The sequence below is a fragment of the Aquimarina algiphila genome (assembly GCF_947494415.1).
GTDB lineage: Bacteria > Bacteroidota > Bacteroidia > Flavobacteriales > Flavobacteriaceae > Aquimarina > Aquimarina algiphila.
Map to the genome: position 1 here is coordinate 1 of NZ_CANLVC010000007.1, position 230686 is coordinate 230686.

Consider the following 230686-nt stretch of genomic DNA (forward strand, 5'->3'; position numbering starts at 1 on the left):
TTTATCAAAATATCTGGACAATACTGATGCGCAAGGCATATCCTTAGCGACAAATACACTGAGTATTTCAGGCAATGTATCTACGGTTGATCTTTCGGGATATTTAGATAATACCGATGCTCAGGATTTAACCTTATCAGGTGATGCTTTGAGTCTTACCAATGATGCCACCAATGTAGATTTATCAAAATATCTGGACAATACTGATGCGCAAGGCATATCCTTAGCGACAAATACACTGAGTATTTCAGGCAATGCGTCTACGGTTGATCTTTCAGGTTATTTAGACAATACCGATGCTCAGGATTTAATCCTTTCCGGAAATACGTTAAGCTTAACCAACGATGGGACTACGGTAGATTTATCGGGATACTTAGATAATACCGATGCGCAAACACTAAGTCTTGCTAATGGAAATTTAAGTATTTCAGGAGGAAACACTATTAATCTTTCCGCATTACAGGATGGAGTAGGAACCGACAATCAGAATCTTACCTCGGCTACAGTAACGAATAATCAGTTAACGATTGGGATCGAAAATGGAAATGTAGTAAGAGTCGACTTATCACCGGTGATAGCATCTTTAGAATCCGATCTTACAGATGCCCAAAGTGAAATCGAAAGTTTACAAAATCAAATGACCGAGCTGCTTTCTCGATTAGCTGCTTTAGAAAGTTGTGCCTGTGATACTTCAGCAAGCATCAATAAAGAAAATAGACCCATATTATATCAAAATATTCCGAATCCTTTTAACGGAACGTCATCTATTAAATATTACCTGCCTAGTGGAATTACTAATGCATCAATTGTATTTAGTAATACTGTGGGACAAGTTATTTCTAAGGTAGCACTTAAGGAAACAGGAGATAGAACATTAAATATCAATAGAGATGGATTGGCAATGGGAACCTACTTCTATACGATGTATGTAGGGAGTACAAAAATAGATACCAAAAAAATGGTGATCGAATAATAGCTGTTTTATTTGTGTACTTACAACAATAAGAGGTTATGGTGTGAGGCTGTCTAAAAAGTAAAAAAGCCTGTATTTGTCAGTTTGACATCAAAAAATCACTTTTTAGACAGTCTAATTAATTTTGATGTAAGCATCATAAAAAATCATTACGATTATAAAAATATTATGATGTATTTTTGGGGAAAGACCAACTAATTTCCAAAAAACGATCTGTTGAAAACCACTTTTGTATATATAAGTATCTTATTAATATCATGCACTGTTTTTTCACAATCACACGATAGTCTTGCTACAGAATTAAAACATAAAATCGAAAAAACTACCAATGATTCGATCAAGATTGGGTATAAAATTGAATTGGCAAAACAATTGATTAAATCTAATGTAGATACCACAAGAATCATTATTAACGATGTCTTAAATATTATCAAAGATAACGAAGGAAATTACTTTCAAAGTCGCAAAGCAGAAGCACTGAATTATCTCGGTATATTAGATAGTAAGCAGAGTTATGTAGAAAAAGCACTTAGCAACTACTTAGAAGCACTTGATATAACTCATAACGTAAGGGATTCTGCGGGTATTGGATTATCATTACATAATCTGGGTATGTTTTACAGACGTCAAAAGGAGTTTAGTAAAGCAAAAGAATACTTAAAAAAAGCAATAATCGTTAAGGAAAAACTGAAAGATGTTGAAGATCTAGCATTATCCCATCATATGTTGGGACTCACATACTATAACAATGAACAGATGGATTCTGCTAGATATCATATATCTGTTGTTAAAGAGATGCCGTGTTCAAGTGTTCGTAAATCAAAAGCTAACGGCACTTTAGCTGCAATATATTTTAAAGAGAAAAAGTATGATCAATCGATCGATATATATAAAGAAAATATTGAAATTTCTAGAGATATTAATGATCAAAATGAATTGAGTATAAGTTACTTGAATGTAGCAGTATTATATAATGCGCTAAAGCAATATGAGAGCGCTGTTCCCTATCTTGATAGCGCCATTGTTGTTGCAAAAAAACTAAAACATAAAGAATTGTTATTAAAGCAGTATTACAGTAGAAGTAATCTAAACGAAACTCTAAAAGAATACGAGCAAGCACTACAAGATTATAAGGTCTACAAAATGTACAATGATTCTATCAATGATATTGAAAAAGCAAAACGGATTACAGCTTTAGAACTGAATTATCAATTTGATAAAGAAAAACAGGCGAGTGAGTTAAGATTAGAAAATGAAACCTCAAAGAAACAATTGTACCTATTACTTTTTGTAATCGCTACCATTATGGGAGGTATTATTTTTTGGTTAACCCGAAAAAATGCAAAGCATCGATTAGCATTATCAAATAAAGAGTTAGAAAGCGAGCAATTAGAAAAAGTAAAAGCAGAATTGGCGCTGGTAACCCGAGAAAAAGAACTAAAAAATGCGGTTATTGAAAATTCACTACGTCAAGAAATACTAAGTAGTACCTTAGGCGAAATACGAGATATCATCAAACTAAGAGATGAACAAGAACGTAAAACAGCATTGCATTCACTTTCTGCTTCATTACTTTCTGAAAAAGCAACGAAAAGAACAGCTACTGATCTACATTCTTATCTTAATTCAGTAAGCATTGATTTTAAAGTGATTCTCGATAAACACTTTACGCAATTAAAAGAAAAGGAAAAAGAACTCCTATGCCTTATGACATTGGGGCTCAATTCTACTGAAATTAGTAAATTACAAGGTACAACGGTCTCCGCAATTAAATCTTCCCGATCTCGCATTCGTAAAAAAGTAGGAGTCGATTCTAAACAAGATATTATTGAGTTTATCAAAAACTTTGAGATATAGCATACGAACCCTGAGCCTGTCGAAGGGTGTTTTTAAATGTACTTCTAGAATATATGTTACGAGTTCATCATATCGGACTTCGAGAGCCTCAGCCCTCAGATTTTGTAGTCAAAGAACTGATTAAAGTGTTTTTAACAGGTAAAACCTTGTGAAACAATGGTTTGTGATATCTCTGCAACCCCAAAAACACCATCTTGCAACCCTTTTGCAACCCCTATTTTCTTTGCAACCCTTAAAATCCTGTTAATTTTGCACTCGATTTTAAGAATATATGATCAACTATTTTCTAAAAGCCCCTTATGAAACACTTTTACATTACATTATTTTTTATTGTCAGTTTTTTTACTACTAGTTTTGCTCAGAATGAATTTATTACTACCTGGGAAACTACAACCGCAGATGAAAGTATTACCATTCCCACTACCGGATCTGGATATAATTATACAGTAGATTGGGGAGATGGCACTATCGAAACTGGATTTACAGGAAACGCTACTCATGAGTATGCAGTAGCTGATATTTATACCGTAAAAATCACTGGAGATTTCCCTAGAATCTATTTTAATAATAATGCAGATTCCGACAAAATTCTAACCGTTGAGCAATGGGGAAATATTGCCTGGACTAGTATGGAAAATGCATTCAACGATTGTAAAAAACTAAGGATAAAAGCAACAGATGCTCCGGATCTTTCAAGGGTAACTAATTTGCGAAATGCGTTTAGAGCGTGTCAAGCATTTAGAGATGAAGATTTTTCAAACTGGGATGTGTCTAACGTCACCAATATGCCTTTTGTTTTTTTTGCTTCTAGTTTTAATGGAGATGTAAGTACTTGGGATGTAGGGAGTGTTACCAATTTCATAAGTACGTTTGCTATCTCTCCATTCAATCAAAATATTTCTAATTGGAATATCGGAGAACGTGTTACTGGAACGATAAATATGGGAGGTATGTTTCTACGAGGTCGTCAATTTAATCAAAACCTGGGGAGTTGGGATATAAGCAAGGTCTCAAATATGAACAACATGTTTTCACAGAGCTCTCTTTCTACCACAAATTATGATGCTACACTTATCGGTTGGGCTACACAAGATCCAGGAGAAACGATACCTTCTAATATCAGTATCAGCTTTGAGGGAAGCCAATACTGTCTCGGAGCTGATGCTAGAAATACGCTAACCGATCCTACCGGATTAAATTGGAGTATCACGGATGATGGTGTTGCTTGTGCTTCAACAGATTTTTTTATTACCACTTGGCAAACTACTACGGATAATGAAAATATTGTAATACCCACAACCGGATCTGGATATGACTATAGCGTGGATTGGGGAGATGGTACCATTGAAACTGGATTTACAGGAAATGCCACTCATGAGTATACTACTTCTGGAACGTATACAGTAAGAATTATAGGAGATTTCCCAAGAATTTACTTTAATGATTCAGGAGATAAAGACAAAATTCTAAATGTAACACAATGGGGCTCTATTGCTTGGAATGGTTTTAACGATGCATTCTCTGGTTGTTCTAATCTAGATGTCATTGCAACAGATGCTCCAGATCTTAGTAACGTGACTTCCGTATCAAGGATGTTTAGAGAATGTACTACATTGGGAACATCTTCTATGCTAGATTTTTCAAATTGGGATACCAGTAGTGTAGTCGTCTTCGGTGGTATGTTTAGAAATGCATCCAATTTTAATAGTACATCTATTACTAACTGGGATGTAGGAAAAGCTACAGGTTTTGTACTAATGTTTGAAAATGCCATAACATTTAATCAAGATATCAGTAATTGGAATATAGGAGAAAATGTTACAGGGACTGTTAATTTGGGAAGTATGTTGATAAACGCTGAAAATTTTGATCAAAATTTAGGTGCCTGGAATATAGAGAAAGTAACAAATATTAGGAATATGCTAGGTGGTACTGGACTTTCTACCGCTAATTATGATGCTACCTTAATCGGCTGGGCAGAAAACAGTAATACACCAAGTGGACTAGATCTTGGAGTATCTAATCTCACCTATTGTTTGGCAGAAGTTGCTAGAAATACATTAACTGATATTGGTGGGTTAAATTGGAGTATCTCTGATGCCGGACTAGATTGTGCTGATGCTTTTATCACTACCTGGAAAACTACTGCTACCAATGAAAGTATTACCATACCTACTACAGGATCAGGGTACGATTATTTTGTGGATTGGGGAGACGGAACCGTTGAAACTGGAATTACAGGTAATGCTACCCATAGTTATTCCATAGCAGGTACATATACCGTTAAGATTTTAGGCGATTTTCCTCAGTTTGCTTCCTTGGCAGGTGGGATATCTAATGCTGAAAAGCTGAGAACTGTTGAGCAGTGGGGAAATATAGAATGGAGAAGTATGTTTCAAGCATTTTCACGATGTAGTAACATGAATATTACCGCTATTGATGCCCCCAATTTATCTAATGTAACGGTAATGGGTCAAATGTTTTTTGGTTGTACTAATTTACAATCTCCTGATTTTTCTAATTGGGACACCTCTTCTGTAACTTCTATGACATGGATGTTTATAAATGCCAGAAATTTTAATGGAAATATCTCTACTTGGGATGTGGGTAATGTAATAGCATTTGATTTAATGTTAGCTGGAACAAGAAGTTTTAATCAAGATATAGGTGGTTGGAATATTGGTGAAAATGTAGCAGGTACTATTAACATGAATGGTATGCTTACTGGTACTGCTAGTTTCAACCAAAGTTTAGGGGATTGGAATCTTGAAAAAGTAACAGATATTGATGATATGTTGACTAATTCTGGGCTTTCTACAGCAAATTATGATTCAACGTTAATAGGATGGGCAGCAAATGCTAATACACCTAACAACTTGGTACTGGGCGCAGACAGCTTTACCTATTGTTTTGGGGAGACTGCTCGAAATACATTAACTAGTGCTCCTTATAATTGGACGATTAGTGATGCAGGATTGGATTGTAGCGATGCTTTTATCACTACCTGGCAAACGACTACAGTTAGTGAAAGTATTACGATCCCAACAACAGGAAGCGGATATAACTATGTTGTTGATTGGGGCGATGGAACCGTTGATTTTGGATTAACAGGAAATGCGACTCACGAATATACTACAGCAGGAGCATATACCGTAAGAATTATCGGGGATTTTCCAAGGTTTTATAATCCTGGTTTAGGAGGTTACATTTCCAATGCAGCCAAAATTCAATCTATAGAGCAATGGGGTACGCAACAATGGACAAGTATGGAGGGTGCTTTTGATAGTGCCACCAGCCTTGTTATTAATGCTACTGATATCCCTGACTTAAGTGCCGTTACCAGTATGCAAGGAATGTTCTTTTTAAATTCAAATCTTGTTGACAATGGCGGAACCATAGGTACCTGGGATGTGAGCAATGTCCAGGATATGGGATTCTTATTCAGAAATACTCCATTTAATGAGGATATTAGTAGTTGGAATACTCAGAATGTTACCAATATGAGTAATATGCTGGCGAACTGCCCTAATTTTAATCAAAACCTAGGTGATTGGGATATGAGCAAAGTAACTAATATGTCTGATATGTTTGTGACTTCAGGGCTTTCTTTAGCGAATTATGATGCGACGTTAATTGGATGGGCTACAGACTCAAGTGGTAATACAACCGATGGTGTTGACGATGTTCCTTCTAATATCACTTTTCATGCAGGTTCAAGTATGTATTGTTTAGGAGTGGAAGCTCATAATACATTAACCAGTTCACCACATAATTGGACGATTACTGATGGTGGAACGACTTGTGCAACGTCAGATTTTTTTATCACCACTTGGCAAACCACTATTGCTAATGAAAGTATTACCATTCCTACAACCGGTTCGGGATACAACTATTCAATAGATTGGGGAGATGGTACTATTGAAGCTGGGTTTACTGGAAATGCTACCCATGAATATGTAGTAGCGGGAGCTTACACAGTAAAAATTACAGGAGATTTCCCGAGGATTTATTTTAATAATACAGGTGATAGAAATAAAATAAGTTCTATTGAGCAATGGGGAAATATTGCATGGAGAAATTTTCAATACGCTTTTTCAGGTTGTACGCAACTTAAAATTAACGCTATAGATGCTCCTGATTTATCTAATGTTACTAATCTAAATAATATGTTTAGGTCTTGCACCTCTTTGGATACTCCAGATTTTTCCAATTGGGATACCAGTACTATTACTACAATGAAAGAAATGTTCTATCGAGCAAATAACTTTGATGGAAATATTGCCAATTGGGATGTTGGTAAGGTAATAAGTTTTGAGCTGATGTTCTATGAAGCATTTAAATTTAATCAAAATATTAGTAGTTGGAATATCGGAGAGTTTGTGAGTACTAAGATTATTAATATGAATAGTATGTTCTCTACGGCAACTTCTTTTAACCAACCGATCGGAAATTGGGAACTAAGTAAAGTTTCAAATATTAGAAGTATGTTTTTTAGAGCAGCTGCATTCAATCGACCTTTAGATTCCTGGGATGTTTCAGGAATGGGAACCTTAAAAAGATTATTCTTCTCTGCATCAAGTTTTAACCAACCTCTGGATTCTTGGGATGTATCTACCATTTCTAATATGGATGAGATGTTTTGGGGAGCTTCTTCATTTAATCAAAATTTGGGTAATTGGGATATTAGTGAAACCACAATAATGAACAGACTATTTTTAAGAACAGCGATGTCTACTGCTAATTATGATGCTACATTAGTAGGATGGGCAACTTTAGAAGCTGGAGAAACCCAAATTCCTGCCAATTTAATATTAGATGCTAGTAGTTTTTATTGTTTAGCAGAAGATGCCAGAAATACATTGACCAGTGCTCCTTATAATTGGTCGATTACTGATGAAGGACTAGGTTGTGTACCAACAGACTTTTTTATAACCACCTGGCAAACAACTACACCTAATGAAAGCATAACTATTCCTGTTGTTGGATCAGGTTATAATTATGGCGTAGACTGGGGAGATGGAACCGTTGAAACGGGGATAACAGGAGATGTTACACATACATTTGCAACAGCGGGAATTCAAACTATAAAGATAACGGGAGACTTTCCTGCGCCATTTTTCACAAGATTAACAGGCGATGATGAAGGTAAATTATTGACCGTAGAACAATGGGGAACGCAACAATGGACTTCGATGCGAAGTGCTTTTGATGGTTGTTATAATCTAAAATTGAACGCTGAGGACACTCCTGATTTATCCCAGGTAACAAGGATGTCAGGTATGTTTAGAGACTGTACGAATCTGGAAGATCTAAAAGATACCATGAATGCTTGGGATATGACTACTATTGAAAGTATATCATCTATGTTTAATGGTTGTACCTTGTTTAATGAAAATATTGGTGGATGGACTTTTACTAGTTTGACCGATGCTTTTAACGCCTTTGAAGCTGCGGCTACTTTTAATCAGGATATATCAAATTGGGATGTAAGCAAAGTAGACGAATTTGATGCCATGTTTAAAGATGCTACTTCCTTTAACCAACCCATTGGTAAATGGACTCTAGGCACTGTGGACTATATAGACAGAATGTTCCAGGGAGCAACGGCGTTTAATCAGGATTTAGGTAATTGGGATTTTAGTAATGTGTATGTAGCTTCTGATATGTTTAATGGCGCCACAGCTTTTGATCAGGATTTATCAGCTTGGGATATTAGTAATGTAGAAGAGTTAGATAACTTTTTTACAGGTTCTGGAATGTCTCGGGAGAATTATGATAAAACATTGATTGGATGGGCAACTTTAGAAGCAGGGGAAAATGCAATCCCGACAGATTTGACGTTAAATGCAGATGCTACCTATTGTTAGCCGAGGCAGCCAGAAATACTTTAACCAGTGCTCCGTATAATTGGATGATTACTGATGACGGATTGGATTGTGACACCACTGCTCCAGTAATTACCTTAACCGGTGAGAACCCTCAAACCGTAATTTTTGGTGAAGATTATATCGAGTTAAGCGCTACTACCGATGATGGCAGTATTGTAGTGATTGATGCATCCTCTGTAAATACGAATCAGTTAGGACAGTACATGGTTACCTATAATGCTACAGATGCTTCAGGAAATGTTGCTACACAAATTACCAGAGTAGTCCATGTATTTGATAGCTGTCCAATAGTGAGTTTACCAGCTGATAATTTTACTATTATTGCATCTAGCGAAACCTGTGTTGATAAAAATAATGGTATCATCTCGATCAGTGCTACTGAACCATTAAACTATATTGCTACCATTAATAATGAGACATATAACTTTACCTCTAGTATAGTGATTCCTGATTTGACACCAGATATTTATAGTTTCTGTATCACTATAGATGGGATTACTGGTTGTGAGCAGTGTTTTGAATTGACCATAGAAGAAGCTGCTGTGGTAACTGGTAAGACTACTTTAGATTCAGATACTATGAATATTGAAATGGCATCTGGTACGGCGCCTTATATGGCTATGATTAATGATAAGGTAGTAGGCGAATATACTAGCAATACTTTTGCTGTTAAGGTTCAACATGGCGATGTATTAGATATAGTTTCTAGTCTGGCTTGCGAAGGCAAGTTATCAGCCAGGGTTGATTTGTTTGATAAGATTACAATTACTCCTAATCCTACGCAAGGAGATGTGATCCTAACGGTTCCAAATGGAGGAGAGACGATGAATGTTACGATTCATAATACATTGGGTATGATGGTGTCTTCAGGAGTGTATAGTATCATAAACAGTAAAGTAAACTTACCTATGGAAAGTTTATCTGCAGGGATTTATTTTGTCCGTATTGAAGGATCAGTTTCAGAACCATTTAAAATTGTAAAACAATGAGAAATTTCTATATAGTAGTATTAAGTTCATTATTTCTATTTTCCTGTAGTGGAGATGATAATACTGTAACCCCCATACTAGATACTGTTCCTTCGATACCCAGTTTGGTATTTCCTACCAACAATTTGGTATGTACTAATTTTAACCTTGAGTTTGATTGGAGCAGAGTAGTAGATGGCGATGGTGATTCGATACAATATACAATAGATATTGCGACCGATAATACTTTTACTCCTGTATTATTCACAGCCACCACTACAGAGACAGTCAATACTTTTACTTTAGAAAAGGGAACTACTTATTTTTGGAGAGTAAAGGCAACCGATAGTGCGGGTAATGATAGTGGTTATTCTGATATACAAACATTTTTTACAGAGCCCGATGCAGGAGTCAATACTATCCCAAATGCTCCTGTAGTATTAAGTCCTTCATTGGGAGAGCTAGTATCAGGAACCAATATCACTTTGGATTGGGATGCTACAGACGAGGATAATGATCCTTTGACTTTTGACCTTTATTTTGGAGATACGAATCCACCTGTTTTAGTTTCAGAAAATATAAATGTTTCAACATTTGATGTGATTGTCTCAGCCAATACCACATATTATTGGAGAGTTGTGGTTAAGGATGATAAACAAGGAGCTACCATTGGTCAGATATGGAATTTTAGAACAGAGTAAATTAAAATATTGATAAGGAAGGTAAGGGGTTCGTAACTTTTATCGATGCTAAGAACCACTCAAATACTCGGGTGGTTTTTTTGAATATAAAAAAATATAAACCTAAGGTATGCCATATACTTTGATGTGCTTGTCACTTGTATATCCATCAAACAAAATAGCAAGCTTTGTCCCATCCTCGCTTAGAACAAATTCATTAAACTTATCCTTGATTTTATCTATGTAGCCAACAATCTTCCAACCTTTATGAGTCTTACGATATATATAAAGTGTATATAAATCATTATAGGTATCTCTAAAATTAACTTTACTAGTTAGTAATGTTTTGCCATCCTTACTTAGACCTAAATGATAATTGTTGAAAAAAGTATCAGGAATAAAATTATCCTGCTTTATCCAAGTATTGTTTTCTAACGTATAAAACGAATAGTTATATTCCTGTTTTCTTGAATGAGAGAATATAGTAATTGATTTTCCATCGTTACCAATATGAGCAGAAATTCCTAGATTATGATACGGAAATTCTCCATCAATATCATTGCCTACTTGTTGCCAGTCGTTATTAAGGAACTTAAAAACCTTTACTTTTCCGGCGCTAGGTCCATTGTCATAATCATGAGGATTTGCTACAGTAATAATAGATCCATCTTTATTGATATTTACACTATCCCAAAATAAAGAATTGAAACCAGAGTAAATGGTTTTCTTTTTAACATTGATTTTATGACCTTTCTTGATCCAGCCATGATTCGTCCATGAATAGAGTTGTAGCTTTACTTTATTATTCGCATTAAGGGCCTGAAAAACTCCTAAAGTGTTACAATCTCCACTTAGCGCAGCAGTATAAAGATCTTCATTTTGTGGTTTTTTAACGAGACTACTATCGTTATTCACCAGAGCCCAGGTTTTATTTTTAAGATCAAAGGTTCGTACTTTTAATACATAATTATCAAGATTTGCTATTACGATTCGATTGGCATTACCATTCATTTTATAATTCTGTCCATAAGTAAAATAACTAGTGTCTTTATTTTTATTTCCAAAAGGAGACCAAATCGTATCACGAAGTTTAAATGTAGCTATTTTTTTTGGCCCTACCGTAGAGTCTATTTCTTTAAATTGATCAGCAATGGCAATAGTGTTAGCATTAAGACTAATATTCATTTCTCTAAAGGGGCTGTTATTATATTTGGAATATAATGTTATAGAATTTCCTAAAGATTTCCATTTGGGAGTATTTTCTTTTAATGGAGAATTCATATCGGCACATGATATAATGAATATCATAGTGATTGATAATACCATCCATTTTTTTATAATGCCTGGTATTCTAATCATTTGAATTTATTTTTAAAGATTTTTACTTCGCCATAGGTGAGATTATCTTCATCCATGGCACTATTGCCTACAATAATTATAGAACCATCATTATTTATTGCAATCGAATTATCAAACTCTTCATATGCTCGTTTCAATTCAATTTTCTTTCCGTACAACTTCCAATTATTGTTTGCCAATTCAAAAGTTGATACAAAATTTGCATCTTTTCCTGATTCTGCTGTATCTCCTCCATAACTTGTTACTGCCAAACGATTACCTGATGCATTTAACATAAGTTGTTCTCCAAAACGTTCTAAATCCGTTCCATAAATAGTATTTCCTACTTGTTTCCATTCGTCAATACTATTAAGACGAAATACTTGTACACAACCAATAAGTAAAATGTTTCCGCGCTTGGTTTCATTCGAGGATTTGGAGATTTGAAAGTCTTTATATCCAATGGCAATGATTGACCCGTCATCATTTATTGAAACTACATCTCCTATTAGAGAAATTTCGTTATAGAGGTTATGGTTCATTTTGATTGCATTTCCTGTCAGAACCCATTGACTATCAATTAATTTGTAAGTGATAACGCCTCTTTCTCCGTTACCAGTTGTGTTTAGAATTAATGTTCGACCATCGCCGCTAAGTGCTATTGATTTTCCGATTTGATTTTCATGAAATGTATTGTTTGTGTATTTAAAAGACTTTGTTGTCCCTAGAATACGATCACCTAGTAATTCCCAAGAATTATGTACTGTATTTAATGTATAAATAGAAACGCTACTGCTTATGTCGCCGGTTGATTCGTGATGAGGAGCTCCTATTGCAAGTGTTTTTCCATCTTGACTTAGACTAATGTCATATCCAAATTCGTCATAAGCTTTTGATCCGTTAAGATTTTGACCCAATTGAATCCATTCTTTTTTATGATATTTAAAAACTCTTACCTGTCCAGAATTTTCGCCATTGACATCACTATGCATAGTTCCTATTGCTAAGATGTTTCCATTGGCATTTATATCTAAAGTACTTCCAAAATGATCATATGTTTTTAACCCCTTTATGTCTTTTCCGATAGTTGTCCATGTATTTTCTTTATTTTGAAATACCCTGACATGACCAGAACCAATACCGTTACTATCATTATATGGTGAACCAATTGCGATAATAGAACCATCATCATTTATGGCAGTAGCCATACCTGCAAAATCCCCAGGAGCTTCTGAGTAAATATCATTGCCGATTTGTTTCCAATCACTACAAGAAAAGCATAGTATGACTATACTTATGTAAAGAATACATATTGATTTTTTCATTGGGGTGTACAACTATGTTTATAGAAATCTTATACCCAAAAGTATGAAAACGAATGTCTTATGAATACACGGTTTACAGTGAAATCAAAAATAGGGTTTTTGGGATGTTTATGGAAATACTACTTAATATGGTCTTTTGATAATTCTTTGTAGCGTTATAAACTAATTTTTGATCTATTTTTTGCTGCCTTATAAATGGCTTCTACAATTCTAATATCTTTTATACCTTCTTCTCCTGGTACCATAACAGGAGTATTATTGATAATAGACAAAGCATCATCATCCATCTGTCTAGCTTGTTGATTCTCTATATGGATATTTAATAATTTACCATCACTTGCTTTGCCTTGCACTCCTCCATACATAGAAAAAGGAGCTAGAGTATACCATCCATTTTCGCAATCAACATATAACTCATGCATCGATTTACCAACACTGGTTTTACCATGCGCTATGGCTCCAGAAGGAAATTCCAAGGTAAAATGTGTGGTTTCATCTGTCTCATTGAAGATTTTTGGACGAGTAGTCATTTGTTTTGCAGTGACGGATATGGGTTCTTCACCCGTCGTGTATCGAGCAGCATTAAGGGCATATACTCCCAAGTCATACATTGTACCGCCTCCCAATGCCGAATCTAATCTCCATGTACGTGCAGGATTGGTTACATTATATCCTATTTCTGCTCTTACAGTTTTGATTTTTCCGTAAGGCTTTGAAGCCGCCCAATCTATTACCGTACGTGTATTGGGTTCATGTTGCATACGATATCCAATAGAAAGCTTCACCTTATTCTTAGCACAAGCATCAATGATTGCTTGACATTCTGCTTCAGTCTTAGCCATTGGTTTTTCGCACCAAACATGTTTTCCTGCGTTTGCTGCTCTAATGGCATACTTAGCATGTAATCCCGTGGGAACAACAATATAAATAACATCGATATCTGGATTGTCTGCTATACGATGCATGGTCTCATAGTTGTACACATTTTTATCGGCAATACCATATCTTTTTTGCCACCTCGGAATTTTAGAAGGAGTTCCTGTTACAATCCCTGTAAGTTTACAATATTTTGTACGCTGTAGGGCAGGAGCTAAGACTGTAGAACTATAATTACCCAACCCTACCAGACATACGTTTAGTTTTTTTGAAGGATTACCAAATATGTCTGTTAAAGGAAATAAACTACCTGCCAGAACCAAACCTGTGTTTCTAATAAAATTTCTTCTATCCAGCATGACTTAAGTCTCTAAAAATGAATGCATCAAGGTAGTTTTTAATTTTGTAAAATGTTGTTTCGGATTTGTTAAATCAATACAAGATTAATTTTTAGTATTCATTTTTTCTAATAATAATTTGCATTTGGCGATATATCCATAATCCCCAGACTTGCTTGATTTTGCTTGATTTAATGATGTAGTTACTTTTTCTTTAGCAATTTGATAATCTTTTACGTGATATGCCAATTCTGCTCTGTAATATTTATACCAAAAAGCATTTGGTTTCATGGCTATGGCTTTTTCAAACCATTCTGCAGCCTTGTCTAAATCTTTGTTCTTATGATAATAAAATTGTGCTGCATCAAAATAAGTCTGAGCTTTAATTTCTCCAGTCGAATGATTAATTTTCTCTTCTATTTCTTTAAATAATATAGGATCAGAATTTACAAATAATGGAATAACAATTTTAGTATATTCCCATGCAATTACAAGATCACCTCCATTAGCATGAAAATTCTCAAAATAAATACTCAAGGTTTCTATTTTATCTTTTAGTTTGAGCGCAGGTACTTTGAAACGTAGTAAATCATTTGTTTGATCATAGTTACCTGCTCCCCATAGCTTTGTGTTTTTGTGAATTACAATAGTCCAATCATTTTCTCCCGGGATACTATATAATCCATAAGAACCGGCAGGGATATCTTTTTTTGCAAGCTGTACATCTCTGTCAATTGATATTTTGGTAGATGAATTAGCTCCTGTACGCCAAAGTTTTTGGTATGGAATTAAGCCACCAAAAATCTGCCTGTCTCCTGCACTTGGCTGTCCATACTCAAGTCTTACAGTAGCTAACCCTACTTGTAATTCTTTAACTATTTTTGGACTGAGACTAGGTTTGTTAATTTGCGCATTTATAAAAAAAGGAACCATTAGACATACTAATACAGAATTTTTTAAAAAGGATTTCATCTGTTCTTTTTTGAATTGTAATTAGAAGTTAGTTTCTGTTTTTTTGACATAGAGAAATAGCTATATGCCCATGTGTATATAGTCATAATACATGTTAAGAATAAACTATTAAATTGAAATATTGGAATTATATCTCGATATACTTAGGCACTGTTCTCTCACTTTGTATATCTCCGGTGTGTTTCGTGCTTTGTTTCTCAAATAATAATACATGAACTTCTTCATTATCTTTTGTGGATGGACAATGTTCTACACCTTTGGGAACTACAATAATTTCTCCTGGCTTTACAGTTACAGTTTTGTCTCTAAATTTCATATGTAAAGTGCCTTTTACGACCTGAAATAACTCATCTTCATCATCGTGTTTATGCCAAATAAAATCACCACATAATTTAGCGAGATAGATCTGATTATCATCTACCGTAGCGATACGATGAGGGTGCCATTGTTTGTCAAATTTGGATAGTTTCTCTTTGATGTTAATTGCTTCCATAAAACTATTTTTTTTAGAAAAACAAGGTACTTATTTCATCTGTGATGCGAGCAGGTCTTAACGTTTCTTTATATAGTAAGCACCAACTGGTCTTTGCTGATACCAAAACCTGTTGAGTAGTCGAATTTATGATTTTGGTATGACGTTCGCTTTTTACCCCTCTATGATTATCAATCCAGGTTTGTAGCGTGATTTTGTCATTTTCGAAAGCAGGGTGGTGGTATTCGATAAAGTGATTAAGCACAACCCATACATACGTATTTCTAAGTTTAATGTCAGTTTTGGATTCCCAATGTTTTTTTGCAACATCTTGCACCCATTGAAGATATACAACATTATTTACATGATCCATATCATCAATAGCTGATTTTGGAACGGTAAAATGATATTCGAAAATTTCAGGTTGCATTTGATCAGGATTTTAGTACCGTAATTTCAAGTCGTAAAATGGTATTCTATACAAACTTAAAATTTTCATGATTTGTGATATCGAATGTACTATTTTTTTGTGGCAATTATTATTCCTGTAGACCAATTCATTTTGGTTACATTAAAATCGTCTCTACTTTCCAGGGATTCGATCAATAGATTTACTTTTTGTTGATGACCTTTTGGCCAATCTGGTTGTGTGTTCATATCATCAATGATATAAAACCCACCTCGTTTTAGTAATGCTAATGTTTCTTCTAGTTCATAAAATTTACCAGGCCATGTATCTGCAAAGATGAGATCAAATTTTTCTCCGTTATAGTTTTTAATCCATTCTGCTCCATCTGCAAGTATAATGCTGACCTTTTCTTCTTTTTCAAAGTATTTTTGTGCCACTTTTATGAGTTTGGGATCATTATCTAATGTGATGAGTCGAGACGAATCATCCATTCCGGCAATCATCCATGAAAGTGATAAACCTACGCCAGTGCCTAATTCTAATAGATTTGCATTAGGTTTAGACGTTATTAATGTTTTTAAAAGTGTTCCGATGTATGGGTCTGATGGCATTGTAAAGCCTATTTCTTTGCACAGTGTTTCTAATTCTGAATACACCTTTGGGAATCCTATAATTTTTGAGTCGTTCATTATGTTTTTTATGAATAGTATATAACAAAACTATTTATATGAATTTTACTCAGGAACTTACTATCATGGTAAATTACGATGTTCACGCCTTTTTCGGGCAGTGATTTACAAACTTGAATATAAGATTACACAAAAGACAACAAGTTTTTTACTTATTTAAAATAACCTCTCGCTTTTAATACTCCATCTTTTTTTAGTTGAAAGAGTTCGTTAATATAGTTTCCATAAACTGCAATCGCTTTATTGTCTTTTATATAAAAATATGGCTTAGGGTACCATTTACTAATTGTCTCTTTAGAAGACTCTTTTAAATCAATTTCTACAATTGGTTCGAAGTTTATTTTTTCTGGTTTAATAGAAGTGTTTTTATTGAATGAGTGTCCATAATCATATTTAGAATATATGCCTGCCCATTTATTTTCTTTGGTTTTGTATAATGCAGAGAATTGATATTTAGAATGATATAGATTTTCACCTTCTTTAACTATATATAAAAGGACATATTTATGTTTTGAAAAAGGAGGAATTCCGTAGTGATCATAAGCTACAAATTCGATTGAGTCTTGTTTCAAATCACCATATACATTTTTCAGGATTTTATATTTAGCCTTAAATGCTTGGTCCATTAAAATAGTACCTTCTTTTACTTTGGGTTTAAATTCTTTAACCTCTATTTTCTCTCCAACAAATACATATAGTTTTTGTTTTTTATCTTGTCCAAAAAGATTAGAAAAAATAAAGATAGATACCATTAAAAGTCTAATTACTTTCATTTTTTTAATTCTGATTAATTGTAATTCTTCTCCTTAAAATTACTAAAAAACATCTTCTGAAAGCGTAAAGTGTAGCTTATCTCGATTAAAACCCCAAAATAATCTTTGCAATATAGAAGAATAGAAAAATACCGAAGATATCATTACTCGTGGTAATAAATGGACCTGTAGCAATTGCGGGATCGATACCTTTCTTGTTTAGAATAATAGGAACAAAAGTTCCTATTAATGCTGCTACTATGATGACACATAGCATGGATATAGCAATAGTTAAACTAAAATTTATTTCCATTTTGGTAATAAACCCGAATACTATAACCAGTATCCCCAGAGTAACACCACTAATTAAGCTTAAACTTATTTCTTTTAGCAAACGGGTTAGAAGACTCCCTTTTACATTATCGTTAGCTAAACCTTGCACAATGATTGCAGAAGACTGTACTCCAACATTACCTGCCATTGCCGCAATCAAAGGAGTAAAGAAGAAAAGTTCTTTGTATTTGTTAAGAGCTTCCTCAAATCCTTCCATGATAAATACACTTCCTAACCCTCCAAAAAGACCAAGGATTAACCATGGTAAACGAGCTCTGGTAAGTTCCCAAACATTATCATCTGCTTCTACATCTTGTGAAATACCAGCGGCTAATTGATAATCTTTTTCGGCTTCGTCTTTTATGAAATCTACAATATCATCGATGGTTACTCGACCTAACAGAACTCCATCATGATCGACTACAGGAATAGCTTCGAGGTCATACTTTTGCATGATACGTGCAACCTCTTCTCCTTCTGTATCAACATCTACATAATCTACTTTAGGAATATAAACTTCGCTGATATGTGTTTTTGCAGATGCTGTTAGTAAATCTTTTAGCGATAATCTACCTTTAAGTTTTTCTTCTTTATCAACAACATAAATAGAATGTACTCGAGTTACATTTTCTGCTTGTCGTCTCATCTCCCGAACACAACCAGCAACTGTCCAGGTTTCTTTTACTTTTACCAATTCTTTGGCCATTAATCCTCCCGCAGTATCCTCATCATAAGTAAGGAGTTCTTTGATATCTTCTGCACGTTTTTCATCCTCAATTTCGGCAATTACCTTTTCTGCTCTTTCATCAGGAAGCTCTGCTACGATATCTGCCGCATCATCGGTATCCATTTCTTCCAGCTCTTCGGCTATTTCTTTTACAGAAAGATTTTCCAGAATACGTTCTCGAAAATCCTCTTCCAGTTCCATAAGAGCTTCAGAGGTTTTCTCACTATCAAGTAACTTGATAAGGTATGTTGCTTGAGATAAATTAAGTTCACTAATGATTTCTGCAACATCAGCAAAATGTATTTCATTGAGCATATCACGCAGATTTACATCCTCTTCTGTTTTGATGAGGTGCTTTACCTGTTGGATAAGTTCTTTAGAAACCTGAAATTGCATATGCCTGATGTTTAGTGTCCCCTTGTGTGCAAACGCCCACAAAGATAACCAAAGAATTTAATTAGGCTTTATGGTTGTGTTAAATCCCTTAATGAGTATGTTTTTCTATCAATTGAGTAAGTTTTATAAACTCATCTACCGACAATTGCTCTGGACGTTTTGATAAGATATCTAATATTTTGATTTCATCAGATAGCTGAAAAGTTTTAAGACTATTTCTTAGTGTTTTACGACGCTGTCCAAAGGCGGTTTTTACTACTCTAAAGAATAATTTCTGATCGCAAGGAAGAGTATAGTCTTTTTTTCTTATTAGTCTTAGTACGCCGCTGTCTACCTTAGGAGGTGGGTTAAACACACCTGGAGGAACGGTAAAAAGATATTCGGCATCATAAAATGCCTGGGTAAGTACCGAGAGAATACCGTAAGCTTTTGTACCTGCCTGTTCGCAGATGCGTTGTGCTACTTCTTTTTGAAACATTCCTGTAAATTCAGGAATACGTTCTTTATGTTCTAATGTTTTAAAAACAATCTGTGTCGATATGTTATATGGGAAATTACCTGTAATCGCAAATTGTTTCCCTGGGAATACGGAATTTAAATCAAACTTTAGGAAATCAGCTTCCAAAACCTGAAAAGATGAATTGCTCCTCAATACTTCATTGTGCTCTAACTGAAAGTTAGTGTTCAGATATTCAATAGATTCACTATCCAAATCCATGGCAATGACATCAAGGTTTTTTTGGAGGATGTATTTGGTTAAAACTCCCATTCCCGGACCGATTTCGATGACATTTTTATATCCCTGTAGCGTTAGCGTATCTCCAATTTTTCGGGCTATATTTTCATCTTTCAAAAAATGTTGGCCAAGATGTTTTTTTGCTTTTACAGCAGTTTTTTCTTGTGATACAGAATAATTAGGAGTGTATTTTTTGTTTTTCTTTGATTTAGCCATTCTGTTCGCTTACAATTTCTAATTCTGTTCTGAATGCCACAAATTTACCTGCAAAGCGGTTGGTTTCTGCCCTAAGACGATCGGCATCTTCAGCATAATATTTTTGTAAAGTCTCTTTATTTTTAGTTGTATATTGAACAGAATAAGTAATACCTCCCATTTCTTCTTCTACGAGTACTTTGGTCATTAACGCCTTACTAAATTTTCCTGTGGCTAACATATCAGGAATATGCTCTTCTTTCATCCATTGCAACCATTCGCTATGAATAGTTTCTTCTATGTTTATAGTGACGTTATATATGTACATAAGTATTGTTTAATTTTAATTGAGAAGAAAATAGGATTTGATCTAAAAAAGTTAAGCGAACAAAGGTAGTAAACTACATGCAACTAACTATTGATAATTACCTAATTTATAGCATCTCCACGTAGGGTTCTGTATTTTTTTCTGGCCGCTACAAAATAGATACTGGCTGCATGGTTAAAGATAATTTTCTCATACAATTCCTTTGCTTTTTCGGGTTCACCCAATTCATTCGAATATAGTTCTGCTAACCAATAATAAGCATCATCTGCTAGAATATCATCGTTATAAAATTCTATAATTTTAAGGTAGTTGATTTTGGCTTTTTCGAATTGTTTTTCTTTTTCAAATAATTTTGCCTGACGTAAAAAAGCTTCATCTTCGATTTTTTCGCCTCTATGCTGAGTTAAGATTTTCTGATATTCTGCAATCGCATCTTCATTCTTATTTTGAAAGGCTAATAAGTCTGCTCTGGCAAAAATCTTTAAAGCAGTTTGTGTAGAATCCTCAAGAGAATTATCGCTTATAATAAGACTTAGCTCCATAGCATCGTTAGCAATTAATTGAGAGGTAGAAGATTTTAAAACATCAAGTTGGGTTTGTGCCCATGCAAAATCCCCTTTGTAATAACTTGTTTTTGCTACTTTAAAACGGGCGTCCTGTGCCAGGAAATTATTCTTCAGTGCATTTTGAACTTGCGTGTAATAGATTAATGCTTGATTAAATTTTTGATCTAATACTAAGATGTCTGCAATTTTCATTTTAATTCGGGAAGACTGAAATCTGGATAGCCGCTCTCTTTTGAGTAAATCTTTTAAAAAACCAATAGCTTCTTGTTTTTTATCCTGATTAAACGCCAGGAAATGAGCATAATCTACTTGTAGGCCTATCGTTTCTCTGGATTTACCATACTCATTAAATACTGTATTATATTGATCAACTATGGTTTTGTATTCTTTTTTATTGGCATTATCCACTTTGGCTTTAAGAATAATCTTATGAGCAGTAAGCTTCATGTCTTTTGAAGCTGAGGTTTCTAGAAGGTAATTAAGAATTTCTGTAGCTGATTTAATATCTTTTTCAGAAATAGCAATTCTGGCTAAATCAATGATTCCTTCCGGACCTTCTTCTTTACGTTTGTAAATAGCTTTTTCCTGTATAAATGCTTTTTTAAACTCTTTTTGCTGTACAAAAAGCCAACTCAACATTTCGTTATATAAAATGTCGGGGTTTTGTTGTAGTCTTTTAATTAATAATTTTCTAAAGATAATATTGGCTTCATTTGTCGGATCTTCTGATATGTAATCTCCAAAATTTCGTTGCACAATATTGATATAATTGGGTTGTGTTTTTAATAAAGACAAATAACTATCAAACATCTTTTCTAGTTTGCCTTGTTCTCCATAGATTTTGGCTAATTGCACATTAAAATTTGCTCGGGGATTGTCTTTCATCCCTTTTTCATAAATCAATGCGGCTTCATCTAGTAAACTATATTTTTCAAATGTTTGTGCAAGGGAGTAGGCGTGATTTACACTATTGTTACTATAGGTTTCTACCGCCTTGTCATAATACAAACGCGCTTCTTCAGATTTTCCCTGCAAATCATAATGATGTCCTAGTTCTACCAGAATCTGAGCATTACCAGGTGTTCTTTCTACTCTTTTTTTCAAAATACTTTCTGCTTCATCAAACTTTTCTAATTGTTGATACGATTCTACTAACCCTAAAAAATAATTTATCCGGTTAGGATTTTTGGCATATAGTTTTTGATATACAGAAAGTGCTTTTTCATATGCTCCTTGTTGGATATAGTTTTTAGCCAACTGTTCCGACTGCGCAAATGTCGAAAAAGTAAATACTAGGGAGATATAGAAAAAGATAAGGCGCATTTTGCAAGTTTTTTGTAAATATAACAAAATGCGAATTAGTAGTATGTTATGGTTCCCTTAATCTATGCGTTTAAGCCTTTAATGTTGAATTATTGTATTATCAATTTTGATGAATTTACGAATTTGTACATTTTATTGAATCTGGAATGATGAAATATGATGAAATATTATTTTTTTCAACTTTTTTAGATATTAGTAAAGGTAATATGTAATGTAGTTTTGGGTGTTATAATTTAAAAGCGAAACTATGTGGGTAATTGCTCTGGGGCTGAAGTAAGATCATTAGTTACTAAAATTAAACTCAATAAGAAATGAGAAAACAACAAAATAAAACATTCTTGCATTTAATGATTTTAGTAACTACCACGCTGGGGTTATTAGTTAGTTGTAAAAATGAAAAGCCAGAACCTTATCAGGCTCCAGAGCCCCAGCAAAAATTGATACCACAACCTTTTCCAACAACATATGGTTTTCCTGTTTCTGAGGCGACATTAATCGGATATACACAGGATTACACGAATCCAAAAAATATAGAAGGCATTTATACACATGCTTGGCAGATATGGGCAGGGCTTACACAAATGACGGATTTAGAAACTGAAAATGGACATAAAATTAGAGTGTTTGAATCATGGAGAACACCACAACAAATAAAATCAGAAGACAGAATTAATGATAAAAATCTATTTCCTTTAACCGTTCCTCATCAATTGGGACATGGAGTAGGTTTGGATAGTATTAATGAAACACAACTAGCTGGATTTGTAAAATATAGTCCTGCTGCAGAAAAGCATGTTGTAGAACAAGGGATTTTTGATCAAAAAGTAGCAAAATCATTGATTAAAAGCGGTGCAAATCAAATTATAGGTTTTCCAGTAAAATCTATTATGATTAAACCAGTATTTCTTCCTGTAAATTTGGCTAATGGCAAGGATACTATTCATGTATGGCAAGGGCCACCAAAAGACACGATTCGTACCTGGGATCAAAATGATTGGCCAAATTCTTTAATTAAAGTAGTGAAAAGTAAAAGTGAAGCTGACGGAAAAACAAAGTTTGCAATATCAGATTTTATAAATTTTAAGGTTGATAAAAATTTTACAGAGCCATTTGGAAATTTTGAACATGGAGATTATGCTGTTTTAGTGGGAATGCATGTAATGACAAAAGAAACAACACGATGGACATGGCAATCTTTTTGGTGGAGTCAATATCCCGATACACCTCATTTTCCGAGTTCAAAATTGCATGCCTCATATCGAAGTAATGTAACCTTAGATGATGCGGCTAGTCATTATGCCATGACAGCAGCGTATTCAACCAAAATACCAGCTCAACCTTATATTAATGGTCAAAACATTGGGGAATCTTTATATGCCTATAATCCTTATTTGGAGGCTGGTTTTGGCCCTTCTGGTTCTAATAATCCTGTTTTACTAGGTGAAAATGAAAGCGGTATCTATAACGGTAAAACTGTTCAAAATAATTATGGGATTCAAACCAATTGTATGAGCTGTCATATCCAGGCAAGATGGCCTCAAAATAATTCGAGTTTAAATTATAATGGTAATCGTTATGTAGATTTTCAGCAAAGCTACGGTAAAGACACGCTTCAACTCGATTTTTTATGGTCAGTTAATGCAACTCTTGGGTCAATCAAATAGATAAACCATTTAATTTGTGATTCGTCACAAATTTTAAAAATATATTGTTATTGCATGTGTGGGATGAGATGGCGAGCATTATCCCTGTTTTAGTAGAACAACCATGTGGTGTGAGTAGCCCAGTTATTTGCTTGATTAGCATATGACTGGGCTTATTTTTTAATTCATTCTGTGGATTAAATTAATCAATCCATTCAAATCCACAGTAAGGAACTAATACCTCAGGAATTTTAATCCCTTTTGGAGTTTGATAATTTTCTAAAATACCGGCCAATACTCTTGGAAGTGCTAATGAACTTCCATTAAGCGTATGTGCTAACTGGTTTTTTCCTGTAGTATCTTTAAATCTTAGTTTTAATCGATTGGCTTGATAAGATTCAAAATTAGAAACAGAACTAATTTCTAACCAACGATCTTGTGCCGTAGAAAATACTTCAAAATCATAGGTCAACGCAGAGGTAAATCCTATATCGCCACCACAAAGACGTAATACGCGATAAGGTAATTGTAACTCTCTAAGAATATCTTTTACATGTTCTACCATTCCATCCAGAGCCTGATATGAATTTTCTGGTTTTTCGATGCGCACAATTTCGACTTTATCAAATTGATGCAAACGATTTAAACCTCTTACGTGAGCACCATAAGAACCGGCTTCACGTCTAAAACAAGGAGTATATCCTGTACAACAAATAGGGAGTTGATTTTCTGTTACTAATTCATCTCTAAACATATTAGTTACAGGAACCTCTGCAGTAGGAATAAGATATAGATCATCACCGGTTACGTGATACATTTGTCCTTCTTTATCTGGTAACTGGCCTGTGCCATATCCTGAGGCTTCGTTTACCAAATGCGGAACCTGATATTCTTTATACCCAGCTTCAGTGTTTTTATCTAAAAAATAACTGATCAACGCACGTTGTAATCGAGCACCTTTACCTTTATATACAGGAAAGCCCGCTCCGGTAATTTTAACACCCAACTCAAAATCGATAATATCATATTTCTTAGCGAGCTCCCAATGAGGTAATGCTCCTTCTTCTAATACCGGGATCTCTCCTTCTTTATAAACCTCTTCATTGTCCTCATCGCTCTGTCCGTTAGGAACAGAATCATGGGGAATATTAGGGATGGTATATAACAATTGTGTGAGTTCTTCTTGTATCTGAGTAAGCTTAGCGCCAAGTTCTTTAGAAGTTTCCTTAAGCTGTGCAGTTTTCTCTTTAAGTAAATTAGCTTTTTGTTGCTCTCCATTCTTAAAGAGCATACCAATTTCTTTGGAGAATGTATTAGAATCTGCTAGTGTGTTATCCAGTTTTGTTTGCGTAGCACGACGATCTTCATCCAAGGCAATCACTTTACCTAAAACCGATTCGCCATCAAAATTTCTTTTTGCCAAGGCTTTTATATACGCTTCTTTGTTTGCTATGATTTGTGATACTACTAACATGATATCTTTTTTGACGGTTTTTTCATCATTTGTAATGAAGGAGCAAATTTAAATAAAAGCTCGGGTTTTGGAACTTAATTTTTTTGGATTGTTATAAGAAATTCAATTTATGGGTCATAATAATTTTTTCTACTGCTTTTGAGACTTAATTATAAATGACCTTATGGGGCTATAGTGTAAGCAAAGATAGCAGCTACCAAAATCCATAAACCAGATATAGACCCCAATACTAAGGACCAAGCTATGTTTTTTTTATAAACAACATATATAGAAATGGGTAAGGTAATGAATAGAAGTACTTCTGCAATACTGATATAATGAGGTGTGTTAAATAGCATAGAGGCATTTTGATAATACCACCAACCGGCACTTTTGGCCATATTCTCATAAAAGAAGATATATACTCCGCCAGAAATAGCAATAATACCTGATGCAATTGCTATACCTTTCCATTGGATTAGTCTTAAGCTTAGATACCCCATCTGAACGAGTACATTTGACCATGCAAAAGGCATATATAGGGGAGAAGTCCATAACATAGGCTCATCCATTGGATATACTAATGAATCCAGTGTTATGGCGGCGTAATGGTCGGCAAACAGCTCAAGAATACCACAAGAAGTTCCAAATACAATGAGTTTTAATATTAGATTGTTTTTGGAGGTGATTGCATATACAAGATAGATTGGATATAAAATATAAGTAATAATTCCAGCAGAAATTGATCCAGCTTGCGTAATTGAACTTCCGATTGTCCAAAGGATTAAAATAATTTGAGTAATATCAATAAAAAGAGTCGTTTTCTTATTGAATTCTGTTGCATTGAATGTTTTTTTTTCTAAAAGTGTTCGAATCGTGATCATTTTTAACTGTTTGATTGTAATATTGTAAATACTATTGGGATGTAATAGTTAGACAGGATTAGATAAATAAAGTTTTAAAAGGGTTTATGAAAAATACCAGCTTTTTTTAATGATGAGTTTAACCACTGTTAATAGAATTGGGCACGGATGAGTTTTTTTTGAAAGATATATTCTGAAATTTATGATACGCTATTAAAAAGCATTTGTTCACTGTAGATATTGATGCAAACTTAGAAAGTAATACTATTTTTTTTTCATGATTGTTATGGCTGTTTTTTATTCCTATAGTTTCACCAATATCTAGTCCAGCAGCTTCTGACGTTTCTTTTAGAAAATATCTCACCATAAATTCGGGAATATTTTTGGATAGGAACCCTCGTGTTAAATTTTTATGAAGATCAATACAGGATTTAGTCAATTCGATGCCTTCAGCCGATGGGGCAGCTTGATGTTTGAGTATTTTGATGGATAACTCCCAGGCTTCGTTATATGTGTTTGGAAGTAAATCATGATCTATCCCATTTAAATAGCCTATTACTTTCCAACAATGTATATAACCTTCCTTCTCCTGCTTTGTTAGTTTAATATTAAGTTGTTCTAACCCATCGATAATCATTGGAGCAAAAGCCATTAACGTACCTGTTAAATCCTCCTGATTAATGGGGGCACCTAATTCATCGGTATCCCATTCATAAGTATTGTACTTAGGACATTGTAGAAAATACCTTACCATAGCATGTATGAGTCGTACCTTTTGTATAGTAACAATTCCTTTGCCATTTGGTAAAAAACTATCAGGAGACATTGTATTTGCAACCATTTGCCCTGTTTCTGCAAGTCTTTTAAATATTTTTGAACTTCCATATCGCTCGGTTAACCTGCCGGTAAGATGTAATATTTTTGCTCCGTTTTTACAAGAATAGCAAAGAGGAAGAGATTTATATTGTAACATCATCATTATCAATAAAACATATCTGTTAAATACATCCTGCCCTAATTGGATAAGTTTCCAATCAAGCCACTCTGGTAGTGTTGATGTCGTTTTAAAATATTCGTTTAACTTCTGTTGTATTTCAATTGGGAATAGGTCAAATTGGTGTTCTGAATAACTATTATTTCTGACCAGTGTTTTAAGTGTTTTGATAAATTGAGCATGATTACCAGATGTGATAATTTCATACATGATTTGATCTGCTAAAGGGTCGGTTTTTTTTCTTTTTTCATCTAAAAACTTATCCGTTACGTTGGTAGAATCGAACATGTTCATTGGTTAGGTTTTAATGTTAATATGATTGCTTTAAGAACTGTATTTTTTAAAACTTCAACTACAATCGATATTATTTCAATACAATGATAAATTTAAAGCACTTAAAATGCTAAATAATATTCTACTTTTTCTTAATTCGAATTGTATAATAGATATACTTTGGTGACAATAGTAGAAGTTTTAAATTTGAAGTATTTCTTGATACAATTTTTATAAAATGATGTAGAGATGAAAAGGAATAATTAATTTGACTTATGAAAAATTATAAGAAATACATTGTTCTTAGTGCAATGATTTTGTGTTTAAGTTGTGCAGACTCTAGTGAGGAACAAAAAATAGAATATCATAAGAATGGTAATGTCAAAGGTATTGGTAAGATTAAGCAATCTAAGAAAATAGGAGTTTGGGCATATTATGACAAAGATACTGCCGAGGTAGATTCTATACCTTATAAAAATGGAGTTAAGGAGGGGGAAGCCAGAGCATACGATTTAAGAACAAATACATTGTCTAAAAAAGGAAACTATAAGAATGATCTACAAGAAGGTATTTGGGAAACCTATCACTTTGATGGAGCAGTGCATTCAAGAGCAACATTTACAAACGGGAATGCAATAGGAGAGTTGCTTTACTTTTTTGCAGATGGAACTCCTAAAATGAGTACTCCGATTAAGAATGGAAACTTACATGGAACCTATAAGGAATACCATGCAAACGGAAAATTATCGATTATAGGATACTATCAGAACGGCGAAAGAGATGGAGAATGGAAAGAATACAATGAAGAAGGTGTGGTTAAAGAAATGTACCAATACCAATCAGGGTTATGGCATGGTAATTATGAGAAGTATCATTTTAATGGTAATATTAAAGAAAAAGGGAGATATGAACTAGATCAGAAATCAGGGACATGGGAATATTTTGATGAAAATGGAGTTATGATTTCTACAGAGAATTTTTAAATAAAAAATATCAGTTTGAGCAGGTAAAGTACTCTCTGCAAGATATTACATAGGAATTTCAATATCGATTACTGTACCTCTGTTTGGAGTAGAATCAATAAATAAGGTGCCTGATAATTTATCCAGACGTTTCTTTATGTTTTTAAATCCAATACCATCTGCATTTTTTTTGGTATTAAACCCAATACCGTTATCCTCAAAAAGAAGTTGCAGTGTTTTTTCATATTGATTCAGATAGATATCAATTCGATCTGCCTGTGCATGTTTTAGACAGTTGGTTAATAACTCCTGAATGATTTTAAATAATTCTTCTTTTAAAGGAACACCGATTTTGTCGATTTGTTCTTCGGGATGAGGATTAAAAGAAATGTTCTGATTACTACCATCCTGTATATTAGATATGTATTCTTTTACAAGCTTAGAAATTCCATTTTCAAGAAACTTTTTAGAAGCGAGATCATGAGAAATATCTCTTACTTGATGATAGGTTTCATCAATTTGGTTGATGATCTTAGTGTTTTGATTACCATTATCATTATTAGAAAGCTGTAGTTTTATACTAGCCAAGTTTCCACCAATACTGTCATGTAGCTCTCTGGCAACACGTTTTCGTTCCCGATCTTGTCCTTGCATAGAAGCCTTAATAAGGTTAAGTTCCTGTTCCTTCATCAATCCGTGTACTTTCTGTTGGTTTACTTCCTCTTGTGACTTATTAAGTTTGACCTGTGTTTTTAGTTTTTGAAAATATAAGATCAATAAAGCAATGATAGGAATAAGAGTGATAACAAAGCCGATTAGAAAGGCATTTTTAATGGTTCTTTGCCGGCTGATTTCATTTTCTTTAAGTAGTTGCTCTTCCTTGAGGGTAAAGATTTCTTTTTCTTTCTGAAGGGTTTGGTATTTAATTTCTAACTCCTTAACAATCTCTTTGTTTTGATTTTTTAAGATTTGATCAGAAACGTTGACATATTGAGTCATTAACCCATAAGCATTTTTGTAATCTTCTTGTCCTCTATACAGACTAGTTAGCATATTGATAACATCTCGTTGTAACTCTAGTCTATTCCATTGCACAGTATTTACATATGCAGAATTTAAAATCATCTCAGCAGCATCATATTGTTCGAGAGTATAGTATATAATTCCCATTTGAAATACAGCATCAATGTATAGGTCATAAAAGTGATTTTGGATAGCTTTTTCTTTAACAAAGCTAAATTGATCCATTGCATGATCATATTCTTTTGTAATACTATTGATTCTTCCTAGATTAAGGCGAATCTTCAACTGGGTTTTTAAATCTTTACCTGGATCTAATTGATCCAAAACTTCATGATAGAGAGATTGTGCTATTCCGATTTCCTTTTTGAAAAGATGTAAGTCGGCTAGCGCTTTTTTAGCTAATAGATTTAGTTTTTTATCTGTGGTTTTTTCTATACAATTGTGTAATATAGGTAGTGCCGTGTCATATTCTTCTTTATGAAGGTATATAATAGCAAGGTCAAGCTGATGGGTGTAAAACAAAGTACTCATTGTGGAAGCAGGTGATATAGATAACCCATCAAGATGATACTTCATCGCATCATCGTAGAGTCCTTTACTTAATTTCCCTTTTCCTAATATGTGATATGATTTGGAAATATATTCATCGCTATTCGGGATGTTCTTCTGATATTTTACAACTTCACTTTTTAAGAAGTTACCATAATAGATAATAGAATCCGTATTTCCATATCGTATATGAATATTTGCAATAGTATCAATAATTTTTATTCGCGAGATAGGGTCGCTGGTTGTGTGTAAATTACGATATAAACGTTTGTTAACCGGGTTAGGAGTAACTCCAAAAGAAGTAAACCTTTCTTCTTGTTGACTAGATACCAAGAAGGGCAATCCTAAAATGATGATAAAAATAGTTCTTAAAATATAGAAATGCATTCTTGTTATTGTATTTACTTGAGAACAATCATTTTTTTCCTATTCTCTGTTATATTTAATGATCCATGGATTGGTGCTAAAATAATTCCAGGGGACATTAGCAAGATCAACTTCGGGATCGATAAATACTTTTTGTTCTTTTCCATTAATAGATATTTTGCTATTTACATAAACAGCGATATCTTTTCCTTCAGTGGCATACTTTTCTTTAAGATGCTGCGCAAATTGCCACATTGCATCTGGTTTAGTAGAGACTAATCGTAATTGTTTTCTAGAAAGGTAATTAGTCTTGTTAATATATTTTCGTTTAGCTTCAGGATCATTTTTATCTAAAATATAAAAATTTGTGATTCCCGACCTGCCTCTAAGCATCATACGCCAGCTCATTCTATGTCCTTCTTCTGTCCAAAGCACGTCTCCCGGGATAAACCAGTGACGAACAGGAAGAGTTATTTGTATTAAAAACCAAACGGTCATGATTGGTACCACAAATTTTTTATAAGAAGGAATAACCATTTCACTAGCAGTGTAGAATTCTTTCTTTTTCATAAAAATGCGATGTATCTTTTCTTTAGAAAAGAAAAATACACTGAAAGCCAGAGATAGATATGGAAATATCCCTATTTGAAATACTATAGAATTAAATAAATGAAAAAAGATACTAATACAAAATGCTATGAATCGTGTTCTTTTCCATAGTAAAAGAGGAATAATCAGCAAATCAAATAAAATTCCGAAATAGGTAACACTTATATGTGCCCAGTGCCCTTGAAGGATATCTCCAACAATAGGGTAATGCGCGCGACCAGCCATTAAGTTTTTTGCAACTGTATAGTCAAGCCAATCTGGATAGAATTTTGCTACAGAAGCATAGGTGTAAACGATCCATAATTGTATAATGATCACTAACAGACACCATCGAGGCATTGAAATTTTTTTCAATAATGGATTTTGTTTTACATCAACAGAAAAATAGTTTCCTGCAGGTAGAATAGACATTATAATGCAAAGTAGTAATAATAGATAATAATGGTTGTTGTAAGAAGATTTTTGCATAAAATATACTCCGGCCCACATTATCGTATAGGCAATCATACTCCAACGATATCTAAATCCAATCATCACTAGCAGTCCAAAAATCCCCATAACTGCAAAGTAAAAATACATACCATTACCAGGGAGTGGCTGTAAAAAGTCAAGACCAATAAAATTAAATGTAAATTCTGGATCGATCATGGTCCTTTTAATCCATCCGGTAAAAATAGCTCCGATAGCTTCTGCTGCGATAAGAAACCCAAAAAAAACTCTAAATATGATAAGAGCACTATTATCAATATGGGTAAATAACCAGCGATTAATCATACCAAAGAGTTTATATAATCCCTAGAAAAATCTTCATCTTGTTGCATAGCTTCTTGCAATTGCTCAATAGAATCAAACTTCTTTTCATCACGAATACGTTTTAGCATCTGTATTTGAATCTTTTTGTCATATAAGTTAAAAGAAGCATCAAAGAAATGAGTTTCTATAGATTGTTGCGTGCCATTCACCGTGGGGTTAGTTCCTATATTCATCATTCCAAAACGGATTGTGCCATCAATTTCTGATTTGACAATATAGACTCCGTTTTTTGGGATAAGTTTATATTTTTCTTCTATGTATAAATTGGCTGTAGGGTAATTAAGTTTCCTTCCAAGTTCTTTCCCTTTAACTACTATGCCGGTTAACATATATTCGTATCCGAGAAAAGTATTTGCTCTCGTTATATCACCTTGTAAAAGAGCTTCTCTAATCTTGGTAGAACTTACCGCAACATCATCAATATCTTGTTTAGAAATTTCTTCTACAGTAAAATCATTTTGTATTCCGTAAGAAGCGAGATCTGTGATATTAGAATTTCGATTACGTCCAAACCTATGATCATATCCTATAATAACATGACGTACATTAAGCCGATCTACTAACATTTGTTGTACGTATTCACCAGCTGTAAGGCGGGAGAATTCTTGTGTAAAAGGGTGAATAACAAGGCTGGTTAGTCCAGTCTTTTCTAATATTTGTATACGCTCATCGATTGTATTGATAAGCTTTATGTTAGAATCTTGTTGTAAGACCATTCTTGGATGTGGAAAGAAGGTAAGAATAACAGAGTCTAATCCATTTTTCTGGGCACTTTCTATAAGACGATCTATTATCTTTTTATGACCGATATGTACACCATCAAAAGTACCTATGGTAACTACAGAAGGTGTTTGGTTGTCGTATGTTTTTGCGTCTGTATAACGTTTCATCTGTTCATTTTAAATTCATGTTCAATTATCAGATGAAATTCGCTAATATTTAATATGCTTGGCATCAATATGATTGTTATGCTTATTTCAAGAAGTGAAATTTACAGCGATTGTAAAAATAAAAAATAGTTTGGATACATTTCTTTATTTTCCGTTAAAGCTATTCATTGTGTTTGATGTTCCTGCGGTAGCAAAGGATTTAATCAATGCAATTGCTTTTTCTAATCGTTCTGGCATAGCAGACTCTTCTTCGGTTTTCCATTCTCCAAGCACATAATCTACTTGCCTGCCTTTACTAAATTCATCACCAACTCCAAATCTAAATCTGCAATATTTAGAAGTTTGTAATTGTGCTTCGATATCTTTAAGTCCATTATGTCCTCCAGCACTACCTTTAGTTTTAACACGAATGGTTCCAAAAGAAAGATTGATGTCATCAGTGACCACTAAAAGATTTTCTATTGGCACTTTTTCTTTCTCCAGCCAATATCGAACTGCTTTTCCACTGAGATTCATATAAGTATTGGGTTTGAGTAATATGATGGTTCTTCCTTTGTATTTGTAGGTTGTGAGATCACCCAGCTTGTTTGTCTCAAAAGTAAGACCTTCTTCTTTAGCCAAAGCATCAAGAATCTTAAAACCTATATTGTGCCGGGTGTTGTGGTATTTAGGACCAATATTCCCAAGACCGGCGACAAGAAATTTTTTCATAAGATCATCTTGTGTTTCTTCTACTTTTTGTTTTGAAAATAATCTTCTAAATACAGAAAGCATATGATTTACAATTGTTTAATTTGTATAGTTTTAATATGAATTTAAATAGAAGTATTAAAACTATGTAAAAATAAAAAAAGCATCCTGAATAATAATCAGAATGCTTTTGTATCTCTAGAATTGTAAGATTAAGCTTCAGCAGCTGGAGCTTCTGCTCCTTCTGTAGCAGCTTCAGTTCCTTCTTCTTCTTCTTCATCGTCATCTGCGACAGCAGTACGAGAAGTTTTAACCATACAAACTACTGTATTGTCTGGGTGTAAGATTGTGAAATCGTCACTTGCTAAACTGGTAACTAATAATTTGTTTCCTATTCTTAGGTTGGTAATGTCACCTTCGATCAAGTCTGGTAATTTAGAAGCAAGACCTTTTACTTTAATACGTCTTAGGTTATAGCGTAACACACCACCAGCAAGAACTCCTCTTGCATTTCCTGTTGTTCTAAAAGGAAGCTCAACTGTAATTGGCTTATCATCAAAAATTTCAACAAAATCGATATGTAAAATTTTGTCAGTTACAGGATGAAATTGGATATCCTGTAAGATGGCGTTTATCTTTGTACCATTATCCAACGCAATTACCACGGTATGAACGTCTGGAGTATACACTAAGTTTTTAAAGGCAATTTCTGGCGCTGCAAAGTGTACAATAGTGTCTCCACCATAAATAACACAAGGTACCTGTCCAGCATTACGTAAGGCTTTTGTCGCTTTCTTGCCTACGCTTTCTCTTTGAGATGCATTGATTGTTAATGATTTCATTTTTTAAAATTTATTAATTATTATTTTACATTATAAAGTTAGAGCTAATTGACTGGTTTTTATGAACTCTGTTCATAACATCTGCAAATAAATCTGCACAGCTAACAACTCTGATTTTATCACTTTTTTGTTTTAGAGGAATAGAATCGGTTACGATCAATTCTTCTAGTTTAGAATTTTCTAATCGCTCATATGCGTTCCCAGAAAGGATAGGGTGGGTACATATGGCTCTTACACTCTTGGCACCTCTCTCTATCATTAGATCAGCTGCTTTGGTTAATGTTCCGGCAGTATCTACCATATCATCAACTAAAACTACATTTTTTCCGGTTACATCTCCAATAAGTTCCATATGCGAAATTACATTTGCTTTGGCTCTTTGCTTATAGCAAATAACGACATCACTTGATAAGGCTTTAGAATATGCGTAAGCTCTTTTAGAACCACCCATATCTGGAGAAGCGATTGTAAGATCACTTAAATTTAGCGATTGAACGTATGGTAAAAATATAGTTGATGCAAATAAATGATCTACAGGTTTCTCAAAAAAACCTTGAATCTGATCTGCATGTAAATCCATAGTAATGATTCTTGTTGCACCAGCTGTTTCTAACATTTTGGCAATCAGTTTAGCAGCAATAGGGACTCTTGGTTTATCCTTTCTATCCTGGCGAGCCCACCCATAATAAGGTAATACCGCTGTGATATGCCTTGCCGAAGCTCTTTTTGCTGCATCAAGCATCAATAACATTTCCATAAGATGATCAGAACTAGGGTGAGTCGACCCAATAATAAAAACTCTGGATCCTCTTACAGATTCTTCAAAAGAAGGTTGAAACTCACCATCACTATACGTTGATGTAATAATTTTACCCAGTTTAGCGCCATAGGCAGCTACTATTTTTTCTGCGAGTTCTGTACTTTGACTACATGCAAAAAATTTTGCTTCTGTAACTGCGATTGACATAGGGTAAATTATTGTATTATAAAGAGTTAAAACTTATTTTCTAAAAACAAGGTGCAAATTTAAAAATTTATTTTCACTCTAACCTTTATTTTGTTACTTAATTTAATGGTAGGAAAAGAATATTTTGTTAATTTTGCCGTCCATTAATGCTCGAGTGGCGGAATTGGTAGACGCGCTGGATTCAAAATCCAGTGACTTCGGTCGTGTGGGTTCGATTCCCACCTCGAGTACAAAAAAGGCTTAGATGAAAATCTAAGCCTTTTTTATATCCTGATACAATAATCATATATTTTTATATCTCTAAAAAAGATAGATTTTACCACAGTTCTTTGCTACAAATTTTTTATAGTATGAATAACTTTGTTTAAGATGTTTTTAGAAGCATCTACTCTATATTTATTATTTTGAAATAAACTTATTTCGGATTACATATTCAAGAGTTGTTGGTGTATTCGCTTCGAATGTTCTAGGAGTCGCATAGGCACCGTCGGGATCTCCCAGAGCCATATAGAGGTCGACCAATTCTTTTTGAACAGTATCATTAGCACCAAATTGTGCAAATTGATTTTTTACATCATTATAAGTCACCTGCTTATATACAATCTCTTGTTGTAACTCTGCTGAGAAAATATCTGCCGCTTCTTTAAGAGTAATATTGCTCGGCCCCATAATATTCCTGCTCCATTGACCTGCCCAACGGGTATCCATAAGATATTCTGCAGCTATATCTCCAATATCGTCTGCACTTACAAAAGGAATGTCATGATCTGTGGCATATGGAAATGAAAAATAACCATTTTTAAGGATGTCATTCTTTTGCAACAAGAAGTTTTCCATAAAATATCCAGGTCTTAAGAAAACTACATTCGATGCTACTTCTTTAAAAGCTCTTTCCAAGTTTCCTACATAAGTTACAGTACCTAGGTTATTGGCAGCTCCAGCACCAAGAGAAGAAAGGGCTACTACACGAGGAATATTATGTTCTTTAATGGCAGCTACTCCAGAAGAAATGATATCATCATACCACTCTTTTAGACTTGATACTCCAAGTGCTGGTGGCACAAGCCAGAAAAATGCATCTGCTCCTTTTGTATGAGCAACTACCTGTTCTATATCACTCATATCCACTTCATGTGAAGATGAGTTTGGGATGTTCAAATTTTGTAAAGAGTCCAGCTTATTTCCTAATAATACCACTGAATGATTTGCTGACGCTACTTTTTTTGCGATACGGCTACCTACGTTACCTGCGGCTGCTCCTATTACTATTTTCATAATTTTATTGTTTTGATTTATCATTAAACATTTTATTAACTTCTTTATGATCCCCCATAGCTGATACCGCCATAGGATTCCAGTACTCTTTATAATGAATGATCTTTCCTTTTTTGAGGATTATACGGGCGACATAGTCTTGTTTGTATAATTGTTTCGTCGATGGAATAATTACCTCTCCATGAAATTCTGCCCATACGATATGGTTTTCTGTTATATAACTTTTCACTTGTGAGAATGCTATATCCGGCATGTTCGAGAGAGCACCTTTTAAATAATCACCATACTGTGTTTTATTCAAAGAGGAAGGTGTACCTAATGAATAAGCATATGGATATTCAATAATGGCTCCTTCATCAAAAAGCTCGAGTACATTCTCTGCACCTAGATTGAAGGCTTCTAATAAATCCTGAACTATTTTCCCTTGTTTTTTTTCATTTATTGTTATTTCCTCACTATTTGTTTCGGTTTGCTTTTTTTGGGCTTGACCCGAATACATATTTGTTAGAAATACAGCAATTAGGATTGTTAGTATTTGGTTTAATGTTTTTGTTTTCATCTTATTTTTGTTTAAATTTCTAATTATTATACAAATTTATGAGCTATACTTGTATCACGCAAGAGGGTACTAAATAGTACATAACTTACTTTTAGGTAGTAAATAAATAAACAATAGTAATGGAAGCTGAAAAAAAAATTAAAAAAATTTCATACTTGGAGTCTTTGAACGCTAGAACCGTTTTTGATGAGAACTGTATTATACAGGTATCTTTCGCGTTGATAGCCGATAAATGGACGCTCTTAATCTTAACTACTTTGATGCAGGGTACAAAACGAAATAGCGATCTACAAAAACAGGTCATTGGTATTTCTCCTAAGATGTTATCGCAGACGCTAAAAACACTATTGAAATATGGAATGATTTCTCGAAAGGTATACCCCGAGGTACCACCTCGTGTAGAATATACATTAACAGAATTTGGAAAGAGTCTTGTTGAACCATTGTCCAGTTTCTACGATTGGTCAGTAGATTGGGAGGATAGACTTCGTGCTATTTACAAAAAAACCAAAGGAAAAAAATGAGTTGTTTAACTATAACAGTTTGTATGGTAGTAATGGTTTAGATTGTCTTATTAAAAACAATATTGGCAACAAAACCTTTTGTTGGTAATTTTGTTTTCAGTTAAATGATTGTCGGAATTCCAAAGGAGAGAACTGTGTTTTGGATTTGAAAAGTTTGCTGAATGATTGTGAGTGTTCAAAGCCTAATTCATAAGCAATTTCGCTAATTGTAAGGTTTGTTGTAGATAATTTTTCTTTGGCTTTTTCAATCAGTTTTTCGTGAATATGTTGCTGAGTGTTTTGACCTGTTAGGACTCTAAGTAGGCTGCCTAAGTAACTTTGTGAAACATTCAATTCTTCTGAAACATCTTGAACAGATGGTAAGCCTTTTATTACCAAATCATCACTATTAAAGTAATCTGTCAATAGTTTCTCCAAACGTTCTAAAATTTGATGATTGACCTTTTCCCTTGTTATGAATTGACGATTGTAAAACCTTTCAGAATAGCTGAGCAAATTTTCAATGTGAGTGCTAATGATTTGTTTGCCGAATTTATCAATATTTGCTTGATACTCTTGCTGAATGTTTTGAATAATACCATTTAGTATAGACTCTTCCTTAGGGGACAGAAACAGCGCTTCGTTTACGGTATAATCAAAAAAATCGCATTGCTTGATTGTTTTTATCAATGTTGTACCCCAAATAAAATCAGGATGAATTAGTAATATCCATCCTGAGTTCACCGGCGTATGGTTTTTGTCAACCTCCACGCGAAATACCTGATTTGGTGCCATAAAAAACAGTGAGCCTTCATCAAAATCGCATTGCTGATATCCATATCTAAACTTAGTGTGAGAAGATTTTTTTAAAGAAATAACATAAAAATCAAGTAGCCAACTCATTGAATTGCTTTCATCCGAATGCCTTATCGAAGCATAATTTATCACACTGATCAAAGGATGCTCGGGAGCTGGTAAACCTCTGAATTTATGAAACTCACTAATTGTTTTAATTCTATATGGTTTTTTATTTGCCATATCTAAATGTACCAATTATTGGTTATATACCTTTGCAAACTCTTTGGCAAACTCTTTTAGTTTTACTTTTCTAAATTTTGGCTTACTACTGTAATAATCTTCCAATAGTTTGCCATTACGAATACTTTTGTTCATTTCTGTTAATCCTTCTGCTATTTTAGGGTTAAGCCCAATTGATAAAGCTCCATTTAACATATCCCTATCAGAAATCAAAATCCATTTTAAGTCTGGTTTTCCAATTGCCTCACCCAACGTTTTTGCTATTTCATTACAAGTTAACTCTTCACTTACTATATAACGCACTTTTCTTTCTGAGAATGAACCTTCTAATTCCTCAGCAATAACTTCGGCAATATCAGAAGGTGATACCCAAGGACACTTATCATCTTCACCATAGTTAGAAGCTATAATTCCTTGAGATTTTATTGTAGGAATAAATCCAAATAAATTATAGTAGAAAGATGTAGGTCTTAGCGTCGTAATTTTAACTTCTTCTGGTAAGGACTTAAAGATATTTTCTACATTGGTATGTGCAATAAGCTGGCCATTATTTTTATTCATATTACCGCCTATACTACTCAGATGCACAACCTTTTTTACGTTTGATTTTAAAATAGCTTCAGCATAGTTATTACCAACTTGTTTGTAAAATTCTATTTGATTGAAATCTTGATCAAAGTAGTCTCCTGGTGGAATCATACAATACACAGCATCTGCTTCTGCAAATGATTCTGTTAAAAAATCTACATCTTCCATAGTGCCAATAGCTGGAATCGCTCCAATCTCTTCAATTACTTTTGCTCTTTCAGGGTTACTACTTATTAACGTAACCGTATGTCCTTTTGCAATTAGTTCTTTTGCAAGAGGTTTGCTGATGTTGCCCAATGAGCCTGTTAAAACTATATTCATTTTTTTTCTTTATACAAAGCTGCGATGGTATTAAGCAAGAGATGTAGCCAAAACGATTATTGTTGTAGTCAGAGTGGAAGGTCTTTGAAAGAGGACAAGCTATTTGTGCTGTGAACACGTTAACCTTGCTACCAAAGGTTTAGCTATGGTTTGAAAGGTAGGGCGAAAAAGTTGCACGAACCATTCTGTTGAACACAACCCGAATTTTTAAATTTTTCTAATTATTTTTCTTCAGTTAAACGATTGCCTAAATTCCAGTGGAGTGAGTTTAGTTTTTGTTTTAAAAAACTTACTGAATGATTGCGGATGCTCAAAACCCAAAGCATAAGCAATTTCACTCACAGATAGACTTGTTGTGGACAATTCCTCTTTGGCTTTTTCTATCAATTTATGATGAATATGCTGCTGAGCATTTTGTCCCGTCAGTGAACGTAACATGTCACTTAAATAGCTTGGGGATACATTGACTTGATCAGCTAAATAATGAACAGATGGTAAACCTTCATTTAATGGTTTTGAATCTTTGAAATAATCGTCTAAAAGCTCCTCTAACTGCAATAATAAATCTTTGTAAACAGCTTTATGTATAATGAACTGTCTGTTGTAAAATCGATTGCTGTAGTTCATCAATAATTCTATTTGAGAAATAACTACATCGTGACTAAAATCATCTATTCTGCTCTTCAATTCATCGTCGATGATTTTAAAGATTGACATGACGGTTTCTTTTTCATGAGCAGAGAGATGTAATGCCTCATTTGTAGCGTATGAAAAAAAGCCATATTGCTTGATTTTTTTAGCTAGAGAGTAGTTTAGTAAAAAATCCGGGTGGATAAAAAAGATATAACCCGAAGCCGAACTTTTGGGACTTTCGAATACTTGATTTGGAGCGGTAAAAATCAAACCACCTTCACCAAAGTCATAATAGCTTTGTCCGTATCTTGCTTGTCCACAAAGTGTCGTTTTGTAAGCGATCTTGTAAAAGTTTAATATAAAGAAATCAAATGATTCCTCGGTAGAGATTGAGATATCTTCAATATTTATAAAACTTATCAAAGGATGCGCTGGCTTTGGTAGACCAAAAGCATGATGAAAATCGGATAATGAATTAAATTTTCGAGGTATGTTCTCTTCTTTTTTCATTTTTAGGAGCTAAACGACAACCGATAAGATACTAAATATCGGCTATCGTTAAAGTTACAACATTACTGTATTTTGTTTCAATGGTCATTATCTTGATCAACCTTGTACGGCATCGGACACTTCTTTCCAAGCTTCCCATGTTGCCAGGCGGTCATTGTAAGCTTTACGAACTGAAGGCAATGATTGGTTACCCAGAAAAATTCGTAGTGGTGGCTGTTTAGCATCTACTACTTTAAAAATAGCTTCGGGAGTGGCGTTGGGGTTTCCTCTTTCCAAATTTCGCAGACCTTGCACAAATTGCTCTTTAAAACCTGAGTAGATGTCAAGTCCACTGGCCATCTTCAATGACTCTTGACTACCGAACTCTGTCGCATAGGCACCGGGTTCTATGAGTGTTACTTTAATGCCAAAGGACTCGACCTCTGCTGCTAGGCTTTCATGAATTGCCTCATATGCCCATTTTGTGGAACAATAATATCCGATTACCGGCATTGACTCAAGCCCAAGACTACTTGATACTCCTAATATGTGACCACTACCTTGTTTACGTAGTAGTGGTAGAGCGGCCTGGATAACAGATAAGGTGCCAAATAAATTCGTTTCATAGAGTGCCCGTACATCATGTAAACCAGCTTCCTCGATAGTACCGACAAGTGAATAGCCAGCATTATTTAGAATGACATCCAATCTGCCGAAATGATTGTAGGCTTGGTCGAGTACAGCCTTTACTTGATCCGTCTTTGTCACGTCCAGTGCTAGGGTAAGCACATTTTCACCGTAGGTTTCCTGTAGATCAGATATACTCTCCAATCTGCGGGCAGTTGCTACGACTTTATCCCCTCGCTCAAGTGCGGCTTCCGTCCAAATACGTCCAAACCCCCGAGAAGAGCCTGTAATGAACCAAACTTTGTTGTCTTTTTGATATTTCATAATTTTAAATTTTAATATTAGAACAATACAAAGGTCAATAATCACATTTGCCTTGTTGTAGCCTAATTGATGGAGAATGTAGCCAAAGTGAGGAAGTTGGGTTTAAACCAAATTTAGTATTTAAGTCTTTAAACAAATACTATTGAAACTTCATAGACAAGTATGTGCTAGAATAGGATTTAGATAATTAATAATTAATTCATATTGCTATTTAGTAATCAGCTTGTCCAATTTCTAATCGATAAATTTTCTCCTTGTCGTTAATGTAAAATTTAAAATATGTTTTAAAATCACCCCACTTCTTGGTATGAATTTTTCCGTAAATAGACAAACCTTCATTTTCGACTTTGTCAAGACTAGTAAACCATTCTTCTCCTATTGCATTAGTTGAAAAATTATTAAAATCGCGTAGTTTCCCATCATCGTACAGCTGTGCATCATTAGTAAAAAATGAGAACCAAAGCTTTGAATCTCCTTGTTGCCATGCTTCAAATGCCTGTTTGACAATATTGTTTTTAATACTATTTAGATTCATAGATTCTACTTCTTTATGTTCGTGGTTTCCTATTTGTCCACATGTATTGAAAAAGGATATGAACATTAATAAACTAATTAAATAAGTTGTTTTTTTCATTGTGATACTTATTGATTAGCTCCTCCATTAACAAGTAAATGTTGTCCATTTACAAAGGATGATAGATCACTGGCAAAAAATTCTGCTAGATTTGCCACATCCTCAACTTCTGCCAATCTTCCCATGGGACAGCTTTCTATTAGTGATTTTCTTAATTCTGGATAAGCATTAGGATCAACAAATATTCCAGAATGATCTACTGCAAACGGAATGATAGAATTTACAGTAACCCCTCGATTCCCTATTTCTTTTGAAAGAACATCCACTAGATAGCGCGGTGTAGTTTTGCTTCCTCCATATACAGCCATTCCTGGTATGGGATATACCGTGGTGCTTGAAGCAATGTAAATAATACGTCCGTTATCTTCGATGTTTTTAGCCGCTTGCTGCATGGTAAAATAAGCACCTTTGGTATTGATATTAAACAATCTATCAAATTGTTCTTCTGTAAATTGCGTTACTGGTGTTTCTACCATTTCTATCCCGGCATTAGCCACCACAATATCGATTTTTCCAAAGGCTTTTTTGGTTTCATTAAATAGTCTTTCAATGTCAGTTACTTTACTGACATCAGCTTGTATAGCTATGGTTTTAACCCCCATAGCTTCAATATTTGATAATGTCTCTTCGGCTGATATGTTGTCTTTTGAAAAATTTAGGGCAATATTGGCGCCAAGAGCAGCATATCTTTCTGCTATGGCTTTTCCCAAACCTCTTGCAGACCCTGTTATTAAGGCTGTTTTATTTTGTAATGAATTCATTTTTGTGGTTTAAAATTTCTTGTTTATGTATTTAAGTCCTGTGTCATTAATCAATGCAAAAACTACCCCTGCAATTGTAGGAACAAGTAAACGCAATACTGGGATTATTTGTAGTTCTGGGTGTACCCCAAAAAAGATGATCAAACCCAGAAACCAAGCAGGAATGTTATTTAACTCTTTAATTTTTGATATATATGCCAAAGAACCAATAAGGACAAAAACGATTAATGGAAATCCCAATACACCTAGTACAGGCGCAAGTAAACTTGCTAAAGATTGTATAAGAACTCCCATTACTATTCCCAAAATAATCTGTAAGAAACTGGGAATATATACTTTAATCGATTTTCCAAAGAGGTAATAACTTACCCAGGCAAGAAACATGACCCAAGTAGTCCATCCCATAGAAAATGAGATAAATACTGCCAATGCTCCGCATAGCCCCATAACGAGGGCGGTTAAAAATGTTTTCATAATATGTAATAATTAAATGATTAAAGTAGTTAAGCCATTGCTCCGTTGGCACCTATATTCTGAGCAGAAATCCACTTGGCTTCATCACTTGCCAGGAAGGTTACAATTTTTGCAATATCTCTAGGTTCTCCAATACGATTGAATGCTGATAAAGAGGCTAATCTATTGATTACTGCTTCTGGTTTTCCTTTTGTGAACAACTCGGTGTTTGTAGGTCCGGGAGAAATTGAATTTACATTGATACCTCTGTTTCCTACTTCTTTTGCAAACACGCGAGTTAATTGTTCAACTGCTGCTTTGGTAGCTACATAAGGTCCATAAGTGGGTAACATGATTCTGTTGACCGAAGTAGAAAAGTTGATAACACTTCCATTCTCTGTTAATTTCGTAGCAGCTTCACGAAGTGTATTAAATACTCCTGTTACATTTACATCCATTTGTTTTGCAAAATCCTCGTCGGTGGTATCTTTAATAAACGTATTGATCATAATACCTGCGTTATTGACCAAAACATCAATTTTTCCGTAATGGGCAATGGCATTATCGAAAAGATTTTTTACATCTTGCGAGTTACTTACATCAGCTTGTATAGCGATGGCATCTCCGCCATTTGTTTTGATTTGTTGTACAATCGCTGAAGCTGCTGCTTTACTGCCCGAATAATTAACAATTACTTTTGCTCCGGCGTTGGCCAAATGTAGTGCTACCTCTGCACCAATACCACGTGATGCACCCGTTATAAGGGCTACTTTGTTGCTTAAATTTTTCATTTATATATCTTTTTAAGTTTAATAGAACAAAGGTATTTAGGTACTACGCTTTGTTTGTTGCATAGAATACAGCATTAGTTGTAAAATTTAAATAGAAAATGAAAAGAAGAATAAAGAACTAACTCATTAAATAGAATGCTCTTTTCGATATTGGGCAGGGGATGTTTTGGTGTGTTTTTTAAAAAAATTGCTAAAATGGGCAGTTTCAGAGAACCCTAGTCTATAGGTTATTTCTTTGATAGACATGGATGAATTTTGCAATAGTGATTTGGCTTCGGAAATAGATTTGTCTGCAATCCAGGTAGTAACAGTTTTTCCTGTCTTAGTTTTAATAATATTACTTAAATAGTTAGGATGTAGATTTTGTGCTGAAGCATAATCCTGAACCCTGAAAACAGTTTCTGTTTTTCCCATAATTAAATCGCGGTAGTGCTTTTCAAGTAATCGTTTGAAGGATTTAACAATTTGCGAACTTCTGTTTCCTTCATAAATAGGATTGTAATCCTTCCAAAAATAAGCTTTGATTTTATAAAGCATCACTGCCAATAAATGTCCGACAATTTTGTATTTATCAGTAGATTGATTGGTGTATTCGTTGTGAATATTTAGATAAACATGCTCTACTTCACTATAAAATTCATCACTTACAATTTTAGGACTGATCGTTTCAGTTAATAAAAATGGAAATTCAGAGAAGATGTCTTTGTTGATATATTGTTTTAGAAATGTTTCATCAAAAGTTATAAGATAAATTTCTTCAATTTTTTCCCAACTGAATGTTCGGTAATTACTCGGATTGGTAAAGTAAATAGAATGCTGTTGTACGCCAAAAGAGTGTTCATCTATGGTATACTTTCCTTGACCGTTTTTTACAAAAAGAAATGAAAAATAATCTGGACGGAATGATGGTGATTGATATGGAAGTTTAAAATTGATGTCTTTCAAATTAAGAATAGCAAAACCTTCAGAAGGTTGAATTAAATCCACAGATAATCCCAAGTGAAGATATAATTCATATAGTGACTTTGCTTGAGGATTTTCGTTTTTCATTTCCTAGATTTTACCTTTGAATGCTATACTATACTGGCATAGTATTTATTAACAAATTTAAAAAATCGTGGTTAATGATTAAATGATGTCGGTGTTCGACTAAAATAGGATAGAAATTCTTATTAAATGAATACTTTACGGTATTATTTTCCTTTTACAATACCTTATTCTTATATGATCCACGTTTGTTGTTGCTTTTTAATACTCTTATTAAAAGGCTTTTATTGGGTTATATAAGTTCATGTACATGATTATTATACTGAAATAAATCTAGTGACTTCGGTAGTGTAGATTGGATTCCTACCTCAAGTATTTTTAGAAACCTTTTTAATCATTTGATTTGGAAGGTTTTTGTTTTAAGGATTAAAAAATTCTATGAGGCAAACATAAATATGTTATGTTTTAGAGTTTGAGTAGTTGAAAAAATAAACTACATAATTCCAAATTTATTAAAAGCATCAACAGTACTCATTCCATTTTCTAAAGCCTTTTTTACAAGTTGCTCTCCTCTTGCTTTTTCTATAGCTCCTTCAAAAGCTTTTTTTTCAACTACCTTGGGGATAATAAGTACGCCATCTCGATCCCCATATACAATGTCCCCAGGATTAATTCTTACATGGTTTATCTCAATAGGTATATTATAATCTATTACTTTTCCTCGAGGTCCTTGATCTTGAGCATAAGTCCCAATAGAAAAGGTTGGAAAATTTAATTTTTCCACTTCATTTGTATCTCGAGAATAACCATGTAGTACAGCTCCTGCTGCATTTAATTTTATGGCCCTGGTACTCATCAATCCACCCCATAAAGCGTATGAAAATGATGATCCTGTACAGATGTAGACTTCATTCTTTTTTAAACTATCCAAAGCTTCAAACATAAGACCAAAAGGCTTTTTCATAAGTGGATTATTCGTTTCTTTGGAGGTTTCTTCAAATACATCAGCTTCTAATACAGGCATTGCTCTGCCAATTACCACCATATCATTTTTAACTGGTTTGATGGCAGGGTCTAAGAATTGATGTTGATACCCTAATTGATCTAAAATATCACCAACTAAGGCTGTAAAAAGTTCATTCTTGGCGATACTAAAAAGTTCATCATCTGATTTCCACATATAAAATTTATTTTTTCGTGAGTGTAATTGCTATAGGGGTATTTTTTTTAGAAGCTTCTTTTTTAAGATAGTTTTCCCAGTCTCTAGAAGTATTAAAATCACCACTTTTCTTCCATCCAAAGCCAGCCCAGTAGCTGAAGTGATTCTTTTGAATCTTGGTATTGACCCAAAGATTATTAAAACTTTCATCTTTAGATAAAGTATCGTTAATAGCTATATCGGTTATTGATTTTGGATTGATCAATATGGCTGTGCCGATATACGAATCTTCCATAGGTTCCCAATAAGAAACCCAGCCTTCTGCTTTGTTCATTGTTGTTTTTCCTTTACCTTGATGTAGTGCCAAGCCAATACCAGCTTTGCTGAGCTGTCGTTTAGAAGTATAAGATATTTGGCAATGATATAGATGAGTTCCTAAATCAAGAGAAATTCTTTTTTTTTCACTTACCTCAGAATTTCCAACTTTTATAGTGGCGTACTCTAATTCAAAAATACTTCGAATTGGGCCATTTGCTAATATTTTCCAATTTGTAAAGTTTTTAGTCAATAGATAGGTGTTGTTATGAATGAGAGCGACACCGCCACAACCCCTGGTAGTTCCTACATGGTATGCATCATAACCTTCTCCATGATCTTTATGATACGATTTTCCATTTAAATAATCCTTGTACCATTTATTGATAATTGGATAGTCTACTCTTTTTGTCCAACAATCAATTCCGCTAGAAATTAATCCCCCTGGTTTTCCTTCTTCAAATAATTGTTGGCATTTTGGTCCATAGGTTCTAAATGCTACTTTATCGTTTTCCCAGGCAAAATCATCTATTCTTTCTGGAACTATTCTGCAAAAAGTATGTACATCAACTTTATTATTTAGTTGAGTTTCTTTTTGATATACAAGTGTAAACTTTTTAGTTTCATTAGGATTAAAATCAGTTTGAAAAATAATATAATCTTGTATTGAATCTTGATCTATATCAACAAGTTGTGATACAACTAGATTGTTTTTAGTGTCAAAAATTGATAAATTATTATATTCTTCTTTAGAAAATTCTGGTACATCTTTTAATTGAATTTCTATAGTTTCTTTCTCTCTTTTTAAATTAGTATTGTTAACCGTTGTAATAGTATATAACTTGTCAGTTGCTTCACAAGAGATTAGTAGAGATGGAACAAAATAGTATACTATAAAGAGTATTAAAAAATGATGTTTCATAAAAAATTCATTGATTTTAAGGATCAAAGAAAAGAAAATGATATTGACAATAATAGATAGATATTAACCAGTATTTTATGAATATTTGCATTTAATAATTTATTTTTATCTTTTTTGGTAAAATTTATATAATGCCTAAACCTAAATTTCTTTCCTCAGACCGTACTTCTAATTTTGGGATTTCAGTATCCTATTTTGAATTGCCATTTTTTTTGAATCCATTACACTATCATAAAGAATTAGAATTAGCTTATATTATTGAAGGTTACGGGACAAGATATGTAGGAAGTAGTATTAAATCATATCAAAAAGGGGATATGGTTTTGGTAGGAGAAGAACTTACTCATGTATGGAAAAGTGATCAACAATTTTATGAAAAAGACACGGATTTATTGACTAAGGCTATTGTGCTAAAATTTTATCCTGATTTTGCAGGAAAAGATTTTTTAAGAATACCTGATGTGTATCCTATTAATAGAGTGTTTGAGAAAGCTTCAGGAGGACTTCATATTGAAGGAAAAACAAATGAAATTATTAGTAATATTTTACACAAAATGCTCGATCAATCCTCTTTGGAGCAAATGGCATCTTTGATCCAAATTTTGAGTTTAATTTCTAAATCCGAAGAAGTTGAGGTATTATCGAACTTTGATTTGCATAAATCTTCCAACCCCAAGGAAAAAGACCGAATGAATAAGATTATTCAGCATACTATGCTGAATTTTACAAAGAATATCTCTCTTGATGAAATTTCTAATGTTGCGAATTTATCAAAAAGTGCCTTTTGTCGTTATTTCAAAAATGCAGTCAAAAAGAGTTATAGTGAATTTTTATATGAAGTACGGGTTGAATTTGCATGTAAAATGCTTTTAGAAAGTAATGTTACCATTATGCAGATATGCTATGAATCAGGGTTTAATAATCCTTCAGCTTTTTCTCAAATTTTTAAAAGAGCCAAAGGAGTAACTCCAAATCAATATCGTAAATCTAATATGATCGTAAACTACTAAATTGGTTTAAGGCATAAAAGTATTAGGATTTGACTAGTAGCAGCTCGTAAAAGTAAATTATAATAAAGCATGTTGACTTTTCGGTATTTACCTTCTGCCTAGAATATATTTTAGAAATCTCTCCATGAGAAATACATGAATATTATCAAAATAATGAATGAGTAGATGTAAAATGATAATATTAATATATAACATATCAAAATCTATATACTACTAAGAACACTCTAACCCTAAGTTTGTACTATTCTTTCTTGATGTAATTCTGGAGTAAAATGATTCTTGTAATAAATTAAAGAATCTAATTAAGAATACTATAGCATCATAATTGTCAAATAATAAATAAACCATAATGAAAAAAAGAATGCTAAATTTTACTACTAAAACATTTGCGATATTCTTCGTGATTCTTTTCGTAGCATCTAACCTTATGGCACAATCTATTTATGAGCGACCTCAAATTAAGGAGCTTATAGATAGAGTAAATACGTATCAATTAAATCACCCTTGGAAAGAGTATGATGATAATTGGATACGAGGAACGTATTATGCTGGGGTAATGGCGTGTTATTTTGCAACAGAAGATAAAACCTATTTAGAGCAAACAGATAAATTATGTACATCTTTAAAATGGAAAGTACCTACACTACCTCCAGTGCACCCTGCAAGTGGAGCTAATTTATTAACTGTAGGACAATCTATGATTCAGTCTTATATGGCAAAACCAGAAAAGAGTAAGATCAGAGGAGTTATTGACCATTTAGATAATCCAAATCTTAGAAATCCAAAAGGGAACCCGCATCAATGGTATTATGAAAACGGCACACGATATGTAGATGCTTTATTTACAGGGCCACCGACCTTAGCGATGCTGTATAATGTTACTGGAGATCAAAAATATTCTGACTGGATGGATGCTATGTTTTGGGATGTTTATGGTAAATTATACAATACAGATACTAATCTGTTTTATAGAGATAAACGCTTTTTTCCTTCAAACAAAAATGGCAAAAAAATAGTATGGTCGAGAGGGAATGGTTGGGCTATGGCTGGTATTGCAAGAATTTTAGAGTATTTACCAATGGAGCACGGTAATTATAAGCGCTATGAATCCGTACTTAAAAGTATGGCAGCAGCTTTAAAAGAATGTCAAGCTAAAGAAGGGTTTTGGTATCCAAACTTAGCAAATCCAGATCATGCACCTTTTAAAGAAACAAGTGGAACCAGCTTCTTTATCTATGGACTTGCTTATGGTATAAATAATGGAATTTTAAATAAAGAAGAGTACTTACCTATAGTTAAAAAAGCATGGAAATCTGTGACTGATGAAATTAGTAAAGAAGGAAAAGTACAATGGGGACAATTGGTAGGAGACCAACCCGTAAATCTTTCTAAAGACGATTCTCACGAATATGTTACGGGAACGTTCTTATTAGCAGCTAGTGAAATGTATAAAATGAACCTTAAAGGAAAATAAGAAAATGGATCATATCACTTATGAAGAACGTTACGCGGCACATCCAGCCGATGTAAAAAATTATGACACCGATAGACTTAGAGAACAGTTTTTAATTGAAAAAAACTTTGAAACAGATAAAATAGTATTGACGTATACTATGAACGACCGCTTTATCGCAGGTGGTGCTGTTCCAGTTTCAAAATCACTATCATTAGATCCTATCGATCCACTTAAAGCATCACACTTTTGTGATCGTAGAGAAGTTGGAATGATCAATATAGGAGGAGAAGGAATTGTAGAGGTAGATGGAAAAGAAATCGTTCTACTTCCTATGGAAGGAATTTATATTGGAAAAAATACCAAGTCTATAATCTTAAAAAGTAAATCTGGTAGTAACCCTGCTAAATTTTATATTAATTCTGCCCCTGCTCATCAAGCTTATCCTATAAAAAAGATTGAGCTTAAAGACAGAATTACTTTAGATCTAGGAAATTCGAATGACGCTAATGAGCGTCAAATCTTCCAATACATCGTTGCGGCGAGTGTACAAACTTGTCAGTTACAAATGGGGATTACAAAACTAAAACCCGGTAGTATTTGGAATACGATGCCCCCACATACGCATAATCGTCGTATGGAAGTATACTTATATATAGATCTTCCTAAAAATCATGCGATTAGTCATTTTATGGGCGAAGCTACACAAACCAGACATATTTGGATGACCAACGAGCAAGCAGTTATTTCTCCACCTTGGTCTATACACTGTGCTTCTGGAACCTCGAGCTATACCTTTGTTTGGGGAATGGCTGGCGAAAACTTAGACTTCACGGATATGGATGCTATAAAAGCAATAGAATTGAAATAATATGGGGATTTTAGATAGTTTCAAATTAGATAACAAAGTTGCTTTAGTTACAGGAGGTTCAGACGGAATAGGAAAAGATTTAGCACTTAGTTTAGCACAAGCTGGTGCTAAAGTCTGCATCAACGGAAGATCCAAAGAAAAACTGGACCAAGCGAAAAAAGATTTTAAAGAAAAAGGATTTGATGTATTTGCTATTGCTTTTGATGTCAGTGATGAAAAAGCAGTAAACGTAAGTATCAAAACTATAAAAAAAGAAATAGGTTCTATTGATATTCTTATCAATAACGCTGGAATTATTAAGCGTACACCAATTTTAGAAATGGAAGAAAAGGATTTCAAGGAAGTTTTAGATATCAATCTTGTTTCTACATTTTTAGTCTCAAAAGCTGTAGTTCCTGATATGATTACCAAAAAAGAAGGAAAAATAGTCAACATTTGTTCCTTAATGAGTACGTATGGTCGCAACTCGGTTTCGGCCTATGCTTCTGCAAAAGGCGGTTTAGCTATGCTTACCAAAAATATGTGCGTAGAATGGGGTAAACACAACATCCAGGTCAATGGTATTGCACCGGGATATATCAAAACTGCAAAGACCGAAGAATATGCTAGTAAAGGACATCCATTTAATAACTTAATAATGACAAGAACCCCTGCTGCACGATGGGGTGTTGTAGAAGACTTATCTGGTACTGCTATTTTATTGTCTTCAAAAGCAGGAGATTTTATTAATGGACAAATCATTTATGTAGATGGCGGTATTACAGCTAATATGGGGTACATGGAAAACGAGAATAATTAACTAACAACAAAAACGAACTATCTCAAAAAATTATTCCATAACAGATTAGCCTTTTATTTTAAATACAAAAAAGAAAAACCGTTTTAGATTTGAAACGGTATTTTCTTTCCTAAAAAAGTGAATATGTCAAAATTAAAAAAAATACTAGTCAGTGTTTTACCGGGAATATTCTTAATAGGATATAATGTTGGAACAGGAAGTGTAACTTCTATGTCTAAAGCTGGGGCTAATTTTGGTCTAGATCTACTGTGGACTGTTCTAGTAAGTTGTGTTATGACGTATTATTTAATTACGCTTTTTAGTCGCTATACTATGGTGACTAAAGAAACCGTTATTCAAGGGATTAAAAAACACATCCACCCCGCTTTAGCAATTGTGTTAATTGTTGCCTTATCTACTATAATAGTTAGTGCGCTTACTGGCTTGTTGGGCATTATGGCAGATGTAATGGCAGAATGGTCAGAAGCTGTTTTGCCATGGAATATTTCATCTTTATCGTGGGCAATCTTAATTGGAGTTTTAATTTATGTTCTTATTTGGTTTGGAAATTATGAGTTCTTCGAAAAGGTTTTAGCCATTTTGGTAGCAATTATGGCTTTAGCTTTTGTTACTACCATGTTTATAAATTTTCCATCTATATCCAAGTTGGTAAAAGGGTTTATTCCAAGATTTCCACAAACTGCAGAAGGTAGCGATAATAGCCCATTTATTATTATAGCCGGTATGGTAGGAACTACAGTGTCGGTATTTGCCTTTGTAATTCGATCACAAATTGTAAAGGACACAGGTTGGGATATGTCAGACAATAAACTGCAGAAACGTGATGCATTTGTAAGTGCCTCTTTAATGTTTATTATTAGTTCTGCTATACTAATTACCGCTGCTTCGACTTTACATGTTAAAGGTTTAAGCTTAAATAATGTTGCAGAAATGATTCCTTTAATGGAACCTATTGCTGGTAAAGCCGCTCTAGGGGTTTTTGTTATAGGTATTCTTGCTGCGGGTTTATCTTCTCACCTTCCCAATACGCTTGTAATTCCGTGGCTCATTATAGATTATAAAGAACAGGAAAGAAATACAAAAACAGTAAGTTCTCGAGTAATCGTATTACTTTTAACATTATCAAGTATTTTAGGGATAGGTCTAGGTTTTAGACCTGTATTTATTTTAATGCTATCGCAAGCTAGTATAGCCATAGTATTACCCATAACTATAGGGTCTGTATTTTACTTAACGTGTAAAAAGTCACTAATGAAATCGAATGTAAACAAAATACATGACATCATTATATTGATATTGATTATGGCATTTACGTTGTATGTTAGTAGCTTAGGTGTTGAAGGTTTACTAAAAGACCTCGCTAATATTTAAACTAAAGTCCCCATGAAAAGAGCATCACAAATCTCTTTATTATCGTTTTTTTTGACTATAGTTTCTTGTAGTAGCTTTTTAAATGGTCAAAACCAAAATAAAACTATTTCTAAAGAGAATATTAAAAAAGTAAATAGATTGATCCCTCAAGTAGTACAAAGTACTACTATTCGTAATGAGGCTCATCCGCTATCAGGAAAAATTAATAGGTTTTTAAAAGACCAAGATAATCTTAATGATTTTAAACTTACAGGGTTGAAGAGGAATGATTATCTAGAAATTATCGAAAAGCAAGTGCGTGCCATGCTAAAATATCAAAATAGCAAAGGTCGCATTATTGACCCTGTCGAAAAAGTTGAAAAATATTATACCACCCCCTGTTTTGCACATAGTGTAGCAGTGTTAGTTTTTTCAGGAAAATTAAAAAAAACAGATCCTCTTTTTGAAAGTGGTGTAAAAGCATTAACTGAATCATTAAACGATATGGTTAACAATCGAGTGAATGGAAATCATGGAGATTTTTACACTTGGCCAGTGATGTTAGCTTACGAAAACTTTAAACCTTTTGTAAATAAAGAGATCTTAAATTCCTGGAATAAAAGTTTAAAATCCATCGACATTTCCAAATTATATGCTTTTTATAATAAAGAAAAGGCAATGAATTGGATTTTGGTGCATGCCTCTGGAGAATTTTTAAGAGCTAAAAATAAGTTTACCTCTCATGAGTATGTAGAGAGGATGTTAGGCTTCCAACTTTCTAATTTCACGAACTCGGGAATGTATAATGAAGGAGGAAATCCTTTATCATACGATCTTTTTGCCCGACATTATTTAGCAGGGGTCTTACAACTAGGATATAAAGGAAAACATGTCGAAGTATTACAAGATAATTTATGGAGAGGTGCATGGACATCAATGTTCCTTCAATCTCCTTTTGGAGAGCTTCCGGCAGGGTATAGAAGTAGTCACCATATTTGGAATGAAGCAGAGCAATGTGTTTTGTTTGAAATTTACGCTTCAGCATATTCAGATTTAGGAAAAAAAGAAGAAGCAGGTGCTTTTAAAAGAGCAGCGATGTTATCTCTTAATTCTATTAAACAATGGATGAGAGAAGATGGTTCTGGTTATGTTGTAAAAAACAGATTTCCGATAGAAAATAAACATGGATACGAAAGATATTCTGTACACACTTGTTATAATATGTTAGCAACTTCGATGCTAGCTCAGGCATGGCAATTCTCTAATGATGAAATAAATGAATTACCTGCTCCTTCGGATATAGGAGGATTCGTAATTCCAATATTAAAACCGTTTCATAAAATATTTGCAAATGCTAACGGAACCTATCTGGAATATGAGACTAATGGAGATCAAAAATATAACCCAACAGGAATTATTCGATCACATATCAAAGGAGGACATCCTCAGTTAGGTCCTTCAAATGGGATCGCACCTCTCTTTAGTGGAGAAAATACATATATGGCTACAGGACCTTTATGGGAAAACTCTGATGGTACTTGGAGTTCCTTAGCCGAGCTTAAAATGAACCCGTCTAATGTTGAGATTTTAGAAGAAAACACCCACAATGTGGGGTTTAAAATTACTTATGACATAGCTCCTGAAAAATCACAATCTATTACCGAAATCATTTCAATAAAAGACCATAAAATAATCGTTGAAACCGAGTTCAAAGGTTTTGAAGGAAAAAAACGTATTTCGTGGCCAATGCTTACTAATGATGGAAAAAATAAGGTTAAAAGCCAAATTTCAGATCGTTTTGTAGAGCTAGTACTCCAGGAAAAGAACATACGTTTTTCTGTAATTCAACCTCAAAAAATAAACTTAATATCATCAGATCATCTTATTAAACATGTAAACGGTATGTTTAAAGGTGTTTTTGCAGAGTTTTCAGGAAATAAGGTGATATATACATTAGAATAAAGAACATATGATGGTATTATCTTTTCAATATATAGCAAGATCCGGATTTTATACATATGAAGCTGATACTACATTTACGGTATAATGTATAAATCTATTATTGATGAGAAATTTTAAAATTGTTCCCCTTTCTGAGGAATATGCTTTGCAGATAAAAACAGAAAAAAAAGATGACTATGGTCTAGAGGTTATGGAACAGCTATCGACAGGAGCTGGACCTTGCCGAGTTTCTCTTCAACCATTTGAAATAGGAAAAGATATAAGATTGGTGTTTAGACATAGTCCATTTGATATCAAAAATGCCTTTGATCAACCCGGACCTGTATTTATTCATAAAAAACCTGTTAAAGCTTATGAAGATATTTACAATTTCCCGCCTGGTATAAAAAAAGATAGGGATAATTTCCCTTTGTCTTTGATAGGGTATAATCAAGAGCAAAAAATGGTATTTACAAAATTAGTTGGTGATGAAGATGTTGATGAGTTGATCGAAAAAATATTTAAAAATCATCATAATATCTCCTATTTACACGCCAGGAATTCTGAGGCATGTTGTTTTATCTGTAAAATAGAACGCCTTTGATATATTGGAACAAAGCCCTTAAAATGTACGCTTACGAGAATTTATGTAAGTTGTTTTGATGGTAAGGTTTTGAATAATCCAAAAAAAATGGAACAAAAAATTGTTGGTTTTAAAATAGTTTCTATCTTTGTAGACGACTGGTCTAATATAGGAATGAAAAAAGAAACTGTAGATAACATTTTAGCAATAGGTACCGATTTGGTATTAAAAAAAGGATACAATAACCTGGGTATTCTAGAAGTTTTGGAAACTGCGAAGATTCCAAAAGGTTCTTTTTATTATTATTTTAAAAGTAAGGAAGATTTTGGAATACAACTCATCAAATATTATTCAGAACATTCATTAAAGATTTTAAATAGCTATTTAAAAGACACTAGCAAAAATCCAAGAGAAAGATTATTGTCTTTCTTTAATGATATGAAGAATGTATATTCTGATAAAGGGTTCAAAGAAGGATGTTTATTAGGGAATTGTAGTTTGGAGTTATCTGATGTTTCAGAATCATTTAGTACAGTAATTTCTTCAGAATTGGATAAATGGCAGTTTTGTTTTGAAGATTGTATTATTGAAGGACAGAACACAGGTGTTATTAGCGCTGATAAATCATCTGTTGATATGTCGAACTTTATTCTTTCTGGATGGGAAGGAGCTATTTTGAGAATGAAATCTTCAAAAAATAATGATGCTATTGAAGTTTTTATTCAATATGTCTCAAAATACATTCTTTAGTTTTTTTTAGATATTTAGTAGTAGACTGGTCTAATTTTAATTAAATTAAAAAAAAGAAAAATGAAAAACGTAGTAATTACAGGAAGTAGTAGTGGATTTGGGTATTTATCCGCATTAACTTTAGCCAGAAAAGGGTATAAAGTTTGGGCTACAATGAGAAATGTAGAAAGTAAAAATTCTTTGAAAAAAGAAGAATTACTAAAAATTGCTCAGCAAGAAAATCTGAAGATTTCTGTTGTAGAAATGGATGTAAACCTTGACGATTCGGTATCAGAAGCAATACAGATAATAGTAGATGAAGACGGCAGAATTGATCATTTGATTAATAATGCAGGGTATATGTTTGTAGGTATTACAGAAGCGTATAGTGTAGAACAAGCCAAAGATCAATTTGAGACGAATTTCTTTGGGATTTTACGTACAACAAAGGCAGTAGCGCCATATATGCGTAAACAAAAAGAAGGCCTTATTATAAATGTAACCTCACTAGCTGGTAGATTGGCTTTTCCTTATTTTGGTATTTATTGTGCAAGTAAGCATGCTGTAGAAGCATACTCACAAGCATTACGATATGAGTTAGCCCCATTTGGTGTTGAAGTAAGCGTTGTAGAGCCAGGTCCATTTGGGACGAATCTTTTATTTACCGGTCCAGCAGAAGAAGATCAAGGTGTATTTAATGAGTACGGAGATCATAAAGAAACTCCACATGCAATGTTGAAAAATTTTGAAGGTTTCTTTGAGACAGAAGACGCTCCAGATCCTCAATTAGTAGCAGATGATATTACCGGATTAGTTGAAGCGGCACATGGAAAAAGGGTAGAGAGAATAGTATCAGGAATCGATTATGGTCTTGTAGACTACAATGATAAAGTTGCTCCTATTCAGAATTCGCTGATTAAAGATACATTACAAATGGAGCATCTTTTAAAAATTGCTCAAAACTAAGTTAGTGATATGATCCTTTCTCATAAGACATTGGATTTATATAATAAAAGACTATTCGAAAAGGCGGTGATTAAACCGCCTTTTAATAAGCCTAATCCTATGCCCAATGAGGCCTGTTTTTTATACGTAATAGAAGGAGAATATGATGCTGTTTCAGAAACCAAAAAGTTGCGTATCAAGGTAGGAGAATCTGTACTTATGAAGTGCGGTAACTTTGTTTCCAAAATGTTACCTGATAAAAAGGAGGGTACTTATGAGGCTATTGCAGTTCATTTTTATCCAGATATTCTAAAAAAAGCCTATGGTACTACCTTACCTTCTTTCTTGAAAAAGTATACCGTCACAGAAAGATCAAATATGGTAAGACTAGAAGCATTGGTATTAATTAAGAAATATATCGATAGTATTCTTTTTTACTTTGAAAACCCAAGTATGGTAAATGAAGATATCCTGGTATTAAAACTTAAAGAAATCATACTTCTTTTACTACAAACAGATAACTCTAAAAAAATAAGAGAAATACTATCTAATCTTTTTATCGAAAACTCATTTAGTTTTAATGAAATCATTGAAGCACATATTTTTTCTTCTGGAGTAAATATTTCAGATTTAGCCATGTTAACCAACACAAGCCTGTCATCTTTTAAAAGAAAGTTTAAAAAAATCTATAATGATAGCCCCAATAATTACATTAGAAATAAGCGTTTGAATAGAGCTGCTGATCTTCTGTTAATTTCAGAATTAAGTATTTCTAATATTGCATATGATTGTGGCTTTAATGATATAGCACATTTCTCAAAATCTTTCAAACAAAAATTTAGTATTTCCCCTTCAATTTACAAATTGAACCAAAAACACAAAATGTTGAACGAATAGCAAAAAACATGTCTTGTAATTAAGAACAACTTTGCATCGATATTAACTATTAAAATATATATGATGGAAAAGTTTTCTCAAAAAATCACCCATGCTATGAATGTTACTCCGCAACAAGCATGGGAAGTTATTAGTAAAGTTGAAGGTGTAGATCAATGGTTTGCATCGCTTATTAAAACCTGTCGCATAGCAGATGGAAAACGCTTTTGCGAAACTCATGATGGGTCCAAACTCGATGAAGATATTATCGAGGTTAATGCAGAGACAAAAACTTTTGTTTATGGAATTCCCTCCCAGGAAATGTTACCCGTAGAAAATATAGTAGGAACGATGAAAGTAAAATCAATTTCTGATCAAAAGACTGAAGTAGAATGGTCGGCAACATTCGATGCTGACAAGGAGAACGCACCAGTTGCTCAGGAAGCATTTAGAAATCTTTGGACAATGGGTTTAAAAGACATGGAAACTTTTATTAATTCAAAAAATCAATAACATGAATGTATTAAAACTGAATTTAAGTCTGGCAATAGTGGTATTGATAATGTCTTGTAATAAGAAATCAGAAACATCTACCATAGCATTGCATAAAACGAATAAAAAAAATAAAGTAGAAGAAATGGCAATATCCAAAAAAGAAGAAATCATAAATGTTGCTTTGGTATATCTTAAAGATGGTCAAGAAGAAAAATTTGAAGAGTATAAGAGAAGGGGAGCGGCCATACTAGAACAATATGGGGGTAAGATAGAACGAATTATTAAGCCTAAAATGTTGGCAAAAGGAGATGTTGAATTACCAGACGAAATACATTTTGCATCTTATCCAAGTATTGAAGTCTTTAATAAGTTTAATCAGGACGAGGAGTTCATGAAGGTAAGAAAGGAATTTGCAATGCCATCTATTAAAGATATTTCGATCTTTACTAGTAAGAATACTGATTTTAAATTTAAAAAAGAAACAGGAGACAAAACCAAAACATACGGTATTGCTTTAGTGTATTTTAAAGAAGGAGAGAAGTATAGAAAGCAATTTGGAGAATATCACGATGAAGCATGTAAAATAATTCCTGAATTTGGGACTCATTTTGAACGTTTTATTACTCCATTTGAGTCAAAAGGAAGAGTCGAAAAACCTGATGAAATACATAGGTTTTATTTTGACTCACCAGAAGGGATGAAACAGATGGGAACAGATCAAAGAATGCAGGCATTATTTCCTAAACGAGATGCTTCACTAAGTAATCTAATTTTCTTTATTGGAGAAGCGATATTATAATTTTATAAAGAACTTTTGGGATTAAAATCACTACCGTTAATAATAATGGTAGTGATTTTATAGGTTTTTTTAACAAAAGATTAATATGCTAAAACCAAAAAACAAGACCTTAGCGATATACTTTGCTGTAATGTTTCTCTAAAAAAGTATACTAAGTTGATATTACCAAAGAACATTTTTTTAATGTATTACTAAATGATTAATTTAGATAGCTGTTCTTTGTAGTATATTTAACTTTAAAGTATCGGTATTATGATTTCCCCAAGCATTCCGAAAAATGAAAAAGAACGTCTGGCAGCCGTAGAAAAGTATCAATTATTAGATACACTGCCAGAAGAAGATTATGATAATATAACCTCGCTGGTATCCTATATTTGTGATGCTCCGATATCGTTAATTACGTTATTAGATAAAGACAGAAATTTTTTAAAATCACATCACGGAGTCCCATTTAGTGAATCCCCTAGAGAAATTTCATTTTGTGGTCACGCAATTAATTCTAATGATACGATTACCATTATCGAGGATTCTAGAAAAGACAAACGTTTTTTTAATAACCCTTTGGTTACAGAACATCAAGCCATTTTTTATGCAGGGGCTCCTTTGGTAGATTCAAATGGTTTTAAATTAGGAATGTTATGTGTGTACGATAATAAACCCAGAAAACTTACTCAAGAACAACAAAAAGCATTAATATCTATGGCCAAACAGGTTATCAATTTGTTTGAACAGAGGTATCAGAATTTTAAACTCCAAAAAATTCAAGATAAATTAAAAAGTAGAAATGAAGATTTAAAGAAATTTGCAAGTGTTGTTTCTCATGATCTTAAATCTCCGTTAGCTAATATTATTTCTTTAACCGAACTTTTGGCCTATGATAATAAAGATACATTAAATAAAGAATCTTTACAGTACTTGGAGTACCTAAAATCATCCTCATATTCTCTTAGAAATTATATAGATGGTATTCTTAAGTTTTATAAGAGTGATGATCTCATTATTCATAAAAAAGAAACTGTTGCTTTTGATGTCTTAATGCATGAATTAAAAAGAATCACTGATACAGAACGAAATGTTATTTTTAATTTTCAAAGTAACGTAGAAGAACTCACAGTTAATAGGGCTGCACTTATGCAGATATTGATCAATCTTGTTACTAATGCAATTAAGTATAATACAAAGTCTAATATAATTGTAGAGGTTGATTTAAGAGATACAAAGGATTTTTATGAGTTTTCTGTAAAAGACAATGCTGATGGTATTCCACAAGAACATTTAGATAAAATTTTTGAGCTTTTTTCTGTAGTGGGAGTAGCTGATAGAGATGGAAATGTAGGAACGGGTATCGGATTAGCAACGGTCAAAAAAATTATTAGTAATCTGGGAGGGAAAATTACTGTTTCTTCTAAGGAAGGAGAAGGAAGTTTATTTACTTTTACAATAACTAAAGAGATGCTATAAATATTGATAACATAATCAATGTTTAATGTTTATGGAAGTAAGAGTTGTAATACGTAAAAGATAAAATGGCTAAGATATTTGATGAGATCAACCCAGAATTTGAAACTTTTATAAATAATCAGAAGATTTTTTTTGTTGGGACTGCTGCGACAGAAGGACGAGTAAATATTTCTCCTAAAGGTATGGATACATTTCGTGTTTTAGGACCAAATAAAGTAGTGTGGCTTAATCTTACTGGTAGTGGAAATGAGACAGCCGCACATGTATTAAAGAATAACAGAATGACAATTTTGTTTTGTTCTTTTGAAGGAAAACCACTTATTCTTAGACTTTATGGACAAGCCAAGATACATCATCAAAGAGATGAATCTTATCATGAATACATTGATTTATTTCCTAAAATTTTAGGTTCTCGACAAATTATTGAAATGAATGTGGATACAGTACAAACATCATGTGGGTATGCCGTTCCTTTTATGGATTTCAAAGAGGAAAGAACGCAACTTAAATCTTGGGCAGAGAAGCAAGGAGAAGATCGGTTAAAAGAATATCATAAAGAAAGGAACAAGGTAAGTATTGATAATTTCAAAACCGGAATCTAGGATATAGATAGAATCGATATCAATTTCATTAAAGAGATACACCAACTAAGACTCCTATTCCTACACCTCCAATAGCATAGAGCACTTTTTCAAAAGCACTTTTTCTTCGTTGTCTTTTAGTACTTTTTTCTACGATTTCAAGACTATTAGTGGCTTTTTCTAAGCTATTTACAGTGTAATCTAATGCTCTTTGAGTATTAATTAAAGTTGCTTGAGTCTTTTGATAAACAATCTGATCTAAACTGTCGCTTTTTGCAAAATTGGATTTTAATTGATTTTCTAATTCTACATTACGTCTTAGAGTTGCTGTATAATTTTTGAGTATAGCCTCTGTAACGGTGTCTTTGTCTTTCATCCCTTGATAAATTCTTTTCATTGTCTCATAAGAAATAGAATTCATTAAATAAATGTCTGATGTTCTAAAAATATAAGGGACATCTTTTTTTGCCAAATACGGTACCCCTTTGCGGTTAGCATAAGATGCAGGGATTTCATAGGCCTTTATAGAATCTAACTCTACTACAAGCAGATCCTGACTATAAGAGATCGAAATGGAGAATATCAAAAAGGTAAGTAAATAGAATTTTTTCATGATGCTAAGAATTATGAGTGATAGACTTTATTCTATATAGAGTTTATAAGCCAAACAAGCTGTCTAACAATTTTGTTTCTACAGTTATTTTGTCCTGAATTTTCTTTAATGAATCTTGGAGTTTCATTTTATGGTCCCAATCTATTGCATTTTTCTCTCCAAAATCTAGTAATAAAGAATCTCGTTTATGGGTTACAAGATCTTTTTGAAGTTTCAATTTGTTTATTTCTTTTAGAGATTTTTGTAAATTGATTTTGGTAGCAGCTAAAGTATCTTTTGAGATTTTTAATTCTTCTCGAGCTCTATCCAATTCTGATTTTATAATTTTCCAATTGGATCCAGAATTAAAAGATATATATCCAATAATGACCAAAAATACGAGTGCAACGATCTGAAGAATAGTATTAATTTTCATTTATGCTTTTTTGTGTTTTCTGCTACGGTACCCATTCAAAATACTTTCTTTTAAAAGTATAATACGTTGGTTAATTTAACTAGAGGAGTAAATGTAAGTATTTTATTTATTTCAGACACAGGGGAAACACCCCAAAAACACAAATTTTAGGACAGTCATAATAGGTTTACAATATAAACTTTTAAGTGTTTTTGTTATTTAATTTAAATTCATTTTTTTCTCCCAGTCTCAAAAAATGAAACTACTAGTTGGTATTGTTGCGGTTGATAGGTTAAATCAAGGCTTGTTTTTTAATACTGATTTTTAACACATATACGGGCGATTCAACGCGCAAAGCTATAATTACAAATCATTCTCTGTTATTTTAGGATATACGTTATTTTAAAATTAGGTCTTTTGTAATTCAAGAAAGAAATAGGTGTGCATTAAAAAAAAGCCTCAAGAATCTTTATTCTTGAGGCTTTTTACTTGGTGTTTTATCAATAGTAAATCTCTTAATTTTTTGGTAAGAATTTTTTTCATATTTCTTCATTATTGTATTTAATTGTACATTAGTCCCATACCTAAAAAACCCAAAAAAATATGTCAGAATTTTGGTTTAATATACAACTAGCCTTTAAACACGTACTAGATCTAAATGCATATGATCATGTACTGTTTTTTATCTTGTTAACTTTAGTATATAATGCAAACCACTGGAAACGTGTTTTAATACTAGTCACCATTTTTACATTAGGGCATACTATATCTATGTTCTTAGTAACGTATGGTGCAATATCGGTAAATAGAAATCTAATAGAATTTATGATTCTTGCTACCATTTTGGTTACGGGTATATTTAATGTAATGAGAGCAAATAAAACACCTTCTAACAGTGGAATTAGTATTTTTTATGTTGTTACACTAATATTTGGAATAGTTCATGGTTTAGGTTTTTCGAGCTTCTTTAAAATGAGTAGTGGGTTTGGTTCTAAGTTTTTAAGCATTATTGGATTCTCCTTAGGAGTAGAAGTTGCACAAATCTTGATTGTTTTAATTGTTTTTATTATAAGTTTTATAGCACTAACAGTTTTAAGGTTTTCTAAACGGGATTGGATTCTTGTAGTATCTTCGATAGTTATCGGAATGGTAATCCCAATGCTTATGGCAAATAAAATTTGGTAAATAAATAAGTAACATTTATGGTTGTATTTGCCACATCGTAATAATATATTCGTATTTTGATTGTTATCAGTACATCAGTTATTCTACCCTATGCCAAATAAAAAACAGCTTAAGTACGATAAAGCCTATCTAAGAATAGCAAGAGAATGGGGGAAATTATCCCATTGCGAACGAAAAAAAGTTGGTGCGGTTATTGTAAAGGATAGGATGATTATTTCAGATGGATTTAATGGAACCCCAACAGGTTTTGAAAATCCGTGTGAAGACGAAGAAGGATATACAAAGTGGTATGTGTTGCATGCAGAAGCAAATGCAATTTCTAAGGTAGCGTCATCGACACAATCTTGTAAAGGAGCAACGCTTTATATTACACTATCACCATGTAAGGAATGTAGTAAATTGATTCACCAGGCGGGAATAAAACGTATAGTGTATCAGATTGATTATAAAGATAATTCTGGTTTAAGCTTTCTTGCTAAAGCTGGAGTAGAAATAGAAAAGATTACGGATTTAGACGAATAATGGGATATTCAAAAAAATACTTGCCTTTGTTTTTAGGTTTGGCGGTTGGAGTAGGTGTGTTTTTAGGCAGCAAACTTGATTTTACCAATCCTTCAGCTAAGCTATTTTCTTATAATGCCAAAAAAGAAAAACTCAATAGACTTATTGATTATATAGATTATGAATATGTAGACGAAATTAATACAGATAGTATCGTAGAGGTCACGGTGAATAGAATATTAGAGAATTTAGATCCTCATTCTGTATATATACCACCAGAAGAATTAGAGGGTATAACAGAAAGTATGCAAGGAGATTTTATCGGAATTGGAGTAAGCTATTATCCATATCGAGATACCATCTCTGTAATTAATACGATTAAGGGAGGACCAAGCGAAAAATCAGGAATAAAAGCAGGCGATAGGATATTAATGGCTGATAATGACACCTTGTTTGGAGAAGGATTAATACGAGAAGGATTAGCTAATAAACTAAAAGGAGAATTAAATAGTCAAGTACAACTTAGAGTCTATAGAAAAGGTACAGGCGTATTTGATGTGGTTGTAAAAAGAGGAAGAGTACCTCTTCAAAGTGTGGATGCTTCTTATATGCTTGATAATAATCTGGGATATGTAAAAATAAACCGCTTTGCAGAGACTACGTATAAAGAATTTAAAGTTGCAATGGATAAACTTCTGGATGATGGTGCAGAGAGTTTAGTGATTGATCTTCGTGATAATGGAGGAGGATTTATAGCTCCAGCATTAAAAATGGCAGATGAGTTCTTAAAAGATGATGTTCTTATTATGTTTACTAAAAATAAAAAAGGAGCCATCGAAAATAATTTTGCAACCAATAAAGGAAGTTTTGAACAAGGTAAAGTATATGTCTTACTTAATGAAAACTCTGCTTCTGCTAGCGAGATTTTTGCAGGTGCAATTCAGGATAATGATAGAGGTCTGATTGTGGGTAGACGTTCATACGGAAAAGGACTTGTGCAAAGAGAAATGGCCTTAGGGGATGGTAGCGCTATACGACTTACAATTTCTAGATATTATACTCCAACAGGACGCTCCATTCAAAAACCATATGCTAACGGAAATAAGGAGTATTTTAATGAATATATGGAGCGTTATAAAAATGGAGAATTACAAAATGCAGATAGTATTCAGGTAGCAGATTCTTTGAAGTTTAAAACTCCGGGAGGGAAAACAGTTTATGGAGGAGGAGGTATTATACCCGATATATTTGTAAGTAAAGATACGACGAGAGTTGGTGAAACATTAGATTATTTGTTGCGCTCTGGCCGTATGGGAGGATATGTCTTTGAAGAATTAGATAAAAATAGATCATATTATAACGAATTATCAGAGGATGAATTCAAAGAAAAAATAGATGTTGATGATACTTTTGCAGAAGACTTTTTACAATACGCAAGGAGAAGAGGGATAGAAATTCAACTTAAGAATTATAAAGAACAATTAAAAAAATATTTGAAAGCCACTATGGCACAACAATTATTCGGTACAGACGCATTTGAAAGAATTATAAACAAAGACGATGCGATGATTAATAAAGTATTATCGCTTTCTAAAGAAGAGTAATCATAACCCCTGATATGTCAGAACTAGAAGAGTATTTAGTTGCAATTGCAATTTGTTCACCACTTTTTTTCTTTATTATTGCTGTAGCTTTTAGGCTGTTAGATAATAGCGCTTCGATTTTTTTAAAACATGATATTTTGGTCGATACCTCTTACGTTTCTGGAGATATTATAAAAGAACATATTAATAATTCTGGAGATGCTAAATTGAAAAAATCATTAATGCGCGCATTATGGTTTAGAAAATTGCACAACTTCTTTATGATTTTAATGGTGATCTCCATCCCACCAGTAATTATTGCCTGCTTTTTTGTTTTTTGATACTATTTCTCATTTGGTAGCGTATTAAAAGACTCCTTAGAGATTATTTTTTTTCTTTTGAATAGCTTTAGAAACTAGTAAAATAGATAGCAATACGATTACACAAGCAGAAGCAAAAATACTAATGAGGGCAGTTTTACTATTTCCATCTAATAAATTACCAAAATCTAAATGAGTAGCATTATAAATAATTAAACCCGAAGCAATAATAATGAGTATGTATATAAAATATTTCATGGTTGTATTTGTTTAAAAAAGTCCTTGAATATTAGTTGCAAATAATTTAACAGCGATTGCAAGTAAAATTACTCCAAATATTTTCCGAACTACGTTTATTCCTTGCTTTCCTAAAACTTTTTCTATCCTACCAGAGGATTTTAGAACAATGTACACAAAGATAATATTGATTACGATGGCTATTATAATATTAATAGTATGATATTCTGCTCGTAAAGATAAAATAGATGTCATAGTACCAGCTCCGGCAATTAGAGGAAAAGCCAAAGGAACAACAGCTGCAGTTTCTGGAGCATCATCTTTATATAATTGTATTCCTAGTATCATTTCTATAGCAAGAAAAAATATAATAAAAGCTCCTGCAACAGCAAAAGAATTTACATCTATACCGATTAAGCCTAAAATTTCTTTACCTACAAACAAAAATAGGATCATCAATATAGCAGCTACTACCGATGCTTTTTCGCTTTGAATATGCCCTACCTTTTTACGTAAGTCAATAATAATAGGGATACTTCCAATAATATCGATAACCGCAAATAAAATCATACTTGCAGTTAATATCTCTTTAAGGTTAAAGTTCATAAGAAAATGATTTCAAAAATTTGTGCAAATGTAAATAGACTTTATTTAATAAAGGTATTACAAAAAGGTGAATAAATTGTAAAAATTCTCTGGCATAAGAATTATCTTAGCCGCATGTTTCAATTAGGAAAAACCATAGTTTCTGAAGATATTATAGAGAAGGATTTTGTATGTAATCTTTCTGCATGTAAAGGAGCCTGTTGTATAGATGGAGAAGCAGGAGCACCTCTGGAAGAATCTGAAATTGATAAGCTTAAAGAGGTATATCCAATAGTCAAATCCTATCTAAGAAAAGAAGGTATCGAGGCTATCGAACGTCAAGGAACTCATGTTAAAACTGCCGACGGAGAGTTAGAAACACCACTGATTGATGGTGCAGATTGTGCATACGTGATTTTTGATGAAAAAGGTACTGCAATGTGCGCTATAGAAGAGGCGTATAACCAAGGAGAAGTAGATTGGAAAAAACCAGTATCTTGTCATTTATATCCCGTACGTGTTCAAGAATATACAGAGTTTTCTGCTGTGAATTATCATAAATGGGAAATCTGTGATGATGCTTGTACCTTAGGTAAAGAATTTCAGGTGCCTATCTACAAATTTGTAAAAGAAGCCTTAATTAGAAAGTTTGGCGAAGACTGGTATATAGAACTTGAAAATGTAGCCAAAAATTTGAAGAAATAGTTTTTGTATTATAGCATCAGAATGTATTAGAAATAAAAAAGGGGTTTTTTGCCCCTTATTTTTTTGTGTGATAAATTTTACATTCGTGCATCTCATATTAGTGAGTTTATTGGATAAAGAATAGTATCCATGTTAAGAGGATTAAAATTATTATGCCAAGTGTTAACCTTTACAGGTTTTATACACTAAAAAAGAAATGGGATACTAATTAAATACATCACACAAATGAAAAATTACACTTTTTTTACAACACTAATACTAACGGTATTACTGCTTGCTTGTTCGCAAAACGATAATGAATTTCAAACTACAGAATTTAGTATCGTATCAAAACATACACAAAATAATATTTATGTAACCAAAGGAGAGTATATAAAAACATTAGAACGAGATAAAAATAAATGTAAGGATAGTGTTTTGTCTTTTAATGAAGAATTATTAAGCTATAAAGTTAAAGGAGCTGTATCTGATACGATGTATTGCGAATCAAAATTTAATGAAAAAATAGAGTGGTTGCAATATGAAATTGAAAAAGCAAGAGTATATGAGTACATAGAAGAGTTTATTGGCTTTAATTCTATTGACGATGATGATACTCCTTGCCCAGAATTTAATTGCCCTATACAGTATTATATAGGAGATCATTTTATTTTCTTAGAGAATCATAATGGTTTTAAAGGAGAGATACTAGATAAAAATGGAGAACTCCTAGGTATTTTTACTGAGTTAGAACCTTTTATGGATAGTGAGTTTTTTATGTCTAGATTCCATCTTAAAAGAGAAATAGAAACCAAAATAGAAGTTGATTTGAGATTTGCATTTAAATCTGAAAGTGAATTGAATCAAATAAATATATCTGATGTTGTGTTGATTCCTTCATATGAAGAGAATTGAATACGTTAACTCTATGAGAAATAGTTGGAAAATTAGCTTTTTGTTATTTCTATGTTATATCAATTTAGCCATTAGCCAAAGTAGTACTATTAAACAGGTGAAAGAATTTGATTCCCTTTATAGCAAAGGGGTCAAATTTTTATATCAAGACAAAGATAGTCTAGAATATTATTTAGAAAAAAGCTTCGAAATAGCTAATAAAAATGACAATTTACCTCATAAATTAAAGGTGTTGTTTAAACTGATTTCTAATGCAAACTATCATTTTGATTTGTACGGAATATCAAGAAATTTAAAAAGAACAGATTCAATCTTCAAAAACGATCCATTATTTGAGTGTCTCGACAAAAAGGAAAACTATAAAATTGATTTACTATTTAAAAAAGGAGTTTATAATTATAAATTGAAAAATTATACAAGCTCACAATATCAATTTAAGAAATTAATACATGTAGCAGATTCTTTAGGATCAAATAAATTTTCAAAAAAGATATTTAATGCAAATATATATCTTGCTTCTATTTATAAAAACCTAGGAAAACATGCCATCGCAAGAGAATTCTATCAAAAGAATTTGAATAATGGCAGTGAGAGTGCAAATGCAGGGATGAAAATGTACATTGCAGCACTATATTTAAATGAAAAGAAATATGATAAATCTATTGTATTTGCAAAACAAGCATTGGACTTTTATGTTCAAAAATATGAGATAGAGGGTCAAAAAAGATTTAAAAACACAATTATTTCAATTCAAAAAATACTAACTAAAGATTACATTGCAAAGAGAGAGTTAGATAGTGCATTAATCATTTTGAATCAAAGTAATAAGTTCTATATAGAAAACGATCCATTTCAAAGAACATCCAATCAATTCTATGGAAATATTTATTTACAGAAAAAAGATTTTTTAAAAGCTAAGTCTTTTTATGATGAATATCTCTTTCAGACAAAAAAATATTATCATCATAAAAAACATCAGGACATTGCTGAGGCTTATGTTAATCTTGGAAATCTTTTATTTGCCAAAAAATTACCACATAAAGCTCTCGAACACTATCAAATTGCCTTAACACAACTAGCTCCTGAATTTCAGGACAAAAATTTCAAGAGTTCTCCTAATGTTGACTATGTTTTATCAAAACAAGTTTTGATAAAAGTTTTATTTTCAAAACTAAAGGCATTAAAAGAAGTGTATCTAAAAGAAGGAGAGATAGAATATCTAAGGCAAGCTAATACTACTTCTTATAAAATCATAGAAACTTTGGATCAAATGAAGCCAGAGTTTGAAAACCTTTTAGATAAAGAGTTGTTGATTAATAATATTTATCCTGCTTTTCATTTAATGACAGAAATTGCTTTCGATCTTCATCAAATAACCCAAAAACAGGACTACATAAACGATGCATTTTATTTCTCAGAGAAAAGTAAAAGTATATATCTTATAGAAGCAATACGAAAAACAAATGCAAGAAATTTTGGTGGTGTTCCGGATAAAATAATTCAGAAAGAAAAAATTTATCAAACCCAATTAAATTCGCTTGAAAAAGTAGTATATAAAACGAGAGATAGTGTATCCAAAAAAAATAGTTTGTCTAGGCTTTATCAACTTCGAAAAACATACTATGATTTTATAAAAAAAATTGAAAATGAATACCCAAAATATTACAAGCTAAAATATAATTCTAAAGTAGTTTCCTTAGATGAGGTAAAAGGAGAAATATTAAAAAAAAATCAAGGAATGATGAGTTATTTTTTATCTCAGAATGATGTATATATCATTTCTGTATCAAGAGATAATTCAAGGTTTTTTAGATTTCCTATAGATGGTTCTAAAAAAGACAACATACAAAACTGGAATAAAGAGATTGTGTCATATAATTATAATAGTCAATTCAATAATGAAGAACTATCACTGCCCATCTTTAAAGATTTTGTAGAAAAAGCACTTCCCGAAGAAACAAATTCATTACTAATTATTCCAGATGGAATTTTTCAATATATACCTTTTGGAGCTTTGTCAAAATCAAATAAACAAGGAGATTATCTCATTTTTGATTTTTCAATTAGTTATGCCAATTCTGTAACTTTATACAAAGAACAGCAACAAAAACAGTTTAAAAATACTCGAAAGATGGCAGTGTTTGCTCCTGTTTTTACAGGAGAAGAATCAAAAGGACAATTATTATATAATACAAATGAAGCTCATCAAATATCTAACTACTTTCGAGGCGAGGTGTTTATAGATCAAGAAGCTTCTCTAAGTACATTTAAAAATACATCAAGTCAGTATGATATATTACATTTGGCGACTCATGGCTTTTTTGATGATGTTAATCCTGACTATTCCTATTTGGCATTTTCTAGTAAAAATATCGAGGATGATGAGAACAGTAAGCTTTATGTAAAAGATTTATATGCATATGATATTAGTACAGAGTTAGTCACGCTTAGTGCTTGTGAAACCGGTTATGGTAAAATTATGAAAGGGGAGGGGATGTTAAGTCTGGCAAGAGGGTTTTATTATGCTGGAGCATCCTCATTGACCACAACACTGTGGAAAGTTGATGATAGGACAACTTCAGTTTTAATGAAATATTATTATGAAGCTCTTGATCAAGGTAATGCTAAAGATGTAGCTATGGCTGTAGCAAAAAGAAAATATTTAGAAAATACTGAAGACGAGTCAATGAAACATCCCTTTTTCTGGGGTGGATTTAAAGTTAGTGGTGCTATACATCCTATAGCTACAAAGAATAGAAATAGATTATTGGTAATTGGAGTATCATTTTGCGTAATTCTGCTTTTGTTTTTAAGAATTAGAAAATCAAAATTTCAAAACTCAAAGGTTGTTTAGCCCTTTTAAAAGCTCTTTTGCCTTTTTGTAGTTGTATTTTTTATCCCGTATAATCTCTTTTAAATAAGACTTAGATTGTGGGTAGTTTTTTGTTTTTAGATGGGACAAAGCAAGATACCAGACTGATTTTTCCTTTAAGCTGTCATCTGTGGTCAGATGTTTTTCTAGTAATGGAATAGCTTCTTGTACACGATTTAATTTCATCAAAGCATTAGCTTTATAGAATAGATAATATGGTTCTTGATGTTTTTGGTATAATTTATCAAATAATTCACTGGCAACATCATATTGACCACGTTCATAAGCTTCAAAAGCTAGTGTTTTTTGATCTTTTTCTTGTATACCCCTAATTAAAGGGTGTACCACATTTTGATAAGGTTGGAAGTAAGATGCGTATAGATCTTCACCGGCAATAGTACTGTTTTGTAATGCGAACCAAACTCCACATCCTATTAGAATAGCAATAGAAGCAGCTGCAATCCAAATTTTTGCGACACCAAATTTTTTGGATGTTTTTTTGGGATTAGTATATTCTTCTTCGAGGTTTTCAAATAGTGATTTAATTTCTGATTCTTCCTCTTTTTTTAAGGCGAGTTGTACATCAGTTTGAAAATAAACTTCTTTTTCAAACTCAGGATCTTCTTTTATAAATTGATCAAATAATTTAGCCTCTTCCGTAGAAAGGGTACCCTCAAAATATTTTATGATTAATGTTTCTTTATCCATCATATGTTGGGGTTAATTAATTGTTTCAGGGATTTTAAACATCTTGATTTTTGACTTTTTACTACATTTTTATTTTCATATTGTTCAGCAATCATAATCTCTTCTATACTATAACCTTGGCTGTAGAATAATACTAAAACCTTTTTGCATTTAGCACTTATTTTTTTCAAAGCTTGTTGTACTAATTGTTGCTGTTTATTTGTTTCTGTTGTTTCATATGATAACAATTGTCCCGTTTCTTCATTTTCAAAAAAACTTTGATCTTCTACCTTTATCATTTTTTTAGAAGCTCTTAATTTCTTATAAATCATGAATTTCCCTATTCCAAATAAATATGTCTTAATACTACTATTCTGTCCAACTATTTTTCCTTGAATGGCATTTTCTCGCAGTACAATAATTGCGTCTTGATACACATCTACTACATCTTCGGTTGCAATATCATAACGCTTTGCAAAATGTAAGAAAGCATCACGATACTCTTGATATATGGTTTTTAACGTTTGGGAGTCTCCCTTTTTTAGTAAAATTAGTATTTGTTCTTCAATCATTAATGTAGAAGGAATGGTAAAGGTTAACAAAAAACTAATATAAGAATTCTTAAAAACAATGTTAACCTTTTAAAAATGGATAAAGAACATAATATAATAAAGGATGAAGCTAAGAGATCATAATTATGATTCTAACATCATATTGATTTAATCTTTCCAGAAATTATTATGACTAAAAAAAAGGTAGATAATTTTTTCTAAAAAAATAAGATCCTGATGTGTTAACCTTTGAATCTTCTTTGACACTAAACTAAAAACAAAGGAGAAATGATTATTGGGGTTACAGGAACAAATGGAAAAACATCTACGCTTTATTTCTTAGAGCAGTTATATAAAAATGTCCATAAAAATATTTACACCTATGGTTCCAGAGGATTTTGGAAAAATCAGGAACGCATCGATAGATTAGGACAAAATGATCCTTTAGCATTGTTGTTAGAAGAAGCTAGGTTTAATACTCCGAACTGCGATATCTATTTTGAAGCTCATAGCCCTTTTCTTAAGAATGGTTTGTATGATGATATTGAGCTTGATATTGCTGTTCTTACTGAGATATCTAATTATGAACATACTGAGTATCATGATAATTATGAGGAATATAAACAAACCAAATTAACACTATTTTCAAAGCATCTTAAAGAGAATGGTGTCGCAATTACAAATCATAAATATTTAGCATCTGTAAAAGAACATACGAATTGTGTTGTGTTGACTTTTGGATCAGAATCAGAAGCTCATTGTTGGTATGAAATTGAAAAGAATAATAAAGATGGGGTGTATTTCTCTCTTAATTATAAAGGTTATAAATTTTCAGAGATATGCATCCCCTCAGCAGTGTTTATTCCTAATTTTTGCGCTGCAATTCTTTGTGCTGATAGTTCGGGGATATCTATAAAATCAGCAATTGGAATTTCAAAAAGATTCTCACTTCCCCGCGGAAGACATCATCGTATTAAAAAATATGATAAAGACATCATAATTGATTTTGCGCATAACCCAGGAGGTCTTTTGTGCTTACTTAAAGATATACAGCTAAAGTCATATGCTTCTGTTTGGACTGTGTTTGGTTGTGGCGGAGATAGATCAAAAACCAAACGGCCATTGATGGGTAAGATTGCAAAACGTTACAGTGATGTTGTTATTATTACAGAAGACCAATCCAGAAGTGAATCTACAACTTCTATTCTAGATCAAATAGCGCAAGAAGATTCTAGTCTTATCAAAATTCGGGAACGAGAGAAAGCAATTAAGTATGCTGTTTATAATGCCCCTAAAGGAGCTGTCATTTTAGTTCTTGGGATGGGAGATGATACCTATGTATTTGAAGGAGTTGAAATAAGCGATTATCAATTAGTTAAAAATATTAGTATATGAATTCGGCGACATCTATAAGGCAATTATTTACCAGTTTTTACAATAAAAAAATAGCATTTAGACAATGGTTAAATCCATTTTATAAGAATAGAGATTTTATTTCATTACAAAATTGGATGATCTCTTGTCAAGCTCCTCACAAACTAACAAAAAGTGCAGAGTTTCCTGCCAAAATTGATCCAGAATGGGGAGATAATAGTCAAGGAGCGGCTCATGATGATCAATATTGGTATTTTACTAATCGACATAATCTTTTTAAAATACCTCTAACTACTAAAATTACTTCCAAAATAAAAAAGAGTAATAATGCGGGCATTCCTTCAAGGCTTTATCAAAATGGTAAAGGATACGATCACATGGGGGATATAGATATATATCAAAACAAGGTTTTTGTTCCCTTAGAAGGAAAACGCCCTCCAAAAATTGCTGTCCACGATTGCCAAACATTAAAATGCCTATATGATTATGATATCAAAAATGATGATCAACATGGTTTTCCCTGGTGTACAATTGACCCAAAGACTAAACGATTATTCACTAGTAATTTTGACTTTGATTCAAAAGAAGGGTTGTTTGTATATCAATTAGAAACCAAAGGTAAAGAGATTACAGGAGTTCATTTTTTGGATAGATTTCCACTTTTTGACTCCAATTTTCAAAACTTCAAATTAAAACGAATTCAGGGAGGGTGTTTTAGTCCAAATGGCAACCTCTATTTGTTGAGTGATAGTAGGGATGGTGATGCGGGGTTATTAGGTTTTGATATGTATACAGGAAGACAATTTGTATATAAAAAAATCATAAAAAGAACCAATTATATTCCTTTTCCAGGAGGAGCTATTTTTGAAGGTGACGAATTAGAAGGAATCACATATTGTAACCTCACTCCTGATCAAAACCCTATCGCATCGACTCCTGGGATTAACGGAAAACTACACGTTACCATGGTTGATAAAGACCTATTCACAGATAACTTTTATTTCAAGCATTTTGATGCTTCAGATTCAAATAAATCAAATTTTATATAAACCATAAATCAAATAAAAATGAAAAAAGCAGATGTTATTTTAACAGACAAAGAAGTACAAATTGAAGGCGATCTTCGAATTAAAAACGGAGAAGATTTAATTATTGAAAATACAAAAGGTAAAGCAACGGCTAAACTATCATCTAATGGGACCTTAACCCTTGGAGACTCAACAGCGCCTAGCCATAGTCACATTAGCCTTTATGGTAAAAGTGGCAGAACAATAATTAGTGATAGTTATATGCGTGTAAAAAGTGTTCATGCTAGTAAACTAAATGGTGTTGAAGGACAAATTAAAGATTTGGAAATTTTTGGATGGAAAAATGAAGAAATCATTCCTGGGAAGATAGTATTTAAAGGAAAATCAAATACAGACCTTCTTGTTATCGACCCTATAAAACAAGATATTATTTTCAAAGATGGTACTACATTAAAAGGAATCTTAGGACAATCAGGGGCGTCATCATCTGGCAATCAAACATCGAATGCAAATCAATTAGATGTAAAGAATATTCAGTTTAAAAATGGAAATGAACCTGCTCAATATTTATTTGAAAGCGGAACATCTAATCCTGACAAAATGGTACTTTCTCACTCCAAAAACTTCTCGAATTGGGGGTTAAGATATAGTGATAAGAAGGATAGTTTTCATTTTGATAGTAATGGAAAAGGAGTATTAAATGTCTTTTTAGGAAGTAAAAAAGTGGGTATCGGAGTAGAAAATCCAACACATGAGTTAGAAGTAAACGGATCAATAGCAGGGACGCAGGCTTATAAAACCTTATCAGATGTTGCGTTTAAAGAAAATGTAGAAAGTATAGTAAATCCAATTGAAGCTATTTCTTCTTTAAATGGAGTAACCTATGATTGGAATGAAAAGGCAAAGCAAACCAAAAATGTAGAGCACAAAAAACAATATGGCTTTATCGCTCAGGAGGTCGAAAAAATAGTACCAGAACTTGCATCAACCGACACGAATGGAGAAAAGTCTTTAAACTACCAGGGTATTTTGCCTATTCTGGTAGAGGCTATAAAAGAACAGCAACAAATGATAAATGAGTTACAATCTAAAATCATAAAATAAAAGAGCTATGGGGTTTTTACAAAATATAGGAGGAGCACTAATAGAAGGTGCAAAAAATGTTTATGATGTTGGTCTTGAGGTTACAGGAAAGATAGGGACATATCTTGATAATTCTATTCGATTTTTTGGAAATCTTATAGGCCCTAAAACCAAGGTTGCAATATATAAGACTAGTTCACGATTTAATTTTCCTGAGTTGGATGAATCAGAGATTATAAATCGACCAAATGTTGGATTAGCATTTAGTGGTGGGGGCACACGCTCAGCATCTTTATCGTTGGGGTACTTACAGGCAATACATAAAATGAAATTACAATCTAAAATAAGGTATACTGGTTCTATATCTGGAGGAAGTTGGGCGATAGTACCCTATACATATTTGCCAAAAGGTTTTAATGATACTCATTTTTTAGGAGCTTATACAGCACCAGAGCAGATGACAGCTAGACGCTTAGATACCATTAATAGTAGATCCGAAATGTTTGCTCATTGTATCGCAAATTCTAGACTTAATCATCGATTATTAAGTCAGTATTCAAAAGTGTTTGATGGAGCTGATGTCGATGAAACATTTAGTAATATTGTTGGAGATGTTTTTCTTAAGAAGTTTAGATTGAATAATAATAGACATACAACATGGAAAGACCGTGATATTACAAAACTTACCCGTAGAAATAACCATTTGAATCAACATGATTTTTATACTGTCGAAAAAAGTAGACCTTATATGTGTGTTAATGGTGCAATGAATCAAGATTATACAAAAATTACTAATGAAGGTATATTACCAGTAGTTAAAGACAACCATTTTACTTGGGAACACGTTGATTTTACTCCAAAATATAGTGGTATACATCGTCGTAAAAGAGGAAGTTTTAATTTTAATATTGGTGGTGGATATCTGGAAAATATAGGTTGGGATACGTATAGAAACCCTATAGATGGAAGACCGAATGATCAATGGGTAGAAACAAATATAGAAAATGATCATAGACGGTTAAGCCTTAAAGACATTATGGGTGTTTCGGGGTCGGCGCCAGGGTATTTATCTCATCTGGTAAATCATTATTCTTCCAACATTTTGAGTGCTTTACAAATATTCCCAAAATTTAAAACCTGGCCTGTATCTCCATTTGATCCAGCCTTAACCGTTGATAGAGCATATGGTGATGGAGGATATACAGATAATTATGGGATTATTCCTCTTTTAAAAAGAAGAGTACGCTCTATCGTTGTTTTTATTAATACAGATGAACCATTAAAAAATGATACTAGATTTCCTTTTGGAATTAAAGCAGATAGTTTTTTATTACAGTTGTTTGGGCATGATGTTTCTCGAATTACCAATGGAGAAAATGATTTGACTTCACCTTCTAATTTCTTAGGCCGACATGGTATTGGTAAGGTTTTTAACCAAAGATCATATAAAGCTACGATTGAAGGGTTACATAAAACCCACCTTTTATCCAATCGAACGCATGGTGGTAATGATATTCCTGACGAAATCAACAATGAAAATATTAATGGATTTGATTTAAGGGGAGTTGCTTATAAAAATAAAGATTTTTATGGACTAATCCCTGGTATAACCTATCATGAACAAGAATACGAAGTCTTGAACAATGCATTTTATGGGATAAGAGGAGGTTTCAAAACAAGGATTTTATGGGTTTATAATGATAGCTCTAAAGTATATGAGAATGCATTGAAATCTGAAGTAAGAAGAAAATTAGCATCTAATTTTCCGTTTATTAAAACATTTCTTCAAAATGCACATACTCCTAATTTTAATAAAAAGCCATGGGATGAAAAAATTGAAACGCTAGAAGAGTTTTTTGAACGTATTTTCAACGAGTTGTCAAAGACAGTTAATAGTATAGAAGCAATAGACCTTGAAAACAGCCAGGTAAATTCTTTGTCCAATATAGCTGCATGGCGATTATTGAGGTTGCAGAAAGTACTTAAAAATGTTTTTGACAGTGCTACAAATGTTAGTTTAAAAGAAATGGGATCTGTTGTTAAACCACAAGAAATGTCATTAAGAGTGATACAGCAAAATATTAAACAACAAGCTCGTCAGAAAAGGATAAGAGCATTAAGTAGTTCAGTGTCTAAAATGAGTTATGCAGGAGAAATTACCAAGAGATTAGCGGTTAAATTTTAATGAGAAAAAGAGAAAGATATTAATAGATCGTTGTGCATTTAGATGTTTTTTATATCAAAATCATTTGGTTATATCGTAGAAATTAAGTTGAAGCCTTCTTCATATTCATGTTTCTGAATGCTAAAAAGGTATTCATAATCTCTTTGTAAGAATTCATAATCAAATAGTAGATTACCCCCTTTTTTTAATCTTTATCTATAAACACCTACTATAATTTTTATAGTGGGTGTTTACTTTTTTAAACTGGTTACACTAAACCATGAATCATGTCCATAAAGGACAATAAGAATTAATGAAAATAAAAGTAAAACCATGAAAAATTTAAAAAGCGTATCAAAAAAACTAAAATCATCTTGGACGGGAAATTGGAAAACCACCTACGGAATTTTAAAGCTCACTCAAAACGGAAATAAAGTTACTGGTGATTATGCAAATGTTGGTAAGATAGAAGGAACAATTTCGGGGGATCAACTAAAAGGAATATTTACTAATAAGTCAAAAAAAGGGAGTTTTTCTTTTTCTTTAGAAGGTAATGAATTTACAGGTGTTTGGGGTTGGGGTAATGATTTGTCAGCAGGTACTTGGTCTGGTGTAAAAGATATTAATGGTAAAACCAATTTTGAGAATACACCGATAAATAACACCATTCCCTCAAAACGAAAAAATATATCGATTACAAAAGGTTCTGGTAATGATAAAGTAGTGTTGTCAATGCACGAAGAAGGAGAAGTTTCTGATCACCAAAAAGAGACCAGTAGCAAAAAGGTGAATAGAGATTGTGTGACAAAAACATATGAAATGGATGTCAATACTAGTGAAATTGATTTTGTAACGATGAATCAAAATGCAGATTGGTTAAAACCAGGAAATCTATTAGATGCAGAATCTACACTTAGAGGAAGTTATGCTTCAACTTCACATAAAAGAACTCCTATTAATATTACCATTACTACTTCTAGAAAAAGAATAAAAGTTAGTGATCCTACACCAACTAATTTGTCCACAAAAGTAACAGAGCTAGTCGATGGATTAAATAAAAATAAAGCCAATGGTGCGGCAATTAAATATACAGTAAATAAAATTGATTCAGAAAAGGATCTTTCTATAAAATTAACGGGATACTATAAAGATTTATCGGGTATCGAAGCTAGTTTAGGATTTAATTTTAGTAAAAAACAAAATAGAAATTATATAATGGTAGATTTTACACAGATCTACTATTCTATTTTTACAGATCCTTTAAGCAGTAATGTATTTGTTGATTCTAGTCTAAATAATACCTTGGGAGATTATGTATATATCAGTAATGTGATTTATGGACGAAGAGCTATTCTTATGATGGATACAAATTATTCTGAAGCCGAGATACAAGCAGCACTTAATGTTGATTATGATAATAAAGCTACGCAGGGAGGTGGTAGTGCTAATTTTGATATGAAAAAAATCATGAGAGAATCTACAGCTAAAGTATTAATTTATGGAGGTGATGCTAGAGATGCTGTAAAATCTATTACAAACTCAGATATGCTAAGAGGGTTTAAAAACTATATAGAAGGCTCTTTTAATGCGGCAGGAACAGGATATGGAAAACCGATAGGATACAATCTTCGTTTTGCTAATGATAATTCACTTTGTGCTATTAGAAGTGTGTTTAAGCAAACAATTACAGAGTGCAAGCCCGTTTCAGAAAGAGCATATTTAAAATTAATTATAAAAAGTATAAAATGCTTAGCAAGCGATGATCGTGATAATGTAGATGATTATATTATTACAGCCACTGCACAAGCTAAAAACAGAGATAATAATGCGATTGTAATTGATCATTCAGATTTTGTATATCGAAATAGTGATCATAACAAATTGTTTAACAAAAATAATCGTATTACAACATTAGTAACATCTAGAGAAAACAGGCAGATTCATATCAGAGAAAATAGAACTATTAATATCAATAATTCTGTTACTTATAAGATAGAAAGAGATTTATTAAAATCAGACGCTTCTATAGATTTGAAAGTAAATGTAACAGAGCGTAGTGGAAATAAAAGAATTGCGTTAGGTAGAAACGAAGTAAGAAGAATTCATGTTGGTGAAGCGTTAAAGTATTTATCTGGAGTAAGTGATAAAGGTGATTATGGGAAGCCTATTGTTGTAAAAGGAGATATCAATGGAGATTATATGAATTTGGCTGGGGGATATACTATTATGAAAGAAACAGGAAGTAGTCAAAACAGAAGCTTAGAAGGGTATTTTTGGATGGGTAATATAAAAAGAAAATTAGCAATTTTCTTTGGATTAGATATCGTGCAATAATGTTATGCTATGTGTTTGTTTTAATTAAAAATAGAAAAACATAGAGTATAAGTAATAGAGCGATTGAATCGTAATATAAATTACGATTCAATCGTTTTTTTATATCTTATTTAAGGTATGCAACATCGTTTATTACAATAATACATGTTGAAATAACAATAAATGATCAAATACTGATTAAAGAAAATCTAGACTACTTAATAAATGAAAATTAGTAAGAGTATGTTGCAAAAAAAATTAATCGTTAAATTCATCGCTTTTTGAATGGAATTAGCACTTTTTTTATTTAAAAAACATCTAAAAATCTATTTTTTATTGTTAAAATAATCACTTTTTTCAACTACGGTTTTACCGTAAATTGATGCTTTTTTGACTTTTTGATTTTCTGTTAATAAAACTCGGTCAGCAAGTGAAAAATAAGAGTTTTTTAAGAATAAAACTCAGATTATGTGCGTTTTTGTGAAAAATGTAAGCAATTGATTTTTAATTGATTAAATGATGTTTTGTAAAGAATCATTTTATTCCAAAATCACTTCGTGTTGAAAACTTTGTTGAAAACGTTTGTTAACTTTTAGTAGAACTTTTGAGGTATTTCTTGATCTTTGTTATTCCCTAAGAAAAAGAAAAATCTCAAGAAAAAAACAGCTAAAAAAAATTAGAATGAGTGTAGTAGAACCTATTTTGCAAGAAAACAAAGATCGATTCGTGATTTTCCCGATTCAACATCATGATATTTGGGAATGGTATAAGAAGTCGGAAGCTAGTTTTTGGACAGCAGAAGAGATTGATTTACACCAGGACATTACAGATTGGGCAACCAAGCTTAATGAAGATGAACAATATTTTATTAAACATATTTTAGCATTTTTTGCTGCATCTGACGGAATTGTAAACGAAAACCTGGCAGAGAATTTTGTAAATGAAGTACAATATAGTGAAGCAAAATTTTTCTACGGATTTCAAATCATGATGGAAAATATTCATTCTGAAACGTATTCCCTGCTAATTGATACTTATGTAAAGGATGAGAAAGAAAAGGATATGTTGTTTAATGCAATCGAAAATTTTCCTGCGATTAAGAAAAAGGCAGACTGGGCATTACAATGGATAGAATCAGATTCTTTTGCAGAACGCCTTATTGCTTTTGCAGCTGTAGAAGGAATATTCTTTTCGGGAGCATTTTGTTCTATATTTTGGTTGAAGAAACGTGGACTAATGCCAGGACTTACTTTTTCTAATGAATTGATTTCAAGAGATGAAGGAGTTCATTGTGATTTTGCAGTCCACCTTCATAATAAACACCTGGTAAATAAAGTACCAAAAGAAAGAATTCGAGAAATTATTGTAGATGCACTTAATATAGAAAGAGAATTTATAACAGAATCTCTTCCGGTAAGCTTGATCGGAATGAATGCAAAATTGATGACTCAATATTTGGAATTTGTTACAGACAGGCTATTAGTAGAATTAGAATGTGAAAAAGAATACGGAACCGCAAATCCATTCGATTTTATGGATATGATCTCGTTACAAGGAAAAACTAATTTCTTCGAAAAACGAGTTTCAGAATATCAAAAAGCCGGAGTGCTTAATAAAGATAACGAAGACAATAAAATAAGTTTTGATGCAGACTTTTAATTTCTAAAAATCTCTCAAAATAATAATATATTCATTCTGAGCTAGTCAAAAACATTTCTTCTGTTTATTCAGATTAGCTCAGTTTGATACAGCTTTATAAAAGCTTACAAACAAAAAAGGGCGAGTCATATTTATTGTATTTTACTTGTAAATTACTCTTATTTTTAGAATAAAGAGGTTTATTCTGACTATCTGATTTTGAGTAAAATACGATACTATTTTGACTTTCGAAATGTAAAATTAGGAACACAAAATTATCATCAACTTCCTTGTGAAAGGAAAAATTAAAAACCAAAAAAGCGTATGTATGTAGTAAAAAGAGATGGGCGTAAAGAACCAATTATGTTCGACAAGATTACCGCGAGGGTAAGAAAATTATGTTATGGACTTAATCCGTTAGTTGATCCTGTAAAGGTTGCAATGAGGGTGATAGAAGGACTATATGATGGAGTAACGACTAGTGAGTTGGATAATCTTGCAGCAGAAATAGCTGCGACAATGACCATAACGCATCCTGACTATGCAAAACTTGCAGCTCGTATCTCTGTTTCTAATTTACATAAAAATACAAAAAAGACATTTTCTGAAGTGGTTACAGATCTTTATGAATATGTAAACCCCAGAACAGGAAAAAAAGCACCATTAATAGCAGACGATGTATATGATGTAATTATAGCTAATAAAGAAAAATTAGACTCTACTATTATTTACAATCGCGATTTTGGTTATGATTATTTTGGTTTTAAAACATTAGAACGTTCTTACTTACTAAAGATTAATGGTAAGATTGCAGAACGTCCACAACATATGCTTATGAGGGTATCTATTGGGATTCATCCTAATGACCTAGATGCGGCTATTGAGACATATGAATTGATGTCGAAAAAATATTTTACACACGCTACGCCTACACTGTTTAATTCGGGAACACCAAAACCACAGATGTCTTCTTGTTTCCTATTGACAATGAAAGATGATAGTATTGATGGTATTTACGATACATTAAAACAAACAGCTAAGATTTCACAATCTGCAGGGGGAATTGGATTATCTATACATAATGTACGTGCTACAGGATCATACATTGCAGGAACTAATGGTACTTCTAATGGTATTGTACCTATGCTTAGAGTATATAATGATACTGCTCGTTACGTAGATCAAGGTGGAGGAAAGCGTAAAGGTTCTTTTGCTATATATGTAGAGCCTTGGCATGCCGATATTTTTGATTTCCTGGATCTTAAAAAGAACCATGGTAAAGAAGAAATGCGTGCACGTGATTTATTCTATGCAATGTGGGTACCAGATTTATTTATGAAACGAGTACAGGATGATGCAGAATGGACATTAATGTGTCCTAATGAATGTCCTGGTTTATTTGATATTCATAGCGATGAGTTTGAAGAGGCTTACCTTCGTTTTGAAGCAGAAGGAAAAGGGCGAAGAACAATAAAAGCGCGTGAACTCTGGGAGAAGATTTTAGAATCTCAGATCGAAACAGGGACACCATATATGTTGTATAAAGATGCAGCAAACCGTAAGTCTAATCAACAGAATCTGGGTACTATTCGTTCATCTAATTTATGTACGGAGATACTGGAGTACACAAGCCCTGATGAAGTAGCAGTATGTAATTTGGCATCTATTGCATTACCAATGTTTGTGAAGAATGGGGAGTTTGATCACAAAGAACTTTATAAAATTACCAAACGTGTGACCAAAAACCTGAATAGGGTGATTGATCGTAACTATTACCCGGTAAAAGAAGCAGAAAATTCTAATATGCGTCACCGCCCGATTGGGTTAGGAGTGCAAGGATTGGCTGATGCATTTATCCAGTTACGTTTACCGTTTACCAGTGATGAAGCTAAAAAATTAAATCAGGAGATTTTTGAAACACTATATTTTGCTGCAGTAACAGCATCTATGGAAGAAGCAAAAGCTGATGGGCCATATCAAAGTTATGAAGGATCTCCAATTTCTAAAGGAGATTTCCAATACAATCTATGGGGGATAAAAGATGAAGAATTAAGTGGTCGTTGGGACTGGGCAAAATTACGTAAGCAAGTGCTTAAAAACGGAGTACGTAACTCTTTATTAGTAGCTCCAATGCCTACAGCATCTACTTCTCAGATCTTAGGAAATAATGAGGCTTTTGAGCCATATACAAGTAATATCTATACCAGACGTGTGTTATCTGGAGAGTTTATTGTAGTAAATAAACACTTATTAGAAGATCTGGTAAAATTAGGATTATGGAATGATGAGCTTAAGGATGCTATCATGCGTGCAAATGGATCAATACAAAATATAGATATTATTCCGCAGGATCTAAAAGAATTATATAAAACTGTTTGGGAGATGAGTATGAAAGATATTATCGATATGTCTCGTCATAGAGGATATTTTATCGATCAGTCTCAATCACTAAACTTATTCTTAGAAGGGGCTACTATGGCCAAGTTAACTTCAATGCATTTTTATGCATGGAAAAGTGGATTAAAAACAGGAATGTACTACCTAAGAACAAAATCTGCAGTAGATGCAATTAAGTTTACACTTAAAAAAGAAACTAAAGAGGCTCCTAAGCCAGAGCAAGTAGCTGTGGCTGCTGCACAAGTAATGGAAGCACAAGCGGCAACCAAAGCTGAGCCAAAACAAGAAATAGAAGCAGTTCCTGTAGAAGGAACGGCGCTTACTCCAGAAGAACTTCGTGCAATTATTGCACAATCCAAAGAAGGCGAAGGAGACGATTGTTTAATGTGTGGGTCTTAGACCTAGATTTATATAGGGCAAAAGGGAAGTTTTCTTAGGATGCTTCCCTTTTTTGTATATTCGAATTTTCTTAGAAATATGATGAATTGGGAAGAACTTCTGTCGTTAAAAAGACAAGGGGATAAAAATAAAAGATTACGTAAAGAGCAGGATGAAACACGATTAGGTTTTGAGGTAGATTATGATCGCATTATCTTCTCTTCTGCCTTTAGGAGTTTACAAGATAAGACACAGGTTATTCCTTTGTCCAAGACTAGTTTTGTGCATACGAGACTGACGCATAGTTTAGAGGTGTCTGTAGTAGGGCGTTCTTTGGGTAGAGTAGTGGGAAAGAAAATTTTAGAAAAACATCCGCATCTTTCTGCAATCCATGGATATCAATTTAATGATTTTGGAGCCATTGTTGCGGCGGCGGCTTTAGCTCATGATATTGGAAATCCACCTTTTGGGCATTCTGGAGAAAAAGCTATAGGAGAGTATTTTAAAACAGGAAGTGGTAATCGATATAAAGATCAGCTCACGCCAAAGCAGTACCAGGATCTGATTGATTTTGAAGGTAATGCAAACGGTTTTAAAATTCTTACAGAATCCAGAGAAGGAATTGAAGGAGGTCTTAGATTATCTTATGCCACCTTGGGTGCATTTATGAAGTATCCTAAAGAATCACTACCTATAAAACCGACAAAACATATTGCGCATAAAAAATTTGGGTATTTTCAGAATGAAAAAGCCTTCTTTGAGGAGGTGGCTGAAGAAGTGGGATTGTTAAAACATAGTATAGGAAAAGAAGTTACTTATAGCCGTCATCCATTAACTTTTCTGGTAGAAGCAGCCGATGATATTTGCTATACAATCATTGATTTTGAAGATGGGATAAATCTGGGATTAATAGAAGAGGAATATGCATTAGAATATTTGATTAAACTAGTAAAGGATACAATTAATACTTCAAAATATAATAAACTGGCAACTACTGCTGATCGTTTGAGCTATTTAAGAGCTTTAGCAATTAATACTTTAATAGGAGAGGCTGCAACTATCTTTATTCAAAATGAAGAAGCAATACTGTCTGGAGATTTTGATGCAGCATTAATAGATAAAAGCAAATATGAAGCTCAAATTAACGACATTATCAAGATCAGTATTGCCAAAATTTATCAAAGCCAGGAAGTCACAGAGAAAGAGATTGCAGGATATGAAATTCTTGCAACACTTTTAGACCGATATTGTGTGGCTACAGATAATTTTAATGAGAGTAAGAGTTCAAACTATGATCAACTTATTCTTAGGGCAGAAGGAGAGAATTTTGATTATACAAATACCGATTTATATACACGGCTGATAGGAATCAGTAACTATGTAGCAAGCCTCACAGATGGTAATGCATTATTGAAATTTCAAAAGATTAGAGGGTTAAAAATATAACATCTATCAAATAATAGATGTTATATTTTGTCAAAAGAACCAAGAGATTATAGTTTCTTATAACCAAATTCAGTTTTAAAACCTTCATCATCATATTCTATGGTTAGTATATCATCGATGATAGTAAAAACGGCTTCTTCTACAATTGTTTCCCCTTCATCAGTGTAGGTGAGAGTTAATTTATCTCCATCTTCTTTCCATGTGCCTGTATCTTGGTAATCGATTTGACAATCAGTATTGACAGGTGCATAACCAATATCGGTATACGACTGAGCGCTAAATTCTATAGTAGACCTTTTTTCACAGTCTGTTATAGTCATCATTTCTCCTTGTTGAGAAAATGAAATTTCTCCCCATTTCCCTATTAATTTTGAAGTCGATTCTGGGTTTTCACTTTGAGGATCATCATCATCGCTATTGCAAGACATTAGAATTGAAGTAAAAAGAAGGATAAATACGCTAAATTTTTTCATGATAGATAGTAATTAAATAATAGTTTGTTCTTATGTAGGTTACCATATAGCTAGAAATGTTACCATCCTATTTTATTTTTTTTTGAAAGTGAAAAGACAAAAGTGATGAAAAGAGTTAAAAGTTATAGGAATTTTTTACCACCTTTTGAATACTTTCTGAAGATATACCAGAAATATCATGTAATTCATCAACAGTGCCATGATGGATAAATTGATCTGGGAGACCTAGTGTGGTAATGTTGTTTTTAAATTGATGTTGATTAGCAAAATCGATGATAGAGCTTCCAAATCCGCCTTTTACAACTCCGTCCTCTACTGTGATGATGGTTTTATATTGCTGTAGTATTTGTTTGAGTAGATCAGCATCTAATGGTTTTATAAAACAAAAGTGATAATGACCAATGGGTTGATGTAATGAATCTAAAGCATTGATAACATTATGAGCAATTGTACCTGTAGAAAGTATAGCGATATCTAACCCTTTGGTATATTGAGTTGCTTTTCCGATTGTTAATGATTGCATGTCTACTTTCCAGTTGGTAATATGTCCTCTTCCTCGGGGATAACGTATAGCTATAGGATGATCTAAACCTAACGAAGCGGTATAGAGTAGATGCCTTAATTCAATAACATCTGCAGGAGCAGCAATGATGATATTAGGGATGCAAGTAAGATAAGCAATATCAAAAACTCCATGATGTGTGGCTCCATCTGCTCCTACAATACCAGCTCGATCGATACAAAAAATAACAGGTAAATCTTGTAAGGCCACATCATGTATCACTTGGTCATATGCACGTTGTAAAAAAGTAGAATAAATAGTGCAAAAAGGAATCAAGCCTTGTGCTGCCATTCCGGCTGCAAGAGTAACGGCATGTTGTTCTGCTATACCAACATCAAAGGCTCTGTCTGGCATTTCATCCATCATGTATTTTAAAGAACTTCCTGTTGGCATAGCGGGAGTAATACCCACAATTTTATCATTTTTTCTAGCTAGTTCCAGAATAGTATGTCCAAATACATCCTGAAACTTGGGTGGTAGTCCGGTACTATCTTTTGAAATTAAATCCCCGGTAGAGGCATCAAATTTACCTGGAGCATGATATTTCACCTGATTTTCTTCAGCTTGTTTTAATCCTTTTCCTTTGGTGGTAATAATATGTAAAAGCTTTGGGCCTTCTGTGGTTTTTAGTATTTCTAAGGTTTTGAGTAAAGTTGGCAAATCATGGCCATCTATAGGACCAAAATAATTGAAATTTAAAGCCTCGATGATATTATTGGTTCTAGGTTTAACCCCAACTTTGGCTTTGGTAAGATATTCTTTAAGTGCACCTACGCTAGGATCGATTCCAATCGCATTATCATTAAGAATGACTAACATATTTGTATCAGTTACTCCGGCATGATTAAGCCCTTCAAAAGCCATTCCACTTGCAATCGAAGCGTCTCCGATTACTGCAATATGTTGTTTTGTTGTATTTCCTTGAAGTTTTGAGGCAATTGCCATTCCTAATATCGCAGAAATAGAGGTAGAAGAATGCCCTACACCAAAAGTATCATATTCACTTTCACTGCGTTTTGGAAAACCACTAATACCGTTTAGTTGACGATTAGTATGAAATATATCTTTTCGCCCAGTCAGAATTTTATGTGGATATGCTTGATGACCCACATCCCATACCAAAAGATCATCAGGAGTATTAAAAATATAATGTAATGCAATAGTAAGTTCTATAACACCCAAACTCGCCCCCAAATGCCCTTCCTTGGTAGCTACAATGTTGATGACAAAATCTCGCAATTCTTGGGCTAATTTTGGCAATTGATCCGGAGATAGTTTTCTTAGATCAGAGGGGTATGTGATATGTTGTAGTAACTCGTTAGACATTCAAAGATAATTGATGCACAAAACTACAACTTTAAAGGTTATTCTTCTATCTTAAATACAATCGGTAAATGATATATGGTTCGTACAGGCTCATTTTTGTAGGTTCCTGCAATGAGTTTTGGAATCTTTTGCAATACTCTTTTAGCTTCTTTTTCTAGTTCTGGATGCGGTGCTCTAGTTTCGATATCTTTGATTACTCCATCTTTATTGATCTCATACCTTACATATATTCGTTGTACACCTTGTAATCCCAATTTTCTTCCGATATCGGTGTTGAAATATTTTGTGATCAACTTTTTCATCTGTTTCGAATAATTTTCTTGTGTCCTTTTTTTTATTGGAGTTTTGCTTAATGCTGGAGATGTGTCAAGTAGATGAATAGGAATTGGTTGATTAAGGTTTATGATTTCATTAGAAGCAATTAGATCTCCCATTACAATTTCAATACCACCTTCTACCGTTTCAATAGGTTCAGGAATCACTGGTGGAGGTATGATTTCTTCTGGAATAACCTCTATAAATCCAGGTACTGTCTCTTCTTTCTTCTTTGTAGAAGTAAGAGAAGTGTTTTTTGTGCATTTCTTTGGAATACTATCAATATTAACAGTATTATTTTTCTTAGTATCTATAACTTCTTTTAATTCGACACTTTCAATTTTTTGTTGCTTTCCATCGTGATTTGTACAATTAACCAAAGTGGTTCCCATGACAATAAGCAATGCCAACAAAAATGATCGCCTAAAGGTATGTTTGGTCTTAATAATGTGAATCGGAATCGAAATATGTATGGTGTCCAGTTGTGTTTTCTTAAAATGACCACATATCTTTTTACTTTTATTTTCAGCCAGAAAATCTTGTATATGTAAAGAAGACATAGTTGTAAAATCAATTACTGTTTTTGCACAAGAATCACAAAATCTACCTTTTTCTGAAGGTGTCATTGTATTCCAATCTTCATGACAAGGTTTTGGAATCGAAATTTTATAGAATTTTCCCATAAATTAAAAAGTTAGTTTTTAATGGTAATCAAGTTTCCTGCCAATTTGCTTAAGTTTGTGTATAATCTTAAGTTATAGCGATGTTAGATCCATTGGATGATTCTTATTATATGAAGAAAGCTCTTCAGGAGGCAGAATTAGCATATGAAAAAAATGAGGTTCCCATAGGTGCTGTTATTGTAGTGGCTGATAGGATTATTGCCAGAGCACATAACCTTACAGAATTATTGAATGATGTTACGGCTCATGCCGAAATGCAAGCTATAACTGCTGCTGCAAATTTTCTGGGAGGCAAATATCTAAAAGAATGTACGTTATATGTTACTTTAGAACCATGCCAGATGTGTGCTGGTGCTTTGTATTGGAGTCAAATAAAGAAAGTAGTATATGGAGCTGTTGATGAAAGACGGGGATGTACCACGATGGGAACAAAACTTCACCCTAAAACAGAAATCATAGGAGGAGTTATGGAAAAGGAATGTGGAGAACTTTTATCTCGTTTTTTTATAGAAAAAAGAAACCTGAATTGATGATGTTATTTTGAAATATGAAAAATACTATTGCAGAACGTATCCAGGATTTTTTAAAGCAATTTCCTCCTTTTAATTACTTAAAAAAAGAAGAACTATTATCGATCTCTGCACATATTAGAGTTTTGTATGTAGAGAAAGGACAATATATCTTTCAACAAGATAATCGATGTCATGATGAGTTTTATATTGTAAGAGAAGGAGCAATAGGACTATATCGTAATTTTGAGTCGAATCAGAATTTGGTCGATATATGTGATTCTGGAGATTTGTTTGGTCTTCGGATTATGATTATCAAAAAAAACTATCGTATGTCTGCAATAGCAGATGAAGAATCTATTGTTTATGCTATTCCTGCCAAAGTTTTTGAACCCTTTATAGAAGAGAATAAAGAAGTAAATAAATTTTTACTGAGTAGTTTTGCGGCTCATGCGCGAAATGATTACACCGAAACTGAAAAAGGACATCGAATAGATAATACCATTTCTATTGAAGCTGCCAAAGATCTTTCTGGATTACGTACTGTTTCTTATCGAAAAAAACCCATCACTTGTTCGCCAGAGGATACTATTCGGGATATTGCTAAAAAAATGACAAAAAAAAGGGTAAGTTGTATGATTATTGTCGATGATAACAACTATCCTTTGGGTATAATTACAGATGAAGACCTTAGGGTTAAAGTAGCTACAGGAATATTTCCTATTACTACTTTGGTTTCTCAAATTATGATAACTCCGGTATTTACATATTCAAAAAAAGTTACAGTTGCAGAGGCTCAAATTGCATTGATTAAAAATAATTTAAGTCATCTATGCATTACTAAAGATGGTACACGAAACTCAAAACTTATAGGGATTCTTTCTGATCATGATCTTTTGGTATCTTTTGGTAATAACCCTTCGGTTTTGATAAAAGAGACCAAACGGGTTAAAAAACTTCAGAAACTAAGATATATTCGTAAACAGGTAGAGAAATTACTCAAGTCATATTTAGAACAGGATATCCCAACACCACATATTATTAATATCATATCAGAGATTAATGATGCATTAATTACACGGGTTATTAAGCTTGCATTAAAAGAAATGTCCTCTCCACCTCCGGTAGCTTTTTGTTTTATTGTATTGGGAAGCCAGGGAAGAAGAGAGCAGTTACTGATGACTGATCAGGATAATGCTTTGATTTTTGAAGATGTTCCTGAAGAAGATTATGAGTCAATACAGCGTTATTTTTTAGAATTATCAGGTATAATTACAAAAGGGCTTCATACTATCGGATATGAATACTGCCCTGCAGAAATGATGGCTAGTAACCCAAGATGGTGTATGACAGTCTCAAAATGGGAATCTCAGTTTCGCGAATGGATGACTACTCCTGATGAAGAAGGTACATTATTATCCTCAATATTTTTTGATTTTCAATATGTATATGGGGAGGTTACTCTTGCAGATAAACTGTCTGATGTTGTGTTTGATGGTGTTAATAAAAGTAATAGATTCTTAGGTTTGTTAGGAGTCAGTGCTCTACAAAAACCTTCTCCATTAGGGTTTTTTAAACAATTTCTGGTAGAACAAAATGGGGAGCATAAGGATACTTTTGATATTAAAACCAGGGCGATGATGGTATTGATTGATGCCGCCAGAATATTATCACTATACCATAATCTAAAAGGAGTAAATAATACATTGCTTAGGTATGCCAAGCTTGGTGAAGTTGAACCAGAAAATGCTGCGCTTTTTGAAAGTTGTGCAAAGGCATTTAGAGTGCTTATTAAATTCAGAACCCGCCAAGGTTTACTTCACCATGATTCAGGAAGGTTTATTAAGTTGAATACACTAAGTAAGAATGATAAACTAAAGCTAAAACGATGTTTTAGGCCAATACGTGATATACAAGAAGTATTAAAAGTGCGTTTTCAACTTAAGAGTTTGATGTAACACCAAATTTATATGGAATTTTGGCCTAAAAAGAAAAATAAAAATCATCCTGATTTCTGGAAAGAGTACCTTTCGCTTTTTGAAAAAAGAGGCGATAAATTAGCTTTTGAAAACATTCGCTTTGTTGCATTTGATACAGAAACTACCGGATTTGATTATATAGACGATAGGGTATTATCTATTGGAGGGGTGGCGGTCAAAAATAATAGTATACTTGTATTTGATCAATTAGAAGTCTATTTAGAGCAAGAGGTATTTAATGAGGATACTGTAGAAATTCACGGAATTCGAAAAAATAATGGATTTGATAAAATTACAGAAAAAAAAGCTCTCGAATTATTTATACAATATATAGGGAACGCCATTCTTATTGCGCATCATGCAGAATTTGACAGAAGAATGATTAATAAAGCTTTGCAAAGACATGGATTAGGTGTATTAAAAAATAAATTTTTAGATACAGGTGTTCTCTTTAAGGAAACAAAACATTTAGTGTATCGCAATGATAGACTTAATAGCCATTATAGTCTTGATGATCTTTGTATTGATCTCAAAATCTCAAAAAGTGACCGACATACTGCCTCTGGAGATGCTTTTATAACAGCAATGGCTTTCTTGAAGATTGTATCCAGACTAAAAAAGAAGGGAGTTGATATAAAAAAGGCACTTTTATAAATGTTAAGTAAATTTTTTAGACTACTTCATTTCTAAATCTTAAAAAATGTTTAAATCATTACCTTTATCTTTGGATAAAAGAAAACTCGAGTATGGTTAAAATGATTTTTAATAGGAAATCATTATACTTCATATAAAAACAAAAAGTAAATACATATTAATTGAAAAAAATATTCTTTTTCTTCTGTTTCATTAATTTTTTAATATCGTATGGTCAAAGTAACCTGGATTCGTTATTTGATGCTGATAGATATGAGGAATTGGTCAATATATTAACTAAGAAAGGAGAGAAAGAAGAACTTCTGGCTTCTGAGTTATTTTATTTAGGAAAATCTTATGGGCGTTTGGGGAATTATTCTAATGGCTTGCTTATTTCTGACAAGATGATTCAAAAATCGTTGAGTACAGATGATAGTCTTAATCTAATGAAGGCGATTAATCTAAAAGCAGAAAACTTAATTGATTTAAATAAAATAAAGGAAGGGATAGAGTTTTGTGAAAAAGTTAGCAATGTGTTTAGACCACAGGATTCTATACAGTTGGAACTACTTTGTTTTAAATGGGGTATGCTTTATTTCCAAAATGATGAATATGATAAAGCATTAGATATTTATAATAGAATTAAGAGTGATAAATTTGTAAAACTAAATTTATATCGTCATAATTATGCCCTTATTTTAATGCGAACAGGTAATTATGAAAATGCTTTAAAAGGGTTTAATGAATCATTAAAAGAGAATAAAAAAGATAAGGATTCAGCGGGAGTAACTCTTGTCTATTCGAATATGGCAAACCTTTTTTTAAATAAAAGAGAATTTGAAACAGCTAAAATATATTTGGATTCCTCAGCTAGATTCGAGACAAAAGATACACCTCTTCGCTTAATTAAAAATAGATTAGATAACTATTATGAGTACTATAAACATACGAATTCTTTTGATGAGGCAAGTGTGTATTTGGATTCTGTAAAAATGGTTGAGGAGTTAATGTTTAATAAAAAGCTGAATGAGAATATAAAAGAAGCAGAAACAGCCGATGTAAGAGAGAAATCACTTCAAAACAAGGTTAAATTAACAGATTCTAAATTAGAAAGAACATATCAGCAAATTTTGTGGGGTGTTATAATTGTAGTTATTGTTATTCTCGGGTTACTTTTTTTGACATTTTTATATAAGTATAGAAATATAAAATCAGCACATGAAAATATACTAATAGAACAAAAATTGTTGAGATCTCAGATGACACCGCATTTCATATTTAATTCTCTCGCAGTATTACAAGGTATGATTTTGAATGATGAAAAAGCTAAAGGAGTTGCTTATCTCTCTAAGTTCTCTAAACTACTTAGGGGAAATCTGGAGAACTCGAGGAATAATCTTGTTATGTTAGATAAAGAATTAAATACAATAGAACATTACATTGACATACAGAATTTGGCTGCTGATCATATATTTGATTATTCTATTAAGGTAGATGATAACGTGCAGGCAGATGAATTTTTGGTTCCGACTATGATGATCCAACCTTTTGTTGAAAATGCTATTGAACATGGTTTTCAAAAGCATGATGATGATAAGAAAATTGAAATAAACATCTCTTTTAAAGAGAATAAACTATTGTGTGTCATCAAAGATAATGGAGTAGGGGTTGATCATAATAAAATAAAGAATGATAAGAAAAAATCATTAGCTACAATAATAACAAAAGAACGTTTGGCGATGCTTTCTAAAGAGTTTAAAACCGAATCATATATCGAAATAGAAGATATGAGTATTTATGGAGAAAGAGGGACAAAGGTTTCTTTGGTTCTTCCTCATCAACTATTAAAATATTAGTAGTTGATTGGTCTAAATTTTTTTAGTTTCAAACAAAATACATAGGAGACTAAGTTTTGATGCAATAAAAAAGCACTACCGATGTAGTGCTTTTAAAACTTAGAAGTTTTAATGTTCGTTTTAATGAATTATACGGACATTTGCAGCGGTGAGCCCCTTTCTTCCCTCTTCTTCCTGATACTCTACTTTGTCACCTTCATTTAAGGCTTCTCCATCAATTCCTGAAGCGTGAACAAAAATGTCCTTTCCTGTTTCGTCGTTGGTAATAAATCCGTAACCTTTTGATTCATTAAAAAATTTTACTGTTCCTTCCATTGTAATAAAATAATAAGTAGTTGAATATTAAAGGTAGTTTTAAATTTTTTACGAATTGTTATGAAAATGTGAATATTTTCGAATTTCGTTACTTCAAATCCTCCTTTTTTTTCTCGTAATCCCGCATTTTTCTTAGGTTTTCTTCAGTAAGCATGTAATCCTTTACCTTCTTGTTTTTCCACCTGTGATATATAAAAATTGGCATCAAAATAAAAGAAGAAGCTAGTATACCTATTCCTACTAGCTTATCTCCCATGAGATGATCTCCGATATTTTTAAAGTAATATCCAATACAGATCAGTATTACAACGGATATAAAAAGTATGACTATGACATATTTCATGTATTCGTGATATGATTTTAGAAGTTACATAAAACTAACCAATAAATATTTGAATGAGAATCCATCAAACTATACAGGTTTATTTCATTTTTAATTTGATTATCGTGTAAAATTAATCAACTTTCTACGATATGCAGTAAGAAGTTTTGATTTTGAGATAAAACCAAAATATTTACCATCTTTAATAACTGGAAGATTCCACGCCCCGGTATCCTGAAATTTTTGCATTACCTTTTTTACATTATCATCTTCGTATATTATAGTGGCAGAAGTTTGAGACATAAGAGTATCGACATTAATTTTATGATACAAGGTAATGTCAAACATAATATCTCTAATGTTATCTAATGATACTACACCTATGAGATGATCAGATTCATCTGTAACTGGAAATAAGTTTCGGTTGGATTTTGCAACTGCCTCACTTAATAACTGTTTTAGTGTATAATTGGGTTTTACCGTTATAAAATTGGTCTCAATACAATCTTCAAGATTCATGAGAGTCAATACCGTTTGATCTTTGTCATGTGTTAGGAGGTGACCTTGTTCTGCCAGTTCTCGGGTGTATATATTATGTTCAATCCCATTTTTAGAAATTATAAATGAAATTGAAGTTGTAATCATAAGAGGAACAAATAACTCATAACTCGAGGTAATCTCTGCGATGAGAAAGATCGATGTGAGGGGAGCATGTAATACCCCTGCAATAAGCCCTGCCATTCCTAATAAAGTAAAATTTGCTTCAGAAACCTGAAAACCTATCCCCAGATTATTAATAACTTTGGAAACTACATTCCCCAAGGCACTGCCCATTACCATTGTTGGAATAAATATTCCTCCCGATCCTCCAGCAGCAAAAGTAGCAGTCATTGCAACAGCTTTAAAAATAGTTATACCTGCCAATAGCGCAATAATAATCCAAATATTACTAGTTAGTGAATCAAATGGAGTTTTTCCAATGGCTTTTAAGTGATTACCATTTAATAAATCGTTTATAAAACCAAGACCTTCTCCATAAAGAGGGGGAATAAAATATAACATGATACCAATGGCAAGCCCGCCTATTAATAATCTATGAATCTTTCTCGAAAAACGATTGAAAAAGTGTAATATCCCAAAGTACATTTTGGTGAAATATATCGAGGCAAACGCAGTACCTATTCCTAATATAATATAGAAAGGAGTATCATAAATATCAAATTTTTCTATTACATCAAATCTAAATAAAACTTCATCTCCTAAAAAGAAATACGAAGTAATTATAGCAGATACAGAGGCAAAAAGTAGAGGTAATAATGAAACTAAAGTAAGATCGAGGCTAAATACTTCTACGGCAAAAACTAGACCCGCTAAAGGAGATTTGAATACAGCAGATATGGCACCGGCTGATGCACATCCTATAAGTAAAACTCTTGTCTTTTGATTAACATGAAATAATGTGCTAAAACTCGAACTCAATGCAGATCCAGAACTAATTGCAGGCCCCAAAAGTCCAACCGAGCCCCCAAATCCAACGGTGATAGGAGCCAGAATAAGAGGCAAATATCCATGAATAGGTTTTATAATTCCTTTCTTTTTGGAAAGAGAGTATAGAATTAAAGGTATTGCAGACTTAGGGTTTTTTTTGATAACATATTTTGTAAATAGGTAAATGATCAACAGGCCAATTATTGGAATAATAAAATAGAATGACGTCTGCCACGAGATAATATCACTTTCGAGAACAACTTGAATTAAGTGAGTAATGTTTTTTAGTAATAAGGAAACGAGACCAGCTGTAAAACCAACAAGGATACTTAAAATAAGAACAAAAGTCTTATCAGAGATATGACGATAACGCCATTTAAGAACCTTATAAAGTAATGTCTTCTTCTTTTGGGACGGCATATTTATTTGATCTTATACCAGTTTTAATTTAGAATGTCGCATTTAACACGACATTCTAAATTAAAATTAGTATTACTCTCGTTTAAAGGTAATAAAAATCCCGCTTGTTGCGGGATTTTATATAAATAGAGTTTTAAAACGTTAGTATATGATTTGTAGTATATCACAAATCAAGTTTTATATTCAATTCTTTAAGTTGGGTGTCATCAATATTTGATGGTGCGTCTATCATGATATCTCGACCACTATTGTTTTTTGGGAACGCTATAAAATCTCTAATAGTTTCTTGACCTCCTAAAATAGCGACTAATCTATCAAGTCCAAAAGCAATACCTCCATGAGGCGGAGCTCCATATTGAAAAGCATCCATCAAAAATCCAAATTGAGCTTTTGCTTCTTCTGGCGTAAAACCTAAATGGTCAAACATCAACGCTTGTGTTTCCTTGTCGTGGATACGAATTGATCCTCCTCCAATTTCATTTCCGTTTAAAACAAGATCATATGCATTAGCTCTTACCTCGCCAGGTTTAGTATCTAATAAATCAATATCTTCTGGTTTTGGAGAGGTAAATGGATGGTGCATTGCGTGATAACGTTCTGTTTCTTCATCCCATTCTAATAAAGGAAAATCAACAACCCATAAAGGAGCAAATTCTTCTGGATTTCTTAATCCAAGACGTTCTGCAAGTTCCATACGAAGTGCACTTAATTGCGCTCTTACTTTGTTGGTCTGACCAGAAAGCACACAAATTAAATCTCCTGCTTTTGCTCCGGTTATTTCTGCCCATTTGGCCAAATCATCCTGATCATAAAATTTATCTACAGAAGATTTATATGTACCATCTTCGTTGCATTTTACATAGACCATTCCTAATGCACCTACTTGAGGTCGTTTTACCCAATCAATAAGTTTATCTATTTCTTTTCTGGTGTAAGATGCTCCATCAGGAACAGCAATACCAACGACAAGCTCGGCATCATTAAATACTTTAAATTCTTTATGCTGAGCCGCTTCGTTAAGCTCTCCAAACTTCATTCCGAACCGAATATCTGGTTTGTCGTTCCCATACGTTTGCATAGCCTCATTATAGGTCATTCTAGGAAAATCTCCAATACTAATATTTTTGATTTCAGCTATAAGATGGCGAGTAAGTCCTTCGAAGGTATTTAGAATATCTTCTTGCTCTACAAATGCCATTTCACAATCTATTTGTGTAAACTCAGGCTGTCTGTCTGCTCTTAGATCTTCGTCTCTAAAGCACTTTACAATTTGAAAATATTTATCCATGCCTCCAACCATAAGCAATTGCTTAAATGTTTGTGGAGATTGCGGTAAAGCATAGAATTGTCCTTCATTCATTCGAGAAGGTACTACAAAATCACGTGCTCCTTCTGGTGTAGATTTAATCAAATATGGAGTCTCTACTTCAATAAATCCTTCTTTTGATAAGTAATTTCTTACTTGCATAGCCACCTGATGACGAAATACTAAACTATTTTTTACAGGATTACGTCGTATATCCAGGTATCGGTATTTCATTCTTATATCTTCTCCACCATCTGTTTTATCTTCTATAGTAAACGGGGGAACGATAGCTTTATTAAGCACAGTCAGTTCATTGACAAGAATTTCAATTTCTCCGGTTTGGATATTTTTATTTTTAGACTCACGCTCTATAACGGTTCCTTTAATCTGAATAACAAATTCTCTACCTAAAGTTTTGGCTTTTTCAACAACTGCTCCAGGTGTGCGTTCTTCATCAAAAATCAGTTGAGTAATACCATAGCGATCTCTAAGGTCTACCCATATCATAAACCCTTTATCTCTGGTTTTTTGTACCCACCCAGATAAGGTAACTTCTTTATTGATATCTGAGGCGCGTAATTCACCGCAGGAATGACTTCTGTACATAGTTATATATTAAGGCTGCAAAAATAAGAAGATTTATGGATTAGTGCACAGTAGAGAGTTGATAGTTTTTGATGATTTAACCAAGGAATAGTTTTAAATGATCTGTAACAGTTAATTGTGTTTGTAAATACATCAATTTGATAGATTGTCATGAGTTAGAAAATCAATTTAAGTTTAATAGTTTATCCGTACTTTTTTTATGGTTTTAACTTATAATCAATACGTTATTATGACTTTTTTTGCGAACAATTGTTAGTTTTAACATTATTATTTCAATTTCTTTTAATAGATTTAACAAAACATTTAAACAAATCATTATGAAAAAACGAACTCATTTTAGCAAAATGAAGATTTTGCTATTATTAATTTTTGCTCCAGCAATACTGCTGGCTCAAGAGACCATTACAGGTAAAGTGGTCATCGAAGCTACCGGAGCAGGGGCGCCTTTTGTTAATATTGTGGAGAATGGTACCGATAATGGTACTGCCAGTGATATTGATGGTAATTTTTCTATTACAGTAGGAACTTTGCCTACAAGGCTAAAGGTATTTGCTCTTGGATTTGGAACAAAAGTAGTTGATGTTGAAACTGCTGGGGACATCACAATACAGATTAGTGAATCTACAGAATCACTAGAAGAAGTAATTGTTACAGGTTTGGCAACCTCGGTTAAGAGAAGTAATGCGGCTAATGCTGTTTCGTCTGTTTCTGCGGAAGATTTGGCAGGGTTGACACCACCACAAACATTAGACGGGGCATTGGCAGGTAAATTCGCAGGTGCATTAATTACAAAAAGTTCTGGTGCTCCCGGAGGAGGTATTGCTGTTAAACTTAGAGGGGTAACCTCTATTAATGGTAACTCTCAACCACTATATATTGTTGATGGAGTATATGTAAATAACAATAGCATTTCTGCAACAGGTTTAAATTCTGTGTCTGGAGCAGCAAGTGGTGGAAACCCATCTAGTCAGGATAACCCATCAAACAGGATTGCAGATATCAACCCTGATGATATAGAAAGTGTAGAGATTCTTAAAGGAGCATCTGCTGCTGCAATTTATGGAGCTAGAGCTGCTGCTGGGGTAATCATAATTACTACGAAAAAAGGAAAACAAGGGAAGACAAAAATTTCTTTTTCTCAGGATTTTGGATTTAATACAATTATTAGATTAAGAGGACAGAGAAACTTTACTGAAGCATCGGCTGAGGGGACAGGCGCTGGCAACGGAGCTTTATTTACTGCAGCTCGTGACAGTGGTACACTTGTGGATTATGAAGAAGAAATCTATGGTGAAGAAGGATTTATTTCTAATACCAGTATAAATGTTTCAGGGGGATCTGAGAATACACAATATTATGCAGGTTTTTCTAATAATGAAGAAGATGGAATTGTTAAAAATACTGGATATAATAGAAAGTCGATACGTTTAAATTTAAATCATAGTTTTCTTGAAGATAGAGCAAAGCTTTCTTTATCTAGTAACTATATAGATTCTCAATCTGATCGTGGATATTTTAACAATGATAACACCACTACCACTATAGGACAATCGGCAACTTTTACAAAGCCCTGGACGCAGTTGTTTCCTAATGAGTTAGGGATTTACCCTGATAACCCAGATGCTGCTTCAAATCCACTACAAACTAGAGATTTGATTACCAATAGAGAGGATATTAATAGGTTTATAGTGGGAGCTACACTAGATGTTAAGCTTTATGAAGCAGAAAAGTCTAACTTAAAACTTGCATTAGGAGGAGGAGTTGATTATTATGAATTAATAACGACTACTATTTTTCCAAAATTACTACAATTTCAAAAGCCAGGGAATGGAGGTGTTAATGGAGTATCTGCATTGGGAACAACAGAAAATAAAGACGCCAACTATTCGGCTTTTTTAGTACATAATTATACCACAAGTAATAGTCTTAATTTTAGAACTCAAGCTGGTGTAACAAAACAAACATTTTATAGAAATACCGTAGGTAATATTGCTACAGATTTAATTGGTTTTGAAACCAACCTGGATCAAGGTGCAAATATTAGTGTAAATCAATTTAGACAAGAACAGGAAGATCAAGGGTTTTTTGTTCAGGAAGAATTAAATTATCAAGATAAAATTATTGGTACTCTTGGAGTAAGAGGGGATAAATCAAGTAATAATGGAGATGCTAATGAAATTTTTTATTACCCGAAAGCTTCTGCTGCAGTAAACTTACACAAGTTTGATTTTTGGAAAATTCCTGTTATTAATCAATTCAAAATTAGAGCTGCATATGGTGAGGCAGGAAATTTTGCACCTAATGGAGCTTTATTTACTACTTATACAAACACTTTAATTGATGGTATTGCTGGTATTGTTGTTCCCGTAAGCCCATTAGCACTGGGGAATCCGGATATTTCACCAGAACGACAAAAGGAATTAGAAGTAGGTTTTGATGCAAGTTTCTTGGATAGCAGGATTAACTTAGAGTTTTCATATTATAATAAAAAAGTGGATGATTTGATCTTAAGATCTAACATAGAACCTTCATCAGGATTTACTTTAGAGTTTTCTAATGCTGGTAATTTAGAAAATAGAGGAGTAGAAGTTAGTGTAAATGCAGATGTATTAGAAGGAGATAAGTTTAATTGGAATACGAATTTGATATTTTTTACTAATGAATCAGAAATCACTAAGTTAGATGTAGATGCATTTAACCTTGGAGGATTTGGAGCAGGTTTAGGAACATTTAGAATTGAAGAAGGGAAAAGTGCTACGCAAATCGTAGGAAATGATGCTAATGGTAATTTAGTGGTACTAGGAGATGCTGCTCCTGATTTTCAGATGACCTGGAGTAATAACTTGAGTTATAAAGACTTTACCTTATCTTTCTTATGGCACTGGAAACAAGGAGGTGATAATATCAATTTAACTAATCTATTAAGTGATTTTGGTGGAACTAGTCCAGATTTTGATGATATTGACCTAGATCCTGCAGGAGTGACAGCAAATGGACCTTTTAGAATTGGAGCTTTTGGTTCGGGAAATGCTACTCCGTTTGTAGAAGATGCTTCATATCTTAGATTAAGAGAAATTGGTTTATATTATAACTTATCGAGTAAGATACGTGAGAAGGTTTTTGGAAAATATGTTTCTAACCTTAAAATAGGATTTTCAGGAAATAACTTAATCAATGTATTTGATTATAATAGTTATGATCCAGAAGTTTCGAATTTTGGGTCTAATGGATTGTCGACTGGAGTAGAAGTTACACCATTTCCTACCTCAAAACGTTATTTATTTCACTTAGCAGTTGATTTTTAATTAAAAAGAAAGAAAATGAAAATAATAAAGATATTTTTAATAACTATTTTATCTTCGGTGGTACTCGTGTCTTGCGAGGTTGAAGATGGAAAAGATTTGAATGGCCCAAGTACAGAGTCGATCTCTAGTGATTTGTCTCGTGGAGAGTTAAGAGATGCAATATTTGGTGTGTTATCTGATATGCGTTCTCGATTAGGAACACAAGTAGATGGTCAAGCTGTTGCAGGTCGTGAATATTGGCGTGTAGCAAGTTCTGATCCCAGATGGACAGCAGATTTATTGACAGGTACTTTAGACGATAATACATTTTATACAACAAACCCGTATGCCGCTCGATATGCAACTGTTAAAGATGTAAATTTATTACTTGAAGGACTAGCAAATACGACTGAAACATTCACGACAGAGGAAGTTGCAGGAATACGAGGTTTTGCCAATACAATAAAAGCTCATGAATTGTTAATGGTGCTCAATCAACAATTTGAAAATGGGATACGAGTCGATGTTGACGATCCTCAAAACTTAGGTCCTTTCTTAAGTTATGATGACTCTTTGACAGCTATTTTTAATCTGCTAACCGATGCGGCAACCGATTTATCTAATGCTGGGAGTGACTTACCTTTTTCTCTTCCATCTGGTTTTTCTGATGTAAGCATCTTAGAATTTAATAATGCTCTAGCAGCAAGGGTAGAAGCCTATCGCGGAAATTATGCTTCGGTACTGACGCTTCTTGGAAATTCTTTTATGAATATGAGTGGGGATCTTTCAACAGGTGCTTATTTTACATTTTCACTAGATGGAGCAGATATTGCTAATCCATTATTTTTTGCATTAAATAGCTCCTTATCTAATGTAAGGTTAGCACACCCAACATTTATTAATGATGCAGATGCTGGAGATACGCGTTTAAATAAAGTGGTTCTTAGAGATGAACCAATTACTGTTGCTGGGCCAGATGGAGTTGCTAATTCAGCCGATGATTTAAATGCAACTCATGATGTGTTTGTTTTTACTAGTAATACTTCTTCTGTACCCATTATCAGAAATGAAGAATTGATTTTATTAGCTGCAGAAGCAAATCATATCACTAATCCTACTGCAGCAGTAGCCGCAATTGATGTGATTAGAACTGCTGCAGGATTATCTGGATATACTGGTGGTACAACACCAGCAGAATTGGTAACTGAAATCTTAAAGCAACGAAGATATTCTTTGTATGCAGAAGGTGGGCATAGATGGATTGATTTAAGACGATTTGGTAGATTAAACAGTGATTTAGCAGGTTCTATTGATCGACCAGGTGACGCAATTTTTGATAGATTTCCTACTCCGGCAAATGAAAATAGATAGTATATAATTGTTTGTTTAGTAGAATATATAAAACGCCGCAAGATTTTGCGGCGTTTTTTTTAGATACTATGTTTTCCTTCGTTAATAAATTAAATTGCTATAAAGTATACTGTTTTATTTTTTTAATCACTCTGATATTTAACTGCTAAAATTAACCACCTCTTCTTTTTGATCATTCACCAAGAAAATTATACGATTTACCATATTGATTTTGCCTATGTTTTTGTAGAAGATAAGTTTGTGCAGATAAAATAATATAATATCATGAATAGTATATGTAAAGCAGGCGCATTTTTATTAATTAGTCTATGTATTGGGTGTAGTTCTGATGATGATAATCAGGATTCTGAACTGAATAACCCAGTAGAAATAGATTTAACAGAAGCAAACCTAAATGATTTTAAGTTTACTGAGGTCGAATATACCAATATAGAAATACGACAACCAGAAATTGTAGATGGAAAAGAAAAGACTTCAGGTGAGATTATTGTTACAGTTCCAGCAACTTCTAATAATCTTAGTTTTAGTCTAGCTTCAGTTAATTTTGATGAATCTAAGTTTGAAATATCTCCTGCAGTTGGATTAGTACAATCCTATTCATTAGGAAGTTCTATTACCTATACGATTACCTCACTGCAAGATCCAGAGAAAAGTATTCATTATCTGGTTTCTGTAATAAAAGAAGATGCCCCAATTGAAGATCAGTTAAAGATTACGGGTTTTAAATTCGAAAAAAGTAAAAACCCAGATTTGCCTTCAGATATTGAAACAAAGAAGATAATAGAATACCCTGGCAGTACAAGTGGTAACGCAATATTTATCTTAGTTCCGATTGGAACAGATTTAACAGATCTGGTTCCTACTGTAGATTTTGAAGGAGACGAATTGCAGCATAAACAAGGAGATGGAGATTTCATTACATATCCAGAAGAAGATCTGAGGATTAATTTTACTAGTGACTACGACATTGGAAGATTTGAAGATAGAAATGAGTTTAGACTATTAGTCAAAAATTCAGAATCTCAGAAGATATATCGAGTAATTGTAGATGTAGAAAACCCAATCGAATTACGAGAAAGCTCAATATCAACAACGAATTTGGAACAAGATAGAGGAATCATACGATTTGATACCAGCGCTGAGGTTTTTGATTATAGAAATAGAGGCAATCATCCAATAGAGATAAATCTTCAGGCAAGTGACTATATAGATAACACGGCAGACGGTATAGGAAATATATATACTGCTTTTTTAGGAGTAAGAGACCCTTTACAAGGATCTCGTATAATGCCAGGAGAACAAGGAAAGATGAATATTAGTGTTAATACAGATGGAGCGGCAATTGGAGATTATGATGTGGATATTATATTTTCTCCTAAATATGATGTAAATCGGGCAAGAATTAACGATATCATTGATGATCTAAATCCAATAGAAGACATATTCAATACTGTAGTGTTTAATATTAAAACAACAATTGTACCTAGGTAGTCTAGTAGCTGCTGTAATTCAGAGAGACTAATCAATTAAAGAATGTACTAATAAAAGTTATAAATAGGAAGTATCAAAGAGATGAAACTTTATGGTTTCATCTCTTTGATATGAATATATGAGATATACCAAGAATGATTCCCCAAGTTAAACCTAAGTTTGATTGATTATAATAAGTTTATAATCGATTTTACCAACCTGTAAACATTAATATTTTTTTAATAATTACAGGTTGGTATTTAAATAGCTTTGTGCTCAAAGTTAATAAGGTGTTTATGGTAAACAATAAAAAAGTATTAATAGTCGAGGATGAGTTTTCCATTGCATTGGATATTAAAATTAGTTTAGAAAAACTAGGATATGTTATTATAGGGATTGCTGGCAGTTATAACGAAGCGATAAAATATACAGAAGAGGCGATACCTGATATTGTGGTCATGGATATTAATATTTCGGGAGACAAAAACGGTATTGTAGCAGCAGAAGAGATCTACAAAAGGTATAAAATTCCAATTGTTTTTCTTACCGCTTATGGAGATAACAGTACATTTAAAGAAGCATTACAATCTAAACCTTTTGGGTTTTTATTAAAACCTTTTAATATAAAAGAATTGTCCTTTGCAATACAAATAGCATTACAAAAGCAGTTAGAAAACAAGACTTCCAAAGCTGTTACATCCAGTGCCAAAGTATCAGACACTTTATTTGTAAAAGATAAATCTCAGTTGATAAGCGTTAAGATAAGTGAAATTTTGTGGGTTGAAGCTATGGATAACTATTCTCAAGTTATTACAAAAGAAAAAAAGATTGTAGTTAATATGTTTTTGAAAGAGTTCTATGAAAAAGTGCCGCAAGATAGATTTTTAAGGATTCATAGATCTTATCTTATTGCATTGGATAAAATCGATAAAATAGAAAATAGGTTTGTTTTTATTGGAGATAAAAATATACCAATAAGCAAAGCATATAAAAGTCAATTGATAGAGCGATTAGATATTATATAAAATGAAGAAAATAATACATTTTTTACGGCAGTATGGTTGCCTGTTTTTATTGTTTTTTTATGTTTCACTTACAGCGCAAACCGATAGTTTGGAGCAAAAATTGGCAGTAGCTTCTAAAAAGGAAAAAATTGAATTATATAAACAATTAACCAATAAATACAGTAAAATAAGCGTAGACAGAGCTATTGATTATGCAAAGCAAGGATTAGAACTGGTAAAAAATGAAAACAATAAAAACACAGGTTTTTTTTATATACGGTTAGGGAAGTTTTACAATGACAAATCTAATCATGAAAACGCATTATTATACTATACTAAAGCATTAGAGGTTTCAAAAAAGCTAAAATATGAACTAGGGATTGGCAAGTGTTATCAAAATATAGGGGTAGTTCATATACGTATGGGAGAGTATGAAACAGCGCTTGATTATTATCTAAAGGCACTTAAGATATATGAAAAAAGTAAGGAGGAAAATCTTATCGTAGCAATAACCAACAACCTAGGAACTTTATACTCTTGTAGATTAAAAGATGATGACAATGCAACTATATATTATGAAAAAGCATTAGAGTTATCTCATGAGTCAGGTAATCAGGAGTATAGGGCTTATGTTTTAGGCAATGTAAGTGAAATGTATATGCGCCAAAAACGTTTTGACAAAGCTAAAAAAACGTTGACAGAAGCATTTAAAATTGCAGAGGAAACAAATTATTTAGATCTAATGATAGGTTCGTTAAATAATTTGTCACAGATAAGTATAGATGAAGAAAAATATGAAGAAGCGCTAATACATTCTAAAAGAGCTTTGCAAATGCGTTTGGATTCGGGGTATTCTGAGGATAATACGCTGGCATATTTAACACTAGCAAATATTTATGAAAAACTCGGGGATCTTAGAACTGCAGGATTACATTATGATAAAGCTTTGTCGGTTGGGAAAAAAATAGGGGCTTTACCTCAATTATCAAGAGTGTATGGTGCTTTACATGAATATGCAAATAGAAAAAAGGAACACCAGAAAAGTTATGAATATCTATTAAAGTACAATGAGATTAAAGATTCTTTATTTACTAAAGAAAAAGATAAACAATTAAAAGAAGTACAGGCAAAATTTGATTTAGAAAACAAAGAGAAAGAAGTGCTGTTATTAACTAATGAAAATCAAATAAAGGAATTTGAAAACAAGAATCAGCGTACAACTCAAATTATATTAATAACAGGACTAGTTGCATTAACAATAATAGTATTAACACTATTCTATGCGTATAAGAATAAACAAAAGACGAATAAAGTTCTTGCAAAAAAGAATAAACAAATCTCTCAAACCTTAAAAGATCGCGAAATATTATTAAAAGAAGTACATCATAGGGTGAAAAATAATTTACAGATCGTATCTAGCTTATTAAGGCTTCAGCATAAATTTGGAGATCACAAGAGCTCTTTTGAGATTTTACAAGAAATTCAGGATAAAATACAAGCAATGGCTATTATTCATGAAAGATTATATAAATCCAGTGATTTGTCGTTGATTAATTTACAAACCTATCTGGATAACTTACTTACATACTTTAATACCAGTTATGATCTTCCAGAGCAAAATATAACAATAACAACAGCTATAGATAATATTAATCTTGATATGGATTATTTGGTTCCTTGCGGTTTGATTGTGAATGAAATTATAGCCAATAGTATCAAATATGCATTTCAAGAAGATACTAGCGGGCGAATTAATATAGAAGCTTCTAAAAATCATGATACATGTATGCTCAAAATACAAGATACAGGTGTTGGTTTTCCAAAAGATTTTAAAATAGAAGATAGCAAGTCTTTGGGGATGCAACTTATACAAGGGTTAACCAAGCAGATTAATGGAACTGTTGAAATTTTTTCGAATCCTGGAGCATGTTATACTATAACTTTTGATATAAAAGAATAATTGCAAAAAAAATGGATTTACCTATTGTTTTAGAGCATTCACCATATAAATGATATACAATACCATATTAATTTAGAAATGCTTTAGCAACTTGATAGATTTACTCGTAATTTTTAAAAAGAAGTAATGAGAAATAATATTAAATTGTTGAATATAGGAGGTGTAATATTTTCTATTTTTTTAATGATGAATTGTAATTCTAGCGATGATGATTCTACACCGTCACCAGAATCAGAGATTAATCTTGAAGAAGCTAAACTTTCAGGTTTTCCATTATTCGGAATAGAACCCGTCTCCATAGATATTGTAGATCCAGAAATTGTTGACAATAAAGAAGTGAACCCTGGAGAAATTAAGATTACCTTGGCTAGTTCGATACTTTCTTTAGAAGGTATAAGTGTTTCCATCACATCAGAAGAACTTAATTTAAGTAAGTTTAGTATCTCACCAGGAAATGATGTGCGGTTGTCTTTTGAAGATCAAAAAGTGCATGTATTTACAATCTATAATGCTATAGGTGATAAAGAAGAGTTACTACATTATAATGTAAGTATTGTAAAAGAAGACCCCGTTATTCCTGCAACGCTAAAAATCACAGGTTTTGTCTTTGAGAAAAGTAAAAATTCCGATCTTCCAAATGACATTACAGTTTCGAGAACTATAGAAGAATCTGGTAGAGATATTTTGTACGTTTTTGTTCCGTTAGGAACCGATTTTACAAATTTAGTGCCGACCATTACATATGATGGTCCAAATTTATATTATACACAAGATTCATCTACACTACCAGAGGATATAACTACTGAATTTCCAACTACAGATACAAGTATTGATTTTGAATACCCAAAAAGTTTCATATTATTAGTTAGAAATGATAACGACTTTAAAACAACCCAAATACTTGTAGATGTAATTAATCCTGTTAGGATTGAAACTACACCTATTACTGTTCCAGACGTTGCAGAAGGTAGTATTCCGCCTGAAACTTTTAGAGGTGTTACAAAATGGATTAATCAAGGAAATCATCCTATTGTTTTTCAAAGGAGTACAACTTATGAAAACGATGAGCCTATGACCGACCCTAGAGTAGGAAGAGTTATTCTTGCACGTAGAGTTTTACCACCAATAGCATTGAATCCTGGAGAAAATGCAGATATCGATGTAACTATTGATTCTAGAGTTTATACAGAAGGCACATATAAAAGCACTGCAGTTTTTTATTCCAGAATACGAAATCATCAAAGTGTTGATGATTTATTGGAACCTGCAAAACTTTCGATAACGGCAAAGATTATTAAATAATTACTGATATATTGTCGAGTATAAAAAAAGGAGATCTAAATTTAAGATCTCCTTTTTTTATAAACTATTCACAATCACATTCACTAACACCGCATGTTCCTCCTGAATATGGTGGAGTAATAGTGGGACAAAATAAAGTGCCTTGAGTTCCTCCTTTAATTGCGAGGCTTTGGAATTTGGAAATAGTTTGTTTATCCAAATTCAATCCTGAGAATTTCTTTTTCTTCATTATGTAATATTTAAATGGTTAATACTATTATATTAAAGGTAGAATTAATATGATCAACACAGAAAAATTTAGATTTTATTTGTGATTATTAATATATTCAAGAGAAAGAATAATTGTATCTATAGAAAGGTAGTAAACAAAAAACGCCGTACACATTGTACGACGTTTTTCTAATCAATTTTACATAACACTAAACTGTCGCAGGAGTTACGGGTACTTCTACAACGTTTTTTTTGCTGAACCTTACTTTGACTCTGTTCACGATAAAGAATAAACATGGTACAATAATTAAGGTTAGGAAGGTAGCTATAATCAATCCATAGATAACGGTCCATGCCAATGGACCCCAGAAGATTACATTATCACCACCTAAATATATTTTAGGATCTCCAGTACTGAATAACGAGAAAAAGTCTAAATTAAACCCAATTGCTAACGGGATTAACCCTAAAACGGTAGTAATTGCGGTTAGTAATACTGGTCTTAAACGAGCTCGTCCTCCTTTAATAATAAGTTTCATCACTTCATCATTTGGTAATAGATCTTTTTCAGGTACATTAAGTTCTACTTTCTTACGATCAATCAGGAGTTGTGTGTAATCGAGTAGTACTACCCCGTTATTTACAACAATTCCTGCGAGAGATATAATTCCCATCATGGTCATCATGATTACAAAAGAGGCACCAGTAATCAAAATACCACCAAATACTCCTATAAAACTCAAGAAGATGGCAATCATAATAATAGTAGGTTTAGAAACCGAACTAAACTGAAAAATTAAAATTAACATAATAAGACCTAATCCTGAAAAGAAAGCGCCCATTAAGAATTTCATTTGTTTATCTTGCTCTTCAATTTGACCAGTATAATCAATGTCTACACCTCTTGGAAGTTTAGGAAAACTAGCCATTTCTGTTTGAATTTGTGAAACAATGGCCGCTGCGTCTACAAAACCTGGTTCTAAACCAGAATATACAGTAACTACTCTTTTGGTATCTCTATGTTTTATAGCACTAAAAGAAGAAGTGTTTTTTTGCGATGCCACTGCCGAAACAGGGATTTCTTTTAGTCGTCCAGTTGCTTGATCTCTAAAAGTTATGTTTTGGTTAAAAAGAGCACTGGTATTATATCTGTTTTCTTCGTTAAAACGAACATAGATATCATAATCTTCTCCATCTTTTTTATAAACTCCCGCTTTTTCTCCAAAAATAGAACGACGTAACTGATTTCCAACTTGTCCAGCTGCAACGCCTAATTCTCCGGCTTTTTCACGATCAACTACCACTTGCATGGCAGGTTTCCCTTTATTTACATCAATTTTGAGTTCTTCAATACCAGGAATATTTTTTTCGTTGATGAAGTTTCGCATTTGTTCTGCAATATTAATCAACTCATTATAATCGGGCCCTTCGATTTCTATATTTATAGGGTATCCAGCGGGTGGGCCAACTGGATCTTTTTCTACAGAAATCGCTATACCAGGGTAAATTCCTTTAAGAGTTTCTTGTACTTTTTGACGCAACACCTCAGAATCTTTCCCTTTTCGATATTTATACTCGCGCATGGTAGCGGTAATTTTAGAACGATGCGGCATTTCTGCACTACTTCCCCCATCAGTCTGTGGATTTCCTGCACCTTCGCCAACTTGAGAAACTGCAGATTCGACAAGAAAATTAAAGTCATCGCCTTTATCAATATATTCTGAATCGTTTACAACAGCATATACTCGTTGTTCTATTTCTTTGGTGATCGCATTCGTTTTATCGATATCGGTTCCTTGAGGATATTCGACATAAACCACGATTTGATTAGGTTTGTTATCTGGAAAAAATTCAAATTTGGTACGTTGACTACCTACAGAAGCCCCAAACATGGCAAATACCACAAATAGTAATAGAAAAGTACCAATGGTGAAGGTGTATGCTCTCCAGCCTTTTAAGGCAAAAGTTAAAAAACGTTGATATCTATTTTCTAGCCACGCTAATATTCTTTGTTGAAAGAAATTAGCAGCACCTTTCAATACATATCGATATATCCAAAACATAATGGCAGTAAAAATCATTAAACTTCCTAAGCCACGTACAGGTCCACCAACGACCAAAATAAAAATACCTAATCCTCCTAAAATAATACTTAAACGAATCAGTTGTTTAAGAGTAAGTTTCTTTTCTCCGATTTCCATAAATTGAGAAACCAACATTGAGTTGATAAAAATGGCAACAAAAAGTGATGACCCCAGTACTACAGAAAGTGTAATTGGGAAGTAGATCATAAATTGTCCCATTACACCAGGCCACATCCCCAGAGGTATAAATGCAGCTACGGTAGTAGCTGTAGAAATGATAATAGGAAAGGCAATTTCGCCAATTCCTTTTTTTGCAGCTTCTATACGAGACATGCCTTCTTCCTCCATTAATCGATATACGTTCTCAACAACTACAATACCATTATCCACCAACATTCCTAATCCCATAATTAAGGCAAATAAGATCATGGTGTTCATAGTATACCCCAAAAGAGATAAAATCATAAAGGACATAAACATCGACATTGGGATAGCAAATCCAACAAAAAGTGCATTTCTAAAGCCTAAAAAGAACATCAAAACACCAACAACTAAGACAATACCAAAGATGATATTGTTTACCAAATCACTTACCTGGTTATTTGTTTTTTCTGATTGATCATTTGCCACAGTAATATCAAGATCCTGTGGGAATATATTTTCTTCTGCATCAGCAATAATAACTTTGATCTTTTCTACAGCTTCGATCATGTTTTTTCCAGAACGTTTCATAACATCCAACATCACGACACTGTGTCCAAATTCTCTGGCATATGTAGTTTTATCTTCTTCTTTAAAGTTTACTGTAGCAATATCTCTTAGATAAACAGCCCCATCTTGAGACTTTACAACAAAACCATCTAGTTGTTTGGGTTGATCTATTTCTCCAAGTATTCGTATGGTACGACGTTGCCCGCTACTAATCATATTTCCTGCAGAAACGGTCATGTTACCATTACGAATGGTATTAATAACATCGTCAAAGCTCACCTTTGCAGCCATCATTTTATAGATATCTACAGCGACTTCTACTTCTTTTTCCTGTGCTCCACGAATTTCAGCTTTTTTAATCTCTTTTAGATCTTCAATTTCATCTTCAAGATATTCTGCATATTCTTTCAGTTTTTCAACAGGGTAATCACCAGCAATATTAATGTTCATAATTGGAGTCTCTTCAGAGATACTCAAATCAAAAACATTAGGTTCTACCTTGGCTCCATTAAAAGTAGGCCAGTCTTCGTTTGCTTTTTCAGAATCTACTTCATCTTTAACCTTTTGTTTGGCTTCTGCAACTGTAAGTTCTTCTTCAAATTCTATAGTGATAATCCCATAATCTTCCTGAGAAGTAGAAAGAATTTCTACAACATTACTTACATTTTTTAACTTGTCCTCAAGAGGGTCGATGATTAATCGTTCTATATCTTCTGCTGTGTTTCCGGGATAAGGGACACTAACATAAATCTTGGTTTCGTTGATCTCAGGAAAGTTCTCTCTTGGCATAGAGAAATATGCCGAAAGCCCTAAGACCAGGAATATACCGATCATTACATATATGGTAGTAGGATTGTTTATCGCCCAAGACGCTAACCCAAATTCTTTATCTACCTTTTTCTTATTAACTTCCATAGGGTATGTTAGTTTAAAATTTTAACTTTTTGACCGTCTTTAACACTTCTTGCACCTTCACTAATAATAGCGTCTCCATTATTAATACCTTCTATAATTTCTATAAGGTCTCCTTGTGTTTTTCCGGTCTTTATGATTACTCTTCTGGCTTGTGCTATGTTTTGTGCATCTTTTCCAGAAGTAACATACGTATATTGATCTCCTTCTGCATTTTCAGAAATAATACTTTGTGGTATCAATATGGCTTTTTCATTTGTATAATCATTGATTTTTACTTTGGCTGTAAGGTTAGGTTTAACAGTTCCTCCGTTTGAAGGAATACCCACTTCTACCATAAAAGAACGGTTGTTTGGGTTAATATAATTACCCACCTGACGGATTTTTGTAGTAATCGTTTTTCCTAGAACCGGGAAATATACTTCTACATTTTTACCTTTAGTAATATTGGGGATATAACGTTCAGGAACTTCAGTTTCGATATACATATCATCAAGGTTGACGATACGAATTAATGCTGTTTGTCCTGGAACAGCAACACTTCCTTGTTCAGTGATAACGTCATCAATAACTCCAGAAAAAGGAGCGTTAACTGTTGTTTTTGCCAATTGACGTTTGATTTGATTTACAGCATTTTGCTGTGCCTCATAATTAGTCTTAGCTTCCAAATATTGTATTTCTGAGCCAATTTTCTGATCCCAAAGTCTTTTTTGACGATCAAAAGTAGTTTTTGCCAATTGTGTTTGTACTTCTATTTGCGATAATTGTTGACTTAATCCACCATCATCAATTCGGGCTAATATCTGTCCTCTGGATACTTTTTGTCCTTTTTTAACATAAACTCGTGTAAGGATACCACTCATCTCAGGATAGAGTACAATATTTTTTTTAGTTTCTACATTTCCCTGTAATTCTAGATAGTGGTTAAACAAAGTGTCCTTTGCCATAATTGTAGTAACCAGCGGAAGTTTTTTTACAGAATCCAAAGCAGAGATAGCTTCATCCAGTTGCTTTAATTTATCAGCAACGGCTTGTTGTTCTGCTACAACTTCTGTTCTTTTAGCTCTAATTGCAGCCAAATCACCTCCTTCTATGACTTTATCGATTGACTTGGCACTATTTTGTCCACATGAAATGATAAGAAGAGAAATGGATAGTATGGTAAGTATCTTTTTCATAATATGGTTAATTATTAGTATTTGGTGTATTTAAAATCGTTTCTAATTCAGCCTTTTTGTTAATAATATCAAGCATGGCATTTAAAGCATCATTCTGTGAAGAATACAATTGTAATTGTGCTTGTCTTAATTCGAAACTGGTGGCTAGACCTTCTGAGTACTTAATTTGATTCTTTTTCTCGATTCGTTCTGCAAGGGTTAAATTTTGTTTTGCAGTATCATAACTTTCTATCGAAAATTTAAAATCACTTACAGCAGTATCATATTTAAGTTTAATTTCTTGTTGAGTTCTTAAAAAATCAGTTTTTGATTGTTCATCTGCTATTTTGGCTTGTTGAGTTCGAGAACTTCTACCTAATGAGCTAAAAATTGGAATGGTCAAGCTTGCACCTAATATTGAAGATTGAAACCATCTCGTCTGGCTGTCAAAGAAAACAAAATCATCATCAAATGCTGAAGTACCATAGTTTACAAATGCTGATAACTTAGGGAGGGCTTTACTCTTTTCTAATTTTAATTCTAATCGTGTTTGTTCGGTAAGAAGGTAGGCTAACCTGTAATCTATATTATTTTCTAAAATAAAAGGTTTAGTGATTACAGATTGATCCATGTTTTTCATTGCCAAACTATCTAAGTCTTCAGAAAGAACAGTGTTTGAATTCACATCTACTCCTAAGGTAAGGTTAAACATTTGCAGTGCAATTTTTTCTAGACGTTCTGTATTACTTAATTGATTTTTAATTTGTAACAAAGTAATTTGAAGTTGCTCTACATCTTCTTCTTCTGCAAGCCCATTTTCAAAAATCTTTTTAGTTTCCTGATAATTTTTTTCAAGAGCTTCTACATTATTTTTAAGAATTTGTACACTTTCCTGAGCAACAAGTACACTGCCATAAGCGTTTATAACTCCTTTGCGGACTTCGAGTTGTGTTTTTTCTTCAATATCATCGCTGTATTGAAGAAAACTTTTTGCAGCTTCAATGCCTACAAGATAAGAGCCATCAAAAATAAGTTGTCTTAATGTTGCAGTTGCGGATGCCTGTTGTTTGGTTCCAAAAACTACAGGGACAAAAGTTCCGGGAGTTCCACCAGCTACCTCTCCAGGGATAAGAGTAACGGGTTGTTTTAATTGATTTTGATAATCTATAACACCTTCAATTTGAGGAAGTCCACTAGCGGTAGCTTCCCATTTTCTTTTCAATGCTTTTGCAACATCTCGTCTGGCGTTTATAGATTGGTAGCTATTCTCAAGTGCAAATTCGATAGCTTCATCCAATGTGAATGAATATGTAGAATTGACTGGTGGTTGCTGTGCCTGTATTGTGACACTGAATAGCCAACCTAAACAAATTAACCAAAGGTTGTTTCTCATGTTTATTGTTCTTTAATAAGATTGTTTAAAATTGTACGTCCTTTTTCTGTGGTAATGCCAAGAATATGATACTCCAGATAGTTGTCCATAAGTTGAGCTACCGGAAATAGTTGATCGGGAAACATTACCTTGTCTTTTATTCCATTGGTACCGATAAAATATATTCGAGATATAAATTCGATATCTATGTTTTTTCTAAAAACACCTGTTTCGATTCCTCTTTTGAGGTTATCCACTACACATTCTTTAAAAACTTCAAATTGTTTTGCTTTTAATCCTTTATGTATTTTAGGGTAATATTTTTCTAACTGATATAATGGTGCTGCTTTTTCATTTTTAAGATGATGCATTACAAAGGCCTTTATAGCATATAATTCTTCTATAGGGTCAAAATTTTCGTTTAAAATATCATCAATACCATTAGATATAGTACAGAACAAATGATGAGTTGTAGCCTCTACAAGTTTAGTCTTGTTCTGAAAATGGGTGTATATAGTCTTTTTGGAAATTCCCATTTCTGAGGCTAGATCATCCATCGTTACACTTTTAAAACCTAGGTTCAAAAACAGGTCATTGGCTTTTTCTATTATTTTCTCTTTCATAAGAGGTTGAGCTTGTTTTGAGGTCAAAAATACACATGGAAACTAAAAAAACAATAATAGTTTCCTAAGTTTCACAATTTTTTAACATTGAAATGGGGTTTGGTCATGTTGTGTTAACAAAATGTTTTAAATCAGAGAGGTGATTGGTTTTACTTTTTTAAAAAGTTTGAATTACTTTAGCACAAAAAAATCACTGTGCATACAATTTCTGATTATCAAGGGTACTTTTTAGAATACCTATCTAAGAAAACAATTACTAAAGAACCCAAGAATCTTTATGAACCTATTTCTTATATTCTTAATTTAGGAGGGAAGCGATTACGACCGACTTTGGTGTTAATGACTTCCGAAATTTTTGGAGGAACATATAAGGATGCTTTGGATGCGGCATTGGCCATAGAAGTTTTTCATAACTTTTCATTAATCCATGACGATATTATGGATGATGCCCCTCTTAGACGTGGTAAAGAGACTGTTCATGAAAAATGGGATATAAATACAGGAATTCTTTCTGGAGATGCTATGTTGATTAATGCTTATCAATTGTTTGAGAATTATGAAGGAGATACTTTTAAGGAATTAGCTAAATTATTTACTAAAACTGCAATAGAAGTATGCGAAGGTCAGCAATATGATATTGATTTTGAAACTAGAGATGATGTAACCATTCCCGAATATATCAAAATGATCGAATATAAAACTGCTGTTTTGGTAGGAGCTGCAATGCAAATGGGAGCTATAGTTGCCGGAGTAAGTAAGGATAATAAATCATCGATTTATGATTTTGGCAGATTACTAGGGCTTGCATTTCAACTTCAGGATGATTATTTAGATGCATTTGGTGATCCTGAAACTTTTGGTAAACAAGTGGGAGGGGATATTATTGAAAATAAAAAGACTATTTTATATCTAAAAGCCTTGGAGTTTGCTAGTAAAGATGAACAAAAACAATTAAAAGGATTATTTTCTCTTAACCCAGATGATCCTTCAGAGAAAATAAGTACAGTAAAACATCTTTTTGAAACTACTGGAGCAAAAGATAAAACGCGATTAGAAATTGAGAAATATACTAAAGAAGCTTTTGATGTTTTAGATGGTTTGTCGATTACAGATGATAAAAAATCAATACTTAAGTTATTTGGTTCATCATTAATGAATAGAAGTGTCTAAAAAGAATAATTTAACATCTGCAAAGCAATTATTGGATGAAGTGGTTAATTCTAAGTTGTATCCGCAATTTTTGGTTCAAATACAGAAAGATATTAATCGAGCAGGTATAGATTATAGTATTAAAAATACCGAACCATTAAAGGTGTTTCATGAAATAAGAGATTTGCTTAGCGAGAAATTACAAAATACATTTAATGATTATACAAATCTCTTATACGCAGTTGATGTCTCTGAAGCAAAGATCAGGAATACCAATCTAGAAGATAGTAATGCCATTGCAGAATATGCTGCATATCTAATACTAAAACGAGAATGGCAAAAGGTGTGTTACCGAAATATGTTATAAAATCCATAAGGCTTATGAAACGATATGCTAGTATTCTATTTTTGTTCTTTTTGACTTTTGGTTATGGTCAGGATACTTTTGATAAAGTAAATAATTCATATGAAGAGTTTCTGAGTAGATTAGCTAAGAAAGATACGTTGATTAAAAATAGGACTAAATATTATGAGTGTTCTGAAAGTTTTTCAGGAAGAATTGAATTTTACTTTCAGGAAAAAGAATTAAGACTGATACAACATATTTATAAGCAAGGGTTTGGTAATGATGTGTTTTTGGAAAATTATTTTATAGAAAAAGATACATTAAGATTAAAGACTTCAATTTCTGAAATTATACATTTAAACTCTCTTTATCTAAAAAGTTCGCAAGGGTCATCGTCAACTACAATAGAAAAAGTTGTAGAAGTTATCGAAAACAGAATGTTTTTTAAAAAGGATCTTGTTACGGTATGTTATGAAAGAAGGCATGGAGAAAAAATGAGTGAATGGAATCAAGAGTATTTTGAAGCCTTAGCTTTTGAAAAAGGTAATTGTATTGAAGATGTAGAGGATATACGTTATAAATATAGATTGCTCAGAAAGGCCGAAACAAGATTACAGAATTATTCTAACAGAAAACGAGCTTGTATTTTTCATATGTGGTAATGGTATTAAAACAGAGTGTTATAAATTAGTAATAATTTGTTTTTTTTCTTTAGGTTTCTCGTAAATAATAACAGATTTAAATTTGTTATTTGCAGAACCAATATAGCTTTTTCCAGTTTTTACATTTAAAAATCTCCAATGGTATCCGTTCTCGGTTTTCATAATTTTAGATAGAGCAAAATTATTGATTGGATTACCAGTATATTTTTCGATAATATGGTTTACTTGTATCGCTATTTCATCAGGATTTGACTTATTGTCAACGATTATAGCTGGACTCTCTTTTTTCTTTATTTTATAATATTTGCTTGTGGCACTGGGGTCTGCAGATAAAACTTCTTTGGGTCCAGAACAGGAAGAGATAAAAATTAGACAAGCAAGGGTCGTTAAAAAAGATAATAGTGTAAAGTTTTTCATTTTCTATAGTTTGTGTTTTAGGTATTGAGTTCATACACTTAAAAGCATTTCTTAGATGCTTTTAATACTATACAGTTACATAACTGTATAGTAAACACTAGGGGAAGAAAAGTATATATTTATTAGGGCATAAGTCCATCCCAAGGACCATGTATATACTTTGTATATATCTAACGAATATATAATGAAAAACCCTACCGTCTTTGATACATAAGAATTACATAAAGCAATATTATGAGCGTAGAGGTTTTTAATAAGATTCAAAAATATAAAAAATAAAATATATAGAAGAAATTTAGTATTAGTATTAAAAAACACCCTTGTAAACAGAACATGAACACCTCTGTAAGGGTTTCTTGTTGTGTGTAATTTAAATTTTATTCTCTGTTTTGAAATATTAAGCTAAAACCTATACCCCATAAACAGGGATTTTATTTTACCTACAAAAAGTGATTCCTATATATTCTTGATGATTTAGGTTTGTTATGACAATATTCTTTATTAACAAATCATTTTAAATATCATGATAACAACGAAAAAAATCAATGTATTAATCTGTGCTTTTATAGCAGTATTATTTTTCTCTTCTTGTGAGAGTGATGATCCTGAAATTGAACCGCTTAATCAATTAGCAGAGGCACCTCTGCCGATTTCTTTAGAGGAATTAAAAGAAAAACCTTTTGAATCTTCATCTTTTAGCACTAATAAGGCATTAGGAGACAATATTGCTACCTGGGGAACCGTCGAAGGAGCGTATTTTGAAAAACAAGGAAACTCGGTATTAGAAAATCCTAATCAAGGTAGTGTGATTGGGACATTTCCAATATCATTAGAGGGTATAAATTATACTTATATTACAAATGTTTCTAACAATCAACTCATTGCATTACCTACTTGGAGTATTAATAATCTGGCTTTAGCTTATATTCAAAATACAGATACTAAGGCTTGGTTACCCTATATGGAAGTTAGATATGCTGTACAACAATCAAGTAATTTTGAAATAGAGTTTTCAAGTCTTACTGATCGATATGCAACAGTAAGATGGGACAGAACTGCTTTTGCAGGTTTTAGATATGACATTTTTTTACAAGGTGAGAAAATAGAAGAAAACTTAAATGATCCTCGGGCGCTTTATGTATTTAGAAGATTAGAACAAGATACATTTTATGCAGTAAAGATTATAGCAAAATCAGATGATGGTTCACTACGAATTAGGTATGTTTCATTTAGAACCCCTAAGGCCATTACAATATCTAATTTTGATATGACACTAAGTAATATTTCTACTAATGGCTTATCAATATCTTGGACAGCTCCTGTTGTAACAAATACATCAGAATTAGAGTATCGAATTGTTGTTGGTTCTAAGCAGTTTTTTACGACAGAAACTTCGATACAAGTTAATGATATAACACCAATATCTCTTGATATTCATGTGATAGTAGAAGCCATTGCAGGTAATCAACTTTATAGTACTCGTTTGGCTAAACATTCAGATTTTAGATTGTCGGGACAGCCAGTAGAGGATAATAGTATTTCATTTTATGCATATCAAGCTTCAGCTAATCAAGGTATTGCTAGATTAGAATGGAATCCACCTAGTGCTCCTGATGGTAAAGATTTTAACTATGCTGTATATGTAAATGAAACGCTGTATGCACAATTACCTAAGGATGTTAATGCTATAGATTTATATCTGTATAGTGATGTTAACCCATATGATTCGGTAAGTATACAGGCAATTTTTGCAAATGGTACTTCTGCGACATCAAGATTAACAATAATCACAGAAGAATTTTAGATAACATATAAAAATTATAGATAAAAAGGCTGGTTATTTAGATCAGCCTTTGTTTCTTAAAAAAATACCCTTACAAAAGGGGCATAAGCACTTCCATAAATACTTTTATCATCATCGTATAAAACATCATATCTAATTCCAATACTTACAAAATCCATTCTGTACCCAGCACCAACAAATAGTGCAGGATACCAATAGTCATCAGTGATTGTTTGGTCCTGAAACTCAATCCGTCGATGTACTCCCATTTCTTCAAATTCAGCGGAAAGCTGCAATTCAGGAAAAGGACTAAGTAAAGTAATTACACTGCCTCCATAGTTAGTGCTGTTTCCTTCTTCATTAAAACGATCATTTTCAAAACTACTGTATCCAAAATTTAATCCTACTCCGGCACTAAACCATTCATTAAATTCATAAACAGCCGCAGGTGCAATCACTGCATTAAAAGTATTATTAGAAAACCCAATCCCCAAATTACCTCCAAATCGTACATTAGACCAAAAATCGTCATATTGAGCAGTACCTTTTTGTAAGGAAAAAAAAATAAAAAGCACTAACGTAAGAATTCTAATATTTTGATAACTGTTTACTTTCATTGTTAATTTTATAAAAAATTGTAAGATAAATATAAATAATTCAATACTTAATATACCGTAATTGTTGTATTTTTGTGGCGTTTTATTATTTAAAAGACAGTTGAATACTTACATATGGATAAATATTCATTTTTAAATGCGGCTAATACCGCATTTTTTGCAGATTTATACGATCAGTATCTGCAAAGCCCCGATAGTGTAGAACCTAGTTGGAGAGCATTTTTTCAAGGTTTTGATTTTGGAGTAGAAAATACTGATGGATCAGGAGAGACCATATATGTTGAGAAGACATCTGAAGAAACTGTTACCGTTCCCGAGAATGTACAGAAGGAATTTCAGGTTGTAAGATTAATAGACGCATATAGAACTCGTGGCCATTTGTTTACCAAAACAAATCCGGTAAGAGATAGAAGAAAATATACACCTTCATTAGCTTTAGAAAACTTTGGCCTTAGTCAGGCTGATCTTAATACTGTTTTTAATGCAGGAGAAATTATTGGGATAGGTCCTAATACACTGAGTAATATAATTGTTCATTTAGAAGAGATATATTGTGACTCTGTGGGTATTGAGTATATGTATATTCGTAACCCAGAAGAACGAGAGTGGATTCAGGCAAGGATTAATTTTAATTCTAATAGAACTAAGTTTTCTGTTGATCAGAAAAAACATATTCTTAAAAAACTAAATCAAGCGGTCTCTTTCGAGAGTTTTTTACATACCAAATATGTTGGCCAAAAACGATTCTCTCTTGAAGGAGGTGAATCTCTTATTCCTGCTTTGGATGCTCTTGTAGAAAAAGCTGCAAATCTTGGAGTAAAAGAATTTGTAATGGGAATGGCTCACCGTGGTCGTTTGAGTACACTTACCAATATTTTTGGCAAGAGCCCTAAAGATATTTTTAGTGAATTTGATGGTAAGGATTATGAAGAAGCTGTTTTTGATGGAGATGTAAAATATCACTTAGGATGGACATCAAAGCGTAAAACCGATTCGGGTAAGGATATAAATATGAATATAGCTCCAAATCCATCACATTTGGAAACCGTAGGTGCTGTAGTTGAAGGAATTACCAGAGCAAAACAAGATCGACATTATCAAGAAAATACATCAGAAGTACTTCCGATAATTGTACATGGAGATGCTGCCGTAGCCGGGCAAGGATTGGTGTACGAGATTGTACAGATGGCTAAGTTAGATGGTTATAAAACAGGAGGTACTATTCACATTGTGGTAAACAATCAAATAGGATTTACAACAAATTATCTTGATGCGAGATCCTCGACATATTGTACCGATGTTGGTAAAGTAACATTGTCTCCAGTATTACACGTGAATGCAGATGATGCAGAGGCAGTGGTTCATGCTACAAATTTCGCATTAGATTTTAGAATGAACTTTAAGCGCGATGTATTTATCGATTTACTTGGATATCGTAAGTATGGACATAATGAAGGAGATGAACCACGTTTTACACAACCAAAATTGTATAAAGCAATAGCAAAGCATAAGAATCCAAGAGATATTTATGCAGAAAAATTAATTGCAGAAGGAATCATTGATGCAGATTATGTATCTAAGCTCGAAAAAGAATATAAAGCATCGCTGGAAGAGGAATTAGAAGATTCTCGTAAACAGGAAAAAACGGTGATAACACCATTTATGCAAGATGAATGGGCTGGTTTTGAAAGAGTACAGGAAGATGAAATGATGGTCACTGTTGATACTGCGTATCCTAAAGATAAATTGACAGAAATAGCAGAGATAATAACAAAACTTCCTTCTGATAAAAAATTCCTTCGAAAAATCGAGCGATTAATTGATCAAAGACATAAAATGTTCTTTGAAAATAATCAATTAGATTGGGCGATGGGTGAATTACTAGCCTATGGTTCTTTACTCAAAGAAGGTTATGATGTAAGAATGAGCGGGCAAGATGTAGAAAGAGGAACTTTTTCACATAGACATGCTGTTATCAAAGTAGAGGATAGTGAAGAAGAAGTATTACTCTTAAATCATCTAAAAGGAGATCAGGGAGATTTTTATATTTATAACTCCCTACTCTCAGAATATGGAGTATTAGGATTTGATTATGGTTATGCCATGGCTAGTCCTGATACACTTATGATTTGGGAAGCACAATTTGGAGATTTCAGTAATGGTGCACAAATCATGATTGATCAATATATCTCTTCGGCAGAGGATAAGTGGAAATTGCAAAACGGACTTGTAATGTTATTGCCTCATGGTTATGAAGGACAGGGAGCAGAACATTCATCTGCCAGAATGGAACGATACCTACAGCTTTGTGCCAAGGACAATATGTTTGTTGCTGATGTGACTACACCAGCTAATATGTTTCATTTGCTTCGTAGACAAATGAAAGCAAAATATCGTAAACCATTAGTTGTGTTTACTCCAAAGAGTTTGTTACGTCACCCTAAAGCGGTTTCATCTGTAGAAGAATTTGCAACAGGAAGTTTTCAAACGGTTATTGATGATGCAGATGCTAAGGCTACAAATGTAAAATCATTGGTCTTTTGTACTGGGAAATTCTATTATGATTTATTAGAAGAAAAAGAAAAGCAAGATAGAAAAGATGTTGCTTTAGTAAGAGTAGAACAACTCTTTCCTATACCAGCTGCCGAAATGGATAAATTGATAAAGAAATATAAAGCCGATGAGGTGGTATGGGCGCAAGAAGAACCACGTAATATGGGTGCATTAAGTCATATGATAATGAACTACGACAGCGCAAAAACATTTAGATTTGCAAGCAGAAGAGCGTATGGGGCACCAGCAGCAGGATCTGCAACCAGATCTAAACGAAGACATCAGGAAGTAATCGATTATGTTTTTGATAAGACAAAGAATAATCAGAGATAATTGAAGTTTAATAATAATTATAGATTAAAACCTTTCCAAGGGAAATTATATAAAGGATAAATTCAGAATTATGGCTTTAGAAATGAAAGTCCCATCACCGGGAGAATCTATTACAGAAGTAGAAATAGCTCAATGGCTTGTTGAAACTGGTGATTATGTAGAAAAAGATCAGGCAATTGCCGAGGTAGACAGCGACAAAGCAACACTAGAATTACCAGCAGAAGCGAGTGGAATTATTACACTTAAGGCTGAAGAAGGTGATGCAGTAGCTGTGGGTCAGGTCGTGTGTCTTATTGATACAGATGCACCAAAACCTGAAGGTGGTGCAACGGCTCCAGTTGCAGAAACTCCAAAAGCAGAAGAGAAGAAAGATACTCCTGCACCTGCAGCAGCACCTGTTAAGACAGAAACATATGCAACAGGAACTGCTTCTCCTGCAGCTAAAAAAGTGTTGGCAGAGAAAGGTATTGATGCTGCAGAGGTAAAAGGTACAGGTCGTGATGGCCGTATCACCAAAGCAGATGCAATAGATGCTAAGCCGTCTTTGGGAACTCCCGGACTAGGAAGTAGAGGAGAAGAACGTAAGAAATTGTCAATGCTTCGTCGTAAGGTGGCAGAGCGTTTGGTTTCTGTTAAAAATGAGACTGCAATGCTAACCACATTTAATGAAGTGGATATGCAGCCTATCTTTAATCTTCGCAGTCAATACAAAGAAGATTTTAAAAGTAAACATGGAGTAAGTTTAGGGTTTATGTCTTTCTTTACTCTTGCTTGTGTACGTGCATTGAAATTGTTCCCTGCTGTGAACTCTATGATTGATGGTAAAGAAATGATTTCTTATAATTTTCAAGATATTAGTATAGCAGTTTCTGGCCCTAAAGGATTAATGGTGCCAGTAATACGTAATGCAGAAAATTTAAGCTTCAGAGGAGTAGAGTCAGAAGTAAAGAGATTAGCAATACGAGCTCGTGATGGTCAGATTACTGTAGATGAAATGACAGGAGGAACTTTTACAATTACTAACGGAGGTGTATTTGGAAGTATGTTATCCACTCCGATTATCAACCCTCCGCAAAGTGCTATTTTAGGAATGCATAATATTGTTGAGCGTCCGATAGTAAGAGATGGTCAGATTGTAGTTGCACCAATTATGTATGTTGCGTTATCTTATGATCATAGAATTATTGATGGAAAAGAATCTGTAGGATTTCTGGTAGCCGTAAAAGAAGCGTTAGAAAATCCAGAAGAATTATTAATGGATAATAATGTGGCTAAGGCATTAGAGATGTAGTCACAATTTATATAGTAATACAAAAAAGTCCCAAAGGTTTCAGAATCTTTGGGGCTTTTTGATTATAGAGAATTTCATATGAGAAGTGCTATAAAATCTTTTCTTTTGAAAATATTCTCGATAGTTTTTAAAATCTAGAAAAAATAAAAGCAACGTTGTTATTAAATTAGGATAAGTACCGGTTTCCTAAAATTACCATTCATTCTCTTTTTTACACTATATATCCTTACAAGATCAAAATATCTTTGCCTTGTTATTAATCATTTAAACAATTTAAAAAAATAGATTATGAGTAAAAGAGCATTAATTATAGGAGGAAGCAGTGGAATCGGAAGAGCAACTGCACAAAATTTACTAACAGAAGGTGTTGAGGTACATGTTGTAGGTACTAATGACAGTAAACTTGAAGCATTCAAAAAAGAGGTTTCAGGTAATCTGCATACTCACAAAGTGGATATTACAAACAGCTCAGAAGTAGCTGCATTAAATCAGAAAATAGAAGGATTTGATAATCTGGACTATCTAGTAAATGCTTCTGGTATTTTTGGTCCAAAACCATTTTTAGATCACACTGTAGCAGACTATGATTCATATCAAGATCTTAATAGAGGATTCTTTTTTATTACCCAAACAGCTGCTAAGAAAATGAGTAAAACAGAAGGTGGTTCTATTGTAAATGTAGGATCAATGTGGGCTAAGCAAGCTGTAAAAGCTACGCCTTCTTCTGCATATTCTATGCAAAAAGCTGGGTTGCATTCATTAACACAACACCTTGCTATGGAATTAGCAGATCACAAGATTAGAGTAAATGCGGTTTCTCCTGCAGTTGTGGAGACTCCCGTTTATGAAGGCGTTTTTGGAGGAAAACAAGAAGCACATGATGCACTACAGAACTTTCATGGATTTCATCCGATAGGTAGAAACGGTAAAGCACAAGATGTTGCAGATGCGATTTCATATTTACTTTCTGATAAAGCGGGATGGGTAACCGGTGCTATCTGGGATACTGATGGGGGTGTAATGTCAGGAAGAAACTAAATAGTGCAATATTCTGAAGCTGTCCTTTGTATAAATATTGTTAGACTTCAATCGATTGGGAGTTTGTTGTAGAACCTTATTTTCAAGGTAGCTTCTATTTTTATTAACTTTAAATTATAGATGTATGTATGATATGAATAATCTAAAGCAATTAGGTGCTTTAGGAAAAAATGCAGGATCTGCTATGAAGGCTTTTCAGGCATTAGATCAAGCTGCTCTTGCAGATGGTGTTATACCAAAAAAATATAAAGAACTTATGGCGGTAGCGGTAGCGTTAACAACACAATGCCCATATTGCCTTGAGATACATAAAGATCATGCTATTGCTGCAGGAGCCACACAAGAAGAATTGGCAGAAGTTACTTTTGTAGCTGCAGCTTTACGAGCTGGTGCGGCAGTAGTACATGGGACTCATTTAATGGATAAATAATGGCAAATAACACCGCTAAATATATTATAGTTGGTGCAGGTCTTTCAGGTCTTACCTCTGCTTATATGTTAGATAAGCTGGGGGAGACCGATTTCCTTATCTTAGAATCAAGAAACCGTATTGGCGGTCGTATCTTAACAGAAAATGGGGTTGATTTTGGAGCTACCTGGTTTCAGAATCATCATCAAAACGTAATTGATTTACTTAATGATATACAGGTAGGTAAATTTCATCAATATAGTAAAGGAAAAAGTGTGTTGGTCTATAATACAATGGCACCAGCACATTATTTTGAGAATGACCCCAACTCTCCATCTGCTTTTAGAATTGAAGGAGGATCCAATGCAGTGATTGCATCACTCGCAATGGTGAATAAAAATAAAATAAGAACATCAACAACTATTTCTGAAATTAAAGAAGATGACGATGGAGTTAAGGTAGTTACGGATAATGGGGTGTTTAAAGCAGAGAAAGTAATTGTCACGATACCACCTCGTATCGCGACACGGATATTATTCTCTCCCGAACTTCCAGAACTGCTTGTAAAAACAATGAAAAATACACATACCTGGATGAGTAATGCAATAAAAGTTGGAATGACATTTAAGACTCCATTTTGGAGACATAAAAACTTTTCGGGGACACTCATAGGTCAAGTAGGAGCAGTTACAGAATTATATGACCATAGTGATGCAAATGAAAAGAAATATTCATTAATGGGGTTTGTAAATGAAGGATTGCGTGATGTATCTAAGGAAGAACGAAAGACAAGAATTCTAGACCATTTACAAAAATACTTGGGAAAAGAGGTTCTCGAATATATTACATATCAAGAAAAAGATTGGTCACTAGATAGGAATACATCTTGTGATAGCATCAAATCTATTTATATGAGTCCCAGATACGGAGATTCAAATTTTAAACATTTTTATATGAATGGAAAAGTACTTTTTTCGGGAGCAGAAACCTCTCCTGTTTATGGAGGGTATATGGATGGAGCCATATATAGTGGCATTTCTGCAGCAAAAAAAATAATAAGTAGTTTCTAAAGTAAAAACAAAATAAGCATTTTAATTGTTGTTTTTTTAGTTTAGGTATAGAGGTGTCTTATTTCTATAAAATAGTAATTGTATTTTTGATAGAAACCGTTTATAGATAATCAAGTGAAAGATTCAAATATTAAGATAGAAAAGTACCATCTTCATAAAGCGCATCCAGAAAAACTTCAGTTTGAGGTGTATGATCTAAATGAGTATCGTCAAAAAAGCGGAGAAAAAGCTGCTGTTGCTCATTCTCATAGTTATTATCAGATTATTTGGTTTTTTGAAGACGGAGGAGAACATGTTGTAGATTTTAAAACCTATGCGATTAAAAAAAATACAATTCTGTTTATACCCAAAGATCATATTCATGCTTTTGATCATAATCTAGATGTAAAAGGGTGGCTCATTCATTTTAATGAAAGTTTTTTTATGCATAACGACGTAGATGTTTTTTTAAAGTATAATATATTTAATTCTCAAGAAAACCCTTGTTATGTAATTGATAAAGAAACTGCAATAACAGCTTCTTCTTATATGGATTTAATTAGAAAAGAGCTTTCACAAAGAGATATGTTTGGTTATGAAGATATTGTTCGGTTTTCATTAAAATCACTACTTATAAACTTGGAACGTATTCATCGAATTAAAGGAGATACAAGTCTTCAATTTAATAATCATTATGAACTTCAGTTTGCTAAATATAAAGAACTCATAGAAGAGAATTATGAGAAGGGATTATCGGTTAGCGAGTATGCAGAACTGCTCAATGTATCATCAAAAACCCTAACAACAATTACTAAAAATGTAGTAGGTAAATCAGCATCCCAATTAATATCAGAACGAATTATTCTCGAAGCTAAGAGATTACTTAGGTTTACAGCCTTACAAATAGGAGAAATTGCTTTTAAAGTTGGTTTTGAAGATGCATCTTATTTCGTAAAATTTTTTAAAAGACACGTGGGGAATTCTCCAGGAGGATATAGAAATGAGGTCACTCATTAATTATTATCTGAATACTACATTTTAGTGGTTTATTAAAATGTAATTTTCTTCTCTTACTTATGACAAAGAGTATACATAAAGTTTTAAAATCAAATACATGAAATTAGATATGTTGGCAATTGGTGCACATCCTGATGATATAGAATTGGCATGTTCGGGAACTATTGCCAAAGAAATTGCTAAAGGTAAAAAAGTAGGTGTTCTTGACCTTACAAGAGGAGAATTAGGTACTAGAGGTGCTGCAGAAATCAGAGATGCAGAAGCTAAAGCAGCTGGAGAAATTCTAAATCTTTCAGTACGCGAAAACCTTGCATTTAGAGATGGTTTTTTTGTTAATGACGAGAAACATCAAATTGAGGTTATTAAGATCATAAGAAAATACAAACCAGAAATTGTTCTGTGTAATGCTGTGCATGATCGCCATGTAGACCACGGAAAAGGAAGTAAATTGGTGAGTGATTCTTGTTTTTTATCTGGATTAAGGAGAATAGAGACCTTAGTCAATGAAGAAAAACAGGAAGCATGGAGACCCAAGCATGTATACCATTATATCCAGTGGTATGATATAAAGCCTGATTTTATAGTAGATATAAGTGATTATATGGATGTGAAAATGGAAAGTATTCTTGCGTATCGTTCACAATTTTATGATCCGTCTAGTACTGAGCCAGAAATTCCTATCTCTACTAAAATGTATAGAGAAAGCATAAAGTATAAAGCCTATGATTTAGGCCGGATTGCGGGAGTGCAATATGCTGAGGCTTTTACTACAGAACGATATGTAGCTGTAGATTCTGTTTTTGATTTGATTTAGTCTTTATATGATTACTCAAAACAAGTAACTTTTAAGCAATAGATTTCTTATACATTGTAAAAAAGAAAAATGGCAGATAACCAATGGCAAAAACAAAAGCCCCGATGAGTAATAATATTTCTGTCCCTTGTAAATGCATTATTTTAAACAAAACAGATAGTCCTGTAATTATTGCAGCAGTTAGACCTAATATAATTTTCATTCGTTCAGAAATTGCTTTAGAAATTGCAACTTTATAACGGTCAAAAGCATAAAGAGGCATGAAGATAAGTAAAAGCGCTAAAAAACCAGTCATTAGAAGTACATTGGCGCCTGGATACCAGAGTAGTTTAAAGGTAACACCTATTGTTAATGTTACTGAGCCAATAAAACCGATTAAATACATTAATTTTTTCATAAGTAATATTCGTTTAGAGTTTAGTAAAAAAAATGTTTTATGTTCAATATCAGTTAAGCCATTAGGAGCTAATTCTCTTATGGCTTCTTCTAATAAATGATCGAATTGTTTTCCTTTTCCAAGTTGACTTTCTATGACACAACATAAGTGATCTATAATATCATCGCGTAAGGATTGTATTTTTAATCCCTGCTTATCTACATAATCACGTATATTATCTTCTTGTTCAGAGGTTAATTTCATATTGTTTTTAATGGATTGAAAATGACTTTGTTTAAAGTGGCTATAAAATCAATAAGTTCCTGGACATGTATTATTTTTTCTTTTTTTCCTTTTGGAGTTAAGAAATAATACTTCCTCACTCTTTTTCCAATGTATACTTCTTCAAAAGATAGCAATCCATCTTTAGTCATTTTTTGTAGAGCGGGATATAGAGACCCATCTTTAAGTAAGATCTTTTCATCAGATAGTTCTTTGACTTTCTTAAAAATTTCATAGCCATACATTCTGTCATTTTCTGCTAATAAATTTAAAATGATTACAGAAAGTGTTCCTTTAAGCAGTTCTTTTGAATACATAGTTCAAATATACATAAAATAACAATACATCATAATTCTATATATAAATTTTTAAAATTGCATGCATGAAACTTTTTAACTTAGGATGAAGATGAACATAAGTATATTTTAAAAGCTATTGTGGGTTAATGACTATAGTAAATAAAGAGAGTTACCCAAAAAAAGTAACTATATTCTTTATATTTGAGATATATAGTTACCTTGGTAATAATGTTGAATGACTGCAGTAAAACAGAAAAAGTACTCTTAAAGAAAACAACGAATATTCGAACAGATTATGAGTAAATTAAATATTGAGAATAGTATATCTAAGAATAAAAACATTCTAATAGACTTGTCTAATGAAAATGATAATTCTGACGATTTGATATATCTAATAAATAATTTCTGTGGTGTAGTTCAGAAAAGTATCTCAGAAATTCCAAATACCCTAAACAAAATTAGAGTGTATGCAATTGGAGATATTAAGCAAATTGAAAATGAACAGAATACTTATTTTATAATTGAAGAACTCTCATATAATTATGAAAACATAAATAAAGAAAATTTTCAAATAGTAAAACTTGGTGAAGTCCCAATAAATGTTCATGATGCTGGAGTTTTTTATAGAAATTTTTTTAATAAGGATGACTATTTTACTAAAATTAAATCTGAACATAAATTCCAACATTTAACCGAGTCAAATAAGCAATCATTAGCGTTAAGAAAAGGAATATATTTGACCAAAATTACCAAAGAGGAGGCCGAAGGCGAAAAAGAAAAATTACATTTCCATCTTTTGAGATGCTCTAGTAACTTAACAGGACCAACAGAGAATTTTCGTGAAACCGACCACCATATTGTAGACTCATTAAATGATGCTATAAAATTTGATTTTGAAAAAGAAACTAAATTGAATCATGTATTGGCACAGATTTATGAAAACAAAAGGAAAAGTGAACATAATTCAAAAGAAGTAAAAGCAAAAATCAAAGCACATTCTGATAAAACTAAGGATATGCCAAAAGAAGGGCTTATAGTCTTTTGTACATTTTATGATAAAGACAATTTCGAAAAATTGATGCCTTCAAAAACTGACAAATTTGATTGGTGTTATAAAAAGGCAAGTGGATTAACAAGACTTCATTTCAAGCTAAAACCTTCGGTTAATGATGACTCTTTAGAAAAAGAGTTTAGCGTAATTCTATATCCAAATTCTGCATTTTTAATACCCCTTTCGACAAATAGGTTATATACTCATGAGATAAGACCTTCTGTGTTAAATATTGATAAAATTCCTACAAGAATGGGGTATGTAATTCGTTGTTCAAACCTGGAGGCTACTTATATGAATAATCAAACATATATTAAAGAAAATGGTGAACTCATAAAACTAGAGCAAATGAACAATGAGTCGATGGAGGATTTACGAAATACATATTACGAAGAAAATAAAACGGAAAAAATAGTGGATTACGGTAAAATTCATTTTAGTATGAATTCGGGAGACTATGAAAAACCAATATATTAACCTGAACTTATTTAGAATTATAGATGAATAATACTGACTTTTATAAAATTACTCTACCCTTTGGTCAAAATTTGTTTAATAAATTATTTAATACAATAGAATTTGAAAATATTGGAAATGGTAGAATGGGAAATCATTTAGTTAAAGTTTGTGATTCTGGGATTCCAATTGTCAGAACAACTACAAAATATAATATTCCTGCACATAATTTTTCTTCAATACATAATATGATTGTAGATAGTATAAAAGATAATATCCAAAATGAGAATTTAGAATATTTACCTTCAATAAATTTCAATAATGCTTTAATAGAGGTGTATGATTCTAAATACACTAAAATGAAATATCATTCAGATCAATGTTTAGATTTGATTTCTAACTCTTATATCGGACTTTTTTCATGCTATGAAAGACCTGATGAACTAACAGAACAAAGCATAAGAAAACTTAAAATTAAGAACAAAATAACGAATGAAGAATTTGCGATTTCTTTAACTCATAATTCATTTATTTTGTTTTCATTACCAACAAATTCAAAGTATTTTCATAAAATTGTTTTAGAATCCATACCAAAACAAAAACCTCTCAAAACAGAGAATAAGTGGTTAGGAATAACCTTTAGAGAATCTAAAACATTTATTCAATTTAAGAATAACTTACCCTATTTTGCTAATGGTAAATTATTAGAGTTAGCAACTGATAATCAAAAAATCGAATACTATAAATTGCGGGGAGAAGAGAATAAAAATGTAAATTTTATTTACCCTCAAATTAATTATACACTGAGTAAAGCTGATACAATTATTCCAAAAGATATATAAGTTTTACAAAAATGACTGTACCTAATAGCATGTATAAAAATATTAGGAATTATAATACCTATTCTTATTCATGACGTTAAACAATCCATTTCTATGTAATCTCTCTTACAAAATCATTTCACCATAAGGAATGATTGTAGAATATCCTTTAGTTCTAAAATATTCTACTTCAGATAGAGTGCCTGTAACAAGTATAAAATCTCCTCCCCAGCCACCAAGACTCTTAATACTTCTTGGGTAATCTTTAAATAATGTAGATTTTACTGTAGGCGTCTTTATAATTTTCGAGATAATTTCTTCGTGGGCGTTAATTAATAATTCGAACTCATCAATAGAGGTGCAGTCTAATATTTTAGAAGTAATTTCGTTGGCAGCTGCCTCAGCTTTATCAAAATCTTTTAGCGGTAAAGATTGATAATGTTTAATAGAGGCTTTGCTATCCTGTTTTTGGTTTAGATACACAAAAAAGAGATGCTCCTTAAATAAGGGGTTAAAATCAACTTCTACAACTTTTGGTTTCCCTTCATTACGTGAATATAGTATGGGAGAATCATGCTGAGCACATGCGATATCATATCCGCTGCCTCCAAAACTTTTATCAAGAAGACTAAAAGCATCTATTTTGGCCCATTGTGCAATATTATTAATCAATGTTGAAGAAGATCCAAGACCCCATTTACGATGAAACTCTAATCTGTTTTCTATGTTGTATCCTTTTTCAGGAGACAGAAAATTAGGGTTTAATTCTCTCGCAGTATTTAGAATCTTGATTAATGTTTGGACTATTTTGTTTTCTTGTTCGTTGCTTTTTACAGACCAAATGGTATTCTCTTCTACTATGAAGTTTGTGTCAAACCAGAGATTTCCATCTTCATCAAAACTTTTCCAGTGAAGAGCAGGCTTGTCACTTTCCTCAATAAATAACCATTGCCCTTTTTTTGTGGGTATGGCCAAAGCGTTAGCTCCATCAAGTACTAGGTACTCGGCAGTGAGCAATAGTTTGCCGTGACTATAAAATGATTTTTTCATGAATACGCGTATATACTGTAAATATAATATACTTGTAGAATTCTAGAATAAATTTATCTAAAAATAGAAATACCTAATAGTTTACATTTAATCCTATTGTCTTAATTTTTCAATTTGAGCTACTACTTCACTGTGGGTAACTGGATTTGTTTTAAAATATGTAATGAGATATTTTTTTTCAATTTCTGTAGCTTCAAATTGATTGAGAATATTCATAAGATGCATTTTCATGTGACCTTGTTGAATTCCTGTTGTGATCAATGAATTTATAGCAGCAAAATTTTGTGCTAATCCTGCTACTGCAGTTATTTGCATTAATTTTTTGGCGTTAGGTTTTTCTAGAATTTGCAATGCTAGTTTTACTAGTGGATGTAAGGTGGTTAATCCGCCTACTGTTCCCAAAGCAAGAGGAAGTTCAATTGAAAATGTAAATATTTCATCCTTTATTTCGGCATGAGTAAGACTACTGTATTTACCATTTCTTGATGCATAAGCATGAGCTCCGGCTTCAATGGCTCTAAAATCATTTCCTGTTGCCAATACTACAGCATCAATGCCGTTCATAATACCTTTGTTGTGGGTTACGGCACGATACGGCTCTACTTCTGCGATGCGTACTGCTCTAACAAATTTTTCTGCATATTGCTTAGAAGAAAGCTCTTTAGTATTTGGTAAATCTGTTATAGGACAGGATACGTAAGCTTTTACCAAGCAGTTTGGTACATAGTTAGAGAGAATACTCATGATGATTTCAATATCTTTTTCTGCTGTAGAAAAATCGGAGTATTTTTTTGCTTCTGATTGTAAAGTTTTAGCAAACTGTTCTAGACATGAATTAATAAAATTAGCTCCCATGGCATCAACAGTTTCAAATGTACAATGCAACTGGTAATAGTTATCAATTTCTGTAGTTTTATCGCGAAGTTCAATTGCTACAATTCCACCACCACGCTTCTCCATATTTGTAGTCATATGGGATACAGAAGAAAGAAGTTTTGTTTTAATATTAGAGAAAAATGCTTCTAGCTTGGCTGGATTTCCTGTATATGTAAAATGTACCTGTCCAACTTTTATAGTAGATATGACTTCTGCCTTAAAACCTCCTCGTGTCTGCCAGAATTTAGCAGCTTTACTTGCAGCAGCAACCACAGAACTTTCTTCGATGGTCATCGGTAAGGTGTATCTCGTATTGTTAATTAGAAAGTTAGGAGCGATCGAAAAAGGGAGATAGTAATTAGAAATCGTATTTTCTGTAAACTCATCATGAAGTTGCTGAAGTCGGTTATCAGAATTCCAATAGGTTACCAAAGTGTCTATTGCATTTTGATCGTTATTAAAGTGATGCTCTGCTAGCCATTTGATTTTATCAGCTTTAGAGAGTTTAGAAAACCCAGAAACTACAGGTGCCATTGTATTTATTATTATTTAGTGCCTTCAAATATACTATTCTGTTTCGTCATACTTACACAGTCGAATGAAATTTGAAAGAGTAAAAACACTTTTCTGTAATTTGATTTAGAGATGGAGTTGAAACATTATTGATGATATGTTAAAAAAAATCACTTATGCGGCTATGATTTTATTGTATTTAACAGCAATTGTTGTATTTTTCACGGATTTTTTAGTATTCTTGGCGTTAACAATTTTTAAAATTATAATATGAAAATTACAAAATTGTTTTTTGGAATTTTATTTTTTATTGGGCTTACAACATATGCACAAGACAAAGCTTTTACTCTGGATGAAATATGGGGTGGAGCTTTTAGAACAGAAGGATTACAATCCTTATATTCAATGAAGAATGGAACAGAGTATTCTGTTTTAGAAAAAGATCAGGTTTCGGGGACAACCAATATAGAAGTATATAGCTATGAAACTGGAGAAAAAACGAAGACATTGGTGAGTTCTTCTTCTTTAGGAGATTTATCTACATTCCAAGGATACTCATTTAGTAAGGATGAAAATAGAATTTTACTTTCTAGTGAATTAAAACAAATATATCGTCGTTCTTCAGAAGGGATTTATCACATATATGATGTTCCTTCTAAAGGGATTTTTAAAGTTAGCGATAAAAAAATTCAATCCCCAATACTATCTCCAGATGGTAATAAGATAGCATACGTTCTGGATAATAATATTTATATGTTGAATTTTGTAACAGGGCAAGAAGTTCAACTCACAGATGATGGCAAGAAAAATGAAATCATTAATGGAATAACAGATTGGGTATATGAAGAAGAATTCTCTTTTGTAAGAGCTTTTGATTGGAGTGCAGATAGTAATAAAATTGCATTTTTAAGATTTGATGAAAGAGAAGTGCCTGAGTTTTCTATGGATGTATATGGTAAGGATTTATATCAAAAACAACAGGTTTTTAAATACCCTAAAGCAGGAGAGAAGAATGCCAAGGTCTCTTTATTTATTGCAGATATTAGCGCAATGGCATTAGATGAGGTCAAATTAGGAACCTATAAAGATTTTTATATTCCTAGATTAAAATGGACGTCCAATCCAGATATTTTGAGTGTACAAGTAATGAATAGACACCAAAATAATCTGGATTTAATTTTTGTAGACGCCAAGACCAAGACACCAAAAGTAGTGCTTAATGAAAAAGATGAAGCCTATATCGATATTACTGATAATCTAACGTTCCTGGATGATAATAGCTTTATTTGGACTAGTGAAAAAGATGGATACAATCATATTTATCATTATGCTGAGACTGGAGAATTGATTAGTCAGGTAACCAAAGGTACTTGGGAAATAACCGATTACTATGGTTATGATAAAAAGAACAAGAAGATATATTATCAAAGTGTAGAAAATGGAAATATAAATAGAGATATCTATTCGATCACTTTGGATGGAAAAGATAAAAAACGATTAAGTCAAAAAGAAGGAAGTAATGATGCCGAATTTAGTGCTGATTTTAGTTTTTATATTAATTATTTCTCGAATGCAACAACACCTTATGAATATTCTCTAAATAATGGGAAAACAGGGAAGGTAGTACGTGAAATCACAAATAATAAAGGGCTGCTAGAGAAATTAGCGGGATATGATGTAAGACCAAAAGAATTTTCGACAATCGAAATTAATGGAGAAACGTTAAATACCTGGATGATTAAACCTAAGAATTTTGATCCTAAAAAGAAATATCCACTGTTTATGTATCAATATTCTGGTCCGGGATCTCAATCTGTAAAAAACTCATGGCATAGAGCCAACGATTACTGGTATATGATGTTAGCACAAGAAGGATATATAGTGGTTTGTGTAGACGGAAAAGGAACCGGGTTTAAAGGAGCTAAATTCAAAAAAGCTACTCAGAATGATTTAGGAAACCTTGAAGTACAAGATCAGATTGCGGCAGCCAAATATTTTGGAGCATTAGATTATATTGATGCTTCCAGAATAGGAATATGGGGATGGAGTTATGGAGGCTTTATGTCTAGTAATTGCTTGTTTAAAGCACCAGATACCTTTAAGATGGCTATCGCTGTTGCTCCGGTGACTAGTTGGAGGTTTTATGATACCATTTATACGGAACGATATTTGATGACTCCACAGGAAAATGCCAAAGGATATGATAATAATTCGCCCATCAATTTTGTAGATGGATTAAAAGGAAAATTTTTATTAGTACATGGTAGTGCAGATGATAATGTACATGTGCAAAACACAATGCAATTGGTTGAAGCATTAGTGCAAGCAAATAAAGATTTTGATTGGGCGGTTTATCCTGATAAAAACCATGGAATCTATGGGGGTAAAACACGATTACACTTATACAACAAGATGACTAACTTCATTAAAAATAACTTATAATTAATTAAACTTACATAATGGCAAATACAGTTAAAGCAGCTCATCAAAAAGAACTTTTTGGGCATCCGGTGGGACTATACATATTATTTTTTACAGAGATGTGGGAGCGTTTTTCATATTATGGTATGAGAGCGATTTTTGTATTATATCTAACAGCAAAAACTGTGGATGAAAACGCAGGTTTAGGATGGTCTTCAGGAGAAGCTTTAGCGCTATATGGATGGTATACGATGTTAGTATATGTGGCATCTATCCCTGGAGGATGGATTGCAGATAAATTCTTAGGACAAAAGAAATCTGTTTTAGTAGGAGGGGTTTTACTAGTTGCTGGACATAGTATTTTAGCAGTTGAACAAATGTGGGCCTGGTATTCTGGTCTTGGTTTAATTATTGCCGGAGTAGGAATGCTAAAACCAAATATTTCAACCATGGTTGGAGGTTTGTATAAACAAGGAGATATAAGAAGAGATAAAGGATTCACAATTTTCTATATAGGAATTAACCTTGGAGCCTTTTTGTCTAGTTTAATAGTTGGATATGTAGGAGAAGTACATGGATGGCATTATGGTTTTGGGTTAGCTGGAATCGGAATGGCACTAGGATTATTACAATATCTTTTAGGGCAAAAATATCTTGCTACTGTTGGAAACTTCTTAGGAACTTCTGAAAAAACAGAAGATAAAGAAGCAATGAAAAAACCATTAACCAAAATAGAAAAAGATAGAATCGTAGTACTTCTTATCTCATTCTTGTTAGTGATTGTATTCTGGGGAGCTTTTGAGCAAGCCGGAGGATTAATGAATATCTATGCCAAAGAAAAAACCAATAGAATGCTTATGGGGTGGGAAGTTCCTGCTTCTTGGTTTCAGTCTTTAAATGCAATGTTTATAATTTTCTTAGGAACTACTGTAGCTTTATTCTGGGCAAATAGAAAGTTAAAAGGAAAAGTTTCCAGCTCTTTATTTAAGATGATTGTAGGCCTTATTATAATGGGTACTGGATTCTTTTTTATGACAGCTGCCTCTATGGAGTTTAATGCTGACGGTTCATCTGCGATGTATTGGTTAGTGTTAGCATACTTATTTCATACTATTGGAGAACTTTGTATCTCGCCGGTAGCCTTGTCTTTTATTACCAAATTAGCCCCGGTTAAATATGGAGCTTTAATGATGGGGGTATATTTTGCAATGACTGGTTTTGGAAATAAATTGGCTGGATTATTAGGAGAATGGGCTGAGAGTCAAGGAGAATTTGCAATATTTACAGGAATAGCAGTTTTTTGTGTGGTATTTGGGTTGATTGTTATGCTGTTCAGAAAACCATTAGAAGTACTTACGCATGGAGTAGAAGATAAAGAAGGTGTTATCCATGATGAAGCTGAAGGTTTTGAACTAGCGGATAACCACTAAAAACTTTTTGGTATGACTTCGAAAAATGATTCTAAAGTATTTACTTTATTAGGACATAAGCCTTCATTGTTTATGGTTTTTTTCACAGAAATGTGGGAGCGTTTTTCCTATTATGGAATGCGTGCATTATTTGTTCTATTTCTAACAAGTGAAATAATTGACGGTGGTTGGGCTTGGAGTAACGAAGATGCTTTAAAATTATATGGATGGTATACAGGTTTGGTATATCTTACACCAATATTGGGTGGCTTTATTGCCGATAAGTTTCTTGGATATAGAAAAGCAGTAGCATTTGGAGCTTTATTAATGACTTTAGGTCATGCTTCAATGGCTCTAGAAACTCCTACATTTTTATATATAGGATTAGCTTGTCTAATTCTAGGAAATGGTTTGTTTAAGCCAAATTTAACATCTATTGTCAGCGGACTTTATGATAAGAATGAAGAAAAGAAAGATGGGGCATATACTATTTATTATATGGGAGTTAATGCTGGTGCTTTTTTAGGTATAATGTTATGTGGTTATATTGGGGAAAAGGTTAGCTGGAGCTTCGGGTTTGGTTTAGCAGGGATCTTCATGTTTTTAGGAATGCTTCAATTTTGGTTTGGAAGAAGTATTTTGGAAAATGTTGGATTACCTCCAAAAGATAAATATGAGTTAGATGATATAGATGACGAAATTGAAGATGCTGTAGAGGAAATAAAAGAAGAAGTAAAAGTAAGTACTAAAGTTCAAAATGATAGATATATTGTAGTAGGGATTTTAGCTTTCTTTACTGTGTTTTTTTGGGCTGCTTTTGAACAGGCAGGCGGTTCGATGACTATTTTTGCTAGTAAATATACTAATCGGGTTTTAGTAGGAAATGCCGCAAGTGCTTTTAAAATTATTGATGCAGTGATTACTATAGCACCTTTACTGATTATTAGTTGGGTACTTTATAAATTATTTGTTCAAACATTTAAAAAAATCTCACTCTCTAATATTATATTGGGAGGAAGTTTTACTATTATATGGGCAATAGTAATATGGAAGTTATATCGTGAATTTAATGCAGATACAACAGAAGTCCCAGCTTCTTGGTTTGGAATTTTAAATTCGTTATTTATAATTTCTTTTGCTCCGTTATTTTCCAAATTATGGGAAAGTAAATATAATCCCTCTGCAGCTGTAAAGTTTGGTTTAGGATTAATCCTTTTGGGTTTTGGTTTCGCATTGTTAGCATTTGGAGCTATTTCGATTCCACAAGGTGCAGAGACGGCAACGGTAAGTATGATGTGGTTAATTTTGGCTTATTTATTTCATACCTTAGGTGAATTATTTTTGTCTCCCGTTGGATTGTCTTATGTTAGTAAATTAGTCCCTGCCAAATTAATTGGTTTAATGTTTGGAGTGTGGTACTTGGCAATTTTTATAGGAAATTGGTCTGCTGGTCAATTAGGAGGTATGATTGATGAAATTACTTCTAAGTATTCATTAACCACCTTCTTTTTAATATTTACAGTTGTGCCTGCTGCTGCAGGAGTTTTAATGATATTACTTAATCCAGTGTTAAAGAAATTAATGCATGGAGTGCGATAAATAATAATATATAGCTAAACTCGTTTCCCAAGATAAGTGAAGTTTTAAATAAGGAACAGTTTTTGTTTCCGACTAGTTATAAAAAAATAAAAAAGATGAAAAACCTACTTTTTCTGTTAGCGTTCTTGTTTTGCCTTTCTACCCAGGCACAAGAAATCCAATGGATGTCAATGAACGAAGCTTTAGAGGCTCAAAAAAAAGAACCTAAAAAGATTTTTATGGATGTCTATACAGACTGGTGTGGACCTTGTAAGCTTTTAGATAAGAAAACCTTTCATAATAAAGATGTAGTATCTTATGTGAATACCAATTATTATGCAGTAAAATTTAATGCAGAAGGCACAGAAGAGGTTCATTATAATGATTTTACATACACTAACCCTAATCATAATCCAGATAAGAAGGGAAGAAATAGTCAGCACTTTTTTGCTAATGCATTAAAGATAACTGGATATCCAAGTATGGTGTTTTTTGATGAAAAAGGAAATCTTATCGCTCCTGTAGTTGGATATAAAACTCCTAAACAATTAGAGATTTACCTTAAGATGATTCATAAGAATGATTACAAGAAATTAACCAGTGCAGATGCCTGGAAGAAGTATGAAAGCTCTTTTGTAAGTACCTTTACCAATTAAACATGTAGTTGAAATCAAAAGATTTTAATTTTAAATTATAAAATAGCCTCCTTTTACTATGTCGTAGTAAAAGGAGGTTTTTTTTATGTATATCTTGAAAAGACAAGTACTTTTTGATATAAAACTCGGATTTAGTGCACAATTAATTGATTAAGTATGCGTTACCTAATACATAAACCTAAAATAATACCCTAAATCTGATTACGGTATTAAAGTAAGTGTGTCTTTAGAAGTGATTTTTGTTGCTTTTATGGATTTAATTTACTTTGTTTGTCGTAATAAACCTACTTATGAAAAAATTACTAGTCATAGTTGCCCCATCTATGGTATTTGTTGCTTTGCTTTTCTCTTTTGCTTCTGGAGAGCATTCAGAATTATCTCAACAACCTCAAGTTGTTCAAGTACCTGAAACACTACCTGATATTCATTTTCCTGCATCACAGAAACAACAATTAATAGCTTCAATTCAAACCTATTTTGATCAGGCTTTAGACCAAAATCAAATTGTTGGCGCCTCAGTTGCGATCGTAAAGTGTGATTCTATTATTTATCTAGGAGGTTATGGAAATAAAAATTCGAGATCAAAAGATACAATTAACGAAGAAACCATATTTAGAATTGGTTCTGTGTCCAAAGGATTTGCAGGAATATTAGCAGGAATTCATGTAGAAGAAGGATTGATAAATTGGGAGGATAAGGTTAAGGATTATATTCCTGACTTTAAACTCTCAAGTAAAAAGCAAACCGAAAGTGTTACATTATCACATGTTTTATCCCATACTACTGGTTTGCCATATCATAGTTTTACTAATCTTGTAGAGGATGGAATACCAATTAGGACAATAGCAAGTAATTTTAAGGAACTAGTTCCTATTGCTAAACCTGGTGGAATATATAGCTATCAGAATGCAGTGTTTGCATTAAGTGGAACCATTGTAGAACAAGTCACAGGTAAATCTTTTAAAGAAGTGCTTCAAGAAAAGATTTTTGATCCTCTTCATATGTCTTCTGCATCTGCCAGTTATGAAGCTTTAGAACAATCTAATAATGTAGCAGAGCCTCATCAACGTGTAAGACATGGGTGGAGGCCAATGAAAATCAATAAAAAATATTATAATAATGCCATTGCAGCAGGAGGAATTAATGCAAGTGCTAGAGACATGGGTAAGTGGATGAAATTTCTATTAGGAAATAATCCTGAAGTTATGATGCCAGGTTCAATACAAAGTGTATTTACTCCCAAGATTCAGGTTGGAGGAAGAAGACAATATTATCAAAGGTGGTCTGGATATTCATCATCTTTCTACGGCTATGGATGGAGAGTACATAATTTTGTGGATACTCAAACCAATGAACCAACTACAATTGTTCATCATGGAGGTAGTGTAAACAATTATAGAAGTGAAATTGCAATTTTTCCCGAAGAAGATTTAGGAATTTGTGTACTTTTTAATAGTCAAAATAGTCTTGCCAGAACATGTATCCCCGATTTGCATAAAATCATACAAGGGATCATGAAAACACCTGTAGAGAAGGACTTAAAAGAATCTTTGGTTTTGTTATAGCATTCAATATTCTTATTTAACATAAAAGCTCCATTTTATCATATGATAAAATGGAGCTTTTATGTTTATTCTATAGATTTTAAATAAGTGCCTTTATCTATAGTATATTTTACCACACTATTCCCGTAAATATTACATGTTTTTCACGTGTTAATACGTATGGATTAAATCACATAGAATTTAGACCTTGTCTAAAGGCTTAATGAGAAATTAAACCTTCATAAATTTTTAAGAGAGGTATTAATCTAAATTCTTTAAAATGAAAGATTCAAGTAAAAATAATCAGCAAAGTTTTTTACGTCAAACCGGTGAAAAAGGTGGGCGATTAGAACTCGTTACACCAACAGTTACAAAAGAAGGAAAGCATGATTTAAAGGTGGAAACAATAGACGAACCCAAAAAAGAAAAGAAGCGCACTAATGTTGTAATTCTTGGTGGTGGTATTGCAGGCCTTGCGTTATCTTTCGAATTATTAAAGCAGCCCAACTATAATGTTACCATTTTGGAAGCAGAAAATTATTTGGGAGGAAGATGTTTAACCTTAAGGCCTGGAGATAGTTTTCGAGAATTCACCAATGGCATAGAGCAAACATGTAGATTCGATACGAATGGTGTAACAGGAGTACCATATCTTAATGCTGGTCCAGGACGTATTCCATCAGGACATCGCAATGTCATTAATTATTGCAAAGCATTAAATGTCGAATTAGAAGTATATGTGATGGAAAGTCGTTCTAATCTTATGAAAACGATAGAAGGTTTTGGAGGTACTACTATTACAGATAGGCGTTTAGCAAATGACCCTAGAGGGTATTTTGCAGAATACTTATACCAGAACGGAGCAGCTTTTCTGAACTACATGAATGATAGACGTTCGGATGAAGAGAAGCTAAATAATGATGATATTGAAAATTTAAAAAAATGGCTTGTCGAATTTGGAGCATTAGATAAAGAAGGGAAGTATCAAGGTTCTTCTCGTTCTGGATATAAAAAATTACCAGGAATAGGAGAAGGAATTATAGAACCTCCACTACCTTTTAAAGATATATTAAAGTCTGTGTTTTGGGACTTGAATTTTTATCAACCAGAAGAATTCCTATGGCAAGACACCTCCTTTCAGCCTGTTGGAGGTATGGATAAAATTGTGCATGCATTAGAGCGTGAAGTAAGAAGGAATAGAGGAACTATTCATCTTAATGCCCCTGTTCATAATATTAAAAGAGCGGATAATCAATGGGATATAATGTATGGAGATAAGAAGACAATTGCTGCAGATATTTGCGTGAGCAATATTCCAATTCCCTTACTTTCAGGAAAAGTAATAAAAGAGGATTTTAGCGCTAATTATTGGAAGGCACTTAGTAAAGTAATGGAGACAAAAGATTTCTTAAGACCTACATGCAAAGTTGGATGGCAAAGTGATCGCAAATATTGGCAAAACCCGATAGACGAGCAGACCATTCCTGTTTTTGGAGGGATTTCTCGTATTAGCCCTAATCGTATGGAACAAATGTGGTACCCTTCAAATGATTATAATGATAATACAGGAATTCTTACTGGGGCATATAATTATGGTATTAATGCCAAAGAATGGGGAGAGGAGCTTCCTGAAAAACGTATGGAAGAAGCTCGTATTGGTGCAGCAAAGTTACATGGAGAGGAATTTTCAAGGCAACTTAGACATGGATTAAGTATTGCATGGCAAAATATAGAATATCAACAAGGGGGATGGGTAGATTGGAAAAAAGTTGATGAGGAATTAGAAACATTCAAAACAGAAGATTGGGTTAATTATGAAAGGGTAAAAAATATGCCTTTAGAAATCGAGCCAGAAATTGGAAGTTCTGCGTGGTGTTATAATGAATTGCAAAAACAGGATAATGGTTTTTTTATAACAGGAGATCAGGTGTCTAAACTACCAGGTTGGCAAGAAGGAGCTATTGCTTCAGCATTGCAGATATATGGTTTACTAGAATATCCAGATCATATATTTTCACTTAAACTATATCGTGTGCCTAGCGCAAGAGTATTGGTTGAAGGACGTTAATGTTTAAGGAAATCATTTTAATATAAAAGCTCCCTTTTTATCTGTGCGATGAAAAGGGATATTTTGTTTTTCACAACTAATCTCCCATTGATCGATATAACTTTTGTAATTACTTGCATCTGCTATAATTTGCCTGGGATGAAGACTGTCTATAACTCTGTCAAGATGTATCTTTGGAGAATCAGATAGCAAGATAATAGTTGACTCTATTTTAGGTATAGCATATATACTTGTACTATCAATCACAAGAATAACCTGTTCCTTGTATGTATATACGTTTTTTAATGATAAAGAACTATCTAAAGTGGCTTGGTTATTAACAAGGTAATTGCCAAATAAAAAACGTTGGGTTGTATTAGAGATAGTATCCCTACTATAGAGTTTTAATCTCTTGTTTTCTAAAACTCCCAAAGCAGTATTGGTATGATGATGAAAAACGATAAATTCTTGTTTGTGGGTATGTAGATGCTTTTCAAAAATCATAACGATAAACATCATAATTAGAGCTATTGTTACCCATAAAACTTTAATGTTTTTATAGTGTTGAAATAGTATAATCAAAGATATAATAACGAGGTATAGTGCTAATAGCATTCTCCACGAAAAAGTAATATCGGTAACTAAAAATTGCTCTTGCTGAGCCACCCAACTTACAATCACATTCATCAGATCTATGCAATTACCAAATAGTGTTGCTATAGATTGTGGAAGGATATTTAAATAAGCCAATGTAATTATGGTAATACCAAATCCAAGAATACCTCCCAGAAAGGGGATGATAATCAGATTGGAAACAAAAAATAAAAGTGGAAACTGATGGAAATAAAATAAAGTAAGTGGCAATAGCCCAAATTGTGCAGCGATAGTGACGGTAAACGTTTCCCAAAGTTTTTTAGAGAAATAAGTTTTTGGGCGATACGGGTATGCAATGATAGGTTGTATCCATATAATAGCAAAAACTGCTATGTAACTGAGTTGAAAGCCAACAGAAAATAATAATAAAGGATTAAAACAAAGTAATATAAATATAGAAATGAATAATGAATTATAGATACTTGTTACTGACCTGATTTGGATCCCTATCGCAAGAAAAGAAAACATGGTAACAGCTCTAAGAACCGATGGAGATAGTCCTGCAATTATAGCAAAACCCCAAAGAAAAAAAATGATGAATACCAATTTAGATATTTTACCTTTTCTTCCACATCTTTCTAAAGGCTTCAATACAAAATTTAGAATTACTAATAATATACCAACATGAAGTCCGGAAACTGCAAGAATATGAATAGCTCCAGAATCTCGATATTGAGCAAAAGTCTCTTGGCTAATATCCTGTCGTTGTCCAAGAAGTAATGCGTTAATTATGGATCGCTGTTTTGCATCAAAAGTATACTCAGATAACTTAAGATTAATACTTTTTCTAATTTGATTTGCAAGATTATATAAAGACCGGTCTGTTTTTTGATTTTTGATAAGTTGATCAGTTTTTATAATAATTTGATGGTATATGTACTGGTTGTTTAAATAGTTTGCATAATTAAACTGATCAGGATTTAATGGTTGAGTAATACTTCGCAAATTGGTAAATGTCGTATATCTGTTGCCAATATCTAAAATATGATGTAGACTATCTTTTGGGATCTTAAGAAGTATACTTCCTTTTACAACTTGATTTCTTAAAAGTAAAATAGAAACCTTATATCTGTGGTAGTAGGATGTAGGTTTTAATCGTTCTTGTATTGAAAATTGAACTCCCACTTTATGATCTTCAAAATCCTGCGATTGTAATAGATTGCTATAATGACTTGTGTGGTTCTTTGGATTATGTATTTGAACCAAGGTTACCCCAAAGAGAATAAAGACGATAATCATTAAAAATGAAAAGGAAAATCCTTTACGAAACATTTTTTTTGATCTATACCAGGTAATTGTTAATCCTAGAATGGAAATTAATAATGAAACCAATATGAGATGTAGAGAGATATTAGAATAATAACCAATTAAAATTCCAATAACTATTGATATAGTGAGAATTAAAAAAGGGATATTAAGAAATTTCACGTTTGGCGTTTTGTTGAAGACAAGTATAGTATATGTCAGTTTCATTTTTCGGAACTGAAATATTTTATTTATAGATTTCTAATGCAAATAAAAAATACATGTTCATTTTTCGGTTGTAGGTTTAATTTCAACTTCAGTACTTTGATTAAAAAAAAAAGTGATGAGTTTTGAAGAAATGCATAAACAAAATAACCCTTTACTAATGTGTAATGTTTGGGATGTGCCAAGTGCAAAGAGTGCCGAAAAAATGAAGTTTGAAGCGATAGGAACCTCTAGCGCCGCTATGGCAGCAATATTAGGATACAGTGATGGAGAAGAGATGAGTTTTTTAGAACTAGAGCGTATCGTAAAACAAATAAAAGCACATACGGTACTGCCTTTGTCAGTAGATTTAGAATCTGGGTATAGCCAAAATCCTGTAGAAATTGCAGAGCATATAAAGCAATTGTATACTATTGGTGTAGTAGGAGTGAATCTTGAAGATAGCATTGTGCTTAAAAACCGAAAATTAGTAGATGCAAGTCAGTTTTCCAGAGTTATATTAGAAATCAAAAAAAGACTAAAAAAGGATAATATATCTGTGTTTTTGAATATTAGAACAGATACATTTTTATTAAAATGCCCCAATACAATAGAGGAAACTAAGAAAAGAATTCAGCTTTATGAGGATGCTGGGGCAGATGGAATTTTTATACCTTGTATAGAAAAGGAAGAGGATGTATCTAACATAGTAAGGAGTACGAGATTACCTGTTAATGTTATGTGTATGCCTAATCTTTCAGATTTTGAAACTTTAAAAATGCTGGGAGTGAAGCGTATAAGTATGGGAAATTTCCTATTTGATGAAATGTATACAAATTATGAAAAGATGATAGCTTTGATAAAAGCTCAAAAATCCTTTAAATCCATTTTTTAATATGTTGATTACAGAAAAGAAAAAAATAGATATTTTTTATAAAGCCCTATTAAGTAGAGAACAAAGTTTTGTGGGAATATTTTATGTCGGGGTAAAAACAACATTGGTTTTTTGCATTGCTACTTGTCGAGCAAGAAAACCTAAACGGGAAAATGTGGAGTTCTATACTACGTTTAAGGAAGCCTTAGACCATGGGTATAGACCTTGTAAAATTTGTAAACCAACAGAAAATACTTCTAAAGCTCCACAACAAGTGGAAGTTGCGATTAAAATGGTGAAAAACAATCCAAAAGAAAAAGTAACAGATTTTGTTCTTCGCCAACATCAGATTAGTCCTGAAATAGTTCGTAGATGGTTCAATAAAAATTATGGAATGACTTTTCATGCTTATCAAAGAATGTATCGTATCAATAATGCTTCCCAAGAATTAAAAAACGGCAAAAACACCACAGCTACTGCTTTTGATACGGGTTACGAGTCATTAAGTGGGTTTGGGTATACATTTAAAAAACTCTTAGGTGATTCTCCTCAGAAGAGTATGAACAAAAATATAATTTTGATTGACAGATTAACAACACCTCTGGGACCTATGTTTATTTGCGCAACAGATAAAGGAGTTTGCTTACTAGAGTTTGTAGATAGAAAAATGTTGGAAACAGAATTCAAAGATTTGCAAAAACGACTAGATGCTAAGATTATTCTTGGAGAAAACAAGCATATAAAACAAGCAAAGAATGAGATTACCCAATATTTTGACGGAAGTCGAAAATGCTTTGAAGTACAACTTCATACTCCGGGAACTAGTTTTCAAAATTTAGTTTGGGATACTTTAAAACATATCCCATACGGAGAAACAGTTACCTATCAGCAACAAGCGAATAAAATAGATCATCCAAAAGCAATTAGAGCAGTAGCATTAGCAAATGGTTTTAATAAGATTTCCATACTTATTCCTTGTCATCGAGTGATTGGTAAAGACGGAAAGTTAATGGGTTATGGAGGCGGCATAGAAAGAAAACAATGGCTTATAAACCACGAATTAGAGCATCTAAACTCATTTTAGATTTGTTTTTATTTATAATACCCTTCTTGCCCAGGCAAAAGACTTATTCCAGTATTTTTCATTCAGACTTGATATAATAACACCTCTTGAAGTAGAAGCATGAATAAATTTAATAGCTCCTTTAGTTTCAACAACTAATCCAACATGAGATATAACATTTTTTCTTTTGTTGGTTTTAAAAAACAATAAATCTCCAACAACAACTTTTTTTAACGAAACGGCTTTACCTTGTGTTGCCATAGTTCTTGAAGTTCTGGGAAGGACAACGTTTTCTTTTTTAAAAGAAGTATATACCAGACCAGAACAATCCATCCCTTTTTTTGTAGTTCCCCCATATTTATAACGGGTTCCGCTAAAGGTTTTGGCATGTTTAATAATGCTTTTAATCTTCTTATTGCTGGAACTTCCGGTTACTCTGGTTTTAGAAGTGTTTTTTGTTTTTTCATTTGGATTACTAGTTGTTCTGGTTTTGGAAGTACTTTTTGTTTTTCCAGAGATAACAACTTTGTTTTTTGATGAACTTCTTCCAGATGAACTTCCGCAAGAATACAGTATAAAACTTAAGCAAACTAGTAGGTAGTAGAATGTCTTTTTCATTTGGGGTGTTTTATTGTATAGACTCGACAATTAACTTGGCGGTTTTGTCATTTGCACCTCTTCCTCCAAGTTTCTTTTCCAAATCATAATAATCTAAAAACATAACAGCTCTTTTATAATCATCAATAATGATGCTAAGCTCTTCTTTTAGACGTTTAGTGTTAAAATCATCCTGTATAAGTTCTGTTACTACAGGTTTATCCATAATGAGATTTACTAAAGATATGTAATCTAAGTTAATTACTCGTTTTGCAATTTGATATGAAATATAACTTCCTTTATAGCACACCACTTCAGGTACTTTAAACAAAGCAGTCTCCAGGGTAGCTGTTCCCGAGGTCACCAAAGCGGCATTACTTAAACTTAACAGATCATAAGTTTGATTCATGATAAGATGAACTCCTTGTTGTTTAATAAAAGGAGAATAGAAAGATGCATCCTGACTGGGAGCTCCGGCAATTACAAATTGATAATCAGGAAAATCATCTACCACAGTTAGCATTACTTCAAGCATTTTTCTAATTTCTTGCTTTCTGCTTCCAGGTAATATAGCAATGATTGGTCGATCATCTAAGTTATGCTTCTTTTTAAAAACTTCGGGTAAGATTTGTTTGTGATCTGCAATTGCATCAATCAATGGGTGTCCTACAAATTGGACAGGAAATTCGTGTTTGTCTTCATAAAAAGATTTTTCAAAAGGAAGAATTACATACATCATATCCACACATCTTTTGATGCTTTTTATCCTACCTTCTTTCCATGCCCATATCTGAGGAGAAATATAATAATGTGTTCTAAACCCTTTTTCTTTTGCCCATTCTGCAATTCGTAAATTGAAACCGGGATAGTCAATAAAAACAATAACATCTGGTTGATATTCGAGAATATCTCTTTTGCAAAGTTTTATGTTTTTTAGGATAGTAAATAAGTTAAGAAGAACTTCTATAAAACCCATAAATGCAAGATCTCTGTAATGCTTTACCATTGATCCGCCAACAGCCTGCATGAGATCACCACCCCAAAACCTAAATTCTGCTTTTGGGTCTTCTTTAAGAATAGATTTCATGAGATTTGCACCGTGTAAGTCACCAGATGCTTCTCCTGCTATAATATAGTATTTCATCTGGTTATATTTTTTCTTTTTTAATGATCAGATGTAATGGGTTAATATGCATTAGGTCTTATGTAAATTGTTATTGTGTTTTTTTAAGATTAACCAAATTTACTAATTGCAATACAAATAGCTGCAATAAGTGTAGCAAGAAGCACGCCACGAGATCGATATATTCTGTTTTTTCTTAAAAATAGAAAGAAAAGAACCAGGTTTGGGATTGCTCCAAGAACAATCAAACTTCCAAAGGAGTCATTTTGTAGTGAAGCTTTTATAGTTTCAGAAAATGATAATGTTTGGGCGCTTAATGCAGAAAAAATAAATACGCATAAGATAAACCCTATACTATTAGCAAATAAACCGGTAAGAACACCGATAAGAATTTCTTTTTTAATCATGTAATGGCCAATTGTTTAGTTCTTTTATAAATTGATGCGCAGTAAGGTCAAATTGTGTAGGTACTACAGAAACATATCCTTGTCCTAGTGCCCATTCGTCGGTATCTTCACCTTCGTCTTCATTAATAAATTTACCAGAAAGCCAGTAGTATTCGCGTCCCATAGGATTTGTTCTCTTGTCAAATTCTTCAACCCAATGTGCATTTGCTTGTCGACATATTTTGATTCCTTTTATTTCGTTTTTGGATAATTTAGGAATATTAACATTAAGGACTACTCCCTTTGGTAACCCATTTTTGAGTACATTTTCTACAATAGTTTTTACATATTTCTTTGAAGGTTCAAAATCGGCATCCATTGCATAGTTAAGTAAAGAAAAACCAATAGCAGGAATCCCTTCGATACCAGCTTCAACAGCAGCACTCATTGTCCCAGAATAAATGACATTAATAGCAGAGTTTGAACCATGATTGATACCACTGACACATAAGTCTGGTTTTCTATCAAGAATTTGGCGAGCTGCCATTTTTACACAATCTACTGGAGTTCCAGAACAGCTATATTCTTTTTGTGGTGAATTTTTATTAACAATAACAGGATCACAATATAAGGTGCTGTTTATAGTAATGGCATGCCCCATTCCACTTTGTGGACTATCCGGTGCAACAACGACCACCTCTCCAATTTCATTCATCACTTGTATTAATGCTCGTATCCCTGGGGCATTAATTCCATCATCATTAGTTACTAAGATCAAGGGTCTTTTTTGAGTCATAGAAAAGGTCTTTTTTGTACTGGTAAAAATACACTTTTTTATATGAAATAAGATAGTTTAGTAAAGTTCGGGGTGCATAAAATGAGAATTAACAAATTTGATTTAATCCTTATAAAATTGATATGGATAAATCAATGAAGCAGTAAGGGATTGAAGAGAGAGAAATAATATTAGTTCATTTAAGAAAAATTTAGTAATATTACGAGTTATTGGCACGATTTTTAATGTATTTTGCCTTGAATCCCTAAATTAAATGAGCGTATGAAAAAGAGTTTTTTGATTTTGATGCTTACCGTAATCGTTTCGGCGGCTTCTTGTAGTTTTACTTCTAAGGTTGAAAACGATCCGGATAAAGACAAATTACTAATTGATTTAATAAGTTATGTCTTAGGTAAAGGGCATTATGATGCAAAAGATATAAATGATGATTTTTCTAAAGAAGTCTTCACTGATTATATTGATGCTTTAGATCCTTTAAAGCGTTATTTCTTTAAGAGTGATATTGAAGAGTTTAAGAAATATGAAAAATTGATTGATGATGAAATTAGAAATAAGGAAATTACTTTCTTTAATCTGACATATGATCGTTTGCAAGACAGAATGGCTGATGCAAGAAGATTGCATAAGGAGATTTTGGAACATCCTTTCAATTTTGAAAAAGATGAAGAAATCAATACAGATTATGAAAATCTACCTTATGTAGAAACTAAAGATCAAATGAAAGATCGATGGAGGCTGCAACTTAAATTTAATGCGTTATCCAGCTATTATGATAAAGTAGAAGAACAAATAGATTCTGTTACCAAAAACAGTGATTACAATCGTAAAACATCTATTGTTTTAGAAAGTGAGGCTCGAGAAATTACCAAAACTTCTTTGAAGGAATATTTTGAGTTTGCTGATGACCTGGAAAGAAAAGATTGGTTTTCTATTTACATAAATTCTATTGTAGAAGAATTTGATCCGCATACGTTTTATTTTGCTCCTCAAGATAAAGATAGGTTCGATATCGCGATGTCTGGAAAATTAGAAGGTATAGGAGCAAGACTTCAGAAAAAAAATGATAATGTTAAGATTGTAGAAATTATTTCTGGAGGTCCGGCATGGAGAGGTAATGAAGTTGAAGTGGGAGATCTTATTATGAAAGTAAAGCAGGAAGAAGAAGAAGAGCCAGTAAGCATTGTTGGAATGCGCCTTGATGATGCAGTTAGTCTAATAAAAGGACCTAAAGGAACAAAAGTAACATTAACAGTAAAGAAAGTAGACGGTACTACTGAAATTATAGATATTGTTAGAGATGTTGTAGAACTGGAAGAGACCTATGCAAAATCATCTGTAGTAAAGAAAAATGATAAAACTTATGGAATTGTTAATCTTCCTAAGTTCTATTTTAATATGCAAGATTATAATCAACGTAATGCTGCCAAAGATGTAAAACAAGAGATTATCCGTCTTAAAGAACAAGACATGGATGGTTTGGTGATTGATTTGCGTGATAATGGGGGAGGGTCATTACAGACTGTTGTCGATATTGCAGGTTTATTTATAGAAAAAGGACCAATAGTTCAAGTACGAACAAAAGGAGAATCTCCAGAAGTGTTAAGTGATAAGGATAGGAATATTCTTTGGGATGGTCCATTAGTAATTTTGGTAAATGAATTGTCAGCTTCTGCTTCAGAGATTTTGGCAGCAGCAATGCAGGACTATAAAAGAGCCATTATTATTGGGAGTAAGCAAACTTATGGTAAAGGAACTGTTCAAAATGTAATGGATCTTAACCGTTGGATGCGAAGCAATGATTTTGGAGATCTTGGAGCGTTAAAACTTACTACTCAGAAATTTTATAGAGTTAATGGAGGATCAACGCAACTAGAGGGAGTAAAAAGTGATGTAGTAGTTCCAGATCGTTATAGTTATATTGATATTGGTGAAAAAGATCAGGAGAATCCACTTCCTTGGGATAAAATAGCAGCAGCTGATTATTCAATTTGGGATGGCTATATTGATTTTGATCAAACGATCAATAATAGTAAAGAACGTATGTCAAAGAATGATCAATTAAAGTTGATAGACGAAAACGCAAAATGGGTGAGTCAAAAAAGAGATATAAACAATTATTCTTTACAATACAGTAAGTATAAATTAAACATAGCTCTTAATGAGAAACAAGCAGAACGGTTTGATAAGATAAATGATTATAAAACTAATCTTACTTTTGAATCTTTACCTTATGAAAAGAATCTAATGAGTGCAGATTCTGTTTTGGCAGAGAAGAGAAAAAGATGGCATCAGAGCCTTAGTAAAGATGTTTACGTAGAAGAGGCAATTAGCGTACTTGAGGATTTAAAGATCAATAATATTAGAAGATCTAAAAACCCACTTACGGTAAAGAATTAATGTATTAATGCCCAAAGCAAAGTCAAACTCTTTAAGTACACTAGCGCTCCAGAAATTCAAAAAGAATTTTTGGGGCGTTTTGAGTTTTTACTTTATTGTTTTTTGTGCTATTATAGCTGTCTTTGCCTATGTTTTTGCTCCTGATGATTCGCAATATGCGAATCAGATGCATTTATCGATTCATTCAAAACCTCCAGGGTTTAAGGTTAAAATGCTTACTATTCCTTCTCAGGATGTCTCTGATCAATCATTTTTGGATAAAGTTTTTTTTGGAGAAAAAAACTCAGATACAGAGCTCCCTATAGAACGATATAGTTTTGAAGATGATGTATTAAAGATTTCTCCATATAGTGAAGGAGAAGTGATAGAATTATCAAAAGACATCAAATTAGGGCGTTTTCCAGAAGGCTTGACACAAGAAGAAATAGTTAAAGAATATATTGCAGACCAAAGGTTTATATTAGGTACCGACAAATACGGGAGAGATTTGTTAAGTAGAATGTTGATCGGTATTCGTATTTCGTTTTCAATAGGTTTTGTTGCGGTATTGATTTCTTTGATTTTAGGAATATCACTTGGAGCAATTGCTGGTTATTTTGGAGGTAAAATAGATGCTATGATTATGTGGTTGATAAATGTTACTTGGTCAATTCCCACTTTGCTACTTGTAATCGCTATTACTTTGGCATTAGGAAAAGGATTTTGGCAAGTTTTTATTGCTGTTGGTTTAACCATGTGGGTAGAAGTAGCTCGTGTAGTTAGAGGACAGGTATTAGGTGTAAAACAAATGCAGTATGTAACAGCGGCCAAAGCGCTTGGATTTACAAACTTTAGAATCATAACGCGACATATATTACCTAATAGTTTAGCTCCTGTAATTGTGATTTCTGCAGCTAACTTTGCAGGCGCAATACTTATCGAGAGCGGACTCAGTTTTTTGGGGATAGGAGCTCAGCCTCCAATGCCGAGTTGGGGTGCTATGATCAAGGATCATTATTCTTATATTATTTTGGGTAAAGCTTATCTCGCTATTATACCGGGGTTAGGCATTATGAGTTTGGTGATGGCCTTTATGTTAATCGGGAATGCACTTAGGGATGCCTTGGATGTGAAAAATTAAGGTTTAAGATGATCCTGATAAGTGCTATTTTTTTAGTCTGTCCATTGGGTATAGTCGAAATGTGATGACAATCAATTAGTATTATTTCTCAATTACGTTTGAAATGGTAGAAAAAATTCCTTTTTGACAACCTTAACAACTCCTTTTGCTCTATTTGTATATTACCAGTACATTATGTTTATAGATTTGATCTAATCGAAAATAATTTTGATTAGACAAAAAGAAAGCTAAAATTCATTATTAATGAGGGTAGTTATAATTACTAAAAAAACCTTCTGAATTCATACTTTGATATAATTCTTCAGAAGATTTTAATTACGAACTTTTCGGAAATTAGTAATTTCCTTTTGGTAACTCTTTACAAAGTGGTATTAAAAATTGGTTTCCGTTTAACCTAGCAGTTCTAATACATTTTCTTCTAGGACCGCCTCCATTTACAGTTATTGCTACACTTCTTGACATTTCAAAAGACCTAAGGCTTTCTAAGCTTGAATTTTTCATAATGATAAAATTTTGTTTTTAGATTAATTTTTCAACTCAAATATAGATGAGCAGATATGGGTCAAACAAGAGAAGTAAATAAGGATTCATGAAAACGTACTATGAATTCCGCGAATCCGTATGAGTATATTATGTGATAAAACTCTGGCTTATAATGAAGGTGTAATTTTTGTTTTTTGAAGAAGCCTAACATCAAAAAATATTATATTTATATTCTATACAATTGCGCAAATTCAAAGCTATAAGCTGGATTAGTTTTTTAATTCATGTTTACAGCTCAAATTCAATGTAAGATTAGCTTATGAAACAAGAGATTACCATTATAATCGCTGTATTGTGTCTTGGATTACAGTCTTATGCTAAACAAGAAATTCAAAAAGAAGTTGAGTCAGATTCTTTAAGTAATAAAACATACAAACAACTTCAAAATTCACTAATAAAGAATATACAAGATTCTATTAAGTCTACTTCTTATGCTATAGCTATCTTGAAAAAAGGCAAAAAAGAAAGAGACACAATTCAAATTTTAAATGGCTTTTTCTTTTTGTCAACTATTAACGAGAATAATGAAAATGTGCTTTCTTATTCTGATAGTATAATTAAGATTTCTAAGAAGGTAAATAATTCTAGATTTTTGGGAATGAGTTTCTTAAACAAAGGTGTTTATTTTTATGAAAAGAGAGAATTTGATAAATCTTTGGATAATTTTTTAACAGCCAAACTATATGTAGATAGTTTGCCTAGACTTAATTATATAACGGAATACAGTATAGGTTTATTAAAAAGTAGAGTAGGAGAATATCAAGAAGCTCTTGAAATTTTTAAAAAAAGTTGGATGTATGCTAATGAAAGAAATTTTAAAGAAAAAGATAATAACAATTATTTAATCACTTTACTTTCGTTAGCAGATGGTTATGTTAAAGTTGGTAAGAATGATTCAGCCTCGTTTTATAATAGATTAGGGGTAGAAGAATCACTGTTTTCAGGAAATGATGTAAAATACTATGATTTTGTATTAAATGAAGGGATTAATAAATATTACCTAAAAAAATATGATGTTTCATATGATAGTATTTCTAAAGTTATTAAAAACTTTAGAATGGAAATAGATAGGCCGAACTTAATATTGGCCTACTATTATTATGCAAAAACATTATTAGAGAAAGAAGAAATAGACAGTGCAATAGTAAATTTTAAGAAAGTAGATTCTTTATTTAATATCACTAACGATATTCATCCTAAATCTAGGGAAACTTATGAGTTTTTGATTAATTATTATAAATCTAAAAATGATGATAAAAATCAGTTATTATATATTGAAAGACTCCTAAAAGTTGATAGTATACTATATAGTAATTATAAATATCTAAGTAAAAAGCTAGCAAGAGAATATGATACGCCTAAGTTGTTAAAAGAAAAAGAAAGAGTAATATCTGGATTAGAGAATAAGAATGTAAAAGTCTCTAATCAGTTAATGTTGGTTTCAATACTTTTGGGAGTAAGTCTATTGGGATTGATCTATTATTATAGAAGACAAAAAACATTAAAGCGTCGATTTAATGAAGTAATGAATTCGAAAATTGAACATAATTCTGAGAAAACTACAGCAAATTCGGGGGCTATTGGTATATCTAGTGATATTGTTAATGATGTCTTACAACGATTGGAGCAATTTGAAAATAGTGATGCGTTTTTGAATCCAAGCATTACTATTAATGACCTGTCAAAACAGTTTGATACCAATTCTAAATATCTATCCAAGATTATAAATACATATAAAAATAAAAACTTTAGTAATTATATTAATGATTTAAGAATCAATTGTGTTGTAGAGAAACTCAAATTGGATCGGAAATTTAGAAATTATACTGTTAAAGCAATAGGTTCAGAAGTTGGGTTTAATACTACTCAAGCTTTTTCTAAAGCTTTTTATAAAAGCACAGGAATTCATCCCTCTTATTTTGTTAAGAAAATAGGAGAAATGACTAATGAAGAAATGTAGTTGTTTTTTGATACGAATTCCTGAAAACGTAGAGTCTTTTGGATTTTTGTAATCTATCATTTTTAATAATTATGTACTTTTAAAATGATATAATTATAAAAAGAACTCAACATGAAAAAATCAAAATTAGGAATTGAAAAATTTAGGGTAACAAAATTAAATAACATGTCATCAATTAAGGGAGGAGAAGAGTTCACTAAAAGTTGTCCTACAATAACTGATACAAAACCTGTAAGATCTAGTATACCTTGCTGGCTTGAAGCTATTCTCTAAAGTACAGCGTCGTTAACTATAAAAAAAGTCCAACTTTAATAAGAATAAGAGTTGGACTTTTTTAATTTTAATTTAGTTCTAAAAACAGTCACAAGAATAACCGTTGAATAACCCACCACTGTGAGGTCCAATACCACATTGCCACTGAGCAGTTCCACAACATTCTGGATCACTACTTGGATAACATTTGTTTAATGTAGGAATCCGGCCTCCAGAAATTGATTTTTGATCTTTTTTTTCAATTTTCTTGGTATCTGTTAAATTTAAAATTTTCTTTAGCATCTGTTTTTGGTTTTAAGATTATGATTCAACTAATAATTTTATAGAGCAGAGCAATTTCTTCCATCGCGATATTCACATCGATCACCTATACATACACAATATGTAGGGCAGAATACCAAGCAGATAACAAGACCATTGCCAATAATAGTACTTTGATCTTTTTTTGAAAGCACTTTGGCTCCATGTAATTTTTTGATTCTTTTCATAATTTTAGGTTTTAAGAATTAACATATTTATCAAAATTCAATCATCATCATATTCAAAATGACATGCTATGGTTCATCTTACAATATCTTATTTGGTTTTGGTCAAAAACCTAATCCTCCAATGGGATCGGTCCCGTCTGGGCAAGTGCTACTGCATGATACAGCTATAATTTCTAAGAAACCTCTGGGTCCCATTACAATACATCCACAATCATCTGATCCAGGAAGGGTGAATCCTCCTTTAATGGTACGTTGTTGGTTTTTATTAAGTTGTCTAACATTTTTTAATCTCAAAATTTTTGGTAACATATTATATTGATTTTAAGTTAAACTATATTGAATACACTACATTAAATATTAAATTTCAACAGGTTCTTGGTTTTCGATAACATCATTATGATTTTCGATCATAATATTCATAAAATGAAAAAACTCTGAATAGCTATACTTTTTAGGATAAATTGTGTCATTTATTAGTGAAGCGGGAGTATAGTAAAGGTTGTTTTTTTCTGCCCATTCTGATTGTTTGTCTAAAACTGATATATAGCCTGGATTCTTTGCAGGAAGACCATATTTTTTTATCCATTTGCTATGTGTTCTGTCGGCAAACCAATTGTTGTATGCTATTATAAATTCATCAGCTCCTTTGTTTTGATAGATGTCAAAAAGAATCAAGGCTATTTGCGTTGCTTTATTTTCTAGATCATCAGTTTTTACATTTAAACGAATAATGATCTGCAATTGATCTCCCATAGCCTTTAAAGTACGAGTGTAAGCTTCGAACGCATCTTTACAATATCCACACATAGGGTTGGTAAGACTAATGATTTTAAATGGAGCATTTGGATTACCTAATACGATTTCGTTTTCTATAGTCGAATTATCGTCTATTTTTTCTGAAAGACTGAGTAAGTGGTTAAAAATCTGACTATCTCTTTTGAAGTGATTTAACTTTAAATTGTCACCTTTAAAAGTCTTGTTTTCCACCATTTTTTCCTTTGCAAATAAATAAATTGAAGTAAATAATGTAGTAACAATTAAAAACCCTGAGATTTGAGAAATATCAATATCAAACTGAAGGCTTCGTAATGCTATTATTGTTAATCCAATAGAAACAGCTACCATAGCAAGGCATATTGCACACCATTTTTTTATAATAAAAGCTTGAGAATAGATAGAATATAATACAAATGGAATACCTGCAAGTGCAGGAATAAGCAATACACTGGTGAAACCATAAAAAATTTGATATAGTGTAAGTGTGATAAAAAATACAATGCCAGCATCAGCAAGTGAAAAATTCTTGAAGAGCTTACCACTGTTATTATTTATGACATCTCCACAATTTGTGTTCCCAACAGAAGTACAAAACTGATGAATGGTTTGAGATTGAATACCTAAACTTTCGCGAAGTGCAAAAAAACTAAAGGTCACACCTACAAGAGATACAATCAGAAAAAGAATTTGATCAATTGTCCAGACTCTACTGATAGCTAATAAAACTAAACCGGCGATTAATGTTATTGCAAGAAGATTCTGAAGAAACGACCCATTGGATAAAAGACTTTGTTTTGAATTGTATTCTACAGCAATAACCTTGGGAATCCAAATTTCTTTAAATTCTTCAAGAGTAAATTTCTTTTTCTTTAAGCTACTGTGCTTAATTTCTATATTTTGATTCTTTTTAATAGCAGTGACAATTTCTTCAGAAGATTCTGCCGTTTTAACCAGAGTTACAAAACTTTTTGGTAGTTGATCCAAAGCATCTATAGGAACTTCTACCGCAATATTATCGATATCAAAATAATCTAGAGTATCAGTAATCGATTGAAAACTTGGGTAATTAGGGTGTATTTGTAACTGAAGTTCTAAGTCTTTTTTTTCATAGTTGCCTATTCGATTTTGAACCAAAACGGTTTCAACAATTTTTTCGATATTATTTTTCATAGACTTTTTAAAAATGATTTGTTTAAGAACTGTAAAAAATTAATTTACTGAAGGTTATCTGATTACTAGAAATGGTAACTGTTTGATTTAGGTATAATTTAATTTCTGTTGGGTGTTGACCTCCAAAAGTTAACTTCACTAAAATAAAACTTTAAAAACGGTATGTCAATATGTATATAGCTCAAAAATACAATGGTATATCCGTAATTTGGATAATTTTAGGGTTGATTCGTTGGGTTATCTATCTGTAAATCAGGGTTAAATTGGTTTTTTATGACTTAATTAAAAAAGAAGAACATTAGTGTTAAAGTTTTCAATAAAAAAAGAAATATTCTTTTAATATTATGGAAAATAGATAAATATAGTATTGATTGTAATTGTGTAATCTACTTTTAGAAGTAATTAAAAGACATGACATAATCATTTTACTATTTTTGTCTTCTTAAAAAATAAAACATTGAAAAGAAAATATCTTTACCCTATATTAATTATTATTGTTACTATTGGATTTTACTACGTCGAGCAGTATGAAGGAGAGTATACGACAGAACAAAATGGAGATGGTGTATCTGAGTATGGTTTTTTTTATTTACCGACATCTACTACAGGGGCTATAATAACTCATGATCACTATTCATTATCGTATTCTGAAAAGCACGAACAGGCGGAGTGGGTTGCTTACGAATTAAAAAAAGAACATTTGTCAGATAACAATTTTAAACGACCATATTTCAAACAGGATAAAAAAGTGAGATCATCTTCTGCAGATTGGCGTAATTATAAAAAATCTGGCTATGAAAGAGGGCACTTATGCCCCGCAGGAGACAGGAGATTTACTTATGAAGCTTTTGAGGAAACATTTTTTACTTCAAATGTGAGTCCACAGAATCGTGAATTTAATAGCGGTATATGGAATGCCTTAGAACAAAAAACTAGATACTGGGCGCAATTATATGATGGAGTCTACGTAGTTACTGGGGGAGTATTATCTGATGATCTGGATGATATTGGTTATGAAGCTGTATCTGTACCAAGATATTTTTACAAAGTTATATTAAAGGAAAATGTAAAAAACTCCAAAATGATTGCTTTTTTAATGCCTCACAAGAAGTCTAATGCATCTTTGAAGCAATTTGTTGTACCGGTTGATAAAATCGAAAAGCTAACCGGAATAGATTTTTTTCCACAGTTAGATGATAAAATAGAAAATCAATTAGAAGCTTCTTCGGGTACAAAAGGTTGGAAATTTTAGTTACCACTCATTAACTCTATTGGAGTCTAGTTTAATAAAAATAAAAAGTAAAATGGTGAACCCCCATAATCCCGATCCTCCATAGCTAAAAAATGGAAGGGGAATTCCAATGGTTGGCATTAGTCCTGTAACCATACCAACATTAATAGCAAAGTGAATAAATAAGATGCCAATAACACTATAGCCATACACACGGCTAAATTGTGTTTTTTGCCTTTCTGCTAAATGAATAAGTCTAATTAATAATGAGATAAACAAAATGATAACCAAAGTTGCACCAAGGAAACCCCATTCTTCTCCAACCGTGCTAAATATATAATCTGTATGTTGTTCTGGTACAAAACCACCTTTGGTTTGCGTTCCTTCTTTCCATCCTTTGCCAACCCAGCCACCACTACCTATTGCGATTTCACTTTGGTTGGTGTTATATCCAATTCCTTTTGTATCTACTTCCTTACCTAATACAATATTAAATCGATCTCTATGTCGTTGTTCGAATACATTATTGAAAATATAGTTTACAGAAAAACAGAAGCCAGTTACTACGATAATTGTAAGGAGGTACCTTGAGTATTTGGGTTTTTGTTTTCTATTTTTAATTAATATCAATAGCATAACTGTGGCGATAGCAAGCACTACCCAAATAGGATTAAAAAGCAGAGTTAGAATGAATAATGCGGCAGCAGAAGCTCCTACAATAAGATATATTGCAGCTAACCCTTCTCTGTATAAAGGAAAGAAAAAGGCAGCGTATATTAATGCACTTCCGGGATCAGGTTGAGGTATAATAATTACAGCGGGTATTGCTATAATCAAAAATGCTCTTACCTGGTGTCCAAGTAGATTAATATTGGTTTGCATGTCACTTAGGTATTTGGCTAATGCCAAAGCAGTACATGACTTTGCAAATTCTGAAGGCTGTAATCCAACTGGTCCAAAAGCATACCAGGATGTAGCGCCGTTTATGTTTTTACCGAGTACAAAAAGACCTAAAAGAGAGAGCAAGGATATTACATAAATTAATCCGGCGAATCGTTCATAAAATTTTACTTCTACCGCTTGAGTAATAACAATCAAAACTATACTAAGTAAAATCCAATATCCTTGTTTTACATATACTTCAGAAAAATCTGTAAAAGAGAACGCTTCATTTTCATAAGATGCAGAATAGATATTTCCCCATCCAAACCCAACTAGAAGTAAAAATAATAGGACCGTTATCCAATCTATTGCAGCTACACTGGATTTTGCCATTATTGATTAATTTTAAAAGGTTCGCCACTATAAGGTTTTGCATATTCCTCTTCGAGACTATGAGTGAGAAGCCATTTTTCTAAATCAGTTCTGGTAATACTACCATTTATATGTTGTTCTATCATTAAAGAAGCTATTTTTCCTGCATATCTAGCACCCCAATATCCATTCTCTACAAAGACTGCAATTGCAATTTTAGGATTGTTTTTAGGGGCGAATGCAATAAATACAGAGTGATCTGTAAGTTGTGTTTTCTTTCCGTCTATTTTGGTAAAATTTTCGGCAGTACCAGTTTTTCCGCAAATTTCTATTCCTTCTACTTGTAAAGAACTTGCAGTACCTTGAGTATATACTTGATACATTCCTTCAATTACAGGTTCAAAATGCTCTTTGTCAATTGTTGTGATTTTTGGTACAGTATAGTTTTCATTTTCTATGGGTTTACCATCTATTGCCTTTATAATGTGAGGTGTAAAATAATAACCTCTATTGGCAATTGCAGCAGTCATATTAGCTAACTGGATTGGGGTTGCTAATACTTCTCCCTGTCCTATGGCATTAGATAATGTTGCTGAAGCATACCATTTATAAGTTGGATATTGATAGATTTTATTATAATATTCAGAAGAAGGTACTTTACCGGGTCTCCCTGCTGGTAAATCGTTCCCCAGATAATTTCCTAACCCAAAACTTTGTACATGTTTTTTCCAATTATCCATACCTTCCTGCGGGGTATCGTATTTTTCGATAATTCTTCTATACACTGTAGCAAAATAAGCATTACAAGAATTTGAAATTCCGGGAATCATGCTTAAAGGGCTCCTGTGAGAATGACACCCTAGTTTTTGACCTCTTTTTCCATAATAATATCCCATTCTGCAAGAAACACTTTCTCTAGTGTCAATTACATCTTCCTGTAATCCTATTAATGCATTTATGGTTTTGAATGGTGAACCAGGTGGATATTCTGCCTTTAGTCCTCTATCAAATAATGGAATGGCAATAGTGTCATACACTAATTTAGTAAAATTTGGAGATCTTTTTCTTCCTACAAGTAGTTCGGGTTTATAACTTGGAGCTGTAACAAGAGCTAATATTTCTCCTGTCGATGGTTCGAGAGCCACAATACCTCCTCGTTTATTTTTCATAAGCAAGCGCCCATATGCCTGAAGTTTTGTGTCAAGAGTAACCGTAAGATCTTTTCCGTTTACGGGTAAGGTATCAAATTTTCCTTCTTTGTAAGCTCCCATATCTCTGTTGAACCTATCTTTTTGGATACGCTTTACTCCTTTAACTCCTCTAAGATAATTTTCATACTGTTTTTCTACACCATCAATACCTATAAGATCACCTGAGAGATAATAAGGGTTTTTCTGAATCAATGCTTCATTCACCTCTCCTATATAACCCAATACATTTGCAGCATCTTCGGTTTGGTAATCTCGCAATGAACGTTTTTGAATATAAAAACCTTCAAATTTCCGCATTTTTTCCTGCAGATAAGCATATTCATCTTTTGTTAATTGTGGGACAATTATTGAGGGTACCCTTGGAGAATAAACTCTTGCTTTTCTAAGACTTTTTATAAGCTTGTCTTTACTGATATTAAGAATAGAACAAAACTCTAATGTGTCAAAAGGTTTTAACTCTCTTGGTATAACCATTACATCATATGATGGTTGGTTAGTTACAAGTAATCTTCCGTTTCTGTCATAGATTGCTCCTCTTTGAGGGTAATCGTAAATTACTTTAATTGCATTATCTTCTGATAATGAAGCAAACGAAGTATTATAAATCTGCAAGTAAAAAAGCCTTGCAATAAATACAACACCGGTAGTTACAATTATAAGGTATAGTAATAACTTTCTCATGAATCATTTCTTCTAAACAACACCAGAACTAGCATGGTAATCACTATTGTGAATAAACTAGAGAATAACGTTTTTTTTACGATCAATAGTATGTGAGAGAAGTTAAAAATTTCTAATGAAAAAAGTACAATATGATGTGTTAAAACCATCAGGATCACATAGGCAAATCGTTCTCCGAATCCAACTTGACTTAGTTTTACTGTTTGGAACTCGTAACTAAGCCCAAAAACAGATCGCAATGCTGCTGGTCTAAAAAATGCAATGACAAGGCAGGCGGCTGCATGTACACCTCCAGAATCTCCAAACATATCTATGATTAACCCTAATAAGAAACTTATAACGAGGAAAAGACTTTTGTTGATGTTTATAGGAGCAAGGAGTATGAAAATAATATAAATATAAGGGTTAAGGAACCCTAAGAAATTAATATGGTTTAGAATCGTTACCTGAACCAAAACTAAAACTATAAACCTCACAATATGTAATAGTGTATCCCTATTCATAAATTTAGTTTTCTAAACTTTTAATTTCTTCTATATCTCTACTTTTTATGGCATATACAAAACCAATATTACTCATGTCATTAAATAGTTTAACATCGATTAAATAGTAGCTTTTGTTTTGATTTAACTTGTAGTTTGAAATTGTTCCAATTCCGATTCCTTTAGGGAAAATGGTCGAACGACCATGTGTAATAATAGTATCCCCTTCTTTAAAAATAGCTTGCCTCGGAATAGTCTCTAATTGTACAATATTTGGATCTTTTCCATTCCAGGTTAAAGAACCATATTGATTAGATTTTTTTAAGCCAGCATTAATTCGGGAATTACTATTAAGAATAGAGATGACTCTACTATAGTTTTTTGAAGTATTTTCTACAATCCCTATGATACCTTTATCTGTTATTATTCCCATATCAGGAAAAATGCTATCTTTTTCTCCTTTATCAATAAGAATATAATTATCAATCTTACTATAATCATTTTTGATTACTCTGGCTTTGGTATACGTATAAGGTTTATCAAATGATATTGTATCTATCTCTCGTTTTACAATAGAATCTACACCTAATGCACTAAGCTGGTTATGTAGCCATTCATTTTCTTCTAGTAATCTTTTGTTTTCCTGTTTTAGTCCAAAATAATTAGTTATCGAATGTTGCCAGCCATATAACCCTCCACTTAAAAAATTCGTAGAGCTTACGAACTTACTTTTGTGATAAGAATGAGATTGAATTGTCAGGACTAAGGATAAAAATAATAACAAAAGAAATAGCAGAGAATGTTTATTCTTTATTAAAAAATTAATAATCTGCTGCATACTTTAGCGTGTGATAATCTCTTTAGTTAAACGTACTGTTATAAGTGGCTTTTGCCTTTACTTAATAAATATTAAAGCAGGATAACGTAAAATCAGAAATTTAGGTATATTTCAGGTCATATTTTTTTAAAAATACTATTTGATAAGTACACTTTTATACCTGTTTAGATTTTTAAGTGTAATTCCTGTTCCTCTTACAACTGCTCTTAATGGGTCTTCTGCTATATAAACAGGTAAATCAGTTTTTTGTGATAAACGTTTATCCAGCCCTCGAAGCATAGAACCTCCTCCGGCAAGATATATTCCTGTATTGTATATGTCTGCTGCAAGTTCTGGCGGTGTTTGTGATAAAGTTTCCATTACTGCATCTTCGATTCGTAAAATAGATTTATCTAATGCCTTAGCCATTTCTCTAAAAGAAATTTGAACTTGTTTTGGCTTTCCTGTGAGTAGATCACGTCCTTGGACATTCATTTCTTCTGGTGGTAACTCAAGATCTTCTGTAGCAGCACCAATTTGTATTTTTATTTTTTCAGCAGTACGTTCCCCAACATATAAATTATGTTGTGTACGCATGTAATATATAATATCATTAGTAAATACATCCCCTGCAATCTTTACAGATTTATCACAAACAATTCCTCCTAGAGCAATAACAGCAATTTCTGTTGTACCTCCTCCTATATCTACAATCATATTTCCTTTAGGTTGCATAATGTCAACTCCTATACCAATTGCGGCAGCCATAGGTTCATGAATAAGATATACTTCTTTACCATTTACGCGTTCTGCACTTTCTTTTACGGCTCGCATTTCTACTTCAGTAATCCCAGAAGGAATACAGATTACCATACGCAGAGCAGGAGCGAAGAGTTTTTTCTTTAATGCCGGGATATCTTTGATAAACATACTTATCATTTTCTCACTGGCATCAAAATCTGCGATTACTCCATCTTTTAATGGTCGGATAGTTTTGATATTCTCATGAGTTTTTCCTTGCATCATAGCCGCCTCTTTTCCAGCAGCAATGATTTTACCATTCATAATATCTCTGGCTACAATAGAGGGACTATCCACTACGACTTTGTCATTATGAATTACTAATGTGTTAGCGGTACCTAAATCTATCGCGATCTCTTCGGTAAAGAAGTCAAAAAATCCCATAAAAAGTCAAAAAAAGGGGTTAAAATTCAGTAAATGTAATAAAATTAATGTTTAAAATGGCGTGTTCCGGTCATAACCATTGCAATTCCGTTTTGATCACAGTATTCAACGCTCAATTGATCCTTTATAGAACCACCTGGTTGAATCACAGCTTTTATGCCTGCATGGTCTGCTATCTCTACACAATCAGGGAATGGGAAAAATGCATCACTAGCCATTACCGCACCATTAAGATCAAAATTAAATGATTTTGCTTTTTCTATAGATTGCTTAAGTGCATCAACTCTAGAAGTTTGTCCTGTTCCGCTTGCTAATAATTGTTTACCCTTAGTAAAAACTATAGTATTTGATTTAGTATGTTTACAGATTTTTGAGGCAAAAAGAAGATCTTCGATTTGATCAGAAGTGGGAGCGGTCTTAGTTACAGTACTCAAATCTGATTTGGCATCCGTTTTAAGATCCTTGTCTTGAAGCAAAGCACCATTAAGGCAAGATCGTACTTGCATTTTTGGTAAATCGATTTCTTTTTGTACTAAAATGATTCTATTTTTCTTTCCTTTAAGTATTTCTATAGCTTCATCACTAAAAGAAGGAGCGATCACCACTTCACAGAAAAGTTTATGAATTTCGTCAGCAGTGTTTTTATCGATTTCGGTATTACTAATTAGGATTCCTCCAAAAGCAGAAACAGGATCGCCTGCTAATGCATCAATATAAGCTTGAAGAATAGTTTCTCTTTGTGCTAAACCACAGGCATTATTATGTTTTAATATTGCAAATGTAGGTGCGTCATTTTTGAATTCATTCATTAGATTTACTGCAGCGTCTACATCAAGTAAGTTGTTATACGATAATTCTTTACCATGTACTTTGTCGAACATAGCTTCAAAATCCCCAAAGAAAAATCCTTTTTGATGTGGGTTTTCACCATATCGTAATACTTTTCCTTTGGTTTCACTTATTTTAAGAGAAGCTATTTCATGATCACTATTAAAATAATTAAATATTGCAGAGTCATAGTGAGAAGATACATTAAAAGCTTTGGCAGCAAAACGTTTACGATCTTCTATAGAAATATTTCCGTTTCCTTCTGAAATAACAGACAAAAATTCTGAATAATCATCAACAGAAGCAACACAAGTAACATCAGCAAAATTTTTGGCAGCTGCTCTAATTAGAGAAATTCCTCCAATATCTATTTTCTCAATAATATCTTGTTCTGGAGCTCCAGAAGCTACGGTCTTTTCAAAAGGATATAAGTCTACGATAACAATATCAATTTGAGGAATCTCATATTGTTCCAGTTCTGCAACATCACTATCGTTATTTTGACGATTAAGGATTCCTCCAAAAACTTTTGGATGAAGCGTTTTAACTCTCCCCCCAAGAATAGAAGGGTACGAAGTAACATCCTCGACAGGTATAACATTAACTCCTAAATCTCTAATGAATTTTTCTGTTCCACCAGTAGAATAAATGGTAATATTAAGTTCATCTAATTTTTTTACGATAGGTGCTAATCCATCTTTACTGAATACAGAAATCAAAGCAGATTTAGCAGTTTTTGTGTTGCTCATGAGAAAATTTAGTTAGTAAAACGCAAAAGTAGCAATTTAGTAATCAATTAGACAACCAATTATGTGTAATTGTTTGAAAGAAATTGTAACAAAAATATAAGGAAAACGTCCTATCTTTAAATAATTTAAAATCTAGTTCAAAAAATAGAGCATGTTAATCTACCTTAGAGTACTAAAAGAAAGTTTTAATTTTGCTATTAGTGCGCTTATAAACAATAAGTTACGCACATTTCTTTCGTTGTTGGGTGTAACTATTGGGATATTTTCTATAATAGGAGTGTTAGCAGCAGTAGATTCTTTGAAGCAGGAAATAAAAGGAAGTATTAGCTCTCTGGATAATAGTACAATTTACCTTATGCGTTTCTCATTTGGTCCAACAGATATACCGCAGTGGAAACGAGAACAATTTCCTGATGTAACATTCGAAGAATATCAATATATAAATAGGTCTTTACCTGACATGAAAGCAGCTAGTTTTATTTTAAATGTTGCTCCTGAGACCGTAAAATATGAAGATAATAATGTTAGCAATGTAGAAATTGTACCCGTTACAAGTGACTATTATGAAATAGAAGAATTGCAGGTGGTGAAAGGAAGATTTTATAATGAACAAGAATCTGCATCTGGTGCTCCTGTGGCAGTTATAGGAGACGAAATTGCTAATAATTTATTTGGTTCTGGAGATCCTATTGGTAAGAAAGTACGTCTATACGGAAGAAAAATAACTATAATCGGAGTGCTAAAAAAAGAAGGAATGGGACTTTTTGGGAATAGTAAAGATACTATGGTTATTCTCCCGGTCAACTTGGTAAGAAGAGTCTATGGAGATAATAATAAATCTGCTTTCCCCGCAATTATTATTAAGCCAGAGTCTGGTATTGATGTTCCCGAATTTGTTGCAGGGTTAAAACAAAAAATGAGGACATATCGTGGATTGAAACCTGATGAGATCGATAACTTTTTTGTAAATCAACTACAGGGATTTACTGATTTTATAGATAATATCACCGGTACAATGTCCCAGATTGGAGGTTTTATAGGTATGTTTTCATTATTGGTTGGTGGGTTTGGAATTGCGAATATTATGTTTGTGAGTGTAAAAGAACGTACCAATCTTATAGGGATTCAAAAAGCACTTGGTGCTAAGAGAAGATTTATACTATTTCAGTTTTTATTTGAAGCTGTTATTTTAGCTATTTTTGGTGGTTTAATAGGACTTGTGTTAGTGTGGTTGATTTCTATTTTTGCATCTCAATTTACAGGTGATTTTGAATTTATTCTTTCTGGCTCCAATGTGTTTTGGGGAATGTTTTCTTCTACCATGATTGGTTTAGTTGCTGGGATTTTACCAGCGATATCTGCTTCAAAACTAGATCCTGTTGAAGCTATTAGAACTGGGATGTAATTTTTGATAAAATGACTTTTGATTTCCGGGTACTTATAAATCCTCATAAAGCTTTTAAAACTTAAGAGAATTTAGATCGATGATTATATTGTTTTGATTTCTTTAAACAATAAAGACTTGGGAGTATTTGTTTTAGTTCAAACTAACTTTTAGCATTACTTCATGACTTCCATTATTAAAGGATCCTGTGTCCGCTGTAGTATGTTCATAAGCATATCCAAATTGTAATGCTTTATCAATAAAAGTGGTGGTTAAAAATATAGTAACACTTTCGTCTATTCTATAGTTTGTACCTAGTTCTATTCTTTCTTTATACCAGGCAGAAGCGGTCATGTCAATAGTAAGAGGAACTCCTGTTACTGCTCTGGTTAATACAGAAGGTTGTAATTTAAAATCGTTAGTAAGATTAAAAGTATAGCCTCCGCCTAAGAAAAACTGCTGATCATCACTAGCGGATACTGGATTAACACCATCTTTTTCAAACCTGTCATTTGATAGGATTCCAGGAGCAGAAAGGGTTACATAATATTTTTCTCCTTTAAGGTAAAAGCCTACTCCAACATTGGGGTTAAACGTATTTACATTTTCACTAAATAATGGATCATCGGTGATACCGACTTTATTGAGATCTATTTTTAAGAAAGATCCGCCTGCTTTTATACCAGAATATAGGTCTAATTTATCTGCTATTTTAAGTTTATATGAAAAATCTGCATATACATGTGTTTCATCTAATACAAAAACCCGATCATTTACAATTGTTAATCCAACACCAACGTTTTTACCTATAGGAGAATTTACATTAAAGTTAAATGTTTGTGGAGCATCTTGTACTCCAATCCATTGACTTCGTACTGAGAAAACTGCTTCAAGATGCTCATTCGAACCAGCATATGCAGGAGTAATTATATTCATATTGTATCTATATAAGCTAAAATGAGGGTCTTGCTGTGTATAACCCAAAATTGAAGTGAATAGTAGTAGTATTAAAATGTATTTGTATTTGAAATCTTTCATTGATCCTTCTTTTATAGTTAATAGTTGGAAGCTGGAACTTTTTCCAAGCCTAAATAGAGTTAGTAATTGATGTATATCCAACCAGTGAATGGAGCTACTTCTGCTGTACCTGTTTCAATAATATAATAATATGAACCTGCAGGAAGTCTTCCGTTTCCAAATGATGAACTAACTTTGGCTTCCCCGTTCCAATCGTTTTGATAATCTACTGCTTCAAAAATTCGATTTCCAGACCTATTAAAAAGTTGAATTTTATGACTTGGGAAATTTTCTAATCCCTCGATGACCCAAGTATCATTTATTCCATCACCATTAGGTGAAAACCCATTGTTAAAAGTTAAGGTAGTTGCTGGTGGGGCCAAGGTATTGATGCTAAAAATTACTGAGTCTGTAGTCCCTATGCCAGAATTTCCAGCTATATCTGTAAACCCTGTGTTATCAATAGTAATGATATTGGTGTCATCTTGAATATCTTGAGTTGGAGTGAAAATTGCGGTAAAAGTAATGTCACCATCAAAAGAGCTTACATCAGTAAGAACTCCATTTTGTATTGTTAAGTCTGTATTATCAAAGCCTGTTACTGCCTCAGAAAAAGTAATGGTTACAGTAGCAGTCTCACCTGTCATTAATTGATTGTCATCAATTTCTACTGTTACTGTAGGTTGTATTAGATCAATACTAAAGTTAAGAGAATCTGTTGTTCCTGTTCCGGTATTACCAGCACTATCAGTTACTCCGGTATTATCGAGAACAATGATGTTAGTATCATCTTCAATATCGCCTGTGGGTGTATAGGTTGCTGTAAATGTAATATTTCCATCAGAAGAGGTTACTGTAGTAAGTGTTCCATTAGGTACAGTTAAATCTGTATTGTCGAATCCTGTCACAGCCTCAGAAAAGGTGATGGTAATTATAGCGGTTTCGCCTATGGTTAGTGCAGTATCACTTATGACGATACTAGCTGCTGGAGGTAAAGCATTTTTGTTTACGGTATCCATAGTTTCCAGACCTTCATTTCCTGCAGGGTCTGTGAGTGTAACTACTAGAGTAACTGTACCATCGCTTAATCCGCTTAGATCTATACCGGTGATTTGATCAGTGGTTGTAACAATAGTCCCAGACCCAGTAATTGTTTCTACTCCACCCGACGTACTAAAAGTATAGTTGTAAGTAGTGCCTACTTCTGCCGAGGAAAATGTATAGCTCACTGCATTGGTATTTCCAAAATTGATAGGATTTTGGTCGATTGCTACAGTATATCCTGTTGGTGCTTGGGTATCTTTGGTTTCTGTATCAGTAGCTGCGCTACCAGTATTACCACTTACATCAGTTAGTGTTACGCTTAATGTTATTGTTCCGTCTGCTAAGCTGCTTAGGTTAATTCCTGATATTGTTGCTGTTGCACTTGCTACGGTTCCTGAACCTGTTACTGTTCCTGCTCCCCCAGAACTACTAAAGGTATAGTTATATGTTGCCCCTACTTCTGCAGCAGAGAAAGTGTAACTCACTGCATTGGTGTTTCCAGCATTGATTGGACTTTGATTAATTGCTACACTATATCCAGATGGTGGTTGAGCTTCTTTGGCTTCTGTATCGGTTGCAGCACTACCAGTATTTCCATTTACATCTGTTAGTGTTACACTTAGTGTTATTGTTCCGTCTGCTAAGCTGCTTAGGTTAATTCCTGATATTGTTGCTGTTGCACTCGCCACGATTCCTGAACCCGTTACTGTTCCTGCTCCCCCAGAACTGCTAAAGGTGTAGTTGTATGTTGCACCTACTTCTGCAGCAGAGAAAGTGTAACTCACTGCATTGGTGTTTCCGGCATTGATTGGACTTTGATCGATTGCTACACTATATCCCGTTGGAGCTACAGTTTCTTTGGTTTCTGTGTCAGTTGCAGCACTACCAGTATTACCATTTACATCTGTTAGTGTTACACTTAATGTTATTGTTCCGTCTGCTAAGCCGCTTAGGTTAATTCCTGATATTGTTGCTGTTGCACTTGCCACAGTTCCTGATCCTGTTACTGTTCCTGCTCCCCCAGAACTACTAAAGGTATAGTTGTATGTTGCTCCTACTTCTGCAGAAGAAAATGTATAACTCACTGCACTGGTATTTCCAGAATTGATAGGACTTTGGTCAATTACTACAGTATATCCTGTTGGTGCTTGAGTATCTTTAGTTTCTGTGTCAGTTGCAGCACTACCGGTATTACCATTTACATCGGTTAGTGTTACACTTAATGTTATTGTTCCGTTTGCTAAACCACTTAGGTTAATTCCTGATATTGTTGCTGTTGCACTTGCCACGATTCCTGAACCTGTTACTGTTCCTGCTCCCCCAGAACTACTAAAGGTATAGTTGTATGTTGCGCCTACTTCTGCAGCAGAGAATGTATAACTCACAGCATTGGTGTTTCCAGTATTGATTGGACTTTGATTAATAGATACCGAATATCCTGTTGGAGCTACAGTTTCTTTAGTTTCTGTGTCAGTTGCAGCACTACCAGTATTTCCATTTACATCTGTTAGTGTTACACTTAGTGTTATTGTTCCGTCTGCTAAGCTGCTTAGGTTAATTCCTGATATTGTTGCTGTTGCACTCGCCACGATTCCTGAACCCGTTACTGTTCCTGCTCCCCCAGAACTGCTAAAGGTGTAGTTGTATGTTGCACCTACTTCTGCAGCAGAGAAAGTGTAACTCACTGCATTGGTATTTCCGGCATTGATTGGACTTTGATCGATTGTTACACTATATCCCGTTGGAGCTACAGTTTCTTTAGTTTCTGTATCAGTTGCAGCACTACCAGTATTTCCATTTACATCGGTTAGTGTTACACTTAATGTTATTGTTCCGTCTGTTAAGCCGCTTAGGTTAATTCCTGATATTGTTGCTGCTGCACTTGCTACGGTTCCTGAACCTGTTACTGTTCCTGCTCCCCCAGAACTGCTAAAGGTGTAGTTGTATGTTGCCCCTACTTCTGCAGCAGAGAATGTGTAACTCACTGCATTGGTATTTCCAGAATTGATAGGACTTTGATCGATTGCTACACTATATCCCGTTGGAGCTACAGTTTCTTTAGTTTCTGTGTCAGTTGCAGCACTACCAGTATTTCCATTTACATCGGTTAGTGTTACACTTAATGTTATTGTTCCGTCTGCTAAACCACTTAGGTTAATTCCTGATATTGTTGCTGTTGCACTTGCCACGGTTCCTGAACCTGTTACTGTTCCTGCTCCCCCAGAACTGCTAAAGGTGTAGTTGTATGTTGCGCCTACTTCTGCAGCAGAAAATGTATAACTCACTGCATTGGTATTTCCAGCATTGATTGGACTTTGATCGATTGCTACACTATATCCTGTTGGAGCTACAGTTTCTTTGGTTTCTGTGTCAGTTGCAGCACTACCAGTATTTCCATTTACATCGGTTAGTGTTACACTTAGTGTTATTGTTCCGTCTGCTAAACCACTTAGGTTAATTCCTGATATTGTTGCTGCTGCACTTGCTACGGTTCCTGAACCTGTTACTGTTCCTGCTCCCCCAGAACTGCTAAAGGTGTAGTTGTATGTTGCGCCTACTTCTGCAGCAGAGAAAGTGTAACTCACTGCATTGGTATTTCCAGCATTGATTGGACTTTGATCGATTACTACGCTATATCCTGTTGGTGCAACTCCATCAAAAGAAATCTCTGTGGCGTCTGCTGCAGCTACGGTAGCAGGATCATTAGTGTCAAATGTTGTGAAGTTAGTTCCACTTATAGTTCCTTGCAAGCTTATCGTTGCTGGGCTTGCAACGGGAGTTTCTACGATAACATCAAATGTTATGGTTACTGATGATCCATCTGTAATAGTGCCTATATTTATTGCGGTAGAAGTATCTCCTGCTGTATTTCCTGTAGTCACAGTGCCTTGCGTGGTAGTGACAGACCCAACTACCAATGTAGTTAACGCATCTGTAGAAATCGTATAGTTGACTCCAGTTGCATCTGCATCACTATTTGTAATAGTTGTGGTATATCTTAGTGTCTCTCCTGGATTTACTAATCCATTAGATATGTTATCAATTAGTAAAGCATCTGTGAGGGTAGCTGTAAGATTTGGGGTAGGAGTAGGTGAAGAAGCTTCGCCATAAATAGCTTTTCCTACACTACCATTAGATTCATCTTGATAGATATAGATATGTTTCCCATTATCAAGTTGGATAACTTCCATAGCTTGAATGTCGCTATTGCCGCTATGTATAGTTGCTTGAGCACTTAATGTAATATCTGTTCCTATAACTTCACCTTCCTTAGCATATGTTGGATCAGTACCGCTTGTAGGAGTATACATAGCTATAAATTTATCAGAAGAGGAAGGGGCTAATCGTACTCCTCCCACGGTTGTGACTAATTGCTGGCGTGTTCCATATCCTGTTATTGTTGTCCCACTAACGGATCCTACCTGTACATAACCATTTCCATCATCATCATCGTCATAAGAAACTACAAACTTATTGGATGAAATAGCTACTACATCAACTTGTCTACAATTAGTTTCGAAAATGTTTGCACTACCTAAAGTAATGGTTGATCCACCGACTGACCCTATAACGGCTCCTCCTTCAGAACCAGCAGTAGTTGCCTGATAAACAACTACAAAAGTACTAGGAGACAATACATCCAGACCAGTCCAGATCGTTGCGTCTGTTAAAAAAGTTGCTGCTGTTCCAAAGGATAGCGTTGCTCCACTTACTGTAATTATTTTTGCTTTTCCGCGATTACTATCCTCTACATCTCGATAGACTACTATATGACTGCTTGAAGATAAAGCTTCCATCTCTATTGCATCAACATCTCCGGGTGCAAAATCAAATGAGCTACCAAAAGAAATAGTATTACCAGATACCGTGCCTATTCTCATTTCTCCTACATCAGCAGCTCCACGTTCATCTTCAAAAGCAACGATAAATTGTGTGGCACTTATAGCAGAAATAGCAGTATGTGTAGCGCCTACGGTACTAGCAAATTGTGTTCTGTTCCCAAAGCTGATCGCATTTCCAGAAAGTGTTCCTACAATGGCTTCTCCAGGAGTGCCAGAAGCGGAAGATCTATACGCTATTACAAATTGAGTGGTGCTTAGTGCTACTGCAGAGGGTTCTAAAAAAAAATCTGTTCCTGTAAATGTAGTTGCTGTACCTGGAGTACTAGGAGTTGTCGGTGCATAGTAACTTAGCTCGTTTATTTTTTTTGTGATAGTATATGCATCTATTGGGTCAGCTCCAAAATCTAATGTTGAGAAAAAATCAGAAACAAAAGCTGTAGTGTGATTCGTCTCTTTTATAGATAATGTATTTTTTTTACTATGCGCATAAGCTATAGCTACATTAAAGAAGCTAAAGGATATGAAGCATAAAAGTATTATTCTTTTCATTAGGTAAAGGTTTTAATGGCGATATGTATAGACTATGTTATTAGTTTGTGTTGGATAAATTTCATAGTGTTATAACATTGTTTTAATTCTAAATGCATAAATATGGATTTACCCATCCAGAATCTATCTCTTCCTGAAGAAGAGTTGTTGTTACATTGCTGTTCATTTTTTTTCCAATAGCGATGACGGTATTATAAATTCCTGAGCTATCTGTTCTTGTTTTTACAATATCAATATCTGGTGTTAAGAACCCTCTTTTGGAACAGAAGTTTTTGACACCCCTAGGCCCTTCAATATTTGTGTTTTGTAATTTTTCCTTTACAATATCCCAATGGCGTTTTTTTAGAGGATGTAATAATTCTCTAAACATAAGTCCCGCTTCATATCCTTGTAGTGCATAAAGATTAGGAGATTGACCAGAGTTTTGTTTGAATTTTTTTACGAATTGTTTATTTATTTTATATTCTATATCCGGGTTCCATAACATGGCTCCATATAGATTTAATCCTAAATGTTTTACATCATCTAACATATCGGGATACAACATGTTTTCAGCAACAAGTAGTGGGATATCTTTTGTCCATGATTTTGATTTCCATAGGTTCAGAAATTCATTGCCTTGAGGGCCAACAAAGAGGGCGTGTACGTATGCTGGTGCTTCTTTTCTTATCTTTTCTAAGATATCTTCAATATTAAGATGATGAGGATTGTTGTTGTCATAAGGAATAATAGCTTGTAAAATAGTGTTACCTCCAGCATCCCGAACACCTGCTTGAAAAGAGGTGTGTAGTTGGTATCCCGAATTGTATATAGGTGTGATTATAAATCCAGGTGCTTTATATTCTTTTTGAGCCCAATAGCCTAATGCATATTGACTTTGATATAATTGGTGAGAGTTAAAAAATATGTTCGGGCTATGATAGTCAAAAGTAGGCAACATTTCTCCCATGTCAAAAAAGAAACCTATAGCGTTTTTTCTGCTATCAATAAGTGGAATTAGGTCGGGAAGAGATCGATAGCTAATCATTCCCGAAATGATATCGACATTACTAAAGTTGAGTAGTTTCTTGGTGGCCTCTACTACAGAAGGTATTCCTCCCGAACCTGCAAATTCAGGTATTAATTCTATATCTGCTCTTCTTCCTGGTTTTTGACCAAGACCAAGATAGAACCCTGTAGCAAGATGAGGAAAGAAATTGGGATAAATGCTAGAGTATGGAGTTAGAAAACCAATTTTGATAGGATTCATAATTTTTTAAGATAAAAAGTATGTTGTTTGATTATTTTTTCAAACAACACACTAGGTGATATGCAATACAAGTTCTTATCTGAAATGGAATAGACCTTGCTTTTCATACGAATGCTTAACTTCTAGAAGGAAAAAGGCCTTGAATACAAATACAAGGATTCAATGTTAGATATGGCATTCTGTTTTCGTGATATTGACTTCCTCCCGTATTTAGAGTCGTTGCATTTCCGGTAATTGCACCTATAGCACCTGCTATGGGTATATCTGGAGTTGTTGAATTATATCCTGAAATTTCAGCTAAATTACTAGCATCATAAGGAGCGGCTATTGATACGCCACTAGTAGGAGTATGTGTATCTGCCTGACCACTATTTACACTCATTTGTACAGCAATATTCAGATCAGAAGTATCGATAATATGATTATGTGATGGTATTTGTAATATATTTAAGGTTACTACTTCTTGACCACCTTTTGATCCTAATCGATAATCAGATAAGCCAGGCCCATTGCCAAAACCAATAGGCGCTCGCCCTCTTAAATCAGGTAAAGCAAAAGTTGTTCTGCCATCCCCACCATAAGTTGTTCCTATAAGTGAAAATAATGCGGTGTTGCTGGATATGGGGAGTAGTGCACCAGCACAAAAAGCCCAAGCTCTTGGCGCAAAATTGCACGCCCAATACACGATCTGAGAAAGATAAAATTCCATAATTTTAATTGTTTTAATTAATAATTCATTAGAATATGATACGATTGTATTCTTTTAACTTCGGTTTATTGTTCTATAAAATGTGACAAAAGTTAACAAAGAATAAATTTGAGGTATCATGTATGTCTTGACAGATGTGCTGGTAATAAGTAATATTAAAGCTTCAATTTAGATCTCTGGGGTAAGTTGATTTTCTAATGGTGCTTCTGTAAGTAAACTTAATGATGAAATACGTTAAGAAATATTTCATCATATTTCATCATATTTCATTATATAAATGAATTGCCTATTATCATTAGAAATAACAAGATCTGATTTATTAAATTTAAGTAATATTTGTTTAAAACCCGAAATCTCAGAGTTTTTTTGCAACTATATTTTTTGAAGAGGAAAATTTGATAAAATATATTACATGATAATGTTAGTTTTTTACTTCAAATACATGCAAGTTCTTTCGTAATCAATAATAGCTTTACCTCTTTTTAGAATATCTGCTCCGATAATACCGTCTACCGGTTCTGCATGATGTGCTATAAGTGCAGCATTGACATGGTTAAGATCAAAGAGAACAAGAGATACTCTTTTTTTGGACCAACTTCCTATTTGTATTGAGTTTTTTTGAGAAAGTTGAGTGAGCATGTCTGTAGCTCCAGCTCCAGCTGCTCTTACATCGCTGTCTTGAGCAAAAAGATTAAATTTCTCGACAGCTTCAAATCCAACACAAGAATTAGAGGCTCCTGTATCTACTATGAAATTTCCTTCAATACCATTTAGGATCGCTTTAACTTCAAAATGATTTGTTTTTGTAAAAACAAGTTTGATTCGTTGATATGCTTTTTGTGTTAAAAATTTTCGGAGTGTACTCATGTTTTGTTTTGAAGAAACTAGCTGTAAAAATAGTATAATTAATAGAAATAAGGTTAACTCTGGAAATGGCTGGTTTAGAACTTATGTAGATTCTTGTAATATAGATAATAGAGATATTATTTTAGGCTTAAAATAAATGCTAAAGCTGTGAAGTGATTTTATTTAGATTAAAGTTTTGCCAGTTTGAGATAAGGTTTTCTGGTTTTTGTTTCTTTACTAGGTGTTGTGTTTTTGTTGAAATATCATAAAGTTTGTTAATTATATGGTGTTTTGGGACTGGTAATGTGCTGAAGTGTAATTTTTATTGAGAAAATGCTACTAAACTTTTAGAATAATTTAAAGAGCACATGTCATGAGAATGCATAATAAAATACAAGCTATAGAAAAAGAGCAAATACAATTTTTACATTTCCCGCATGAAGAAGTATTAAAGGGTAAAAGAGAAAAACAAGATCGACGTCATAAATTGAAAAGAGCAATGAGTCTAGGTAATCTAGAACACCAAAAAGTAAAAATCATTTTTGCAGATGACCAAGGTTCTAAAGCAGTAGAAACTACCGTATGGGGAATAACTGAAAAATCGGTTATCCTTAAACAATCTACAGTTATTCCTTTAGAGCGTATTATTAGTGTTAACTAAGAAATATTCATAGGTTAGATATTAGCAATTAATATTCTAAAAAGAATAATTAATGCGCATAAAATTTAATTATTTTTGCCGCATGATACTAACCGATACCCATACGCATATTTATAGCGAAGCCTTTGATGAAGATCAAGATGAAATGATGCAACGAGCCATAAGAAATGGAGTGACTCGTTTCTTTGTGCCCGCTATTGATTCTACATATACCAAAGCAATGTATGCTGTCGAAGAGAAATATCCAGAATATGTTTTTCTAATGACAGGTTTACATCCTACTCATGTAAAAGAGAGTTACAAAGAAGAGCTTGCACATGTTGAGAAAGAGCTTGAAAGCCGTTTGAGTAATAAAGAAGGTAAAAAGTTTTATGCAATAGGGGAGATAGGAATAGATTTGTATTGGGATAAAAGCTTTTTAACTGAGCAACAAGAGGCCTTCAGATATCAAATCCAATTAGCAAAAAAGCATAAGTTACCCATCGTTATACATTGCAGAGAAGCATTTGAAGAAGTTTTTGAAGTACTAGAGTTAGAAAAATCGGATGATCTATTTGGGATTTTTCATTGTTTTACAGGAACTTTAGAAGATGCTCGTCGTGCTATTGAGTATAATATGAAATTAGGCATAGGAGGTGTGGTTACTTTTAAAAATGGTAAAATTGATACATTTTTAAATCAGATCTCTTTGGATCATATCGTATTAGAAACTGATGCACCATATTTGGCACCTACTCCTTATAGAGGTAAACGAAATGAAAGTTCCTATATAATTAATGTCCTCGAAAAACTCCAAAGTATATATGAGAAGCCTGTCATAGAAATAGCAGAGATTACTACCAAAAATTCTAAAGATGTATTTGGAGTTTAGATAAATTTAAATATCATCAAAAATTTTGTTCATTTGCTATATGAATACGTCACCGAATATATTACTTATTTATACTGGAGGAACTATCGGAATGATAAAGGACTTCGAGACAGGGGCTTTAATTGCTTTTGATTTTGATGAATTGTTGTTAAACATCCCTGAGCTTAAGCAATTGGATTGTAATATAGATACCGTTAGTTTTTCTACTCCTATTGATTCATCTGATATGAATGTTGATAGATGGAAAGAACTTGGAGATGTCATTAATGAGAATTATGAAAACTATGATGGATTTGTAGTGCTTCATGGTAGTGATACCATGTCGTACACAGCTTCTGCTATTAGTTTTATGTTTGAAAACCTTACAAAACCAATTATTTTCACAGGTTCTCAATTGCCTATTGGAGATTTAAGAACAGATGCTAAAGAGAACCTGATCACAGCAGTTCAGATTTCTGCATTACAGAAAAAAGGAAAACCTGTGATAACAGAAGTAGGACTTTATTTCGAATATAAATTACTTAGAGCTAATAGAACTACAAAGATTAATGCAGAACATTTTGAAGCTTTTCAATCTATGAACTATCCCGCGTTGGTAGAATCTGGTGTTCATCTTAAAGTCAATACTACTTTTTTAAGAACGGTAAACAGACGAAAAAAAATGGTGTATCACACTCATTTTGATAATGATATTCTAATTCTAAAAATGTTTCCAGGAATTAATGAACGAATTCTTGAAGATATTTTTTCTTCAGAAACTATAAAAGGGATAATTATAGAGACGTATGGAGCAGGAAATACAACTACAAAAAAGTGGTTTATACATCTTATTTCTGCAACAATTAAAAGAGGTGTTCCGATAGTTAATGTTACTCAATGTGCAGGAGGAAGTGTAGAAATGGGGAAATATGATACCAGTGTTGCGCTTAAAAAAGCCGGAGTAATATCAGGAAAAGACATTACTACAGAGGCTGCAGTAGCAAAATTAATGTATTTGTTAGGAGAAAAATTACCACTTAAAGTGCTCAAAACCATTTATGAAACCTCGCTACGAGGTGAAATGTCTGAAAATTAACGCCTCAAATTTTAGTAGTTAACATTTTTTTTGTTATTTGCCGATCCCTAATTTTAGGGGAAACCAGAGAGAGGTGGCCGAGTGGTCGAAGGCGCACGCCTGGAAAGTGTGTATACGTCAAAAGCGTATCGAGGGTTCGAATCCCTTCCTCTCTGCAATATATTTAATTTTTTGATAGATTTTATATTATTTTTATATCTTTAACCCTTTAACTAATTAAAATTAAGAATAAGCGCAATGAAAAGATTATTTTCTATTCTGGCAATCGCAGCAGTTATGACTTTTGGAAACTTACAAGCTTCTACTGCACCAGCCCAGTTATTAACGGCAAATGTGCAATTATTAATTGCTCCTCTTACTACGACAACAATTCAAGAAGCACCTGAATCTGCTGATGCTGAAGAATTATCCTTCCATCAAGAGCTTAAAAAGCGTTTTATAGAAGGTGGACCAGGATTTATGGGTATCGTACTTCTATGTTTGATCTTAGGTCTTGCGATAGCAATTGAAAGAATTATCTTTTTAAATCTTTCTACAACGAATACTAAGAAATTACAACAAAATGTAGAAGATGCATTACATAGTGGTGGTGTTGAAGCAGCAAAAGAAGTTTGTAGAAATACAAAAGGACCCGTTGCATCGATTTACTATCAAGGTCTTGATAGAGCAGACGAAAGTATTGATGCTGCAGAGAAAGCAGTTGTTGCTTATGGTGGTGTTCAAATGGGACAATTAGAGAAAAACGTATCTTGGGTATCATTATTTATCGCTCTTGCTCCGATGCTTGGGTTTATGGGAACGGTAATTGGTATGATCCAAGCCTTTGATAAGATTGAAGCAGCTGGTGATATGCAGCCTTCTCTTGTAGCAGGTGGTATTAAAGTAGCACTTCTTACAACAGTATTTGGTCTTATTGTGGCAATTATTCTTCAGATATTTTATAACTACATCGTAGCTAAGATTGATAGAATAGTAAATGATATGGAAGATGCTTCGATTACTTTAATCGATATGCTAGTAGCTTACAAAAACAAGAAATAATAAGATAATAGAAATAGGAGTGTAAAACTTCTATGTATAAGGATTGATTTTATACATCTATTTATATATTATTATTGTTTAACGGAATACTAATGATATGTATTCTAAATTTAAAAAAACAGACACATGAAAATTTCTAAAATATTATCATATGTTGTGCTAGGAGTAGGAGTCTTAGGGATAATCCTTTGGTATCTTATGAGTAGTTCAATAGGCACCTTAATGGACGAAAATGGTGTTTCTGAAGCTAGAGAACTTCCTTTAGAAATAGCAGCACCTTCAGTAACTCCATTATATATGCTTACTTTGGTGGTTTTTGTTATCACTATTATAGCTACTTTAATTGCTGTGTTTTCGACTATGGCCAAAAATCCATCAAGTCTTAAAAATACTGCAATAGGAATTGTCGCTTTTGTTGTCATTGCAATAATTGGTTTTGTATTGGCTGATGGCGTTGAAACCCCGCTAAAAGATGGAGAAATACTTTCTGCAAGTGGATCTAAGTGGGTAGGAACCGGATTGTATACATTTTATTTCTTGGCTGCAATTGCAGTTGGATTAATGTTTCTTTCGGGTGTTAAAAAATTAATAGGTAAATAATTATGGCAAGAAGAGCAGCACCAGAGGTAAATGCAGGATCTATGGCAGATATTGCATTCTTACTTCTTATATTCTTCCTGGTTACTACAACTATCGAAACTGATAGTGGTATTAGCCGTAAACTTCCGCCTCCACAAGAGGATAATGTGGAGCCACCAATTCTAAAGGAAAAAAATATTTTTGTTGTAGAATTGAATAAGAATAATGACTTATTGGTTGAGGAAGCTCCTATGGAGTTGAAGGATCTTAGAGAAGCAGCAATTGCATTTTTGGATAATGGTGGAGGAAAAGGAGCCGATGGATGTACATTCTGTCAAGGAGCTAAAAATCCATCATCGTCAGATAATCCAACAAAAGCAGTAATTTCATTGCGTAATAATAGAGAAACTAACTATGCCACATATATTGCAGTTCAAAATGAATTGGTAGCGGCATATACAACGTTACGTAATAGAGAAGCTCAACGTCTTTTTGGTAAATCTTTTGTTCAAATGGAAAAAGATGTAAAAGATGTTAATTATACTGGAAGTAAAGAAACGTTAAAGGAAGATATCAAGAAGATACAATTTATGTTTCCTGAAAAACTTTCAGAAGCAGAACCAAAAAAATAATATAACGTAAAACAAAATTCTTATGTCTAAGTTTAAAAAGAAAAGCGGCGGTGAATTACCTGCAATTTCTACGGCTTCGTTACCAGATATTGTATTTATGTTATTATTTTTCTTTATGGTTGCAACGGTAATGCGTCAAAATACATTGATGATAGAAAATAGATTACCTGTTGCAGATCAAATTGAAAAATTAGATAAAAAAGATTTGGTAATGTATATTTATGCTGGAAAGCCTAGTTCGAGATATGCTGCAAGTGCAGGTACTCAGGCAAGAATTCAGCTTAATGATAAATTTGCTGAAGTAGCTGATATAAAAGCATTTATTTTGGCAGAAAGAGCATCAAAAAGAGAGGAATTAGTTCCCTTTTTAACAACAGCTTTAAAAGTTGACGGTGAGACCAATATGGGACTTGTTGGAGATATCAAAAGTGAATTAAGAGATGTTCAGGCACTTAAGATTAACTACACTACCAGAACTGGTGAAGCAACGGATAATCTAAGGTAAAAGCGCTATAGAAAATATTCTAATTAGATAAAAAAATCCTGCCTTTTGGTAGGATTTTTTAGTTTATAAGCTTTTCTTAATATTTGCCCTTTAAAAATATATAAATCCATATTTCTTTTTTTAGTCTTACTAAAATGTTGGCATGACAATTGATCCGAATTTTGTGATAACTGTGATTTAATTTTTATAAAAATCGATATCTAACCTTCCAAAAGTGATATTGAATATTTAGATAAAAGAGTTGCAGCTCGATTACATTTTTCTTCTACATACTTCTTGTCGCTTATAATCACCGTTTGCTGATTTTGTAAGTAATTATTAATTAAATATTTTTTATTATGGCAAGAAGATTAGCACCTAGTGTTAATGCGGGATCTATGGCAGATATCGCATTTTTATTACTCATCTTTTTTTTGGTTTCTACCACTATAGAAACAGATTATGGAATAATGAGAAAATTACCTCCTTTGATCGAAGATTCTCCAGAAGTTGTAATCAAAAAAAAGAATCTTTTTCAAGTTGAATTAAATCAACTTAATCAACTATCAGTAGAAGGTAATTTGATGGAAATTCAAGACCTTAAGAAGGCAGCGATTGCATTTTTGGATAATGGAGGTGGGTCAGGTGACCTAGCATGTGACTATTGTAAAGGGGATAAGGATATAGAATCTTCTGATCACCCAAGTAAAGCAATTATATCTCTTATTAATAGCCGTGAAACTAATTATGAGACTTATATAGCGGTACAAAATGAATTAGTGTCCGCCTATACAGAGTTACGTAATCGAGAAGCAGAGCGATTGTATGGTGTTTCATTTATAGAGATGGAAGAAAATTTAAAAGATGGACGTTATGTTGGGAATAAGCAAAAATTAAGGGATCGGGTTAAAAAGATTCAATCGATGTTTCCAGAGAAACTTTCTGAAGCAGAACCAAGAAATCAGTAATAACCTAATTTTTATAGTTATGTCTAAATTTAAAAATAAGAAAAACACTCAATTACCAGAAATTTCAACAGCTTCATTACCAGATATCGTTTTTATGCTACTCTTTTTCTTTATGGTAGCTACGGTAATGCGCAATGACACTTTAATGATACAAAATATGTTACCCTATGCAGATCAAGTTGAAAAATTGGATACTAAGCTCATTATGAATATTTATGCAGGGAAGCCTAGTTCAAGATATAGAGATATGGGGTCTGAGGCAAGAATTCAGCTTAATGACAAGTTTGCCGATATAAAGGATATAAAAGCTTTTATCTTGGCCGAAAGAGCTCTTAAAAGACCAGGAGAGGTTCCTTTTCTTATCACCTCCTTAAAAGTGGATAAAGAAACAAAGATGGGACTCGTTGGGGATATAAAAAAGGAATTAAGAGAAGTGCAGGCGCTTAAGATTAATTATACAACCAATAGAGGAGAAGCTAAAGATAATTTTAATCGATAAAACAAGAAGTGTATTCAATTTAAAATAAAACCCTGTCTTTGGGCAGGGTTTTTTATAATTTAGATCTTGTTTTTATCAAGTTTGTCTAATTTTTAAAGAAATAGATTTATTTTAGTAAACTCTATGAAAAGATTACTTGTATTTGTCATTTGTTTCTCGTGTATGTTTGTTTCTTTAGGACAAGAAACAGAACAGGATACTGATCAAGAAATAGAAATAGACTCCTTATACCGAGAAGATCAGTTTTACGTAGGAGTAACTTATAATTTACTGTTAAATAAGCCCAGAGGTATTAGTCAGTCAGGTTTTTCAGGAGGTCTTCATTTGGGATTTATCAGAGATATGCCAATAAATAAAAGACGAAATATTGCAATTGGCTTGGGTTTAGGGTATTCGTTAAATGTTTATAATCAAGATTTATTTATAGGAGAAGAAGAGGAAACAGAGCGAGGTGTTTTTAGTAGTCTGGACGATATCGATTTTAGTACCAATAGATTTACAACACATTTAGTTGAAGCTCCTTTAGAGTTTAGGTGGCGTACTTCAACGCCAGAAACGCACAAGTTTTATAGAATTTATACGGGCATTAGAATGGGATATTTGTATTCTTTTCAATCAAGGTTTAAGGGGGCTATTGGAGAGGTAAAGCAAACAAAAGTAGAAGAGTTAAACCGATGGAGAATTGGAGCTACTTTTACTTTTGGATGGAATACTTTCAATTTTCACTTCTATTACAGTATAAACGCATTGTTTAATGATGATGCGGTAGTTAATGGAGAATCTGTTGGGTTCAATACGGCTAAAATAGGTTTGATGTTTTATATTTTATAACCAGAAGTTGGCTAAAGTGAGCTGAGGGATTACACCAATCAAAAACCCTAGAATGAGTTCTAGATTGCTGTGTGCTTTGCAGTGTAACCTTGATGTAGCAACCAGTCCATTAGAAATCATTAAAGCAGCAATGAGTAGTGTTAAGTTAACTCCAAAATGAATACTTAATGTAATCGTAAACATAGTAATTCCACTAATTCCGATCATGTGTAAACTTGCTTTAATGTTGAACAGTACCATAAAAACAGCACTTAAAGACGAAAACAAAATTCCCAAAAAGAAAAAATACAGTTCTGGATAGTGGTAAATATCAATGATCATTTTGATTACTACAATCAATAAAATAGATTGCAGTAATAATGGTATTTTACGTTGTTTTACATTTTCAAGATGTATAGAGCTAATAGTGCCTAGGCTTTTTAATAAAAAGTATAATACAATTGGTATTAAGATCGTAAGAACGACTAAACCAAAGACTTTGGCTCGAATAATCTCATCTGGAAAAAACCTTGGAGCTGTTTTAAAATAAATTATTGCGCCTATTAGAGGCATCAATAATGGGTGTAAAATGTATGAAACGCTTCTTAGAAAAAAGTTCATTAAATTTTCTTTCTTAGCCTGGCAACGGGAATGTCTAATTGCTCCCTGTATTTAGCTACAGTTCTTCTGGCTATAGGATACCCCTTTTCCTTAAGCATCTTGGCAAGTTTTTCATCCGTTAATGGTTTTTTCTTGTCTTCGTCGCCTATAGTTATTTCCAGTATTTTTTTAATTTCTCTGGTAGAGACTTCTTCTCCTTGATCATTGGTCATTGATTCAGAAAAGAATTCTTTGATAAGTTTTGTTCCATATGGGGTATCAACATATTTGCTGTTTGCTACTCTAGAAACGGTACTTACGTCCATATCGATCTCATCTGCGATGTCTTTTAAGATCATCGGTTTAAGATTTCGTTCGTCTCCACTAAGGAAATAACTTTTTTGATAGTGCATTATTGCACTCATGGTAATAAAAAGTGTTTGTTGCCTCTGTTTTACAGCCTCAATAAACCATTTTGCAGCATCTAATTTTTGTTTGATAAATAATACTGCGTCTTTTTGTGATTTTGATTTTTCTTTACTTGCTTTGTAGCCTTGAAGCATGTTGTTGTACTCTCTTGAGACATGTAACTCTGGAGCATTACGACCATTTAAAGTAAGTTCTAATTCTCCTTCTACAATTCTAATAGTAAAATCAGGGACTACGTGTTCAATTAGGCGATTATTGCCTGCATATGCTCCTCCTGGCTTGGGATTGAGATGTTCAATTTCTTCAATTGCATCTTTTAAATCATCTTCGGTGATATCAAATTTCACCAAAAGTTTATCATAATGTTTCTTGCTAAAATGATCAAATGCCTTTTTAAGTATATTCGACGCAAGTTTTATAGGTATAGTTGTTTCTTTTCTGTCCAACTGAAGCCAAAGGCATTCTTGTAAATTACGAGCACCAACTCCTGCAGGGTCTAATTGATGTACAATTTGTAAGATGCTTTCTATTTTTTCCTCAGTTGTATATACATTTTGTGTAAACGCAAGATCATCCAGGATATCAGATAAAGATCTTCTGATATAACCACTTTCATCTATGCTACCTACCAGAAATTCTGCTATTTCTCTTTCTTCATTATCAAATCTATAGGTGTTTAATTGATTAATAAGATGTTGGTGAAAAGATGTTCCAGAAGCATAGGGTACACTTTTTTCTTCATCATCTGTGCTATAGTTGTTGGTACTTAGTCTATAGCTTGGAATTTCATCATCACTAAGGTATTCGTCTACATTGATCTCTGCTTCAATTTTTTCGGTACCATAGTCATCATCTCCCGTACTTTCATTGCTAAATGTGTCTTCATATTCATCTGCTTTTTCTTTACTATCATCCAGAGCGGGGTTTTCTTCCATTTCCTGCTTCAAACGTTGTTCGAATGCTTGAGTAGGAAGTTGAATTAACTTCATCAACTGAATTTGTTGTGGAGAAAGTTTCTGAGATAATTTAAAATTTAGTTGTTGTTTTAGCATAAAAAATATCAATATTCTAATACTTACAAAAATAAACAAGTATACTGTTTTTATTGAAGTACAAGATGGTTAGTTCGTTTAAAAAGCTATTGACACCCTTTGCCTTCTGAGTTTACTTAAGTAAAAAATCTTAATTTTCTTTTCCAGTAAATTCAAACAACAAAAGGTATAAGCAAGAGCGTCAGAAAATTAGGTTCAGTAGCTATTTAAACTATGGTCTTATAGGAATTAATTTTCTGGCTTTCCTGTTTGTTTTTTTGCTTTCATCAATAAACGCGCCAAAAGTAATTATAATATGTATAAAGGTAGTTTTTTGTATTTACAAATCCTTATAAAATAGAATAGGATTGTGCTAAAAATATTTAGATAGTTTATTTATAGCCTTGTTTTTGGTGATTTCTACTAAATAAGAAACCTGCAATACAAGATCATGATTATGGTAAATCTCAGCTTTTATTTGATCCTGAGCACTTCGGTAAGTTCAATACACAGATAATCGAAGAGTTGGGGCAATAAAGTAGAGTGAAAAGAAAATGCTAAGGAATAAATAATTTACTTTTAATAGCATAAATAACCAGACCCGTTCTGTTTTTAAGGTTTAGTTTTTCAAAAATAGAATCTCGGTAACCTTCAATGGTTTTAGGACTTAAGCACATATCATTTGCGATTTCTTTATATGTTTTTTCTGTACACGCATGCTTAATGAATTCTACTTCTCGATCTTTAAGTACAACAGTATTTTCTTTTTTTGGATTTAGTGAACCCAATAACAAATTAGTAACATCTTTGGTGTGGTAGAATCCTGTTTCTTGTACTTCGACAAGTGCATTTTCGAGGATGCTTTTTTCAGTGTCTTTTAAAAGGTATCCTTTAGCTCCTGCTCTCAGCATTTTAAGAATGGTTTTTTCATCTTCTTCTACAGATAGAGCCAGTACCTTAACTTGTGGGTATTGCTCTTTTAGGGCAGCTGTAGTTTCAATCCCATTCATGATGGGCATATTAATATCCATAAGAACGATATCAGGAATGTTTTTTGGATCTTTGAACCTTGTTAAAAGTTCTTTCCCATTTTTACAGATATATAAAATTTTAAATTTTGCAAATCCGTTTACTAAACCAGATAGTGCCTGAGATAGTAAGATATGATCTTCTACTATAACTACTGAGTATTTCATGACTTGTGTTGTATTGCTTTGCTCTATATTATTTTAATAATCAAATTACTGTAAACATAATAATTTGCTTGTCATCCTGAAACAAGTTCAGCATTACACTAATTTGTTGTTGTTACAAAGTTAATCAACTTCATCATCTAATGTAGCCGAACTTTCTTTTTTATAATGATAGGTCAATGTGATTGCTGTTCCTTTTCCTTTTTCAGAAGTTAAGGCAACATTAGCGTCTATTAATTTTCCTCGGTTTTGCATATTAGATAGGCCAATGCCCTGTCTTGTGGTCATATCTGTGCTATCAAAACCAACGCCATCATCCTTTGCATGTATAATTATTTTTTCCTCATCATAATTCACGTTAACATCTAGGGTAGAGGCTTTAGAATGTTTTATCGTATTGGTAAAAAACTCTTGTAAGATTCTAAAGATAATAATCTCTACTTTATCGTCTAAAATTTCTATTTCTTCATTGCTGGTAATAGTTGCTTTTATAAACTGTAGACGATTAAATCGTTCTATTTCTAAAGTTATGGCCTCCGTGAGGCTAAGACTTTTTAATGCATCTGGATTAATTAATTTTGACAATGACCGTAACTCGGTGAGACTTTTGGTAATGGTCTCGGTAACTTCTTCTAATTTGCCTGGATCATCCTGAGCTATATTTACTTGTATTTTGGCCAGCGTAAGTAGCTGGCCAATATTATCATGTAACTCCCAGCTAATGTTTCGCAGGGTCTCTTCTCTAATTTCGATTTGAGTCTCTGCTATAGCGGTCTCAAATTTTTTCTCGGCTTCTTTTTGTTGTAATAGCAAGCTATTCTTCCTTTTTTGAAAAATACTAAACAATACAATTAATAATATGATGATTAAAACAAGTACTATACTTGCTGCTAATATTGCTGTTTCTTGTTGCTCCATATAAAGCCAATGATAAAACAAAGATTCATTACAATAGTTAAAATACAAAGCGCTAAAAATTGTATAGATGCATCAGCAAGTTCACCACCATAATTTCGCACAATCCTAAATGGAATATTACCTGCGTAATAAATCAATGCTCCAATACTAATCCAAAAAAGTAGGTTCTTATTAACATATAATACTTTTTCTGAATTTAGAATATCCACATAATAAAGTATAATACTAATTATAATGAAACTTGCACCGATAATGTATGGCGTAATTGCAACTTCAACAAGATAATTTTCAATAAAACCATTTATTACAAAAGACAAAGTATAAAAAATAATGAGAATAAGAACCCATTTTTTGTGATTAATATTTGAAATATAACTTCTGAATAAAAACATGAGGTAGTTGAACACAACTAAGTAATATAAATTATAGAGTATGGTAACACTATTAACATTAAATTGATTTTTTAGAATATACCCCATAAGGTCATTAATTCCAATGTACCAAAGAACAATTAAAAAATATTTTAATACTGTATTCTTGTATTTATAAAAGTATATAGAACCAATAATTGCAGTTATTAATTGAAAGATAATTACAAATATTCCTAGTTCTGACAAGTAGTTCATTATATTTTATTGAATTTGTGGTGGATGTCCTCCAATTTCATTAGCTACAGTACTCTGATCACCGCCACCTTGACTAGAAAATGAAAAGAAACTTGCAGTGTTAATTTTTGTTTTGGGAGGATTTTGACCAGGTGTTGATGTTCTAAAATCAAACTCGTCCTCCAGGAAAAGGATTTCTTGTTGTCCATCGTTATTTCTGTCAACAAATGTGTACCCTCGGGTTTCATTTTCAATTAATGTTGTGGGTGCGATAAAAAATGTATTTCTTCGAGGATCTTTTACAATTCTTCCATCCGCAAAATATGTCGAATCAGGATAATTACCGAGGTATAAACGATATCCGGTAATGTCAATACTATCGGCGGTAATCTGATTAATATATAGCATATATTGTTCTAGAAACTTTTTGTCCAGATCAAAAGCTAAAGAAGGTACAAAATTTGGATTAGGTGTTCTTCTTGTAGAGCAAAGTGTAGTTATAGTACTGTCTTGTCCTTCATAAGCCTTAATAATACAAGAACGATTTTTTCTATAACTCAGGTGAAGTTCTACAGCATCTTTAATAGAAATGATTTCGTTTGGTTTATCAACTATTGGAGGATCTGGTTTCATTATGCGGCATAATATAATGTACATGATGATTGCTGTAATGATAGCAGTGATAATAATAACAGGGAGGTATCCGATTGAATTGGTTTTTCTGTCCATTTTTTAGTTGTTTTAAGATGTTTACGTGATTCTGGTAGTTACCAGAAATTTGATTAGGGTTGTTTTGATTATAGTTTACTTTTTTTGTTTTCGTCTTTATTCACAGTTCAACACTTTGACTGGTCTAGTATAGATAAAAGAGTTTTATTAAATTCCAATTTTTACTAAAATGATAATTTTTTGATATCTCCCATATACATTTAGAAGTATTATCTGCAAATAAAAATACTATTATTCTGTAGTTTTAAAAAGGTAAACACGCATTTTGTTAAAACCACATAAGTGCAAGTGACTGGTAATAAACATGTTTAAAGGGTTTTTGATATAATAAAGGGTAAGTTTGAATGCGTGAAAAAGGGGTTTTTGCCCCTTTTTAAAAAAGGGATTTGACTGTTGTGTTATTATCAAAATCTCTTTCGTTATATATCATTTTCCATTTTGTTCCTCCGTTTACGAAAAAAGGTCCTTTAGTTTTCAAAGAAATCTCTGAAAAGCTTTTCGTAACACATTTTTGATTAAAATGACTACTATAATTTTCGTGATCAAATGCCTAAAAATTTCGCTATTAAAATCATTTTAAAAATTGTAATCTCATGTTTTTAAGGATGCTATAATTCCTATTTTTTGAGCTTAATTTTGAGTTAAAACTTTACTCCATCGAAAACGTTTTTGGTAAAAAAAAAGTTAAATCTCAGACTGCTAATTGTGTGTTAAGGTCTTGTTAACGTACTTCAATTTGACTTTATAATCGAATACTAAATTTTTCGAAAACTTAAACACATTAACCAAAAACCAATTTAAAATGAAAAAGTATTTTTATTTACTACTGAGTTTAATCATTTTCTCTTGTGCAACAGAAGATGATTTTATAGAACATAAGGAGAGAACAGTATCAGGAATATCTGCAAAAGATGATATTACCCCAGTACATTTGATCAAAGCATGGACAGCTTATGGTAATTATAGAGGGTTTACTACATATTCAAAGAAATTTACAGTTAAAGTAGCTAATCTAGGTTTTGATAAAACTGTAAGTGTATTTCATGAAAAAACAGATGGGAATTGGGAAGAAATTCAATTATCTTATGATTTCAATATTGATGATGAAAATGAAATATGGGTTGGAAATCTCAGTACTTCAACTCAAGTTTATGATGATGAGTTTGTTATCAAATATGAGGTAAATGGGACTACTTATTGGGATAACAATAGAGAAACAAATTATGCTATGTCCATTCAGGAGGGTTATTTTTTTGCTGATCCTAACCTTAATGTGAGTGTTGATAAAGACTATGTAAGTGTATCTTATAATCCATATTATGATCAAAATTCAATGTTTGTTACCGTAGACATAAGAAATCTTGCGCCAAGTAAGGAGGTAGGAGTTGTATATACTACCGACGGATGGCAGACGCAAGGTTATTTTTCACTAGGATATAGACCATTTTGGAATAATGGGCCCTTGTTTCTAGTCGAAAGTCCAAATAATTTTGGAATAGAGCGATGGACAGGAAATGTACAAATAGATAAATCAATAGATACCGTTGAGTATGCTATAATTTACCGAGTAAATGGTCTGGAATACTGGGATAATAATTATGGGAAGAATTATACGGTAACCAAAAAGATTTATAATTGGTAAAAAGGGGATTTACTACAAAACCTGTTTCATACCATCAAGTTATGAAACGGGTTTTGATTGAAAAGTTACTTGTGTTCAATACAATTTTCTATCAAAAATCACTCAGATTGACATAAATTTTTTTACATCACAGTCAGTTTTAAAACAAAACCATATTTGTTATATAGTATTTAAAATCCTATCAAAACCGATTCAATTTAGGATTGGACGCTTTTATATACTTTCTGAATTTTGGAAGTTCGATGGATCTATCGTTTTATTAAAATTAGGTGTTCATGTTGGATTTACTGCTGATTATAAATCCTATTATAAAGCAGGTATTCATAATTATGGTAAGAATTATGGTTATGAGAAAAAGAACTAAGGAGTCACTTTGTGTTGCATAATATTCTCGTACAATACGAAAAGGTGTAATTCCTACGTAGTACATTAATAAACCACCACTAATCCAGGATAAAAGATCTTTGGTTATTTCTATAATTTGATCTGTTTTGAGGAGTTCTGTAAAATATATGATTATGGTGATTAGTAATAGAAAAGAACCTAATATAAAGGGGGCGCTCTGTAGTTGATTTAAATAGTTTGTGTAGAATCCTCCAATAAAAAAAACAATACTATAAAATATCATGAAGCAAACAATATAGTGTTTGTTGTTTTTTTTCTTAACTGATTTATAATATATAAAAAGTAAAAATATAAAAGAAATAACGTTGGATATGTTGTACAATATAAGGTTGTTTGATTCTGGAAATAAATGCCGAGTTTTAAAACCAATAAAATCATTGAGAAATATATACATGAGATAAACAGGAAACCATTTTAATACTCTATTTATCTTATGAGTAAACAGAAAAAACAACCCAATAACTGCAGCAATACATTCGCTGGCAAAGGCTATATTTCTTAGTGCTACTAGGAATTCTACTTTATTCACAGCAATAGCCGGGTATTAGTGTTGAAACTCTGGAGGAGTTGCACCAAGATCATTTGCGATAAGGCTATTCTGATTATTGCCACTTGTTTTTTGAGAAAAGGTCGAAGGATTTTGATGTTTGTTGTTTCGATCTCTTCTGTAATGACTAAATCCATGATCTTTGTCTAGCAATATAACTTTAGCTTGACTGTCAAGGGTGTACCCTACTTGAAAAGTTCGATTATTATATTTTTTTTCTAGAGTAGGGGCAATAAAAATCGTTTGTCGTTTTGCATTTCTATCACTACCACTAGAGGAAACATATGTGTCTGGATATAAGGCAAAATAAAATCGAAGTCCGGTTGGTTTTATACCTGCTTTTTGTGATAATTCATCAATATAGGATAGATAATGGCGAAGTTCAGAGATTTCATAAAACATTGATCTAGTAGGTTCAAAAGGAATGTTATTTTCAGATGAATCGACAATCCCGCTTATCAGATCAGCTCTCTTGTCGTATTCTTGATATATTTTTTGTGCTTGTTCAAAACTAATAATGTTTTTTGGTTGTTTTCGATTCGATTTTCCCAGACCAATTTTTGTTTCTAAATCTTTAATTTTTGCTTCGTAAGCTTCAATTTTTTCTTGATATTCTTCTTCTTCAAAAACTTCTACTGCTGCGTCTTCTTGACAGGAATTAAAAAAGAGAATGGTAACTAATACTATTGCAAAACATGCAATAAAAGATGCTGGTCTTTTCATGACGATTACTTTACTTTTGGTTAAAACATTACTATGTCCAATGTAAGAGTCTTCGTTTTAGGTTTTAAGAATACTCATGATATTGGTTTGTCATATTTAGATATAATTAATGTACAATCGGGATTATCCAAATATTTCGGCAAAAGTACAATTTAATTATTAGTGTTGTTTTTTGTTCTAGAAGCAATGCTATAATGAAGAATTCATAATTAAATATGAAGTAAATAAAATAGGTGTTGTAGTAAGAGTTATATCACAATCAAAAGAGATTTATGATTAGTAAAAAGGAGATTTACTTATAATATAAGTTCCATTTTGATATTACTTCGTTTATAAAGCGGGTTTTTTTCTATCGGAATTTCTTTAAAACCGTATTTTATATATATATAAATGGCATTCTCCAGGATCCTGTTTGAATATAAAAGTAGTTTTAACCATCCCTGATCTTTTGAAAAACGAATACAAAATTGTAGTAGTTGTTGTCCTATTTTATGACCTTGAAACTTTGGAGAGACTGCCATTTTTCCCAATTCATATATATTATCTTCTACTTTAATGAGAGAAAAAGTCCCTGCAATTTGATCTTCAACTTTGGCAAAGAAAATGTACCCACCCTTATTGATAATGTTTTCTTCGCATTGTTCTAATAATTCAACATCAAGTTGTTCTACTACAAAATACTTTTCTAGCCATTCTACATTAAGACTAGCAAAGTCTTTTGCATATTTTGGGTCAAAGGGGATTATTGATATGTCTTTTATAATAGTCATAAAGAATTGTTTTGATACGTTTCAAGAATTCGTTTGCTTAGTGATTTTATGTGTAATTGATTTTCGAGATGGGTAAGGTGATGTAGTAAGCTTATTGCACTTCCTTCAGTAAGCCATTTAATCTGTTGATCGATCACTACCCATAGCGGAATCATTTTTTGATGCATTTCCTTTCCTTTTTTAGATAATCTAAAAAACTTTTTTCGCTTATCTGATGAGTCAATTTTATAATCAACTAATTTTTTGTCAATTAATTTCTTTAAGGCTTGTGTAATAGCAGGTTGTGTGTATTGTAGTTTTTCCTGAATATCTGTTGTAGTTGCAACTCCCTGATCAATAATCACCTTGAATATGGGGAATAGATATGGGTCAAAATCAATGCCACAGGTTGTGTATACAAGTTGAATCTCTTTCATCATAAATTCACTTAACCGCTTTAACCTGGATCCTAAGCCTAATTCTCCAAACTGTTGTAAATGATCTTGCATAAGTATTTATATAAGTACTTATGTAAAAGTATAAAATATTTTTTGATATTAAAAATAGAGAAGTAGAATTATCCTAATTTTGTACTAGGTGTAAAGCAATCTCTACAACTTTATGTTTTGAAAACTTCATTTGATGGTATAGTACATTCTTGAGTACCTAATTTTTGTATAGTCGTATCGTTATCGAACCCTTCTTTTCGCAATAGCCAATAGTCATTAAAAACGGACTTATAACAAATTTCTATTGTTATTTTTTGACGATTTTTGTACATCCAACTTGCTAGATTTGGATCATTAATAAACTGTACCCAATAGAAATTTTCGTTGGCTGACATTACAGAATTGTTGACACTTTTATTCGAAATGCTTTTACTAATAGAATCCGGAATTTTAGTTTTTAAAAATAAATCTTGCCAATGTGTTACATACTTACCATCATATAAAACTCTTACTCCTTCTATGATAGCAGGCCCTGTGCCTTTATTATGGATTTTGACCTGTAACGTTTCTAGTTTTTTATCTGACCAATTTAGATGAGCATTGACAGATAATCTGGGCCAGGCGTTAGCTTTGGTTTGTTCTAGAAGAATTTCTGTTTGCCTACTCATAATACTAGCTTGCCTCATATATACAAAAAGTGCAGAAAAACTTGCAATAAGAACTCCGATAGCTATTAATAGATTAGGATCAATTTTCTTTTTCATTTCAATGTGATTTTATGAATGCGTTTTAACGAATATAATGAATTGGATTACTTGTCTAATCCCTTTTTTAATACTTCTTGTATCCCCGCTAGATGGTCACTAAATTGCATCATTTGAGCTAGTACCTGAGCCATTTCATTTTTATCTCCGAAACCTTTGAGTTTGTTATTTTTAACAAAAGCCTCCTTGATGGTTTCCCAACGTGTAGTTTCTTCTTTAGAAATTGTGCTGGTCATTTCTTTATATTTTAACAAATTGGCTTCTGCAGCACTGGTTAATGTCTGAGATTCATTTTCATAATGAGATAGGAGTAGAGTCTGTAGCTCTTTTTCATTCATAATTGGGACTACCTTGGCAACAAGTTTGCTCATATCACGATATGATCCTTGTAATTTAAAAGAAGGTTCTATGCGATATGCATCTTCCATGGCGGCAGATTTGATATACGTTTCATTCACTTTTAGCACTGTATTACGTATGGTAACCACTTTGCCTAATACAGATAAGTAATCCTGTACTTCCTGTTTTGTGTGATTGCCTTTGAGCTCTATACCTTCTTGAGAACCTGTTTCAACAATTTCTATTAATTGATAGATGTCCTCAAAATATGTACTACTTAATTGGTGTAAAACAGGGTTAGAAGTCATAGCGTTTTCTATCAAACTTAATTTGAAAAGATCTGCTGTATCTCCAATGATATCTCCTAGATTATAAATATCTGCTCGGTTAGCTAACATATCCGGAATCTGGAATTTTTCTCCACTTTCTGTATATGGATTCCCAGCCATAATAACACAAAATTTCTTACTTCTTAAATCATAGGTTTTAGGATTACCGTTGTAGACACCTTCAATTTTTCTGGTACCATCTGCCAGAGAAATAAACTTCTGTAAAAACTCGGGATTACAATGCTGTATGTCATCTAGATATAACATTACATTATTACCCATCTCAAAAGCTAGATTGAGTTTTTTGAGTTCTTCTCTTGCAGAAGCATTATTGGCTGCCATAGGATCTACAGAAGTTACTTCATGACCAATTGCCGGACCATTGATTTTCATAAATACTAACCCCAGTCGATTAGCCATATATTCCATTAAAGTTGTTTTACCATATCCGGGAGGTGATATTAGTAATAACATCCCCATTCGATCAGTACGCTTATTGTCTCCAACGCTTCCCAATTGTTTGGATAAGTTATCTCCAAATAGTGGTAAGTATACTTGGTCAATTAATTTATTTCTTACAAAAGAGGAAAGTACTTTTGGTTTGAATTCATTGAGCTTAAGATCGTCTTTTAGAATTTCGGTAACGGAGTGTTTTGCTTCTCTATACGCTTCAAAGGCCGGAACTTCAATAGTTGTAAATTGTTCCATTTTTGAAATAAAATCATGATAATTAAATTCGAAAATATTATCTGTAATTAAGCTATGACTACCATTTAATTCTGTAATGGTTTGTGATGGGTTCATATGAATTACTTCTGAAGTAGATTCATTTTTAAATAATAAAATACAAACGATCTCATGTTTATACTCCGTATATGTATGATGATTTGTTTTTAGATATGAGGCTACCCATTGTATGGCAAGATTGATTCTGTTGTTCCAATCCACATTGCCATTTGAGCGAGGTTTAGTATCCAGCTGAAGTGCTTTCTTTAGTTTTGTAAACCCCTTTTTCTTTTGCAATTCTGCAATAAAAGTGTCATAAAGCTCATTTGCTGTTTGACTAATACAAAACGTATGATCATTTTGTAATTCTGTAAACAGATACTCAGCAACTTTATTAGAGATGTTATCTGAATATCCTTCTATTCCAACGAGAGAAGAAGAGAATGAATGTATGATCTCTTTTTCTAAATTTAAAAGTACTTTGTAATATTCATTGCTATCAGGAAAAATAGCTAAGACTTCACCAGAGGCTTTGATTGTCTCATTCCAATAGTTTTGTTTTTCTGTTTCTAAACTATGCCAGAAGTATTGTGCAAAAGCTCGTGTATTGGGTGTAAAGCGTAATAATCCTAAATCATGATCCTTGGTCACTAGTACCTTTAGTATTTTGGCAGCATCTATATCATGAACTCCTTTCACATACCCTTCTGCATAGTTTTTACTACTTTCGGATTTTATAAGGGCTAATAGCCCTTCATCATCCATAGATTTAAGTGCATTTAAATCTACAGTATTATGATGTTTGAATATTTTATAAGCCAGATAAGCAGCGCGGTAAACTTCTTGGTTTTCAGAAATGAGTTCCTGATCCCAGTATTTTTTTGATTTTAACAGGATTTCATTTGTAATTTCCTGGTAAAAATCGGTTCCTGTAAGATGATAATTCAAACTACCATCTCTATATACAATGGTTAGATCAAGAGGTTGTTTGTTTACTCCAAATTTATGTTTTCCAAGTTTGATGATATTCTCACCATCTTCATATAGATCTTGCTTATCCTTAAGTTTACGCGTAGCATCTTCTTTGGCTACTTTTATAGCAGTCTCAATAGCTTCTGCTTTACCTACATCATCTAGTTTTTGTAATTGATCAACAATATCTCTCAATTTATTGATCATAAGATCTGATGCAAAATACCCATTGATGTCTACAACAGAACCAAAGCTTAATGCTTTTTTATTTACACCTTTCAGAATTCGATTGGCAGCATTTTCTAAAGCAACTGCTTTCTTGTTTCGAGCTTCGATCAGACCATTTTTACGAGCTTCGAAGGCATTATATACCTCTTCTCTTTTCTCAATAATCTGGGTGATGAATTCTTCAAAATCGGCAAATCGTCCTTCGAGATCTTCTAATTGAACCGATACTTTATTGAGCAGTTCATCTGTTTTTTCTGGAGTATTGGCAATATCCAAATAGTTGATAATACTTTGATCTACCAATTTGAGTTGTGCAGCGAATTCTGCAGTAGCTTCTTTGCTACCCAAAGATTTGATTTTGTTTTTGATTCCTGCTTTAAGCTGATTTATTGTAGCAAAAATCAAAGAGATGTTATCAATAATTTTAGTAGAATGGGAGGTGTCTTCAATCTGTAAATTAGAAACAATATCAATTAACATTTCGAGGTCGATAGCGATCTGATTTACCTCTTCTTCTAATTTTTTGGCATCAATTACTTTTTTAATCTTTTCTAATAACTCCTGTTTTTCTTTTACACGAGCATGATAGGGTAGTAGTGCTTTATCGTCTAGTAAAAACTGAACGCATCGTTGTGAAATTTTTTCAGTTTGTTCTGCAATTTTAGTTTCTAATTCCTCTATAAATGCTTTATCTACATACCGAATGTCATTCAAACCTATTACCTCACCACGTAAGGTACGTAGTTGTGATAATACCAGAACAAAATCATCAATGGATTTAAAGGAACTACTTTTGATTTTTCCAAAAATACTTTCAGCTTTATCTTTAGTTTCTTTGGTAATATTTGTTGCAGTTCTTCTAAGCTGAACTACTTTTTCGAATTCATCAATTGCAGCATTGGCAGCGCCATTAATTTCTTCGAGAGGAATATCTAACCTAAACGTGTCATCCTCACGAATCCAATAGTAGCTGTCGACAATATCATTTGAAAATTTGGAAATATCATCATACAAACCATCATAATTATCTTCTTTGTTAAGAAGAGTAATTAGGGCATTGCTCTCTGCCATTGCTTTAACAATGTCTTTGTTTCCAATCTTATAAAGTAATGTGTCAGTGTGTTCTGAAGGTATCGTGTTACCTTTTATAAAAGGCGTTTGCCATATCTGAATAACATGATGTTTGGTTTGTTCATCTTCTGTTTTAAAATAGCATAATTCTCCTTGTTCTAGTATTGTAAAACCATTACATACAATGGGGGTTGTTACTTCTTGTTCGATTACATTATATGACATAAGAGTGTATAACCCTTTTTCACTTTCGTAAAAAACATAAAGAAAATCTTCACCATTAGGAGAACTAATTTTTTCCTGAAATTTTACATCATTTACTTCATTAGTAAATAATTTAAATTCACCTGATTGTAGGTAATAGCCATTAGGATAAATAATCCCTTGATCATCAGGAAGCAATACACAGGCATCTTTGATACAACTTATTTTTTTAACTTCCTGCATTTTGTGATTATAAACAAAATAGCGAGGTGCTTCCTGAAAAGGTTTAATTTCTAAAGCGATTAAGTTTCCGATATCTGCAAATCGATACTGACCATCATCTAGTGTTTGGTCTATATGCTCTACAGCTTCATCCAAAATTCCTTTTCCATCATCAGTATTGTCTTCTATTTTAATGGTTAAATCTCCTCCTACAGTTTCGACGAATACTTTATCAAGAATGGAGATATGTGGATGTGTACCATAACGATGCATGTCACGAGTAACTTCGGTCCAATTAAATTCATGTTGTCTTGGGAATTTAAACTCATGTTCGCTACGGTTATCAATATAGGTAAGTTTACCTTCATTGATTAACCATTTAAAGGTTTTAATATCAGAAACACTTTCACTAAGTTGAAATACCATATGTAAGTAATTTCCAACAATAGCAAATTTTGAAAATATGGTATTACGATAGTATTTATAGAGATTAGTAAAATCATCTATAAATATCGAATCGTTTATGAGATCTAATGGTTTAATAGTAAAATGATCATTTGTATACGTGTATATACTAAATACATCTGCTAACGTAATCTCTGTACGAAGTCCAAAATGTACATTGTACCCAAAAAGGCAATATTCACCAATGGTTACAATGTCTCGGGCAATACAATTATGTTCTGTATTGATTCGATTATTGGCAATAAGCTTTGTTTCTACATTACCAAAAACTTCTTTACGGGCTTCATTAAGCTGTGTTAGACGATTTTGGAGTTCACCCTTTTGTTTTTGTAAACGATTTTGGATAATCTCGTAGGTTCCCCCGTCTAGTTGTATGTTGTTTGCGTTTTCTTCTTGCATAGTTGTACTAAAATTCTTCTTTTAGTTTGATAATTGCGCAATTTTCTCAATCCTTGAATTACTAGGGTTTTTAGTATCATATTTGATACTAATCGAATCCCCGACTACGGTATTGGTCTCAAAATATTGATCATGTTCGTGTCTAAGAATCTCCTGAGTTTTTACAATTTCTTTGGTATGAACGATGTACTTATACGTAATATGAATGTTATCTACAGGAGTTCCTATCTCATTCTCGTACTTATTTGATGTTATTTTCTCGATCACTGCCGTTGTGATTATGCCATTAGCATTTAACTTCTTTTTTTTGAAATGCGTATTTAATGCGAGTGCACTGATGCTTATTAATAATACGGTGAGTAATCCTATAAATTTTTTATTCATTTTTCTAAGATTAATATGTTAATATGGATTCCATCCAATTCCAGGGTCATTTTCAAAATATAAGAAGACTAATTGTATGAAAAAGAAAAAAGCAATGAGTCCAATTATTGCAATAATAAATTTTTTTATAAATGTAACTTGCTGTTGTTTTTTCATTTTCTTCCTTATTTCAGATAAAGTTTTTTCTGAAACGGGTTCTACTTTGATGCCTTGACTTTCCTTGTCACTTTCAGTCCATCCATCATAAGCTTCTCTTTTCTTTCTACGATTGTTGTTTTTGATTGCAGTAATCATTCCTTGAGCTGATCCAAATCCTCCCATAAGATTACATTCTATAAGTTAACCTAAAAAACAACCAAGCTGTTATCGCTATACTTATCGAAATGATGATTACACCTTTTATGGTATTCACTCGATTCTGTTTCCTCATTTTTTTACGAATCTTTGCTAAAGTTTCTTGAGAAACAGGTTCTGTCTTAATTCCTTGGCTTTCTTTGTCAGAACTCGTCCATCCATCAAAAGCTTCACGTTTTTTCCTTCTACTATTATTTTTTAGCGATGTAATCATCGCAGCTGTTGATCCTCCAAACCCCATATTAAACCGTATTAAAAGTTAAACAAATCCCATCCCAGGTCTCCCCAGGATGGGAAGACTTTTATGGGTTTAAAAATGTAGTTATGATATTCATTCTATTGTTTCTGAATTCCTCTTTCTTGATTAAAAAGAAGGAGGAGTATTATTCAGTTTTTATTTCAATTTTTTGTCTGATAACCCTAATCCTTTAGCAAGGTTAAATAGATTTGTGAATAAATCATTTTCTGATGGATCTGTAGTTTTTTGTTTCAAATCCATTAATATATTGGCGATCGTTAGATTTTTAATATCTTCAGAAGAGATTCCATATTGAGTGGCAAAATCTTTTATTTTTTCTAAAAGATTACCTTTTACATCTTCGCTTCCTAAGATTGCATCCTTTACATCCTGAATGTTGTCAGAATGCTGAACCAATCTATCAATTCCTTTAGCTTTTGTGATCTGACCTACTATCTGATCAAAGAACATAGTTTCACCACCAACGATATCAATATTAGCTGCTTTAAGCGCTTCTCCTATTACTTCTGCTTGTGCGTCGGCAATTTCTTTCTGGATATTGATATGAGCTAAGTCAACTTGTAATTCTTTATCCAGACGCAGCTTGAATTCCTCATGTTCTTTACCAACACCATCAAGTTTCTTCATTGCTTCTGCTTTCTCTTCAATTCCTGCTGCATCTGCAAGTGCTTTTTGTTTGATTACATCTGCTTCTGCTAGCCCTTCTTCTTTTATCGCTTCAGCTTTTGCTAAGATACCTGCTGCTTCAGCTTTTGCTTTCTTCTCGATAATAGTAGCTTCAACAAGACCTTCACGTTCATGCGCATCTGCTTTAGCATGCATTACTTGTGCTTCAGACATACCTAATGTAGCTTCTTCTTTTGCTTGTGCTTCAGCTAATGTTTTACGAGCTTCTGCCTCTTTTTCACTAGCTTCTTTCTGTGCTTGAGCTTCGATATTAATTTCTTCTGCTTTTTGCTTAGCGGCTTCTTTTTGTGCTTCTGCGGCTTTGATTGTTCTAATCAATGCTTCTTCTGCATTTGCTTCTGCAATGGTAATTTTTACTTGTTTCTCACGATCAGCAGTTTTGAAAGCCTCAATATCTTTCATGTTCTCTTGCTCTTCAACCACACCTTTTTCTAGGGTTACTCTATCGCGAATCACATCCTGGATGTTCTTTTTCTCAACTTCTACTACTTTTTCTTTTTCGATCTGAGCTAAGGTTACAATACGTTCGCGTTCTGTAGCCTCTAGCATTCTGTCTTTTTCTACTCTTTCTGTTTCTACAGCGTCTGTACGTTCTTTATTCTTAGAAGCAACGATGATTTGTCGCTGCATATTTTCTTCTGCAACTTTTACTTTTTCTTCAGTTGCGATACGAGCAGTTTCAGATTTGAGACGTTCCTCTTCTGATACCTTAAGGGTTTCTGCCTCTTCACGAGATTTGATATTGGCAATTTCGCGTTTTTGTTGTTCCTCTTTTTCAGCAAGTTGCTTATCTAATTCTAAAATAGCTTCACGTGCTTCAACATCTTGTTTGCGAATTACTTTTTCTTCATCTCGTTTGATGAGGTTAGATTTCATATTTTGAGCGGCAGTTAATTCGGTAATCTTTTTGATTCCTTCTGCATCTAATATATTATCTGATTTTAAGAATGTTACAGGTGTTTGTTCTAGGTAGTCAATTGCACAATCTTCTAATGTATATCCATTAAGATCAGTACCGATAATATCTACAATTTCATCTCTAAATTCTCTTCTGGCTTCATAAAGCTCAGTAAATTCGAACTTTTTCCCAACAGTTTTTAACGCTTCAGAGAATTTGGCTTCAAAAAGATCTTCTAAAGTTGAGATATCTGAAGCACGCTCACAACCAATAGTTTGTGCAACTTTTTTGATGAAGTCAACTTCGCTATTTACTCTTACAAAGAAAGCTACTTTGATATCAGCTCTCATGTTGTCTTTACATACAAGCCCGTCATTTCCTAATCTTTCGATTTGAATTTTCTTTACAGAAATATCCATGATTTCAACTTTATGAAATACAGGAACAACATAAAGCCCTTTATCTGTAGCAACTTTAGTCCCCTTAAACCCAGTTCTTACAAGAGCCTGTCCTTGAGGGATTTTTTTATAGAACATTGCGATGATCGCAAAGTATACAATAATCAAGAATAGTATTAAGCCTATTCCAATTCCAATAAATGGTAATATAGTATTCATAGTTTTAAGTTAATTAATCGTTATATGATTGTACGAAATAGTAATTTTTATCTTCTGATTGTTTTATGATCAGAATTTTTTGATGATAATTTATTTGTTCTCCATTCAATGATTTAACATAGATTGAAAGTGGGTTTGATTCTGCGATAACTTCTGCAGAACCAAGTTTGTTCCCAGAAATGGTTGATTGTAAAGTTCCTTTTCGTCCGATTAAATCAATTGGCGCATCACCATCTTTATTTAAATTTTTAAAGAACCCTTTAAAAGGAGTTGTAAATATCTTTGTTAGTAGTAAAGAAGGTAAAATTGCAGCCAAGAAAATGATATAACCAAGACTGTTATTATAAGTTGAAGTTAGACTTGTAGTTATTACAGTACACAACCACCATATAAAAATCCAGCATGTAAAAGTGAACATAAAAGGAAGTCCCACAAAGTTGAAATAGATCAGTACAATTTGCCACCATTTCAGTGGTTTTCGTTTTTTCCCTACCACATCTTCTTTATTGACTTCAGTATTAGCAATATCTTGAAAATCAAGATTCCCGCCTTCTATACCTGCATCTGTGTCTACGTCAAGATCGGTATCCATGTCAATATCTATATCTACATCCACGTCAACATCAAAGTCAACTCCCGAAATCATAGTGAATAACCAATATAAGATCAATAAGATCATAAGGATGGTTAATACCATGTTTACTGATGAAAATGCTATTTCGAATAATTCTCTCAACGTTATAGTTATTTAGTTATAGTTGTTTAATTCTCTCTTTTTTCAAAATTTTCTATCTTTTTGATCTTAACTCTTCTTAAAATCAAATAGATAAGAAGTCCTAAGACTACTGCCCAGAATAAAATTTGTATAATTCCCAGTGATGTCATTATAGTCATTTTACAATTTTAATTTTACGGCAGTACCATACGCCAAAATTTCTGAAGCTCCTTGCATTACCATTGATGTCGTAAGTCTAACATTTGTTACCGCATCTGCACCTAATTTTTGTGCATCGTGTACCATTCTTTGCATAGCTTGCTCTCTGGATTGCGCTTGTAATTTTGTGTATTCTTCAATTTCTCCTCCAACAATGTTTTTGAGACCAGCAAAAACATCTCGTCCTATATTTCTTGCTCTTACGGTACTACCCCTGGCAATACCCAGAATTTCTGTTGTTTCCTTGCCAGGGATATTCTCTGTTGTTGAAATTATCATGATTTGACTTTTTTAGTTAAAATGCGTTGACCTTATTCTTTGTCATCGCTCATACCTAACTGCTCTTTGAGTTTTGCAAGGTCATCATCAGCATTAGCTTTGGTTACATCAACAGCTTTATCCAATTCTTCGTCAATTGATTTAGAAGAATTAGCGATATCTCCATAAGCCTCTGCAAGTGCTTCTTCCTGATTCACTTTGTCTTTCATACGCTCTAGCATAGAAACAGTACTTGAACTATCTATTTCTGCCATTTGTTTATTTACATTTTTGGTAGCTGTAGATACTTTTACACGAGCTTTAAGGGTTTTTAGTTCATTCTCCCATTTGCTTATGTTTTGTTTTATCTCCTGAATGCTTTTTTCTAATTGAGCGACAGAAGTATTAAATTTTTCAGATTCACCCTGGCTTCGTGTTTGATGTTGTTGTGATTCTTCTTTTTTGATTAATGCTTCTTTTGCCAATCGATCAGCTTCTGTACTATCCATATCTCCTTTTTGTGCTTTTTTAAGGATTAACATGGCTTTTTGCTGATAATCTTCTGCTTTTGAAGCGTATTCTTCAGTATCATTTTTTGCTCTAATAGCTAATGCCTTTACTTGAGCAAGTGCTTCCAGGCTTTTTTCAAGATCAGTTTTCATATCACGAATCCCTTGTTCGGTCATCTTGATAGGATCTTCCATTTTATCAATTGCAGAATGTGCTTCTGCTTCACCTATTTTAAATAGTCGTCTAAAAAAGTTCATAGTATTAGTATTTTGAATAATTTATAATTTGATCTGAATATTCGCTTAATAACAGCCCTAAGGAGTTTAAAGATCCTTCAAGCTCATTAAGATCCAGATGCTCTACCTGTAATGTGTCCCTAAAAATTACTTTTTCTCCGGTATCGTCCAGAACAAAAGCTCCATGTACGATATCTCGATTTTTTTGAAGTAAATTGCGATACACTACTTCATTTTTATTTTTGATGTTGAAAATATGTTGCTCCATTATTAAAATAGGCGGGGCTATACCAAGAATCATATTTTTGATCCCTTCATTTTCTTTGCTAATCATAATAATTCCCTCTCTTGTGTTTTCATGTGTTATATTATAATTGAGCTGAAGCAAATAATTTTTTACTAGTTGAAAATGATCTTGCATGTGATGGTTGTTTTGATGGATAATTAAGTGATTTATTTCGTATTGTTTGACTACGTATCAATATTACAAAAAGTCGCATAACTTTTCTATAATATCTACAGCTAAATTAGCTAGATAATATACAATGAGTATCATGGGTATGAATGATTTAAGTTAATGATTACATGTTTTGCTAAAATTTTTAGTATAACCCCCGTTACTTCTTAAGAAAAGAATAAAATACTGAAGTATTTCTACTAAAATTAGCATTTTTAAAAAGTATTAGCTAATATTGTTAGTGTAAATGTACAATAAATTTTTATAATTGCAAATAAAATTAGCAAAAATGTCATTTTTTGGAAAAAATATAAAAAAGATACGAAGCATAAAAGGATTAAGTCAGCAGGCGTTTGCCGAGCTTTTTGAGCTGAAACGAGGGACTTTGGGAGCTTACGAAGAAGGTAGGAGTGAACCTAAGATTGAGACTTTAATAAAAATAGCTAATTATTTTAGCATAGCAATAGATGATCTGCTAACAAATGAACTTACTGTGAATCAGTTATTAAAGTTTAAGGGAGATTTGACTACCTATGCAGAAAACGTTAAACGCGAACAGTTTGCTCTGATTCCTTGTATTACAGAAAGTACTTCGAATGATTATGCCCTTTTATATAATCAAGAATCATTTATAAAGGAACTACCAACCATGCAACTACCTGTAAATCTTACAAAAGATTTTCGTGGTTATACCGTGAGCAACCTAGAAATGTCTTCGCATGATAAAGGCTTTTATCCAAAAGATATTGTGGTAGGAGAAAAAGTTCCTTCGACTGTAATGAAGAAATTAAATAATGGGACGCTCGTTTTTGTGGTTGTTGATGGGAAATTAATTTTTAGAAGATTATATATTACTAAAGACAAAGTAGTGCTAAGAGCCGATCATAAAAATATTGAGGATGCATCTTATCCTTTGTCTGATATAAAAGAAATGTGGAGAGTACGATATGTATTTTGCAGACGTATACCAGAATTTGGAGATGATGTAGAAGATAAATTATTCCTTATTGAACAACAACTTCAGAAAATGAAGGAACGATTAGGATAGGAATTAAGGGGGATGTCAAATCCCCCTGAATTTTAATTATATCATTTTACGATTATCAAAGGCATATTATTCCTTGTTTTTGATAAATCGCATAGATTTATATGTTTCTTTTCCTTTAATTTCTACAAAATAGTTACCGTGAATTAGTGTAGAAACATCAACTGTATCGGTTTTATAATCTGCTGATGTTTTTAATACTACTTTACCTCTTATATCTGTTATTATAACCATAACTTTTTCTGTAAGACCTGATATATTTAATGTTTCAGAGGTAGGAACCGGATAGAGTTTCAACTGTATGTTTCCTTCTGCTTTTATTGCGTTGTTTTTAGTACGAGATGAACAATTAGGAGTAGCATTCGAATTACTAAAATAAATAGTAAATTCTTTGTTTTTTGAAACCATTACAAAATTATCTCCGTCTTTTGTGACCCAATACTCACCATCGAGATTTGTAAAACCGGTACCACTTAAACTAACCCCTGGCATTGCACTGTTAAAGTTATGTGTTGCATTGCTCAGAAGATCATTCCACCAATTGGGGTTTCCATTATTTGTATTTATAGAAAGTTGATATAGTCCATTGTTAGGTGAGTTCCAATTTATTGTAAAATTCGTAAGATTACTTAAATCTGGACCACCTGTACCAATAACATGTGCATTGGTATAAGAGCTATTTTCTAGTGTAGGTAGTGAAGTGGATGAAGGGGTTCCATATTTACAATCATTGCCTCCTGTTGGTGGATTAGGATCGGGATTAGAATCTACTGGTGAAATTTGAAACCAATTGATATTAAATTTCCCAGAAAGTGCATATAATTCTATAGTCTTTAATCCTGCGGTAAGGTTTGTGGTAGTGGTAATTGTATCCCAGGTCTGCCATCCCCCGGTTAAAGGTATAGATGTGGTTTTTAATACAGAAGCTCCTTCTTTGAATTGTAATTTTGCGGTGTTTACTATACTGGCTACCCGATACTTTATTTCATAATTACCATTTGCAGGAATATTTACTCTATACCTTATGTAATCTCCATTATCAATATATCCTACATTCATACCACCACCTGTATCTGTTGTGGCTTCAGTCTGAATTCCTTTTTGTGAGCAAAAATCCTCTGCTTGTATGATAGTATTGATTGACACGCCATTTCCAGTACATTCTTCAACGGGAGGATTAGTAATATCTCCTCCCCAATTTTTAATGATATCTTTAATATAGATTCCTGTAGCAGTCAAATTGTTACTAGTAAGTCCAGATACTCCTGTTCCGCTTGCAACTACAGATGCGCCTTCTGCTTTATCACTTACAGACCAGTTAGCATGACTGATATTGTTACTTTTCATAAAATCCAACCATTTTTGAGTTTCTTGTTTATCAGCAACTCCATCACCAGTCGCCTCTACAGCACCCCATTCGGTAACAAATAATGCGATACCATTATTCATTGCTCTAATAGCTTCATCTCTTAAGTATTGTCTGTGTGTACCTGCATAAAAATGTAAGGTATATGCAATGTTGCTTTTTGATATAGGATTGTTAGAAGCTTCTTCCACTTTTTGAGACCATTGAGAAGTGCCCACAATAATCAGATTGTCAGGATCTTTGCTTCTAATAGCATCGATGACTGCTTCAGAGTATGATTTTATAGTAGGCCATGATTGTGCTATCGGTTCATTGTATACTTCATAAATTACATGATCATTATTGCCATATAGTTCTGCCATTTCTGTGAAAAAAGTGATGGCTTGTTGTTGGTAGTTTTCTGCATTATGAGAGTGCCAATCGATAATTACATAAATATTATTTGCAATTGCTGCTTCGACGACAGCTTTTACCTTGTTTTTTTCGCGAGTGGGGTTGGTAATATAACCTCCCGGGTTTTCAACTCCCATGGCTGCTCGTACAATACTAGAATTCCAATCTTGAGCTAAGTGATTTACTGTTGCCGCATTATAAAATTTTGCACCTTCGCCAAAATTACTCCAAAAAATACTGTTGCCAGCTAGACTTATGGGTTGGTTGTCTTTGTTAACGACTTGATTTCCTGATACTCTTAATCGACCATTTTTTTCTACAATTGATTGAGATAAAATAGATTGAAGAGGAAAAAAAATAAGAGCTAAAAGGAACAATTTAAATGCAATAGGTTTACTTTTTCTTTCGAATAATTGTCGTTGAGTTTTCATCATTATTTTAGGTTTTAAGGGTTTGAATTAATGAGTGCTCTTTTAAACAACACTCATTTATATGAACGAGTAAATACGATAAATTGTATAAGTTTAATATGTCAGTAGTTTTAAGATAGAATACATCCTTGATTTTGCCTTTTTAAGGACATCCGTATAAAGTAAAAAAGCACAGAATGATGATTATATAGACAAAAGTTTTGGAGATTGATTTTTTTTGATGAAATAGATTTTACTTATTTTTAGATTGTAACAATCAATTTACCATGTTGATTTTGAATTGAATATAATGTATCTTTAGGTAAAGATAATTCACACAAAACGGTATAACAATGGTAAAGAAAAGATCAGCTTTTTTAAAAGGTACTTCAGTTTCAAATAATACAATATCTATAACCCCAGGAAAAAGAACTTTCATTGTATAGTTAAAAGAAACAGTATTTTTCTAGATATTTCATGATGTTTAATGCTTTTAAAAAGATATGGCTAAAAGCATAAGATCTTCAAAAAATACATCTTATAATTTTTAAGAATCTTGAAAAATCTCTTCTAGTTTATAAGTGCATTAAATAATAAAATAGATTTTATATATCATAATTGTAAAAACAATAAGATAATATTATTGTAGGTTTGAAGTAATTAATAATAAATAATCATTTTAATCTTAATATATCAGCAATGGAAAATAACAATCTCATGGATGAAAAATCTCACGGTTTGGGCTATAATGGTACCGGTGAAGGTATGTGTCCTTTTATGAATGGTTCACTAAAACAAGGAGCAGGAGGAGGAACTTCTAATCGTGATTGGTGGCCAAATCAATTAAAGTTGAATATTCTTCGTCAGCATTCTTTATTATCTAATCCGATGGGAGAAGCATTCAATTATGCTCAGGCATTTAAAGCTTTAGATCTTGAGGCAGTGAAAAAGGATCTTATTGATCTAATGACAGATTCTCAAGAATGGTGGCCTGCTGATTATGGTCATTATGGACCACTTTTTATTCGCATGGCTTGGCATAGTGCTGGAACGTATAGAATTGCAGATGGTAGAGGAGGAGCTGGCTCTGGAAATCAACGTTTTGCACCATTAAATAGTTGGCCTGATAATGGAAATCTTGATAAAGCACGTTTATTGTTATGGCCAATTAAACAAAAATATGGTAAGAATATTTCTTGGGCAGACCTTATGATTCTTGCAGGGAACTGTGCATTAGAATCGATGGGGTTCAAAACTTTTGGTTTTGCAGGAGGACGTGAAGATGTATGGGAACCTGAAGAAGATATCTATTGGGGTTCTGAAACAGAGTGGTTAGGAGATAAACGTTATGCTGATGGGCGAAAACTTGAAAATCCGCTTGGAGCGGTACAGATGGGATTAATTTATGTGAATCCAGAAGGACCAAATGGTAATCCTGATCCCGTTGCATCTGCCAAAGATATTCGAGAAACTTTTGGACGTATGGCTATGAATGATGAAGAAACAGTGGCACTGGTTGCTGGAGGTCATACTTTTGGAAAAGCTCATGGGGCAGCAGATCCAGATAAGTATGTGGGTAGAGAACCAGCAGGAGCTGGTATTGAAGAACAGAATTTGGGTTGGAAAAATAGTTTTGGTAGTGGGCATGGAGATGATACGATTACTAGTGGTATAGAAGGGGCATGGACACCAAACCCTATACAATGGGATAATGATTATTTTGATGTTTTATTTGGTTATGAATGGGAATTGACAAAAAGTCCGGCAGGAGCACATCAATGGAAACCTACAGCTGCATCTGCTGCAAGAACAGCTCCTAAAGCTCATGATGCTTCTCAGACACAGGACCTCATGATGACTACCGCAGATATGGGATTAAAAATGGATCCTATCTATGAAAAGATTTCCAGACGTTTTTATGAAAACCCTGATGAGTTTGCAGATGCTTTTGCCCGCGCATGGTTTAAATTAACACATCGTGATATGGGGCCTGTTGCTCGTTACCTTGGTTCAGAAATACCAAAAGAAGAGTTGATTTGGCAAGATCCAATACCAGCAGTAACTCATACTTTAATTGATGATAAGGATATTACTTCTCTGAAGAACAACATACTTTCTTCTGGATTATCGGTTTCTCAATTGGTATCTACAGCATGGGCATCTGCATCAACATTTCGTGGTTCTGATAAACGTGGAGGAGCAAATGGTGCTCGTATTCGCTTAGAACCGCAAAAAAACTGGGACGTTAACAATCCAGCTCAACTCTCCAAGGTGTTAGAGGTTCTTGAGAGCGTTCAACAAGAATTCAATAGTTCTCAATCTGGAGATAAAAAAGCTTCACTTGCGGATATTATTGTTTTAGGAGGTTGTGCAGGTATTGAGAAAGCGGCAAAAAATGCAGGTTATGAAGTTACAGTTCCTTTTACACCAGGGAGAGCTGATGCCTCACAAGAGCAAACGGATATAGAATCCTTTTCTGTTCTTGAACCAAAAGCAGATGGGTTTCGTAATTATATGAAAGGGGAATATGAAATTTCGGGAGAAGAAATGTTAGTTGATCGAGCTCAATTGTTAACTCTTAATGCGCCTGAGATGACAGTACTTGTTGGGGGTATGCGTGTTCTTGGAACTAATTTTGGAGATTCACAACACGGGGTTTTTACTAAGAGTGCAGAATCTTTGACTAATGATTTCTTTGTAAATCTTCTTGATTTAAGTACAACATGGAAAGCGACTTCTGAGTCTGATGATGTATTTGAAGGTCGTGATCGTAGAACAGGAGAAATCAAGTGGACCGGTACTCGTGTGGACCTTATATTTGGTTCAAATTCTGAATTACGAGCACTCGCAGAAGTATATGGTTGTAAAGATTCTCAAAAGTTGTTTGTAGATCATTTTATTGCAGCATGGAGTAAAGTGATGGATCTAGATCGCTTTGATCAGGATAATTAGTGGGTTGTATATCCAAATGCTTTATAAACCGGTAATTTGGCGACAAACCACACACTTTTAGTAAGTGTTTGATAATGATAATTATAAATTTTTGTTAATTAGAGTTTAGTCGGGAATCTTTTTTGAAATTTTCAATCAAAGAATCCCGACTAATTTTGTACATTATTTTACAAAAGTTAATTTAAAATTCGCATGGAAGATATTTTTAGTGCTATTCGATCTAAAAACTTAGAAGAGGTAAAAACAATTCTAAAGACTAACCCAGAAGTTGTTAATCAGAAAGATAATAGAGGTTCTACACCTTTATTACTTGCTTCATATTATGGTCTTGAAGATATAACCAGGTTAATATTACAGTACTCTCCAGATATTGATGCAAAAGATGCTGCTGGAAACACTGCTTTAATGGGAGTGTGTTTTAAAGGATATTATGATATTGCAAAATTACTTATTGAGTCAGGAGCCAATATAAATCATAAGAATTTTAATGATGCCACGGCACTTATATATGCTGCTACCTTTGGCCAAAAGGAGATTATCAAATTATTAGTAGATAATCAAGCTGATATAGATGCAAAGGATAATAAAGGGTATACTGCAGAAATGCACGCCAAAAATCAAGGTTTAGAACTTTCAGAATTATTTAAGTAAAACGAGTGAATACTAATAAAGATATAGAGAGTATAAAATCCGTAAATATAAGATCGGTTGGCATTAAAAGACAAGTATTAATGTCTTCTGCTACCGTTGAGGTTTTTGAATCTTTTTTAAAAGAAAATATTGGTAGTGAAGTATTAGTTGTCAATACAAATATTGGAATAGGAGTGTATTACTATTCTAAAAATGATTACAGTACTTTTATTCGAGAAAGCGTGTTGTTGTATACTATAACTCATATAGATCAAAAGAAACTAAAGTTTCGTAATAACCTTAACAGAATAGATGTATATCAAAGTTTTTGCGAGGCATTAATTGCATTTTCTCAATATCCACAAATCTTTTTAGCATATGCCAAAAAGTTTATTTATCTAAAAGAGAAAAACAAAACCAGTACATTTGTTATCCCTATTTTAACTGGTTTTTTTGAAGAGGTTCTTAAAGTACTTGATGAAACAGGTAAGATTCCTCATTATGAAAAAATAGAAAGAGCAAAAAATAAGCTTAAGAAATCAGATACTGATAATAAAGTGATTAAAGAACTCATTTCAGAAATCTTATTAAAAAAACACTACAATTAGAATACTATTAAAAAATTTGTTATTAGACTTTAATCATTTTTAATTTAGGATTATATAAAAAGGAACTGGCAATTTTTGTGTGAATTTATCCAAGTCACTTTTTTTAAATTAGTCTAATGTTCTGATTATAAAATATCAGAACAGGGGAAAATCCCCCCTATCTCAGGTGTGAAATCCTCAAAATTCCTTCCTTAATTTCTTATTTTTGTAGGATTACACTTACTTGAAAATGTTAAATAAAATTTATTTTTTTATTTAAAGTCCCTATTTATCGATGAAAAACAAGGCTTCTTGGTAGTTGCGTAAAAATATTGTGGTTTTACCGTATCCGAGTATTCGATAACACTTATTACTTTTACAATGAGTTGATAACTAGCGCATATGATCAATTCAATACAGTAAATTCGTCAAAATGTAAAATAGTCTTCAAAAAGCCCCAGAAGAATGTTTAACATCATTTAAAAGAATAGGGTAATACCTCTCTTTTAAATACTAAATACTTCTATTACCCCGGAAGTGTTCTCAAATCTTAAAAAAATGACGAAACCTATTTTAATTATCATTCCGTATCATAAAAAAAAGAACAAGAAAATTTTTCTACTGTTTTCAAAACGAAAATCTAACATATCATTTTTGTTTACGAATAATAGTGCCTTTGGATAATGAATTAGAGTACTTTCTAATCAGGAAAATCGATCTTCAACTATAAGCACTTGATGAGGGAAATATCAGGGGAAAGCTTAAGTACATAGCCAGAACAAACCATTTGACATCTTTATATTTTACTATATAATTAAGAATGATTTCTTTCTTATAAGTGACTTCTATTGCCCAAATTTATCTGTTCTGCACATTAATCAATTTACCAAAATCAAGTGTTACAAAAAGATTGTAAGAGTCAATCAAAAACTTAAAAAGTCTTAATCATGAAAAAATTACTACTTATCATATCAATACTTTCCTTTTTATCTTGTTCTAGTGAAGAAGACCATAGCCCAGAAAATATAATGGACATGATATTTGTTGAAAATCCAGAAAGGACCGTAAAGGTTAATATTATATACGTTGAATCTCAAGATTCTTCTGATAAATCATCTTACAATTTGGACGAAAAAGAATTCATAAACTATTTAAATGGATATTATTTTCACAGATTAGGTATTGGATTGGAGATAGATGAGTCTAAAAAATTGATTAACGACGAACTGTATGATCTAACAGATAATCAAGGTTCAGAACCGAGTACGTTCTTTACGCAATCGCAAGAAACATATGACAAGGATAAAATAAACATCTACATTATCAAAAGATCTAATATACGCGGTATCGCCGGAATGGGAAGAAGTCAAAGGGTATTGCTTACAGATGAGCATTTATTTACTTCAACCAGCCCACATGAAATCGGTCATGCGTTAGGGTTATTTCATACTCATGAGACTGGGAATATCATGAGCACAGAAGAAAAAACTTTAAGACAATCTTTTAATAAAGAACAAGAAGAGAAAATCAAAAAACGAATTGATCAAATAAATCTAGGTAGCTAATTCTAGCCACTATCATTTTCTTTATATGTATATATCTTTTTGGATATAGGTAATTGAAATCAAGAACAGAAAAAAACATTTTTTGACCTTATAAAATGGGATGATGTACAATTCAATACATTTCCGGTACAGTTCAATTCATTTGTTTTTTTAGATATGATATAACGTTCCATCTTTGTACTTCATCAAAAGACGAACAGTTATGAATCAATTATCAAGGATTATTATAGCAACTATATTTAAGGTCACGTTGCTAATCCTCTCTTTATTCTTTGCATCAGACCTTAATGCACAAAACACATCATATGCTGTAAATTATAATAGGAATAAAACCACTATTAAAGTTCAGGATGGGATGTTTAATAATTTCTCTATCAACTATGAAGGAGAGATAACTTTATCCAATGATGATAAAGATGTTATCGCTATTTCTGATGGTGGCTATTTAGAAATTAAGAAATCTGCTTTTGGAAGTAAGCGTAGGATAGTAATCGAATCCGAAGCTAATGGAAATCTTAATAAAAAGTATTTTGTAGGTTCTTCTAGAAAAGATTTTGCTTCTGAAGGAAAGAAGTGGCTTAGTGAAATATTACCAGAAGTTGTAAAAACGACAGCTTTAGGTGCAAAAGGCAGAGTAAATAGATTTTATAGTCAAGGAGGAGCTAATAGTGTATTCAATGAAATTAGAACTTTAAAAAGCGATCATGTAAAATCTAAATATTTTAAACTAGTATTAGAGAAAAATTTATCTTCAAATGAACTCGAATCACTACTTAGAGTTGCGGGTAAAGAAATCAATTCTGATCATTACCTATCAGATCTATTGAAATATAGACAACATAGTTTCTTTGCTTCCAGTTCATTAGTTTCGGCATATATCGATGCTACAAAAAGCATTAATTCAGATCATTATGTTACCTCGGTTTTAAGCACGGCTATAGAAGATGCAAGTTTTTCTGATGATCAAGTCGGAAAATTGTTCGAGATTACAGCAGGAATCAATTCTGATCATTATATGTCACAAGTACTTATGAAAGTGATGAAAAAACGAGAATTAAACGATGCCAATCTTATGTTGTTGATCAATAATTCAAGGCAAATAGCCTCTGATCACTATAAATCACAAGTATTACTAAAGGCATTAGATTTACCAGAACTTTCTAAGGGAAATTACAATGCTTTTTTAGGGACATTAAGAGATATCCAATCTGATCATTATATCACTGCGGTTTTTTCTAAACTTTTGGATGAAAAATTAGATGCTAATGAGTTAAGCGGATTAATTCGCCTTGCAGGAGAGTCTGTTAGTTCGGATCATTATATGTCACAAGTATTAAGTAAATTGATAAGTAAACAAGGTTTGAATGGAGACAATCTTGATGTATTAATTGGAGCGTTATCAAGTGTGGGTTCTGATCATTACTCTACTGTAATTCTAAAAAAACTTGCAAGAAAGAACCTTAGCGAATCACAATTAGTATCAGTTTTTCGAGGGATGTCGCAGATTAGCTCTGATCATTATCTGTCAGAATCTTTAATTGCTTTTGCGCCTTCAGTGAATGCATCCGGAGACAATGTTAAAGAAGCTTATCGTGATGCTTGTAAAACTATCTCGTCTGAGACATATTATGGGAGAGCACTTCGCGCAATAAAATAATAGCACAATACTTTATCCTACCAATTGGATTGATTATTTTGGTAGGATGAAGTTTAGTTTAGATCACTACTTACATCAATTATCACCGGTTGTGAAAAAATATTTCACTATTATTTTCGTAGGGTTTGTTTTGGGAATACTTACCTATAGTTTCTTGGGATTCACCCAAGAAAAAGACAATCTAAAATTACTTTGGTTATCAGGGGGTTTAGGGATTATCATTGCGTTTATAATTAATGCCTTTAACAAAGGGTTTAATAAACTTGTTTCTTGGAAAAAGTATACTGGATTTCGTCTTTTTTTAGGTGTTTTGTTAAATGCGATTATAACTCTTATTTTAATATATGTAGCTTTATACGGATATGTTTTTGTAGAAGATGCTAAAATTGATTTTATAGAAAATTATAATGAGATACTATTAAAATTAGTTATTCTCATATTTTTTGTTTCTCTAGTCTATAATGTAATTTATTTTGCATTACACTCTTATTATCAGTATGCAAAAGGTCAGATCATCTCATTACAATTAGAGCGAAAACAGACCGAGCTACAATTAACTGCTCTAAAATCACAGCTAAGTCCTCATTTTTTATTCAATAGCATAAATACGATATCCTCTTTACTGTTTAGTGATGTTAAAAAAGCTGAACTTTTTATTAGAGAATTAGCAAAGTCATACCAATATATTTTAAATAAATATGAAGATAAATGGCTTACCGTAGCAGAAGAATTGCAATTTGTGAATTCGTATTACTTTTTGTTAAGAACACGATTTAATGATCGTATCCACTTAGAAATCAATTTATCAGATGCAATATTGAAAACCAAAATTCCTCCATTAACACTTCAAATGCTTGTAGAAAATGTAGTAAAGCATAATCAAGTAATACCATCAGAAATAATAAAAATACGCATTGAAGGTGATCAAAATATAATAAGTGTATCAAATAATAAAACTGGCAAACCTAAAAGAGTAGATTCATTTAAAATTGGACTGAGTAATATAAGATCCAGGTATGAACTTATATTTAATGAAACTATAGAAGTGATAGATGATGAACGATTTATAGTTAAACTCCCTATTGTGGTATGAATAAACTATTTATACATCACCCTATCTTTAGAATCATAAGTCCATTATGTAGTGGTATGTTAGTATACTTACTTATCTTATTGGTAAATAATAATGTGACTCAGATACAGGAGGAATTTTTAGGACAGGAGTTATATGTATGTATTGGATTAGCATATGTCATTCAGGAATATTCGAGGTTTTCCTTGTTCTTTTTTGAAAAATTAAAAAGGCCAAGTTCCTTATCAGGTAAAATTATACTTCAGGGGCTTATTTCGATAGTTGCATCAGTTATTTTAGTTTCTGGATCTATGTTTCTGTATTTTGATTTGGTATTGGGGTTCACACCTAATATTTCTGAACTTACTATTTTTAACAGTATCTTTTCGGTAATCACTATTATATATCTTTCTGTGTATCTAAGTCATCAGTTTTTGCATAAAGTAAATACTGAGATCATGACAGAGGAATTATCTATAAAAAAAGGAGTAGAGCAGGATTTTCTTCAATTCAAAAAAGGCATAAATCCAATGTTAATGTTTGAAACTCTTGAATCACTAATCGTATTGATGAAAAAAGATACAGAAAACGCAGAGTTTTTGGTTGATCATTTTTCTGCTGTATATCGATACATTCTTTCTAGAAACATAAAAGAATTAGTTCCTATTGAAGAGGAATTGGCTATTCTGGATGAGTTATTACTTTTGTTTGGATATTTGCCATATCGAAAAACAAGATACGGTATTACAGACCGATTAGATACTATGGTTGTGCCTGGTAGTATTATATCGTGCATCGAACAAATTATAAGAAGTACAATTGTTTCTAAAGAGACAGAACTTGTGGTCGATATATCAGAAGATTTAGAGTACATTTTATTAAAATATGTGCATCAGGAAAAGATTAGCTATGCTTTGAGCCAAAATAATATTAAGGACATTTTGAATACTTATCGTTTCTATACTGATAAGGAAATTAAAGTAACTAATACTGATGTTTTTAAAATAATTCATATCCCAAAACTTACTGTTGATGAAAGTAGTCATAATTGAAGACGAGCCTTTAGCGGCAGAGAAATTAGAACGTTATCTACTAAAATATGATTCGGATATTTTGGTTATGAGTAAACTAGTTTCTATTGATGAAGCTGTACTCTGGATAAAATCACATCAAGAAGAAGTAGATCTTTTTTTTATGGATGTCCAACTTACAGATGGTCTAAGTTTTGAGATTTTTGATAAAGTACAAGTAAATAGACCAGTAATTTTTACTACCGCGTTTGATGAATTTGCTATCGATGCTTTTAAAGTAAATAGCATAGATTATCTTTTAAAACCTGTATTGTTTACAGATCTTACGAAAGCACTTAGGAAGCTAGAAACACTAAGATCTCAATTCTCTACAGAAAGTAATGTCAATCAAATCGTAAAACGTATGACTGATACCGTATTTAAAAATAGATTTTTAGTACGTCTGGGTAATCATATTCATTCTGTTAAAAGTGAAAACATTTCTTTTTTCTTTGCAGAAGGAAGGGATGCTTACCTTGTAGCTAATACTAACAAGAAGTATATGATAGAATATAAATTAGAAGAGTTGGAAAAAATGTTAGAACCTAAACTATTTTTTAGAGTGAATCGCACCTTTATTGTCAATATTAATGCGATACAAGATGTATTGGTATATTCTAATAGACGCTTAAAACTAACGTTGAATCAAAACCCGGATAAGGAAGTAATTGTAAGCCGAGAGAAGGTCGCTGACTTTAAACAATGGTTTGAGGGGAATTAATAGCTTGATCTAAATAAAAAAATCCCCAATTGATTGCAATTGGGGAAAAGTTATATGTAGTCTTTTAATATAAAAAAATTAGAACTCTGCGTTAAGCGGTGTTCTAGGGTAAGGAATTACATCTCTAATGTTACCCATTCCGGTTACAAAAAGAACTAGGCGTTCGAATCCAAGTCCAAAACCGCTATGTACACAAGTTCCAAAGCGACGTGTGTCCAGATACCACCATAAATCTTCTTCAGGAATATCGAGGGCAGCCATTTTTTCTTTTAGAACATCTAAACGCTCTTCACGTTGTGAACCTCCTACAATCTCACCAATTCCAGGGAATAAAATGTCCATAGCTCTTACCGTTTTACCATCTTCATTGAGACGCATATAGAAAGATTTGATATCAGCTGGATAATCAAATAAAATTACTGGGCATTTAAAGTGTTTTTCAACAAGAAATCTTTCATGTTCACTTTGTAAATCTGCACCCCATCCATCAATTGGGAATTTGAATTTTTTCTTTTTATTAGGTTTAGAGTTTTTAAGAATCTCAATTGCTTCGGTATAACTTACTCGCTTAAAATTATTTTCTAATACAAACTTTAATTTATCACGAAGAGACATTTCTGCTCGTTCTGCCTGTGGTTTTTGTTTGTCCTCTTGTATCAGACGATTTTCTAAAAATTCGAGATCATCCTGGCAATTTTCGAGAACAAACTGAATTACATACTTTATAAAATCTTCTGCCAGATCCATATTTCCATCCAGATCACAAAAAGCCACCTCTGGTTCTACCATCCAGAATTCTGCAAGATGACGAGAGGTGTTTGAGTTCTCTGCTCTAAAAGTTGGACCAAAAGTGTATACCTGACCCAATCCCATAGCGTAAGTTTCAGCTTCTAATTGGCCAGAAACGGTTAGATTGGTTTCACCTCCAAAGAAATCTTCTTTGTAGTTTACGCCCCCGTTTTCATCTTTAGGAACATTATTAAGATCAAAATTAGTTACTTTAAAAGCTTCACCGGCACCTTCAGCATCACTCTTTGTGATTACTGGTGTGTGTACATAATAAAAATCATTCTTTTGAAAATATTCGTGTATCGCAAAAGATAATTTTGAACGAACGCGCATTATTGCACCAAAGGTATTAGTGCGAACTCTAAGGTGAGCTTGCTCTCTTAATTTTTCAAGGCTATGACGTTTGGGGGATAAAATAGTTAATTTTAATTCTTCGGGATCAGCGTCTCCTTCGATTTCAACACTCGATACGAGAATCTCAACACGTTGTCCTTTTCCTTGACTTTCTGCCAAAGTACCATTGATAACCACAGCTGCACCAATATTAATTCTATCGATAATTGCAGCGTCTATTGTATTGTCTTCTAGAACACACTGAATATTATTAATAGTCGATCCATCGTTAACCGCTATAAAACGGTCATTTCTGAAGGAACGAACCCAACCTTTAATAACTACAGGTTGTAATAGTTTATCGCTTTGTAGTACTTCTACCACCTTGGTATGTTTCATCTGTCGTGTTTTTTGTTTTTAATAGTCAGATGTAATTCGTCTAGCAGTAATTATAATCATATTCAAAATCTACTACTAAACTCATTTCATTATATCCTGTTTTATAAATATCAATTTTACACTTTTTTAGAATATGTAAACACATAAATCATTTAGTTGTGTAAAATTTTAAGGTAGCAAAGATAATTTTTTAATCTGATTGAAAGTAATCTTATGAATTCAAAAAGCGTCTCTCGCAGAAATATAGTCTGGTATTCTTTTTGATATTCAATAAATGGTATGGTAAAAACATTGTAATCTGACGTTTTCTTAAGGAGTGATTATGCGTAAAAACCATAATCCTTGGAGTTTTTGACTTAAAAATGTGTTTTTTTTGATTTTTTTTAATCAAAAAACGACATTAATCATAAATTTAAAAAAGAAGTTAAAATATTGTATTTCAATTGATTACGTTTTTATTGTTAATGTTTTTTATAACTGAGTTGTGTTAAAGTTGAAGTTGTTTATAAAAAAAGGGGATTTTTCCCCCCTACTGGGTATTTCAAAATATAAAAAGGGGCAGTATCTTGCATATGCAATTATGACGATTGTGTTTACGTTAAGTTTAGTTCGATAGGTTTTGGGGTAATCTATCTTACAGAAGTCCCGTTAGTTTCTAACGGGGCTTTTTTTATTATAAAAGTTTTGAATAAAAGAAGCATTATAAGATATAAGGCGACCCTTTATCAACTATACTGTATAGATTGAATATATTCTTAAATCAAATAAAAAATAAAAGTAAGATGGCTTAAATTTTTATTCTTCTTCTTGAAGAGTTTCTTCAGCTTCTTCTTCATTATCATTAGGAGGGATAATTTTAAAGGTAGGCTCTTTTAAAGTCTTTTTATTTGCAATACTTCGTTCTAATGAAAGTAACAGAGAAGGGAGCAATAAAAGATTTGCCAGCATAGCAAACAATAAAGTTGTAGATACTAATCCACCTAATGCTTTGGTTCCCCCAAAACTAGAGATCATAAAAACAGAGAATCCAAAAAATAAAACGGTTGAAGTATAGAACATGCTCACTCCGGTTTCTCTTAAAGAAGCCAGTACAGATTTTTTAATCCTCCAATGATTAGATTTTAATTCCTGTCTATATTTTGCAAGAAAATGTATTGTGTCATCCACAGAAATACCAAAGGCAATACTAAACACTAGGATCGTAGATGGTTTTATGGGTACTCCCAAATATCCCATTAATCCTGCTGTCATTAGTAATGGTAATAAATTAGGAATAAGAGAAATAACAATCATTTTCCAGGATCTAAACATCCAGGCCATAAATAATGCAATTAATACAACAGCTAAGGTTAGTGAAAAAGTTAGATTCCATACTAAGTACTTGGTGCCTTTTTGAAAAATAAGAGCTTTGCCTGTAAAAGAAACATTATAGCGATCTTTGGGAAATATTTTTTCTAATTTTGGTGCTAGAGTTGCTTCAATGCGATCCATTTCTTCTGTTCCCACATCTTTCATAAAAGTAGTGATTCTGGCATATTGCCCTGTAGAATCTACATAACTTTTCATTACCCCAGATTTGGATTCAAAACTTTTAGCATATGGCAGAATAAAGTTTCGTTCCTGACTGGTTGGGATTTGATAATATTTTGGATTCCCATTATAAAATGCCTGCTTAGAATACTTTACCAAGCTCACAATAGAGATAGGTTTTGAAAGCTGTGGAGTCTCCTCAAGAAGTTCTTGAAGCTGTTCCATACGTTTTAGAGTAGAAAGCTTTAAAACACCTTGTTTACGCTTAGTGTCGACTAATATTTCTAATGGCATAATACCATCAAACTCGTCTTCAAAAAATTCTATATCTTTATAGAAGCCAGCAGATTTTGGCATGTCTTCTAGTAAACTTCCCGAAACTTTTATGGTATAAATACCAATAATACTTACGATTAAAATAATTACAGAAGAAAAATAAATGGTAACCCTTCTGGTTTTTACCATATTTTCCATCCAATCCATTAGTTTTTCAATCCATCCTTTCCCCAGATGCTTTAAGTGCCTTTCTTTGGGTTGTGGCATGTAACTATAAATTATAGTTATGACTAATAAACAAAGTATGAATAGAGCAATTATATTTATAGAGGCTACAATACCAAACTCTTTTAATAATTTACTTTCAGTTAAAGCAAAGGTTGCAAATCCTGAAGCTGTGGTAACATTAGTCATTAGAGTGGCATTACCAACTTTGGTAATTACTCGTTGTAACGATTTGGCTTTGTTACCATGTTTTTTTATTTCCTGTTGGTATTTATTAATTAGAAAAATACAATTAGGAATACCAATTACAATTACCAAAGGAGGTATGATAGCCGTAAGTACTGTTATTTCATATTCTAGAATACCCAAAAGCCCAAAAGCCCACATTACCCCAATAATTACGGCAGTCATAGAGATAAGAGTCGCTCTTAGAGATCTAAAGAAGAAAAAGAAAATTAGAGAAGTAACTAATAAAGCAGCAAGAATAAATACTGAGATTTCATCCATGATATTCTGCGAATTCATGGTTCTAATGTATGGCATTCCGGATATTTTTATATCCATGTCATACTCTTTTTCAAAAGCTTCTACTGCCGGCTGAAGCACATCTATAATAAACTTTTTTCTGATTTTGGTGTTTACAATATCTTTTTTGAGGTAAAGTGCACTTTGAACAGTTTGAGATTTTTTACTGTATACTAAACCTTCGTAGAAAGGAAGTTTATTAAATAGTTCGTCTTTATAAGAAGTAACCTGTTTTTCTGTGTAACTAGAATCTTTTATAAAAGGAATTAGCTCAAATCGAGCAGGATTATCCTTCTTTGTTAATTTTTTAAGGTCGGCAATAGAAATTACGAGGTCTATTTCTTCATATTCCTTAAAAGAATTATTAAAATCATTCCAGGCTTTAAGCTTTGTAGGAGTAAAAAGACTACTGTCTTTTACTGCCATAACAATCAGATTACCTTCTTCTCCAAATTTTTCTAAAAATTTTTGATATTCTATATTTACCTCATGGTCATCAGGAAGCATATTTGCTTCTGAATGTGAGAATCTCATGTTTTTCCATTGAAAACCCATGAAAACTGTGATCCCTATAATTGTTATGAATATTATAGCTCTATTACGGAGTATAATTCCAGCCAGTGCATTCCAAAACCCGAAACTGAATAATTTTGCCATTCTTTACTTTCCTGGTGCAAATGTAAGGATTGAAGAGGTATTATTTAACAATTTCTTTAAAGAAAATTAGGTATTATTTTGAGCATTAAAGTTTTAAATAAAAAGTGAACTTGAATGATATATTATCTTCAATTCTTGGAAGGTGATATGCTCCATATCGATATGCAAAGCTAAGTCCAAAACCAGCAAATAGCTTATTGATTTCGAAACCAGATTCTTGGTAACCTTGTTGCAAAGAAGAAAAACTTACGCCTTGGTGGTTTTCAATATTTTCTACATCTCCGATAGCATACCGACTTATAAGAACTAATTCTGGTTTAAACCAACTCGTAATCTTAATTGGTTTTATTCTGTGTTTTACTTGTAATGTAGCTAGTTTGTCGCTAAAAAATTCTCCAAAGAACATGGTTTCAAAAGTCCTTCTTCCGGCAACAGAAAAACGCTGAAAGACAGTTTCTTTTGTAGGAGCATTAGGATATGCATGATATAAATGTGTAAGAGGAATATCGCCAGTTGCCAAATCGGCTTCGAATAAAAGGCTGGTTTGGGATTGATTGATACGATTAATAACATATTCTGCTTTAAGCCCTATTTTACTGTATGTGAAATTGCTATCAAATACTCCTTTGAAACTTTGGGTATATTGCGCTGTGATTTTAGGGTATCCATCGTGAATCTCTTTATAGCCATTAGGCGTTTTTAGAAATTTACTAAATGGACTCCAACGAAGTGCTATTGTAGATTCTGAAGTTTTATAATTTGAAAACAGATTTCCATCATTAAGATATCGATATCCACCTGTCTGACCTATATTACTTGTTGAAAATTGAGTTTCAGAAACAAGTTTTGGGAAAATTTGATATTGTAAACTGGTGCTCCAGGTTCTGTGTTTATAATAGAAATCAATATTTACCAAACGAGGTTCAAATAAAGAATAGACCCTTCTGTCTGTGAGATAAAAGAAACTACCTACTTCTTTAATATCATCTGTGTAATTTACATTTAACCAAGAATCTGAGTTCTTATTTAATAATACACCTCCTCCAACTCCATATTTAGATTTTGAGTCTCTAAAACCATATACCAGATACCCTTCTAATCTAAATCGATTAGAAAACTTAGCGTTTGTTTTACCACCTAATCCAAGTCTTAATCCTTCATAATTATTATATTTTATGGGATATGTAAGATCAAAATTAAAAAAACCAACAGGGTAATAACCTATATTAAAACTTTGTATCACATCAATTTTGCGTTCAATGTTTTGAGCTTTTACAATACTGTCTACAACTGGAAATGAATTTAAATCTTTCTCAGTAATAGCGCTTGTGCGATTTTTTTGCCAATAACTTTCGTCTCTTACATTGGCCTCTGGGTCTATCTGTATGGTAGCCTGGCTCTGATTTACATTTTGTTTGGTATTTAATTCAATGTCATATAAATCAGTTTTGGAGATTAGAAAATCGTTATTTCCCGAAAAGGTTTTTTTATTATTTCCGAGTCTTCCGACCGAGATTTGTCCACCAAAGAGACTAACCTTTTGTCTTCCATCTCCTGGTCGTATAGTAATTTCCTGACTTTCTGGAAACCAAATTTTTTCTTCTGGAAAATATTCAAAAGTATGAGTGGCCATTACATTGAGTTCTCCTCTTAATTCGATAATAGCTTTTTGAATCGCTAATGTCTTTATATCGATATATAAAACGCCTTCTAAACGAGCAAAATTTTTAGATTTACGAGGTTGAAAAAGAATGACAAAGGCTGGGTTTTTATCCTGTGTAGTGTCAAGAATTTTATAATAATAATTCCTAAGTGCTCTATTGGATAGTGGACCTATATATTTATTGTTAAAAATCGTGTAATCTTCATTGTAAAGTGAATTAGATTGTATTTTAATACCTAATACATTATAAACAGGTTCCTTAAAACCAGTCATCCTAGTAGCTAAAACAGTTTCTTTTTCTTCAATACCTTTTTTAAATTGATGTAAACTTACCTTTTCTGATAAAAAAGAATGAGTGTCATTAAATAAACGCTCCATGTCAACTTTTGTAGTGTCAGAGGTATTTAATGTGGCTTGATTATCTTCAGTGATTTTAAGTTTATTGTAGCTTTTGTAACTAAAAGTTTTAAGTAGTTTTTTTGGGTTGTTTTGATTTTTTCTACGAATCGCTTCTGCAATAATTTTTGCAGCTACATTTTCAGTAACATCTAGTTTTACAGTGGCAAGATTTTCTTCTTTAAGATTGAGTTTAATTTCTATCTTTTCAGAATTTTTAGATTCAATTGCAATCACTTTGGTCTGGTACCCCAAATAGCTTATGGTTAGGTTAACAGGATATGCGTTAGATCTAATCATGAATTCTCCGTCAACAGAGGTCAAAGCATACGAGGATGTATTTGTCTTTACTGTAGCAAAAGGTAAGGGTCGATTAGTACTTTGGTCAATGACAATGCCATTGATGCTAACTTGAGAAATTAAAACAAAGTGAGTAAAAAATAATAAACAAAAAAATTTGTTCTGCATTATACCAAATAGGTTCAAAAAAACGAATATACAAAAAAGCGTTTCCAATAAGAAAACGCTTTAGCTATAATTAACGTTCATTATGAAATATTAAACAGTCATAATTTCTTTTTCTTTTATACTTAACATTTCATCTATCTTTTTTATGTAGCTATCGGTTAATGTCTGAATGTCAACCTCAGTATTTTTAGCTAAATCTTCAGACAATCCTTCTTTTTCCAGTTTTTTTATTTCATTGTTAGCATTTTTGCGATCATTACGCACGCCAACTTTAGAGTCTTCTGCTTCAGATTTGGCTTGTTTTACTAAATCTCTACGACGTTCTTCTGTAAGAGGAGGAACACTTATAATAACACTTTCGCCATTGTTCATAGGATTGAAACCAAGATTGGCAACTTGAATACCTTTTTCAATCTCAGGAATTACGGATTTATCAAAGGGTTGAATAGAAATCGTTCTAGCATCTGGAGTTGATACATTCCCTACCTGATTTAATGGTGTAGGAGAACCGTAATATTCTACCATAACATTACCTAGCATTGCAGGTGATGCTTTACCAGCTCTAATGTTAAGTAATTTTTTTTCTAAATGAGCAATTGCAGCTTGCATTGACTCTTTTGTCGAATCGATAATAAAATTTATTTCTTCGTTCATTTTTTACTTCTTTTCTTTTGACTAATCAAAAAATAAGCCAATATAATTAAAGATTTACTTGAGTTCCAATAGATTCGCCAGAAACAACTTTTAGTAAATTTCCTGTTTTATTCATATCAAAAACAACTATTGGTAGTTCATTTTCCTGACTTAATGTAAATGCTGTAGTGTCCATTACCTTTAGTCCTTTTCTT

199 protein-coding genes and 2 tRNA genes (1 of these 201 cut by a window edge) are annotated in these 230686 nt (G+C 32.8%); 96 read left to right on the plus strand and 105 right to left on the minus strand.

Annotation, left to right across the window (positions count from 1 at the left end; genetic code table 11):
* The 5 genes from PQF96_RS14770 to PQF96_RS14790 form a co-directional block, all read left to right on the plus strand.
* Positions 1–973: T9SS type A sorting domain-containing protein (locus PQF96_RS14770; RefSeq protein ID WP_271767115.1), on the plus strand; the 973-nt coding region annotated here is incomplete at its 5' end.
* A 216-nt stretch (positions 974–1189) separates the two neighbouring features.
* Positions 1190–2830: a tetratricopeptide repeat protein gene (locus PQF96_RS14775; RefSeq protein WP_271767116.1), complete on the plus strand. Its 1641-nt coding sequence runs from the start codon at positions 1190–1192 to the stop codon at positions 2828–2830.
* A gap of 299 nt (positions 2831–3129) precedes the next feature.
* On the plus strand, positions 3130–8697 hold the full coding sequence (locus PQF96_RS14780; RefSeq protein ID WP_271767119.1) for a BspA family leucine-rich repeat surface protein: 5568 nt from the start codon (positions 3130–3132) through the stop codon (positions 8695–8697).
* Positions 8622–9707, plus strand: a complete 1086-nt coding sequence (locus tag PQF96_RS14785; RefSeq protein WP_271767121.1) for an immunoglobulin-like domain-containing protein — start codon at positions 8622–8624, stop codon at positions 9705–9707. The genes PQF96_RS14780 and PQF96_RS14785 overlap by 76 nt, the downstream gene beginning before the upstream one ends.
* Positions 9704–10387: a hypothetical protein gene (locus PQF96_RS14790; protein ID WP_271767122.1), complete on the plus strand. Its 684-nt coding sequence runs from the start codon at positions 9704–9706 to the stop codon at positions 10385–10387. Before PQF96_RS14785 ends, PQF96_RS14790 begins: the two co-directional genes overlap by 4 nt.
* A 102-nt stretch (positions 10388–10489) precedes the next feature.
* Here PQF96_RS14790 and PQF96_RS14795 read toward each other — a convergent pair whose 3' ends face one another.
* The 12 genes from PQF96_RS14795 to PQF96_RS14850 form a co-directional block, all read right to left on the minus strand.
* Complete coding sequence (locus PQF96_RS14795) at positions 10490–11725, minus strand: hypothetical protein (RefSeq protein WP_271767124.1); 1236 nt, start codon at positions 11723–11725, stop codon at positions 10490–10492.
* A complete protein-coding gene (locus PQF96_RS14800) occupies positions 11722–13029 on the minus strand; it encodes a WD40 repeat domain-containing protein (protein ID WP_271767126.1) in 1308 nt (435 codons plus the stop codon). The genes PQF96_RS14795 and PQF96_RS14800 overlap by 4 nt, the downstream gene beginning before the upstream one ends.
* A gap of 155 nt (positions 13030–13184) precedes the next feature.
* The gene (locus PQF96_RS14805; RefSeq protein ID WP_271767128.1) at positions 13185–14264 is read right to left on the minus strand and encodes a Gfo/Idh/MocA family protein; all 1080 of its coding nucleotides are present in this window, start codon (positions 14262–14264) and stop codon (positions 13185–13187) included.
* An 84-nt stretch (positions 14265–14348) separates the two neighbouring features.
* Entirely contained in the window at positions 14349–15215 is an 867-nt protein-coding gene (locus PQF96_RS14810) for a DUF2911 domain-containing protein (RefSeq protein WP_271767129.1), read from the minus strand.
* Positions 15216–15342: 127 nt separating this feature from the next.
* Positions 15343–15708 (minus strand): cupin domain-containing protein, encoded by a 366-nt coding sequence (locus PQF96_RS14815; protein WP_109435844.1) that lies wholly within the window; start codon positions 15706–15708, stop codon positions 15343–15345.
* A gap of 13 nt (positions 15709–15721) precedes the next feature.
* Positions 15722–16117: an acyl-CoA thioesterase gene (locus tag PQF96_RS14820; protein WP_271767131.1), complete on the minus strand. Its 396-nt coding sequence runs from the start codon at positions 16115–16117 to the stop codon at positions 15722–15724.
* A gap of 89 nt (positions 16118–16206) precedes the next feature.
* Entirely contained in the window at positions 16207–16785 is a 579-nt protein-coding gene (locus PQF96_RS14825) for an O-methyltransferase (RefSeq protein WP_271767133.1), read from the minus strand.
* Positions 16786–16937: 152 nt separating this feature from the next.
* The gene (locus PQF96_RS14830) at positions 16938–17558 is read right to left on the minus strand and encodes a hypothetical protein (RefSeq protein ID WP_109435841.1); all 621 of its coding nucleotides are present in this window, start codon (positions 17556–17558) and stop codon (positions 16938–16940) included.
* Between the two features lie 85 nt (positions 17559–17643).
* On the minus strand, positions 17644–18993 hold the full coding sequence (gene mgtE / locus PQF96_RS14835; RefSeq protein ID WP_109435840.1) for a magnesium transporter: 1350 nt from the start codon (positions 18991–18993) through the stop codon (positions 17644–17646).
* A gap of 88 nt (positions 18994–19081) precedes the next feature.
* The gene (gene rsmA, locus PQF96_RS14840) at positions 19082–19945 is read right to left on the minus strand and encodes a 16S rRNA (adenine(1518)-N(6)/adenine(1519)-N(6))-dimethyltransferase RsmA (RefSeq protein WP_271767136.1); all 864 of its coding nucleotides are present in this window, start codon (positions 19943–19945) and stop codon (positions 19082–19084) included.
* A complete protein-coding gene (locus PQF96_RS14845) occupies positions 19938–20252 on the minus strand; it encodes a DUF4286 family protein (protein WP_109435838.1) in 315 nt (104 codons plus the stop codon). The genes rsmA and PQF96_RS14845 overlap by 8 nt, the downstream gene beginning before the upstream one ends.
* Before the next feature lie 101 nt (positions 20253–20353).
* The gene (locus PQF96_RS14850) at positions 20354–22141 is read right to left on the minus strand and encodes a tetratricopeptide repeat protein (protein ID WP_143917054.1); all 1788 of its coding nucleotides are present in this window, start codon (positions 22139–22141) and stop codon (positions 20354–20356) included.
* Between the two features lie 311 nt (positions 22142–22452).
* Here PQF96_RS14850 and PQF96_RS14855 point away from each other — a divergent pair, with 311 nt between their 5' ends.
* Positions 22453–23805: a hypothetical protein gene (locus PQF96_RS14855; protein WP_271767137.1), complete on the plus strand. Its 1353-nt coding sequence runs from the start codon at positions 22453–22455 to the stop codon at positions 23803–23805.
* A 181-nt stretch (positions 23806–23986) separates the two neighbouring features.
* On the opposite strand, the gene serS is transcribed toward PQF96_RS14855, so the two are convergent.
* The 3 genes from serS to PQF96_RS14870 form a co-directional block, all read right to left on the minus strand.
* Entirely contained in the window at positions 23987–25258 is a 1272-nt protein-coding gene (gene serS / locus PQF96_RS14860) for a serine--tRNA ligase (protein WP_109435835.1), read from the minus strand.
* 161 nt (positions 25259–25419) lie between these two features.
* Positions 25420–26121 carry a DUF6989 domain-containing protein gene (locus PQF96_RS14865; RefSeq protein WP_271767139.1) on the minus strand — a complete coding sequence of 234 codons (702 nt, stop codon included), beginning with the start codon at positions 26119–26121 and terminating at the stop codon, positions 25420–25422.
* Positions 26122–26239: 118 nt separating this feature from the next.
* The gene (locus tag PQF96_RS14870; protein ID WP_271767141.1) at positions 26240–27388 is read right to left on the minus strand and encodes an oxygenase MpaB family protein; all 1149 of its coding nucleotides are present in this window, start codon (positions 27386–27388) and stop codon (positions 26240–26242) included.
* A 254-nt stretch (positions 27389–27642) separates the two neighbouring features.
* Between PQF96_RS14870 and PQF96_RS14875 the strand changes: the two genes are divergently transcribed.
* Complete coding sequence (locus PQF96_RS14875; RefSeq protein ID WP_271767142.1) at positions 27643–28350, plus strand: toxin-antitoxin system YwqK family antitoxin; 708 nt, start codon at positions 27643–27645, stop codon at positions 28348–28350.
* 45 nt (positions 28351–28395) lie between these two features.
* Here the strand turns inward: PQF96_RS14875 and PQF96_RS14880 are convergent, their stop codons facing one another.
* From PQF96_RS14880 to PQF96_RS14905, 6 genes are all read right to left on the minus strand, one after another.
* Entirely contained in the window at positions 28396–30288 is a 1893-nt protein-coding gene (locus PQF96_RS14880) for a tetratricopeptide repeat-containing sensor histidine kinase (RefSeq protein WP_271767144.1), read from the minus strand.
* Positions 30289–30327: 39 nt separating this feature from the next.
* A complete protein-coding gene (locus PQF96_RS14885) occupies positions 30328–31650 on the minus strand; it encodes an HTTM domain-containing protein (RefSeq protein WP_109435830.1) in 1323 nt (440 codons plus the stop codon).
* A complete protein-coding gene (locus tag PQF96_RS14890) occupies positions 31647–32579 on the minus strand; it encodes a bifunctional riboflavin kinase/FAD synthetase (RefSeq protein ID WP_109435829.1) in 933 nt (310 codons plus the stop codon). Before PQF96_RS14890 ends, PQF96_RS14885 begins: the two co-directional genes overlap by 4 nt.
* Positions 32580–32723: 144 nt before the next feature.
* Complete coding sequence (gene pth / locus PQF96_RS14895) at positions 32724–33353, minus strand: aminoacyl-tRNA hydrolase (protein ID WP_271767146.1); 630 nt, start codon at positions 33351–33353, stop codon at positions 32724–32726.
* 128 nt (positions 33354–33481) lie between these two features.
* Positions 33482–34111 (minus strand): 50S ribosomal protein L25/general stress protein Ctc, encoded by a 630-nt coding sequence (locus tag PQF96_RS14900; protein WP_271767148.1) that lies wholly within the window; start codon positions 34109–34111, stop codon positions 33482–33484.
* Between the two features lie 25 nt (positions 34112–34136).
* Positions 34137–35078, minus strand: coding sequence for a ribose-phosphate pyrophosphokinase (locus PQF96_RS14905; RefSeq protein ID WP_109435826.1), 942 nt, complete (start codon positions 35076–35078; stop codon positions 34137–34139).
* 148 nt (positions 35079–35226) lie between these two features.
* Here PQF96_RS14905 and PQF96_RS14910 point away from each other — a divergent pair.
* A tRNA-Leu gene (locus PQF96_RS14910) sits at positions 35227–35308 on the plus strand.
* Positions 35309–35477: 169 nt separating this feature from the next.
* On the opposite strand, the gene PQF96_RS14915 is transcribed toward PQF96_RS14910, so the two are convergent.
* Both PQF96_RS14915 and PQF96_RS14920 read right to left on the minus strand, forming a co-directional pair.
* Positions 35478–36353, minus strand: coding sequence for an NmrA family NAD(P)-binding protein (locus PQF96_RS14915; protein WP_271767150.1), 876 nt, complete (start codon positions 36351–36353; stop codon positions 35478–35480).
* 4 nt (positions 36354–36357) lie between these two features.
* A complete protein-coding gene (locus PQF96_RS14920; RefSeq protein WP_271767151.1) occupies positions 36358–36912 on the minus strand; it encodes a nuclear transport factor 2 family protein in 555 nt (184 codons plus the stop codon).
* A 119-nt stretch (positions 36913–37031) separates the two neighbouring features.
* Here PQF96_RS14920 and PQF96_RS14925 point away from each other — a divergent pair, with 119 nt between their 5' ends.
* Entirely contained in the window at positions 37032–37436 is a 405-nt protein-coding gene (locus PQF96_RS14925; RefSeq protein WP_143916732.1) for a winged helix-turn-helix transcriptional regulator, read from the plus strand.
* 96 nt (positions 37437–37532) lie between these two features.
* On the opposite strand, the gene PQF96_RS14930 is transcribed toward PQF96_RS14925, so the two are convergent.
* From PQF96_RS14930 to PQF96_RS14980, 11 genes are all read right to left on the minus strand, one after another.
* On the minus strand, positions 37533–38453 hold the full coding sequence (locus PQF96_RS14930) for a helix-turn-helix domain-containing protein (protein WP_271767153.1): 921 nt from the start codon (positions 38451–38453) through the stop codon (positions 37533–37535).
* A 15-nt stretch (positions 38454–38468) separates the two neighbouring features.
* A complete protein-coding gene (locus tag PQF96_RS14935) occupies positions 38469–39362 on the minus strand; it encodes an NmrA family NAD(P)-binding protein (protein ID WP_109435822.1) in 894 nt (297 codons plus the stop codon).
* A gap of 231 nt (positions 39363–39593) precedes the next feature.
* Positions 39594–40505 (minus strand): helix-turn-helix domain-containing protein, encoded by a 912-nt coding sequence (locus tag PQF96_RS14940; protein ID WP_271767155.1) that lies wholly within the window; start codon positions 40503–40505, stop codon positions 39594–39596.
* A 96-nt stretch (positions 40506–40601) separates the two neighbouring features.
* A complete protein-coding gene (locus PQF96_RS14945) occupies positions 40602–41435 on the minus strand; it encodes an SDR family NAD(P)-dependent oxidoreductase (protein WP_109435820.1) in 834 nt (277 codons plus the stop codon).
* A gap of 211 nt (positions 41436–41646) precedes the next feature.
* Positions 41647–42069 (minus strand): hypothetical protein, encoded by a 423-nt coding sequence (locus PQF96_RS14950; protein ID WP_271767158.1) that lies wholly within the window; start codon positions 42067–42069, stop codon positions 41647–41649.
* Positions 42070–42077: 8 nt separating this feature from the next.
* A complete protein-coding gene (locus PQF96_RS14955) occupies positions 42078–42830 on the minus strand; it encodes an SDR family oxidoreductase (protein ID WP_271767160.1) in 753 nt (250 codons plus the stop codon).
* Positions 42831–42839: 9 nt separating this feature from the next.
* Positions 42840–43304: a DUF1097 domain-containing protein gene (locus PQF96_RS14960; protein ID WP_271767162.1), complete on the minus strand. Its 465-nt coding sequence runs from the start codon at positions 43302–43304 to the stop codon at positions 42840–42842.
* A gap of 29 nt (positions 43305–43333) precedes the next feature.
* On the minus strand, positions 43334–44074 hold the full coding sequence (locus tag PQF96_RS14965; protein ID WP_271767163.1) for an SDR family oxidoreductase: 741 nt from the start codon (positions 44072–44074) through the stop codon (positions 43334–43336).
* Positions 44075–44200: 126 nt separating this feature from the next.
* On the minus strand, positions 44201–45124 hold the full coding sequence (locus PQF96_RS14970) for a helix-turn-helix domain-containing protein (RefSeq protein ID WP_271767165.1): 924 nt from the start codon (positions 45122–45124) through the stop codon (positions 44201–44203).
* Positions 45125–45554: 430 nt separating this feature from the next.
* The gene (locus PQF96_RS14975) at positions 45555–46241 is read right to left on the minus strand and encodes an RraA family protein (protein WP_271767167.1); all 687 of its coding nucleotides are present in this window, start codon (positions 46239–46241) and stop codon (positions 45555–45557) included.
* Between the two features lie 7 nt (positions 46242–46248).
* Positions 46249–47457 (minus strand): DUF4861 family protein, encoded by a 1209-nt coding sequence (locus PQF96_RS14980; RefSeq protein ID WP_109435814.1) that lies wholly within the window; start codon positions 47455–47457, stop codon positions 46249–46251.
* 131 nt (positions 47458–47588) lie between these two features.
* Here PQF96_RS14980 and PQF96_RS14985 point away from each other — a divergent pair, with 131 nt between their 5' ends.
* The 14 genes from PQF96_RS14985 to PQF96_RS15050 all read left to right on the plus strand — a co-directional run bounded on the left by PQF96_RS14985 (position 47589) and on the right by PQF96_RS15050 (position 61371).
* Positions 47589–48467 carry an AraC family transcriptional regulator gene (locus tag PQF96_RS14985; protein ID WP_271728778.1) on the plus strand — a complete coding sequence of 293 codons (879 nt, stop codon included), beginning with the start codon at positions 47589–47591 and terminating at the stop codon, positions 48465–48467.
* A 349-nt stretch (positions 48468–48816) separates the two neighbouring features.
* Positions 48817–49941, plus strand: a complete 1125-nt coding sequence (locus PQF96_RS14990) for a glycoside hydrolase family 88 protein (protein WP_271767169.1) — start codon at positions 48817–48819, stop codon at positions 49939–49941.
* Positions 49942–49945: 4 nt separating this feature from the next.
* Positions 49946–50791, plus strand: a complete 846-nt coding sequence (kduI, locus tag PQF96_RS14995; protein WP_271767171.1) for a 5-dehydro-4-deoxy-D-glucuronate isomerase — start codon at positions 49946–49948, stop codon at positions 50789–50791.
* A 1-nt stretch (position 50792) separates the two neighbouring features.
* On the plus strand, positions 50793–51590 hold the full coding sequence (locus tag PQF96_RS15000) for a gluconate 5-dehydrogenase (RefSeq protein ID WP_109435810.1): 798 nt from the start codon (positions 50793–50795) through the stop codon (positions 51588–51590).
* A 123-nt stretch (positions 51591–51713) separates the two neighbouring features.
* Positions 51714–52961, plus strand: coding sequence for an Nramp family divalent metal transporter (locus PQF96_RS15005; protein ID WP_271767173.1), 1248 nt, complete (start codon positions 51714–51716; stop codon positions 52959–52961).
* Between the two features lie 12 nt (positions 52962–52973).
* Positions 52974–54902 carry a hypothetical protein gene (locus PQF96_RS15010; RefSeq protein ID WP_271767174.1) on the plus strand — a complete coding sequence of 643 codons (1929 nt, stop codon included), beginning with the start codon at positions 52974–52976 and terminating at the stop codon, positions 54900–54902.
* A gap of 103 nt (positions 54903–55005) precedes the next feature.
* Entirely contained in the window at positions 55006–55485 is a 480-nt protein-coding gene (locus PQF96_RS15015; RefSeq protein WP_109435807.1) for a DUF1203 domain-containing protein, read from the plus strand.
* A gap of 87 nt (positions 55486–55572) precedes the next feature.
* Positions 55573–56214 carry a TetR/AcrR family transcriptional regulator gene (locus tag PQF96_RS15020; protein ID WP_271767176.1) on the plus strand — a complete coding sequence of 214 codons (642 nt, stop codon included), beginning with the start codon at positions 55573–55575 and terminating at the stop codon, positions 56212–56214.
* A 60-nt stretch (positions 56215–56274) separates the two neighbouring features.
* Positions 56275–57159 (plus strand): SDR family oxidoreductase, encoded by an 885-nt coding sequence (locus tag PQF96_RS15025; protein ID WP_109435805.1) that lies wholly within the window; start codon positions 56275–56277, stop codon positions 57157–57159.
* A 9-nt stretch (positions 57160–57168) separates the two neighbouring features.
* On the plus strand, positions 57169–58035 hold the full coding sequence (locus tag PQF96_RS15030) for a helix-turn-helix domain-containing protein (RefSeq protein WP_271767178.1): 867 nt from the start codon (positions 57169–57171) through the stop codon (positions 58033–58035).
* A 63-nt stretch (positions 58036–58098) separates the two neighbouring features.
* On the plus strand, positions 58099–58527 hold the full coding sequence (locus PQF96_RS15035) for an SRPBCC family protein (protein WP_160114119.1): 429 nt from the start codon (positions 58099–58101) through the stop codon (positions 58525–58527).
* A 1-nt stretch (position 58528) separates the two neighbouring features.
* Positions 58529–59308 (plus strand): DUF1330 domain-containing protein, encoded by a 780-nt coding sequence (locus tag PQF96_RS15040; protein WP_271767180.1) that lies wholly within the window; start codon positions 58529–58531, stop codon positions 59306–59308.
* A 252-nt stretch (positions 59309–59560) separates the two neighbouring features.
* Positions 59561–60769: a GAF domain-containing sensor histidine kinase gene (locus PQF96_RS15045; RefSeq protein WP_271767182.1), complete on the plus strand. Its 1209-nt coding sequence runs from the start codon at positions 59561–59563 to the stop codon at positions 60767–60769.
* Positions 60770–60834: 65 nt separating this feature from the next.
* Complete coding sequence (locus PQF96_RS15050; protein ID WP_271767183.1) at positions 60835–61371, plus strand: pyridoxamine 5'-phosphate oxidase family protein; 537 nt, start codon at positions 60835–60837, stop codon at positions 61369–61371.
* A 28-nt stretch (positions 61372–61399) separates the two neighbouring features.
* Here PQF96_RS15050 and PQF96_RS15055 read toward each other — a convergent pair whose 3' ends face one another.
* Positions 61400–61963: a hypothetical protein gene (locus tag PQF96_RS15055; protein ID WP_109435799.1), complete on the minus strand. Its 564-nt coding sequence runs from the start codon at positions 61961–61963 to the stop codon at positions 61400–61402.
* Between the two features lie 43 nt (positions 61964–62006).
* On the minus strand, positions 62007–62378 hold the full coding sequence (locus tag PQF96_RS15060; RefSeq protein WP_109435798.1) for a hypothetical protein: 372 nt from the start codon (positions 62376–62378) through the stop codon (positions 62007–62009).
* A gap of 582 nt (positions 62379–62960) precedes the next feature.
* Between PQF96_RS15060 and PQF96_RS15065 the strand changes: the two genes are divergently transcribed.
* The 4 genes from PQF96_RS15065 (at position 62961) to PQF96_RS15080 (ending at position 65967) form a co-directional block, all read left to right on the plus strand.
* Entirely contained in the window at positions 62961–63542 is a 582-nt protein-coding gene (locus PQF96_RS15065) for a HupE/UreJ family protein (protein WP_143916717.1), read from the plus strand.
* Between the two features lie 90 nt (positions 63543–63632).
* A complete protein-coding gene (locus tag PQF96_RS15070; protein WP_109435795.1) occupies positions 63633–64064 on the plus strand; it encodes a deoxycytidylate deaminase in 432 nt (143 codons plus the stop codon).
* On the plus strand, positions 64064–65647 hold the full coding sequence (locus PQF96_RS15075) for a S41 family peptidase (protein WP_271767185.1): 1584 nt from the start codon (positions 64064–64066) through the stop codon (positions 65645–65647). Before PQF96_RS15070 ends, PQF96_RS15075 begins: the two co-directional genes overlap by 1 nt.
* Positions 65648–65661: 14 nt before the next feature.
* On the plus strand, positions 65662–65967 hold the full coding sequence (locus tag PQF96_RS15080) for a hypothetical protein (RefSeq protein ID WP_109435793.1): 306 nt from the start codon (positions 65662–65664) through the stop codon (positions 65965–65967).
* Positions 65968–66003: 36 nt separating this feature from the next.
* Here PQF96_RS15080 and PQF96_RS15085 read toward each other — a convergent pair whose 3' ends face one another.
* Both PQF96_RS15085 and PQF96_RS15090 read right to left on the minus strand, forming a co-directional pair.
* Positions 66004–66204 carry a hypothetical protein gene (locus PQF96_RS15085; protein WP_109435792.1) on the minus strand — a complete coding sequence of 67 codons (201 nt, stop codon included), beginning with the start codon at positions 66202–66204 and terminating at the stop codon, positions 66004–66006.
* A 12-nt stretch (positions 66205–66216) separates the two neighbouring features.
* Positions 66217–66789 (minus strand): MarC family protein, encoded by a 573-nt coding sequence (locus PQF96_RS15090; protein WP_109435791.1) that lies wholly within the window; start codon positions 66787–66789, stop codon positions 66217–66219.
* 114 nt (positions 66790–66903) lie between these two features.
* On the opposite strand from PQF96_RS15090, the gene PQF96_RS15095 reads away from it, so the two are divergent.
* The 3 genes from PQF96_RS15095 (at position 66904) to PQF96_RS15105 (ending at position 71221) form a co-directional block, all read left to right on the plus strand.
* Complete coding sequence (locus tag PQF96_RS15095) at positions 66904–67473, plus strand: DUF3109 family protein (protein WP_109435790.1); 570 nt, start codon at positions 66904–66906, stop codon at positions 67471–67473.
* Positions 67474–67698: 225 nt separating this feature from the next.
* Positions 67699–68367, plus strand: a complete 669-nt coding sequence (locus PQF96_RS15100) for a hypothetical protein (RefSeq protein ID WP_271767187.1) — start codon at positions 67699–67701, stop codon at positions 68365–68367.
* Between the two features lie 97 nt (positions 68368–68464).
* A complete protein-coding gene (locus PQF96_RS15105; RefSeq protein ID WP_271767188.1) occupies positions 68465–71221 on the plus strand; it encodes a CHAT domain-containing protein in 2757 nt (918 codons plus the stop codon).
* On the opposite strand, the gene PQF96_RS15110 is transcribed toward PQF96_RS15105, so the two are convergent.
* Both PQF96_RS15110 and PQF96_RS15115 read right to left on the minus strand, forming a co-directional pair.
* The gene (locus PQF96_RS15110) at positions 71207–71950 is read right to left on the minus strand and encodes a tetratricopeptide repeat protein (RefSeq protein WP_271767191.1); all 744 of its coding nucleotides are present in this window, start codon (positions 71948–71950) and stop codon (positions 71207–71209) included. The genes PQF96_RS15105 and PQF96_RS15110 overlap by 15 nt on opposite strands.
* Positions 71947–72498 carry an RNA polymerase sigma factor gene (locus tag PQF96_RS15115; RefSeq protein ID WP_143916713.1) on the minus strand — a complete coding sequence of 184 codons (552 nt, stop codon included), beginning with the start codon at positions 72496–72498 and terminating at the stop codon, positions 71947–71949. Before PQF96_RS15115 ends, PQF96_RS15110 begins: the two co-directional genes overlap by 4 nt.
* A 267-nt stretch (positions 72499–72765) precedes the next feature.
* On the opposite strand from PQF96_RS15115, the gene PQF96_RS15120 reads away from it, so the two are divergent.
* From PQF96_RS15120 to PQF96_RS15155, 8 genes are all read left to right on the plus strand, one after another.
* The gene (locus PQF96_RS15120; protein ID WP_271767193.1) at positions 72766–73872 is read left to right on the plus strand and encodes a Mur ligase family protein; all 1107 of its coding nucleotides are present in this window, start codon (positions 72766–72768) and stop codon (positions 73870–73872) included.
* The gene (locus PQF96_RS15125; protein WP_271767195.1) at positions 73869–74900 is read left to right on the plus strand and encodes a hypothetical protein; all 1032 of its coding nucleotides are present in this window, start codon (positions 73869–73871) and stop codon (positions 74898–74900) included. The genes PQF96_RS15120 and PQF96_RS15125 overlap by 4 nt, the downstream gene beginning before the upstream one ends.
* An 18-nt stretch (positions 74901–74918) precedes the next feature.
* Positions 74919–75983 (plus strand): tail fiber domain-containing protein, encoded by a 1065-nt coding sequence (locus PQF96_RS15130; protein ID WP_271767196.1) that lies wholly within the window; start codon positions 74919–74921, stop codon positions 75981–75983.
* Positions 75984–75990: 7 nt separating this feature from the next.
* Complete coding sequence (locus PQF96_RS15135; RefSeq protein WP_271767198.1) at positions 75991–78147, plus strand: patatin-like phospholipase domain-containing protein; 2157 nt, start codon at positions 75991–75993, stop codon at positions 78145–78147.
* 312 nt (positions 78148–78459) lie between these two features.
* Positions 78460–80460 carry a thiol-activated cytolysin family protein gene (locus tag PQF96_RS15140; protein ID WP_271767200.1) on the plus strand — a complete coding sequence of 667 codons (2001 nt, stop codon included), beginning with the start codon at positions 78460–78462 and terminating at the stop codon, positions 80458–80460.
* A 660-nt stretch (positions 80461–81120) separates the two neighbouring features.
* The gene (locus tag PQF96_RS15145; RefSeq protein WP_109435920.1) at positions 81121–82098 is read left to right on the plus strand and encodes a ribonucleotide-diphosphate reductase subunit beta; all 978 of its coding nucleotides are present in this window, start codon (positions 81121–81123) and stop codon (positions 82096–82098) included.
* 303 nt (positions 82099–82401) lie between these two features.
* Positions 82402–84873, plus strand: a complete 2472-nt coding sequence (locus tag PQF96_RS15150; RefSeq protein ID WP_109435780.1) for a ribonucleoside-diphosphate reductase subunit alpha — start codon at positions 82402–82404, stop codon at positions 84871–84873.
* A gap of 81 nt (positions 84874–84954) precedes the next feature.
* The gene (locus PQF96_RS15155) at positions 84955–86298 is read left to right on the plus strand and encodes a deoxyguanosinetriphosphate triphosphohydrolase (protein ID WP_271767641.1); all 1344 of its coding nucleotides are present in this window, start codon (positions 84955–84957) and stop codon (positions 86296–86298) included.
* A gap of 47 nt (positions 86299–86345) precedes the next feature.
* On the opposite strand, the gene PQF96_RS15160 is transcribed toward PQF96_RS15155, so the two are convergent.
* From PQF96_RS15160 to PQF96_RS15170, 3 genes are all read right to left on the minus strand, one after another.
* Positions 86346–86771 carry a lipocalin-like domain-containing protein gene (locus tag PQF96_RS15160; RefSeq protein WP_271767202.1) on the minus strand — a complete coding sequence of 142 codons (426 nt, stop codon included), beginning with the start codon at positions 86769–86771 and terminating at the stop codon, positions 86346–86348.
* A 115-nt stretch (positions 86772–86886) separates the two neighbouring features.
* The gene (locus PQF96_RS15165) at positions 86887–88659 is read right to left on the minus strand and encodes a 1-deoxy-D-xylulose-5-phosphate synthase (protein ID WP_271767204.1); all 1773 of its coding nucleotides are present in this window, start codon (positions 88657–88659) and stop codon (positions 86887–86889) included.
* 38 nt (positions 88660–88697) lie between these two features.
* Positions 88698–89657 (minus strand): energy transducer TonB, encoded by a 960-nt coding sequence (locus PQF96_RS15170; RefSeq protein WP_271767206.1) that lies wholly within the window; start codon positions 89655–89657, stop codon positions 88698–88700.
* An 80-nt stretch (positions 89658–89737) separates the two neighbouring features.
* Here PQF96_RS15170 and PQF96_RS15175 point away from each other — a divergent pair, with 80 nt between their 5' ends.
* From PQF96_RS15175 to PQF96_RS15190, 4 genes are all read left to right on the plus strand, one after another.
* The gene (locus PQF96_RS15175) at positions 89738–90187 is read left to right on the plus strand and encodes a nucleoside deaminase (protein WP_271767208.1); all 450 of its coding nucleotides are present in this window, start codon (positions 89738–89740) and stop codon (positions 90185–90187) included.
* 17 nt (positions 90188–90204) lie between these two features.
* Complete coding sequence (locus PQF96_RS15180; protein ID WP_109435774.1) at positions 90205–92124, plus strand: DUF294 nucleotidyltransferase-like domain-containing protein; 1920 nt, start codon at positions 90205–90207, stop codon at positions 92122–92124.
* 12 nt (positions 92125–92136) lie between these two features.
* Entirely contained in the window at positions 92137–92799 is a 663-nt protein-coding gene (locus PQF96_RS15185) for a 3'-5' exonuclease (protein ID WP_271767210.1), read from the plus strand.
* Positions 92800–92960: 161 nt separating this feature from the next.
* Positions 92961–94634 carry a tetratricopeptide repeat-containing sensor histidine kinase gene (locus PQF96_RS15190; protein WP_271767211.1) on the plus strand — a complete coding sequence of 558 codons (1674 nt, stop codon included), beginning with the start codon at positions 92961–92963 and terminating at the stop codon, positions 94632–94634.
* Positions 94635–94754: 120 nt separating this feature from the next.
* Here the strand turns inward: PQF96_RS15190 and PQF96_RS15195 are convergent, their stop codons facing one another.
* The 4 genes from PQF96_RS15195 to aspS form a co-directional block, all read right to left on the minus strand.
* On the minus strand, positions 94755–94949 hold the full coding sequence (locus PQF96_RS15195) for a cold-shock protein (protein ID WP_109435771.1): 195 nt from the start codon (positions 94947–94949) through the stop codon (positions 94755–94757).
* An 88-nt stretch (positions 94950–95037) separates the two neighbouring features.
* Positions 95038–95292 carry a hypothetical protein gene (locus PQF96_RS15200; protein ID WP_271767213.1) on the minus strand — a complete coding sequence of 85 codons (255 nt, stop codon included), beginning with the start codon at positions 95290–95292 and terminating at the stop codon, positions 95038–95040.
* Positions 95293–95391: 99 nt separating this feature from the next.
* The gene (locus PQF96_RS15205) at positions 95392–97179 is read right to left on the minus strand and encodes a chloride channel protein (RefSeq protein WP_271767215.1); all 1788 of its coding nucleotides are present in this window, start codon (positions 97177–97179) and stop codon (positions 95392–95394) included.
* A 163-nt stretch (positions 97180–97342) separates the two neighbouring features.
* A complete protein-coding gene (aspS, locus tag PQF96_RS15210) occupies positions 97343–99091 on the minus strand; it encodes an aspartate--tRNA ligase (RefSeq protein WP_271767216.1) in 1749 nt (582 codons plus the stop codon).
* 317 nt (positions 99092–99408) lie between these two features.
* On the opposite strand from aspS, the gene PQF96_RS15215 reads away from it, so the two are divergent.
* The 6 genes from PQF96_RS15215 to PQF96_RS15240 all read left to right on the plus strand — a co-directional run bounded on the left by PQF96_RS15215 (position 99409) and on the right by PQF96_RS15240 (position 109482).
* Complete coding sequence (locus PQF96_RS15215; protein WP_271767217.1) at positions 99409–102396, plus strand: SusC/RagA family TonB-linked outer membrane protein; 2988 nt, start codon at positions 99409–99411, stop codon at positions 102394–102396.
* Positions 102397–102411: 15 nt separating this feature from the next.
* Positions 102412–103746: a RagB/SusD family nutrient uptake outer membrane protein gene (locus PQF96_RS15220; protein WP_271767219.1), complete on the plus strand. Its 1335-nt coding sequence runs from the start codon at positions 102412–102414 to the stop codon at positions 103744–103746.
* A gap of 264 nt (positions 103747–104010) precedes the next feature.
* Positions 104011–105237: a hypothetical protein gene (locus tag PQF96_RS15225; RefSeq protein ID WP_271767221.1), complete on the plus strand. Its 1227-nt coding sequence runs from the start codon at positions 104011–104013 to the stop codon at positions 105235–105237.
* A gap of 275 nt (positions 105238–105512) precedes the next feature.
* On the plus strand, positions 105513–106241 hold the full coding sequence (locus PQF96_RS15230; protein ID WP_271767223.1) for a LytR/AlgR family response regulator transcription factor: 729 nt from the start codon (positions 105513–105515) through the stop codon (positions 106239–106241).
* A gap of 1 nt (position 106242) precedes the next feature.
* Positions 106243–108180 (plus strand): tetratricopeptide repeat-containing sensor histidine kinase, encoded by a 1938-nt coding sequence (locus tag PQF96_RS15235; protein ID WP_271767225.1) that lies wholly within the window; start codon positions 106243–106245, stop codon positions 108178–108180.
* A 126-nt stretch (positions 108181–108306) separates the two neighbouring features.
* Positions 108307–109482, plus strand: coding sequence for a hypothetical protein (locus PQF96_RS15240; protein WP_271767226.1), 1176 nt, complete (start codon positions 108307–108309; stop codon positions 109480–109482).
* 64 nt (positions 109483–109546) lie between these two features.
* Here the strand turns inward: PQF96_RS15240 and PQF96_RS15245 are convergent, their stop codons facing one another.
* The 5 genes from PQF96_RS15245 to PQF96_RS15265 form a co-directional block, all read right to left on the minus strand.
* A complete protein-coding gene (locus PQF96_RS15245; RefSeq protein WP_160114115.1) occupies positions 109547–109711 on the minus strand; it encodes a hypothetical protein in 165 nt (54 codons plus the stop codon).
* Positions 109712–109901: 190 nt separating this feature from the next.
* Positions 109902–113402, minus strand: coding sequence for an efflux RND transporter permease subunit (locus tag PQF96_RS15250; protein WP_271767229.1), 3501 nt, complete (start codon positions 113400–113402; stop codon positions 109902–109904).
* Between the two features lie 8 nt (positions 113403–113410).
* Positions 113411–114577, minus strand: a complete 1167-nt coding sequence (locus PQF96_RS15255) for an efflux RND transporter periplasmic adaptor subunit (RefSeq protein WP_109435760.1) — start codon at positions 114575–114577, stop codon at positions 113411–113413.
* Positions 114578–114584: 7 nt separating this feature from the next.
* The gene (locus tag PQF96_RS15260) at positions 114585–115949 is read right to left on the minus strand and encodes a TolC family protein (protein ID WP_109435759.1); all 1365 of its coding nucleotides are present in this window, start codon (positions 115947–115949) and stop codon (positions 114585–114587) included.
* 2 nt (positions 115950–115951) lie between these two features.
* The gene (locus PQF96_RS15265) at positions 115952–116551 is read right to left on the minus strand and encodes a TetR/AcrR family transcriptional regulator (protein WP_109435758.1); all 600 of its coding nucleotides are present in this window, start codon (positions 116549–116551) and stop codon (positions 115952–115954) included.
* A gap of 195 nt (positions 116552–116746) precedes the next feature.
* Between PQF96_RS15265 and PQF96_RS15270 the strand changes: the two genes are divergently transcribed.
* From PQF96_RS15270 to PQF96_RS15280, 3 genes are read left to right on the plus strand one after another with little or no spacing between them, the layout of a single operon-like run.
* On the plus strand, positions 116747–117721 hold the full coding sequence (locus PQF96_RS15270) for a polyprenyl synthetase family protein (RefSeq protein ID WP_271767231.1): 975 nt from the start codon (positions 116747–116749) through the stop codon (positions 117719–117721).
* Complete coding sequence (locus PQF96_RS15275) at positions 117714–118067, plus strand: hypothetical protein (RefSeq protein ID WP_271767234.1); 354 nt, start codon at positions 117714–117716, stop codon at positions 118065–118067. Before PQF96_RS15270 ends, PQF96_RS15275 begins: the two co-directional genes overlap by 8 nt.
* Positions 118068–118081: 14 nt before the next feature.
* Positions 118082–118708, plus strand: coding sequence for a hypothetical protein (locus PQF96_RS15280; RefSeq protein ID WP_143915987.1), 627 nt, complete (start codon positions 118082–118084; stop codon positions 118706–118708).
* Between the two features lie 18 nt (positions 118709–118726).
* Here the strand turns inward: PQF96_RS15280 and PQF96_RS15285 are convergent, their stop codons facing one another.
* Positions 118727–119125 (minus strand): hypothetical protein, encoded by a 399-nt coding sequence (locus tag PQF96_RS15285; RefSeq protein WP_109435754.1) that lies wholly within the window; start codon positions 119123–119125, stop codon positions 118727–118729.
* Between the two features lie 523 nt (positions 119126–119648).
* Here PQF96_RS15285 and PQF96_RS15290 point away from each other — a divergent pair.
* Complete coding sequence (locus PQF96_RS15290) at positions 119649–120929, plus strand: hypothetical protein (protein ID WP_271767236.1); 1281 nt, start codon at positions 119649–119651, stop codon at positions 120927–120929.
* A 56-nt stretch (positions 120930–120985) separates the two neighbouring features.
* Here the strand turns inward: PQF96_RS15290 and PQF96_RS15295 are convergent, their stop codons facing one another.
* On the minus strand, positions 120986–121525 hold the full coding sequence (locus tag PQF96_RS15295; protein WP_235010938.1) for an alpha-ketoglutarate decarboxylase: 540 nt from the start codon (positions 121523–121525) through the stop codon (positions 120986–120988).
* A gap of 114 nt (positions 121526–121639) precedes the next feature.
* Between PQF96_RS15295 and PQF96_RS15300 the strand changes: the two genes are divergently transcribed.
* The 7 genes from PQF96_RS15300 (at position 121640) to bshB1 (ending at position 130029) form a co-directional block, all read left to right on the plus strand.
* Complete coding sequence (locus PQF96_RS15300; protein ID WP_271767237.1) at positions 121640–124411, plus strand: 2-oxoglutarate dehydrogenase E1 component; 2772 nt, start codon at positions 121640–121642, stop codon at positions 124409–124411.
* A 70-nt stretch (positions 124412–124481) separates the two neighbouring features.
* Positions 124482–125702 (plus strand): 2-oxoglutarate dehydrogenase complex dihydrolipoyllysine-residue succinyltransferase, encoded by a 1221-nt coding sequence (gene odhB, locus PQF96_RS15305; RefSeq protein WP_109435751.1) that lies wholly within the window; start codon positions 124482–124484, stop codon positions 125700–125702.
* 288 nt (positions 125703–125990) lie between these two features.
* The gene (locus PQF96_RS15310) at positions 125991–126740 is read left to right on the plus strand and encodes an SDR family NAD(P)-dependent oxidoreductase (protein ID WP_109435750.1); all 750 of its coding nucleotides are present in this window, start codon (positions 125991–125993) and stop codon (positions 126738–126740) included.
* Positions 126741–126873: 133 nt separating this feature from the next.
* Positions 126874–127170, plus strand: a complete 297-nt coding sequence (locus PQF96_RS15315; RefSeq protein ID WP_244299583.1) for a carboxymuconolactone decarboxylase family protein — start codon at positions 126874–126876, stop codon at positions 127168–127170.
* Complete coding sequence (locus PQF96_RS15320) at positions 127170–128219, plus strand: flavin monoamine oxidase family protein (RefSeq protein WP_143915982.1); 1050 nt, start codon at positions 127170–127172, stop codon at positions 128217–128219. The genes PQF96_RS15315 and PQF96_RS15320 overlap by 1 nt, the downstream gene beginning before the upstream one ends.
* 114 nt (positions 128220–128333) lie before the next feature.
* Positions 128334–129215: a helix-turn-helix domain-containing protein gene (locus PQF96_RS15325; protein ID WP_271767239.1), complete on the plus strand. Its 882-nt coding sequence runs from the start codon at positions 128334–128336 to the stop codon at positions 129213–129215.
* Between the two features lie 97 nt (positions 129216–129312).
* Entirely contained in the window at positions 129313–130029 is a 717-nt protein-coding gene (bshB1, locus tag PQF96_RS15330) for a bacillithiol biosynthesis deacetylase BshB1 (RefSeq protein WP_271767241.1), read from the plus strand.
* A 31-nt stretch (positions 130030–130060) separates the two neighbouring features.
* Here bshB1 and PQF96_RS15335 read toward each other — a convergent pair whose 3' ends face one another.
* The gene (locus tag PQF96_RS15335; protein WP_109435745.1) at positions 130061–130669 is read right to left on the minus strand and encodes a hypothetical protein; all 609 of its coding nucleotides are present in this window, start codon (positions 130667–130669) and stop codon (positions 130061–130063) included.
* Positions 130666–131004, minus strand: a complete 339-nt coding sequence (locus PQF96_RS15340) for a PadR family transcriptional regulator (protein WP_109435744.1) — start codon at positions 131002–131004, stop codon at positions 130666–130668. Before PQF96_RS15340 ends, PQF96_RS15335 begins: the two co-directional genes overlap by 4 nt.
* A 277-nt stretch (positions 131005–131281) precedes the next feature.
* Here PQF96_RS15340 and PQF96_RS15345 point away from each other — a divergent pair, with 277 nt between their 5' ends.
* Positions 131282–132514: a hypothetical protein gene (locus PQF96_RS15345; protein WP_271767243.1), complete on the plus strand. Its 1233-nt coding sequence runs from the start codon at positions 131282–131284 to the stop codon at positions 132512–132514.
* Between the two features lie 23 nt (positions 132515–132537).
* Positions 132538–133335, plus strand: coding sequence for an alpha-ketoglutarate-dependent dioxygenase AlkB (locus PQF96_RS15350; protein ID WP_271767245.1), 798 nt, complete (start codon positions 132538–132540; stop codon positions 133333–133335).
* A gap of 105 nt (positions 133336–133440) precedes the next feature.
* Here the strand turns inward: PQF96_RS15350 and PQF96_RS15355 are convergent, their stop codons facing one another.
* Together PQF96_RS15355 and PQF96_RS15360 are read right to left on the minus strand one after the other, a co-directional pair.
* Positions 133441–134364 carry a GYDIA family GHMP kinase gene (locus PQF96_RS15355; protein WP_109435741.1) on the minus strand — a complete coding sequence of 308 codons (924 nt, stop codon included), beginning with the start codon at positions 134362–134364 and terminating at the stop codon, positions 133441–133443.
* A 93-nt stretch (positions 134365–134457) separates the two neighbouring features.
* Positions 134458–135774 carry a hydroxymethylglutaryl-CoA reductase, degradative gene (locus tag PQF96_RS15360; RefSeq protein WP_109435740.1) on the minus strand — a complete coding sequence of 439 codons (1317 nt, stop codon included), beginning with the start codon at positions 135772–135774 and terminating at the stop codon, positions 134458–134460.
* Positions 135775–136023: 249 nt separating this feature from the next.
* Between PQF96_RS15360 and PQF96_RS15365 the strand changes: the two genes are divergently transcribed.
* The 6 genes from PQF96_RS15365 (at position 136024) to PQF96_RS15390 (ending at position 145429) form a co-directional block, all read left to right on the plus strand.
* Positions 136024–138195: a S9 family peptidase gene (locus PQF96_RS15365; protein WP_271767249.1), complete on the plus strand. Its 2172-nt coding sequence runs from the start codon at positions 136024–136026 to the stop codon at positions 138193–138195.
* A gap of 17 nt (positions 138196–138212) precedes the next feature.
* Positions 138213–139604, plus strand: a complete 1392-nt coding sequence (locus PQF96_RS15370) for a peptide MFS transporter (RefSeq protein WP_271767251.1) — start codon at positions 138213–138215, stop codon at positions 139602–139604.
* A gap of 12 nt (positions 139605–139616) precedes the next feature.
* Entirely contained in the window at positions 139617–141182 is a 1566-nt protein-coding gene (locus PQF96_RS15375) for a peptide MFS transporter (RefSeq protein WP_109435737.1), read from the plus strand.
* Positions 141183–141277: 95 nt separating this feature from the next.
* Positions 141278–141817, plus strand: coding sequence for a thioredoxin family protein (locus tag PQF96_RS15380; RefSeq protein ID WP_143915972.1), 540 nt, complete (start codon positions 141278–141280; stop codon positions 141815–141817).
* A 290-nt stretch (positions 141818–142107) separates the two neighbouring features.
* Positions 142108–143382 carry a serine hydrolase domain-containing protein gene (locus PQF96_RS15385; RefSeq protein WP_271767252.1) on the plus strand — a complete coding sequence of 425 codons (1275 nt, stop codon included), beginning with the start codon at positions 142108–142110 and terminating at the stop codon, positions 143380–143382.
* Between the two features lie 259 nt (positions 143383–143641).
* Entirely contained in the window at positions 143642–145429 is a 1788-nt protein-coding gene (locus PQF96_RS15390; RefSeq protein ID WP_271767253.1) for a flavin monoamine oxidase family protein, read from the plus strand.
* A gap of 12 nt (positions 145430–145441) precedes the next feature.
* On the opposite strand, the gene PQF96_RS15395 is transcribed toward PQF96_RS15390, so the two are convergent.
* Positions 145442–147535 (minus strand): ComEC/Rec2 family competence protein, encoded by a 2094-nt coding sequence (locus PQF96_RS15395; protein WP_271767255.1) that lies wholly within the window; start codon positions 147533–147535, stop codon positions 145442–145444.
* A gap of 115 nt (positions 147536–147650) precedes the next feature.
* Here PQF96_RS15395 and PQF96_RS15400 point away from each other — a divergent pair, with 115 nt between their 5' ends.
* The gene (locus PQF96_RS15400; RefSeq protein WP_271767257.1) at positions 147651–148406 is read left to right on the plus strand and encodes an isocitrate lyase/PEP mutase family protein; all 756 of its coding nucleotides are present in this window, start codon (positions 147651–147653) and stop codon (positions 148404–148406) included.
* 1 nt (position 148407) lies between these two features.
* Entirely contained in the window at positions 148408–149469 is a 1062-nt protein-coding gene (locus PQF96_RS15405; RefSeq protein ID WP_271767259.1) for a bifunctional transcriptional activator/DNA repair enzyme AdaA, read from the plus strand.
* Positions 149470–149481: 12 nt separating this feature from the next.
* On the opposite strand, the gene PQF96_RS15410 is transcribed toward PQF96_RS15405, so the two are convergent.
* The 4 genes from PQF96_RS15410 to surE all read right to left on the minus strand — a co-directional run bounded on the left by PQF96_RS15410 (position 149482) and on the right by surE (position 152350).
* Positions 149482–150066: a C40 family peptidase gene (locus PQF96_RS15410; protein WP_143915965.1), complete on the minus strand. Its 585-nt coding sequence runs from the start codon at positions 150064–150066 to the stop codon at positions 149482–149484.
* Between the two features lie 10 nt (positions 150067–150076).
* Positions 150077–151189 carry a lipid-A-disaccharide synthase gene (lpxB, locus tag PQF96_RS15415; protein WP_271767262.1) on the minus strand — a complete coding sequence of 371 codons (1113 nt, stop codon included), beginning with the start codon at positions 151187–151189 and terminating at the stop codon, positions 150077–150079.
* An 89-nt stretch (positions 151190–151278) separates the two neighbouring features.
* The gene (locus PQF96_RS15420; RefSeq protein WP_109435728.1) at positions 151279–151575 is read right to left on the minus strand and encodes a hypothetical protein; all 297 of its coding nucleotides are present in this window, start codon (positions 151573–151575) and stop codon (positions 151279–151281) included.
* Positions 151568–152350 carry a 5'/3'-nucleotidase SurE gene (surE, locus tag PQF96_RS15425; protein ID WP_109435727.1) on the minus strand — a complete coding sequence of 261 codons (783 nt, stop codon included), beginning with the start codon at positions 152348–152350 and terminating at the stop codon, positions 151568–151570. The genes PQF96_RS15420 and surE overlap by 8 nt, the downstream gene beginning before the upstream one ends.
* A 261-nt stretch (positions 152351–152611) precedes the next feature.
* Between surE and PQF96_RS15430 the strand changes: the two genes are divergently transcribed.
* Together PQF96_RS15430 and PQF96_RS15435 are read left to right on the plus strand one after the other, a co-directional pair.
* Positions 152612–154747, plus strand: a complete 2136-nt coding sequence (locus PQF96_RS15430; protein ID WP_109435726.1) for a carboxy terminal-processing peptidase — start codon at positions 152612–152614, stop codon at positions 154745–154747.
* Between the two features lie 7 nt (positions 154748–154754).
* Entirely contained in the window at positions 154755–155867 is a 1113-nt protein-coding gene (locus tag PQF96_RS15435; RefSeq protein ID WP_143915963.1) for an ABC transporter permease, read from the plus strand.
* A gap of 333 nt (positions 155868–156200) precedes the next feature.
* Here the strand turns inward: PQF96_RS15435 and PQF96_RS15440 are convergent, their stop codons facing one another.
* Positions 156201–156368 carry a hypothetical protein gene (locus PQF96_RS15440; RefSeq protein ID WP_160114112.1) on the minus strand — a complete coding sequence of 56 codons (168 nt, stop codon included), beginning with the start codon at positions 156366–156368 and terminating at the stop codon, positions 156201–156203.
* 301 nt (positions 156369–156669) lie between these two features.
* On the opposite strand from PQF96_RS15440, the gene PQF96_RS15445 reads away from it, so the two are divergent.
* Both PQF96_RS15445 and PQF96_RS15450 read left to right on the plus strand, forming a co-directional pair.
* Positions 156670–158370 carry an AraC family transcriptional regulator gene (locus tag PQF96_RS15445; protein WP_271767264.1) on the plus strand — a complete coding sequence of 567 codons (1701 nt, stop codon included), beginning with the start codon at positions 156670–156672 and terminating at the stop codon, positions 158368–158370.
* Between the two features lie 111 nt (positions 158371–158481).
* A complete protein-coding gene (locus tag PQF96_RS15450; RefSeq protein ID WP_160114111.1) occupies positions 158482–158643 on the plus strand; it encodes a hypothetical protein in 162 nt (53 codons plus the stop codon).
* 78 nt (positions 158644–158721) lie between these two features.
* Here PQF96_RS15450 and PQF96_RS15455 read toward each other — a convergent pair whose 3' ends face one another.
* The 4 genes from PQF96_RS15455 to PQF96_RS15470 form a co-directional block, all read right to left on the minus strand.
* Positions 158722–158925, minus strand: a complete 204-nt coding sequence (locus tag PQF96_RS15455) for a hypothetical protein (protein ID WP_109435723.1) — start codon at positions 158923–158925, stop codon at positions 158722–158724.
* Positions 158926–158963: 38 nt separating this feature from the next.
* Positions 158964–159131 carry a hypothetical protein gene (locus tag PQF96_RS15460; protein ID WP_160114110.1) on the minus strand — a complete coding sequence of 56 codons (168 nt, stop codon included), beginning with the start codon at positions 159129–159131 and terminating at the stop codon, positions 158964–158966.
* Positions 159132–159233: 102 nt separating this feature from the next.
* Positions 159234–159440 (minus strand): hypothetical protein, encoded by a 207-nt coding sequence (locus PQF96_RS15465; protein ID WP_109435722.1) that lies wholly within the window; start codon positions 159438–159440, stop codon positions 159234–159236.
* Between the two features lie 48 nt (positions 159441–159488).
* The gene (locus PQF96_RS15470) at positions 159489–161078 is read right to left on the minus strand and encodes a vitamin K epoxide reductase family protein (RefSeq protein ID WP_271767265.1); all 1590 of its coding nucleotides are present in this window, start codon (positions 161076–161078) and stop codon (positions 159489–159491) included.
* A 457-nt stretch (positions 161079–161535) separates the two neighbouring features.
* Between PQF96_RS15470 and PQF96_RS15475 the strand changes: the two genes are divergently transcribed.
* Entirely contained in the window at positions 161536–162330 is a 795-nt protein-coding gene (locus PQF96_RS15475) for a DNA/RNA non-specific endonuclease (RefSeq protein ID WP_271767267.1), read from the plus strand.
* Here the strand turns inward: PQF96_RS15475 and rodA are convergent, their stop codons facing one another.
* The 6 genes from rodA to purH form a co-directional block, all read right to left on the minus strand.
* Positions 162331–163584 (minus strand): rod shape-determining protein RodA, encoded by a 1254-nt coding sequence (rodA, locus tag PQF96_RS15480; protein ID WP_109435719.1) that lies wholly within the window; start codon positions 163582–163584, stop codon positions 162331–162333.
* Entirely contained in the window at positions 163584–165455 is a 1872-nt protein-coding gene (gene mrdA / locus PQF96_RS15485; protein ID WP_109435718.1) for a penicillin-binding protein 2, read from the minus strand. Before mrdA ends, rodA begins: the two co-directional genes overlap by 1 nt.
* Positions 165452–165958, minus strand: a complete 507-nt coding sequence (gene mreD / locus PQF96_RS15490) for a rod shape-determining protein MreD (protein WP_271767270.1) — start codon at positions 165956–165958, stop codon at positions 165452–165454. Before mreD ends, mrdA begins: the two co-directional genes overlap by 4 nt.
* A 4-nt stretch (positions 165959–165962) precedes the next feature.
* Positions 165963–166775 (minus strand): rod shape-determining protein MreC, encoded by an 813-nt coding sequence (mreC, locus tag PQF96_RS15495; RefSeq protein ID WP_109435716.1) that lies wholly within the window; start codon positions 166773–166775, stop codon positions 165963–165965.
* Between the two features lie 135 nt (positions 166776–166910).
* Positions 166911–167939, minus strand: a complete 1029-nt coding sequence (locus PQF96_RS15500) for a rod shape-determining protein (RefSeq protein ID WP_109435715.1) — start codon at positions 167937–167939, stop codon at positions 166911–166913.
* A 44-nt stretch (positions 167940–167983) separates the two neighbouring features.
* Complete coding sequence (gene purH / locus PQF96_RS15505; protein WP_271767273.1) at positions 167984–169516, minus strand: bifunctional phosphoribosylaminoimidazolecarboxamide formyltransferase/IMP cyclohydrolase; 1533 nt, start codon at positions 169514–169516, stop codon at positions 167984–167986.
* Between the two features lie 151 nt (positions 169517–169667).
* Here purH and PQF96_RS15510 point away from each other — a divergent pair, with 151 nt between their 5' ends.
* The gene (locus PQF96_RS15510) at positions 169668–170921 is read left to right on the plus strand and encodes an ABC transporter permease (protein ID WP_109435713.1); all 1254 of its coding nucleotides are present in this window, start codon (positions 169668–169670) and stop codon (positions 170919–170921) included.
* Between the two features lie 132 nt (positions 170922–171053).
* On the opposite strand, the gene PQF96_RS15515 is transcribed toward PQF96_RS15510, so the two are convergent.
* From PQF96_RS15515 to PQF96_RS15535, 5 genes are all read right to left on the minus strand, one after another.
* Positions 171054–171938, minus strand: coding sequence for a PorP/SprF family type IX secretion system membrane protein (locus PQF96_RS15515; protein ID WP_160114109.1), 885 nt, complete (start codon positions 171936–171938; stop codon positions 171054–171056).
* A 59-nt stretch (positions 171939–171997) separates the two neighbouring features.
* Complete coding sequence (locus PQF96_RS15520; RefSeq protein ID WP_271767274.1) at positions 171998–177352, minus strand: Ig-like domain-containing protein; 5355 nt, start codon at positions 177350–177352, stop codon at positions 171998–172000.
* 88 nt (positions 177353–177440) lie between these two features.
* A complete protein-coding gene (locus PQF96_RS15525; RefSeq protein WP_271767276.1) occupies positions 177441–178601 on the minus strand; it encodes an ABC transporter substrate-binding protein in 1161 nt (386 codons plus the stop codon).
* Between the two features lie 115 nt (positions 178602–178716).
* Positions 178717–179310, minus strand: a complete 594-nt coding sequence (locus tag PQF96_RS15530) for a phage tail protein (protein WP_109435709.1) — start codon at positions 179308–179310, stop codon at positions 178717–178719.
* A 429-nt stretch (positions 179311–179739) separates the two neighbouring features.
* Complete coding sequence (locus tag PQF96_RS15535) at positions 179740–180177, minus strand: retropepsin-like aspartic protease (RefSeq protein WP_109435708.1); 438 nt, start codon at positions 180175–180177, stop codon at positions 179740–179742.
* A gap of 352 nt (positions 180178–180529) precedes the next feature.
* On the opposite strand from PQF96_RS15535, the gene PQF96_RS15540 reads away from it, so the two are divergent.
* The 11 genes from PQF96_RS15540 (at position 180530) to PQF96_RS15590 (ending at position 187797) form a co-directional block, all read left to right on the plus strand.
* Complete coding sequence (locus PQF96_RS15540; protein ID WP_271767278.1) at positions 180530–180817, plus strand: hypothetical protein; 288 nt, start codon at positions 180530–180532, stop codon at positions 180815–180817.
* A gap of 82 nt (positions 180818–180899) precedes the next feature.
* Positions 180900–181688: a TatD family hydrolase gene (locus PQF96_RS15545; protein WP_143915954.1), complete on the plus strand. Its 789-nt coding sequence runs from the start codon at positions 180900–180902 to the stop codon at positions 181686–181688.
* 40 nt (positions 181689–181728) lie between these two features.
* Positions 181729–182763, plus strand: coding sequence for an asparaginase (locus PQF96_RS15550; RefSeq protein WP_109435706.1), 1035 nt, complete (start codon positions 181729–181731; stop codon positions 182761–182763).
* A 67-nt stretch (positions 182764–182830) separates the two neighbouring features.
* Positions 182831–182918, plus strand: a tRNA-Ser gene (locus PQF96_RS15555).
* Between the two features lie 82 nt (positions 182919–183000).
* A complete protein-coding gene (locus tag PQF96_RS15560; protein WP_109435705.1) occupies positions 183001–183804 on the plus strand; it encodes a MotA/TolQ/ExbB proton channel family protein in 804 nt (267 codons plus the stop codon).
* A 126-nt stretch (positions 183805–183930) separates the two neighbouring features.
* On the plus strand, positions 183931–184404 hold the full coding sequence (locus PQF96_RS15565; RefSeq protein ID WP_109435704.1) for a hypothetical protein: 474 nt from the start codon (positions 183931–183933) through the stop codon (positions 184402–184404).
* Between the two features lie 2 nt (positions 184405–184406).
* Positions 184407–185015 carry an ExbD/TolR family protein gene (locus tag PQF96_RS15570; RefSeq protein WP_109435703.1) on the plus strand — a complete coding sequence of 203 codons (609 nt, stop codon included), beginning with the start codon at positions 184407–184409 and terminating at the stop codon, positions 185013–185015.
* Between the two features lie 22 nt (positions 185016–185037).
* On the plus strand, positions 185038–185520 hold the full coding sequence (locus tag PQF96_RS15575) for an ExbD/TolR family protein (protein WP_109435702.1): 483 nt from the start codon (positions 185038–185040) through the stop codon (positions 185518–185520).
* 338 nt (positions 185521–185858) lie between these two features.
* Positions 185859–186467, plus strand: a complete 609-nt coding sequence (locus PQF96_RS15580; protein WP_271767280.1) for an ExbD/TolR family protein — start codon at positions 185859–185861, stop codon at positions 186465–186467.
* Between the two features lie 19 nt (positions 186468–186486).
* Positions 186487–186966 carry an ExbD/TolR family protein gene (locus PQF96_RS15585; protein ID WP_271767282.1) on the plus strand — a complete coding sequence of 160 codons (480 nt, stop codon included), beginning with the start codon at positions 186487–186489 and terminating at the stop codon, positions 186964–186966.
* A 123-nt stretch (positions 186967–187089) separates the two neighbouring features.
* Positions 187090–187797, plus strand: a complete 708-nt coding sequence (locus PQF96_RS15590) for a porin family protein (RefSeq protein ID WP_271767284.1) — start codon at positions 187090–187092, stop codon at positions 187795–187797.
* Here the strand turns inward: PQF96_RS15590 and PQF96_RS15595 are convergent.
* From PQF96_RS15595 to PQF96_RS15620, 6 genes are all read right to left on the minus strand, one after another.
* Entirely contained in the window at positions 187792–188397 is a 606-nt protein-coding gene (locus PQF96_RS15595; protein WP_271767286.1) for a hypothetical protein, read from the minus strand. The genes PQF96_RS15590 and PQF96_RS15595 overlap by 6 nt on opposite strands.
* Positions 188397–189857 (minus strand): RNA polymerase factor sigma-54, encoded by a 1461-nt coding sequence (gene rpoN / locus PQF96_RS15600; protein WP_109435697.1) that lies wholly within the window; start codon positions 189855–189857, stop codon positions 188397–188399. The genes PQF96_RS15595 and rpoN overlap by 1 nt, the downstream gene beginning before the upstream one ends.
* Before the next feature lie 536 nt (positions 189858–190393).
* On the minus strand, positions 190394–191032 hold the full coding sequence (locus PQF96_RS15605; protein WP_109435696.1) for a response regulator transcription factor: 639 nt from the start codon (positions 191030–191032) through the stop codon (positions 190394–190396).
* 120 nt (positions 191033–191152) lie between these two features.
* Positions 191153–191947: a sensor histidine kinase gene (locus tag PQF96_RS15610; RefSeq protein ID WP_271767289.1), complete on the minus strand. Its 795-nt coding sequence runs from the start codon at positions 191945–191947 to the stop codon at positions 191153–191155.
* Positions 191920–192573 carry a hypothetical protein gene (locus tag PQF96_RS15615; RefSeq protein ID WP_271767290.1) on the minus strand — a complete coding sequence of 218 codons (654 nt, stop codon included), beginning with the start codon at positions 192571–192573 and terminating at the stop codon, positions 191920–191922. Before PQF96_RS15615 ends, PQF96_RS15610 begins: the two co-directional genes overlap by 28 nt.
* A gap of 6 nt (positions 192574–192579) precedes the next feature.
* Positions 192580–193281, minus strand: coding sequence for a hypothetical protein (locus PQF96_RS15620; protein ID WP_271767292.1), 702 nt, complete (start codon positions 193279–193281; stop codon positions 192580–192582).
* Between the two features lie 802 nt (positions 193282–194083).
* On the opposite strand from PQF96_RS15620, the gene PQF96_RS15625 reads away from it, so the two are divergent.
* Positions 194084–194923: a carbohydrate-binding protein gene (locus PQF96_RS15625; protein ID WP_271767294.1), complete on the plus strand. Its 840-nt coding sequence runs from the start codon at positions 194084–194086 to the stop codon at positions 194921–194923.
* 265 nt (positions 194924–195188) lie between these two features.
* Here the strand turns inward: PQF96_RS15625 and PQF96_RS15630 are convergent, their stop codons facing one another.
* From PQF96_RS15630 to PQF96_RS15695, 14 genes are all read right to left on the minus strand, one after another.
* Complete coding sequence (locus PQF96_RS15630; protein WP_271767295.1) at positions 195189–195551, minus strand: hypothetical protein; 363 nt, start codon at positions 195549–195551, stop codon at positions 195189–195191.
* A gap of 321 nt (positions 195552–195872) precedes the next feature.
* Positions 195873–196598 (minus strand): hypothetical protein, encoded by a 726-nt coding sequence (locus tag PQF96_RS15635; RefSeq protein WP_271767297.1) that lies wholly within the window; start codon positions 196596–196598, stop codon positions 195873–195875.
* Positions 196599–196894: 296 nt separating this feature from the next.
* Positions 196895–197368: a GNAT family N-acetyltransferase gene (locus PQF96_RS15640; protein ID WP_271767299.1), complete on the minus strand. Its 474-nt coding sequence runs from the start codon at positions 197366–197368 to the stop codon at positions 196895–196897.
* Complete coding sequence (locus PQF96_RS15645; protein WP_271767301.1) at positions 197365–197856, minus strand: MarR family winged helix-turn-helix transcriptional regulator; 492 nt, start codon at positions 197854–197856, stop codon at positions 197365–197367. Before PQF96_RS15645 ends, PQF96_RS15640 begins: the two co-directional genes overlap by 4 nt.
* 110 nt (positions 197857–197966) lie before the next feature.
* On the minus strand, positions 197967–198560 hold the full coding sequence (locus tag PQF96_RS15650; protein WP_143915939.1) for a hypothetical protein: 594 nt from the start codon (positions 198558–198560) through the stop codon (positions 197967–197969).
* A gap of 47 nt (positions 198561–198607) precedes the next feature.
* Positions 198608–203515 (minus strand): DNA repair ATPase, encoded by a 4908-nt coding sequence (locus PQF96_RS15655; RefSeq protein ID WP_271767302.1) that lies wholly within the window; start codon positions 203513–203515, stop codon positions 198608–198610.
* A 21-nt stretch (positions 203516–203536) separates the two neighbouring features.
* On the minus strand, positions 203537–203899 hold the full coding sequence (locus PQF96_RS15660; RefSeq protein ID WP_271767303.1) for a hypothetical protein: 363 nt from the start codon (positions 203897–203899) through the stop codon (positions 203537–203539).
* Positions 203900–203917: 18 nt separating this feature from the next.
* Entirely contained in the window at positions 203918–204220 is a 303-nt protein-coding gene (locus tag PQF96_RS15665; protein ID WP_271767304.1) for a hypothetical protein, read from the minus strand.
* Positions 204221–204224: 4 nt separating this feature from the next.
* Positions 204225–204494, minus strand: a complete 270-nt coding sequence (locus tag PQF96_RS15670; RefSeq protein ID WP_109435685.1) for a hypothetical protein — start codon at positions 204492–204494, stop codon at positions 204225–204227.
* A gap of 153 nt (positions 204495–204647) precedes the next feature.
* Positions 204648–206714 (minus strand): flotillin family protein, encoded by a 2067-nt coding sequence (locus tag PQF96_RS15675; RefSeq protein ID WP_143915936.1) that lies wholly within the window; start codon positions 206712–206714, stop codon positions 204648–204650.
* Positions 206715–206727: 13 nt separating this feature from the next.
* Positions 206728–207393 (minus strand): hypothetical protein, encoded by a 666-nt coding sequence (locus PQF96_RS15680; RefSeq protein WP_208746760.1) that lies wholly within the window; start codon positions 207391–207393, stop codon positions 206728–206730.
* Positions 207394–207609: 216 nt separating this feature from the next.
* Entirely contained in the window at positions 207610–207927 is a 318-nt protein-coding gene (locus PQF96_RS15685; protein WP_109435680.1) for a YbjQ family protein, read from the minus strand.
* Between the two features lie 32 nt (positions 207928–207959).
* Entirely contained in the window at positions 207960–208673 is a 714-nt protein-coding gene (locus PQF96_RS15690; RefSeq protein WP_109435679.1) for a PspA/IM30 family protein, read from the minus strand.
* A 4-nt stretch (positions 208674–208677) separates the two neighbouring features.
* Entirely contained in the window at positions 208678–209073 is a 396-nt protein-coding gene (locus PQF96_RS15695; protein WP_109435678.1) for a type III secretion system chaperone family protein, read from the minus strand.
* Positions 209074–209398: 325 nt separating this feature from the next.
* On the opposite strand from PQF96_RS15695, the gene PQF96_RS15700 reads away from it, so the two are divergent.
* The gene (locus PQF96_RS15700) at positions 209399–210157 is read left to right on the plus strand and encodes a helix-turn-helix domain-containing protein (RefSeq protein ID WP_109435677.1); all 759 of its coding nucleotides are present in this window, start codon (positions 209399–209401) and stop codon (positions 210155–210157) included.
* Positions 210158–210223: 66 nt separating this feature from the next.
* Here PQF96_RS15700 and PQF96_RS15705 read toward each other — a convergent pair whose 3' ends face one another.
* Positions 210224–212347 carry a cellulase family glycosylhydrolase gene (locus PQF96_RS15705; RefSeq protein WP_271767307.1) on the minus strand — a complete coding sequence of 708 codons (2124 nt, stop codon included), beginning with the start codon at positions 212345–212347 and terminating at the stop codon, positions 210224–210226.
* A 675-nt stretch (positions 212348–213022) separates the two neighbouring features.
* On the opposite strand from PQF96_RS15705, the gene katG reads away from it, so the two are divergent.
* The 8 genes from katG to PQF96_RS15745 all read left to right on the plus strand — a co-directional run bounded on the left by katG (position 213023) and on the right by PQF96_RS15745 (position 222577).
* A complete protein-coding gene (gene katG / locus PQF96_RS15710; RefSeq protein ID WP_408629611.1) occupies positions 213023–215275 on the plus strand; it encodes a catalase/peroxidase HPI in 2253 nt (750 codons plus the stop codon).
* 192 nt (positions 215276–215467) lie between these two features.
* Complete coding sequence (locus PQF96_RS15715; RefSeq protein WP_109435674.1) at positions 215468–215926, plus strand: ankyrin repeat domain-containing protein; 459 nt, start codon at positions 215468–215470, stop codon at positions 215924–215926.
* Positions 215927–215931: 5 nt separating this feature from the next.
* Positions 215932–216513, plus strand: coding sequence for a hypothetical protein (locus PQF96_RS15720; RefSeq protein WP_271767309.1), 582 nt, complete (start codon positions 215932–215934; stop codon positions 216511–216513).
* Between the two features lie 926 nt (positions 216514–217439).
* Entirely contained in the window at positions 217440–218057 is a 618-nt protein-coding gene (locus tag PQF96_RS15725) for a matrixin family metalloprotease (protein ID WP_271767310.1), read from the plus strand.
* A gap of 202 nt (positions 218058–218259) precedes the next feature.
* The gene (locus tag PQF96_RS15730; RefSeq protein ID WP_271767311.1) at positions 218260–219714 is read left to right on the plus strand and encodes a hypothetical protein; all 1455 of its coding nucleotides are present in this window, start codon (positions 218260–218262) and stop codon (positions 219712–219714) included.
* Between the two features lie 91 nt (positions 219715–219805).
* Positions 219806–220807 (plus strand): sensor histidine kinase, encoded by a 1002-nt coding sequence (locus PQF96_RS15735; RefSeq protein ID WP_271767313.1) that lies wholly within the window; start codon positions 219806–219808, stop codon positions 220805–220807.
* Positions 220804–221838, plus strand: a complete 1035-nt coding sequence (locus tag PQF96_RS15740; protein ID WP_109435669.1) for a histidine kinase — start codon at positions 220804–220806, stop codon at positions 221836–221838. Before PQF96_RS15735 ends, PQF96_RS15740 begins: the two co-directional genes overlap by 4 nt.
* On the plus strand, positions 221819–222577 hold the full coding sequence (locus PQF96_RS15745) for a LytR/AlgR family response regulator transcription factor (RefSeq protein WP_271767315.1): 759 nt from the start codon (positions 221819–221821) through the stop codon (positions 222575–222577). The genes PQF96_RS15740 and PQF96_RS15745 overlap by 20 nt, the downstream gene beginning before the upstream one ends.
* A 78-nt stretch (positions 222578–222655) precedes the next feature.
* Here the strand turns inward: PQF96_RS15745 and asnS are convergent, their stop codons facing one another.
* The 5 genes from asnS to pyrH all read right to left on the minus strand — a co-directional run.
* Positions 222656–224098 carry an asparagine--tRNA ligase gene (asnS, locus tag PQF96_RS15750; protein ID WP_143918024.1) on the minus strand — a complete coding sequence of 481 codons (1443 nt, stop codon included), beginning with the start codon at positions 224096–224098 and terminating at the stop codon, positions 222656–222658.
* A gap of 795 nt (positions 224099–224893) precedes the next feature.
* Entirely contained in the window at positions 224894–227311 is a 2418-nt protein-coding gene (locus PQF96_RS15755; protein WP_143918025.1) for an efflux RND transporter permease subunit, read from the minus strand.
* An 85-nt stretch (positions 227312–227396) separates the two neighbouring features.
* Positions 227397–229838, minus strand: coding sequence for a DUF5686 family protein (locus PQF96_RS15760; protein ID WP_271767317.1), 2442 nt, complete (start codon positions 229836–229838; stop codon positions 227397–227399).
* A 90-nt stretch (positions 229839–229928) separates the two neighbouring features.
* Positions 229929–230492, minus strand: a complete 564-nt coding sequence (gene frr / locus PQF96_RS15765; protein ID WP_109435664.1) for a ribosome recycling factor — start codon at positions 230490–230492, stop codon at positions 229929–229931.
* A gap of 46 nt (positions 230493–230538) precedes the next feature.
* On the minus strand, positions 230539–230686 hold the final stretch of the coding sequence (pyrH, locus tag PQF96_RS15770; protein ID WP_109435663.1) for a UMP kinase. Its footprint extends 560 nt past the window's final position; the window shows 148 of its 708 coding nt (coding positions 561–708); its start codon lies beyond the right edge, outside the window — the gene reads right to left on this strand; it ends in the stop codon at positions 230539–230541.

Coding starts and splice junctions, on each gene's coding strand:
- PQF96_RS14780 (WP_271767119.1), top strand. CDS start 3,130: ATGAAACACTTTTACATTACATTATTTTTTATTGTCAGTTTTTTTACT.
- PQF96_RS14785 (WP_271767121.1), top strand. CDS start 8,622: ATGGGCAACTTTAGAAGCAGGGGAAAATGCAATCCCGACAGATTTGAC.
- PQF96_RS14790 (WP_271767122.1), top strand. CDS start 9,704: ATGAGAAATTTCTATATAGTAGTATTAAGTTCATTATTTCTATTTTCC.
- PQF96_RS14795 (WP_271767124.1), bottom strand. CDS start 11,725: ATGATTAGAATACCAGGCATTATAAAAAAATGGATGGTATTATCAATC.
- PQF96_RS14800 (WP_271767126.1), bottom strand. CDS start 13,029: ATGAAAAAATCAATATGTATTCTTTACATAAGTATAGTCATACTATGC.
- PQF96_RS14805 (WP_271767128.1), bottom strand. CDS start 14,264: ATGCTGGATAGAAGAAATTTTATTAGAAACACAGGTTTGGTTCTGGCA.
- PQF96_RS14810 (WP_271767129.1), bottom strand. CDS start 15,215: ATGAAATCCTTTTTAAAAAATTCTGTATTAGTATGTCTAATGGTTCCT.
- PQF96_RS14815 (WP_109435844.1), bottom strand. CDS start 15,708: ATGGAAGCAATTAACATCAAAGAGAAACTATCCAAATTTGACAAACAA.
- PQF96_RS14820 (WP_271767131.1), bottom strand. CDS start 16,117: ATGCAACCTGAAATTTTCGAATATCATTTTACCGTTCCAAAATCAGCT.
- PQF96_RS14825 (WP_271767133.1), bottom strand. CDS start 16,785: ATGAACGACTCAAAAATTATAGGATTCCCAAAGGTGTATTCAGAATTA.
- PQF96_RS14830 (WP_109435841.1), bottom strand. CDS start 17,558: ATGAAAGTAATTAGACTTTTAATGGTATCTATCTTTATTTTTTCTAAT.
- mgtE (WP_109435840.1), bottom strand. CDS start 18,993: ATGCAATTTCAGGTTTCTAAAGAACTTATCCAACAGGTAAAGCACCTC.
- rsmA (WP_271767136.1), bottom strand. CDS start 19,945: ATGGCTAAATCAAAGAAAAACAAAAAATACACTCCTAATTATTCTGTA.
- PQF96_RS14845 (WP_109435838.1), bottom strand. CDS start 20,252: ATGTACATATATAACGTCACTATAAACATAGAAGAAACTATTCATAGC.
- PQF96_RS14850 (WP_143917054.1), bottom strand. CDS start 22,141: ATGCGCCTTATCTTTTTCTATATCTCCCTAGTATTTACTTTTTCGACA.
- PQF96_RS14855 (WP_271767137.1), top strand. CDS start 22,453: ATGAGAAAACAACAAAATAAAACATTCTTGCATTTAATGATTTTAGTA.
- serS (WP_109435835.1), bottom strand. CDS start 25,258: ATGTTAGTAGTATCACAAATCATAGCAAACAAAGAAGCGTATATAAAA.
- PQF96_RS14865 (WP_271767139.1), bottom strand. CDS start 26,121: ATGATCACGATTCGAACACTTTTAGAAAAAAAAACATTCAATGCAACA.
- PQF96_RS14870 (WP_271767141.1), bottom strand. CDS start 27,388: ATGAACATGTTCGATTCTACCAACGTAACGGATAAGTTTTTAGATGAA.
- PQF96_RS14875 (WP_271767142.1), top strand. CDS start 27,643: ATGAAAAATTATAAGAAATACATTGTTCTTAGTGCAATGATTTTGTGT.
- PQF96_RS14880 (WP_271767144.1), bottom strand. CDS start 30,288: ATGCATTTCTATATTTTAAGAACTATTTTTATCATCATTTTAGGATTG.
- PQF96_RS14885 (WP_109435830.1), bottom strand. CDS start 31,650: ATGATTAATCGCTGGTTATTTACCCATATTGATAATAGTGCTCTTATC.
- PQF96_RS14890 (WP_109435829.1), bottom strand. CDS start 32,579: ATGAAACGTTATACAGACGCAAAAACATACGACAACCAAACACCTTCT.
- pth (WP_271767146.1), bottom strand. CDS start 33,353: ATGCTTTCTGTATTTAGAAGATTATTTTCAAAACAAAAAGTAGAAGAA.
- PQF96_RS14900 (WP_271767148.1), bottom strand. CDS start 34,111: ATGAAATCATTAACAATCAATGCATCTCAAAGAGAAAGCGTAGGCAAG.
- PQF96_RS14905 (WP_109435826.1), bottom strand. CDS start 35,078: ATGTCAATCGCAGTTACAGAAGCAAAATTTTTTGCATGTAGTCAAAGT.
- PQF96_RS14915 (WP_271767150.1), bottom strand. CDS start 36,353: ATGAAAATAGTAATAGGAGCAGCCGCAGGTAACGTAGGTAGCCGTATC.
- PQF96_RS14920 (WP_271767151.1), bottom strand. CDS start 36,912: ATGAAAACAAAAACATTAAACCAAATACTAACAATCCTAATTGCTGTA.
- PQF96_RS14925 (WP_143916732.1), top strand. CDS start 37,032: ATGGAAGCTGAAAAAAAAATTAAAAAAATTTCATACTTGGAGTCTTTG.
- PQF96_RS14930 (WP_271767153.1), bottom strand. CDS start 38,453: ATGGCAAATAAAAAACCATATAGAATTAAAACAATTAGTGAGTTTCAT.
- PQF96_RS14935 (WP_109435822.1), bottom strand. CDS start 39,362: ATGAATATAGTTTTAACAGGCTCATTGGGCAACATCAGCAAACCTCTT.
- PQF96_RS14940 (WP_271767155.1), bottom strand. CDS start 40,505: ATGAAAAAAGAAGAGAACATACCTCGAAAATTTAATTCATTATCCGAT.
- PQF96_RS14945 (WP_109435820.1), bottom strand. CDS start 41,435: ATGAAATATCAAAAAGACAACAAAGTTTGGTTCATTACAGGCTCTTCT.
- PQF96_RS14950 (WP_271767158.1), bottom strand. CDS start 42,069: ATGAAAAAAACAACTTATTTAATTAGTTTATTAATGTTCATATCCTTT.
- PQF96_RS14955 (WP_271767160.1), bottom strand. CDS start 42,830: ATGAATTCATTACAAAATAAAACAGCCTTAATAACAGGGTCTGCAAGA.
- PQF96_RS14960 (WP_271767162.1), bottom strand. CDS start 43,304: ATGAAAACATTTTTAACCGCCCTCGTTATGGGGCTATGCGGAGCATTG.
- PQF96_RS14965 (WP_271767163.1), bottom strand. CDS start 44,074: ATGAAAAATTTAAGCAACAAAGTAGCCCTTATAACGGGTGCATCACGT.
- PQF96_RS14970 (WP_271767165.1), bottom strand. CDS start 45,124: ATGAAAAACGAAAATCCTCAAGCAAAGTCACTATATGAATTATATCTT.
- PQF96_RS14975 (WP_271767167.1), bottom strand. CDS start 46,241: ATGTGGAAATCAGATGATGAACTTTTTAGTATCGCCAAGAATGAACTT.
- PQF96_RS14980 (WP_109435814.1), bottom strand. CDS start 47,457: ATGAAACATCATTTTTTAATACTCTTTATAGTATACTATTTTGTTCCA.
- PQF96_RS14985 (WP_271728778.1), top strand. CDS start 47,589: ATGCCTAAACCTAAATTTCTTTCCTCAGACCGTACTTCTAATTTTGGG.
- PQF96_RS14990 (WP_271767169.1), top strand. CDS start 48,817: ATGAAAAAAAGAATGCTAAATTTTACTACTAAAACATTTGCGATATTC.
- kduI (WP_271767171.1), top strand. CDS start 49,946: ATGGATCATATCACTTATGAAGAACGTTACGCGGCACATCCAGCCGAT.
- PQF96_RS15000 (WP_109435810.1), top strand. CDS start 50,793: ATGGGGATTTTAGATAGTTTCAAATTAGATAACAAAGTTGCTTTAGTT.
- PQF96_RS15005 (WP_271767173.1), top strand. CDS start 51,714: ATGTCAAAATTAAAAAAAATACTAGTCAGTGTTTTACCGGGAATATTC.
- PQF96_RS15010 (WP_271767174.1), top strand. CDS start 52,974: ATGAAAAGAGCATCACAAATCTCTTTATTATCGTTTTTTTTGACTATA.
- PQF96_RS15015 (WP_109435807.1), top strand. CDS start 55,006: ATGAGAAATTTTAAAATTGTTCCCCTTTCTGAGGAATATGCTTTGCAG.
- PQF96_RS15020 (WP_271767176.1), top strand. CDS start 55,573: ATGGAACAAAAAATTGTTGGTTTTAAAATAGTTTCTATCTTTGTAGAC.
- PQF96_RS15025 (WP_109435805.1), top strand. CDS start 56,275: ATGAAAAACGTAGTAATTACAGGAAGTAGTAGTGGATTTGGGTATTTA.
- PQF96_RS15030 (WP_271767178.1), top strand. CDS start 57,169: ATGATCCTTTCTCATAAGACATTGGATTTATATAATAAAAGACTATTC.
- PQF96_RS15035 (WP_160114119.1), top strand. CDS start 58,099: ATGGAAAAGTTTTCTCAAAAAATCACCCATGCTATGAATGTTACTCCG.
- PQF96_RS15040 (WP_271767180.1), top strand. CDS start 58,529: ATGAATGTATTAAAACTGAATTTAAGTCTGGCAATAGTGGTATTGATA.
- PQF96_RS15045 (WP_271767182.1), top strand. CDS start 59,561: ATGATTTCCCCAAGCATTCCGAAAAATGAAAAAGAACGTCTGGCAGCC.
- PQF96_RS15050 (WP_271767183.1), top strand. CDS start 60,835: ATGGCTAAGATATTTGATGAGATCAACCCAGAATTTGAAACTTTTATA.
- PQF96_RS15055 (WP_109435799.1), bottom strand. CDS start 61,963: ATGAAAAAATTCTATTTACTTACCTTTTTGATATTCTCCATTTCGATC.
- PQF96_RS15060 (WP_109435798.1), bottom strand. CDS start 62,378: ATGAAAATTAATACTATTCTTCAGATCGTTGCACTCGTATTTTTGGTC.
- PQF96_RS15065 (WP_143916717.1), top strand. CDS start 62,961: ATGTCAGAATTTTGGTTTAATATACAACTAGCCTTTAAACACGTACTA.
- PQF96_RS15070 (WP_109435795.1), top strand. CDS start 63,633: ATGCCAAATAAAAAACAGCTTAAGTACGATAAAGCCTATCTAAGAATA.
- PQF96_RS15075 (WP_271767185.1), top strand. CDS start 64,064: ATGGGATATTCAAAAAAATACTTGCCTTTGTTTTTAGGTTTGGCGGTT.
- PQF96_RS15080 (WP_109435793.1), top strand. CDS start 65,662: ATGTCAGAACTAGAAGAGTATTTAGTTGCAATTGCAATTTGTTCACCA.
- PQF96_RS15085 (WP_109435792.1), bottom strand. CDS start 66,204: ATGAAATATTTTATATACATACTCATTATTATTGCTTCGGGTTTAATT.
- PQF96_RS15090 (WP_109435791.1), bottom strand. CDS start 66,789: ATGAACTTTAACCTTAAAGAGATATTAACTGCAAGTATGATTTTATTT.
- PQF96_RS15095 (WP_109435790.1), top strand. CDS start 66,904: ATGTTTCAATTAGGAAAAACCATAGTTTCTGAAGATATTATAGAGAAG.
- PQF96_RS15100 (WP_271767187.1), top strand. CDS start 67,699: ATGAAAAATTACACTTTTTTTACAACACTAATACTAACGGTATTACTG.
- PQF96_RS15110 (WP_271767191.1), bottom strand. CDS start 71,950: ATGATGGATAAAGAAACATTAATCATAAAATATTTTGAGGGTACCCTT.
- PQF96_RS15115 (WP_143916713.1), bottom strand. CDS start 72,498: ATGATTGAAGAACAAATACTAATTTTACTAAAAAAGGGAGACTCCCAA.
- PQF96_RS15120 (WP_271767193.1), top strand. CDS start 72,766: ATGATTATTGGGGTTACAGGAACAAATGGAAAAACATCTACGCTTTAT.
- PQF96_RS15125 (WP_271767195.1), top strand. CDS start 73,869: ATGAATTCGGCGACATCTATAAGGCAATTATTTACCAGTTTTTACAAT.
- PQF96_RS15130 (WP_271767196.1), top strand. CDS start 74,919: ATGAAAAAAGCAGATGTTATTTTAACAGACAAAGAAGTACAAATTGAA.
- PQF96_RS15135 (WP_271767198.1), top strand. CDS start 75,991: ATGGGGTTTTTACAAAATATAGGAGGAGCACTAATAGAAGGTGCAAAA.
- PQF96_RS15140 (WP_271767200.1), top strand. CDS start 78,460: ATGAAAAATTTAAAAAGCGTATCAAAAAAACTAAAATCATCTTGGACG.
- PQF96_RS15145 (WP_109435920.1), top strand. CDS start 81,121: ATGAGTGTAGTAGAACCTATTTTGCAAGAAAACAAAGATCGATTCGTG.
- PQF96_RS15150 (WP_109435780.1), top strand. CDS start 82,402: ATGTATGTAGTAAAAAGAGATGGGCGTAAAGAACCAATTATGTTCGAC.
- PQF96_RS15155 (WP_271767641.1), top strand. CDS start 84,955: ATGAATTGGGAAGAACTTCTGTCGTTAAAAAGACAAGGGGATAAAAAT.
- PQF96_RS15160 (WP_271767202.1), bottom strand. CDS start 86,771: ATGAAAAAATTTAGCGTATTTATCCTTCTTTTTACTTCAATTCTAATG.
- PQF96_RS15165 (WP_271767204.1), bottom strand. CDS start 88,659: ATGTCTAACGAGTTACTACAACATATCACATACCCCTCTGATCTAAGA.
- PQF96_RS15170 (WP_271767206.1), bottom strand. CDS start 89,657: ATGGGAAAATTCTATAAAATTTCGATTCCAAAACCTTGTCATGAAGAT.
- PQF96_RS15175 (WP_271767208.1), top strand. CDS start 89,738: ATGTTAGATCCATTGGATGATTCTTATTATATGAAGAAAGCTCTTCAG.
- PQF96_RS15180 (WP_109435774.1), top strand. CDS start 90,205: ATGAAAAATACTATTGCAGAACGTATCCAGGATTTTTTAAAGCAATTT.
- PQF96_RS15185 (WP_271767210.1), top strand. CDS start 92,137: ATGGAATTTTGGCCTAAAAAGAAAAATAAAAATCATCCTGATTTCTGG.
- PQF96_RS15195 (WP_109435771.1), bottom strand. CDS start 94,949: ATGGAAGGAACAGTAAAATTTTTTAATGAATCAAAAGGTTACGGATTT.
- PQF96_RS15200 (WP_271767213.1), bottom strand. CDS start 95,292: ATGAAATATGTCATAGTCATACTTTTTATATCCGTTGTAATACTGATC.
- PQF96_RS15205 (WP_271767215.1), bottom strand. CDS start 97,179: ATGCCGTCCCAAAAGAAGAAGACATTACTTTATAAGGTTCTTAAATGG.
- aspS (WP_271767216.1), bottom strand. CDS start 99,091: ATGTACAGAAGTCATTCCTGCGGTGAATTACGCGCCTCAGATATCAAT.
- PQF96_RS15215 (WP_271767217.1), top strand. CDS start 99,409: ATGAAAAAACGAACTCATTTTAGCAAAATGAAGATTTTGCTATTATTA.
- PQF96_RS15220 (WP_271767219.1), top strand. CDS start 102,412: ATGAAAATAATAAAGATATTTTTAATAACTATTTTATCTTCGGTGGTA.
- PQF96_RS15225 (WP_271767221.1), top strand. CDS start 104,011: ATGAATAGTATATGTAAAGCAGGCGCATTTTTATTAATTAGTCTATGT.
- PQF96_RS15230 (WP_271767223.1), top strand. CDS start 105,513: ATGGTAAACAATAAAAAAGTATTAATAGTCGAGGATGAGTTTTCCATT.
- PQF96_RS15235 (WP_271767225.1), top strand. CDS start 106,243: ATGAAGAAAATAATACATTTTTTACGGCAGTATGGTTGCCTGTTTTTA.
- PQF96_RS15240 (WP_271767226.1), top strand. CDS start 108,307: ATGAGAAATAATATTAAATTGTTGAATATAGGAGGTGTAATATTTTCT.
- PQF96_RS15245 (WP_160114115.1), bottom strand. CDS start 109,711: ATGAAGAAAAAGAAATTCTCAGGATTGAATTTGGATAAACAAACTATT.
- PQF96_RS15250 (WP_271767229.1), bottom strand. CDS start 113,402: ATGGAAGTTAATAAGAAAAAGGTAGATAAAGAATTTGGGTTAGCGTCT.
- PQF96_RS15255 (WP_109435760.1), bottom strand. CDS start 114,577: ATGAAAAAGATACTTACCATACTATCCATTTCTCTTCTTATCATTTCA.
- PQF96_RS15260 (WP_109435759.1), bottom strand. CDS start 115,949: ATGAGAAACAACCTTTGGTTAATTTGTTTAGGTTGGCTATTCAGTGTC.
- PQF96_RS15265 (WP_109435758.1), bottom strand. CDS start 116,551: ATGAAAGAGAAAATAATAGAAAAAGCCAATGACCTGTTTTTGAACCTA.
- PQF96_RS15280 (WP_143915987.1), top strand. CDS start 118,082: ATGAAACGATATGCTAGTATTCTATTTTTGTTCTTTTTGACTTTTGGT.
- PQF96_RS15285 (WP_109435754.1), bottom strand. CDS start 119,125: ATGAAAAACTTTACACTATTATCTTTTTTAACGACCCTTGCTTGTCTA.
- PQF96_RS15290 (WP_271767236.1), top strand. CDS start 119,649: ATGATAACAACGAAAAAAATCAATGTATTAATCTGTGCTTTTATAGCA.
- PQF96_RS15295 (WP_235010938.1), bottom strand. CDS start 121,525: ATGAAAGTAAACAGTTATCAAAATATTAGAATTCTTACGTTAGTGCTT.
- PQF96_RS15300 (WP_271767237.1), top strand. CDS start 121,640: ATGGATAAATATTCATTTTTAAATGCGGCTAATACCGCATTTTTTGCA.
- odhB (WP_109435751.1), top strand. CDS start 124,482: ATGGCTTTAGAAATGAAAGTCCCATCACCGGGAGAATCTATTACAGAA.
- PQF96_RS15310 (WP_109435750.1), top strand. CDS start 125,991: ATGAGTAAAAGAGCATTAATTATAGGAGGAAGCAGTGGAATCGGAAGA.
- PQF96_RS15315 (WP_244299583.1), top strand. CDS start 126,874: ATGAATAATCTAAAGCAATTAGGTGCTTTAGGAAAAAATGCAGGATCT.
- PQF96_RS15320 (WP_143915982.1), top strand. CDS start 127,170: ATGGCAAATAACACCGCTAAATATATTATAGTTGGTGCAGGTCTTTCA.
- bshB1 (WP_271767241.1), top strand. CDS start 129,313: ATGAAATTAGATATGTTGGCAATTGGTGCACATCCTGATGATATAGAA.
- PQF96_RS15335 (WP_109435745.1), bottom strand. CDS start 130,669: ATGAAATTAACCTCTGAACAAGAAGATAATATACGTGATTATGTAGAT.
- PQF96_RS15340 (WP_109435744.1), bottom strand. CDS start 131,004: ATGTATTCAAAAGAACTGCTTAAAGGAACACTTTCTGTAATCATTTTA.
- PQF96_RS15345 (WP_271767243.1), top strand. CDS start 131,282: ATGAGTAAATTAAATATTGAGAATAGTATATCTAAGAATAAAAACATT.
- PQF96_RS15350 (WP_271767245.1), top strand. CDS start 132,538: ATGAATAATACTGACTTTTATAAAATTACTCTACCCTTTGGTCAAAAT.
- PQF96_RS15355 (WP_109435741.1), bottom strand. CDS start 134,364: ATGAAAAAATCATTTTATAGTCACGGCAAACTATTGCTCACTGCCGAG.
- PQF96_RS15360 (WP_109435740.1), bottom strand. CDS start 135,774: ATGGCACCTGTAGTTTCTGGGTTTTCTAAACTCTCTAAAGCTGATAAA.
- PQF96_RS15365 (WP_271767249.1), top strand. CDS start 136,024: ATGAAAATTACAAAATTGTTTTTTGGAATTTTATTTTTTATTGGGCTT.
- PQF96_RS15370 (WP_271767251.1), top strand. CDS start 138,213: ATGGCAAATACAGTTAAAGCAGCTCATCAAAAAGAACTTTTTGGGCAT.
- PQF96_RS15375 (WP_109435737.1), top strand. CDS start 139,617: ATGACTTCGAAAAATGATTCTAAAGTATTTACTTTATTAGGACATAAG.
- PQF96_RS15380 (WP_143915972.1), top strand. CDS start 141,278: ATGAAAAACCTACTTTTTCTGTTAGCGTTCTTGTTTTGCCTTTCTACC.
- PQF96_RS15385 (WP_271767252.1), top strand. CDS start 142,108: ATGAAAAAATTACTAGTCATAGTTGCCCCATCTATGGTATTTGTTGCT.
- PQF96_RS15390 (WP_271767253.1), top strand. CDS start 143,642: ATGAAAGATTCAAGTAAAAATAATCAGCAAAGTTTTTTACGTCAAACC.
- PQF96_RS15395 (WP_271767255.1), bottom strand. CDS start 147,535: ATGAAACTGACATATACTATACTTGTCTTCAACAAAACGCCAAACGTG.
- PQF96_RS15400 (WP_271767257.1), top strand. CDS start 147,651: ATGAGTTTTGAAGAAATGCATAAACAAAATAACCCTTTACTAATGTGT.
- PQF96_RS15405 (WP_271767259.1), top strand. CDS start 148,408: ATGTTGATTACAGAAAAGAAAAAAATAGATATTTTTTATAAAGCCCTA.
- PQF96_RS15410 (WP_143915965.1), bottom strand. CDS start 150,066: ATGAAAAAGACATTCTACTACCTACTAGTTTGCTTAAGTTTTATACTG.
- lpxB (WP_271767262.1), bottom strand. CDS start 151,189: ATGAAATACTATATTATAGCAGGAGAAGCATCTGGTGACTTACACGGT.
- PQF96_RS15420 (WP_109435728.1), bottom strand. CDS start 151,575: ATGATTAAAAAAGAAATTCTTATCGGTGTTCTTACCGGTTTATTTGCT.
- surE (WP_109435727.1), bottom strand. CDS start 152,350: ATGACTCAAAAAAGACCCTTGATCTTAGTAACTAATGATGATGGAATT.
- PQF96_RS15430 (WP_109435726.1), top strand. CDS start 152,612: ATGAAAAAGAGTTTTTTGATTTTGATGCTTACCGTAATCGTTTCGGCG.
- PQF96_RS15435 (WP_143915963.1), top strand. CDS start 154,755: ATGCCCAAAGCAAAGTCAAACTCTTTAAGTACACTAGCGCTCCAGAAA.
- PQF96_RS15440 (WP_160114112.1), bottom strand. CDS start 156,368: ATGAAAAATTCAAGCTTAGAAAGCCTTAGGTCTTTTGAAATGTCAAGA.
- PQF96_RS15445 (WP_271767264.1), top strand. CDS start 156,670: ATGAAACAAGAGATTACCATTATAATCGCTGTATTGTGTCTTGGATTA.
- PQF96_RS15450 (WP_160114111.1), top strand. CDS start 158,482: ATGAAAAAATCAAAATTAGGAATTGAAAAATTTAGGGTAACAAAATTA.
- PQF96_RS15455 (WP_109435723.1), bottom strand. CDS start 158,925: ATGCTAAAGAAAATTTTAAATTTAACAGATACCAAGAAAATTGAAAAA.
- PQF96_RS15460 (WP_160114110.1), bottom strand. CDS start 159,131: ATGAAAAGAATCAAAAAATTACATGGAGCCAAAGTGCTTTCAAAAAAA.
- PQF96_RS15465 (WP_109435722.1), bottom strand. CDS start 159,440: ATGTTACCAAAAATTTTGAGATTAAAAAATGTTAGACAACTTAATAAA.
- PQF96_RS15470 (WP_271767265.1), bottom strand. CDS start 161,078: ATGAAAAATAATATCGAAAAAATTGTTGAAACCGTTTTGGTTCAAAAT.
- rodA (WP_109435719.1), bottom strand. CDS start 163,584: ATGGCAAAATCCAGTGTAGCTGCAATAGATTGGATAACGGTCCTATTA.
- mrdA (WP_109435718.1), bottom strand. CDS start 165,455: ATGAGAAAGTTATTACTATACCTTATAATTGTAACTACCGGTGTTGTA.
- mreD (WP_271767270.1), bottom strand. CDS start 165,958: ATGAATAGGGATACACTATTACATATTGTGAGGTTTATAGTTTTAGTT.
- mreC (WP_109435716.1), bottom strand. CDS start 166,775: ATGCAGCAGATTATTAATTTTTTAATAAAGAATAAACATTCTCTGCTA.
- PQF96_RS15500 (WP_109435715.1), bottom strand. CDS start 167,939: ATGGGATTTTTTGACTTCTTTACCGAAGAGATCGCGATAGATTTAGGT.
- purH (WP_271767273.1), bottom strand. CDS start 169,516: ATGAGCAACACAAAAACTGCTAAATCTGCTTTGATTTCTGTATTCAGT.
- PQF96_RS15510 (WP_109435713.1), top strand. CDS start 169,668: ATGTTAATCTACCTTAGAGTACTAAAAGAAAGTTTTAATTTTGCTATT.
- PQF96_RS15515 (WP_160114109.1), bottom strand. CDS start 171,938: ATGAAAGATTTCAAATACAAATACATTTTAATACTACTACTATTCACT.
- PQF96_RS15520 (WP_271767274.1), bottom strand. CDS start 177,352: ATGAAAAGAATAATACTTTTATGCTTCATATCCTTTAGCTTCTTTAAT.
- PQF96_RS15525 (WP_271767276.1), bottom strand. CDS start 178,601: ATGAATCCTATCAAAATTGGTTTTCTAACTCCATACTCTAGCATTTAT.
- PQF96_RS15530 (WP_109435709.1), bottom strand. CDS start 179,310: ATGGAATTTTATCTTTCTCAGATCGTGTATTGGGCGTGCAATTTTGCG.
- PQF96_RS15535 (WP_109435708.1), bottom strand. CDS start 180,177: ATGAGTACACTCCGAAAATTTTTAACACAAAAAGCATATCAACGAATC.
- PQF96_RS15540 (WP_271767278.1), top strand. CDS start 180,530: ATGAGAATGCATAATAAAATACAAGCTATAGAAAAAGAGCAAATACAA.
- PQF96_RS15545 (WP_143915954.1), top strand. CDS start 180,900: ATGATACTAACCGATACCCATACGCATATTTATAGCGAAGCCTTTGAT.
- PQF96_RS15550 (WP_109435706.1), top strand. CDS start 181,729: ATGAATACGTCACCGAATATATTACTTATTTATACTGGAGGAACTATC.
- PQF96_RS15560 (WP_109435705.1), top strand. CDS start 183,001: ATGAAAAGATTATTTTCTATTCTGGCAATCGCAGCAGTTATGACTTTT.
- PQF96_RS15565 (WP_109435704.1), top strand. CDS start 183,931: ATGAAAATTTCTAAAATATTATCATATGTTGTGCTAGGAGTAGGAGTC.
- PQF96_RS15570 (WP_109435703.1), top strand. CDS start 184,407: ATGGCAAGAAGAGCAGCACCAGAGGTAAATGCAGGATCTATGGCAGAT.
- PQF96_RS15575 (WP_109435702.1), top strand. CDS start 185,038: ATGTCTAAGTTTAAAAAGAAAAGCGGCGGTGAATTACCTGCAATTTCT.
- PQF96_RS15580 (WP_271767280.1), top strand. CDS start 185,859: ATGGCAAGAAGATTAGCACCTAGTGTTAATGCGGGATCTATGGCAGAT.
- PQF96_RS15585 (WP_271767282.1), top strand. CDS start 186,487: ATGTCTAAATTTAAAAATAAGAAAAACACTCAATTACCAGAAATTTCA.
- PQF96_RS15590 (WP_271767284.1), top strand. CDS start 187,090: ATGAAAAGATTACTTGTATTTGTCATTTGTTTCTCGTGTATGTTTGTT.
- PQF96_RS15595 (WP_271767286.1), bottom strand. CDS start 188,397: ATGAACTTTTTTCTAAGAAGCGTTTCATACATTTTACACCCATTATTG.
- rpoN (WP_109435697.1), bottom strand. CDS start 189,857: ATGCTAAAACAACAACTAAATTTTAAATTATCTCAGAAACTTTCTCCA.
- PQF96_RS15605 (WP_109435696.1), bottom strand. CDS start 191,032: ATGAAATACTCAGTAGTTATAGTAGAAGATCATATCTTACTATCTCAG.
- PQF96_RS15610 (WP_271767289.1), bottom strand. CDS start 191,947: ATGGAGCAACAAGAAACAGCAATATTAGCAGCAAGTATAGTACTTGTT.
- PQF96_RS15615 (WP_271767290.1), bottom strand. CDS start 192,573: ATGAACTACTTGTCAGAACTAGGAATATTTGTAATTATCTTTCAATTA.
- PQF96_RS15620 (WP_271767292.1), bottom strand. CDS start 193,281: ATGGACAGAAAAACCAATTCAATCGGATACCTCCCTGTTATTATTATC.
- PQF96_RS15625 (WP_271767294.1), top strand. CDS start 194,084: ATGAAAAAGTATTTTTATTTACTACTGAGTTTAATCATTTTCTCTTGT.
- PQF96_RS15630 (WP_271767295.1), bottom strand. CDS start 195,551: ATGATATTTTATAGTATTGTTTTTTTTATTGGAGGATTCTACACAAAC.
- PQF96_RS15635 (WP_271767297.1), bottom strand. CDS start 196,598: ATGAAAAGACCAGCATCTTTTATTGCATGTTTTGCAATAGTATTAGTT.
- PQF96_RS15640 (WP_271767299.1), bottom strand. CDS start 197,368: ATGACTATTATAAAAGACATATCAATAATCCCCTTTGACCCAAAATAT.
- PQF96_RS15645 (WP_271767301.1), bottom strand. CDS start 197,856: ATGCAAGATCATTTACAACAGTTTGGAGAATTAGGCTTAGGATCCAGG.
- PQF96_RS15650 (WP_143915939.1), bottom strand. CDS start 198,560: ATGAAAAAGAAAATTGATCCTAATCTATTAATAGCTATCGGAGTTCTT.
- PQF96_RS15655 (WP_271767302.1), bottom strand. CDS start 203,515: ATGCAAGAAGAAAACGCAAACAACATACAACTAGACGGGGGAACCTAC.
- PQF96_RS15660 (WP_271767303.1), bottom strand. CDS start 203,899: ATGAATAAAAAATTTATAGGATTACTCACCGTATTATTAATAAGCATC.
- PQF96_RS15665 (WP_271767304.1), bottom strand. CDS start 204,220: ATGGGAGGATTTGGATCAGCTCAAGGAATGATTACTGCAATCAAAAAC.
- PQF96_RS15670 (WP_109435685.1), bottom strand. CDS start 204,494: ATGGGGTTTGGAGGATCAACAGCTGCGATGATTACATCGCTAAAAAAT.
- PQF96_RS15675 (WP_143915936.1), bottom strand. CDS start 206,714: ATGAATACTATATTACCATTTATTGGAATTGGAATAGGCTTAATACTA.
- PQF96_RS15680 (WP_208746760.1), bottom strand. CDS start 207,393: ATGATCTTATTGATCTTATATTGGTTATTCACTATGATTTCGGGAGTT.
- PQF96_RS15685 (WP_109435680.1), bottom strand. CDS start 207,927: ATGATAATTTCAACAACAGAGAATATCCCTGGCAAGGAAACAACAGAA.
- PQF96_RS15690 (WP_109435679.1), bottom strand. CDS start 208,673: ATGAACTTTTTTAGACGACTATTTAAAATAGGTGAAGCAGAAGCACAT.
- PQF96_RS15695 (WP_109435678.1), bottom strand. CDS start 209,073: ATGCAAGATCATTTTCAACTAGTAAAAAATTATTTGCTTCAGCTCAAT.
- PQF96_RS15700 (WP_109435677.1), top strand. CDS start 209,399: ATGTCATTTTTTGGAAAAAATATAAAAAAGATACGAAGCATAAAAGGA.
- PQF96_RS15705 (WP_271767307.1), bottom strand. CDS start 212,347: ATGATGAAAACTCAACGACAATTATTCGAAAGAAAAAGTAAACCTATT.
- katG (WP_408629611.1), top strand. CDS start 213,023: ATGGAAAATAACAATCTCATGGATGAAAAATCTCACGGTTTGGGCTAT.
- PQF96_RS15715 (WP_109435674.1), top strand. CDS start 215,468: ATGGAAGATATTTTTAGTGCTATTCGATCTAAAAACTTAGAAGAGGTA.
- PQF96_RS15725 (WP_271767310.1), top strand. CDS start 217,440: ATGAAAAAATTACTACTTATCATATCAATACTTTCCTTTTTATCTTGT.
- PQF96_RS15730 (WP_271767311.1), top strand. CDS start 218,260: ATGAATCAATTATCAAGGATTATTATAGCAACTATATTTAAGGTCACG.
- PQF96_RS15740 (WP_109435669.1), top strand. CDS start 220,804: ATGAATAAACTATTTATACATCACCCTATCTTTAGAATCATAAGTCCA.
- PQF96_RS15745 (WP_271767315.1), top strand. CDS start 221,819: ATGAAAGTAGTCATAATTGAAGACGAGCCTTTAGCGGCAGAGAAATTA.
- asnS (WP_143918024.1), bottom strand. CDS start 224,098: ATGAAACATACCAAGGTGGTAGAAGTACTACAAAGCGATAAACTATTA.
- PQF96_RS15755 (WP_143918025.1), bottom strand. CDS start 227,311: ATGGCAAAATTATTCAGTTTCGGGTTTTGGAATGCACTGGCTGGAATT.
- PQF96_RS15760 (WP_271767317.1), bottom strand. CDS start 229,838: ATGCAGAACAAATTTTTTTGTTTATTATTTTTTACTCACTTTGTTTTA.
- frr (WP_109435664.1), bottom strand. CDS start 230,492: ATGAACGAAGAAATAAATTTTATTATCGATTCGACAAAAGAGTCAATG.